Origin of the sequence: Klebsiella sp. P1CD1 (assembly GCF_003790505.1) — a bacterium.
Lineage (GTDB): Bacteria > Pseudomonadota > Gammaproteobacteria > Enterobacterales > Enterobacteriaceae > Klebsiella > Klebsiella variicola.
The window spans coordinates 4497339-4724954 of sequence record NZ_CP033631.1 but is presented as its reverse complement, the minus strand read 5'-3'; the positions used below and the strand labels follow the sequence as shown (position 1 = coordinate 4724954).

Here is a 227616-nt window from a genome sequence, read left to right as displayed (position 1 = left end):
CTGCGCGCCAGCCGCTTCCAGCGCTAATGCGTCGTCAAACAGGGTCTGCGCTGCATCGCCGCGCCCCTGCACTTTATACCCGCCGAATACGTTTACCGACTGCGGCGTGAGGCCGAGGTGGCCGCAAACCGGCACCGCGCGTTCCGCCAGCATCTTCACGGTATCGGCCAGCCAGGCGCCGCCTTCGAGTTTGACCATATTGGCGCCAGCGCGCATCACGATGGCCGCATTTTCGAAGGTCTGTTCGGGGGTGGCGTAGGCCATGAACGGCAGGTCGGCAAGCAGCAGGCTGTTCGGCGCACCGCGGCGGACGGCGCGGGTGTGATAGGCGATATCTTCCACGGTGACCGGCAGGGTGGAGTCGTGACCCTGTACCGTCATTCCCAGGGAATCGCCCACCAGCAGCACATTAATGCCTTCATCGGCGAACAGCTTCGCGAAGCTATGGTCGTAGGCGGTAATGGTGGCAAAGCGCTTCTTTTCCTGTTTGCATTTCTGCAGCAGGGCAATGGTGGTCGGTTTCATAACATTTCCTGATGATGAAAGTCATATTAACCGGCATTCTAACAGCAGCATTCAGAGGGGCAATGATTTTGGGCAACCGATTACGACGATCGCCGCAAATGCTAAAAAAGGAGAGGGGATTACCAGCTCGCGGGTTTTTCCGCGCCCAGATCATCCAGCACGGCGCGCAGCGCAGGGCCGTCAGGAAAATGGAGATCCGGAGCGATCTCGAACAGCGGCCAGAGCATAAAGCCGCGGTTTTTCATATCATAGTGCGGAACGGTCAGGCGCGGGCTATTGATGACCTCATCGCCAAACAGCATGATGTCGAGGTCGAGCGTGCGCGGTCCCCAGCGTTCAGCTTTGCGCACCCGACCCTGCTGCAGCTCGATGCGCTGAGTGTGATCGAGCAGCGCATCGGGCGCCAGGGTGGTTTCCAGCGCGACGGCGGCGTTGAGATAGTCCGGCTGATCCTGCGGGCCCAGCGGCGGCGTGCGGTAGAACGAAGAGACGTTCACCACGCGGCTGTGCGGAATATCGCCCAGCGCGCGGATGGCTGCCTGCACCTGCTCCAGCGGAGAAGCAAGGTTACTGCCAAGCGCGATATAGACCAGGGTCATGCGTTACCCTGACGCGGCGCGCGTTTGCGCGGACGACGGTGGCGACGGCGTGGCGCCGGATCGTCCCCGAGGTCGTTGAGCATGTCTTTTTGTTCCGGCGGCGCGGCGACCTGGAATTCGCCCCACCATTTGGTCAGACGCTGCAGTTCGCTGTTGTTTTCCGCCCCGGCGCGCAGCTCCAGCAGATCGTAGGCGGCACGGAATTTCGGATGCTCCATCAGTTTCCAGGCGCGTTTGCCCTGGCGACGGGACATGCGCAGCTGCAGCTGCCAGATATCACGAATAAGGGTAGTGATGCGTTTAGGGATCGCCAGCGTACGGCAGGCTTCGTCCAGGACATCGTTCATCGCCAGAGCGAAGGCGTCGTAGTACGCCAGGCCGCTCTCCTGGGCGATTTTTTGCGCCGTCTCCAGCAGCGGATACCAGAACATCACCGCGAAGAGGAAGGCCGGATTGACGCGCATGTCGTTATGAATGCGGTTATCGGTGTTCTTCAGCACCTGGCTGATGATCCGCTCCATCGGGCTGTCGCCGCGCTCGGTAAAGTAGCGGGTGATGGTCGGGAACAGCGGCTGGAACAGGTTGTATTCGCGCAGCAGCATGTAGGTCTGGTAGCCATACCCGGCCTGCAGCAGCTTAAGCACCTCTTCGAACAGGCGTGCCGGCGGCACGTCGTGGAGCAGGGTGGCCAGGCGCGGCAGTGGTTCAGCCGTTTCCGGGCTGATACGCATATCCAGCTTGGCGGCAAAGCGCACCGCGCGCAGCATGCGTACCGGATCTTCGCGATAGCGGGTTTCCGGATTGCCGATCAGGCGGATCACGCCGTCCTGCAGATCCTTCATGCCGCCGACGTAGTCGCGAACGGTAAAGTCAGCCACGCTGTAATAAAGGCTATTGATGGTGAAGTCGCGACGCTGGGCATCCTCTTCGATCGAGCCGAAGATGTTATCCCGCAGCAGCATGCCATTCTGGCCCTGCTGGGAGGTCACGCGATCGGTGGTGTGCCCTTCGTGGTGGCCGCGGAAGGTGGCCACTTCAATGATTTCCGGCCCGAACATGACGTGCGCCAGGCGGAAACGTCGCCCGACCAGACGGCAGTTGCGGAACAGCTTGCGCACCTGATCCGGTGTGGCGTTGGTGGTGACGTCAAAATCTTTCGGCTTTTTGCCAAGCAGCAGGTCGCGGACACCGCCGCCGACCAGCCAGGATTCGTAGCCTGCCTTGTTGAGGCGGTACATGACCTTGAGGGCGTTTTCACTGATATCTTTGCGGGAAATAGCATGCTGCTCACGCGGGATCACCGTCATAGGCATGGGTTCGACGGCGGCTTCTGCCTCGCGCTCCTCACGGCTTAGCACCTTACGGCAAAAATTAGCGACTCGGGTAAAAATGGTGCACCTCGTAGTGTCAGACGGACTTCAGATCAACTGTACAGTATAAAAATAGCGGCTAATCATAGCTCAGCGGGAGCCATTTGAGAATGCTCGATTTTTGCGGGCTGCCAGTTGGCGACGGCCTGACTGAGTAAATCGTCCATGCTCAGGGCTTGCCAGTCCTGGGCGATGTCCTGATTAAGAAACCGGAGCGCCCGGACAATTTCGGGGCGCGGATCGCCTTCCGGCAGCGCCGGTGCGTGGTTTTGTTTAGAGAGTTTATTCCCGTCAGCATTGAGGGCCAGCGGCAGATGGAGGTAGTCCGGCGCCTGCCAGCCAAAATGCTGATACAGTGAAATCTGCCGGACCGTCGGCTCAATCAGGTCAGCGCCGCGGACGATCTCGGTGATCCCCTGAAAGTGGTCATCAACCACCACCGCCAGATTGTAGGCAAACAGGCCGTCGCGACGGTGGATAATAAAATCCTCGCGCGCCAGCGGCTCGTTGGCGACCAGCGTGCCGCGCAGGCGATCGGTGAACTGCAGCACCGGACGGGTCTGGCGCAGGCGCAGCGCGGCGTTTTCCGCCCCCAGCCCGAGGTCGCGGCAGTGACCATCGTAGATCCCGCCTACGGCATGGATCCGCGCGCGGGTGCAGGTGCAGTAATAGCTCAGCCCTTGTTCACCCAGCCAGGCCAGCGCCTCGCGGTAAGCTTCATGTCGTTGCGACTGCCAGAGCACCTCGCCGTCCCAGTGCAGACCGTAGTGGTCAAGCTGGCGCAGAATGGTGTCGGCGGCCCCGGGGACTTCGCGCGGCGGGTCGATATCTTCAATACGAACGCGCCAGATACCCTGGTTCGCGCGGGCTTGCAGGTAGCTGCCGAGCGCGGCAATCAAAGAGCCGAAGTGGAGTTCACCGGAGGGGGAGGGAGCAAAGCGCCCAATATAGCGTGAGTCAGTCATGTTACGGACAACAGAACCAGGCGGGAGAGACTCCCGCCAGAGAGTGAGGCAGCAGGGGATTAGCCCGCCATCTGTTTTTCGCGAATTTCCGCCAGGGTTTTGCAGTCAATGCACAGATCCGCAGTCGGACGCGCTTCCAGACGGCGAATGCCGATCTCCACGCCGCAGGATTCGCAGTAGCCGAAGTCTTCATCTTCAACTTTTTTCAGCGTTTTCTCGATCTTTTTGATCAGTTTACGTTCGCGGTCGCGGTTACGCAGTTCCAGGCTGAACTCTTCTTCCTGGGCGGCACGGTCTACCGGATCCGGGAAGTTGGCAGCTTCATCCTGCATGTGCGTTACGGTGCGATCCACTTCATCCCTGAGTTGATTACGCCATGCTTCAAGAATACGCTTGAAGTGCGCCAGCTGGGCTTCGTTCATATACTCTTCGCCCGGTTTCTCTTGGTACGGCTCCACCCCAGCGATGGCGAGAATACTCAGGGACGATGTTTTACGGTTTTGCCCTTCTTGCATGTTGCTTCTCCTTAACACGCACTATCGATCCCCATGTGGGGGAAAATCAGGCCGCTATAAATAGCAGATGCTTTTCCGGATAGCAATTATCTAAACGTTACACTTGACAACCCTGTGAAGAAAAGCGTATTCGCGCTTGCGACCCGAACACTATTTAGCCACTTATTTCCCGGGGTTTAACACCACGGCAATCGGCTTATTCAGAGTCATCTTCGTCGTAGAAAGTTCCGCCTTCCAGGCGAGAATTTCCACCCCCTTGTCGCGGGCTTCTGTTAACAGCTGTGCGTATCTGGCATCAATATGATGCGCGGGAGAGAAACGGTCAATTGCCGAATGCAAAACGGCAAATAAAATCACCGCACGGTCGCCATTTGCCGCGACGGCCATCAGCTCCCGCAGGTGCTTCTGACCGCGCGTGGTTACCGCATCGGGAAAATAACCGTATTCTTTCTCCGCCAACGTAACCGATTTCACTTCAATATAGCAGTTTTGTCGGTCATCTGCCTGTAACATAATATCGATACGGCTATTCTCTTCGCCATATTTCACTTCGCTTTTCAGCTGGTTATAGCCGGAAAGCTCAGGGATTATTCCGGCGGAAATCGCCTCTTTTGCCAGCGAATTCGCGCGCAGCGTATTGACGCAAATAACCGCGCCCTGTTGCGTTTCAGTTAATTCCCAGGTGTGGGCATATTTGCGCTTCGCATTGTCAGAAGTGGAATACCAGACGGTGTCGCCCGGGGCGGCGCAACCGGTCATTGCGCCGGTATTGGGGCAGTGAAGCGTCAGCTCACGGCCATCGGGGGTAACCACGTCAGCAAGAAATCGTTTGTAACGTTTAAGCAAAATAGCGGGCTGTAACGGCGGATCAAACTGCATCAACTTTCCTTATGAAACGGATAACGTTCCAGCGCCGTGTAGCGCGTGCGCCCCCGGCCGAAGCTGGACTCATAAAGCACGAACTCGTTCACCGGAAACGACCAGTGAAAGCCGGGAGCCGGGATCGGCACCGCCTGGCGGGCATCGCGCCACAGGGTAATATGCGGATGAAACGGCTGCGGGCTCTGATAGCAGCCGCTGCGCGCCGCCTGAGCGCGCAGCATACTGGCGAGCTGCAGCAGGCCGCGCGGCGGCTGACGGGTCCCGAGCCAGACCACCCGCGAGCGCAGCCACTGTCCGGCATCGTCCAGTGTCAGGGTAAAGCCCGGCTGGCGCAGCCGGCCAGCGAGGGCGGCCAGCGCCCGCTGTTTTTCCGCGCTCACCTCGCCGAGAAACGCCAGCGTCAGATGGAGGTTATCCGCCGCGACGGGCCTGCCGGCATCCTCGGGGAAGTGGCTTGCCCGCCACTGGACGATCTGTTTCTGGACGGCAGACGGCAGTTCAAGCGCAAAAAACAGCCTTTTCGGCTCAGACATGATAGAGACTCGGTAATGAATTAGGGGGATGCTACAATGCGAGCCCCTGAATGTTAACCCCCGGAGCCTTTTGTGTCCTCATTGCCGGTTGCCGCCGTCCTCCCAGAACTGTTATCCGCCCTGCAGCACGCGCCGCAGGTTTTGCTCAACGCGCCGACCGGCGCCGGGAAATCGACCTGGCTGCCGCTGCAGATCCTCGCCGAGGGCAACATCGCGGGACGCATTATCCTGCTGGAGCCGAGGCGCCTGGCGGCGCGTAATGTCGCGCAGCGGCTGGCTGAACTGCTTGGCGAAAAGCCGGGGGAGACCGTGGGTTACCGCATGCGCGCCGAAACCTGCGTCGGGCCGCAGACCCGCCTGGAGGTGGTCACGGAGGGGATCCTGACGCGCATGATCCAGCGCGATCCGGAGCTGGCGGGCGTGGGGCTGGTGATCCTCGATGAGTTTCACGAGCGTAGCCTGCAGGCGGATCTGGCGCTGGCCTTGCTGCTCGACGTCCAGCAGGGATTGCGTGACGATCTCAAGCTGCTGATCATGTCGGCGACCCTCGATAACGATCGCCTGCAGCGTCTGCTGCCTGAGGCGCCAGTGGTGGTCTCGGAGGGGCGCGCTTATCCGGTGGAGCGCCGTTTCAACCCGCTTCCCACGCACCAGCGCTTTGATGAGGCGGTGGCGGTGGCGGCAGCGGAGCTGTTGCGACATGAACAGGGATCGATGCTGCTGTTTCTGCCTGGCGTCGGTGAGATCCAGCGCGTTCAGGAACAGCTGACGGAGCGCGTGGCGGAGGATGTCATCCTCTGCCCGCTGTACGGCGCGCTGCCCCTAAGCGAGCAGCGCAAAGCGATCCTCCCGGCGCCGGCCGGGAAGCGCAAAGTGGTGCTGGCCACCAATATTGCCGAGACCAGTCTGACCATCGAGGGGATCCGCCTGGTGGTCGACAGTGCCCAGGAGCGGGTCGCCCGCTTTGACCCGCGCACCGGCCTGACCCGGCTGGTGACGCAGCGCGTCAGCCAGGCATCGATGACGCAGCGTGCCGGACGCGCCGGCCGTCTCTCTCCGGGGATCTGCCTGCATTTGCTCGGCAAAGAACAGGCTGAACGAGCGGCGGCACAGAGCGAACCGGAGATCCTGCACAGCGATCTGTCGGCGCTGCTGATGGAGCTGCTGCAATGGGGCTGCCACGATCCGTCCGCGCTGGCCTGGCTGGATCAGCCGCCAGCGGTCAACCTGGCCGCCGCGCGCCGCCTGCTGGCGGCGCTCTCGGCGCTGGACGGCGAGCGGCTGTCGGCGTTTGGCCGCAAAATGGCGACCCTTGGCAACGAGCCGCGACTGGCGGCGATGCTGGCCGCTGCGCAGACCGATGACGAGGTGGCAACGGCGGCCAGGCTGGCGGCGATCCTTGAGGAGCCTCCGCGCGGCGGGCTGGTGGATTTGGGCGCCGTCTTTTCCCGTCAGCAGGCCAACTGGCAGCAGCGGGCGCAGCAGCTGATGAAGCGTCTGGCCCGCCGCCGCGGCCAGCCCGATGCCGGAGGAATGGCGGGGCTGCTGGCGTCGGCCTTCGCCGATCGCATCGCCCGCCGCCGCGGTCAGGAGGGGCGCTACCAGCTGGCGAACGGCATGGGCGCGATGCTGGACGCCGACGACGCGCTGGGCCGCCATGAGTGGCTGATCGCTCCGCTGCTGCTGCAGGGCAGCGCCTCGCCGGATGCCCGCATGCTGTTGGCTCTGCCAGTGGATATCGGCGAGCTGATCGCCGCCCGTCCCGAGCTGGCGCAGCGTTCCGACACGGTGGAGTGGGATGAAGCGCAGGGGACGCTGAAAGCCTGGCGGCGGACGGTGATAGGCCAGTTGGTGATCAAGACCCAGCCGCTGGCGAAGCCCTCTGAGGCGGAGCTGCATCAGGCGATGCTCAACGGTATTCGTGAGAAAGGCCTCGGTGTGCTCAACTGGACGCCAGAGGCTGAGCAGCTGCGACTGCGGCTGCAGTGTGCGGCGCAGTGGTTGCCGGAAGAGGCGTGGCCCGCGGTGGATGACGCTTCGCTGTTGGCCTCGCTGGAGGCATGGCTGCTGCCGCAGATGAACGGCGTTCACTCGCTGCGGGCGCTGAAGGCACTGGATCTGCGTCAGGCGCTACAGGACTGGCTGCCGTGGCCGCTGCGCCAGAAGCTGGATCGCGAGCTGCCGACGCACTATACCGTGCCGACCGGCAGCCGTCTGGCGATCCGTTACCATGCGGAGAACCCGCCAGCGCTGGCGGTACGTATGCAGGAGATGTTCGGCGAGGCCACGACGCCGGTTATCGCCGAGGGGCGGGTGCCGCTGGTGCTGGAGCTGCTGTCGCCCGCCCAGCGTCCGCTGCAGATCACCCGCGATCTGAGCGCCTTCTGGCAGGGAAGCTACCGCGAGGTGCAAAAAGAGATGAAGGGACGCTACCCGAAACACGTCTGGCCGGACGATCCGGCCAACACCGCCCCGACCCGGCGCAGCAAAAAATATTCGTAGCCGTCTGGCCGGGCGGTATCCTGCCCGGCCAGGCGGGCAGTAACCGCTAGACCATCTGCTGCCAGAGAAAAATGCCCCCTCCGGCCAGCGCCAGCCAGGGGCCGAAGGCCAGCGGCTGCTGCAGCGACTGCCGGGTCCACAGGCGCTGCAGCAGGGTCCACACCAGCCCGCAGGCCGAGGCGAGCAACAGCACCTGCGGCAGAACCTGCCAGCCGCACCAGGCGCCCAGCGCCGCCAGCAGCTTAAAATCGCCATAGCCCAGCGCCTCTTTCCCGGTCAGCAGGCGGAACAGCCAGTAGACCGACCACAGCGCCAGATAACCGGCCATCGCCCCGGCGACCGCGTCCGGCAGGGCAATGTACACCTCGTTAAGATTGAACAGCAGCCCGGCCCACAGCAGGGGCAGCGTCAGACGGTCGGGCAACAGCTGGGTCCGGGCGTCAATCCGCGCCAGCATCAGCAGGAACGAGAGCAGCAGCAGGCCGCCCGCCAGCGGCAGGCCCGGCGCGAGCAGCGCCCCGGCGAGGATAAACAGCAGGCCGGTGGCCAGCTCGGTCAGCGGATAGCTCCACGCGATGGGCGCCTGACAGCAGCGGGCGCGACGGCCCAGCCAGAGGAAACTGAGCAGCGGGATATTGTCCCGCCAGGCGATCGGCTGGCGGCACTGCGGGCAGGAGGAGCCCGGGGTGCTGAGGGTTATCCGCTCGTCGTCCGCGGTCTGGGTCAACATGCGCGGCAGACGATAGATCACCACGTTGTAAAAGCTGCCCAGCGCCAGGCCGAACAGCAGCAGGAAGCCATACCAGACAAGGGGAAAGTGCAGCGATAATGCCGTTAATGTCGTCATTTTTGCTCCTGGGGTAACCATTTTCCCTGAATCTGCCACGGTGTGCGACCCGGCTCGTTTTTAGAGGCGGGGCGCGTCACCAGCAGCGCCAACAGCGGCGGCATTCCCTGCCGGGGCTGTAGCGTACCGCGAAACAGATAGCGGCCATCGGGCGACAGGGTCCCCTGGCCGCTGAGGCTCAGCTGATGAGAATCCTGGCGGAGGGTCAGCGCCACGGCGCCGTCCGCCGTACAGCGGAAGGTGCCATTAACCTGGGCCAGCTCCAGGCTGCCGACCGGGGAGTGCAGTCGGGCCTGACGCCACTGCGCGCCTCCGGCGGTGATTTGTCGGCAGCGCCCCTCGCTGAAGTGCGCTTCGGCCAGGCTGAAAGTGACCTCTCCCTCGGCGCTGACGGGCATGGTCGACATCAGCCAGCGGCTGAGCAGGCTGGCGGGGGCGGTGAGCCGCCCCTCCTGCAGGCGCAGATCGCGCAGGCCCCACAGCCGGGCCTGACCCTCCACGCCGCGAGGATCGCTGAGAGAGATCTGCCAGCCCGCGAGGGTCAGCGACCACGCCAGTCGTTCAAGCCGTTCGCCATGCCAGTAGACCGGCTGCGCCGCGCCGCGCCAGACGCTGCCGCTGAGGCTGCCCACCTGTACGCCGGGCGGCAGCATCGGGACCAGCAGGCGCGCCGGGGCGGTAGCGGTGAGCCACAACAGATAGAGGACCAGCAGCAGTCCGCCCGCGATCCCTTTAGCTTTCATCGTCGCGCTCCAGCAGCAGATGGTTGACCATAACCCAGCCGGGCCGCGACGGCTGCCCGGTCACGGACAGGGAGACCGCGTTGACGCCACGCATCGCCGGGGCGTCGAGCCACGCCATCAGCGCCTGGAAGGTGCAGGGCTGTAGGGTGACCTGCAGACGTTTTCCCTGCGGCTGCAGGCGGGCGACGGCCAGCCCGTGGCTCGCCGCCTCGCGCATCACCAGGGCGGTGAGCGCCTCTTTTGCCGTCGGCGTGGGCTGCTGGCTGAGCTGCTGCAGGCGCGGGCTCTGCTGCGTCATCCAGCGCAGGCTGGCCTGCTCTTTCATCAGGGTTTGTCGCCACTGCGCCTCCCGGGCTCGCCAGGGCTGCCACAATCCGTACCAGAGGGCGCATACCACCAGCAGCCCCGCGAGTCCGAGCAGCAGGCGTTGCTCGGACGGCGTGCGCTGCCGCCACCAGATAAGCAGATTAGCCATTGTTTTCCTCCAGCGTCAGTTGTCCCTCAATGCCATCCGGTTTCGTGGTCATGTCGCCTGGCCGGACGCGAAACCGCGGCTGCGCCCGCTGGGTGAACTGCTCCAGCGCCCGGGAAGAGACCGCGGCGATATCCAGCTGCAGACGGTTGCCCGCGGCATCCCAGCTCAGCGTCCGCAGGCGGATCCCCGGCGTGTCGCTGAGGATGTTTTGCAGCGCGCTGAGGCGATCGACGAGGGGGGCATGCTGCGCCTGACGGGCGAGGGTTTGCAGGTGTTGCTGCATCTGCAGTCGCGGATTAATCACCTTTTTCTCCGTCGGAAACCAGCGGTGATAGAAAGCCCGGCTGGCCTGCTGCGCCGCCTCGGCCTGACGCGCCAGATCGAGATGGTCCAGCACGCTGTTTGTCCCCACCAGTAACGCCAGAGCCAGTGCGGCATATTGCGCCGAACGCCAGGTCGCCTGTACAGTCCGCCGCCGACGGACGGCAAACTCCCCCTGCAGCAGACTGAGCTTCTGCGCTGCCGGATAGCGTGCGGCAAGGGTCAGCAATGTCTGCGCAGGTTGCGCCCGCCAGACGCCCGGCGCCGCGGGCGGCGGTGAATAGCTGTCGATGACTGGTTCTTCCGCCTCGCTCTGCAGCAGCTCCGTCAGCCAGACGTTTTCCGCCGCCATGCCGCCCCACGGCTGGTGGCGGATCAGCCACTGCTCGTCCACCTGCACCGCGCTCCACGCTGGCGGATGCCAGGGCAGGGCCAGCACGTCGGGCGTCAACGCCAGGGGCCGAAGGGAGAGCGACTCGCAGCGGGCCAGCCAGTCGCGCATTTTCTGCCGCTGTACGGCGACGATCTCGCACTGCGCCTGCTGGCGGTGTAGCAGGGCAAAATGGGTGGCTTCGACATCGTCGGCCAGCTGCTCTTCCAGCAGGAATGGGGCGACCTGCAGCGGCGGTTTACGCAAGCCCGCCGGCAGGGTGAGCGAGTGAAACGCGCAGTCGCTGGCCGGGATCAGCACCCAGGCGGGGTAGTGCGCCGCCAGCGCCGGGAAAGGGCTGGCGTCGTCGGCCGGCCACCGGCCGCTGGCCTCGTGGTGTGGCTCGCCGGGGGCGAAGAGTTGCCAGTGCAGCGGCGCCAGCCCGGGGGCGAAGCGCACGATCAGCATGGCCTGGGGAGAAGCGTTAAACTTATTCATCGACCACCATAGAAAGTCCATATCGCCGCTGGACGACGGTAAACGTGCGCCCCTCCTGTTGCAGGACGCTGTGCAGCTGAAAGCGAAGATTGCCGGTCACCACGCTAAAGGCGGCGATAAAGCGCGTGCTGTGCACCGTCAGCCAGGGGCGGGCAAGCGTGGTATCGGTTTTCTGCAGCGTCGGCTGCGCGAGAAACGCAGCGACGCTGCTCCATCCGGTTCGCGGGCGGTTGTGCAGCAGTTGTTGCGCCTCCTGCAGCGTCAGCTCGCCGGGAAAGAGGGCCACCAGCAGAGCGGCCTGGGAGGGCCGCAGGGTGTTGACATTGACCTGCAGCGCGTCATCCGGCTGGACGCAGACGAAGGGGAGCAAGCGCTGATAGAGGGCGGCGTCCATACCCGCCAGCAGGCGCAGCTCGCTGACATCCTGCATCGGCTGGTTGGCGGCGAGATAGCCCGGGGTTTGCGCCATGTAGACCTCATCCTCTGCTCCGTTCAGCCGCGGCTGGCCGTCGCTGTCCGTCCAGTCGCCAAGGGCGGCGGCGATCTGGCTGGCGCGCAGCGGCGATTCGCCGAGCAGCGCCAACAGCCGGACGAAGACGTCGGTCGGGTAGGGCGTTCCGCCGCTGGTTTCATCCGCGCGATGGTTGATGGCATTGAGGTTAAAGCAGGCGCGCCCGTCGCGGATCGTGGCGCGGATTTCACCATCGTCGAGGGTAAAGCGGCGCCCCTCCTGCGCCCAGCTTTGCGCCAGGTTCGTTTGACTGGGCGAGTCCAGCGCGTCGCGTTGCAGCAGCGCGGCGGCCATGTTTTCCGCCGCCAGGGCGTACCATCTGGCCTGCAGATTATCGAGGGTCACGGCGGTATGCTGATACATGACCGCGGTGCGTTCGGTCATGGCGCTGGCGAGGATCATCATCAGGGCGAGGATGAACAGCACCATCAGGAGCGCGACGCCGCGTTGCCGATTTTTCACTGGCTGCCTCCCGGGGTGAGTAAAAACAGGCGGGTGATCTCCCCGCTGTTCGCCAGCGTCAGGGTGATCTCCAGCCCTTGCGGCAGCGTCTGCGAGCGATCCCAGGTCTCCTGCCAGCGTCCGTCGGCGTAGAAGCGCAGACGAAACGCCGTCACCTCGCGCAATACCACCCGAACCGTCGGCTGGCTGCCGGTCAGCGGATCCTGCTGATCGAAGCTCAGTCGCTCAAGCTGTTGCTGGCGCAGACGGTAGCTGACGTTCTGGATCTCCGAACGCGGGAGGATCCCCAGTGGGTTCGGCCAGCCGCTGCGGCTGAAGGCCAGCCCCCAGTCGTCGCTCTGCAACTGGAAACGTCCGGCGAAGAAAAGCGTGTCGCTGTTTCTGGCGCGACGGGGAATGATGTGCGTGACATCGTCGGCGATCTGGCGAAAGGCGCGCTGGAGGGCGGCGATCTGCTGGCTCTTCTCGCGGGTCAGGCCATCGGCGCGGATGACGTTCTGCAGCACCATCACGGCGGCGGCGCTAAGGACGGCGAGGATAGCCAGCGCCAGCAGCGTTTCAATCAGGGTGAAACCGCGCATTTTCGTTATCATGGCGGCGTCACCCAGGTGCGCAGGGTCGCCAGCGGCGCGGGATCGCTTTTTTGCCGCCGGACCTCCACGTCCAGCGCCCGCAGCTGCGGCAGCGCGGTTTCCACTCCCTGCCAGCGGACAAACCAGCGCGTTCCGGCGGCTTCCACGGTGGTTTCGGACCAGCTGAGGGCGGGCCAGCGTTTCTCCAGCCGCAGCTGCACCAGCTGATTATCCGCCAGCCAGCTGGCGAGGATTTTCTCTTCCATACGCCCAAGCTGGCGCGTCTGCTGCAGGGTGGACTGCATCACCGCCAGACCGGCGAGGGCGAAAATCACCAGCGCGACCATCACTTCGATAAGCGTCATCCCGGCCTGGCGTTTCATGGCTGCTCCCGCGCCGCCAGCGGCTGGCTGTCACCCTGGGCGTCGATGGTGATGCCCGTCGCGGCGTCAATCCGCAGCTGAAACGGTGTGACTTCGCCGCCTGGGAAGATCAGCACGTCGGGCTGCTCGCCTGGCGTCCACGCCTGGCCGTCGGGAAAGCGCAGCGTCAGCCTGGTCCGGGGGAGGGTTTCCGCCGTGGTGACGCGTCCGGCCTGCAGCGGCAGCCACTGCGCGTTGCCCCAGCGGTCATCAGCCGCCGCCGGAGCGTCTTCGTCGGCAGGCTGCAGGCGCATAAACTGCCAGCGGTCAGGGTGGATGACGATCCCGAAGAGCTGACCGGTTTGCTGCCCGCGCTCGCGGACAAAATCCAGCTGCGCCTGAAAGCGCGCCAGGATCTGCGTAGCCTCCTGGGTGCGGGCGGAGGGAAACGCCAGCAGCACCATGCTGGCGCTGACGCCAATCAGCAGCAGGACCAGCATCATCTCAAGGAGCGTGAAACCGCGCTGAGACACTATTTCTTCCCGAGGGTCCAGTTGCCGATGTCGTCATTGGTGTCGGGCATCCCGTCCGGGCCGACGCTGAAGACGTCGATGGCGCCATGCTGACCCGGGCTTAACAGCTGATACTCATTTCCCCACGGGTCCTGCGGCAGGCGGCGGATATAGCCGCCTTCCGGGTAGTTGCGGGCGTGCGGCTCGGCGGCCGGGGCGGTCACCAGCGCCTGCAGTCCCTGCTCGGTGTTGGGGTAGCGGCTGTTGTCCAGTTTATACATATCCAGCGCCCCCTCGAGCGCCACCAGATCGCTGACGACTTTCTGGCGGTCCGCTTTCTCCTTGTTGCCCATCAGGTTGGGCACCACCAGGCTGGCGAGAATGCCGAGAATGACGATCACCACCATAATTTCCAGTAACGTGAAACCGCGTTGCCGTTGCATAGTTTTCTCCATTAATACAGTTACATACTCATAAGGGTGTTCAGTTGCAGGATCGGCTGCAGGATGGCCAGCACGATAAACAGCACCATGCCGGCCATGGTGACCACCAGCAGGGGTTCAAACAGACTGAGGGCCATCTGGATCTGCGCGCTCAGCTCCCGGTCCTGGTTCTCCGCCGCGCGCTCCAGCATCGCGGTCAACTCGCCGCTCTGCTCGCCGCTGGCGATCATGTAGCGCATCATCGGCGGGAACAGGGCGGTGGATTCCAGCGCCCGATGCAGACTGACGCCTTCGCGTACCGATTCGCTGGCCGCCGCCAGCTGGCTGCGCGCCCAGGCGTTGCTGAGGACGCCGGCGCTGATGCGCATCGACAGCAGCAGCGGCACCGCGCTGGCATTGAGAATGCTTAAGGTGCGGGCGTAGCGTGCGCTGTTCACGCTGCGGGCCACGCGGCCGATGACCGGCAGGCGCAGCAGCATCCGGTCCCAGGCGAGCCGCCGGGCGGGCTGGCGCAGCAGATAACGCAGCGTCAGCAGCGCCAGTAGCGACAGCAGCACCAGCCAGGGCCCCGCGCTGCGCACGATATCGCTCAGGCTCATCAGCAGCCGGGTGGAGAACGGCAGGGCCTGTTTCAGATGAACAAACTGCTCAACGACTTTTGGGACCACAGTGGAGAGCAGAATAGCGATCACGCTGATGGCGACCAGCGTCAGCACGATGGGATAGATCATCGCCTGCAGCAGGCGGGCGCGAAGCTGCTGGCGCTGCTCGGTATAGTCCGCCAGCCGGTTCAGCACGCCGTCGAGATGGCCGGAGGTTTCGCCGGCCGCCACCATGGCGCAGAACAGCCCGTCGAAGCAGGCGGGATAGCCGCGCATCGCCTCCGCCAGCGAATGGCCTTCGAGTACTTTGCTGCGCACCCCGGCCATTAACGTTCTTAGCGGCGCCTTTTCGCACTGCTGGGCGACGGCATCGAGCGCTTTTTCCAGCGGGATCCCGGCGGCAACCAGGGTGGCCAGCTGGCGGGTGAGCAGGGCTAAATCACCGGCGCTGGTGCGCCGGGTGAGGGATCCGCCGCGCCACAGCCGGCGCGCCGGGTCGGCGGCGGTCACTTCCAGCGCCAGCCAGCCGTTGTCCCGCAGCAGCTGGCGGGCGTGGCGGGCGGAGTCGGCCTGCTGAACGCCGCGGCGGGTTTTGCCCTGCGGGTCCAGTGCCTGATAGCGAAACAGGGCCATCTCAGACGCTTTCCGTCGTTTGCTGTTCGGTGACTCGCATCACCTCTTCCCAGCTGGTGATCCCCGCCAGCGCTTTGTCGCGTCCGGCATGGCGCAGGGTTTGCCAGGCTGGCCCCAGCTGCTGGATCAGGGTGATCTCATTCTCGCCGCGGTGGATGGCGGCGCGGATGCGGTCGTCAACCAGCAGCAGTTCATGAATACCGGTGCGTCCGCGATAGCCGATGAAATTACACTCCGGACAGCCTTTGGGCTGCCACAGCCGCGCGCCGACCGGGACCGCCATCTGCCGGGCGGTGTCGGCATCCGCCTGCGTGGGCTGACGACAGTGCGGGCACAGTTGGCGCACCAGCCGCTGCGACATCACCGCCAGCAGCGACGTGGAGAGTAAAAAAGGCTCCACGCCCATATCCTGCAGACGGGAAATGGCGCCCAGCGCGCTGTTGGTGTGCAGGGTCGACAGCACCAGGTGTCCGGTCAGCGAGGCCTGGACGGCGATCTGGGCGGTTTCGCCATCGCGGATTTCCCCCACCAGTACCACATCCGGATCCTGGCGCAGTATGGCGCGCAGGCCGCGGGCGAAAGTCATATCGACTTTGGCGTTGACCTGAGTCTGGCCGATGCCCTCCAGCTCATACTCCACCGGATCTTCAATGGTCATGATATTGCGTTCGTGGGCGTCGAGGCGGCTGAGGGCGGCATACAGGGTAGTGCTTTTCCCCGACCCGGTCGGCCCGGTGACCAGAATAATGCCGTGTGGCCGGGCGATCAGCGCGTCGACCCGATCGAGCAGAGCGGGGGGCATGCCCAGCGTCAGCAGATCCAGGTTGACGCTGTTTTTGTCCAGCAGGCGCAGGACGACGCGTTCGCCGTGGCTGGAGGGCAGGGTGGAGACGCGCACGTCGATCGCCCGCCCGCCGATGCGCAGCGCCATCCGCCCATCCTGAGGGATCCGTTTTTCAGCAATATCCAGGCTGGCCATCACCTTGATACGCGAAATTAACAGCGCGGCCAGCCGCCGCTGCGGGCGCAGAATTTCGCGCAGCACGCCGTCGACGCGAAAGCGGATCTGCAGATGGCGCTCATAGGTTTCGATATGAATATCCGAGGCTTTCTCTTTGATGGCCTCGGTGAGCATGGCGTTGATCAGGCGGATGATCGGCGCGTCGTCCTCGCTGTCGAGCAGATCGTCGCTGTCCGGTAGCTCTTCGGCGAGGGTATAGAGGTCGAGCTCATTGCCGATATCGGCCATCATGCGGTGCGCTTCCGCCGAGTCGCGCTGATAGCTGAGCACCAGAACTTTCTCGAACGCGTCCGGCGCCAGACGGCTGACGCTCATCGGTCCGTCCGCCAGGCGACGCGCTTCCAGCAGCGCCCGGGCGGCGGTATCGGAGCGGCACAGCGCTTCGCAGCGTTCGCCGTCGCTGAGCAGCACAAGATGATGCGCGCGGGCCCAGGCAAAGGGCAGCAGCGGACGGCGTTCGGCGGCTGGCGTCATGGGCGGCCTCCGAGGTTAAAGGCGTCAATGGCGGCGCTGACCTGGCGGAAGGCCTGGGTCTCCTGCTTTGGATAGATGTGCAGCAGGTCATTACTGAGTGTCGCTTCGCTGCTGTCTTTGCCCCGCTGTTTGGTTTGCGCATTGTCGAATGCGGTGTACTGGCCGGAAGAGGCCTGACGGTACTCATCACGATCGCGAATGATGGTCGGACGGATAAACAGCATCAGGTTGCGTTTCGACACTTTCTTGCTCTCGGAGCGGAACAGGGCGCCGATCACCGGGATGTCGCCGAGCAGCGGCACTTTGTCGGCGGTATCGGTGACGCTTTTATCCAGCAGCCCGCCAACCACCACCGTTTCACCGCTGCCGACCAGCACGGCGTTATTCACCGTCCGGGTATTGAAGGTCGCGCCGAGATCGCTACTGGTGCTGGAGGCCGAGTCGGCGACGCTCGATACCTCCTGCTCAATCTCCAGCAGCACGGCATCGCCTTCGTTAATCTGCGGTTTCACCTTCAGCTTAATGCCGACGGTTTTGCGCTCGACGGTATTAAAGATGTTGTCGCCGGAGGTGGTTTGCGAGCCGGTTAATACCGGAACTTCCTGGCCGACGTTAAAGGTGGCTTGCATGTTGTCGAGGGTGACGATGCTGGGGGTGGCCAGAATATCGTTCTTGGTACTGCTGGAGAGGGCGGTGAGCAGCATCGCCCAGTTCCCCTGATAGAAGCCGGCGGCGATACCGTTAAACGAGCCCAGAGCGCTGGCCAGCGAGCTGCTGACGGTACCGTCTTTGTTGTATTGGTTGGCGCCAGCGATAACCGTGGAGATCGGCAGCCCGCTGTTGGTGAACTGGGTCATGCCGGCATTTTTATTGGCCCACTGGATACCGAGGTTGAGGCCGTCGGCATCCTGCACTTCGGCGATAATCGCCTCCACCAGCACCTGCGGGCGGCGGATATCGAGCTGGGCGATCACTCGCTCAAGATCGTTCATCACGTCCGGCGCCGCGGTGACGATCAGGGCGTTGGTCTGGCCGTGGGCTTTGATAATGATATTTTTGTCGATCGCGGCCACCGGTTTGGCGCTTTGCTTATCGTTCTGCAGTGAGCTGCTGATCCCGGTGAGGACCTCCACCAGATCGGCGGCTTTGGCGTACTTCAGGTAGATCACTTTGGTGTTGCCCTGCACCGCCTGCTGGCGGTCGAGCTGTTTGATCATGGCGATAATGCGCTGGCGCGAGTTCGGCTCGCCGCTGACCAGTACCGCGTTGGTGCGCTCATCGGCCACCACGTTCGCCACCATCGAGCCCGGCAGCGCCGACTTGCTGCTGTCTTTATTGAGCTCGGTAACCAGTTTGACCACCTCCGCGGCGGAGGCCCAGGAGAGGGGAACGGTCACCACGCTGCGATCCCCGGCGTTGTCGACGCGCTCGACAATGGTCAGCAGGCGTTTGATGACCGCTGCGCGGCCGGTCATCAGCAATACGTTGGAGGGCTCATAATGGACCACGCTGCCGGCGCCGGCGTTATCGTTCAGCTGGCGAAGCAGCGGGGCGAGATCGCGGGCGGCGACGTTGGTCAGGGGCACCACCCGGGTGACCACTTCATCGCCTTCGCCCGGTGCTGCCTCGCTGGCGACCGGGACGGCCGAGGTTTTCGCATCTTTAGCCCGCACCACCTTCAGTACGCCGTTATTCATATTGATCACGGCGAAGCCATACACATCCAGCACGCTAAGGAAGAATTGATAATATTGCTCTTCATTGAGCATATCGTAACTGCGTACGGTAATGGTGCCGCGCACGCTGGGATCGATAATCACCGTTTTATTCAGGTTTTTGCTGACGGTATTGATAAATTCCTGGATATCGGTGCCTTTAAAGCTGGCGGAAAATTCTTCTGCGATGGCCGGACGAAATAGCAGCGGCGTTAATATCAGCAGCACAGTCAGCATTTTCCGCAGTCGTTTTATGGTTGGCAATTATTCATCCCCCAGCGCGAAAGCGATATCGTGTCGTTGACCTTCTCGCTCAACGGTCAGCGTTATTTCGGTCTGTTCATTCAGGTGTTGCAGCGCCTGCTGTGCTTGCGCCTGATCGCGTAAATCAATGCCATTTAGGGCAATGGCTAAATCATTTTCCTGCAGGCCGGATTGACGAAATAGCGAGGCGTCTTTGCCTGGATTAAGGCGATAGCCCTGCAGTTTGTCGCCACTGAGCACCGGCGAAATAGATAAATAAGTGAGGATATTTTGCGGCTGTTCGCGGAGTTGCTTCACAAGAGGCGGAGTGGCCGCTGTAGCGGGCGATGACGACGGCGCGCGGGTATCGTTAAATAACAGAATAGCCTCTTTGCGTCCCTGATAGTTAACGATGATCCGGTCGGGAAGAATGGCGACGATCCGCGCATCATACCCCGGGATAGTATCGCCGGCGCTAAGGCTAACCTGCTGATTTCCTTTTTCTATAATGGCGATGGATCGTGCCGGGTTACTGCTGGCGAGCAGACCCGTAAGGCGTAGTTTCAGGCTGGAAACCGGCACCTGATTGAGGTGGGTTGCATCCGTTGGCGCGGGGTTGTTTTTTGCCGCCAGACCAAACAGGGTAAATACGGGCCGTTCGGTTTTTAATTCCGACTCCGCCATTGGAGAAGCGGTTAATGGCAGGGCGGAAATATCCTCAGGACTCACAGGGAATACCACGCGCCAGGTTAATTTCGCCAGCTGGGGGATAGCGGTTATTAATATGATGAGCGTCACAATTTGTGGTAATAATTTAATTATCCCTTTATTTATATTTGTTAACCCCATCACAGAAACTGGCATTTTAATTCCTTTGCTAATTTATTTTTCTGCACATTGGCGTAATACCCTACCGAAACAGGTAGGTGATTATTGGCTTTTGAATTATTTATTGCCGGAGAGTGGCGATAAGCGTGGCGAATCATAATCAGTTTGCGGTTTCGGGTCGTCATTCCCTTTATTGATTTACTCCCCCGGCTTCCTACGCCCCCCTCTCATTTGTGGGGGATGATTGCGCCCCGGAAAGCAAAAATATCTAATTAGCGCGCTGTAAAGATATTCATCCTTTCTTACCTTTTATAATTTAATAAGCATATTAGGGACTATCGAATGCTCAGATATACCTGTCATGCCCTATTTCTTGGATCGTTAGTATTATTGAGTGGCTGTGATAACAGCTCTTCCTCTTCACCCTCTGGCTCACCGGGTTCACCAGGCAATCCTGGCAACCCAGGCACGCCCGGTACGCCCGACCCGCAGGATGTGGTCGTCCGCTTACCGGACGTTGCCGTCCCTGGCGAAGCGGCGCAGGCTTCCGCCAACCAGGCTGTCATTCACCTTGTCGATATCGCCGGCATCACCAGCAGCACGCCGGCCGACTATGCGACTAAAAACCTCTATCTATGGAATAACGAAACCTGTGATGCGCTGAGCGCGCCGGTGGCGGACTGGAATGATGTCAGCACTACGCCGACCGGCAGCGACAAATATGGCCCTTACTGGGTGATCCCGCTGACTAAAGAGAGCGGATGTATCAACGTTATCGTCCGCGATGGCACCAATAAGCTTATCGACAGCGACCTGCGCGTCTCTTTTGGCGATTTCACCGATCGCACGGTATCGGTCATCGCTGGCAACAGCGCGGTCTATGACTCCCGCGCAGACGCCTTCCGCGCCGCCTTTGGCGTGGCGCTGGCCGATGCGCACTGGGTCGATAAAACCACCCTGCTGTGGCCGGGCGGCGAAAATAAACCCATTGTGCGCCTCTATTACAGCCACAGCAGTAAGGTGGCCGCCGACAGTAACGGCGAATTTACCGATAAATATGTCAAGCTGACCCCCACCACCGTCAGTCAGCAGGTGAGCATGCGCTTCCCGCATCTCGCCAGCTATCCTGCCTTTAAGCTGCCGGATGATGTCAACGTCGATGAATTGCTGCAGGGCGAGACGGTGGCGATATCCGCCGAAAGCGACGGGATCCTTAGCTCCGCCACCCAGGTGCAGACCGCCGGCGTGCTGGACGATACCTATGCCGCTGCCGCCGAGGCGCTGAGCTATGGCGCCCAGCTAACTGATAGCGGCGTGACCTTCCGCGTCTGGGCGCCCACGGCGCAGCAGGTTGAGCTGGTGGTCTACAGCGCCGACAAGAAGGTGGTGGCCAGCCATCCGATGACCCGCGACAGCGCCTCCGGCGCCTGGTCCTGGCAGGGCGGGAGCGACCTGAAGGGCGCGTTCTACCGCTACGCGATGACCGTCTACCACCCGCAGTCGCGTAAAGTCGAGCAGTACGAAGTGACCGATCCCTACGCCCATAGTTTGTCGACCAACTCGGAGTACAGCCAGGTGGTCGATCTCAACGACAGCGCGCTGAAGCCGGAAGGCTGGGACGGGCTGACGATGCCGCACGCGCAGAAAACCAAAGCCGACCTGGCGAAAATGACGATCCACGAGTCGCATATTCGCGATCTCTCTGCCTGGGATCAAACCGTTCCCGCCGAACTGCGCGGTAAGTATCTGGCGCTCACCGCCCAGGAGAGCAATATGGTCCAGCATCTGAAACAGCTGTCGGCCTCGGGAGTGACCCATATTGAGCTGCTGCCGGTCTTCGATCTGGCGACGGTCAATGAGTTCAGCGACAAAGTCGCCGATATTCAGCAGCCGTTCAGTCGCCTGTGCGAGATCAACAGCGCGGTGAAGAGCAGCGAGTTCGCGGGCTATTGCGACAGCGGTTCGACGGTCGAAGAGGTGCTGACCCAGCTGAAGCAGAACGACAGCAAGGATAACCCGCAGGTGCAGGCGTTGAATACGCTGGTGGCGCAGACCGACTCCTATAACTGGGGCTACGATCCGTTCCACTACACGGTGCCGGAAGGATCCTACGCCACCGATCCGGAAGGCACGGCGCGCATTAAAGAGTTCCGCACCATGATTCAGGCGATCAAGCAGGATCTGGGAATGAACGTCATTATGGACGTGGTGTACAACCACACCAACGCCGCCGGCCCGACCGATCGCACCTCGGTGCTGGATAAGATCGTCCCCTGGTACTATCAGCGCCTGAATGAAACCACCGGCAGCGTGGAATCGGCCACCTGTTGCTCCGACTCGGCGCCAGAGCACCGGATGTTCGCCAAGCTTATCGCCGATTCACTGGCGGTATGGACCACCGATTATAAGATCGATGGCTTCCGCTTCGACCTGATGGGCTATCATCCGAAAGCGCAGATCCTCTCGGCCTGGGAGCGCATTAAAGCGCTGAACCCGGACATTTATTTCTTTGGTGAAGGCTGGGATTCCAACCAGAGCGATCGCTTTGAAATTGCCTCGCAAATCAATCTGAAAGGCACCGGGATCGGCACGTTCTCCGATCGTCTGCGCGACGCCGTGCGCGGTGGCGGGCCGTTCGATTCCGGCGATGCATTGCGCCAGAATCAGGGGGTGGGCAGCGGCGCCGGCGTTCAGCCAAATGAGCTGACCAGCATGACCGACGATCAGGCGCGCCACCTCGCCGATCTGACCCGTCTGGGCATGGCCGGTAACCTCGCGGACTTCGTGCTGATCGACAAAGACGGCGCGGTGAAGAAAGGCAGCGAGATTGACTATAACGGCGCGCCTGGCGGCTATGCGGCTGACCCGACGGAAGTCGTGAATTATGTGTCAAAACACGACAACCAAACGCTGTGGGACATGATCAGCTATAAAGCTGCTCAGGAGGCGGATCTCGATACCCGCGTCCGGATGCAGGCGGTGTCGCTGGCGACCGTGATGCTCGGCCAGGGGATCGCCTTTGACCAGCAGGGCTCGGAGCTGCTGCGCTCTAAATCTTTTACCCGCGATTCGTATGATTCCGGTGACTGGTTTAACCGCGTGGATTACTCCCTGCAGGACAACAACTACAACGTGGGTATGCCGCGCAGCAGCGATGATGGCAGCAACTATGACATTATCGCCCGGGTGAAAGACGCGGTGGCTACTCCGGGTGAAACGGAGCTCAAGCAGATGACCGCGTTTTATCAGGAGCTGACCGCGCTGCGTAAATCGTCTCCGCTGTTTACCCTCGGTGACGGCGCGACGGTGATGAAGCGCGTGGACTTCCGCAACACCGGCGCCGATCAGCAGACGGGTCTGCTGGTGATGACCATCGATGATGGGATGCAGGCTGGCGCCAGTCTGGACAGCCGTGTCGACGGCATCGTGGTGGCGATCAACGCCGCACCGGAAAGCCGGACGCTGCAGGACTTCGCCGGCACATCGCTGCAGCTGAGCGCCATCCAGCAGGCGGCAGGCGACCGTTCGCTGGCGAGCGGCGTGCAGGTTGCCGCTGACGGCTCGGTCACGCTGCCGGCCTGGTCGGTAGCGGTCCTCGAGCTGCCACAGGGGGAATCGCAGGGCGCTGGCCTGCCGGTGAGAAGTAAATAACATAACGTGGGGCGCCCGTAAGGGCGCCTCTGACTGATGACAAACCTGTTTCGTTATTATGCTCGCCTTTCTGCCGGGTGGCGGCTTACGCCTTACCCGGCCTACGAAAGACTGCAATATCAAACAGTTATGCAGTTATCTGTCGGCCCGCACTAGCGTAGCGCCGCCGGGAAATCCCTGAAGAATGCACTTTGTCAGCAGTCTGGGGCGCCCGTAAGGGCGCCTTCTCTGCACCGTGAGGGAACAGGAGACGGTTGTGATTGTTCGTGATGATAGTGAAAGAGGCATCCCGCCTCTGGTGGCGCATCAGCCGCCGTCCGCGCAGGCAGACGCGCCGGTGAGCCGCGGTCGGATGGTGCAGATCCCCGGCTGGATTATCCCGCTGTACGCCGGATTATTTATCGCGCTCGGCTGGTTTGGCGGCGAGCAGTGGCGCCATCCGTCACCGCCGCAAACGCTGCCTCTGCCGGTGGCTCATGCGGCGCTTTTGCCGTTAACCGCCGCCGGGGAGACCGCGCCAAAAAACCCGCCGTCGGCGGTAAAACCCAGCGCGCCTGCGGCGCCGGTAATGGACAGCGATACGCTGCCGCCCCTGCGCTATAGCGCCCATGTCTATGCCTCGCTACCGGAAAAGCGCAGCATTGTGTTAAACGGCAAAGCGTGGTCGGAGGGTGATTCCCCGCTGCCCAATCTGGTGGTGGAGCAGATCCAGCAGGATGTGACGATCTTTAGCTTCAACGGCACAACATTTACCCTGGCGGCGCTGGATGACTGGCCAGGCGGGAAAATTGACGAGGAGCCGAAAGGGGAATAAGGGCTACGCGCAATAAAATGCGCGTTGAGAATATTTTGTTTAGTCGCTGCGCAAGCTGGCAATAAAGGGAGCGAGCTGGCGATTAAATTGACTACACTGTGTGGCTTCCGGAGTGCTGTCCTGCAAAAGTTGTTGATAAAGCCGGTCGCTATTTTGGCTTAACGTCGCCACGTCAATATTTCCCCACCCGCGCGCTTTGCCGACATTCACCGCTGCCCGATATATCGTTTCATCGGCGGGCAGATCGCTACGATTACATTTATTCTTGAGATAGCGCGTCCCGGCTGCTACCGACGAGAGCTGCTCCAGCTGCGCCTGGCTGCTGATGGCCGGGCTGAGCGTTGAGGCGGGTTTCTGTTGGCAGCCAGAGAGCACGGCGACCACGCAAAGCGAAAATATAAGCGGAATGCGCATAGTAAAGTAATCAAAATAATGAATCACTGGCCGCTAGTTTAACAAAGATTTTCCTGGTGTCATCATAAAATATTATTCTGCATAAATGTTAACAGGCTCTCATTTTTATTGGAAGAAACTCGATTAATTTCCTTTACTTCTCTCAATAATAAATGTTGTCGTCCGGGAAATATATTTTCGGTGTGAGGCGATGCCGCCGCATTTGGCATCAGGGCGAGCGTCATTTTTTATGTTATTAAAAAACATACTCTTTCCCATCTTGTTACGTGCGCAGGAGGTAAAATGCTGGTTAAGAATGTCGCATTTTAGTGCTATCCTGTATGCCCTGAACATTACGTGCTATGTTCTGACCATTTCTGCTGATGATGCGTTTAACATAATGATTTTATGGTGAATTCTTATTGTTAATATCATGTAAAACGAAGCAAACCAACCTCATGAAAGGCTGGCGGCATGTCCTGCCTGCCAGCAGGTTGTCGTCCGAAGGATAAGCAGCCTGGACGTTAATTTGAGAGATTTCTTCTTCCTCTGTGCAGGGGAAGTATTGAGAATCAGGCCCTTGCGCCTGAACGTTGCGGAGAAAAAGCATGGCGGGAGATGACCGCGAGCCTATCGGACGTAAGGGGAGACCCTCACGTCCGACAAAACAAAAAGTTACCCGTCGCCGGGTCCGGGAAGAGGACTACGACGATGAGTATGATGACGATGATTATGAGGATGAGAAACCGGTGCCGAGAAAAGGAAAAGGCAACGGTGGCAAACCTCGTCGTAAGCGCCGCTGGCTGTGGCTGCTGGTCAAGCTGGGGATTGTCTTCGCGGTGCTGATTGCCGCCTATGGCGTCTACCTCGATCAGAAAATCCGCAGCCGCATTGACGGTAAAGTCTGGGAGCTGCCGGCCGCGGTTTATGGCCGGATGGTGAATCTTGAGCCGGATATGCAGATCAGCAAAAACGAGATGGTGCGTCTGCTGAACGCCACCCAGTATCGTCAGGTCAGCGCGATGACGCGCCCGGGCGAATACACCGTGCAGGCCAACAGCATCGAGATGATCCGTCGTCCGTTCGATTTCCCGGACAGTAAAGAAGGGCAGGTGCGCGCGCGTCTGACCTTCGATGGCGACCATCTGGAGACCATCGAGAATATGGATAATAACCGCCAGTTCGGTTTCTTCCGTCTCGATCCGCGTCTTATTACCATGCTGCAGTCGCCGAATGGTGAGCAGCGCCTGTTCGTGAAGCGCAGTGGCTTCCCGGATCTGCTGGTGGATACGCTGCTGGCGACCGAAGACCGCCACTTCTACGAGCACGATGGTATCAGCCTGTATTCCATCGGCCGCGCGGTGCTGGCGAACCTGACGGCAGGTCGTACGGTGCAGGGGGCGAGTACCCTGACCCAGCAGCTGGTGAAAAACCTGTTCCTCTCCAGCGAGCGCTCCTACTGGCGTAAAGCCAACGAAGCGTATATGGCGCTGATCGTCGATGCCCGCTACAGCAAGGATCGCATCCTTGAGCTGTATATGAACGAGGTGTACCTCGGCCAGAGCGGCGATAATGAAATTCGCGGCTTCCCGCTGGCCAGCCTGTACTACTTTGGCCGTCCGGTGGAAGAGCTGAGCCTCGATCAGCAGGCGCTGCTGGTGGGGATGGTGAAAGGGGCGTCGGTGTATAACCCGTGGCGCAACCCGAAACTGGCCCTTGAGCGACGCAATCTGGTGCTGCGTCTGCTGCAGCAGCAGCAGGTTATCGACCAGGAGCTGTACGATATGCTGAGCGCGCGTCCGCTGGGCGTGCAGCCGCGCGGCGGGGTGATTTCACCTCAGCCGGCCTTTATGCAGATGGTTCGTCAGGAGCTGCAGGCGAAGCTGGGCGATAAAGTGAAAGATCTCTCCGGCGTGAAGATCTTCACCACCTTCGACTCGGTGGCGCAGGATGCGGCGGAAAAAGCGGCTACTGAAGGGATCCCGGTACTGAAGAAACAGCGCAAGCTGGCAGATCTGGAAACCGCCATGGTGGTGGTGGACCGCTTTACCGGTGAAGTGCGGGCGATGGTCGGCGGCGCGGAGCCGCAGTTCGCCGGCTACAACCGCGCGATGCAGGCCCGCCGGTCGATTGGTTCTCTGGCCAAGCCGGCGACCTATCTGACCGCGCTGAGCCAGCCCAATCAGTATCGCCTGAACACCTGGATCGCCGATGCGCCGGTGACCATTCGCCTGTCCAACGGCCAGACGTGGTCCCCGCAGAACGACGATCGTCGCTTCAGCGGCCAGGTGATGCTGGTGGATGCCTTGACCCGCTCGATGAACGTCCCGACGGTTAACCTCGGGATGGCGCTGGGCTTGCCGGCGGTCGTCGATACCTGGACTAAACTGGGGGCGCCGAAGAATCAGCTCAACGCGGTGCCGGCGATGCTGCTGGGTGCGCTGAACCTGACGCCGATTGAAGTGGCGCAGGCCTTCCAGACGATTGCCAGCGGCGGCAACCGTGCGCCGCTGTCCGCCCTGCGGTCAGTGATTGCGGAAGATGGCACGGTGCTCTACCAGAGCTACCCGCAGGCGGAACGCGCCGTGCCTGCCCAGGCGGCCTACATGACGCTGTGGACCATGCAGCAGGTGGTGCAGCGCGGCACGGGGCGTCAGCTGGGCGCGAAGTATCCGGGCCTGCATCTGGCGGGAAAAACCGGGACCACCAACAATAACGTCGATACCTGGTTCGCCGGCATCGACGGTAGCCAGGTGACCATCACCTGGGTGGGCCGCGACAACAACCAGCCGACCAAACTGTACGGCGCCAGCGGCGCGATGTCGATTTACCAGCGCTATCTGGCGAACCAGACGCCGACGCCGCTGGCGTTGACGGCGCCGGAAGACGTGGTCGACATGGGCGTGGACAGCAACGGCAACCTCGTCTGCAGCGGTGGCGTCCGTTCGCTGCCGGTCTGGACGACGCAGCCGGATGCGCTGTGCCGCCAGGGCGAGATGATGCAGCAGCAGCAGTTGCAGCAGCAGGAAGCGAACAACCCGTTTAATCAGTCCGGGCAACAGCAGCCGCAGCAGCAACAGCAGCAGCAACAGCAGCAACAGCCGAAGCAGCAGGAGAAGAGCGACGGCGTCGCGGGCTGGATCAAGGATATGTTCGGCAGTAACTGATTTTGGCCGCACAACCCGACCCCTTAATACGAAAGTATTAAGGGGTTTTTTTATACCTGTAAAAAAGTTAACGCCCCTTTAACTCCATAATAACTATCTGGTTATTAATTCGGCCTTCGGTCTCGCCAGGCTGGCATATCGCTTGCCTTGCCTTCGGCGTTTCGCCTATTATATCGCCCGTCATAATAATAATTATCGTTTACGTTATCATTCACTTTCATCAGAGATATACCCATGGCGCGTCCAAAAACTGCTCAGCCAAATCACTCGCTGCGTAAAATCGCAGTCGTAGTAGCCACGGCGGTTAGCGGCATGTCTGTCTATGCACAGGCTGCGGAACAACCGAAACAAGAAGAGACTATCACCGTCGTTGCGGCACCGGCCGCCCAGGAAAGCGCCTGGGGACCGGCGCCGACCATCGCGGCAAAACGCTCTGCCACGGCGACGAAAACCGATACCCCGATCGAAAAAACGCCGCAGTCTGTCTCGGTGGTCACGCGCCAGGAGATGGAGATGCGCCAGCCGACCACGGTAAAAGAGGCGCTCTCCTATACGCCGAGCGTCTTCTCCACCCGCGGTAGCTCGACCACCTATGATGTGGTCACCATCCGCGGTTTCACTACCTCGACGACCGTCAATACCAACCAGTATCTGGACGGCATGAAGCTGCAGGGAAATAACTACTCTGAAGTCTCCATGGACCCGTATTTCCTCGAGCGCGTGGAAGTGATGCGCGGGCCAACCTCGGTGCTGTACGGCAACAGCAACCCTGGCGGTATCGTCAGCATGGTCAGCAAACGCCCGACCACTGAGCCGCTGAAAGAAGTGCAGTTCAAGATGGGCACCGACAACCTGTGGCAGACCGGGTTTGACTTCAGCGACGCCATTGATGATGCCGGCGTCTGGTCCTATCGCCTGACCGGCCTGGGCCGCAGCCAGGATACCCAGCAGCAGATGGCGAAGTCTACCCGCTATGCGGTGGCGCCGTCCTTTAGCTGGCGCCCGGACGATAAAACCGACTTCACCTTCCTGAGCAACTTCCAGAATGACCCGGATGCGGGTTACTACGGCTGGCTGCCGCGCGAAGGCACCGTGGTGCCGTATTACGACGCCAACGGGAAGGCGCACAAGCTGCCGACTGATTTCAACGAAGGCGAGGCGGATAATAAGATCTCGCGCCGCCAGAAGATGGTGGGTTATAGCTTCTCCCATCAGTTTGATGACACCTTTACTGTGCGGCAGAACCTGCGCTATGCCGAGGTTGATACCTTGTATCGCTCGGTGTACGGGAATGGCTATGTCGCCCCGGGCTACATGAATCGCGCCTATGTGCGTTCTGATGAGCACCTGAACACCTTTACCGTCGATACCCAGCTGCAGTCTGCTTTCGCCACCGGCGCGGTCAGCCATACGCTGCTGACCGGCGTGGATTACTCACGAATGCGCAACGATGTGGATGCCGACTACGGGACGGCGGATCCTATCAGCATGAGCAACCCGCAATACGGCAACCCGAATATTCAGGTCACTTTCCCGTACGCGGTCCTCAACCGAATGGAGCAGACGGGCCTGTACGCGCAGGATCAGATGGAGTGGGATAAGTGGGTCATGACCCTGGGCGGCCGTTACGATTACGCCACCACCTCAACGTTAACTCGCTCCAGCAACAGCCTGGCGGAGAATCACGACCAGCAGTTCACCTGGCGCGGCGGTATCAATTACCTGTTTGATAACGGCATCTCTCCGTACTTCAGCTACAGCGAATCCTTCGAGCCGGTATCGGGCTCCGGGCTTAACGGCCAGCCGTTCGATCCGTCGCGTGGCAAGCAGTATGAAGCTGGCGTGAAATATGTGCCGAAAGATATGCCAGTGGTGGTCACCGCCGCGGTCTATCAGCTGACCAAAGATAAGAACCTGACGGCGGATCCGGCTAACCAGGCGTTCAGCATCCAGACCGGCGAGATCCGCTCCCGCGGCCTTGAGCTGGAGGCGAAAGCGGCGGTGAACGCCAATATCAACGTCACCGCGGCCTACAGCTATACCGATGCGGAATACACTCACGATACGGTGTTCAACGGCAAGCGTCCGGCGGAAGTGCCGCGTAACATGGCGTCGCTGTGGGCGGATTACACCTTCCACGAAACCGCGCTCAGCGGTTTGACGGTCGGCGCCGGGGCGCGCTATATCGGTTCTACGGTCAGCTATTACAAAACTGACACCAGCACCGGTAACAAAAATGATGCCTTCAATGTGGCCGGTTATGCGCTGATGGATGCGACGGTGAAATACGATCTGGCGCGCTTTGGCCTGCCGGGCTCTTCGGTCGGCGTCAACGTCAACAACCTGTTTGACCGCGAATATGTCTCCAGCTGCTATAGCGAATACGCCTGCTACTGGGGTGCGGGACGTCAGGTTGTCGCGACCGCAACCTTCCGCTTCTAACTACTCACGGGCGCGGTTCGCCGCGCCCAACATCAGGTTGTTGCTATGCAGGAACAGACTCCGCACTCTGAGACCACCTTTGCGTTAAATGGCGTGACCTTTCGCGTACCAGGTCGCACGCTGCTTCACCCCCTTTCGTTAACCTTCCCGGCAGGAAAAGTGACTGGCCTGATAGGCCATAACGGTTCCGGCAAATCCACATTACTGAAAATGCTCGGCCGCCATCAGCCGCCTTCCGCAGGCGATGTGCTGCTGGACGGCCAGCCGCTGGAGAGCTGGAGCAGCAAGGCGTTTGCCCGCAAAGTGGCCTATCTGCCGCAGCAACTGCCGGCGGCGGAAGGGATGACAGTTCGCGAGCTGGTGGCGATAGGTCGCTACCCGTGGCACGGCGCGCTGGGGCGCTTCGGCGCGGCGGATCGCGAAAAGGTGGAAGAGGCGATCGCGCTGGTGGGGCTGAAGCCTTTGGCGCAGAGGCTGGTGGACAGTCTCTCCGGCGGCGAGCGTCAGCGGGCGTGGATCGCCATGCTGGTGGCGCAGGATAGCCGCTGTCTGCTGCTTGATGAACCGACCTCGGCGCTGGATATCGCCCATCAGGTCGATGTGCTCGCGCTGGTGCATCGTCTCAGCCAGCAGCGTGGCCTGACGGTGATCGCAGTCCTGCATGATATCAATATGGCTGCCCGCTACTGCGATTATCTGGTCGCGCTGCGCGGTGGGGAAATGATCGCCCAGGGGACGCCAGCAGAACTGATGCGCAGCGACACGCTGGAACAAATCTACGGCATCCCGATGGGGATCCTGCCGCACCCGGCGGGCGCGGCGCCGGTAAGTTTTGTCTATTGATGATGAACCCAACTCTGATAACCCGACGCCGCCTGCTGACCGCGATGGCGCTCTCGCCGCTGCTGTGGCAGATGCGCGGCGCGCAGGCGGCGAACATTGACCCGCAGCGCGTCGTCGCGCTGGAGTGGCTGCCGGCCGAACTGCTGTTGGCGCTCGGCGTCACGCCCTACGGCGTGGCCGATATTCCCAACTATCGCCTGTGGGTGAACGAACCCGCGCTGCCCGCGTCGGTGATCGATGTCGGCCTGCGCACCGAACCCAATCTTGAGCTGCTGACGCAGATGAAACCGTCGTTTATCGTCTGGTCGGCAGGCTATGGCCCGTCACCAGAAAAGCTGGCGCGTATCGCGCCTGGCCGTGGTTTCACCTTTAGCGACGGCAAACGGCCGCTGGCGATGGCCCAGCGTTCGCTACTGGAAATGGCCGACCTGCTGGGTAAACAACAGCAGGCGAAGCGCCATCTGGCGGAGTTCGACGCGCTGATGGAGAACCTGCGTCCGCGATTTGCCCGGCGTGGCGATCGCCCACTGCTGATGATTTCGCTGCTCGATGCCCGCCACGTGCTGGTATTTGGTGAGAACTGCCTGTTCCAGGAGGTGCTTGACCGCTTTGGCATTCAAAACGCCTGGCGCGGCGAAGCGGCATTCTGGGGCAGCGTCACCGTCGGTATTGACCGGCTGGCGGCATTTAACGAGGCCGATGTGATCTGTTTCGATCATGGCAACGATCGGGAGATGGCCCAGCTGTTGGCGACCCCGCTGTGGCAGGCGATGCCGTTCGTGCGCGCGGGGCGTTTCCAGCGGGTTCCGGCGGTGTGGTTCTATGGCGCGACGCTGTCGGCGATGCATTTCGCCCGCGTGCTGGCCGATGCGCAGGGGAGGGCGGCGGTATGAACGCGCGTCTCTCGCCGTTAGCCATTTTCCTGCTGACCGGGCTGCTGGTTGCCGCTTTCGCGCTGAGCATCGTCAACCTCAATGTCGCTTTACCTTACGCGCAATGGCGTCAGGCGCTGTGGCAGCCGGATATCGATAATATCGCCCAGATGCTGTTCCATTACAGCCTGCTGCCGAGGCTGGCGATATCGCTGCTGGTCGGCGCCGGGCTGGGGCTGGTCGGCGTGCTGTTCCAGCAGGTGCTGCGTAACCCGCTGGCGGAGCCAACCACGCTCGGCGTCGCCACCGGCGCACAGCTGGGAATGACGGTGACGACGCTATGGGCCATCCCTGGCGTGCTGGCCTCGCAGTTTGCGGCGCTGGCTGGGGCTTGTCTGGTGGGGGCGCTGGTGTTTGGCGTCTCGTGGGGCAAACGTCTGTCGCCGGTGACGCTGATCCTGGCCGGCCTGGTAGTGAGTCTCTATTGCGGCGCGGTCAATCAGCTGATGGTGATTTTCCATCACGATCAGCTGCAAAGCATGTTCCTGTGGAGTACCGGCACCCTGACGCAGACCGACTGGAGCGTGGTGCAACGCCTGTGGCCGCAGCTGCTCGGCGGCGCGATGTTGACGCTGTTATTGCTACGCCCGTTAACCCTGATGGGACTCGATGATGGCGTGGCGCGCAACCTTGGGCTGGCGCTGTTTCTGGCGCGGCTTGGCGTGCTGACGCTGGCGATTGTCATCAGCGCGCTGCTGGTTAACGCGGTCGGCATTATCGGCTTTATCGGTCTGTTCGCGCCGCTGCTGGCGAAAATGCTCGGCGCCCGCCGCCTGCTGCCGCGATTGCTGCTGGCGGCGCTAATTGGCGCGTTGATCCTGTGGCTTTCCGATCAAATTATTCTCTGGCTCAGCCGGGTCTGGCGGGAAGTCTCGACCGGGTCAGTCACCGCGCTGATTGGCGCGCCTTTATTGCTGTGGCTGCTGCCGCGGCTGCGCAGCATCAGCGCCCCGGTGATGAATGGCGGCGATAAAGCGTTGATCGAGCGCCGCCACGTGCCGTGGTTCGCGCTGGGCGGCTTAGCGCTGCTGCTGTTGGCGATAACCGCCGCGCTGACCTTTGGTCGCGATGCCCATGGCTGGCAGTGGGCCAGCGGCGATCTGCTGGCGCAACTGATGCCCTGGCGCTGGCCACGTGTGCTCTCGGCGCTGTTCGCCGGGGTGATGCTGGCGGTCGCGGGCTGCATCATTCAACGCCTGACCGGCAACCCGATGGCCAGCCCGGAAGTACTGGGCATCAGCTCTGGCGCGGCGTTCGGTGTGGTATTGATGCTGTTCTTCGTGCCGGGCAACGCCTTTGTCTGGCTGTTGCCTGCCGGCAGCCTTGGCGCGGCGGCAACGCTGCTGGTTATTCTGATCGCCGCCGGGCGCGGCGGTTTCTCGCCGCACCGGATGCTGCTGGCGGGGATGGCGCTGAGTACCGCCTTCACCATGCTGTTGATGATGCTGCAGGCCAGCGGCGATCCGCGCATGGCGCAGATCCTGACGTGGATGTCCGGTTCGACCTATAGCGCGACGCCGGAGATGGCGCTGCGTAGTGGCGTGGTGATGCTGGCGCTGCTGGCGCTGGCGCCGCTCTGCCGCCGCTGGCTGACCATTTTGCCGCTGGGCGGCGAGGCGGCGCGGGCGGTGGGGATGGCGCTGACGCCATCGCGTATCGGGTTGCTGCTGCTGGCGGCGAGCCTGACGGCGACGGCGACGCTCACCATTGGGCCGTTAAGTTTCGTTGGCCTGATGGCGCCGCATATTGCGAGGATGCTGGGATTCCGCCGGACGATGCCGCATATGGTGATTTCCGGGCTGACGGGCGGGATGCTGCTGGTGTTCGCCGACTGGTGCGGGCGAATGATGATGTTCCCCTACCAGATCCCGGCGGGGCTGTTGTCGACCTTTATCGGCGCGCCGTACTTTATCTATTTGCTGAGAAAGCAGAGCCGCTAACGATCCTGGATGGCCTCAATATCCCCGGTGGCGCTAGCGCTTACCGGGGCTACAGCGCTGTGCAATTTGGTAGCCCGGACAAGGCGCAGCGCGCCGCCTCCGGGAAACTCCCCGGTGGCGCTAGCGCTTACCGGGGCTACAGCGCTGTGCGATTTGGTAGCCCGGACAAGGCGCAATGCGCCGCCTCCGGGAAAATCCCTGCGCCACCAGGCGTTCAAGTACCTTACAGTTTGGCAAACACCCGACGGGCGGCGTCGATGGTGTTGTTAATGTCCTCTTCGCTGTGGGCGATGGACATAAAGCCGGCTTCAAACGCCGACGGCGCCAGGTACACACCTTCCTCCAGCATCAGGTGGAAGAAGCGCTTGAAGCGTTCGACATCGCACTTCACCACGTCCTGATAGCAGGTGACGGTTTCGGCATCGGTAAAGAAGATGCCGAACATGCCGCCGACGTTATTGACCACCAGCGGGATCCCGGTTTCGCGCGCCGCGTTCAGCAGGCCATCCGCCAGCTGGTTGGTCAGATCGGTCAGGGTTTCATGCACACCCGGCTGCGCCACTTCGCTTAAGCAGGCGAAGCCAGCGGCCATGGCGATCGGGTTACCGGAGAGCGTACCAGCCTGGTACACCGGGCCGGTCGGCGCCAGCGCGTCCATCACTTCGCGGCGGCCGCCGAAGGCGCCCACCGGCATCCCGCCGCCGATGATTTTCCCGAGACAGGTCAGATCCGGCTCCACGCCGTAATAAGCCTGGGCGCCCGCCAGCGCCACGCGGAAGCCGGTCATCACTTCGTCGATGATCAGCAGGGCGCCAAATTCGTCGCACAACGCGCGCAGGCCCGGCAGGAACTCCGGCTGCGGCGGAATGCAGTTCATATTCCCGGCGACCGGCTCGACGATGATGCAGGCGATATCCTGTGGATATTGCTCGAACGCCGCGCGTACCGAGGCGAGGTCGTTATAGGTGCAGGTCAGGGTATGTTTCGCGAAATCGGCTGGCACGCCCGGCGAGTTTGGCTGGCCGAGGGTCAGCGCGCCGGAACCGGCTTTCACCAGCAGACAGTCGGCATGGCCGTGATAGCAGCCTTCGAACTTAATGATCTTATCGCGGCCGGTGAAGCCGCGGGCCAGGCGAATGGCGCTCATGGTCGCTTCGGTGCCGGAGTTCACCATCCGCACCATATCCATGGTCGGGACCAGCTCGGTCACCAGCGCCGCCATTTTCACTTCCATTTCGGTCGGCGCGCCAAAGCTCAGGCCGCGGGACGCCGCTTCGATCACCGCATTGCGGATAGCCGGGTGGTTGTGGCCCAGCACCATCGGACCCCAGGAGCCGACATAATCGATATAGGCCTTCCCGTCCACGTCATAAAGATAGGCGCCATCCGCGCGTTCGATAAACAGCGGCGTGCCGCCGACGCCGGTGAAGGCGCGCACCGGCGAGTTAACGCCGCCGGGGATCAGTTCGCGCGCAGCATGGTATAGATTTTCAGATTTGCTCATGGCCAGGGTCCTGGTTCGTGAAAAATGTTTTATCGGCTATTCTAAGTTATTCCAGGATGGTTATGAAAGTTTTGCCCAATTGAAACAATGTGCCGCAAGGGCATTTTTTTGACGACGCAGCGCGCCGGGACGGCTAAAATGCCTCTCTCTTCATTTGTATTACCAATAATTGATAATGGCATGAAAGCAGAAACTCCCTCTTTTGAAGCACATCAGTTCGTGCGGGTGCGTCGCGGCGATGCGGTGCGCCGTTTGATTCAGCGCGATAAAACGCCGCTGGCGGTCCTGTTGATGGCGGCGGTGGTTGGCACGCTGGCCGGTCTGGTGGGCGTGGCGTTTGAAAAGAGCGTGAACTGGGTGCAGAACCAGCGGATCGGCGCGCTGGCGCAGGTGGCCGATCATTGGTATCTGGTCTGGCCGCTGGCGTTTATCTTGTCGGCGCTGCTGGCAATGGTCGGTTATTTCCTCGTGCGCCGCTTTGCGCCGGAGGCGGGCGGCTCCGGGATCCCGGAAATCGAAGGGGCGCTGGAGGAGCTGCGGCCGGTGCGCTGGTGGCGCGTGCTGCCGGTGAAATTCATCGGCGGCATGGGGACCCTGGGCGCCGGAATGGTGCTGGGACGCGAAGGGCCGATGGTGCAGCTTGGCGGCAACATTGGACGCATGGTGCTGGATATCTTCCGCATGCGCAGTCCGGAGGCGCGGCACACGCTGCTGGCGACCGGTGCGGCGTCGGGGCTCTCGGCGGCCTTTAATGCGCCGCTGGCCGGTATTCTGTTTATCATCGAAGAGATGCGCCCGCAGTTTCGCTACAACCTGATCTCCATTAAAGCGGTATTTACCGGCGTGATCATGTCGAGCATTGTGTTTCGTATTTTCAATGGCGAAGCGGCGATCATTGAGGTAGGCAAGCTGAGCAACGCCCCGGTGAATACCCTGTGGCTGTATCTGGTGCTGGGCATGCTCTTTGGTTGCTTTGGTCCGCTGTTTAACTTCCTGGTGCTGCGCACCCAGGATATCTTCCAGCGCATCCACGGTGGCAATATCAAAAAATGGGTATTGATGGGCGGGGTCATCGGCGGGATCTGCGGCCTGCTGGGGCTGATGCAGCCCTCCGCGGTGGGCGGTGGCTTTAACCTGATCCCCATCGCCGCCGCCGGTAATTTCTCCGTCGGTTTGCTGCTGTTTATCTTTATTGCCCGCGTGGTGACCACGCTGATCTGCTTCTCTTCCGGCGCGCCGGGGGGGATCTTCGCGCCGATGCTGGCGCTGGGCACCTTGCTGGGCACGGCGTTCGGCATGGCGGCTATTCCGCTGTTTCCGGCCTACCATCTCGATGCCGGCACCTTCGCCATCGCCGGGATGGGGGCGCTGCTGGCCGCCTCGGTGCGCGCGCCGCTCACCGGGATTGTGCTGGTGCTGGAGATGACGGATAACTATCAGCTCATTTTGCCAATGATTATTACCTGCCTTGGCGCAACACTACTGGCGCAATTCCTCGGCGGTAAGCCTTTGTATTCGACCATTCTGCAACGTACTCTGGCGAAGCAGGAGGCCGAGCAGGCGGCAAAAGCGCAGCAGGCACCGCGGGAGAATACTTGAACGATTTACCAGGGTATTAGATAATGGCTCAAAAGGTCCGGTTATTCTTTAACCGGCCGGAAGTATCAATGGGAGCAAAAAATGAGTGATGACGTAGCGTTGCCGCTGGAGTTTACCGAAGCCGCAGCCAACAAAGTAAAACACCTGATTGCGGATGAAGATAATCCGAACCTGAAACTGCGCGTGTATATCACCGGCGGCGGTTGCAGCGGTTTCCAGTATGGCTTCACCTTTGACGATCAGGTGAACGAAGGCGATATGACCATCGAGAAACAGGGCGTCGGCCTGGTGGTTGACCCAATGAGCCTGCAGTATCTGGTCGGCGGCGCCGTCGACTATACCGAGGGTCTGGAAGGTTCGCGTTTCATCGTGACCAACCCGAACGCGAAAAGCACCTGCGGCTGCGGTTCCTCATTCAGCGTTTAAAGCGAGTGCGACCGGGCGCCTTCTCCTCCAGCGAGAGGGAGCCAACGCGAAAAACGGTAACCTTAAGGTTACCGTTTTGCTTTTACTACCGCCCGTTATCGTCCAGGGCAAACGTCGGCAGCTTCAGGTGCCAGCGGATCGCCGCCAGACGGATCACCAGTGTCACCACCATGCCCATCATCGCCGAATTCTCCAGCGGGAGATGAAAGGTGTCGTGCGCTGTAGCGTGGACAATGCCGCCGACAATACAGGCGGTGGCGTAGATCTCGGTGCGCAGAATCATGGGAATTTCGCGCGCCAGCACGTCACGGATAATCCCGCCGCCGACGCCGGTGACCACCCCCATGCAGACCGCCACCAGCGGACCACTGCCGGCGAGAAAGGCTTTATTGACGCCGATGCCGACAAACACCGCCAGACCGACGGCATCAAGAACGGGCAGTATCCATTTCGGCAGCCGACGCGGCTGGCGGACCAGCAGGATGGTCAGCATGCTGGTGACCATCGCCACCACCAGATCGGTGGGATCTTTGACCCAGAATACCGGGCCATTCGCCAGCGCCATGTCGCGGATGGTTCCGCCGCCCACCGCCGTCACCACGCCTAACACCAGCACGCCGAATGGGTCCATGCGTAATTTTCCCGCCAGCAGAACGCCGGAGATCGCGAAGACAGCCGTGCCAATAATATCCAGCCAATAGACAAGCATCGTTGATTCCCACTGAACATCCGGTGTGCCGGATGATTATTTTACCTGGTCAAGCGCCGCACAAAGTTGTTTGGCGGCGAGGATAATACGTGGGCTTGCGCGTTCAAACCAGTCGCTGTGTAACGCAATCAACGAAATGGTGAGCTGATGTTGCCAAAAGCGCTGCGCTTCGGCAATGCGGCTGGCGTCGCCGGTCACCACGATCGCCTGCGGCTGGCGGGCCAGCACCTGTTCGCGGCTCACCTGCGGCCAGGGAACACGGCTGGTGGCAAAGATATTCTCGCCGCCGCACAGCCCCAGCACCTGATCCTGAATCGAACCGGGACCACTGGTGAATAGCGGCGCGGATCCGAACTGCAGGAAGACGCGTTTCTTCGGCGCATTGGCATAGCGCGCTTTCAGCGTATCGTATTCCTGCTGCATCGCCTGCGCCGCCTGCTGCGCTTTTTCCGGCTGCGGGCTCCACTGCGCCAGCTGACGCAGGGTGGCGATGATCTCTTCTATCGTCGAGGTCTGCACCCAGAGGACATGAATACCCAGCGACTGCAGCTGGTTAACCTGGCGTTCGGCATTGCCCCCGCGCCAGGCCAGCACCACGTCTGGCTTTAGCGCCACGATGCGTTCCAGGTTCATCCCCTGCCAGCTGGCAACCTGTTCTATGGTTTTGGCCTGCGGCGGATAATCGGAATAGCTGCTGACGCCGACCGGCGTGATCCCGGCGGCAAAGGCCAGTTCGGTATTGGCAGGGGAGAGGGTGACCACCCGCGGCGCGGCCAGTAGCCACGCCGGGGCGAGTAACAGCAGCGCGGCAAGCGCGAAGGATAGCGACTTAGCCACGTGCCAGGTTCTGTACCAGATTCTCCACCATCAGGGTGGACTGTCTGGCGGCGACCGCAAGGAACTCCTCAAAACTGAGGTGGGACTGCTGATCGGCCACGTCGGAGATGGCGCGAACCACCACGAAGGGAACCTTGAAGTTATGGCAGACGTGAGCGATGGCGGTCGCTTCCATTTCCACGGCGATTGCCTGCGGGAAATTATGGCGGATCTTCGCCAGCGCGACGGAGCCGTTAATGAAGGCATCGCCGCTGACGATCAGGCCGCGAACGGCATTGAGATCTAACGCTTTAATGCAGTCTTCGGCGGCGGCCACCAGCTTATCGTCCGCTTTAAAGCCCGCCGGGCAGCCAGGCAGCTGGCCATACTCATAACCGAAGGCGGTGACGTCGGCATCGTGGTAGCGCGCTTCATCGGAGACGACGATATCGCCGACCTTCAGCGTCGGCGCGAGGCCGCCGGCAGAACCGGTATTAATGATCACGTCAGGCTGGCAGCGCTCCAGCAGCAGGGTCGCGCCCGTCGCCGCCGCCACTTTCCCGATACCAGACTTCAGCAGAGCGACGTCAACGCCGTGAAGTTGGCCGGTATAGATTTCGCTCCCGCCAATAGTGATAGTCTGGCGGTTTTCGATTTTGTCGCGCAGGAGGGTAACTTCCTCTTCCATAGCGCCAATAATGCCAATTTTCATAGATTTACTCGCGATGTGTCAGGTTTAGTTGCATAGTCTATCATGCGCTTAAGGGGAAGCGTATTGCTCGCGCGGGAGAGGCTATGGCAAAGATTGATTTTCGCAACAAGATAAACTGGCGTCGACGCTTCCGTTCGCCGCCGCGGGTGGAGACGGAGCGCGACATCCTGCGGATCTTCGAAAGCGATCGGGGGCGGATCGTCAACTCGCCGGCCATCCGCCGCCTACAGCAAAAAACCCAGGTCTTCCCGCTGGAGCGCAACGCGGCGGTCCGTACTCGCCTGACCCACTCGCTGGAGGTGCAGCAGGTGGGGCGCTATATCGCCAAAGAAGTGCTGAGCCGGCTGAAAGAGCAGAAGCTGCTGGAAGAGTATGGCCTGGAAGAGCTGACCGGGCCATTCGAGAGCGTGGTTGAGATGGCCTGCCTGATGCACGACATTGGCAACCCGCCGTTTGGCCACTTTGGCGAGGCGGCGATTAACGACTGGTTTCGCCAGCGCCTGGCCCCCGGCGATGCGCTCGGCCAGCCGTTGACCGACGATCGCTGCGAGGTGCAGGCGTTACGCCTGCACGAAGGGGAAACGGCGCTGAATGCGCTGCGGCGTAAAGTGCGCCAGGATCTCTGCAGCTTTGAGGGCAACGCGCAGGGGATTCGTCTGGTCCACACGCTGATGCGGATGAATCTGACCTGGGCGCAGGTGGGCTGCATCCTGAAATATACCCGACCGGCGTGGTGGTTCGAGGCGACGCCAGCCAGTCACAGTTATTTAATGAAGAAGCCTGGCTATTATTTAGCCGAAGAAGAGTATGTCGCGCGCCTGCGTAAAGAACTGGATCTGGCACCTTACAATCGATTCCCATTAACCTGGATTATGGAGGCCGCGGATGACATCTCATATTGCGTCGCGGATCTCGAGGACGCGGTTGAAAAACGTATTTTCAGCGCCGAGCAGCTTTATCAGCATCTTTACGACGCCTGGGGCAACCATGAAAAAGGATCGTTATTCTCTCAGGTGGTGGAAAATGCCTGGGAAAAATCGCGAGCTAATTACCTGCGACAGAGCGCGGAAGATCAGTTTTTTATGTATTTGCGGGTAAACACGCTGAATAAGCTGGTGCCCTACGCGGCGCGCCGATTTATTGATAACCTGCCGGCCATCTTCACTGGCGACTTTAATCATGCGCTGCTTGAGGACGATAGCGATTGCAGCCAGCTGCTGGAACTCTATAAAAATGTAGCGATGAAACAGGTCTTTAGCCATCCGGATGTCGAGCAGCTGGAATTGCAGGGCTACCGGGTGATTAGCGGCCTGCTGGATATCTATCAGCCGCTGCTGAAATTATCTCTGGAGGATTTCAGCGAATTAGTGGCGCAGGAGCGGGTACGGCGGTTACCCATTGCCTCCCGGCTGTATCAGAAACTTTCAACCCGTCACCGGCTGGCCTATGTTGAAGCAGTAAATAAGCTGGTGCGCACGGCGCCCGAATTTGCGCTGATGGAATACTATTATCGCTGCCGTCTGATCCAGGATTATATCAGCGGAATGACGGATTTGTATGCGTGGGATGAATATCGGCGACTGATGGCGGTGGAATAGGCTGGAGTTTTGTAAAGATGGACAATAAATTTTTACTTTTTCCAGAAACTTAATTCCGGAACTTAGCGCTATAAAATGACTCTGATAGTCACGTACACAGCAACTTTCGTTATCTGATATTGAGATTGAAACTGATGAAAAAAACCACGTTAGCAATGAGTGCACTGGCTCTGAGTTTAGGTCTGGCGTTGTCCCCGCTCTCTGCGAGCGCGGCAGAAACGGCATCTTCGGCCACTAATGCACAGCAGATGCCAAGCCTGGCCCCGATGCTGGAGAAGGTGATGCCATCGGTGGTGAGCATTAACGTTGAAGGTAGCACCACTGTTAATACCCCACGGATGCCGCGTAACTTCCAGCAGTTCTTTGGCGATAATTCGCCGTTCTGCCAGGATGGTTCTCCTTTCCAGAGTTCACCGTTTTGCCAGGGCGGTGGACAGGGCGGTCAGCCTGACGGCGGCCAGCAGCAGAAATTCATGGCGCTGGGCTCCGGCGTCATCATTGATGCGGCCAAAGGGTATGTGGTGACCAACAACCACGTTGTGGACAACGCCACCACGATTAAGGTTCAACTGAGCGATGGCCGTAAGTTTGATGCCAAAGTCGTGGGCAAAGATCCGCGCTCCGATATCGCGCTGATTCAGATTCAGGATCCGAAAAACCTGACGGCGATTAAGCTGGCTGATTCTGATGCGCTGCGCGTCGGCGACTACACCGTGGCTATCGGTAACCCGTTTGGTCTGGGCGAAACCGTGACCTCCGGGATTGTCTCCGCGCTGGGCCGTAGCGGCCTGAACGTGGAAAACTACGAAAACTTTATCCAGACCGATGCGGCGATTAACCGCGGGAACTCCGGCGGCGCGCTGGTGAACCTCAACGGTGAGCTGATCGGCATTAACACCGCCATCCTGGCGCCGGACGGCGGCAACATCGGTATCGGTTTTGCTATCCCGAGCAACATGGTGAAAAACCTGACCGAGCAGATGGTGAAATATGGCCAGGTGAAACGCGGTGAGCTGGGCATCATGGGCACCGAACTGAACTCTGAACTGGCGAAAGCGATGAAAGTCGACGCCCAGCGCGGCGCCTTTGTCAGCCAGGTGATGCCAGGTTCGGCAGCCGCCAAAGCGGGCATTAAAGCCGGCGACGTGATCACCACCCTCAATGGCAAGGCGATCAGCAGTTTCGCCGCGCTGCGTGCTCAGGTCGGCACCATGCCTATCGGCAGCAAAGTTGAGCTTGGCCTGCTCCGCGACGGCAAACCGGTCACCGTTACCGTCGAACTGCAGCAGAGCAACCAGACCCAGGTGGATTCCAGCACCATCTTCAACGGGATTGAAGGGGCGGAAATGAGTAACAAGGGTCAGGATAAGGGCGTGGTGGTCAACAATGTGAAAGCCGGCACCCCGGCGGCGCAGATTGGCCTCAAGAAAGGCGACATCATTGTCGGGGCGAATCAGCAGCCGGTGAAAAACATCGCCGATCTGCGGAAAATCTTCGACGCCAAACCGTCCGTGCTGGCGCTGAACATTCAGCGCGGCGACGCCTCTATCTACCTGCTGTTGCAGTAATCGTCAGCGCAAGCGCCACAGCCCCTTCCCTCGCCGAGGGCAGGGGCTTTTTTTTCGTTCTGTGACCACTTCCACAACTCCACATATCTCGCCCCGCCTTCGGGCATATGCACAATGCAGCAGGACGGAGACTCTTTTATGCTGGTGCCCTGCATAGGGGAGGATTACATGGCTGGCTGGCATCTTGATACCAAAATGGCGCAGGATATTGTGGCGCGCACGATGCGCATCATCGATACCAACATCAACGTGATGGATGCCCGCGGGCGGATTATCGGCAGCGGCGATCGGGAAAGAATTGGTGAATTGCACGAAGGCGCGCTGCTGGTGCTTTCCCAGGGGCGGGTGGTGGATATCGACGATGCGGTCGCTCGCCATCTGCACGGAGTGCGTCAGGGGATCAACCTGCCGCTACGCCTCGAAGGTGAAATCGTCGGGGTGATCGGCCTGACCGGCGAGCCGGAGTCGCTGCGGAAATATGGCGAGCTGGTGTGCATGACGGCAGAGATGATGCTGGAGCAGTCGCGGCTGATGCATCTCCTGGCGCAGGACAGCCGCCTGCGCGAAGAGCTGGTGATGAACCTGATTCAGGCGGAAGAGCATACCCCGGCGCTGAACGAATGGGCTCAGCGGTTAGGTATCGATCTCAATCAGCCGCGGGTGGTGGCGATGATTGAGGTGGACAGCGGCCAGCTCGGCGTGGACAGCGCGATGGCGGAACTGCAGCAGTTGCAGAACGCGCTGACCACCCCCGATCGCAATAATCTGGTGGCCATTGTGTCACTCACGGAAATGGTGGTGCTGAAACCGGCGCTGAACAGCTTTGGCCGCTGGGACGCCGACGATCACGTCCGCCGCGTCGAGCAGCTTATCGCCAGGATGAAAGAGAATGGTCAGCTCCGCTTTCGCGTGGCGCTGGGCAACTTCTTCACCGGTCCCGGGAGTATCGCCCGCTCTTACCGTACCGCACGGACGACCATGATGGTGGGTAAGCAACGAATGCCGGAGAGCCGCAGCTATTTCTATCAGGATCTGATGCTGCCGGTGCTGCTCGACAGCCTGCGCGGCGGCTGGCAGGCCAATGAACTGGCCCGTCCGCTGGCGCGTCTGAAGGCTATGGATAACAACGGTTTGCTGCGGCGTACGCTGCAGGCGTGGTTTCGCCATAACGTGCAGCCGCTGGCGACATCAAAGGCGCTGTTTATTCATCGCAATACCCTGGAGTATCGGTTGAACCGTATCTCGGAGCTGACCGGTCTGGATCTCGGCAGCTTTGACGATCGGCTGCTGCTCTATATAGCCCTGCAGCTGGATGAGCAACGATAGGGCGTCGAGATAAAAATGCCGGGAGGCGGTTCGCCTTACCCGGCCTGGAGGATGCATGGCGTAAGCGGCAGATTATATTGGGTGCCCGGTCAGGCGGTGCGCCGCCGGGAACGCTGTCACTTACGGGTAAGTTTTTCCAGATCGGCTTCGATTTCGCTGATCTTATTGGTGACCACGCTTTCCAGATGGCGTAAATCGTCGAGGATTTTACGCTTGAGATCGATTTCAGTGCGATCGCGCTGGCAGATCTGATCCAGTTCGTCGATGACGTAGCGCAGATTGGGGCTGATCTCCTGGACTTCTTTGTAGCCCTGGCCGACGCCGTCGGCGACAACGGTTTTGCGCTGACGCGGATATTTAAACTTCACGCTCTTGGCGAAGAATTCGCCTTTGTCTTTCTGAAAATAGATTTTCAGGATGTCGTTGTTAGCTTCCTGCCGCAGGCTATAGCGATCGATCTCATCAGGGTTGGTAATGCCAAGACTTTTCAGATTATCGTACATAACGGTACCTTTGATAGCATCATAACCATTGAATAATTAACGAAAAAATCCATTTTCGCCAGCATCAAATATAAAAAAAGCGGGATATCTCCCGCTTTTTATTTGCTTTAGTCGATGGTGCGCAGCAGTTCGTTAATGCCGACTTTGCCGCGGGTTTTGGCATCGACTTTCTTAACGATCACCGCGCAGTACAGGCTGTATTTACCATCCTTCGACGGCAGGTTGCCTGACACGACTACCGAGCCAGCCGGTACGCGGCCGTAGAAGACTTCACCGGTTTCGCGATCGTAGATTTTGGTGCTCTGACCCAGGTAAACGCCCATGGAGATGACGGAGCCTTCTTCGACAATCACCCCTTCAACCACTTCAGAGCGCGCGCCGATGAAGCAGTTGTCTTCGATGATGGTCGGGTTCGCCTGCAGCGGCTCCAGTACGCCACCGATGCCGACGCCGCCGGACAGGTGAACGTTTTTACCGATCTGCGCGCAGGAGCCGACGGTAGCCCAGGTATCAACCATGGTGCCTTCGTCAACGTAGGCGCCGATGTTAACGTAGGACGGCATCAGCACGGTGTTGCGGGCGATGAATGCGCCCTGACGTACCGCTGCCGGCGGCACCACGCGGAAACCTTCTTTCTGGAAACGCGCTTCGTCATAGTCAGCGAATTTCATCGGTACTTTATCGAAGTAGCGGCTTTCCGCACCATCGATAACCTGGTTATCGTTAATACGGAAAGAGAGCAGTACCGCTTTCTTCAGCCATTGATGCGTCACCCACTGACCATCGATCTTCTCAGCGACGCGCAGCGCGCCGGAATCCAGAAGGGCGATAACCTGGTTTACCGCTTCGCGGGTCACGGTATCCACATTGGCCGGCGTGATGTCGGCGCGACGCTCGAAGGCGGACTCAATAACGTTCTGTAACTGCTGCATTGTTTCTTTCCATTCACTAAAAAAAATACGTCACCCTTTATCGTTTGGATTGAGGGCCTCTGTCAACCGTTGTTGCACTTCTTGTTGTAGCTCATTATTAAGGCCACGCCGGTCGGCGGTGGCGATTATAAATAAATCTTCTACTCGCTCACCAATTGTCGTAATTCGCGCCCCGTGAAGCGAAATACCGAGGTCGGCGAACACCTGGCCGACGCGGGCGAGCAGCCCTGGCTGATCGAGCGCAATCAGCTCGAGAAACGATTTTCGATCGGTATGGGTCGGCAGGAAATTCACCTCTGTCGGCACAGAGAAGTGACGCAGTTTTGCCGCCTGACGACGCGGGGCCGGGGGTTCCCAGCTACGCTGAGTTATCGTCTGTTCAAGACCGTGGCGAATCGCGTCGTGGCGGTCAGCGGAAAGCGGGCTGCCGTCGGGTTCGAGGACAATAAAGGTATCCATCGCCATGCCGTCGCGGGTGGTGAAGATCTGCGCGTCGTGGACGCTAAGGTTGCGACGGTCCAGTTCGCCGCACACCGCGGCAAACAGATAAGGGCGATCCGGGCTCCAGATAAAAATCTCCGTACCGCCGCGGGTGGCCTGCGAACTCAGCAGAATCATCGGCTTATTCAGATCGTGACGCAGCAGGTTGCGGGCGTGCCAGGCGAGCTGCGTCGGCGTATGCCGCACGAAATAGTTGGCGCGGCAGCGGTTCCAGATCTGATGCAGCGCCTCTTCATTAATATTGTCCATCCGCAGCAGGGCCAGCGCCTGCAGCTGATGATGACGCACCCGTTCGCGCATATCCGGGGTGCTTTGCATGCCCCGACGCAGCTGTTTCTCGGTGGCGAAATAGAGTTCGCGCAGCAGACTCTGCTTCCAGCTGTTCCACAGCGTTTCGTTAGTGGCGCAGATATCGGCAACGGTCAGGCACACCAGATAGCGCAGGCGATTTTCCGTTTGCACTTCCTCGGCGAACTGCTTAATCACCTCCGGATCCTGAATGTCGCGCCGCTGGGCGGTGACCGACATCAGCAGATGGTGACGCACCAGCCAGGCGACCAGCTGCGTTTCGCGAGAGTTCAGTCCGTGCAGCTCGGCAAACTTCAGCACATCCTGCGCGCCGAGGATCGAGTGGTCGCCGCCACGCCCTTTCGCAATGTCGTGGAACAGGGCGGCGATTAAAATCAGCTCCGGGTGCGTTAAGCGCGGCCATAGCTCCACGCACAGCGGGTGGCGGCTGCGGGTTTCTTCTTTGGCAAAGCTCTCCAGCTTCAGCATCACGCGGATGGTGTGTTCATCGACGGTGTAGGCGTGAAACAGATCGAACTGCATCTGGCCGACGATATGTGACCACTGCGGCATATAGGCCCACAGCACGCTATGGCGATGCATCGGCAGCAGTCCGCGGCTGACCGCCCCCTGATGGCGCAGCATGCTGAGAAAGAGCGTGCGCGCCTCCGGGATATAGCACAGCGGCTGGGTCAGATGGCGCCGGGCATGGCGCAGATGGCGCAACGTCGTGGAGTAGATGCCGGTGATGGTGCTGTTGCGTACCATCATATAAAACATGCGCAGAATGGCCTGCGGTTCGCGAATAAACAGCGTGTCGTCACGCAGATCGATAAGGGTGCCGCGCAGCTGGAAGTCATCGTCTATCGGGCGCGGTTTTTCATCCTCGGTCAGGGCGAGAATAGCCTCTTCAAACAGCTGAAGCAGCATCTGGTTCAGCTCGCTCACCCGGCGGGTGACGCGGAAGAAGTCCTTCATCATATGCTCAATCGGCTGGTTGCCGTCGCCTTCATAGCCGAGCCGGCGGGCGACGCTGAGCTGGCGGTCGAAAAGCAGACGGTTGTCATAGCGAGTGAGCTCGAGATGCAGCGCGAAACGGATGCGCCACAGCTGATGCAGACACTCGTTGAGCTCATTGCGCTCGGCTTCAGTCAGAAAGCCGAAGCCGACCATCTCATCCATCGAGGTGGCGCCAAAATGACGGCGAGCCACCCACTGTAGCGTATGGATGTCACGCAGGCCGCCGGGGCTGCTTTTCACGTCCGGCTCCAGGTTATAGCTGGTGCCGTGATAGCGTTGATGACGGACGTTCTGCTCTTCCACCTTGGCGGCGAAGAACTTTTCCGATGGCCAGAAGCCGTCGCTAAAAATATGTTTTTGCAGTTCAAGGAACAGTGCGACGTCGCCGATCAGCAGGCGCGATTCAATCAAGTTAGTGGCGACGGTGAGATCCGAGAGTCCTTCCAGCAGACACTCTTCGAGGGTGCGCACGCTGTGGCCCACCTCCAGCTTGACGTCCCACAGCAGCGTCAGCAGTTCGCCGACCTTTTGCGCCTGCTCGTCAGGCAGCTTTTTGCGGCTGAGGATCAGCAGGTCGACGTCAGAGAGCGGATGCAGCTCGCCGCGGCCATAGCCGCCGACGGCGACCAGCGCCAGGTCGCAGACGGATTCAAAACCGTAGGCGATCCACAACCGCTGCAGCAGCTGGTCGATAAATTCGGTGCGCGCCGCAATGAGCTGCTCCGCGGCGATGCCGGAGTCAAACGCCTCGCCCAGCCAGTGCTGGAAGGTATCGATGTGCGCCTTAATTGCAGCACAGTTCAGATCGCCCTGCGGCCAGCTCACCGGATGTTCCGGCGGGACGGGCAGAAGAGGGGAGGCTGTGTCAGGTAATGAGTTGCTCATCGCGTCACCATAAGAAAAAACTATCTAATAAAAAAGCCGGCGGGCGCCGGCTTTTCATCATTCATCGTGCGAGATTATCGCCGGGATGGTGTCATCCTTGCGTAGCGTCAGAATTTCGCAGCCGTTGTCTGTCACCACAATAGTATGCTCGTACTGCGCAGACAAGCTCCGGTCTTTAGTTTTCACCGTCCAGCCGTCTTTCATGCTGCGGATCTCTTTTTTACCCGCGTTGACCATCGGCTCGATGGTGAAGGTCATGCCGGGTTTGAGCACAACGTTGGTTTCCGGTGAGTCGTAGTGCAGCACCTGCGGCTCTTCATGGAAGCCGCGGCCGATACCGTGGCCACAGTATTCGCGCACCACGGAAAAACCTTCGGCTTCAACGTATTTCTGGATCGCCGCGCCGATAGTGCGCAGGTTGATCCCCGGCTTCACCATTTTCAGCGCCAGATACAGGCTTTCCTGAGTGATGCGGCACAGGCGCTCACCGAGAATCGTCGGTTTACCGACGATAAACATTTTGGAGGTGTCGCCATGGAAATCATCTTTAATGACCGTCACGTCGATGTTAACGATATCGCCATCTTTCAGCAGTTTGCCGTCGTCAGGGATACCGTGGCAAACTACTTCGTTGACCGAAATGCAGACGGACTTCGGATAGCCGTGATAGCCGAGGCAGGCGGAAATGGCCTTCTGCTCGTTAACGATATAGTCGTTACAGATGCGGTCCAGTTCACCGGTGCTGACGCCAGGTTTAACCCAGGGTTCGATCATTTCCAGCACTTCAGCGGCCAGGCGGCCGGCAACGCGCATTTTTTCAATGTCTTCAGATGTCTTGATAGAGATAGCCATGGAGTATGTCCAGCAGTGTCGATATTTTCGACAATAATAGAGTAAGTCCTGCCAATGGTAACAGTCCGGGCAGGCTGGTGCCAAATTGAGAATCATTAACAGCACGTGGCGTCAACAAGAGTTGGTGTCTGGGCGGATTTTGTGGTATAAAGCGCGCCGGACTTCCGTTCCATCTCAGATACACAAGGATGGGACGTAAGCGACATACTCATATTGTGTAAATAACACACACGTATCGACACATATTCCGGGGTGCCCTTTGGGGTCGGTAATATGGGATACGTGGAGGCATAACCCCAATTTAATCTATAGAGGTTTTAAACATGGCAACTGTTTCCATGCGCGACATGCTCAAGGCTGGTGTTCACTTTGGTCACCAGACCCGTTACTGGAACCCGAAAATGAAGCCTTTCATCTTCGGCGCGCGTAACAAAGTTCACATCATCAACCTTGAGAAAACGGTACCGATGTTCAACGAAGCTCTGGCTGAGCTGAACAAAATCTCTGCCCGTAAAGGCAAGATCCTGTTCGTGGGTACTAAGCGCGCTGCAAGCGAAGCGGTAAAAGAAGCTGCTAACAGCTGCGACCAGTTCTTCGTGAACCATCGCTGGCTGGGCGGTATGCTGACTAACTGGAAAACCGTTCGTCAGTCCATCAAACGTCTGAAAGACCTGGAAACTCAGTCCCAGGACGGTACTTTCGACAAGCTGACCAAGAAAGAAGCGCTGATGCGCACTCGTGAGCTGGACAAGCTGGAAAACAGCCTGGGCGGTATCAAAGACATGGGCGGCCTGCCGGACGCACTGTTCGTTATCGACGCTGACCACGAGCACATCGCTATCAAAGAAGCAAACAACCTGGGTATCCCGGTATTTGCTATCGTTGATACCAACTCTGATCCGGACGGCGTAGACTTCGTTATCCCGGGTAACGACGATGCAATCCGCGCAGTAAGCCTGTACCTGGGCGCTGTTGCTGCTACCGTTCGTGAAGGTCGCTCTCAGGACCTGGCTTCTCAGGCGGAAGAAAGCTTCGTAGAAGCTGAATAATAAGGTTTAAGCCCTTATTAGTACCGTGTATGAATAGGGGCCCATTACAGGCCCCTTTTTTCAATTTACGCTGTTTGGCCGTTGGCCGGGCAGTATCCACATCTCCCGAGGATTTTAGAATGGCTGAAATTACCGCTTCCCTGGTAAAAGAACTGCGCGAACGTACTGGCGCAGGCATGATGGATTGCAAAAAAGCGCTGACTGAAGCGAATGGCGACATCGAGCTGGCAATCGAAAACATGCGTAAATCCGGCGCGATCAAAGCGGCGAAGAAAGCAGGCAACGTGGCTGCTGACGGCGTGATCAAAACCAAAATCGAAGGCAACTACGGTTACATTCTGGAAGTTAACTGCCAGACTGACTTCGTTGCTAAAGATGGTGGTTTCCAGGCATTTGCTGACAAAGTACTGGACGCTGCTGTTGCGGGTAAAATCTCCGACGTTGAAGTTCTGAAAGCGCAGTTCGAAGAAGAACGCGTTGCGCTGGTTGCTAAAATCGGTGAGAACATCAACATCCGTCGTATCGCTGTTCTGGAAGGCGACGTTCTGGGTAGCTACCAGCACGGTGCGCGCATCGGTGTTCTGGTTGCCGCTAAAGGCGCTGACGAAGAGCTGGTTAAGCAGCTGGCAATGCACGTTGCAGCAAGCAAGCCGGAATTCGTTAAGCCGGAAGACGTGTCTGCTGAAGTGGTAGAGAAAGAGTACCAGGTTCAGCTGGACATCGCGATGCAGTCCGGTAAGCCGAAAGAAATCGCAGAGAAAATGGTTGAAGGCCGCATGAAGAAATTCACCGGCGAAGTTTCTCTGACGGGTCAGCCTTTCGTTATGGAGCCGAGCAAATCTGTTGGCCAGCTGCTGAAAGAGCACAACGCTGACGTGACTGGCTTCATCCGCTTTGAAGTGGGCGAAGGCATCGAGAAAGTTGAGACTGACTTTGCAGCAGAAGTTGCTGCGATGTCCAAGCAGTCTTAATTTTTACAAGGAGCCGCCTGAGGGCGGCTTCTTTTTGCGCCCATTTTGTAAATTCAGCCAACTGCGTATAGTGACCGCGCTGAAATGCGACATACAATGTCGCCAGAATTCTCATATCTCATTCGTTGACAGTCTCAGGAAAGAAACATGGCTACCAATGCAAAACCCGTCTACAAACGTATTCTGCTGAAATTAAGTGGCGAAGCGCTGCAGGGCTCAGAAGGCTTCGGTATTGATGCAAGCATACTTGACCGCATGGCTCAGGAGATCAAAGAGCTGGTCGAGCTGGGTATTCAGGTTGGCGTAGTAATTGGTGGTGGTAACCTGTTCCGTGGTGCTGGTCTGGCGAAAGCGGGTATGAACCGCGTTGTGGGCGACCACATGGGCATGCTGGCAACGGTCATGAACGGCCTGGCAATGCGTGATGCGCTCCACCGCGCCTATGTGAACGCTCGTCTGATGTCCGCCATCCCGCTGAACGGCGTGTGCGACAACTACAGCTGGGCAGAGGCGATCAGCCTGCTGCGCAACAACCGCGTGGTGATCCTCTCCGCAGGCACCGGCAACCCGTTCTTTACCACCGATTCCGCAGCCTGCCTGCGTGGTATTGAAATTGAAGCCGACGTGGTGCTGAAAGCGACCAAGGTTGACGGTGTGTTTACCGCGGATCCGGCAAAAGATCCTTCTGCCACCATGTACGATCAGCTGACCTACAGCGAAGTGCTGGATAAAGAGCTGAAAGTCATGGATCTGGCGGCCTTCACCCTGGCGCGTGACCACAAATTGCCGATTCGCGTCTTCAACATGAACAAACCCGGCGCCCTGCGTCGCGTGGTCATGGGCGAAAAAGAAGGCACATTGATCACGGAATAATTCCCGTCAGCGCCAAATCCGGGTAATATTCCGCTTTACTTTCGCGGGGATATTGCCCGGTGATTTTCATTAAATCTGACTATACTTAGCTCATTTTCCGACGGGTGTCCCGTCTGGTCTGACTGAGACAAGCTTTCAAGGATTCGTAACGTGATTAGCGATATCAGAAAAGATGCTGAAATCCGCATGGAAAAATGCGTCGAAGCATTCAAAAACCAAATCAGCAAAATTCGCACGGGTCGTGCTTCTCCGAGCCTGCTGGACGGGATTGTTGTTGAATATTACGGTACGCCGACTCCGCTGCGCCAGCTGGCCAGCGTCACCGTCGAAGACTCCCGTACCCTGAAAATCAACGTCTTTGACCGTTCTATGTCTGCGGCCGTTGAAAAAGCGATCATGGCGTCTGACCTCGGTCTGAACCCAAGCTCCGCCGGCAGCGATATTCGTGTTCCGCTGCCGCCGCTGACCGAAGAGCGTCGTAAAGATCTGACCAAGATCGTCCGTGGCGAAGCTGAGCAGGCGCGTGTCGCCGTGCGTAACGTTCGCCGTGACGCGAACGACAAAGTTAAAGCGCTGCTGAAAGAGAAAGAGATCAGCGAAGATGACGATCGCCGTTCTCAGGACGACGTGCAGAAAATGACTGACGCCGCCATCAAGAAAGTTGACGCGGCGCTGGCAGATAAAGAAGCGGAACTGATGCAGTTCTGATGCTCTGCTGTTGCTCGGGCCGATACTTCCTGGCCTGAGTAAAATCTGAAACGCCGTACAGAAGACTGTACGCTCAATTCTCGGGATTGCGTTGAGCCGGCTGGCCTTGTAGCCTTTAGCGCTAAGTTGAAGGCCTGATGCCGCCGCCTTATCCCCGATAGTTGTTGCGTAGGGGCTTGCTGGCGGCGTTTTGCTTTTTATTCTGTTTCCTTTCTTCTGGACGTCTCATGAAGCAATTAACCGTTCTCGGTTCGACCGGCTCCATAGGCTGTAGCACGCTGGACGTGGTACGCCATAACCCTGGTTGCTTTTCCGTCGCCGCGCTGGTCGCGGGGAAAAACGTTGACCGCATGGTTGAACAATGCCTGGAATTTACTCCGCGTTACGCCGTGATGGATGATGCGCAAAGCGCTGAGCGGTTGCGCATCCGTCTGCATGAGCATGGCTGCCGTACCGAAGTGCTGAGCGGCCAGCAGGCGGCGGCTGAGGTCGCGGCGCTGGATGAGGTCGATCAGGTGATGGCGGCAATCGTCGGCGCGGCGGGGCTGGTACCGACGCTGGCGGCGATCCGCGCCGGGAAAACCGTGTTGTTGGCGAATAAAGAATCGCTGGTGACCTGCGGTCGCTTGTTCATGGAGGCCGTTCAGCGGTCGAGGGCGCGATTGCTGCCGGTCGATAGCGAACATAACGCGATTTTTCAGAGTATGCCGGAGACAATTCAACAGCATCTGGGATACGCTGACCTCACCCGGAATGGCGTCTCGTCCATTCTGTTAACCGGTTCCGGGGGGCCTTTCCGCGAGACGGACGTGGCTGAACTATCGGCGATGACCCCGGATCAGGCCTGCCGCCATCCCAACTGGTCGATGGGACGTAAGATCTCCGTCGATTCAGCCACGATGATGAACAAAGGTCTGGAATATATTGAAGCCCGCTGGCTGTTCAATGCTTCGGCGCAGCAGATGGAAGTGCTGATCCACCCGCAGTCGGTGATCCACTCGATGGTTCGCTATCAGGACGGCAGCGTGCTGGCCCAGCTTGGGGAGCCGGATATGCGCACGCCGATTGCTCATACCATGGGCTGGCCACAGCGCCTGAGCTCCGGGGTCAAACCACTGGACTTCTGCCAGCTGAGCAACCTGAGCTTCTCCGCGCCGGACTACGCCCGCTATCCCTGCCTGAAGCTGGCGATGGACGCGTTTGAGGTCGGCCAGGCGGCCACCACGGCGCTGAATGCGGCCAATGAAGAGTCGGTTGCCGCGTTTCTGCATGGCGATATCCGCTTTACCGATATTGCGGCGGTGAATCTGGCGGTGCTGGATAAGATGAACCTGCAGGAGCCGCAAAGCATTGATGATGTTCTGGTTATCGACGCTGACGCTCGTGCGGTAGCTCACCAGCAGCTTAATCGTTTGGGCGCGCAGGCGTAACGCGGTGGTATTTGTGGGCGAAAGGCTTCGGTGATATAGTCTGCGCCACCCGATCGTTGCATTTTGTTGTTAAAGATTACGGTGGCCGTGGCAAAACACGGCTTTTTTGCGTAAAGCTTTTGGTTGTTCTCTGCGATTGGCTGCAGCCCCGGCATCGGATAAAAATGCGTATCCAGCGCGGCCCGGTGGCCTCTGTTTGGTGGCTAGTTAATCCTTATTATGGACTTAAAACGCGTGATGTTGTCTGCTAATCAAACTGTCAGCGAAATATCGCCAACTCATGGCTGCCGTCATGTCGCCATTATTATGGATGGCAACGGCCGTTGGGCGAAACGGCAAGGTAAAATTCGCGCTTTCGGGCACAAGGCCGGTGCGAAATCCGTGCGTCGCGCGGTCTCCTTCGCGGCGAATAATGGAATTGAGGCGTTAACGTTATACGCGTTCAGCAGCGAAAACTGGAACCGTCCAGCCCAGGAAGTCAGCGCGCTGATGGAACTGTTCGTCTGGGCGCTGGATAGCGAAGTCAAAAGCCTGCACCGACACAATGTGCGTTTGCGGGTCATTGGCGACACCACGCGCTTCAATGCGCGCCTGCAGGAACGCATCCGCAAAGCGGAAGCGTTGACCGCAAACAATACCGGCTTAACGCTGAACATTGCGGCAAATTACGGCGGTCGCTGGGATATTACCCAGGGCGTTCGTCTGCTGGCGAAACAAGTACAGGACGGGACGCTGTTGCCTGAAGAGATCACGGAAGAAATGCTGAGTCAGCAGGTCTGCATGCATGAACTGGCTCCCGTTGATTTAGTTATTAGGACCGGGGGAGAGCACCGAATAAGTAACTTTTTGATTTGGCAAATTGCCTATGCCGAACTTTACTTTACGGATGTTCTTTGGCCCGATTTTGCTGAACAGGACTTTGAAGGTGCACTCCATGCCTTTGTTAATCGAGAGCGTCGTTTCGGCGGCACTGAGCCGGGTGGCAGTCATGCCTGATGGGGGTCACTTTTGCTGAAGTATCGCCTGATATCTGCTTTCGTCTTAATTCCCGTCGTCATTGCGGCGCTGTTCTTATTGCCGCCGATGGGATTTGCTATCGTGACCCTCGTGGTCTGCATGCTCGCCGCGTGGGAGTGGGGGCAACTGAGCGGTTTCACCTCAACGTCGCAGCGGGTCTGGCTGGCGGTGCTGTGCGGCCTTCTGCTGGCTGCCATGCTTTTTCTGCTGCCTGAATACCATTATGACGTTCATCAACCGATGGTGGAAGGTTCACTCTGGGCCTCATTCGCCTGGTGGATCGTCGCGCTGTTGCTGGTGTTATCGTACCCGGCGTCGGCGGCATTCTGGCGCCATTCCAAAGTGCTGCGCCTTATCTTCGGCATATTGACCATTGTTCCGTTTTTCTGGGGCATGCTGGCGCTGCGCGCCTGGCACTATACCGATAACCACTACAGCGGTGCGGTGTGGCTGCTGTACGTCATGATCCTGGTCTGGGGAGCCGACTCTGGCGCCTACATGTTTGGCAAAATGTTCGGCAAGCATAAGCTGGCGCCAAAGGTTTCACCGGGAAAAACCTGGCAGGGTTTTTTTGGCGGTTTGCTGACGGCGGCCGTGATCTCCTGGGCTTACGGGGTGTGGGCGCATCTTGACGTCACGCCGACGGTGCTGCTGGTCTGTTCCGTGGTGGCGGCCCTGGCTTCCGTGCTGGGCGATCTGACGGAAAGTATGTTTAAGCGCGAGGCCGGCATTAAGGATAGCGGGCACTTGATTCCCGGACACGGCGGTATTCTCGATCGTATCGACAGCCTGACGGCGGCGGTACCGGTCTTCGCCTGTCTGCTACTGTTGGTCTTCAGGACGATTTGACGGAAGGTTATATGCTGAGCGTGCTCTGGAATCTGGCAGCTTTTATCATTGCGCTTGGCGTACTGATTACGGTGCATGAGTTTGGCCATTTTTGGGTGGCGCGCCGCTGCGGCATCCGGGTTGAGCGTTTTTCTATCGGCTTTGGCAAAGCGCTGTGGCGGCGGATGGATAAGCAGGGCACGGAGTTCGTGATTGCCCTGATCCCGCTGGGCGGCTACGTCAAGATGCTGGACGAGCGCGTCGAGGCGGTGGCGCCGGAGATGCGCCACTACGCCTTCAACAATAAAACCGTCGGCCAGCGTGCGGCGGTGATTGCCGCCGGCCCCATCGCTAACTTCATTTTCGCTATCTTTGCTTACTGGCTGGTCTTTATTATCGGCGTTCCTGGCGTGCGGCCGGTGGTGGGTGAAATAACGCCCAATTCGGTTGCCGCGCAAGCACAAATTGCAAAAGGAACGGAACTTAAAGCGATAGATGGTATCGAAACGCCTGATTGGGATGCGGTGCGTATGCAGCTGGTCGCCAAAATCGGCAACCCGCAAACAATACTTACCGTCGCCCCTTTCGGGACCAATCAGCGCCAGGATAAAATCGTCGATCTGCGGCACTGGGCGTTTGAGCCAGACAAGCAAGATCCCGTGACCTCGCTGGGGATCCAGCCGCGCAGCGCGCAGATTGATACGGTGCTGGCGGAGGTCCAGACGGGCTCGGCAGCTCAGAAAGCGGGTTTGCAAGCGGGCGACCGGATCGTTAAAGTCGATGGTCAACCGTTAACGCAGTGGATGACGTTTGTTAATCTGGTGCGAGATAATCCGGGCAAAGCGCTGGCGCTGGAGATTGAACGGCAGGGGAGTGCGCTGCCGTTAACCCTGACGCCGGATGCGAAAACGGTAAAAGGTAAGGCAGAAGGGTTCGCAGGGGTGGTGCCAAAGGTCATCCCGCTACCTGAGGAATACAAGACAGTACGTCAGTACGGACCGTTTGCCGCCATCGCTGAAGCCACGGATAAAACCTGGCAGCTGATGTCACTGACGGTCAGGATGCTGGGTAAATTGATAACCGGTGATGTCAAACTGAACAACCTCAGTGGGCCGATCTCTATCGCTCAGGGGGCTGGAATGTCAGCGGAGTTTGGGTTGATTTATTATCTGATGTTCCTTGCGCTGATTAGCGTGAACCTCGGAATCATCAACCTGTTCCCACTGCCCGTACTGGATGGGGGACATCTGCTGTTTTTAGCGATCGAAAAGCTGAAGGGCGGGCCGGTATCCGAGCGAGTTCAAGACTTTAGTTATCGCATTGGCTCAATACTGCTGGTGCTGTTAATGGGGCTTGCACTTTTCAATGATTTCTCTCGGTTATAAGAGAGTTTGTTAGGAAGAACGCATAATAACGATGGCGATGAAAAAGTTGCTCATAGCGTCGCTGCTGTTTAGCAGCGCGACTGTATACGGTGCTGAAGGGTTCGTGGTGAAGGACATTCATTTCGAAGGCTTGCAGCGTGTCGCTGTTGGTGCGGCCCTCCTCAGTATGCCAGTGCGTCCTGGCGATACGGTGACCGACGATGATATCAGTAACACTATTCGCGCGCTGTTTGCCACTGGCAACTTTGAGGACGTCCGCGTCCTGCGCGATGGTGATACCCTGCTGGTGCAGGTGAAAGAGCGTCCGACGATCGCCAGCATCACCTTCTCCGGCAATAAGTCGGTGAAAGATGACATGCTCAAGCAGAACCTCGAGGCCTCTGGTGTTCGGGTGGGCGAGTCGCTTGACCGCACGACCATCGCGGATATCGAGAAGGGTCTGGAGGATTTCTACTACAGCGTTGGTAAATACAGCGCCAGCGTCAAAGCGGTTGTGACGCCGCTGCCGCGTAACCGTGTCGATCTGAAGCTGGTCTTCCAGGAAGGCGTCTCCGCAAAAATTCAGCAGATTAATATCGTCGGCAACCATGCGTTTTCGACCGATGAACTGATCTCCCACTTCCAGCTGCGCGATGAGGTACCGTGGTGGAACGTGGTCGGCGACCGTAAATACCAGAAGCAGAAGCTGGCGGGCGACCTTGAAACCCTGCGCAGCTACTATCTGGATCGCGGTTATGCCCGTTTCAACATCGATTCTACTCAGGTTAGCCTGACGCCGGACAAGAAAGGGATCTACATTACCGTCAACATCACCGAAGGCGATCAGTACAAGCTTTCCGGGGTGCAGGTAACGGGCGATCTCGCGGGCCATTCGGCCGAAATCGAAGCGCTGACCAAAGTCGAGCCGGGCGAACTGTACAACGGCGCGAAAGTAACCAAGATGGAAAACGACATCAAGAAACTGTTGGGTCGTTATGGTTACGCCTACCCGCGCGTTCAGTCGCAGCCGGAAATCAACGACAGCGATAAGACCGTCAAACTGCACGTCAACGTCGATGCGGGTAACCGCTATTACGTGCGTAAAATTCGCTTCGAAGGTAACGACACCTCCAAAGATGCCGTCCTGCGCCGCGAAATGCGCCAGATGGAAGGCGCATGGCTGGGGAGCGATCTCGTCGATCAGGGTAAAGACCGTCTCAACCGTTTAGGCTTCTTCGAAACGGTGGATACCGATACCCAACGCGTGCCGGGCAGCCCGGACCAGGTCGACGTTGTCTACAAGGTGAAAGAGCGTAACACCGGTAGCTTCAACTTCGGTATCGGCTACGGTACCGAAAGCGGCGTCAGCTTCCAGGCGGGCGTCCAGCAGGATAACTGGTTAGGTACCGGTTATGCGGTCGGGATCAACGGCACCAAAAACGATTACCAGACCTATACCGAACTGTCGGTGACCAACCCGTACTTCACCGTTGACGGTGTGAGCCTCGGCGGCCGTATCTTCTATAATGACTTCGATGCGAACGATGCGGATCTGTCTGACTATACCAACAAAAGCTATGGTACAGACGTCACGCTGGGCTTCCCGGTCAACGAATACAACACGCTGCGCGCCGGGGTCGGTTATGTTCATAACTCCCTGTCCAATATGCAGCCGCAGGTGGCGATGTGGCGTTACCTGAACTCGATGGGCCAGTATCCGGACAACACCAACGACCGGAACTCGTTCAGTGCGAATGACTTCACCTTCAACTACGGTTGGACCTATAACAAGCTTGACCGCGGCTTCTTCCCAACGGAAGGTTCGCGCGTCAACCTGAACGGTAAGGTGACCATTCCGGGCTCAGACAACGAATACTACAAAGCGACGCTGGATACCGCCACCTATGTGCCGATCGACAACGATCACCAGTGGGTAGTGTTGGGTCGTACCCGCTTTGGCTATGGCGATGGTATCGGCGGCAAAGAGATGCCGTTCTATGAGAACTTCTATGCCGGTGGTTCCAGCACCGTGCGTGGCTTCCAGTCGAACACCATTGGTCCGAAGGCGGTGTACTTCCCGTCGAGCAGCCGTCATGATGGCGATAGCGGTTATACCAATGACTGTAAGAGCACCGAATCCGCGCCGTGTAAATCCGATGATGCGGTGGGCGGTAACGCGATGGCGGTGGCCAGCCTGGAGCTGATTACCCCGACGCCGTTTATTAGTGACAAATATGCGAACTCGGTCCGTACTTCCGTCTTCTGGGATATGGGTACCGTATGGGATACTCACTGGGATTCGAACGCCTATGGCGGTTACCCGGATTACAGTGATCCGAGCAACATCCGTATGTCTGCGGGTATTGCCGTGCAGTGGATGTCGCCGTTGGGGCCGTTGGTCTTCTCCTACGCCCAACCGTTCAAAAAGTACGATGGAGACAAAGCCGAACAGTTCCAGTTTAACATTGGTAAAACCTGGTAATTGTTGGCGGCAACGGAATGCAAGTGCAGTATAGCGCTGACTGTAGGCGATAACGCGGTTATCGCCTCGCCACGCAAATAACGGTACCCCTGGGTACTCATGGGATGGTAAGGAGTTTATTGTGAAAAAGTGGTTATTAGCTGCAGGTCTGGGTTTGGCAATGGTAACTTCCGCTCAGGCGGCAGATAAAATTGCCCTGGTGAACATGAACAGCCTGTTCCAACAGGTTGCCCAGAAAACTGGCGTTTCCAACACGCTGGAAAACGAGTTCAAAGGCCGCGCTAGCGAACTGCAGCGTATGGAAGGCGACCTGCAGTCTAAAATGCAGCGTCTGCAGTCCATGAAGCCGGGCGCCGATCGTACCAAACTGGAAAAAGACGTGATGGCTCAGCGCCAGACCTTCTCCCAGAAAGCGCAGGCGTTTGAACAGGATCGCGCACGTCGTTCCAACGAAGAGCGTGGCAAACTGGTTACCCGCATCCAGACTGCTGTACAGAGCGTAGCGAAAGATCAGAGCATCGATCTGGTGGTTGACGCAAATGCCGTTGCATACAACAGCAGCGATGTAAAAGACATCACCGCTGATGTGCTGAAACAGGTTAAATAAGTAATGCCTTCAATTCGACTGGCTGATCTCGCGCAGCAGTTGGATGCAGAATTACACGGTGATGGCGATATCGTCATCACCGGCGTTGCGTCCATGCAGAGCGCGAAAACGGGCCAAATCACTTTCATGGTCAACCCTAAGTACCGTGAACACCTGGCCGCTTGTCAGGCTTCTGCCGTTGTCATGACGCAGGATGATTTGCCTTTTGCCCATAGCGCCGCGCTGGTAGTGCGTAATCCCTACCTGACCTACGCGCGCATGGCTCAAATTCTTGATACCACGCCACAGCCGGCACAGGATATCGCGCCGAGCGCGGTCATCGATCCGTCGGCGAAGCTGGGTAACAACGTGGCGATCGGCGCTAACGCGGTTATCGAATCCGGTGTTGTACTGGGCGATAACGTGGTGATCGGCGCAGGCTGCTTCGTTGGGAAAAATACGAAAATCGGTGCCGGCTCGCGTTTGTGGGCCAATGTGACCATTTACCATGAGATTGAGATCGGCGAGAATTGCCTGATCCAGTCCAGCACGGTGATCGGCGCGGATGGCTTCGGTTATGCTAACGATCGCGGTAACTGGGTCAAGATCCCGCAACTGGGTCGCGTCATTATTGGCGATCGCGTGGAAATTGGCGCCTGCACCACCATCGATCGCGGCGCGCTGGACGATACCCTTATCGGTAACGGCGTTATCATTGATAATCAGTGTCAGATTGCGCATAACGTGGTAATTGGCGACAATACCGCGGTTGCCGGCGGCGTTATCATGGCGGGCAGCCTGAAAATTGGCCGCTACTGCATGATTGGCGGCGCCAGCGTGATTAACGGCCATATGGAAATCTGCGATAAAGTCACCGTCACGGGGATGGGGATGGTGATGCGTCCTATCTCTGAACCTGGCGTATACTCCTCCGGTATTCCGCTGCAGCCGAACAAGGCGTGGCGTAAAACTGCGGCGCTGGTGATGAATATTGACGAGATGAGCAAGCGCCTGAAAGCGATTGAGCGCAAGGTTAATCAACAAGACTAATTCATCATTTGGTCACATGACATTTCCGGCCTGTTGCATTCGCTAAAAGATTGCCGCAGGCCGTGTTATTATTGCCTTTTAGTACATTTAGACAGGAAGAGTATTTTGACTACTGACACTCATACTCTGCACATTGAAGAGATTCTGGAACTTCTGCCTCACCGTTACCCGTTCCTGCTGGTAGACCGCGTGCTGGATTTTGAAGAAGGTCGTTTTCTGCGCGCAGTAAAAAATGTTTCTGTAAACGAGCCGTTTTTCCAGGGGCACTTCCCTGGTAAGCCGATTTTGCCTGGCGTGCTGATTCTGGAAGCGATGGCGCAGGCCACCGGGATTCTGGCATTTAAAAGCGTCGGAAAACTGGAGCCAGGCGAGCTGTATTATTTCGCAGGCATCGACGAAGCGCGCTTCAAACGTCCGGTAGTACCAGGCGATCAGATGATTATGGAAGTCACTTTCGAGAAAACCCGCCGCGGCCTGACCCGTTTCAAAGGCGTCGCGCTGGTTGACGGTAAAGTGGTATGCGAAGCGACGATGATGTGTGCGCGTAGCCGGGAGGCCTGATACGTGATTGATAAAACCGCTTTTGTTCATCCTACCGCCATTGTAGAAGAAGGCGCCGTCATTGGTGCTAACGTTCACATTGGTCCGTTTTGTATTGTTGGCGCTAACGTCGAAATTGGCGAAGGCACCGTACTGAAGTCTCATGTCGTCGTTAACGGCCATACCAAAATCGGCCGTGACAATGAGATCTATCAGTTCGCTTCCATCGGCGAAGTTAACCAGGATCTGAAATATGCTGGCGAACCGACCCGGGTGGAAATTGGCGATCGCAACCGCATCCGCGAAAGCGTCACCATTCATCGCGGCACAGTACAGGGCGGTGGATTAACAAAGGTGGGCAACGATAACCTGCTGATGATCAACGCCCATGTGGCGCACGATTGTACGCTTGGCGATCGCTGCATTCTGGCCAATAACGCAACCTTGGCCGGTCACGTATCTCTGGATGATTTCGTCATCATCGGCGGCATGACCGCAGTACACCAGTTCTGCATCATCGGCGCACACGTCATGGTAGGCGGATGCTCCGGCGTGGCGCAGGATGTTCCGCCGTTCGTGATTGCCCAGGGTAACCACGCGACGCCGTTTGGCGTCAACATCGAAGGGCTGAAACGCCGCGGCTTTAGCCGTGAGGCGATTACCGCGATTCGTAACGCGTATAAACTGCTGTACCGCAGCGGCAAAACGCTGGACGAAGCCAAACCGGAAATCGCCGAACTGGCGACTCAGCATCCTGAAGTTCAGCCGTTTGTTGATTTCTTTGCCCGTTCCACTCGCGGCTTGATTCGTTAATGGCTGAACCGCGTCCCCTGACGATTGCCCTGGTCGCCGGAGAAACCTCCGGCGATATTCTTGGTGCAGGCCTCATCCGGGCTCTCAAAGCGCGCATCCCTGACGCGCGCTTTGTCGGCGTGGCGGGGCCGCTGATGCAGGCGGAAGGGTGCGAAGCCTGGTACGAAATGGAAGAGCTGGCGGTGATGGGCATTGTTGAGGTGCTCGGTCGCTTACGCCGTCTCCTGCATATTCGCGCCGATCTTACCCGCCGCTTTGGCGAGCTGCGCCCCGATGTCTTCGTCGGCATCGACGCCCCTGACTTCAATATTACCCTCGAAGGGAATCTGAAAAAGCAGGGCATCAAAACGATTCACTACGTCAGCCCGTCGGTCTGGGCCTGGCGACAAAAACGCGTTTTCAAAATCGGCAGAGCGACCGACCTGGTGCTGGCTTTTCTGCCTTTCGAAAAAGCGTTTTATGACAAATTTAACGTCCCCTGCCGCTTTATCGGCCATACCATGGCGGATGCGATGCCGCTGGATCCTGACAAAGGCGCTGCGCGCGACCGGTTAGGGATCCCGCACAATGTGCGCTGTCTGGCGCTGCTGCCCGGCAGCCGCGGCGCGGAAGTCGAAATGCTCAGCGCGGACTTTCTGAAAACCGCGCAGTTGTTACGCGTCACCTATCCCGATTTGCAGGTGGTAGTGCCGCTGGTCAATGCCAAACGGCGGGAGCAGTTTGAGCGAATCAAAGCTGAGACGGCGCCGGATATGATCGTGCATATGCTGGACGGTCAGGCGCGCGATGCGATGATCGCCAGCGACGCCGCGCTGCTGGCCTCCGGGACGGCGGCGCTGGAGTGCATGCTGGCGAAGTGCCCGATGGTGGTTGGCTACCGCATGAAGCCGTTTACCTTCTGGCTGGCAAAGCGTCTGGTGAAAACCGACTACGTCTCCTTGCCGAATCTGCTGGCCGGTCGCGAGCTGGTCAAAGAGCTACTGCAGGATGAGTGCGAGCCGCAGGCGCTGGCCGCCGCCCTGCAGCCGCTGCTGGCCGATGGCAAAACCAGCCACGAGATGCATGAGACGTTCCGCGCGCTGCATCAGCAGATCCGCTGCAACGCCGATGAGCAGGCCGCGGACGCCGTACTGGAGTTAGCAAAACAATGATGGAGTTCGTCTATCCGCATACCCATCTGGTTGCCGGCGTTGATGAGGTTGGCCGCGGGCCGCTGGTTGGCGCGGTCGTGACCGCGGCGGTGATCCTCGATCCGGCGAAGCCGATTGTGGGTCTGAATGATTCCAAAAAACTCAGCGAAAAGCGTCGCCTGGCGCTGTGCGATGAGATTAAAGAGAAAGCGCTGTGCTGGAGCCTGGGGCGTGCCGAGCCGCACGAAATCGACGAGCTGAATATTCTGCATGCCACTATGCTGGCGATGCAGCGCGCCGTCGCCGGCCTGAGCATTGTTCCTGAGTTTGTCCTGATCGATGGCAACCGCTGTCCGTCGCTGCCGATGCCCTCTCTGGCGGTGGTGAAAGGCGACAGCCGGGTGGCAGAAATCAGCGCAGCGTCTATTCTGGCAAAAGTCACTCGTGACGCCGAAATGGCCACGCTGGACCTCGCATTTCCCCACTACGGATTTGCCCAGCATAAAGGCTATCCCACCGCTGTTCACCTGCAGAAGCTGCGGGAACACGGCGCAACAGAGCATCACCGGCGCAGTTTTGGTCCGGTGAAGCGTGCCCTGGGCCTGGCGTCCAACTAAGTCACCGGGATCTAAAGATGGCTGAACCACGTTTCGTACACCTGCGGGTGCACAGCGACTATTCCATGATCGATGGGCTGGCAAAGACCGGGCCACTGGTCAAGAAGGCGGCCTCGCTTGGCATGCCGGCGCTGGCGATCACCGATTTCACCAACCTGTGCGGGCTGGTGAAGTTCTACGGGACGGGACACGGCGCGGGTATTAAGCCGATTGTCGGCGCCGATTTTCACGTGCAGTGCGACCTGCTCGGCGATGAGTTTACCGAGCTGACCGTGCTGGCGGCGAACAACACCGGTTACCAGAACCTGACGCTGCTCATTTCCCGCGCCTATCAGCGCGGCTACGGCGCGCTGGGGCCGTGGATTGACCGCGACTGGCTGGTAGAACACCAGGAAGGGCTGATTCTGCTTTCCGGCGGCCGTAAAGGCGACGTCGGCGTTAGCCTGATCCGCGGCAATATGCCGTTAGTGGAACAGTGCGTCGCGTTCTATGAAGAGCATTTCCCGGACCGTTATTTTCTTGAGCTGATCCGCACCGGTCGTCAGGATGAAGAGGCCTATCTCCACGCCGCCGTGGCGCTGGCGGAAGCGCGCGGCCTGCCGGTGGTGGCGACCAACGATGTCCGCTTTCTCGACACCAGCGATTTCGACGCCCATGAAATCCGCGTCGCGATCCACGACGGCTTTACGCTCGACGACCCGAAACGGCCGCGCAACTACTCGCCGCAGCAATATATGCGCAGTGAGGAGGAGATGTGCGAGCTGTTCGCCGATATCCCGGAAGCGCTGGAGAACAGCGTCGAGATCGCCAAACGCTGCAACGTCACCGTGCGGCTTGGCGAATATTTCCTGCCGCAGTTCCCGACCGGCGATATGACCACGGAAGATTTCCTGGTCATGAAATCGAAAGAGGGTCTGGAAGAGCGGCTGGAATTTCTCTTCCCGGATCCTGCCGTCCGTGCTGAAAAGCGCCCGGAGTATGACCAGCGTCTGGATATTGAACTGCAGGTGATCAACCAGATGGGGTTCCCGGGCTACTTCCTGATCGTTATGGAGTTTATCCAGTGGTCGAAGGATAACGGCGTGCCGGTTGGCCCGGGCCGCGGTTCCGGCGCCGGCTCGCTGGTGGCCTACGCGCTGAAGATCACCGATCTTGATCCGCTGGAATTCGACCTGCTGTTCGAACGTTTCCTTAACCCGGAACGTGTCTCGATGCCCGACTTCGACGTCGATTTCTGCATGGAGAAACGCGACCAGGTTATTGAGCACGTGGCGGACATGTACGGCCGCGATGCGGTATCGCAGATCATCACCTTCGGTACCATGGCGGCGAAAGCGGTCATCCGCGATGTGGGCCGCGTGCTGGGTCACCCGTACGGCTTTGTCGACCGTATCTCCAAGCTGGTGCCGCCCGATCCGGGTATGACGCTGGCGAAAGCGTTTGAAGCCGAACCGCAGCTGCCGGAAATCTATGAGGCGGACGAAGAAGTTAAAGCGCTGATCGACATGGCGCGTAAGCTGGAAGGGGTGACGCGAAACGCCGGTAAACACGCCGGTGGGGTGGTTATCGCTCCCACTAAAATTACCGACTTTGCGCCGCTGTATTGCGATGAGCAGGGGCTGCATCCGGTTACCCAGTTTGACAAAAACGACGTGGAATACGCCGGGCTGGTAAAATTCGACTTCCTCGGTCTGCGTACGCTCACTATCATTAACTGGGCGCTGGAGATGATCAACAAGCGGCGGGCGAAAAACGGCGAAGGGCCGTTGGATATCGCCGCTATCCCGTTGGATGACAAGAAAAGCTTCGACATGCTGCAGCGCTCGGAAACCACCGCGGTCTTCCAGCTTGAATCGCGCGGCATGAAAGATCTGATTAAGCGTCTGCAGCCTGACTGCTTCGAAGATATGATCGCGCTGGTGGCCCTGTTCCGCCCGGGTCCGCTGCAGTCGGGGATGGTAGATAACTTTATCGACCGTAAGCACGGCCGCGAAGAGATTTCCTACCCGGACGTGCAGTGGCAGCATGAGAGCCTGAAACCGGTGCTGGAGCCGACCTACGGCATTATCCTGTATCAGGAACAGGTCATGCAGATTGCCCAGGTGCTCTCCGGTTATACCCTCGGCGGCGCGGATATGCTGCGCCGTGCGATGGGTAAGAAAAAACCGGAGGAGATGGCCAAGCAGCGTTCTATCTTTGAAGATGGGGCGAAGAAAAACGGCGTTGACGGCGAACTGGCGATGAAAATCTTCGACCTGGTGGAGAAATTCGCCGGTTACGGATTTAACAAGTCGCACTCCGCCGCCTACGCGCTGGTCTCCTACCAGACGCTGTGGCTTAAGGCGCACTATCCGGCTGAGTTTATGGCGGCGGTAATGACCGCCGATATGGACAACACCGAGAAGGTCGTTGGCCTGGTGGACGAGTGCTGGCGCATGGGGCTGAAAATTTTGCCCCCGGATATTAACTCCGGCCTGTACCATTTCCACGTTAACGACGACGGCGAGATTGTCTACGGCATCGGCGCCATCAAAGGCGTTGGCGAAGGGCCGATCGAAGCGATCATTGAGGCGCGCAACAATGGCGGTTATTTCCGCGAGCTGTTCGACCTCTGCGCGCGGACCGATATTAAAAAGCTCAACCGCCGGGTGCTGGAAAAACTGATTATGTCCGGGGCGTTCGATCGTCTCGGTCCGCATCGCGCGGCGCTGATGAACTCGCTGGGCGATGCGTTGAAAGCCGCCGACCAGCACGCGAAAGCGGAGGCTATTGGCCAGGCCGATATGTTCGGCGTACTGGCGGAAGAGCCTGAACAAATAGAACAGTCCTACGCCAGCTGTCAGCCATGGCCTGAGCAGGTGGTGCTGGATGGTGAAAGGGAAACCCTGGGGCTATACCTGACCGGGCACCCGATTAACCAGTACCTGAAAGAGATTGAGCGCTACGTCGGCGGCGTGCGGCTCAAAGACATGCATCCGACCGATCGTGGTAAAGTGACCACGGCGGCGGGGCTGGTGATTGCGGCGCGGGTAATGGTCACCAAGCGCGGCAATCGTATCGGCATCTGTACCCTGGATGACCGTTCCGGGCGTCTGGAGGTGATGTTGTTCACCGACGCGCTGGATAAATATCAGCAGTTGCTGGAAAAAGACCGCATACTTATCGTCAGCGGACAGGTCAGCTTTGATGACTTTAGCGGGGGGCTTAAAATGACCGCCCGCGAAGTCATGGACATTGACGAAGCCCGGGAAAAATATGCTCGCGGGCTTGCTATCTCGCTGACGGACAGGCAAATTGATGACCAGCTTTTAAACCGACTCCGTCAGTCTCTGGAACCCCACCGTTCGGGAACCATTCCAGTGCACCTCTACTATCAGAGGGCGGATGCACGCGCGCGGTTGCGTTTCGGCGCAACATGGCGCGTCTCTCCGAGCGATCGTTTACTTAACGATCTGCGTGGCCTTATCGGCTCGGAGCAGGTGGAACTGGAGTTTGACTAATACAGGAATACTATGAGTCTGAATTTCCTAGATTTTGAACAGCCGATTGCAGAGCTGGAAGCGAAAATCGATTCCCTGACTGCGGTAAGCCGTCAGGATGAGAAACTGGATATTAACATCGACGAAGAAGTGCATCGTCTGCGCGAGAAAAGCGTAGAGCTGACACGCAAAATCTTCGCCGATCTCGGTGCATGGCAGGTTGCGCAACTGGCGCGCCACCCGCGCCGTCCTTATACCCTGGATTATGTCCGCCTGGCGTTCGACGAATTTGACGAACTGGCCGGTGACCGCGCCTACGCTGACGATAAAGCGATTGTCGGCGGTATCGCGCGTCTTGATGGTCGTCCGGTGATGATCATCGGCCACCAGAAAGGTCGCGAAACCAAAGAGAAGATCCGTCGCAACTTTGGTATGCCGGCCCCGGAAGGCTACCGCAAAGCGCTGCGCCTGATGGAAATGGCCGAGCGGTTTAAAATGCCGATCATCACCTTCATCGACACCCCTGGCGCCTACCCGGGCGTCGGCGCGGAAGAGCGCGGCCAGTCGGAAGCGATTGCCCGCAACCTGCGTGAGATGTCGCGTCTGAGCGTGCCGGTTATCTGCACCGTGATCGGCGAAGGCGGCTCCGGCGGCGCGCTGGCGATTGGCGTGGGCGACAAGGTCAATATGCTGCAGTACAGCACCTATTCGGTGATTTCGCCGGAAGGCTGCGCGTCCATTCTGTGGAAAAGCGCGGATAAAGCACCGCTGGCCGCGGAAGCGATGGGTATCGTCGCACCGCGTCTGAAAGAGCTGAAGCTGATTGATTCTATCGTTCAGGAACCGTTGGGCGGCGCGCACCGCAACCCGGAAGCAATGGCAGCGAGCCTGAAAGCGCAGCTGCTGGCAGACCTGGCCGATCTCGATCTGCTCAGCGAAGAAGAGCTGCTGAACCGCCGCTATCAGCGTCTGATGAGCTACGGTTACGCCTAAGTTTTCCGCTAGCGAAAAACACTAAGGGCCGGATTTTCCGGCCCTTTTTTTGTGTGCGATGCGCCCAGGGGATTGCTATGATGCTTGACTTAGGTGAATACCAGGAGGAAAGCGTGAATATCATCGCCATCATGGGGCCTCACGGCGTCTACCACAAAGACGAGCCGATCAAAGAACTGGAAGCGGCGCTGCAGCGCCAGGGCTTCCAGACCATCTGGCCGCAAAACAGCGCCGACCTGCTGCAGTTTATTGAGCACAACCCGCGCATCTGCGGGGTGATCTTCGACTGGGATGAATACAGCGTCGATCTGTGCAGCGATATCAATCAGCTCAATGAATATCTGCCCCTGTACGCCTTTATTAATGCCCACTCGACGATGGACGTCAGCAGTCAGGATCTGCGTATGACGCTGTGGTTCTTCGAATATGCGCTGGGACTCTCCGAAGAGATCGCCACCCGCATTGGGCAGTATACCCGCGAGTACCTGGACAATATCACCCCGCCGTTTACCCGCGCGCTGTTTAACTATGTGCAGGAGGGGAAGTATACCTTTTGTACACCGGGCCATATGGGCGGTAGCGCCTATCAGAAAAGCCCGGTGGGCTGCCTGTTCTATGATTTCTTTGGCGGAAATACGCTGAAGGCGGATGTCTCGATTTCGGTCACCGAGCTGGGCTCCCTGCTGGATCATACCGGCCCGCATCTGGAGGCGGAGGAGTATATTGCCCGCGCCTTTGGCGCTGAACAGAGCTACATGGTGACCAATGGCACCTCGACGTCCAACAAAATTGTCGGTATGTACTCGGCGCCCGCCGGCAGCACGCTGCTGATTGACCGTAACTGTCACAAATCACTGGCCCACCTGCTGATGATGAGCGATGTGGTTCCCTTGTGGCTGAAGCCGACCCGCAACGCGTTGGGGATCCTCGGCGGTATCCCCCGGCGCGAATTTACCCGCGACAGCATTCAGCAGAAAGTGCGCGACACGGGCGGGGCGCAGTGGCCCGTGCATGCGGTGATCACCAACTCCACCTACGATGGTCTGCTCTATAACACCACCTGGCTTAAGGAGACGCTCGACGTCCCGTCGATCCATTTCGATTCCGCCTGGGTGCCCTATACCCATTTCCATCCGATATATCAGGGGAAAAGCGGCATGAGCGGTGAGCGGATCCCCGGAAAAGTCATCTTCGAGACGCAGTCCACGCATAAGATGCTGGCCGCGCTGTCGCAGGCCTCGCTGATCCACATTAAGGGCAACTATGATGAAGAGACCTTTAATGAAGCCTTTATGATGCATACCTCGACGTCGCCGAGCTATCCCATCGTCGCGTCGATTGAGACCGCGGCGGCGATGCTGCGCGGTAACTCCGGTAAGCGCCTGATCCAGCGCTCCATTGAGCGGGCGCTGGATTTCCGCAAAGAGGTGCAGCGACTGCGCGAGGAGTCGGACGGCTGGTTCTTTGATATCTGGCAGCCGGAAGCGGTGGATAAAGCCGAGTGCTGGCCGGTGGCGCCTGGCGAAGACTGGCACGGTTTCAAAGATGCCGATGCGGATCATATGTATCTCGATCCGGTGAAGGTCACCATTCTGACGCCGGGCATGGACGAGCAGGGGAATATGGATGAAGAGGGGATCCCGGCGGCTCTGGTGGCGAAGTTCCTCGACGAGCGGGGCGTGGTGGTGGAAAAAACGGGCCCCTATAACCTGCTGTTCCTGTTCAGCATCGGTATTGATAAAACCCGGGCGATGGGGCTGCTGCGCGGCCTGACCGAGTTCAAACGCGCCTACGATCTCAATCTGCGGGTGAAAAATATGTTGCCGGATCTGTACGCGGAAGATCCCGACTTCTACCGCAACATGCGGATCCAGGATCTGGCGCAGGGGATCCACCGCTTGATCCGTCAGCACCAGCTACCGCAGCTGATGCTCAGCGCCTTTGACGTCCTGCCGGAAATGAAAATGACGCCGCATCACGCCTGGCAGCGCCAGATTAAGGGTGAGGTGGAAACCATTGAACTGGAGAACCTGGTCGGCCGGATTTCGGCCAACATGATCCTCCCTTATCCACCGGGCGTACCGCTGCTGATGCCGGGAGAGATGATCACGGAGGAGAGCCGGGCAGTGCTCGATTTCCTGCTGATGCTCTGCTCCATCGGCCGTCATTATCCGGGCTTTGAGACTGATATTCACGGGGCGAAGCGCGATGAGGACGGCGTGTATCGGGTACGAGTCTTAAAAAATGACGAAAGGCTTGCGCGTTAACGGCGCGCACGAGTAACGTGGCTGGCTTAACAGAAGGAGTTTGACCATGCTGGGTTTGAAACGGGTTCACCATATTGCCATCATTGCGACTGACTACGCCCGCAGTAAAGCGTTCTATTGCGATATTCTGGGGTTTACGCTGCAAAGTGAGTTCTATCGCGCCGAGCGCGACTCCTGGAAGGGCGATCTGGCGCTCAATGGCGAGTACGTGATTGAGCTGTTCTCGTTCCCGTTTCCCCCGGCCCGCCCCAGTCGCCCCGAAGCCTGCGGGCTGCGTCATCTGGCCTTTAGCGTGGATGATATCGACGCCGCGGTAGCGCATCTGACGGCGCATGGCGTCGAGTGCGAAGCGATTCGCGTCGATCCCTTTACCGGCAAACGCTTTACCTTCTTTAGCGATCCGGACGACCTGCCGCTGGAAATATATCAGCAGTAAACCTTGCCAGCGCGACCCTGGCCCGGTAACGTGCCGGGCCATCACTTCTCGGTATGTTCGTGGATATGACGGCTGATATTGCGCATACGCTTCATCCCCATCGCCAGCTGCTGGTGGCCTTCAGCGGCGGTCTGGATTCGACGGTTCTCCTGCACCAGCTGGTGCTGCTGCGGGAACAGGATCCCTCGCTGACGCTGCGGGCGGTGCATGTTCACCACGGCCTGAGCGCCCATGCAGACGACTGGGTGGCGCATTGTCGGCAGATTTGCCAGCAGTGGCAGGTGCCGCTGGTGGTGCATCATGTGACGTTAGCCAGGTGCGGTCTCGGCGTGGAGGCCCATGCCCGTGCGGCGCGCTATCAGGCCTTTCAGGATACGCTCAATGCCGGCGAGGTGTTAGTGACCGCCCAGCACCAGGATGACCAGTGCGAAACGCTGCTGCTGGCGTTAAAACGCGGCAGCGGTCCTACTGGTCTGTCGGCGATGGCGCCATCCTCTGCCTTTGCCGACAGTCGACTACTGCGTCCTCTCCTCAATGAAACCCGCGAATCGCTACGCCAGTGGGCGCTCGCCCATCAGCTGTCGTGGATTGAAGATGAGAGTAATCAGGACGATACCTATGACCGCAACTTTCTGCGCCTGCGGGTGATCCCGGTCCTGCGCGAGCGCTGGCCGCATTTTAGCGAGGCCGTTGCCCGCAGCGCCAGCCTGTGCGCCGAGCAGGAACAACTGCTGGACGAAATGCTGGCGGCGGAGCTGGCGTCGCTGGTGGCCGAAGATGGCTCGCTGGCTATCACGCCGCTGACGTCGATGAGCCCACCCCGTCGCGCGGCGCTGCTGCGTCGCTGGCTCGCCGGGCAGCAGGCGCCGATGCCGGCCCGGGAGGTGCCAGAGCGCCTCTGGCATGAGGTGGCGCTGGCGCGGGAAGATGCCAGCCCTTGTCTGCGGCTGGGGGATTTTACCGTCCGCCGTTTTCAACAGCGTTTGTACTGGGTGAAGTATCTTCCCGGCCAGACGGAAAGTGTCCAGCACTGGCCCGACTGGCGCCAGCCGCTGCGGCTGGCAGACGGTCTCGGCGAGCTGATGCTGCAGCCCGGCGGCAGGCTGCGCCCGCCGTCTGCGGATGAGCCGGTCACTGTCCGCTTTCGCGCCAGCGGCCACCTGCATATCGTCGGACGCCACGGCGGACGTAAGCTGAAGAAGATCTGGCAGGAGCTGGGCGTTCCTCCCTGGCGACGAGACACTACGCCGCTGCTGTTTTACGGCGAAACGCCGATCGCTGCAGCGGACGATCTGTTTGTGACCACCGAAGGTGAAGTGAAGGACGGGGAAGGGGTCAGGCTGTCATGGAGGAAAACGGGCGGTTAAGCCCGTTTTGATTCAGGATTCGCTCACCACCACGGTGCCGATTTCCGGGTGACTGAAGCTGGCGATTTTATCCAGGCGCAGCTCGCGGACGTTGCCGGCGAGTTCGACCACCAGATACTCGATATTTTTACGCGAGATTAGATCGCTGGCCTTTGCCTGCAGCTGTTCGCCATCCTTCAGCGCCAGCGTCAGCACCAGGTGATGCTGGCAAGCCAGTTCCAGGTTGTCGTAATCATCGCAGTTAATGGGTTGATAAGTATCATTCATTGACATAATCGCTCACCAGTAAGTTTGCTGCCGCATAAGCGGCCTTTTCCCTGACTGACTCCGAAAGGGCCTCATCCGCCGCAATCTCATTCAATACTTTCAACACGCAACCCAGCGCATCCGGGATATACCCTAAGTCTCCGCTGGCTATTTCCGCATACCGCTTGCGTATTAACTCACAATAGTGGTCCACATGCCCTCCTGTCAGCGTTCTGACTCAACCGTGGGATGCAAGTTTAAGCCTACGAAGATAAACTCTGTTTAGCAAGGGAACTATATCATAGTCATTTAAGCAATTTCAGCAGGATGAAACAGGTTGCTGCGATTGACGACAGCCTTTTGCCGCCAGTTTCGCTACAATGTCCGCCATTCTTTTCAGGAGTTTATTCATGGCGCTGAAAGCGACAATATATAAAGCTGCGGTAAATGTAGCCGATCTGGATCGCAACCAGTTTCTGGATGCTAACCTGACGCTGGCGCAGCACCCCTCGGAAACCCAGGAGCGCATGATGCTGCGCCTGCTGGCGTGGATCAAATATGCCGATGAACGGCTGCAGTTTACCCGCGGCCTGTCGTCGGACGACGAGCCGGAGCTGTGGCTGCTTAACGATCATCTCGGGGTCGATCTGTGGATCGAACTGGGTCTGCCGGATGAGCGGCGGATTAAGAAAGCCTGCTCACGGGCGCAGGCGGTGGCGCTGTTTGCCTATAATAGCCGGGCCGCTGAAATCTGGTGGCAGCAGAATCAGAACAAGCTTGCGGCGTACCCGAAGTTAACCATCTGGTATCTTGATGACGCGCAACTGGCGCAGCTTAGCGCCTTTGCCGACCGTACCATGACACTGCAGGCCACTCTGCAGGACGGTAGTATCTGGTTATCCGATGCTCGGAATAATCTGGAAATTCATTTGACGTCCTGGCATGCACCGGCATGATTACCATTAGCCGCAGCGTGACCCTTGCCGATAACGAGGTCACGCTGGAAGGTATTCGTGCCCAGGGGGCCGGGGGCCAGCATGTGAACAAAGCGTCGACGGCAATCCATCTGCGCTTTGATATTAAAGCTTCAAGCCTGCCGGAGTTTTACAAAGAGCGCCTGCTCGCCGCCAGGCACCACTTAATTTCTGCTGACGGTGTGGTTATCATTAAGGCTCAGGAATACCGCAGCCAGGAGATGAACCGCGAAGCGGCGATTGCCCGGCTGGTGGCCCTCATAAAAGAATTAACCGCAGTGCAAAAAAGTCGCCGGGAGACGCGACCGACTCGGGCATCCAAAGAGCGACGCCTTGCTTCCAAGGCACAGAAGTCCTCAGTCAAGGCGCTGCGTGGGAAAGTTTGCCAGTGAAGACGTCGGCGAACGGGTGAAATGGATGATAAGGAAAGCAAAGTGAAGAAAATCGTATTCTCCGTGATAGCGGCCTGCTCGCTGTTCGCGCTGTTTGGTTGTAACCATCGCGCCGAGACTGACACCGTACAGCCAGCGGCGATGGAAGAGCTCAAACCGATGCAGCAAAGCTGGCGTGGGGTGCTGCCTTGCGCGGATTGTGAAGGTATCGACACCTCGCTGTTCCTGGAAAAAGACGGTACCTGGGTGATGAACGAGCACTACCAGGGCGCTCGTCGTGAACCGTCATCTTTTGCCTCTTATGGCACCTGGGCTCGCACAGCGGATAAACTGGTGCTGACCGACAGCAAAGGCGAGAAATCATATTTTCGCGCGAAGGGCGACAAGCTGGAGATGCTTGACCGCAACGGGAGCCCCGTTCAGTCTCCTCTCAATTATACCCTGGAGCCGGTGAAGGCCAGCCTGCCGACCACCCCGATGGCGATGCGCGGCATGTATTTCTATATGGCCGATGCGGCAACCTTTACCGATTGCGCGACCGGTAAACGCGTCGCGGTGGCGAACAATGCCCAGCTTGAGCGGGATTATGCCGCTGCCCGCGGCAATGATTCACGACCGGTGCTGCTGGTGGTGGAGGGGCACTTTACCCTCGAGGCGAACCCGGACACCGGCGAAATGATGAAGACGCTGATGACGGACCAGGCCGGCAAATTTATTCCCGGTAAAGACTGTAGCCATTGATTGTCAGGCCCCTGCCCGGGAAACGGGCAGGGGATGATCCCACACAGTACCCCCTACTTGCTCCTGCTATTCGCCCTGTCATATACAGAGTGAGCGTGGGTCTGGCTGGCGGAAAAGCGCAAATCTGTTCTTTACTCCGCATCGTCCTTCGGTTTATTCAGCCCCACCAGCTTGCCGGCCTGAAGATAAACGCCTGGTTTCAGATGCCCAACATACTGTAGCTGCGTTTCGGGTTTAAACGTGGCGACGTCTCCTTCCCGCATGTGCAGCAGATCGGAAGGACTGATCCACGCCGCCTGCGCCAGGGTCAGCGGATGCCCGGCTCTGACGAAGGCCTCGCTGACAAACTCCGAGCAAAACCACGCTTTCTTGTCGGCGCTTGCCGCATCGCCCAGTTGCGCTTTGGCCAGGCCGCTCACGCACTGCTGACGAAAGTTACGCGAGAAAGGGTTGAGCGAGCAGAGCGGTTTGGTGACCATATAAGGGATAAACTGAATAATGCCGCGATAGTTATACCCGCTGTCTTTGACCTGCCAGGCAAAATTTTTCATCGCCGTTGCCTGGTCCGGCGTCAGGTCGGGCACCCTGAGGGCAAAGAGTTTATCGCTATGCGCCAGCGCCTGCTGAACAGAAATCACCTGTACGCCAGCGCCGGTGGCTTCCGCGATCTGACCCTCGCCAAGATACAGTGCGACGTGGCTAACGGAAGAGGCGCTGAAGGCGCGGATCCCAAGCGAAGTGATACCCAGGCTGGACGAGAAGAGCAGGTCGCCGGAACGGAGATCGCTTTCGTCAATTTCGTGGAGCCCGCTGCCGGCAATCGAGCTTTGACGCTGGAGAGTGACAGCCCATGGCGGGGAGCGGCCCTCGGTAGCGGATGCGGAAGCGGCGCTGCGGCCGACGTCTATGGTGCAGGCGGTAAGCAGCAGCAGGGCGGAAGTAAGCAGTCCGCTGCTGAGGATAGGTGCAGTCATGGGTACTTTCCTTGTAAAAAAAAGGCCCTGACATCCGTTCAGGGCCCTGAGGTGGTTGCTTAGCCTTTTATCGCTTTAACCAGATATTCCACGATATCACCGGTTTTAATCAGCTGCTTCTCACCATTGCGACGATACTTGTATTCGATATCATCGTTATCGAGGTTCCGATCGCCCAGCACGATGGTGTGCGGAATACCGATCAGCTCCATATCGGCGAACATCACGCCCGGACGCTCTTTACGGTCGTCCATCAGCACATCGATGCCGTGCGCACGCAGCTCGGCGTACAGCTTCTCGGCCAGCTCCTGCACGCGATAGGACTTGTGCATATTCATCGGCAGAATTGCCACCTGGAACGGCGCGATGGCGTCTGGCCAGATAATCCCGCGATCGTCAAAGTTCTGCTCGATAGCGGCGGCCACCACACGGGTCACCCCAATACCGTAGCAACCCATGGTCAGGATCTGGTTACGGCCATCTTCGCCCTGAACTGCGGCATTCATCGCCTGAGAGTACTTAGTACCCAGCTGGAAGATGTGGCCCACTTCGATACCGCGCTTGATAAGCAGAGTACCCTTGCCGTCCGGGCTCGGATCGCCGGCAACGACGTTACGAATATCAGCAACTTCCGGAGTCGCGACGTCGCGATCCCAGTTGATGCCGAAGTAGTGTTTGCCATCGATGTTAGCGCCAGCGGCGAAATCGCTCATTACCGCGACGGTACGGTCGATAACCACCGGGATCGGCAGGTTCACCGGACCCAGGGAGCCCGGACCCGCTTTCACCAGAGCGCGGATCTCTTCTTCGGTGGCGAAGGTCAGCGGGCTGGCGACCTGCGGCAGTTTTTCCGCTTTCACTTCGTTCAGCTCGTGATCGCCGCGCACCAGCAGGGCAACCAGCGGGGAGGCGCTACCTTCAACCGCTTTCACCAGCAGGGTCTTCACGGTTTTTTCGATCGGCAGGTCGAACTGCTCAACCAGCTCGGCGATGGTTTTGGCGTTCGGCGTATCAACCAGGGTCATCTCCTGGGTGGCGGCTGCGCGCGGCTCTTTTGGCGCAACGGCTTCCGCAAACTCGATGTTTGCCGCGTAGTCGGAGCTGTCGGAGAAGATCACATCGTCTTCGCCGCTCTGCGCCAGCACCTGGAATTCATGAGAGGCGCTGCCGCCGATAGAACCGGTGTCAGCCTGTACCGCACGGAAATCCAGCCCCATACGACTGAAGATTTTGCTGTAAGCGGTATACATCGCGTCGTAGGTTTCCTGCAGCGATTCCTGAGAGGTATGGAAAGAGTAAGCATCTTTCATCAGGAATTCACGGGAGCGCATCACGCCGAAACGCGGGCGCACTTCGTCGCGGAATTTGGTCTGGATCTGATAGAAGTTCAGCGGCAGCTGCTTATAGGAGTTCAGCTCGTTGCGGATCAGATCGGTAATGACCTCTTCGTGGGTTGGTCCGAGGACGAACGGGCGATCGCCGCGATCGGCAATGCGCAGCAGTTCCGGGCCATATTGCTCCCAGCGACCGCTCTCCTGCCACAGTTCAGAAGGCTGAACGACCGGCATTAACACCTCGATCGCACCGGCATTATTCATTTCTTCACGCACGATGTTTTCGACTTTTTTCAGGACGCGCACGCCGGTCGGCAGCCAGGTGTATAACCCGGAGGCCAGCTTGCGGATCATCCCGGCGCGCAGCATCAGCTGGTGGCTGATTACCTCGGCGTCGGCAGGTGTCTCCTTCAGAGTGGAGAGCAGATATTGGCTAGTACGCATGTTGTAACGGTTCCAGTTAAACGAGCGGAACAGGCTGGTTGCCCAGCCTGAAACAAAAAAAGTGGTTTAGTTTACCAGTGTGGCAAAGATGCCAAAAGAGAGGAAAAATAAAATTAGCGCGCTTCGAGGGCAAAGACTTCAAAACCAGAGGCAATCACCCGCCAGCGGACGTTGAAATCCAGCAACCAGACGGCATAATTTTTTCCTGCTTCTTCCTCTTTACGGTAGGCCGGGCGCGGATCCTGCGCCAATACTTCGCGGATAAACGCTTTGATATGCGGGTAGCGTTTTTCCAGGGTCAGTAACTGTGCTTCTGTTTCCGGTGTAAAACTGACGTTCATACCCGCCAGCGGCGCCTGTTGCGCATAGCTGGCGCTGGCATCCGGCAGGGCTTCGGCGAAAGGAAGATACGGTTTGATATCAACCACCGGCGTCCCGTCGACGAGATCGAGGCTACCGAGTTCCAGGATCACCTGATCCTTCTGACAGCGAATGCCTTTCAGCTCAACCAGCGACATGCCGATGGGGTTGGGGCGAAACGTCGAACGGGTGGCGAAGACGCCCATCCGCGCATTGCCTCCCAGTCGGGGAGGGCGCACCGTCGGACGCCAACCGCCTTCCATGGTCTGATGAAACACAAACAGGATCCACAGATGGCTGAAGTTTTCCAGGCCTCGCACGGCGTCGGCCTGGTTGTAGGGCGCAACCAGATGCAGTTCTCCGCCGCCGTGTTTCACCAGACCAGGCTGGCGAGGAACGGCAAATTTCTCTTTATACGGCGAGCGGATAACGCCTATCTGCGCGAACTGGAATGCACTCATTGTGCCGAAACGTTAAGCGCCGAGCCCAGACAAACCGCCTGACGGTAGCAGCCTGGCGTGCCGCTGGTCACTTCGCAGCGGTGAAGCAGGACGGCATTGGCTTTCATGCGTGCCGCATTCACCTGCAGACGCTTGCGGGCGGTTGGGATGTTCGGCGGAGAATCCTGATTTGAGGCCTGGCATGACTCACCAGTCACTTCACCCAGATCGCGGAACGGTTTTCCCACCAGCTCTGACGCATCGGTATAAATACGTACCGGCGCCGGACGGGTTGCGCGTGGTTTGCTCGGCTCAGATTTAACCGGGGGGGTTGCAGTGCTTTGAACAGGTTCAACGGGGGATCTGCTTAGCATGGAACAACCGCTTAACATGAGTGCTAACAAACAGACCGGTAAAGCACGCATAGTATTTCCTCAATGAATAAAAAACAGGGCGTTATTGAATCAGGTGCTTGCATAAATGACAAGACGGGCGTGAAGCCCGTCCTGAATGATATTACGGTGAGAAAAGATTACCAGCCTTTCACTGCGCCGCCGTTAAAGATCTTGTTCGCCGCTTCGTAAACTTCATCGCTCTGGTAAGCCTGAACGAATTTCTTCACATTCTCAGCATCTTTATTGTCTTCACGCGCCACAATCAGGTTCACGTAAGGAGACTCTTTGCCTTCAACAAAGATACCGTCTTTCGCCGGGGTCAGGCCAATCTGGCTGGCGTAAGTGGTGTTGATGACGGCCAGCGCAATCTGTGCGTCGTCCAGCGAACGCGGCAGCTGTGGCGCTTCCAGTTCAACAATTTTCAGGTTTTTCGGGTTTTCGACGATATCCAGCGAGGTCGGCAGCAGGCCCACGCCGTCTTTCAGTTTGATCAGACCCACCTGCTGCAGCAGCAGCAGGGAACGGCCGAGGTTAGTCGGATCGTTCGGGACGGCGATCTGCGAGCCCGGCTGCAGTTCGTCCAGCGATTTGATTTTCTTCGAGTAACCCGCGATCGGATAGACGAAGGTGTTGCCAACGGAGACCAGCTTATAGCCACGGTCTTTAATCTGCTGGTCGAGATACGGTTTATGCTGGAAGGCGTTCACGTCGATATCGCCTTTGCTTAGCGCTTCGTTTGGCAGCACGTAATCGTTGAAGGTCACCAGCTCAACATCGAGACCATACTTCTCTTTTGCCACTTTCTGCGCAACTTCAGCGACCTGCTGTTCCGCCCCGACGATAACGCCGACTTTAATATGATTCGGATCTTTTTCATCCTGACCGCAACCCACCAGCGCCAGAGAACCGATTAACGCGCCAACTGCCGCAAAGGTTTTGAAATTAAAGGCCATGTTATTTCCTTCCTGTAAGAATGAGTGTTGTCTGCCAATAACGTTATTTATGAGTCACAGCCCGGACGATACGATCGCCAGAGAATTGAATTAAATAAACCAGAATAACCAGTAACACCAGTACGGTATTCATCACCGTTGCGTTGTAGCCGATATAACCGTACTGATAACCAATCTGCCCCAGACCACCGGCGCCCACCGCGCCGCCCATGGCGGAGTAGCCTACCAGGGTAATAAGAGTGATGGTGGCGGCGTTGACCAGCCCCGGCAGCGCTTCAGGCAGCAGAACCTTGCGGACGATCTGCAGCGGTGTGGCGCCCATCGCGCGGGAAGCTTCGATGAGCCCGGTCGGGATCTCCAGCAGGGCGTTCTCCACCATGCGGGCGATAAACGGCGCGGCGCCCACCGTCAGCGGAACGATTGCCGCCTGCAGGCCGATCGAGGTGCCGACGATTACGCGGGTAAACGGGATCATCCAGACCAGCAGGATAATGAACGGGATGGAACGGAAAATGTTCACCAGCGCCGACAGAGTACGGTACAGTTTGGCATTGGCGACGATTTGCCCCGGCCGGGTCACATACAGCAGCACGCCCACCGGCAGACCAAGGACAAAACCGAAGAAGCCGGAGACAAAGGTCATTGCCAGCGTTTCCCATACGCCGCGCAACAGCAGCCACATCATTGCCTCAGACATAACCCAATACCTCTACTTTTACATGATGTTCCTGCAGCCAGGCGATGGCCGCCTGAGTGTCTTCCTGTGTACCGTGCATTTCGGTGAGCATGATGCCGAACTTCACCCCGCCGGCATAATCCATCTGCGCGCTGATAATGTTGTTATTCACATTGAAGCGACGCGCGGTTTCAGAGAGCAGCGGCGCATCGACGGAGTGGCCGGTAAATTCCATACGCAGCATCGGCACGCTATCCGCTGCGGCGGTAGATTTCAGGCGCGCCTGGTAGTCATCCGGAATATCGAGGTGCAGCGTGGACTGAATAAACTGCTGGGCCAGCGGCGTCTTCGGATGGGAGAAGACTTCGCTCACCGTATCCTGCTCGATCAGTTGACCGTTGCTAATGACCGCCACGCAGTCGCAGATGCGTTTCACCACATCCATTTCGTGGGTGATCAGCAGAATGGTCAGTCCCAGACGCCGGTTAATGTCTTTCAGCAGTTCGAGAATGGAACGGGTGGTGGCCGGGTCGAGGGCGCTGGTGGCTTCATCGCACAGCAATACCTTCGGGTTGCTGGCCAGCGCGCGGGCAATAGCGACGCGCTGTTTCTGGCCACCGGAGAGATTAGCCGGGTAGCTGTCGTGCTTATCACCCAGGCCGACGAGATCCAGCAGCTCCGTCACACGACGTTTGATTTCTGCCTGCGGGGTGTTATCCAGTTCCAGGGGCAACGCGACGTTGCCGAAAACGGTCCGGGAGGCCAGCAGGTTAAAATGCTGGAAAATCATGCCAATCTGACGGCGCGCACGGGTTAGCTCTTTTTCCGACAGTGCAGTCAATTCCTGACCGTCAACCTGTACGCTGCCCTCGGTCGGGCGCTCCAGCAGGTTGACGCAGCGAATCAGCGTACTTTTACCGGCGCCGGAGGCACCGATGACGCCATAAATTTGTCCGGCAGGGACATGCAGGCTGACGTTATTCAGCGCCTGAATGCTGCGATTCCCCTGCTGGAACACTTTGGTGATATTGGAAAGTTTAATCATCAGTTATTTATTATCGTTTAGCCGTTTGCCGTGGCATTTTCTTCTGCCGTATCCAGGCGATGCCTGTCAATGAAATGGATGTTAAGGCATCCAGACGTCTAAATCAATCTGACTCTTTATAATGAGCACTTTCTTGCATGCTGAAACATGCGATACTAACGGCACTAGCCTTTTTCAGGAGCAAACCGGTGGCAAAGTCAGTACCCGCAATTTTTCTCGACCGTGACGGCACTATTAATGTCGATCATGGCTACGTCCACGAAATCGACAATTTTGAATTTATCGATGGCGTCATTGACGCGATGCGCGAACTAAAAGAGATGGGCTATGCGCTGGTGCTGGTCACTAACCAGTCCGGTATTGCTCGCGGTAAATTTACCGAAGCCCAGTTTGAAACGCTGACCGAGTGGATGGACTGGTCTCTGGCCGATCGTGGCGTCGACCTGGACGGTATCTACTATTGCCCGCATCACCCGCAGGGTGCGGTGGAAGAGTACCGTCAGACCTGTGATTGTCGTAAACCGCATCCGGGGATGCTGATCTCCGCCCGCGATTATCTGCATATCGATATGGCTTCTTCCTATATGGTAGGGGACAAACTGGAAGATATGCAGGCTGCTGCGGCGGCAGATGTCGGTACTAAAGTGCTGGTGCGTACCGGTAAGCCCCTGACTGAAGAAGCGGAAAAAGCGGCTGACTGGGTGCTAAATAGCCTGGCAGAGCTGCCTGCGGCGATTAAAAAGCAGCAAAAATAAGCGTTGCGTTTAAAAGATGAGCGGTTGAAATAAAATTGTATTTTTCCGCTTGTCATTCCCGGAGAGCTCCCTATAATGCGCCTCCATCGACACGGCGGATGTGAATCACTTCACACAAACAGCCGGTTCGGTTGAAGAGAAAAATCCTGAAATTCAGGGTTGACTCTGAAAGAGGAAAGCGTAATATACGCCACCTCGCGACAGAGCGCTAAAGCGCGTCGCAACTGCTCTTTAACAATTTATCAGACAATCTGTGTGGGCACTCAAAGTGACATGGATTCTTAACGTCCTCGGACGAAAAATGAATACCAAGTCTCTGAGTGAACATACGTAATTCATTACGAAGTTTAATTCACGAGCATCAAACTTAAATTGAAGAGTTTGATCATGGCTCAGATTGAACGCTGGCGGCAGGCCTAACACATGCAAGTCGAGCGGTAGCACAGAGAGCTTGCTCTCGGGTGACGAGCGGCGGACGGGTGAGTAATGTCTGGGAAACTGCCTGATGGAGGGGGATAACTACTGGAAACGGTAGCTAATACCGCATAACGTCGCAAGACCAAAGTGGGGGACCTTCGGGCCTCATGCCATCAGATGTGCCCAGATGGGATTAGCTGGTAGGTGGGGTAACGGCTCACCTAGGCGACGATCCCTAGCTGGTCTGAGAGGATGACCAGCCACACTGGAACTGAGACACGGTCCAGACTCCTACGGGAGGCAGCAGTGGGGAATATTGCACAATGGGCGCAAGCCTGATGCAGCCATGCCGCGTGTGTGAAGAAGGCCTTCGGGTTGTAAAGCACTTTCAGCGGGGAGGAAGGCGGTGAGGTTAATAACCTCATCGATTGACGTTACCCGCAGAAGAAGCACCGGCTAACTCCGTGCCAGCAGCCGCGGTAATACGGAGGGTGCAAGCGTTAATCGGAATTACTGGGCGTAAAGCGCACGCAGGCGGTCTGTCAAGTCGGATGTGAAATCCCCGGGCTCAACCTGGGAACTGCATTCGAAACTGGCAGGCTAGAGTCTTGTAGAGGGGGGTAGAATTCCAGGTGTAGCGGTGAAATGCGTAGAGATCTGGAGGAATACCGGTGGCGAAGGCGGCCCCCTGGACAAAGACTGACGCTCAGGTGCGAAAGCGTGGGGAGCAAACAGGATTAGATACCCTGGTAGTCCACGCTGTAAACGATGTCGATTTGGAGGTTGTGCCCTTGAGGCGTGGCTTCCGGAGCTAACGCGTTAAATCGACCGCCTGGGGAGTACGGCCGCAAGGTTAAAACTCAAATGAATTGACGGGGGCCCGCACAAGCGGTGGAGCATGTGGTTTAATTCGATGCAACGCGAAGAACCTTACCTGGTCTTGACATCCACAGAACTTTCCAGAGATGGATTGGTGCCTTCGGGAACTGTGAGACAGGTGCTGCATGGCTGTCGTCAGCTCGTGTTGTGAAATGTTGGGTTAAGTCCCGCAACGAGCGCAACCCTTATCCTTTGTTGCCAGCGGTTAGGCCGGGAACTCAAAGGAGACTGCCAGTGATAAACTGGAGGAAGGTGGGGATGACGTCAAGTCATCATGGCCCTTACGACCAGGGCTACACACGTGCTACAATGGCATATACAAAGAGAAGCGACCTCGCGAGAGCAAGCGGACCTCATAAAGTATGTCGTAGTCCGGATTGGAGTCTGCAACTCGACTCCATGAAGTCGGAATCGCTAGTAATCGTAGATCAGAATGCTACGGTGAATACGTTCCCGGGCCTTGTACACACCGCCCGTCACACCATGGGAGTGGGTTGCAAAAGAAGTAGGTAGCTTAACCTTCGGGAGGGCGCTTACCACTTTGTGATTCATGACTGGGGTGAAGTCGTAACAAGGTAACCGTAGGGGAACCTGCGGTTGGATCACCTCCTTACCTTAAAGAACCTGCCTTTGTAGTGCTCACACAGATTGTCTGATGAAAAACAGCAGTAAAAACCTCTACAGGCTTGTAGCTCAGGTGGTTAGAGCGCACCCCTGATAAGGGTGAGGTCGGTGGTTCAAGTCCACTCAGGCCTACCAAATTTGCGAAGCAAATTTGAAGAGGTTGCAAACGATGGGGCTATAGCTCAGCTGGGAGAGCGCCTGCTTTGCACGCAGGAGGTCTGCGGTTCGATCCCGCATAGCTCCACCATCTTTACTGCAAACACAAGAAAACTTCAGAGTGAACCTGAAAAGGTGCACTGCGAAGTTTTGCTCTTTAAAAATCTGGATCAAGCTGAAAATTGAAACGACACACAGTTAATGTGTGTTCGAGTCTCTCAAATTTTCGCAATCTGAAGACATCTTCGGGTTGTGAGGTTAAGCGACTAAGCGTACACGGTGGATGCCCTGGCAGTCAGAGGCGATGAAGGACGTGCTAATCTGCGAAAAGCGTCGGTAAGGTGATATGAACCGTTATAACCGGCGATGTCCGAATGGGGAAACCCAGTGTGATTCGTCACACTATCGTTAACTGAATACATAGGTTAACGAGGCGAACCGGGGGAACTGAAACATCTAAGTACCCCGAGGAAAAGAAATCAACCGAGATTCCCCCAGTAGCGGCGAGCGAACGGGGAGCAGCCCAGAGTCTGAATCAGCTTGTGTGTTAGTGGAACGGTCTGGAAAGTCCGACGGTACAGGGTGATAGTCCCGTACACCAAAATGCACAGGTTGTGAACTCGAAGAGTAGGGCGGGACACGTGGTATCCTGTCTGAATATGGGGGGACCATCCTCCAAGGCTAAATACTCCTGACTGACCGATAGTGAACCAGTACCGTGAGGGAAAGGCGAAAAGAACCCCGGCGAGGGGAGTGAAAAAGAACCTGAAACCGTGTACGTACAAGCAGTGGGAGCACCTTCGGGTGTGACTGCGTACCTTTTGTATAATGGGTCAGCGACTTATATTCTGTAGCAAGGTTAACCGTATAGGGGAGCCGCAGGGAAACCGAGTCTTAACTGGGCGTTAAGTTGCAGGGTATAGACCCGAAACCCGGTGATCTAGCCATGGGCAGGTTGAAGGTTGGGTAACACTAACTGGAGGACCGAACCGACTAATGTTGAAAAATTAGCGGATGACTTGTGGCTGGGGGTGAAAGGCCAATCAAACCGGGAGATAGCTGGTTCTCCCCGAAAGCTATTTAGGTAGCGCCTCGTGAACTCATCTTCGGGGGTAGAGCACTGTTTCGGCTAGGGGGTCATCCCGACTTACCAACCCGATGCAAACTACGAATACCGAAGAATGTTATCACGGGAGACACACGGCGGGTGCTAACGTCCGTCGTGAAGAGGGAAACAACCCAGACCGCCAGCTAAGGTCCCAAAGTCATGGTTAAGTGGGAAACGATGTGGGAAGGCACAGACAGCCAGGATGTTGGCTTAGAAGCAGCCATCATTTAAAGAAAGCGTAATAGCTCACTGGTCGAGTCGGCCTGCGCGGAAGATGTAACGGGGCTAAACCATGCACCGAAGCTGCGGCAGCGACACTATGTGTTGTTGGGTAGGGGAGCGTTCTGTAAGCCTGCGAAGGTGGCCTGTGAGGGTTGCTGGAGGTATCAGAAGTGCGAATGCTGACATAAGTAACGATAAAGCGGGTGAAAAGCCCGCTCGCCGGAAGACCAAGGGTTCCTGTCCAACGTTAATCGGGGCAGGGTGAGTCGACCCCTAAGGCGAGGCCGAAAGGCGTAGTCGATGGGAAACAGGTTAATATTCCTGTACTTGGTGTTACTGCGAAGGGGGGACGGAGAAGGCTATGTTAGCCGGGCGACGGTTGTCCCGGTTTAAGCATGTAGGCGGAGGTTCCAGGTAAATCCGGTACCTTTTAACGCTGAGGTGTGATGACGAGGCACTACGGTGCTGAAGTAACAAATGCCCTGCTTCCAGGAAAAGCCTCTAAGCATCAGGTAACATTAAATCGTACCCCAAACCGACACAGGTGGTCAGGTAGAGAATACCAAGGCGCTTGAGAGAACTCGGGTGAAGGAACTAGGCAAAATGGTGCCGTAACTTCGGGAGAAGGCACGCTGGTGTGTAGGTGAAGTCCCTGCGGACGGAGCTGAGACCAGTCGAAGATACCAGCTGGCTGCAACTGTTTATTAAAAACACAGCACTGTGCAAACACGAAAGTGGACGTATACGGTGTGACGCCTGCCCGGTGCCGGAAGGTTAATTGATGGGGTTATCCGTAAGGAGAAGCTCTTGATCGAAGCCCCGGTAAACGGCGGCCGTAACTATAACGGTCCTAAGGTAGCGAAATTCCTTGTCGGGTAAGTTCCGACCTGCACGAATGGCGTAATGATGGCCAGGCTGTCTCCACCCGAGACTCAGTGAAATTGAACTCGCTGTGAAGATGCAGTGTACCCGCGGCAAGACGGAAAGACCCCGTGAACCTTTACTATAGCTTGACACTGAACATTGAGCCTTGATGTGTAGGATAGGTGGGAGGCTTTGAAGCGTGGACGCCAGTCTGCGTGGAGCCAACCTTGAAATACCACCCTTTAATGTTTGATGTTCTAACGTAGGCCCCTGACCGGGGTTGCGGACAGTGTCTGGTGGGTAGTTTGACTGGGGCGGTCTCCTCCCAAAGAGTAACGGAGGAGCACGAAGGTTAGCTAATCCTGGTCGGACATCAGGAGGTTAGTGCAATGGCATAAGCTAGCTTGACTGCGAGCGTGACGGCGCGAGCAGGTGCGAAAGCAGGTCATAGTGATCCGGTGGTTCTGAATGGAAGGGCCATCGCTCAACGGATAAAAGGTACTCCGGGGATAACAGGCTGATACCGCCCAAGAGTTCATATCGACGGCGGTGTTTGGCACCTCGATGTCGGCTCATCACATCCTGGGGCTGAAGTAGGTCCCAAGGGTATGGCTGTTCGCCATTTAAAGTGGTACGCGAGCTGGGTTTAGAACGTCGTGAGACAGTTCGGTCCCTATCTGCCGTGGGCGCTGGAGAATTGAGGGGGGCTGCTCCTAGTACGAGAGGACCGGAGTGGACGCATCACTGGTGTTCGGGTTGTCATGCCAATGGCACTGCCCGGTAGCTAAATGCGGAAGAGATAAGTGCTGAAAGCATCTAAGCACGAAACTTGCCCCGAGATGAGTTCTCCCTGAGACTTTAAGTCTCCTGAAGGAACGTTGAAGACGACGACGTTGATAGGCCGGGTGTGTAAGCGCAGCGATGCGTTGAGCTAACCGGTACTAATGAACCGTGAGGCTTAACCTTACAACGCCGAAGCTGTTTTGGCGGATTTGAGAGAAGATTTTCAGCTCTGATTCAGAGTCCGAAGGATTTTGCGCTGAGACAAGGCGGCAAACGAGGCGATGGAAGGAGCATACATAAGTATGTGACTGACATTCGCGAGAGCAGCCAACGCAGTATGAGCGCAAAAGACACAGGACGAGCACAAAGAATTTGCCTGGCGGCACTAGCGCGGTGGTCCCACCTGACCCCATGCCGAACTCAGAAGTGAAACGCCGTAGCGCCGATGGTAGTGTGGGGTCTCCCCATGTGAGAGTAGGGAACTGCCAGGCATCAAATTGCAGTAAGCCGGGGTGACAACCGGTGGTAATAAAGCGAAGAAATTCGGTGGAGCGGTAGTTCAGTCGGTTAGAATACCTGCCTGTCACGCAGGGGGTCGCGGGTTCGAGTCCCGTCCGTTCCGCCACTTATTAAGAGCCCTGAGCATTTGCTCAGGGCTTTTTTGTTTGATCTGTTCTCTATTATTGCTAATTCAGCAAAAATCCTCTGCATTAATCGCTCTTTTTCTCCTCCACACCATCAGCCATAATTTCATCCGTTAACCGAAATGAAGAAATAACGAGGAAAATCATGGCAATCCCTGCATTTGGTCTTGGCACCTTCCGTCTGAAAGATGATGTTGTTATCGCATCCGTAAAAACCGCGCTGGAGCTGGGCTATCGTGCTATCGACACCGCGCAAATCTATGACAACGAAGCCGCGGTGGGTCAGGCCATCGCCGAAAGCGGCGTGCCGCGTGATGAGCTGTTCATCACGACCAAAATCTGGATCGAAAACCTGAGCAAAGACAAACTCATCGCCAGCCTGAAAGAGAGCCTGCAGAAGCTGCGCACTGACTATGTTGATCTCACGCTGATCCACTGGCCGTCACCGAACGATGCGGTAGCTGTTGAAGAGTTTATGGCAGCCCTGATGGAAGCGAAGAAGCTGGGGCTGACCCGTCAGATCGGTATCTCCAACTTCACTATTCCACTGATGGAGCGCGCGATTGCCGCCGTTGGCGCTGAGAATATCGCGACTAACCAGATTGAGCTCTCGCCGTATCTGCAAAACCGTAAAGTGGTCGATTGGGCGCGTGAGCACGGCATCCATATCACCTCTTACATGACGCTGGCCTACGGTAAGGCACTGAAAGATGAAGTGATTGCCCGCATCGCGGCGAAACATGGTGCGACCCCAGCGCAGGTTATCCTGGCATGGGCGATGGGCGAAGGCTATGCGGTTATCCCATCGTCCACCAAACGTGACAACCTGGCCAGCAACCTGAAAGCGCAGGATCTGCAGCTGGATGATGAAGATCGTAAAGCGATCGCCGCACTCGACTGCAACGATCGTCTGGTGAGTCCGGAAGGTCTGGCTCCACAGTGGGATTAATCTCCCGCTTTCGGCATGCCGTTCGCACTGCCGTCTGAGACGATATTACGACAGCTCCTTCGGGAGCTGTTTGACGTGCTCACTTAGAAAGTCAATAAATGCCCTGATGCGCGTGCTGACCGCCCGGTCGCTGTAGTACACCGCACTGAATGGCATCTCCACCGGCAAGCGTTTGTCGGCAAGTAACTCCACAAACTCCCCACGGCCAATCTCTTTATCCACCATATAATCCGACAAACAGGCTATGCCGTTACCGGTCAGACACAGTTGCTTGAGCGTTTCACCGCTATTGGAGGACACCGCCGATTCGATCTCTAACAGCTGACCATCGCAACAGGAGACCGGCCAGGTATTCAGCGATACCGGCTCGGTGAACCCGAGGCAGTGATGCTGTTTCAGATCGGACGGATGCTGCGGCATACCGTAGCGCGCGACATAGTCTGGTGAGGCGACGATCTTACGATAGCTGGTAAATAGCGGTCGGGCGCGCAGGCTGGAATCCGTTAAGGTCCCGGCCCGAATGGCCACATCCACTTTTCGTTCAATCAGGTTAATAAACGTCTCTGAAGAGACGAGCGACAGCGTCATTTCCGGGTAGCGCTCGCGAAATGGCTTCACCAGCGGCATGAGAAAATGCAGCATCACCGGCGTCGCGGCATCCACCCGCAGCAGGCCCCGCGGCGTTGTGCGCGTTTCCAGCAGGTCATTCTCTGCTGCCGCCATTTCCTGCAAGACCACCTGCATCCGGCGAAAATAGCGCTCGCCTTCCTCCGTCAGACTGAGCTGGCGGGTGGTCCGATTGAGCAGGCTTACGCCTAGCTTTGATTCCAGCTTCTTGACCGCCCGGCTGACGGCAGAGTTGGCCTGTCCGAGCTGCTCGGCCGCCCGGCTGAAACTTCCGCTTTCCACCACCGCCACAAAGATGGCGATCTCCTCTGATGTGGCTCTCATTATTGCACCTGTAGCAAAATTCTATTGATACTTTGATAGTTTTTGTTATTTATACAACCCTTCATACTACGTGTCATCTTAATCCTGATGCTACGGAGTAAATTATGCCACTGGCGCTATTTGCCTTAACTATCGGTGCCTTCGCAATTGGCACCACTGAATTTGTGATTGTCGGCCTGGTCCCGACTATCGCGCAACAACTCTCTATCTCTCTGCCTTCGGCGGGACTGCTGGTCTCTATCTACGCGCTGGGCGTGGCGATTGGCGCTCCGGTGCTAACGGCGTTAACGGGGCGTATGCCGCGTAAACAGCTGCTGCTGGCGTTGATGGTCCTGTTTACGGCGGGTAATGTGCTGGCCTGGCAGGCCCCGGGCTATGAAACGCTGATCCTGGCGCGATTGCTGACCGGTCTGGCACACGGCGTGTTCTTCTCTATTGGCTCGACAATCGCCACCAGCCTGGTGGCAAAAGAGAAAGCCGCCTCAGCTATCGCTATTATGTTCGGCGGCCTGACGGTCGCGCTGGTCACCGGGGTGCCGTTCGGGACTTTCATCGGTCAGCATTTTGGCTGGCGGGAAACGTTCCTCGCGGTATCGATTCTGGGCGTGATTGCGCTTATCAGCAGTCTGCTTCTGGTACCGAATAATATTCCGGGCCGCGCCAGCGCCAGCCTGCGCGATCAGATGAAAGTCTTAACTCATCCTCGCCTGCTGATGATCTACGCCATTACCGCGCTGGGCTATGGCGGCGTATTTACCGCCTTTACTTTTCTTGCTCCGATGATGCAGGAGCTGGCCGGTTTCAGTCCGTCTGCGGTTAGCTGGATCCTGTTGGGCTACGGTGTCTCGGTTGCTATTGGCAATGTGTGGGGAGGCAAACTGGCCGATAAGCATGGCGCCGTCTCCGCGCTGAAGTTTATCTTCGCCGCGCTGGTTGTGCTGCTGCTGGTCTTCCAGTTGACCGCCAGCATCCACTATGCTGCGCTGGCAACGGTGCTGGTAATGGGTATTTTCGCCTTCGGCAACGTGCCGGGTCTGCAGGTATACGTGGTGCAAAAAGCCGAACAGTATACGCCTGGCGCCGTCGACGTCGCTTCCGGCCTGAATATTGCCGCCTTCAATATTGGTATTGCGCTGGGGTCCATCGTCGGCGGGCAGACGGTTGAACGGTATGGTCTGGCGCAGACGCCGTGGATTGGTGCGGTGATTGTGCTGGTCGCCCTGCTGTTGGTGATGCTGAGCGGTCGTTTAGATAAATCGCCGCGCCGTTCGACAGCGGTTTCTCTCGAAGGCTAGGGTTTATCGCAAATTGCATTGAAAGTGGATGGGAAAATCCCTATAACAGAAGAACCAGTCGTTGTTGGGCTGGTTTCTGTTATTGAGGATTGATGCCCAAATTGCGAAAGAATACCTATGCCATGCGCTACGTCGCCGGACAACCTGCGGAGAGGATATTGCCTCCGGGGGCGTTTGCGGGCGTCAGTCCGGTTTATCCTGCCGGCACGCCGTTAAGCAGCGATGAAAAGATCCGCGTGCTGGTATGGAATATCTTCAAGCAGCAGCGCGCAGAGTGGCAGTCGGTCCTCAAAAATTTCGGCAAAGATGCGCATTTGGTCCTGTTGCAGGAGGCGCAAACCACCCCAGAACTGGTCAGGTTCGCGACTTCAAACTATCTGGCCGCCGATCAGGTGCCGGCGCTGGTATTGCCGCAGCATCCTTCCGGCGTGATGACGCTGGCCTCCGCTCACCCCATCTATTGCTGTCCGCTGCGCGAGCGCGAGCCTATTTTGCGATTGCCGAAATCGGCGTTAGTGACCGTTTATCCGCTGCCCGATGCGCGGCTGCTGATGGTGGTCAACATCCATGCGGTCAACTTTAGCCTTGGCGTCGATGTCTACAGCAAGCAGTTGCTGCCGATCGGCGATCAGATCGCCCATCACAGCGGGCCGGTGATCATGGCCGGGGACTTCAATGCCTGGAGCCGGCCGCGAATGAACGCGCTGTACCGCTTTGCGCGTGAGATGTCGTTACGCGAAGTTCGTTTCTCTGACGATCAGCGCCGCCGTGCGTTTGGTCGTCCGCTCGATTTTGTGTTCTATCGTGGGTTAAGCGTGCACGATGCTTCCGTGCTGGTGACCCGCGCCTCCGATCACAACCCGCTACTAGTCGAATTCAGTCCCGGCAAGCCTGATTAATTTAAGGTATGTCAGGCCTGCCATCGGGCAGGTCTGCGTTCAGCACGATGCTGCCCTAAATTACTCACACAACCGAAGGACAACACAATGACAACACGCTCTCACCATGACAACGTCGAAAAGCAGTTCGGCTCCCAGGCCAGCGCCTATTTGACCAGCGCCGTGCACGCCTCCGGGCGCGATCTGCAGCGGCTGGCGGAACGGCTTGCCGATTTCCCTCAGGCGAAAGTGCTGGATATGGGCTGCGGGGCAGGGCACGCCAGCTTTACCGCGGCGGGACAGGTTGCCGAGGTGACCGCCTATGATTTATCAAGCCAGATGCTGGAAGTGGTTACCGCGGCGGCAAAAGAGAAAGGCTTTAGCAATATCGTGACCCAGCAGGGGTACGCTGAAACGCTGCCGTTCGCTGATGCCAGCTTTGATGTGGTGATTAGCCGCTACTCCGCGCACCACTGGCATGATGTCGGCCAGGCGCTGCGTGAGGTGAAACGTGTTCTCAAGCCGGGCGGGGTGATGATCATAATGGACGTGATGTCGCCGGGTCATCCGGTACGTGATGTCTGGTTGCAGACCGTGGAAGCGCTGCGCGATACCTCGCACGTGCGTAATTATTCCAGCGGCGAGTGGCTGGCGCTGGCCAATGACGCAGGCCTGGTGATTAATCATTTATCGACCGATCGCCTGCCGCTGGAGTTCAGCTCATGGGTGGCGCGGATGCGCACCCCAGAGGCGCTGGTAGAAGCGATTCGCTTATATCAGCAGAGCGCTTCGGCGGAGGTCAAAGCCTACTTCGAATTACAGCAGGACGGGTCGTTTACCAGCGATACCATCCTGTTCGAAGCGCATAAAGCGGTTTAATACGGGCAACAAAAAAGGCACCGGGGGAAGTCGGTGCCTTTTTATCGAACCCTGACGTATCAGGACTCTGGTCGATCGCTGTTTTTCACAAACAGCGTTAGCTGATCGCCAGGCCGCAGATTGTCGGTATCGCTGTTCCAGCGCATCACGTCGCGAATATTAACACCGTGACGCTTGGCGATGCTCGACAGCGAATCACCTTTGCGAACACGATAGGTGATGCTATCGCTGTTGTTCGCCAGGCGCTGTGCGCTGCTACCTGCGCCGACAACCAGACTCTGCCCGACTTTTAACCCTGAACCGCGCAGATTGTTCCACTGCTGCAAATCCCGGGTCGTGACGCCGAGACGCGAAGCAATCCCGGAAATCGTGTCGCCAGAGCGTACCTTATAGCTACGGCTGGTCAGCGGCGTATTGTCCGCGAGCTGCGTTGGCTGCACGGCGGCAATGTCGCCAGAGGCCAGCGATTCACGCAGCTGAGCGGCGTGCTTCTGTGGCACCATGACGTACTTTGGCCCGCTAGCGCCCAGCGTTGACCCCTTTACGCCAGCGTTGAAGGTTTTCAGTTTGCTGACCGGCATTCCTGCCATGTCCGCGAGCTGAGAAATATCAACCGGGCTGTCGAGGCGAACGCGCGCCAGCGCACGGCTTTCATCGGCCGTAGGCAGCTTTACGCCGTAACGCTTGCTGTTTTTGAGAATGTCGCTCAACGCCAGCATTTTCGGTACGTAGATTTTCGTTTCATGCGGCAGAGACAGCGACCAGAAATCGGTGGGTTTACCACGCGAACGGTTCGCTTTTACTGCTTTCATGACCCGACCTTCGCCGCTGTTATAGGCTGCGACCGTTAATAACCAGTCGCCGTCGAACATTTTGTTCAGACGTTGCATCATGTCCAGCGCCGCGGTAGTAGATGCGACGACGTCACGACGCGCATCGTAACTGCGGGTCTGTTTTAAACCATAATTGCGCCCTGTGCTCGGAATGATCTGCCAAATGCCTGCGGCATTGGCGCCAGACGTCGCGTGTGGGTCAAAAGCGCTCTCCACTATGGGTAGTAATACCAGTTCCATTGGCATGTTACGTTTCTTAACCTGCCCGGCTATCCAGTACATATACGGCTCTGCCCGTAAAGTTACATCGTGGAGATAGCTCTTATTTCTTAAGTACTTCTGTTTCTGTTCGCGAATCCGGGGATTATCCGGTATTCCCATCTTTAGCTCGTCGCCTATGGAAGTCCACAGATCCTGGTCTTGCGCGTAGAAGGTTCCATCATCTAACCAGCGCGCTTGACTTGTGAACTTACCTGCTTCCCCTTGACCAGCCGCAGAAAGGCTCTGTGCTCGCTGTTCGACGGTGCCATCGTGCTTAGACGCCTGGCACCCCACCAGCAGGACAGAGGCGAGTAATATCGCTCGTGCCTTCATGTGTGTGTCAATAGTTGCTTAAAAGACGACCAAGGATAACGGCGAAGTTGGCCGATGACAAGAATTAAATATCAGAAGTCGTCTTTCTTTGACCTTAACCATGCAAATCGCGCCACAGAGTGTTGCAAATTTGTTTCTTGGTTAATTTTATCAATTAAATCAATATCATTTACGCGTAAAAATAAATTTATACGACGCTCATTTTTCAGAGTTACGGGTAGTGTTTTTTGTTTTTTTGCACGTAACTCATTAACTTTATGATAGTAATCGTTTATGTCCCTATCATCTGGCAGGATACTCAATGCAAACTTCATATTCGCTAACGTATATTCATGTGCGCAACATATGAGGGTTTCTTCAGGAAGGGCGTTAATTTTCATAAATGATTGATACATCTGCTCTGCAGTACCTTCGAAGAGCCTTCCGCAGCCGCCGGAGAACATTGTGTCGCCACAGAACAGATAAGGTTCGCTGTAGTAACAGATATGTCCTAATGTGTGACCTGGCGTAGAGAAAATGGAAAAATCGTGCCCGAGAATTGACAGCCGATCGCCATCGCCTACCACCTGAGTGACTCCCTTATCCTGGGTTTCCGCCGGCCCGTAAACCACTATAGAAGGGAATTTTTCACGTAATTGTTTTACGCCGCCGACGTGATCCTGATGGTGATGGGTTAGTAAAATGGCTTCGGGCTGCCATTGGTTTTCCTCAATGGCCGCCAGAACCGGCGCGGCTTCGCCTGGGTCAACGATGATGCAGCGGCCGTTATTCTCACTGAGAACCCAGATGTAGTTGTCCTGAAACGCGGGAATACTGATAAGATTCATAAATTACCTCTAAAGCGTAGCGGAAGGTGGCAATGAAGCCGGCAAGGATACCTCACACAGTGACAGCGCCTGAGCATTGGTCCAGTATGCCGTGGGGCGAATACTATCGCGAAACGCTGGAGCAGCAGATGAAACCGTGGCTGGCTAAATTATATGGCTTTCATCTGCTTAAGATTGGCAATCTGAGCGCGGAAATCAATACTGAAGCTTGCGCCATCTCGCACCAGGTCAATGTCTCGCTGGCAGGAAATCCGATGCAGGTTCGGGCCGATCCGCTGCATTTACCCTTTGCCGAAAAGTCCGTCGACGCCTGCCTGCTGGCGCACACCCTGCCGTGGTGTAGCGATCCGCATCGTCTGCTGCGGGAAGCCGACCGTGTACTGATCGATGATGGCTGGATGATCCTGACCGGGTTTAATCCGGTCAGCCTGATGGGGTTGCGTAAGCTGGTGCCGCTCCTGCGCAACGGTACGCCTTATAATAGCCGTATGTTTACGCTGATGCGCCAGCTGGACTGGCTGTCGCTACTCAACTTTGAAGTGCTGCACTATGGGCGTTATCAGGTTTTACCCTGGTCGCGCCACGGCGGCAAACTGCTGAGCACCCATCTGCCAGCGCTGGGCTGTTTGCAATTGATTGTCGCCCGCAAACGGACCATTCCGCTGACGCTCAATCCGATGAAATCCGGTAAAGCGAAAACCCAGCTGCGGCCGGCAGTCGGCGCCACCCGGCAGTGGCGCAAGGGGCAGAATTAGCTCTCCGGTTGGTAACCGATGTCGTCCTGAGTGGGATGGGAGGCCGCCGCGCGGGCCAGCTCGTCGCAGCGTTCGTTTTCTGGATGGCCGGCGTGGCCCTTCACCCACTCCCATTTGATCTTATGCTGGCCAAGCGCAGCATCCAGCCGCTGCCAGAGGTCGACATTCTTTACCGGTTTTTTCTCTGCCGTTTTCCAGCCGCGCTTTTTCCAGTTGTGGATCCACTGGGTGATCCCCTGGCGGACATACTGGCTGTCGGTGCTGAGTACCACCTCACAATGCTCTTTTAACGCCTCGAGAGCGACGATTGCCGCCATCAGTTCCATGCGGTTATTGGTGGTCAGACGGTAGCCGGCGCTAAAGGTTTTTTCGTGCTGGCGGTAGCGCATGATGGCGCCGTAACCGCCGGGTCCTGGATTTCCCAGGCAAGAGCCGTCGGTGAAAATTTCTACCTGTTTGAGCATCTCTGGTAGACTTCCTGTAATTGAAATCGATTTGTAAACGATAAGTCTGACATAAATGACCGCTATGAGCACTGCAATTACGCGCCAGATTGTTCTCGATACCGAAACCACCGGTATGAACCAGATCGGGGCGCACTACGAAGGACACAAGATCATTGAGATTGGCGCGGTGGAGGTGATCAACCGCCGCCTGACCGGTAACAATTTCCATGTCTATCTGAAGCCCGATCGGCTGGTGGATCCTGAAGCATTCGGCGTGCACGGGATCGCCGATGAGTTCCTGCTGGACAAACCCACCTTTGCCGATGTGGCTGATGAGTTTATGGATTACATCCGCGGCGCGGAGCTGGTGATCCATAACGCCTCGTTCGATATCGGCTTTATGGACTATGAGTTCGGGAAGCTGAACCGCGGCATCGGGAAAACCGAGACCTTTTGTAAAATCACCGACAGCCTGGCGCTGGCGCGGAAAATGTTCCCCGGCAAGCGCAACAGCCTGGATGCGTTATGTTCGCGCTACGAAATAGATAACAGCAAGCGTACGCTGCACGGGGCATTACTCGATGCCCAGATCCTTGCCGATGTCTATTTGATGATGACCGGCGGCCAGACTTCGATGGCGTTCTCTATGGAAGGCGAAAGCCAGCAGCAGGCGGGAGAGATGGGCATTCAGCGCGTCGTCCGCGCCGCCAGCCAGTTACGGGTAGTTTATGCCTCTGATGAAGAACTGGTGAACCATGAATCCCGCCTCGATCTGGTACAAAAGAAAGGCGGAAGCTGCCTGTGGCGTGCCTGATAACCACTAAAATGGATTAAAAGTAGGCGGTTGGGCGATTTTTGCAGCAAACGATTCAAAACGGTAGAAAAAGCGTTGACGGGGTAGAGGGGAATCCGTAATATTCGCCTCGTTCCCAACGGAACAACAACGCGGAGCGGTAGTTCAGTCGGTTAGAATACCTGCCTGTCACGCAGGGGGTCGCGGGTTCGAGTCCCGTCCGTTCCGCCACTATTCAGAAAGCCTGAATCAGCAATGATTCAGGCTTTCGTCGTTTTCGTCGCCGAATTTCAGCGCGCCTCTTGTTCCTCCTGCATACACTGCATGAATACCCGCATCGCCGGACTGATTGCTTTCCCGGCGTGATGGGCGCAGAGCGCATGGATCGTCAGCGGCGTCTCGCTGAACGGCAGCTCGACCAGCGTCCCGCGTTTGAGTTCCTCCTCTACCGCAAAGCGCGGCAGAAAACTCACCCCTAGATTGCCCGCCACGCACTGCTTGATGCTTTCAATACTCCACAGTTCGATGGTGTTCTCCATGGTAATGCCGCGCTGGCGCAGGGTACTTTCAAAAATCTGCCGGAACACGCACTGGGGTTCGTTGATGATAAAACTCAATGGGATATGCTGCCGCGGGCGCAGGAAGTCGACCGGCGCCTGATCGACTGACGCGACCAGCGCCAGCGGCTGCGGGCCAAGTTCCATCATGGTGAGCGCATCATCGTTGCCAACCCGGTAAAACACCCCCAGGTCGACTTCGTCAGCGAGCAGCGCATCACGGATGCTGTAGCAATTGAGCGACTGTAGTGACAGGCGGACCTTCGGGGCGCGTTGCTTAAAACGCTGCAGCACCGGCGGCATTTTGTACGCCAGCAGGGTTTCACCAGTGGCGACGCGAAGTTCGCCGCCGGGTTCATCGTCCTGGCGCGCCGCCTGGCGAATCGACGCCATCACTTTGGTCAGATCGTAGACGTGCGGCAGGACATTCTTACCCGCGGCGGTGAGACACATCCGCCGGCCAATTTTCTCAAACAGCGGGATAGCAAGCTCCTGCTCAAGCTGCTGGATATGAAAGGTTACGGTGGACTGGGTGCAGCACAGTTTCTGCGAGGCGCGCAGAAAGGATCCTTCTTCGACAACCGTTTTGAAAGTGATAAAGCGTCGCAGATCCATATTTCCTCTTTATATCGACATTCTCGAATTCAGAATGAAAAAACATTCATTTTTTTAAATTATCAGCTTCGGGTACTGTCTGCCAGTCAAGAGGAGAAAACACGTGACACCTACCCTGATTAGCGCCTTTTTAACTTACACCCTGATCACCGCCCTGACGCCCGGGCCGAATAATATTCTGGCGCTGAGCAGCGTCACCGCGCACGGCTTTCGACGGAGCATGCGGGTTCTGGCCGGCATGAGCCTGGGGTTTGTGATCATCATGCTGATTTGTGCCGGGCTGACGTTCACTCTCGTTACCCTGGATGAGGGGATAACCTCCCTGCTACGCTGGGTCGGCGCAGGGTATATCCTGTGGCTGGCCTGGCACATTGCCCGCAGCGACCCGGCCAGCGGTGGGCAGGAGGAGCGGCCTGTCAGCTTCTGGGCCAGCCTGGGGCTGCAGTTTGTGAATGTAAAAATTATCCTGTACGGCATCACGGCCCTGTCGACCTTTGTTCTGCCAGTGACTCGCGAGCCATTCTGGCTGGTGATGATAAGCCTGTTGCTATCAGTAATAGGCGTTGCCGGCAATCTTTGCTGGGCGCTGGCCGGTCAGCTGTTTCAGCCGGTGTTCGAACGCCATGGAAGAGGGTTAAATCTGCTGCTGGCGCTGCTGCTGGTCTGGTGCGCGGTACGAATGTTTATGGAATGAATTAAGGGAGCGTAACGCTCCCTTGAGGTTATTTATCCTGCGGCAGGGCGGGTTGACCTTCATTTACCCAGGTCATGAAGATCCGATAACCGATGGCCAGCAGGGTGGCGCCGAGAAACATACCGAGAATGCCGTTAGAGGCCATTCCGCCGAGGGCGCCCAGCAGCACTACCGGCATTGGTGCGTCGACTCCGCGCCCCAGCAGCAGAGGTTTGAGGACGTTATCGGCCATGCCGGCGACGATCAGCAGGATGGTGTAGAAGATATCCATGCCGGTACTGTGGGTGCCGAGACTCCACATTAGCGCAATGGCCGGGGCCGTCACCAGGATCACCGGCACCTGGGCAATGCCGAGGAGCAGGGCCAGAATAAAGAAGATCCCGACGGCGGGAATGCTGGCCATCAGCATGATCACGCCGACCAGCAGCGCCTGGATCAATGCCACCCCGATGACGCCCTGGGCGACCGCGCGGATGGTGCTGGTGCACAGGCGGGTGAGGGTCACGCCTTTATTTTCATCGGTAATACGGATGGCAATACGCTGGGCGCTGATGGCGCCCGCTGCGCCCCAGGCCATCATAATTCCCGAGACGATAAACGAAATAATAAAGCCAATCAGCCCGCCGCCCATGCTGGCCAAAATACTGAGAAACTGTTTGGCAATGTCGCCGATTTGCGAGCGGTAATTACTGAGCAGTCCCGGGAGATCGACGGAAGCTCTCATCCACAGGGCGCTAAGCCGTTCGCCAATGATCGGTAACGCGGCAATGCGCGAGGAGGGCGGGGGAATGGTAAAGCTCTGGCTGCCCATCTTGTCTATCATGGCGCTGGCGCTTTCCGCCAGCGAGGTGATCATCAGCACCGTGGGGATGACGATCAGTAAAATACCTAACAACACCAGCACCACTGACGCCAGTCCCTGTTTGCCCGCTAACAATCCGGCAAAATATTGATGTAAGGGATAGAGCGCCACGGCGAGGATCAGCGCCCAGAGCATCATATTGATAAAGGGAGAAAAGACGGTAAAACAGAATGAGGCCAGCGCCAGAATAAGCCCAAACCGAATAAACATATCGAGAAAGCGGGTGACCAGCCGTTTTTCAATCAACAGCAGATTATTATTATCCATTTTCTTTTACGCTCACATAATATTCTTACGCCAACGCTCAGCGTTGTTTAACAAAACACGCCAGCAACAGAAAATTCATGATTTACAACGCAGAAGTGAGTTGAAGGTGATCTCCGCCCATTTGGTTGTGGGGGCTTTTAATGAGTGTAGAACAGAAATGAATGGCGCCCGGCAAATATTCTGCGGTGCGCTGGCGGGCGAAATCCCGCTTTCTTTACCTGCTGAATGAGGAAGAAAGCGGAGGGAGATTAACCGAGGGTAAAAGGATCGGCATCGCGCCAGGCGGGAAATTTTTCGCGATATTCCTGGAGGGCAGCCAGCGACAATTCGGCATCAAGACGGGTGGCCTGATGCGGATCGGCAGTGGCGACAATCTCCCCCTGGGGACTGATAATCCGGCTATCGCCGCGGTAATGATGGCCGTTACCGTCAGTACCGACCCGGTTACAGCCGGCGACATAGGCCTGGTTCTCGATAGCGCGGGCGACCAGCAGCGACTGCCAGTGCAGGGAGCGCGGCGCCGGCCAGTTGGCAACATACAGCGCCAAATCATAGTCGTTCAGATTACGCGACCATACCGGAAAGCGCAGGTCGTAACAGACCAGCGGCAGGATACGCCATCCGCGCCATTCAAAGACCACGCGTCGGTCACCAGCCTCATAATGATGGTGTTCATCGGCCATACGGAACAGGTGCCGTTTATCATAATGGTGCACCGTACCGTCGGGCTCGACCAGCAGGAAGCGGTTAACAGCGCCGTGTTCGGTTTGCAGCGCTGCGCTGCCGGCAATCAGCGCCTGGGTTTGCGCGGCCCGGGCATGCATCCACTCCACCACGTCGGCTTCGGGTAAAGACTGTTTTGCCGCTTCCATGGCAAAGCCGGTGGTGAACATCTCCGGTAAAACAATGACATCGCGCCCAATAATCCCTTCCAGTTGGCGATCAAAATGGCGCAGGTTGGCAGGGCCGTCCATCCAGACCAGCGGTTGTTGCAACAGCGTAATTTTCAGGCCAGGCACAATGGTCAACTCCATTCTCATGAGGGGGTTAGGTTAACTGTAACACCATATCAGCCTCGCGGCGGTCAGCGGAATATTTTGTTAAAAAAATGCTACTCACAGAAGCCACGGAGGAGGGGGGACGAAAAAAAGGCGGGGAAAATTCCCCGCCCGGCGTGTGATGTGGTGATTGTTTTATTATGCGGCTTCAACTTTGCGAACTTTTTCCGGCAGCTTTACCGGCTTTGTCGCCAGTTCCTCTGGCGCAAAGTCGTCGACGTTGATGCTGCGCAAGCGACTGTGCTCTGCGCGGGTCAGAATAGCGGCTTCTTCCTGATTTATTAATCCTTTGGCCAGCGCGTTGTGTGCCAGCTCATCCAGACGGGTGAACGGCAGGTTTTTACCCAACTCTTTGCAGATCCGCTGGTGGATAGGATCGGCCGCCATCACTTCCAGCAGGGCCTCTTCCAGCAGACCAACCGGGTTATGCTCGCTCGGCGTCAGGTACTGACCGCGACCGATGCGGGAGCGAGTGGCGCTGGGCACCTGCAGAATTTTAGCGACTTTATGGTCCAGCTTATCCGACGGCGCATGATGATGACGCCCGGTCGGGAAGATGGCCACACGCATCGCACCTGCCACCAGACGGTTGGGGAAGTTTTTCAGCAGATCGTCGATGGCCTGTTCAGCCTGGTGCAGCGCATCCTGCACTCCCCAGTGAACCAGCGGCAGATCGGCTTCATTGCGTCCTTCATCGTCATAGCGTTTCAGCACCGCGGAGGCCAGATACAGCTGGCTTAACACATCCCCCAGACGCGCGGAGATACGTTCGCGACGCTTGAGGCTGCCGCCCAGTACCGCCATCGACACGTCTGACAGCAGCGCGAGGTTGGCACTCAGACGGTTCATTTGCTGATAGTAACGACGGGTGGCGTCACGGGTCGGCGCGCTGCTGGTGCGTCCGCCGGTCAGGCCCAGCCAGAAACTCCGGACTTTGTTACTGCCGACATGGCCGATGTGTTTGAACAGCAGCTTATCGTAGGCGTTCAGGTCGTTATTCTGCGCGGCGGCCATCTCTTCCAGCACGTAAGGGTGGCAGCGAATAGCCCCCTGACCGAAGATCATCATGCTGCGGGTCAGAATGTTGGCGCCTTCAACGGTGATGGCGATCGGCGCGCCCTGGTAAGCCCGGGCGAGGAAGTTACCTTCGCCCAGCATAATGCCTTTCCCGCCGGTAATATCCATCGCGTCGATAATGGAGCGCTGGCCGCGGTGGGTACAGTGATATTTCACAATCGCGGACAGCACTGCCGGTTTCTCGCCGAGCATAATGCCGTAGGTGATCAGCGACGCCGCGGCGTCCATCACATAGGCGTTACCCGCGATGCGCGCCAGCGCCTCTTCAATCCCTTCCATTTTGCCGATCGAGATTTTGAACTGACGGCGAATGTGGGCGTAGGCGCCGGTCGCCATGGCGACGGATTTCAGGCCGCCGGTGGCGTTGGAAGGCAGGGTAATGCCGCGGCCCACGGACAGACATTCAACCAGCATGCGCCAGCCCTGACCGGCCATGCTCGGGCCGCCGATGATGTAATCGATCGGCACGAAGATATCCTTGCCGCGGGTTGGGCCGTTCTGGAACGGGACGTTCAGCGGGAAGTGGCGACGGCCAATTTCCACGCCCGGCGTTGAGGTGGGGATCAGCGCGCAGGTGATGCCCAGCTCTTCCTCGCCGCCCAGCAAACGGTCCGGGTCAGAGAGTTTGAAGGCCAGCCCCAGCACGGTGGCGATTGGCGCCAGCGTGATATAGCGTTTGTTCCAGGTCAGGCGCATCCCCAGCACCTGTTGACCCTGCCAGTCGCCCATGCACACCACGCCGGTATCCGGAATAGCGCCGGCGTCAGAGCCCGCTTCCGGACTGGTCAGTGCGAAGCAGGGGATTTCCAGGCCGCGCGCCAGACGCGGCAGATAATGATTCTTCTGTTCTTCGGTACCGTAATGCTGCAGCAGTTCGCCCGGGCCCAGCGAGTTTGGGACGCCGACGGTGATCGCCAGGATGCCGGAGACGCCAGAGAGTTTCTGTAGCACTCGTGCCTGAGCGTAAGCGGAGAACTCAAGCCCGCCATACTCTTTCTTGATAATCATCGCGAAGAAGCGGTGCTCTTTCAGATAGGCCCACAGCTCGGGCGGCAGATCGGCCATTTCGTGGGTGATGGCGAAGTCGTTAGCCATCCGGCAGGCCTCTTCCACCGGGCCGTCGAGGAAAGCTTGCTCTTCGGCGGTCAGGCGCGGCTGCGGATAGTTATGCAGCTTGTGCCAGTCCGGGTTGCCGCGGAACAGATCGCCTTCCCACCAGGTGGTGCCGGCGTCGATGGCTTCTTTTTCCGTACGCGACATCGGCGGCATCACCTTGCGGAAAGCGCGAAATGCCGGTGCGGAAATCATCGATTTACGCATGGGGGCAAAGTTGAACGGCAACAAAATAATGGCCAGCGGCAGCAGCAGCCAGATATTCCACAGTCCGGCCGCGCCGAGCGCCGCGGTCCAGGCGAGCAAAATCACACTGCTGAGCAGCAGGCTGACCCGGTGATAGAAGAGCGCACCGAGTAAAACGACGGTTGCAACAATACTCAAAATCATCATAGAGAAATGCTCCCTGAGCTTGTAGGAGGTCTGACCACTTGTGATGTATTGGTTGTAGTGCATGCGTTTTTATTTAGCAATGTGTTTACAAAATAATTACAACCTCGCTCACATTGTTGTATGCAAAAGCGGCACATAAAATCAAAAGGGCGGGGGATAACACTGCCTGCTGCTTCTCGCTTCGGCGGCTATCCGGTACACTGCCAGGGTTATTCCACTCATACTGAAGGATTATCCTCATGTACCAGGATCTTATTCGTAACGAACTGAACGAAGCCGCGGAAACGCTGGCTAACTTTCTGCAGGACGAAGCCAATATCCATGCTATCCAGCGTGCCGCTGTTCTGTTGGCGGATAGCTTTAAGGCGGGTGGGAAAGTGCTGTCCTGTGGTAACGGCGGTTCCCATTGCGATGCGATGCATTTTGCGGAAGAGCTGACCGGTCGTTATCGCGAAAACCGCCCGGGTTACCCGGCCATCGCGATCTCCGACGTCAGCCATCTCTCCTGCGTGAGCAATGATTTTGGCTATGAGTATGTGTTCTCCCGCTATGTTGAATCCGTCGGCCGTGCGGGCGATGTGCTGCTCGGCATCTCCACGTCAGGTAACTCCGGCAACGTGATCAAGGCCATTGAAGCCGCGCGGGCGCAGGGGATGAAAGTGATCACCCTGACCGGTAAAGACGGCGGCAAAATGACGGGTTCCGCCGATGTTGAAATACGCGTGCCGCACTTTGGCTATGCCGACCGCATCCAGGAGATCCACATCAAAGTGATCCATATCCTGATTATGCTGATCGAAAAAGAGATGGTGAAAGGCTAACAGGCAGGCGAGTGTGTACTGTTGACGGCGGCCTCGCTTTGGCGCCGTCGTGATTTGTGAGGGTGAGGTGATCTATGTGCGAACTGCTCGGGATGAGCGCCAATGTGCCAACAGATATCTGTTTTAGCTTTACCGGGCTGGTGCAGCGCGGGGGCGGGACGGGGCCGCATAAAGACGGCTGGGGCATCACCTTCTATGAAGGCAAAGGCTGTCGCACATTCAAAGATCCGCAGCCGAGCTTTCAGTCGCCGATCGCGAAACTGGTCCAGGATTACCCGATTAAGTCCTGTTCCGTCGTCGCCCATATCCGTCAGGCCAATCGCGGGATGGTGGCCCTGGAGAACACCCATCCCTTCACCCGCGAACTGTGGGGGCGCAACTGGACCTATGCGCACAATGGGCAGCTCAAAGGCTATAAATCGCTGAAAACCGGTAATTTCCATCCGGTAGGTGAAACCGACAGTGAAAAAGCGTTTTGCTGGCTGCTGCACCGTTTAACCGAGCGCTATCCGCGCACGCCGGGCAATATGCTGGGCGTTTTCAAGTATATCGCCACCCTGGCGGGTGAACTGCGTGAGAAAGGGGTGTTCAACATGCTGCTGTCGGACGGGCGCTACGTGATGGCGTTCTGCTCGACCAATCTGCACTGGATCACCCGGCGGGCGCCGTTTGGCGTGGCAAAACTGCTGGACCAGGATGTGGAGATCGACTTTCAACGCGAGACCACACCCAACGATGTGGTCACGGTTATCGCCACGCAGCCGCTGACGGCCAATGAAACCTGGCACAAGATCATGCCAGGCGAGTGGGCGTTATTTTGTCTCGGGGAGCGTGTAGTTTGAGGCCAGCTGCGGCTGAACAACCTCGTGGCTGAGCGGCTTGCTTACCACATAGCGGCCGTCGGTCACTGACACAATCGGCGGTTTGTGGGTCTGCTGGAAATAGTCATAGCCAGGCTTAAGCTGTTTCCAGAAATCCGCATAGTAGGAGTATTTGTGGCGTTCCATATTGGCGTTGGTCATGCGGAACGGATAGATACTCACCTGCACGCTTGGCTGGCCGAAGACTAAGGCGCCGGTCACAAACTGAAAGATCTCATCGATCCCGCTGTCGGTCATGGCGTAGCAGCCGACTGAGACGCAGTCGCCATGGATCATCAGGTATTTCCCTTCATAACCATGGGCGCGATCGTAGGCGTTCGGGAAGCCGATGTTAATGGCTTTATAGAAGCGGCTGTCGGGTTTGAGCTGGCTGCGGGTGACGCTATAGAACCCTTCCGGACTCTTGAAATCACCCTGACGCTGTTTCGGACCCAGGCCACCGGAATAGTTGCAGATCCGATAGCTGTCGAGGAGCTGGTAGGTTTCACCCATTTTGACGTAAAGGTCGAGCATGCGCTCTTCTTTAAAGATCTCAATGTAAACCGGTGAACCCATTAATTGCTGCTTGTATTCTTTGCTAACCGGCGTCGTCGGGCTATTGCTGCTGAGCAGCCCGGCAAATGACACGCACGGCAACAGAAGCATCGCAATAAATAATGCGATTTTGCGCATACTGCTTGTTCCTTGATAAAACAAAATAGCCACATTGCCAGGACGGCAAGAGAGACCCGAAATCAGAGTTTTCTGGATTTAGAGCGCTCACATTAGCATCACGGCATTTTTTCGCAAGGGCGACGTGGCGGCGTTTACAATTCAGCCTCACTTTATAACCCGCTTACGGCGAAAACACAGTCAGAACTTTGCGCAATAGCTCGCATTTTAGAAGCACTTATTGCCCCTCGCGCTACAGCCGCCGCTCACGAAATGTTACACTTGCGCCGGTTCATCACCAGAGTAAGAAAGGAGGCTTCTCTTCCGTCATGAGCGCCACTGGCGCCGTTTCGCCCTTTCTTCTCTGCCATTCTATCAATAGGCTGGCCCCGGCCTGCGTCGGGGTTGAGGTTACGGATACCTGCTAACGATATGATTAAAATCACGAAAGGGCTGGATTTGCCCATAGCTGGCATGCCATTACAGCAGATTTCTCCCGCGCCAGCGGTGAAGCGCGTCGCGCTGCTCGGCGAAGAATACATCGGAATGCGTCCCGCCATGGCGGTCAAAGAAGGCGAACGGGTCAAAAAAGGTCAGATCCTGTTTGAAGATAAAAAGATCCCCGGCGTCTGCTTTACCGCCCCGGTGAGCGGGGTTGTCAGCGCCATCCACCGCGGTGAACGGCGCGTTTTACAGTCAGTGGTGATTGATATCGAGGGCAATGACGCGGTGGCCTTTACCCGTTACGCCGCGGACGCACTGGCTGAGCTGCCGCGCGACACCGTACAGCAGCAGCTGCTGGCCTCGGGCCTGTGGACGGCGCTACGCACCCGGCCATTCAGTAAAACGCCGCGCCCGGGCAGCGTGCCCGCTGCTATTTTTGTCAACGCCATGGATACCAATCCGCTGGCGGCGGAGCCGCAGCCGATTATTCTGGCCGAGCGTGCCGCCTTTGATGCCGGTCTTACCGTGCTCACGCGTCTGACCGACGGGAAAGTGCACGTCTGCCAGCCCAGCGGCGGCAAGCTGGGCGGCCATCCTGCCGGCCAGGTCTGTTTTAATCAGTTCTCCGGGCCGCACCCGGCGGGGCTGCCGGGAACGCATATTCACTTTCTGGAGCCGGTGAGCCTGAATAAACAGGTCTGGCACCTCAATTATCAGGATGCGATCGCTATCGGTCAGCTTTTCCTTGAAGGTGAGCTGAACTGCGAACGGGTGATTGCGCTCGGCGGCCCGCAGGTGAAGTCGCCGCGGCTGGTCAAAACGACGCTGGGCGCCAGCCTGGACGATCTGCTGGCGGGCGAGCTGGAGGAGGGGGAAAACCGCGTCATTTCCGGCTCGGTACTTAGCGGTACCCGCGCCCACGGCCCCCACGCTTTCCTCGGGCGTTTCCATCTGCAGGTGAGCGTGGTTCGCGAAGGTCGGGAAAAAGAGCTGTTTGGCTGGGTGATGCCGGGCAAAGAGAAGTTCTCGATTACCCGCACTACGCTAGGCCATTTCTTCAAGCGCAAGCGCTTTCATTTCTCCACGGATACTAACGGCGGCGAGCGGGCGATGGTGCCGATCGGCAACTATGAGCGGGTGATGCCGCTGGATATTCTGCCAACCATATTGCTGCGCGATCTGCTGGCCGGCGATAGCGATAGCGCCCAGGCGCTGGGCTGTCTGGAGCTGGATGAAGAAGATCTGGCGCTCTGCACCTACGTTTGTCCGGGCAAATATGAATACGGTCCGGCGCTGCGCAGCGTGTTAACCCAGATTGAGCAGGAAGGATAAGAGATGGGCTTAAAGCACCTGATTGAGAAACTTGAGCCGCATTTCACGCATGGCGGCAAGCTGGAAAAATATTACCCGCTGTATGAAGCGGCGGCGACCATCTTCTACACGCCGGGGCAGGTCACCCGCGGCGCGGCGCACGTGCGCGACGCCATCGACCTCAAGCGGATGATGATCCTCGTGTGGTTTGCCGTATTCCCGGCGATGTTCTGGGGCATGTACAACGTTGGGCTGCAGACCATTCCGGCGCTGCACAAACTGTACGGCGCCGAACAGCTGCAGCAGGTGATCGCCAACAACTGGCATTACAGCGTCGCCCAGTGGTTAGGGGTCAGCTTCAGCGCTGACGCCGGCTGGCTGAGCATGATGACCCTGGGCGCGGTCTTCTTCCTGCCGATCTATATCACCGTTTTTATCGTCGGCGGCTTCTGGGAAGTGCTGTTCGCGATTGTGCGCAAACATGAGATCAACGAAGGCTTTTTCGTTACCTCAATTCTCTTCGCGCTGATTGTGCCGCCTACGCTGCCGCTATGGCAGGCGGCGCTGGGGATCTCCTTTGGGGTGGTGATCGCCAAAGAGATTTTCGGCGGTACCGGGCGCAACTTCCTCAACCCGGCGCTGGCGGGGCGCGCGTTCCTGTTCTTCGCCTACCCGGCGCAGATTTCCGGCGATCTCGTGTGGACGGCGGCGGACGGTTTCTCCGGCGCCACGCCGCTCTCCCAGTGGGCCAGCGGCGGCGGTGAAGCGCTGGTTAACGTCGCGACCGGCATCCCGGTGAGCTGGATGGACGCCTTCCTCGGCAACATTCCCGGCTCAATTGGCGAAGTCTCCACGCTGATGATCCTGATCGGCGGCGCGATCATTCTCTTTGGCCGCGTCGCGTCCTGGCGCATCGTCGCCGGGGTGATGATCGGCATGATCGCCACCGCCACCCTGTTTAACGTTATCGGCTCCGATACCAACCCGATGTTCTCGATGCCGTGGTACTGGCATCTGGTGCTCGGCGGCTTTGCCTTCGGCATGATGTTTATGGCGACGGACCCGGTATCCGCCTCGTTTACCGATAAAGGGAAATGGAGTTACGGCGTGCTGATCGGCGTGATGTGCGTGCTGATCCGCGTGGTGAACCCGGCCTATCCGGAAGGGATGATGCTGGCGATCCTCTTCGCCAACCTCTTCGCACCGCTGTTCGATTACCTGGTGGTGCAGGCCAATATTAAGCGGAGGAAGTCGCGTGGCTGAGAAGAAAAGTAACGATAGCATCGGCAAAACGCTGCTGGTGGTGCTGGTGCTTTGTCTGGTCTGCTCCATCGTGGTAGCGGGCTCGGCCGTGGGGCTGAAATCCCGCCAGCAGGCGCAGCGGGCGCTGGATAAACAGCGCAATATCCTGGCCGTCGCCGGCCTGATACAGCCCGGGATGGATGCTGATGCGGTAGCGGAAACCTTCGCGGCGCGCATTTCGCCGCGACTGGTGAATCTGGCGACCGGCGAGCTGCTGAAGAAAGACCCGGCAAAATTGAATCAGGCCCAGGCGCTGAAGGATCCGCAGCAGAGCATCGCGCTGGACGCCAGCCAGGATCCGGCCGGCATTAAACGCCGTAGCAACCTGGCGGAAATTTATCTGGTGCGCGACGCGCAGCAACAGATTGAGCAGATGGTGCTGCCGATCTACGGCAATGGCCTGTGGTCGATGATGTATGCCTTTGTGGCGCTGGACGTTGATGGCCGCACGGTGAAAGGCATTACATATTACGATCAGGGGGAAACCCCGGGGCTGGGCGGCGAAGTGGAGAACCCGAACTGGCGCCAGCAGTTTATTGGCAAGCAGGTGCTGGATGACAACGGCATGCCGGCACTCCGGGTGGTGAAAGGCGGCGCGCGCGCCGGTGACCTGCATGCAGTAGACGGTTTATCCGGCGCCACGCTAACGTCTAACGGCGTGCAGCACAGCTTTGATTTCTGGATGGGCGAACTGGGCTTTGGTCCGTTCCTGAAAAAAGTGCGTGAGGGAGGGCTGAATAATGGCTGAACAGAGCGATATGAAAGAGGTGAAGCGCGTGCTGGTGGGGCCGCTCATCGCCAACAACCCCATCGCCCTGCAGGTGCTGGGCGTCTGCTCCGCGCTGGCGGTAACCACTAAACTGGAAACCGCCTTCGTGATGACCATTGCGGTGACGCTGGTGACGGCGTTCTCCAGCATGTTTATCTCGATGATTCGCCACCATATTCCCAATAGCGTGCGCATCATCGTGCAGATGGCGATCATCGCCTCGCTGGTCATCGTGGTGGATCAGCTGTTGCGGGCTTTCGCTTATGAAACCTCTAAGCAGCTGTCGGTATTCGTCGGGCTTATCATCACCAACTGTATCGTGATGGGGCGCGCCGAAGCCTACGCCATGAAATCGCCGCCGCTGGCCAGCTTTATGGACGGTATTGGCAACGGTCTCGGCTATGGCGCGATCCTGATAATCGTCGGCTTCCTGCGCGAGCTTATCGGCAGCGGCAAGCTGTTCGGTATCACGGTGCTGGAGACGGTGCAGAACGGCGGCTGGTATCAGCCGAACGGCCTGTTCCTGCTGGCGCCGAGCGCCTTCTTCATTATCGGTTTGCTGATCTGGGCCCTGCGTAGCTGGAAGCCTGAGCAGCAGGAAAAGGAGTAATCGATGATGGCTCATTACATTAGCCTGTTTGTCCGCGCGGTGTTCGTTGAGAACATGGCGCTGGCCTTCTTCCTCGGGATGTGTACCTTCCTCGCGGTGTCGAAAAAGGTCTCCACCGCCTTCGGCCTCGGCGTCGCAGTGACGGTGGTGCTGGGTCTTGCTGTGCCAATCAACAACCTGGTCTATAACCTGGTGCTGCGCGACGGCGCGCTGGTGGAAGGCGTAGATCTCAGCTTCCTGAACTTCATCACCTTTATCGGGGTGATTGCGGCGCTGGTGCAGATCCTCGAGATGATCCTCGATAAGTACTTCCCGGCACTCTATAACGCGTTAGGGATCTTCCTGCCGCTTATCGCCGTTAACTGCGCCATTTTCGGCGGCGTGTCGTTCATGGTGCAGCGTGATTACAACTTCCCGGAATCCATCGTCTACGGCTTCGGCTCCGGCATCGGCTGGATGCTGGCGATCGTGGCGATGGCGGGGATCCGCGAAAAAATGAAGTACGCCAACGTGCCCGCCGGCTTGCGCGGGTTAGGGATCACCTTTATCACCACCGGGTTGATGGCGCTGGGCTTTATGTCCTTCTCCGGCGTGCAGCTATAAGGGCGAATAAGTATGGAAATTATTCTTGGCGTCGTGATGTTCACGCTGATTGTGCTGGTGCTGTCGGGGCTTATCCTGGCTGCGCGCTCAAAGCTGGTGAACGCGGGCGACGTGGTTATTGAGATCAATAACGAAGCGGATAAACAGATCCGCACCCCGGCGGGTGACAAACTGCTGAACACGCTGTCCAGCAACGGTATCTTCGTCTCTTCCGCCTGCGGCGGCGGCGGCTCCTGCGGCCAGTGTCGGGTGACCATCAAAGAAGGCGGCGGCGATATTCTGCCGACCGAGCTTTCGCATATCACCAAACGCGAAGCCAAAGAAGGGTGCCGCCTGGCCTGCCAGGTGGCGGTGAAGCAGAATATGAAAATTGAGCTGCCGGAAGAGATTTTCGGCGTGAAAAAATGGGAGTGCGAGGTTATCTCTAACGATAACAAAGCCACCTTCATTAAAGAGCTCAAATTACGGGTGCCTGATGGTGAAGCGGTGCCGTTCCGCGCCGGCGGCTATATTCAGATCGAATGCCCGTCGCATAAAGTGGCCTATGCCGACTTTGATATTCCTGATGAATATCGTTCAGACTGGGACAAATTCAATCTGTTCCGCTATGTCTCTGAGGTGAAAGAGCCGACCCTGCGCGCCTACTCGATGGCTAACTATCCGGAAGAGAAGGGCATCATTATGCTCAACGTGCGCATCGCCACGCCGCCGCCGAAGGTCCCGGATGCGCCGCCGGGGATCATGTCGTCCTATATCTGGTCGCTGAAGCCTGGCGATAAGGTGACGATTTCCGGGCCGTTCGGCGAGTTCTTTGCTAAAGAGACCGACGCTGAGATGGTGTTTATCGGCGGCGGCGCCGGCATGGCGCCGATGCGCTCGCATATCTTTGATCAGCTTAAGCGGCTGCACAGCACGCGCAAAATCAGCTTCTGGTACGGCGCCCGTTCGCTGCGCGAGATGTTCTACGATGATGAGTTCGAGCAGCTGGCGCGCGACAACCCTAACTTTACCTTCCACGTCGCGCTCTCCGATCCGCTGCCGGAAGATAACTGGACCGGGCATACGGGCTTTATCCATAATGTTCTGTATGAAAACTATCTGCGCGACCACCCGGCGCCGGAAGACTGCGAATTCTATATGTGCGGGCCGCCGGTGATGAACGCCGCGGTGATAAAAATGCTCAAAGACCTGGGCGTCGAAGATGAGAACATCATGCTCGACGACTTTGGAGGCTGACGATGCTGACGGTATTTGTCGCGACCTTTGTGATTTTTGCGCTGGTGATCCTCGGTATGTCGCTGGGCTACCTGGTGAAGCGCAAGAGCATTCAGGGCAGCTGCGGCGGGATCTCGTCGCTGGGGCTGGAGAAAGTCTGCGACTGTCCGGAACCGTGCGACGCGCGTAAGAAACGTCTCGCTCGCGAGGCGCAGCGTCAGCAGCGGCGTATTTTGTAATGCCCGGCGGCGCTGCGCATGCCGGACCTGCTGCTTCAGTTTTGTAGGCCGGGTCAGGCGCAGCCGCCACCCGGCATAAAGCGGCTCCGTGCCCGGTGGCGCTGCGCTTGCCGGGTCTGCTGCTTCGGTTTTGTAGGCCGGGTAAGGCGCCAGCCGCCACCCGGCAATAGCATGCCAGCAATGTGAGGCCGCTTTCGCGGCCTTTTTAGCCGTTGACTCCCTTACTGCCAGCTTTTCGCCTGTGCCGGAGAATCCACCATCACCCCGTCGGCACCCAGCTCCTTCGCCGTGCGGTAGTCTTCCGCACTGTTGATGCCGAAGAAAATAATGTGCGCTTTGCCCTGTGAGCGGAAGCAATCCATCGCCTCTTTATCCCAGGTGAGCGTTGCCGGGGAGATCCCTTCGCCAAGGGTAAACTTCTCCACCACCTCCACCTTGCGCTTCAGCTCCAGCCCATACCACTGCTCGCCCTCGTGCTGGCTGCTCAGTTGACACTGGTGGCTGAGTGAAATAGTCGCAAGTTTAGTGCGAGTCTCGCTGCGGGTGACGAAGCGGGGAATAGCCGATGGCAGGGCGGCGATATAGCGGTCATCGGTGGAATAGACCCGCACGCGATCGAGGCTGTCGGTGGCTTTTAACACCGCCAGCAGGCGTTCGCCCATCACCGCCGGATCGGCATCTGGAGATTTGATATCGATGTAGAAAAAAGTGTGCGGCCACTGTTGCAGCACGCTTTGCAGGGTCGGGATCGTAGCCTGCTTACCGCGCCACGGGTGGCTGTCATCCCCCCATTTCCAGCCGGCGTCGACTTTCGCCAGCTCGGCGGCGGTTAAGCTGGAGACCTTACCCTCGGCGTTGGTCAGGGCGGAGAGATCGCTTGAACGGTAGAGTACCGGTACGCCGTCGCGGCTTAACTGCACCGTGACCCAGATGGCCTCAGCGTGGTTCTCCAGCGCCAGTTTAATGGCCGGCAGGGTATTTTCCGGCGCATCGCCGGTACCGCCGCGGTGGGCAATCAGCTGTGGGTTAGCTAAAGCGCTGCTGGCGGCCAGCAGGCAAAGGGCGGTGAGTCGTTTCTTCATAATTGTATCTTTCAGATTAGTTGATTAACGTTATGAAAATAAACATGATTTATTGCACTTTTATGTTGTCAGCGTTTTTTTGACCACCGGAGTAAAAAAAGCATCAAACTGGCGCGCAGTTTTGCTATGCTGTATGGGTATACAGTGTTGAGTCTGACGATGCGTAAAATTATCCATGTCGATATGGACTGTTTCTTTGCAGCGGTGGAGATGCGCGACAACCCGGCGTTGCGTGATATCCCCCTCGCGATAGGCGGCAGTCGGGTACAGCGTGGCGTGATTAGTACCGCGAACTATCCTGCGCGTAAGTTTGGTGTGCGCAGCGCCATGCCGACGGCAACGGCGCTCAAGCTGTGCCCGCATCTCACGCTGCTTCCCGGCCGCTTCGATGCCTACAAAGAAGCCTCGAATCATATCCGCGAAATTTTCTCCCGCTATACCTCGCGCATTGAGCCGCTGTCGCTGGATGAAGCCTACCTTGACGTCAGCGACAGCGTGCATTGTCACGGGTCGGCCACTCTAATAGCTCAGGAGATCCGCCAGACCATCGAACGGGAGCTGCACCTCACCGCCTCGGCGGGCGTGGCGCCGGTGAAGTTTCTCGCTAAAATCGCTTCCGATATGAATAAACCCAACGGCCAGTTCGTTATCGCTCCCCATCAGGTGGCAGAGTTTGTGCGGGCGCTGCCGCTGGCGAAAATACCCGGTGTCGGAAAGGTGTCGGCGGCGAAGCTGGAAAATATGGGCCTGCGTACCTGTGGCGATGTGCAGAACAGCGATCTGGCCATGCTGCTCAAGCGCTTCGGTAAATTCGGCCGTATTCTGTGGGAGCGCAGCCACGGGATTGATGAGCGGGAAATCCATAACGATCGGCAACGTAAATCGGTGGGCGTGGAGCGGACGTTAGCGGAAGATATCCACGAATGGTCAGCGTGCGAAGCGATTATCGAAAATCTCTATCCCGAACTGGAGCGGCGGCTGGCGAAGGTCAAACCGGACCTGCTGATCGCCCGCCAGGGGATTAAACTGAAATTCAATGACTTCCAGCTGACCACTCAGGAGCACGTCTGGCCGCGGCTGAACAAAGAGGATCTGATTGCCACCGCCCACAAAGCCTGGGATGAGCGGCGCGGCGGACGGGGCGTGCGTCTGGTTGGGCTCCATGTGACGCTGCTCGATCCGCAGCTGGAAAGGCAGCTTTTATTAGGGATTTAACCATGCATATTCGTGCTTACCGCGACAGCGATTTGCCATTGCTCTGCCAGATCTTTCTGCGCGCGGTGCAGGAAACGGCGAGCCGGGACTATACCCCGGCGCAGATTGCGGCCTGGGCGCAGGTGGATGAGACGCGCTGGCGACAAAAGCTGGCTGACTCAGTCGGGCGGGTGGCCGTGGTTAACAATCAACCGGTTGGCTTTATCACCGCCATCGGGACGCATATCGATTTGCTCTTTGTCTCGCCGGATCACGCCCGGCAGGGTATCGGCGGCGCGCTTATCGAGGCGCTCTGCGCTCAGTATCCTGCGCAAATCCTGACGGTGGACGCCAGCATTACCGCAAAGCCCTGTTTTACGGCCCATGGATTTAAAGTGGTGGCGGAGCAGCGGGTGGCAGCCCGTGGGGAGTGGTTTATTAACTACCGGATGGAAAAACGCGTGGCGCTAAGGTGATGCGGGGAAAACCGGCGGCGGGCCGCCGCCGGTGGTGGGGCTTATTTAGCCGGAATGGCTTTCAACAGCTCGGTCAGCAGCGTCCAGTACTGACCGACGCTTTCGATATGTACCTGCTCATCCGGGGAGTGCGGACCGGTAATGGTTGGCCCGATGGAGACCATGTCCATCTCCGGATACGGTTTTTTGAACAGACCGCATTCCAGACCGGCGTGGATGATCTGGATGTTCGGCGTCTTGTTGAACAGACGCTGGTAAGTCTCGCGCACCAGGTGCATTACCGGCGAGTTGGCGTCCGGCTGCCAGCCAGGGTAAGCGCCTTTGGCTTCGGTTTTCGCCCCCGCCAGTTTACCCAGAGAATCCAGCATGCTGACCACGTAGTCTTTGCCGCTGTCGATCAGCGAGCGGATCAGGCAGTGGATCTGCACGTTGTCATCGGTCATGGTGACGACGCCGACGTTCAGCGAAGTTTCCACTACGCCTTTCGCCACGTCAGAGTTGCGGATAACCCCGTTCGGCGTGGCGTTCAGCAGGCGGATGAAACCGTCGCGGGAAGCCTGCGTCAGCGCTGCTTTGTCGTTATCAACCGCTTCCAGGAGCACTACCAGGTTCTTCTCTTTGGCCTCCAGCTCGTTTTTCAGCAGCGCCTGGTAAGTATTCACCAGCGCTTTCAGCGCATCGGCTTTATCCGCGGCGACGGCGACGGTTGCGTATGCTTCGCGCGGGATGGCGTTGCGCAACGTACCGCCGTTGAAATCGACCAGACGCAAATCCAGCTCATCGGCGTGGCCAGCGAGGAAGCGTGACAGCAGCTTGTTGGCGTTACCCAGACCCAGGTGAATGTCACCGCCGGAGTGGCCGCCTTTCAGCCCTTTTAAGGTTACTTTAAAGCTCTGGAACCCGGCCGGAATCGCTTCTCGGGTCAGCGCCAGGTTAGAGGTGAAATCGATCCCGCCGGCGCAACCCATGTAGATTTCGCCTTCTTCTTCGGAGTCGGTATTGATCAGGATATCCGCCTGCAGCCAGTTGGCCTGCAGACCGAACGCGCCGTCCATACCGGCCTCTTCGGTCATGGTCAGCAGCACTTCCAGCGGACCGTGAGCGACGCTGTCGTCGGCCAGCACCGCCAGTGCAGACGCCATCCCGATGCCGTTATCCGCGCCCAGCGTGGTGCCGCGCGCTTTCACCCATTCGCCGTCAATGTACGGCTGGATCGGATCTTTGGCGAAGTCGTGGACGGTATCGTTGTTTTTCTGCGGCACCATATCGAGGTGCGCCTGCAGCGCTACCGGCTTGCGGTTTTCCATACCGGCAGTCGCGCCTTTACGAATCAGAATGTTGCCAACCTGGTCACGTTCCGCGTGTAAGCCTTTTTCTTTTGCCCAACCCATAATGTGCTCGGCGAGCTGTTCTTCGTGATAGGACGGGTGCGGGATGGAGCAAATCTTGGCAAAAATATCCCAAAGCGGCTGCGGGGATAGTTGAGACAGTTCAGACACGGTAAGTCTCCTTACAGACTCCTGCATACAGCGGTTGCAGGACGAGGGTTAGCGTTAAAATACACAACAAGCCCGGGCTTGCGCGATGGGGTTGAGAATACCACTTTCCACCGCCGCAGGTAGTGTAAACAACGCAAAAAGCGTTGCGCAAACCGCTTAACACTGGTTTTTAGTGCGTCAGATCTCTATAATCTCGCGCAACCATTTTCCCCCTCGAACATTATTTAAGCCGTATTACACAGGCTGGGACACTTCACATGAGCGAAAAATACGTCGTCACCTGGGACATGTTGCAGATTCACGCCCGCAAACTGGCCAGCCGTCTGCTGCCGGTTGAGCAATGGAAAGGCATTATTGCCGTCAGCCGCGGTGGACTGGTACCGGGAGCCTTACTGGCGCGTGAACTGGGCATTCGTCATGTTGATACCGTATGCATCTCCAGCTACGACCATGATAACCAGCGCGAGCTGAAAGTGCTGAAACGCGCGGAAGGCGATGGCGAAGGCTTTATCGTTATCGACGATCTGGTGGATACCGGCGGTACCGCCGTGGCGATCCGCGAAATGTATCCAAAAGCACACTTTGTCACCATTTTCGCCAAGCCGGCAGGCCGCCCGCTGGTGGACGATTACGTTGTGGATATTCCGCAGGACACCTGGATTGAACAGCCGTGGGATATGGGCGTGGTGTTTGTACCGCCTATCGCAGGTCGTTAATTCTTCAGGACAGTGCTATTTACCACGCCCGGCTTGCCGGGCGTGGTTTTTTTTATCCTTTAGCAGGTTACAATAACAGGAGTGGCACTACGACGGAGGCTGCACATGTCACAGGCTAACCTCAGCGAAACGCTGTTTAAACCCCGCTTCAAACATCCAGAAACCTCTACGCTGGTGCGTCGGTTTTCCGCCGGAAAACCGCAGGCGATGCAGTCGGCGCTGAGCGGCAATCACGTCGATCACTGGTACCGTCTGATCAACCGTTTGATGTGGATCTGGCGCGGCGTGACCCCGCAGGAGATCCTCGATGTGCAAGCGCGCATTGTGATGAGCGAGGCCGAACGAACGGATCCAGAACTGTTCGATACCGTTATCGGCTATCGCGGCGGCAACTGGATCTTTGAGTGGGCGAAAGAGGCCATGCAGTGGCAACAAAAGGCCGGGCAGGAAGCCGATCCTTTGCTGAGCGGCCGCCACTGGTTGCATGCATCGAACCTGTATAGCATTGCCGCTTATCCGCATATTAAAGGCGATGAGCTGGCCGAACAGGCGCAGGCTTTAGCCAACCGGGCGTATGAAGAGGCCGCCCAGCGGCTGCCGGGCTCGCTGCGCGAACTGGAGTTCACCATCCCTGGCGGTTCGCCAATAACCGGCTTTTTGCATATGCCAAAAGGCGATGGGCCGTTTCCGACGGTGCTGATGTGCGGGGGCCTGGACTCACTGCAGACGGATTATTACAACCTGTATGAGAACTACTTCTCACCGCTCGGTATTGCCATGCTGACGATCGATATGCCTTCCATCGGCTTCTCGTCAAAATGGACGCTGAATCAGGACACCAGCCTGCTGCACCAGCACGCGCTGCGCCATCTGGAAAATGTACCGTGGGTCGATCATACCCGGGTCGCGGCCTTTGGCTTCCGCTTTGGCGCCAATATCGCGGTCCGTCTGGGTTACCTGGAGCCGCAGCGGCTGAAGGCTGTGGCGTGTCTGGGCCCGGTCGTTCATGGTCTGCTGGTGGATCCCCTGCATCAGGGGCGCGTGCCGGAGATGTATCTTGACGTGCTGGCCTCGCGGCTGGGTATGCATGACGCGTCCGATGAAGCGCTGCGCGTGGAGCTCAACCGCTACTCGTTAAAAACACAGGGACTGCTGGGGCGCCGTTGCCCGACGCCGATGCTTTCCGGCTTCTGGAAGGACGATCCTTTCAGCCCCGAAGAAGAGTCGCGGTTAATCACTTCGTCATCTGCCGATGGCAAACTGCTGGAGATCCCGTTTAACCCGGTGTATCGCAATTTTGATCACGCATTGCGACAGATCGCCCGCTGGATCAATCATAGATTTGGTTAATTTATTGCTAAATTCTATTGGTTTGGTAAAACAGTTGCATCACTAAAGGAGATCGCAATGACGTTACCGAGTGGACACCTGAAAAGTAAGTTGATCAAGAAATTCACGGCGCTAGGGCCTTACATTCGCGAAGAGCAGTGCCATGACAACCGTTTCTTTTTCGATTGCCTGGCAGTTTGCGTCAATGTTAAGCCCGCGCCGGAGAAGCGTGAATTCTGGGGCTGGTGGATGGAAATGGAAGCACAAGAGTCACGTTTCACCTACAGCTACCAGTTTGGCCTGTTCAATAAAGAAGGTTCATGGCAGGCGGTCGACATTGACGACCCGGAAGTGAGCGACAGACTAGAAAAAACGCTACGCGAGTTCCACGAGCGCGCGGCAGCGCTGCTGACCACCTTTAATCTGAAGCTGGAACCGGCCGACGATTTCAGCGAGCCGGTTCGCCTGCGGGCCTGATTGATCTACGGATACGATTTCTCCACGCCCGTGCGGCGTGGAGGAGCGTGCCGCCATACCCGTAATTTCAACCCCACCATCTGACTCACCCTGCCTGCGGCGACAGCTTGCCAGCCATCGCCTGTTGAATAATCGGGATAGGGGTCAGTAAGTGCTCGCGCATCAGCGCGCTGGCTCGTTCGGCATCGCGCGCCAGAATGGCGTCCAGCAGGGTCTGGTGCTGGACATGCTTGTCTTCCAGCATCTCCACCGACAGCACGGTGGTGCGCAGCCAGATGAAGCGGTAGCGCGCCGCCAGATCGAACAGCCTTTCGCGCATCTGCAGCAGATACTGGGAGCCGCAGCCGGCGACGATGGCGGTGTGAAACGCCTGATGGCGCTGGTCCCATTCATCGAGTAAGCGCTCACTGGCGTCACAGGACTCCAGCTTGTTGAGCAGATGGGCGCGGGCCAGCAGCTCGGCTTCCCACTCGTCGCCGCCGCGTTCGATGGCGAGGCGCACCAGCATGGCTTCCATGTTGGCGCGCGCGTCGAAGATATCGAGAAGCTCCTGCTCCGACATGGGCGCCACCCGATAGCCTTTCTGATTAACCACCGTCACCAGCCTTTCCGCCACCAGCTGCGAGAGCGCCTCCCGCAGCGGCCCGACACCGAGCTCATAGCGCGACGTCAGCAGGCTCATCCGCAGCTTCTCATCGGGTTGGTAGACCCCGCGGATGATGTCGTTTTTCAGCCAACGGTACCCGTCAATGGCCGTCGCCTGGGGAATGGCGGTCATGTTCTTACTCCTGAATACTCTTCCCGGCGGGCGCCGGGAACAGGGTTAACGCGTATTTTGCAGCGGCAGTTTTTGCCACAATACCAGCTTTTTCCAGCGCGACATAATCGGTACTGTACAAATAATTCCCAATGCTAACAGGCCGGTAGAGATCACCTCCAGTTGCTGCGCCGGACGGAACAGCATCACCACCAGCACGAAGGTGATAAAGGCGATTACCAGCCAGGTCAGGTACGGATAGAGCCACATTCTCAGACGGATCTCGCCGCCTTGCGCCTGAAGGATTTTGCGCATCCGCAGTTGTGAAACGGCGATCACCAGATAGACCAGCAGGGCGATGGCGCCAGAGCTGTCGATGAGGAATTTAAACACCTTCGCGGGCGCATAGTAGTTCACCACCACGGTGAGGAACGCCGCGCCGGTGGAGAGCAGCACCGCCACGTACGGAGTTTTGCTGCGGTTGGTCCGGCCCATGATGGCCGGCGCATCGCCGCGACGGCTCAGGGAATAGAGCATCCGCGAGGCGGTATACAGCGCCGAGTTCAGACAGCTGGTGACCGACAGGAGGATCACGCCGTCCATAATCAGCTTCGCGTAGGGAATATGCAGCAGCTCGAGCACCGAGCGGTAGGAACCGATGCTCTTCAGCCCCGGCATATTCCATGGGATGAGGGCGACGACGATAAAGATCGAGCACAGATAAAAAATAGAGATACGCCAGATCACCGAGTTGGTGGCGCGGACGATGTGTTTATCCGGCGTGTCCGATTCGGCGGCGGCAATGGTGACGATCTCCGCGCCCATAAAAGAGAACATGGTGATCAGCATCGCGCTCAGCACCGCGCCGAAGCCGTTCGGCATAAAGCCGCCGTGGTCCCACAGCCGCGAAATGCCGCTGACCTCGGCATAGGGATAAAAACCGGTAATGGCGACCGCGCCCAGTACGATAAACGCCAGAATAGCGATCACTTTGCACAGCGCCAGCCAGAACTCGAATTCACCGTAGTTCTTGACGCTCAGCAGGTTACTGCCGGTGAGGGCGAGAGTGATGACCAGGGAGAACAACCACACAGGGACGCCCGGCACCCACGAATGCAGAATAATCGCCGCGATATTGGCTTCCAGCGGAATAACCAGTACCCAGAACCACCAGTACAGCCAGCCGATGGTATACCCCGCCCAGCGGCCGATGGCTTTGTCGGCGTAGGTGGAAAAGGAGCCAGTATCCGGCGTGGCGACGGCCATTTCGGCCAGCATACGCATAATCATCACCACCAGCAGCCCGGCAAACAGATAGGCCAGCAGCACCGCCGGGCCCGCTTCGGCAATGGCGACGCTGGAACCGACAAATAAACTCGCGCCGATCACCCCGGCGATAGATAACATCGTGACGTGGCGCGACTTCAGTCCCGCCCCTAAATCCTGTGATTGCGACAGTTGCCCCATCATTTACCCTCTCGAAGTGTGTCACCTGGGAGAGCGCCCCGACATTCCCGCGCCGGGGCACGCGTATTATTGTTGTTTTGCAGGTCTCGTCTTCATTCCCTTACGAACGTACTTCGCTTCCGCATGTGTTCTGTTCTATGCCTGTTTCGCCTCGGTAAAGCAGTCGGCGATGATCTTGAGACCCTGCTCGATCTGCGCCTCTTCAATGGTCAGCGGCACCAGGATGCGCAGCACGTTGTAGTACGGCCCGCAGGAGAGCAGGATCAGGCCTTTGTCGCGGGCGCGGGCGACGATATCCGCCGTCAGTCTGGCGTTAGGCTTGCTGCGGTCGCCCTCTTCAAACAGCTCAATGGCGATCATCGCCCCCAGGCCGCGAACGTCACCGATCTCCGGATGATCTTCTGCAATCGCCAGCAGGCCCTGGCGCAGGGTGTCGCCAAGCTGGTTGGCTTTTTCCAGCAGGTTCTCCTGCTCGAAAATCTGTAATACCGCCAGGGCGGCGGCGCAGGCGATGGGGTTGCCAGCGTAGGTGCCGCCGAGTCCGCCGGGGGCGATGGCATCCATCACCTCCGCCCGCCCGGTGACGCCCGCCAGCGGGAAACCGCCGGCGATGGATTTGGCGAAGGTGGTGATATCCGCCGCCACGCCCATCTGCTCCATGGCGAACAGCGTGCCGGTACGGCCCGCGCCGCTCTGGACCTCATCGGCGATGAGCATAATGCCGTGCTCGTCGCACAGGGCGCGCAGGCGCTGCATAAAGGCCGGGGAGGCGGCATAGAATCCGCCTTCACCCTGCACCGGCTCGATAATGATGGCGGCGATATCTTCCGGCGCGGCATCGTTTTTGAAGATGCGATGGATGCTGGCGATCGCCTCGTCATCACTGACGCCGTGCAGCGCGCACGGGTAGAGGGCGCGATAGACGTGGCCCGGCATTAACCCCATACCGGCGGAGTACGGGTTCACTTTCCCGGTTAGCGACAGGGTGTAATGGGTACGGCCGTGATAGGCGCCGGTGAAGGCGATGGCGCCGCTGCGCCCGGTTGCCGCGCGGGCGATTTTCACCGCGTTCTCCACCGCTTCCGACCCGGTGGTGACCAGCAGGGTTTTCTTGGCGAAATCACCGGGCACCTTCTGGTTCATCTTTTCGCACAGCGCCAGGTAAGGCTCGTAGGCCAGTACCTGAAAGCAGGTATGCGACAACTTTTTCAGCTGGTCTTCGACGGCGGCGACAACCTGCGGATGCAGATGGCCGGTATTGAGCACCGCGATACCGCCGGCAAAATCGAGATATTCCCGGCCTTCGACGTCCCACACCCGGCAGTTCTCTGCGCGTTCGGCGAAGATAGGGTGGATCTGGCCGACGCCGCGCGGGACCGCATCGCTGCGACGCGCCATCATTGCTTTATTGCTGTTCATCCATCGCTCCTGTTAAAGGCCAATACACATGTATTTGATTTCTAAGTAGTCTTCGATACCGTACTTCGACCCTTCGCGGCCGAGGCCTGAGGCCTTGACGCCGCCGAACGGGGCGACTTCGGTGGAGATAATGCCGGTGTTGATGCCGATGATGCCGTACTCCAGCGCTTCGCCGACGCGGAAGACGCGGCTCAGATCGCGGGCGTAGAAATAGGCGGCGAGGCCGAACTCGGTATCGTTGGCCTGGGCAATGACGTCGGCTTCATCCTTAAAGCGGAACAGCGGCGCCAGCGGGCCGAAGGTCTCCTCTTTCGCCACTTTGGCGCTGTCGGGAACGTTGACCAGGATGGTCGGCTGGAAGAAGTTGCCGCCCAGGGCGTGCGGTTTGCCGCCGGTGACGACTTTCGCGCCTTTGGCGATGGCGTCGGCAATATGTTCTTCAACTTTGGTGACGGCTTTCTCGTCGATCAGCGGGCCGGTGGTGACGCCATCCTGCAGGCCGTCGCCGATGCGCAGTTTTTCCACCGCCTGCTGCAGTTTTTCAGCGAAACGGTCATACACCCCGTCCTGGACGTACAGTCGGTTGGCGCAGACGCAGGTCTGCCCGGCGTTGCGGAACTTCGACGCCAGCGCCCCTTCGACGGCTTTATCAAGGTCGGCATCATCAAAGACGATAAACGGCGCGTTGCCGCCCAGCTCCAGGGAGACTTTTTTGATGTCTTTCGCGCACTGCTCCATCAGCTGGCGGCCAATCTCGGTCGAGCCGGTAAAGGAGAGCTTGCGCACCAGCGGGTTGCTGGTCAGTTCGCCGCCGACGGCCCCGGCGGAACCGGTGACCACGTTGAACACCCCGGCGGGGATCCCGGCGCGATTGGCCAGTTCGGCCAGCGCCAGCGCTGAAAACGGCGTCTGGCTGGCCGGTTTCAGGACCATGGTGCAGCCGGCGGCCAGCGCCGGGCCCGCTTTGCGGGTGATCATCGCCGCCGGGAAGTTCCACGGGGTGATGGCGGCGGTAACGCCGATGGGCTGCTTAATCACCAGCAGGCGCTTGTCGGCCTGATGGCCGGGAATGGTATCGCCGTAAATGCGCTTACCTTCTTCGGCGAACCACTCAATAAAGGAGGCGGCGTAGCTGATTTCGCCTTTGGCTTCCGCCAGCGGTTTTCCCTGCTCAAGGGTCATCAGGCGGGCGAGATCGTCCTGATTCTCCATCATAAGATCGAACCAGCGGCGCAGAATATTCGCCCGCTCTTTGGCGGTCAGGGCACGCCAGGCGGGAAGGGCGCGATTGGCGGCTTCAATTGCTTCGCGGGTTTCGTCGGCGCCCATTTTCGGCACACTGCCGAGCTGCTCGCCGTTGGCCGGGTTGGTCACCGCAATCACATCGCCGTTGGGCGCATCGCGCCACTGACCATCGATCAGCGCCTGCTGGCGAAACAGTGTCATATCGTTGAGTTGCATAATCGCTTCCTGTCTTAAGGGGGTTAACGGGTAAAAGCGGCGTGTAGTGTCTCCACGCTACGTGCCGCACGCAGCGTGCGTCCGGGATTGCTCTGGCTTTCCAGCAGGGTCTGCACCTTGCTGACGATGTGCGCGCCGATCGGGATAGCGGAGGTGGCCGCCGGCGATGGCGCATTGCAGGTATGTATCGAACGCGCGGTGGTGACGAAGAGAAAATCGTCGATCAGTTTGCCCTGCGGCGATACCGCCTGCGCCCGCACGCCGGCGGGCCACGGGCGTAAATCGCTCAGCGTCAGGCTCGGGCAGTATTTCTGCACCAGCCGCAGATAGCCGCTTCTGCACAGCGAATTCTTCATTTCGCCCAGTCCGGAGCGCAGGTTGTTTTGCAGTACCCGGCGGATGCCGGGCGAGGTGAGGATCTCCAGGGTATCGGCCAGCGAGATATCGCGCTTGCGGTAGCCTTCGCGCTTCAGAGCCAGCACGGCGTTGGGGCCGACGGTGACGCTGCCGTCGATCATGCGGGTCAGGTGGACGCCGAGGAACGGCATCGCCGGATCGGGGATCGGATAGATCAGATGGTTGACGATCTGGTTGTGCTGCGGCGCCAGCTGGAAATACTCGCCGCGGAACGGACAGATGATAAACCCGGGATCGACGCCGAGCATTTTTACCAGCCGATCGGCCATCAAGCCCGAACAGGCGATCAGCGTGGAGGCCTCATATTCGGCGCCCTGGCGGGTGCGGATCACCACGCCGCTGGCATGTTCTTTCAGGGCGCTGACTTCGGCGTCGTAGACGATCGTTCCGCCTTTTGATTCGAAGATCTTCGCCATTGCCGCCGCCACGTCGCGGTAGCTGACGATGCCGCTGGAAGGGACGAAGATCCCGCCGAGCCCGGTAATGTTCGGTTCGCGCTCGCGTAGCTCCCCGGCGCTTAGCCACTCGCGCTGCAGGCCGTTGGCGGCGGTGCGATCCCACAGGGCGCGCATCCGCTCCATCTCCAGCGGCGAGGTGGCGACCAGCATTTTGCCGCAGACGTCATAGCGGATGCCGTTCTGCTCGCAAAAGGCCTTGGTGGCGCGGTTGCCGGCGAGGCAAAACTGCGCCTTGAGGCTGCCGGGGGTGTAATACACCCCGGCGTGGATCACGCCGCTGTTGTGGCCAGTCTGATGGCAGGCCGGACCGGTCTCTTTTTCCAGCAGCGCAATGCGGGCGTCCGGGTAAATCTCAATTAACTGCATGGCGGTCGACATGCCGATGATGCCGCCGCCGATAATCACGAAATCATACATCCGCTCAATTCCTTCGCCTGAGAACCCTTATTGATGAGTCTGGTAATGATTCGTGGAATACGCAAAGTAGCCGCGCTGGCGCATCAGTTCGCGGCGCAGGTCCGGGTGCGGCGTAAACCGGTCGCGGCCGTGCAGCCAGAACAGGTTGTTAATCAGCAGGAATTTGCCCACCGGCACCGGTATTGAAAGGATGTTTTTGCTGGTTTCCAGCGCGTCGGAAAGGCGGCTCAGCCAGGTGCCTTCTTCAAAATCTTTCGGCTGGACGAACTGGTCGATATAGCGCATTACCGGACGGCCCAGCGAATCGACGTCGAACACCGGGTGGAAAACATCCTTGCTGACGTTTTTGCTCGGCGGCGCGGCCCAGCGCATTGGGCGGCGAGCCAGCGGGTCGCGGAAAAATTCGTCGAGATGCTCCCAGTCGTCGAGATGCAGCAGCAGGGAATTACCGCCCTGCATGTTCTGCTCGTCGATCTTCATCATTAACACGTAGTCGGTTTGCTCTTCGACGTAGGTGCCGTCGTTGTGCAGCTCCATCACCCGGTGCGGCTGGCGCAGGTAGCTGTCGGAGTTATCGACATTTTTCACCACAAAGCGAGCGTAATACTGACCGCTCATGGCGTCGAAGTTGGAACGGCCAATCAGATGGGCGACGGCGGTGGCCAGCTTGACCATCTCCTCGGCCTGGCTGACGTTATCGATCCCTTCGCCGTTGATCAGCAGCGCGCCTTCCGCACGATCGAGCAATGTTTTGATCAGCAACGGCTGCAGCTGATTGCCGCACAGATCGTCGAGGATCTTGCCGACCTGGAAGCGTAAGAAAGATTTGTACTCCAGCGCCTGCACCGGCCACTGCGCGACCTGCTGCAGGAACTGCGTGGTTGTTTCGGCGGAAAAGGTGAGCTCCAGCAGGCGCGGCGACTGTGCGGAAGGGGCAATGGAAAAGCCCGGATATGGCTGGGCTAACGGCGCGGGTGTCGGTTTTACTGCGGTCAGGGCGTTCATCAGGATCGTTCCTCGCTGTAAGGTCAGGGTGATGTTCATTTCGTAGCCATAAATTAAAAATATCTACATTTTTATAAAATGCGTACGAAATGGCCTTTTTGTTTCTATTTTGTGATCTGACAACAATTATTTAACAATGCGGGAGGGAGATAAGGTGGTGGTTAATCTTGAGGAACAGAGCGGGTGGCGGAAAGCGCAAAATGCGGGGGAGGCTGAGGGTAAATCGTAATACCGGTCACAGTTTTTAATCAGCGCCATACCCTTATGAACTGAGGGTGTTAGTATTCAGCGCGTTAATACCTTTCAATGCTTACCGAGGCTTCGATGCTGGAGAATGTCATTATCAGATAATCAGTTCCCCGACCTGCCCAGGCCGGACTGATTATCGCTGCGCTTAAACCTTACGCACACACCTGCGGGTGTAGGCATGTTTTCGCATATGATAATGAACAGGTTTCAGTATGAATTTATCCCGTCAGGAACAACGGACCTTACACGTTCTCGCCAAAGGTGGCCGTATTGCGCACGTCCGCGATACCTCCGGCCGCATTACCGCCGTCGAATGCTACACCCGTGAAGGGCTGTTGCTGAACGACTGCACCCTCGCGGTCTTCAAAAAGCTCAAAACCAAAAAGCTGATTAAGTCGGTGAACGGCCAGCCGTACCGGATCAACACCACTGGTTTGAATAACGTTCGCGCGCAGGCGGACAACCGCTGATACAGCGACCCGGGCAGTGTCGCTGCCCGGGCGTATGGCTCTCAAGGAGAAACATCCATGATCGATATCCCTCGCATTTTTACTATCAGTGAAAGCGAACACCGTATTCATAACCCTTTTACCCCGGAAAAGTACGCCACCCTGGGACGGGCGCTGCGGATGGCGCCGGGCACCGCTATTCTTGACCTTGGCAGCGGCTCCGGCGAGATGCTCTGTAGCTGGGCGCGCGATCATCAGATCGTCGGCACCGGCGTGGACATGAGCCTGCTGTTCAGCCAGCAGGCGACCGCCCGTGCAGAAGCGCTCGGGGTAAGCGACCGGGTAACCTTTGTGCATCAGGATGCCAGCGGATACGTCGCCAGCCAGCCGTGCGATATTGCCGCCTGCGTGGGGGCCACGTGGATCGGCGGCGGGGTGGCCGGCACGATTGCGCTGCTGAAGCAGAGCCTGCGGCCCGGCGGCATGCTGCTGATCGGCGAGCCATGGTGGCGTAAACGTCCGGCCACGGCGGAAGAGGCGGTTGCCTGCGGCGCGCAGACTCCCGATGACTTCCTGACGCTGCCGGCGCTGGTCGCCCACTTTGGTGAACTGGGCTATGACGTGGTGGAGATGGTGCTGGCCGACCAGGAGGGCTGGGATCGTTATGAAGCGGCGAAATGGCTGACGATGCGCCGCTGGCTGGAGGCCAATCCGCACGATGACTTCGCGCCGGAGGTTCGCCAGCAGTTGACCACCGCGCCGCTGCACCATGTCACCTGGACCCGGGAATATCTCGACTGGGGCGTGTTTGTCCTGATGGCGCGTTAACCGGTATGTCGGTAGCGTCAGGAGGCGCTACCGACCATCTTCAGACCTTCAGTTCGTCGTAGCTGACCATGACGTGCCGGCGAAAGGCAGGCCGTTCGGTTAGCCGTGCATAGTAAGCCGCCAGATGGGGGAGGGGACGACGGGTGATATCGATGGCAAAGTAGCGGTACAGCACATGGCCAAACTGGATGTCGGCCAGGGTGAACGTATCGCCCACCAGATAGCGGCTGCCGGCGAGACGCGTCTCGGCAATCGCCAGCTTTTGCTCCATGGCCATCACCGCCGCGGCGATGGCCTGCGGATCCCGCTCGGCGGCAGGCGTGCGCACCACGCGCCAGAACACCGGCGCCGTAAAGCCGAGGGCAATATTCTGCTTTGACCACTCGGCCCAGCGATCAACCTCAGTGCGGGCCAGCAGATCGCCCGGCCAGAAGGCGTCATCGGCGTAGCGATTGGCTAAATAGCGAAGGATCGCGCCCGTTTCCCACAGCGGCGGATTATCGCCATCCTGCAGCACTGGCACCGTGCGATTGGGATTGAGCTGATAAAACGCCTCGCTGTCGGTACCACCATAGCGATGCCCCACGTCGAACCGGAGATAGTCCAGCCCAAGCTCGCCAACACACCACATCAGCGCCTGCACGTTAGAGGAGGTTTTTCGGCCCCAGATGGTCAGCATTGAGATCTCCAGAGAACAGGGAAAGAAGGAGCATAGCAGGTTGGGTTGAAACGTGAGGGGGAAAAGATGGGTGGTATAGCGGTGTATATGGTGTGGGGACGCATGTTATCCCCTTGCGATAACGCGAATTCATCCCTACAAAGGTATAATGACCATCAATATGGCGCTTGTATAAAATAATGCAGCAATCATCTTTGAACGAGAATAAGGCGAGGGAGTGGAAACGTTAGTTATTCTGGCCGTAGTCGTATGGATACTTTTCAAGCTGGTACAAAAGGTTACGAGCAAACTCTATCCTCAAGACTCGGTGAAGGTACAGGAGAAGCCCGACACGACACCAGCGACGGATGCCTGGGGAAATTACCCTAAAGCTGAAGGGCATGTCGTTTTATTCGAACAGTTCCGACGTGAGCAGGCGCAGCGGCAGCAAGCTGCTAAAGAGGCTGAGACATTCTACCGCTCAAGAGAGTGGCGGCGTTTACGTTACCAGGCGTTCCAGCGCTACGGCAATAAATGTTGCGTATGCGGGCGCGGCGCCAGTGACGGGATGGTGATGCACGTTGATCATATAAAACCGCGTTCTCTTTACCCGCATTTAGCCCTCGATATTGCCAATCTGCAAATCATGTGCAACGAGTGCAACGTCAGTAAGGGCAACAGAGATGAGGTTGCGTGGCAATAATAAGGACAGGTTAGCGGCTATGTGCAATTCCCCTGGTATTAAAATGTTCGTAACGAACAAATAAGCAAGTCTTGACGGAATGAATCCGCAATGACGCTTTTATTTCGTTACAGCAGCTCATTGGTGAATTCCTTCATCACCGCATTTGTCGGTAGCGCCATTTGCCTTGCGTTAGTCCTGCTCATTTTCAATAAAGTGAGATGACTGCCAGTGGCTGGAGATCAATGATGCGGGATACTTACCTAACGACGGGCTGTTACCTTATCGAACGTTTAAGGAAAATACAGGAGGGATAACGGGCAACTTACTCCGTATCACGACGCTATCGCCTCCCTTATTTTTTATTGATGCAACGGTTGGTCGCAGGCCGCGAGGATTGACTCATGCATCGCTTCGGAAAGTGTCGGATGCGCAAAGATCATCGACAGGAGACTTTCATCTGTGGCCTCCAGGTGACGGGCGATGCCAAACCCCTGGATCTGTTCCGTGACCTGTGCGCCAACCATATGCGCGCCCAGCAACTCGCCGGTTTCAGCATCGAAAATAGTCTTCACAAAACCCTCCGTCTCGCCGCTGGCCAGCGCCTTACCATTGCTCTGATAAGAGAACTTACCGATCCTGACGGGTCGTCCTCTGGCCAGGGCCGTCGATTCCGTCAGGCCCAGACTGGCAACCTGAGGCCGGGAATAAGTGCAACCGGGCACATAGTCGCGATCAAGCGGGTGGGTGCCTTCGACACCAGCCAGTGTCTCAATGCAGATCACGCCTTCGTGGCTGGCCTTGTGCGCCAGACACGGCGGGCCGGCTACATCGCCGATGGCATAAAGCCCAAATACGTTAGTGCGACAAGCCGCATCCGTCTTGATAAAACCGCGGTCTAACTCGACGCCCAGTGCTTCCAGCCCCAGATCTTCAATATTCGGCTGTACGCCAACCGCCAGCAGCACGCGTTCGACTTCCAGGAAAGATTCGGCGCTCGTATTTTTCATTGTACAGCGTACCCCGGTATCGGTGAGCTGTACTTGCGTTACCTGGGTCTGGGTATGGACCTGAATCCCGCGCTTTTCGAATGACTTACGCACCGCCGCTGACACTTCGGCATCTTCCACGGGCAAAATCTGCGACGCTAGCTCGACCAGCGTCACTTTACAGCCCAGATCGTTATAAAGGCTGGCGAACTCGACGCCAATCGCGCCTGAACCGATGATTAATAGCGACCTGGGCAATCGCTTAGGCTGTAGTGCCTCGTAATAGGTCCAGATATATTCGCCATCTGGCTCTATGCCTGGTAATGCGCGTGGTCGGGCGCCCGTGGCCAGGATCACGTGATCGGCCCGGTAATCGTGCGCTTCCCCCCGGGCATCCGCTACCGTTATTTGTCCCTTACCGCGCAGCCGCGCGGTGCCATCAATCACCCTCACGCCATTTTTCTTCAACAGGTACTCAACCCCGCCGGTGAGCTGTTGCGAAACGGCACGGCTAAACTGCACCAGTTTCTGCAGATCGACATTCACCTCACCCACGCTGATACCCAGCTGACTGGCATGGGTGATACTGTGCGCGACCTCAGCGCCATGCAACAGCGCCTTGGTTGGAATGCATCCCCAGTTCAGGCAGATGCCGCCCAGATGTTGTTTTTCCACTAAGGCGGTACGAAGACCTAGCTGGCCGGCACGGATGGCGGCCACATACCCCCCAGGACCCCCGCCGATGATCAGCACATCGTAATTATCGTGCATAGCTCGTCTCCTGGATAAACATCAGGGTTGGGGTTTCAGTCAGTCGCTTGAGTTCCTGGAGAAAAGCTGCACCTGCCGCCCCATCGATGACCCGGTGATCGCAGGATAGCGATACCGTCAGTTGGTGGCGCGCGACGATTTGCCCGTCGCGTACTACCGCCCGCATCTCGCCGGTGCCAATGGCGAGGATTGCGCTTTGCGGTGGATTGATGATGGCGTCAAACTGCCGGATGCCGAGCATCCCCAGATTTGACACGCTAAAGGTTCCCCCCTGGAACTCTTCCGGCTTCAGCGTGCCCGCTTTGGCCCTGGTCACCAGGGCGTGAATTTCGGCCGATATGTCGCTGATCGATTTCCGGTTCGCCGAGCGAACAATGGGGGTAATTAGCCCGTCAGGCAGCGCAACAGCCACTGAAATATCGGCATCTGCAAAGCGGCGGATACTTTGTGTCGCTTCATCAAACTGGATGTTGACGTCTGGCACGGCCACCAGCGCCAGGGCACAAGCCTTCACCAGCAGGTCGTTAACCGAAATCTTGACGCCGGGTACTTCGCGGTTAATTTCCTGACGAAACGCTAACAGTCGTTCCAGATCGAGTTCGACACTCAAACGGAAATGGGGAGACTGTTGCTTGGAGGTTTGCAAGCGAGAAGCGATAGCCCGCCGCATACCGGACATGGGGATGCTCTCAAAGGGTGTCGGGGCACTCTCCTGCACAGGGCTGACCGGCGGGTGCCCTTCGAGCAACAACGCCGCAGCCAGCACATCATCGCGACTCACCCGACCGCGTGAACCGCTGCTTCGGCAGTCATGCAAGTTGATACCCAGCTTACCGGCCAGACGGCGCGCCAGCGGGGTGGCCGATACCTGGCTATCATCGGCATGCGAGCGGGGCGCTTTGCTGCGACGAACGGGGGGCGTCGGAGAGGCCAGGCGACCGCCGGCGGCAACGATCGCGCTTTCCAGATCAGAAACAGAGATACGTTCCCCGCGCCCGCTGCCGCGGACCTTTTTCAGGTCGACACCCCAGCGGGCAGACAGTCGTAACGCATGGGGCGTGGCATTAACCTGAGTCACATCAGTCACGCCTTGCAGACTGACGGGAATGACGGTCTGCCCAATAGGGGGCTCCGGACTGTTGGATGGCGGCGAAACAACGGAAGGTGGCTTAGCGCCTGCCTGTGCCGCTACGTCCGGCGCGGCAGCCTCCGGGCCAGGTGCTGCGGGTTTCACTGTAGCCAGACTGGCAGCGAATTCGTCCAGTTCAGCATCGCTGACCGAAGCGTCAGCCACCAGAGCCAGCACGGCGCCAACCTGAAGCGTCTCACCCTCCCGGGCGATTATCCGGCGTAATGTACCGGCAAAAGGTGCCTCCAGCACATTGACGATTTTACTGGTTTCAATCTCACAGATTTCCTGCCCTCTGGTGAAATCGTCACCCTCCTGGATTGCCCATCGAGCGAGCAAGCCTTCCTCCATGGAAAGCCCCCACTTTGGCATTTCAAGCGTCTTGATTTCGCTCATAGGTTAATCCTCCAGCACTTGACGGACGGCGGCTTCGATACGTTCAACGCCAGGGATCCAGAGTTTTTCGAGAGCAGGGGAGAACGGGACCGGCGTGTGTGGCGGCGTCACCAGCAGAACGGGCGCTTTGAGGAAATGGAATGCCTGAGACGCAATCAGCGCCGCGACATCATGAGCAAAACCGAAGCGTGCAGCAGATTCGTCGACTATCACTACCCGCCCCGTGGAAGCCACCGATTCCAGAATACCTTCCTCATCCAGCGGCGAAATGGTTCGCGGGTCGACCACCTCGACCGAGATCCCCTCTCTGGCCAGTTTGTCCGCCACCTGGTTTGCTTTATGTACCATTGCCGACAACGCAATGATGGTGACATCCTCTCCTTCGCGCGTGTAGTTGGCTACACCTAGCGGGATGGTATAGATCTCGTCCGGTACCTCGCCCTTGAGGTCGTACAGCATTTTATGCTCGCAGAATACCACCGGGTCGTCGTCGCGAATGGACTGGATTAACAGACCCTTGACGTCATAAGGCGTCGAGGGCACCACCACTTTCAGTCCAGGCGTGGTGGCAAAGATATTATAGGGTGACTGTGAATGCTGGGCTGCGGCAGAAAACCCCGCGCCGATCATCCCTCGCATCACCAGCGGAGCTCTGGCTTTGCCACCAAACATGTAGCGGAACTTAGCCGCCTGGTTATACAGTGCATCGTGGCTCACACCAAAAAAATCCATGAACATCAGTTCCGCGACCGGCCGCAGCCCCGTCGCTGCGGCGCCGGCCGCCATACCGATGATGGCTGACTCGGTAATGGGCGTGTCGATCACCCGATCGGAGCCGAACTGCGTCCACAGCCCTTTAGTGACACCCAGCACACCGCCAAAGGCTTCAATCTTCGCCTCTTCGGGCGCATTTCCGCCATGACCGCCACGCAAGTCTTCACCGATGAGCACTACGCGTTCATCGCGTTCCATTTCCTGAGCCAGGGCTTCCTTGACCGCTTCACGATAGGTTTTTATTGTCATGGTTATCACCCTCAGTATGAGACGTACACGTCTGTCAGCAGGTCTTCCGGAGCCGGGTAGGCAGCGGCGCGGGCCTTCAATACGGCATCGTTGACCAGGGCTTCTACTTCCTCGTCAATCGCCGCCAGTTCTTCCTGGGTGATATGTTGCTTGACCTTAGCGGTGAAAATCTTCAGCGGATCATGTTGTTCACGCAGGCGTTGCACTTCACCTTCCGCGCGGTATAGCGCGGGATCGCCCTCAAAATGACCATGCCAGCGGAAGGCTTTGGCCTCAATGACGCTTGGGCCACCGCCTTCTCGCGCACGCTTGACCGCCTCTGAGGTTGCCTCATAAACGGCAAAGAAATCGGTGCCATCGACGGTCACTGCCGGCAGGCCGAAGCCAGCGGCGCGCCGGGCGATATCACGCCCACCCACGGCGTAGTCATGGCCGGTCCCTTCGCCGTAACCGTTGTTCTCGAAAATAAAGACGGCTGGAAGCTGGAGCACGACGGCCATATTGATGGCTTCAAAGACCAGGCCCTGATTAGAACCCCCATCGCCCGTAAAAGAGACACCGACGTTGCCGGTTTTTAGCGTTTTTGCCGTTAGCGCGGCGCCGATGGCCAGTGGAGGGGCCCCCCCAACGATAGCGTTCGCCCCCAGCATTCCTTTCGACAGATCGGCAATGTGCATCGAGCCACCCTTACCGCGACATAACCCGCTGTCCTTACCGAATATTTCGGCCATCATGCCGTGAATGTCACAACCTTTAGCAATACAGTGGCCATGTCCACGGTGTGTTGAACCAATGAAATCTGCGCTCGTTAAATTTTCGCAGACCCCCACCGCGATGGCCTCCTCACCGGTATAAAGGTGAATGAAGCCCGGAATATCACCGCTGGTATTTTCCTGATGCAACCGCTCTTCAAAGGTCCTGATCTCCCGCATCTTGCGGTAAGCCTGCAATAACGCCTGTTTGCTGAGCATCGTTTAATTCTCCTCAATAAAGGTCACCCAGGCGGGGCCAACAGACAGGGCGAATAACCCTGGCCACACCCATGCAATGAATCTACGAGCGGTTAAAGGGAGTGCGAAGCCACCTTCATGGGGGGGTAGGTGGGGGTTTTCATGCTTGAGGTCAAACTTTCTAAATTTTATGTAGCCATAAAGTTTGCCTGCCCCATGTCATCCCGGTGGCTGGCGTACAATTGAAAAAAAACAAAACGAGTAGACACCACGGATGAAGCCATTGGATTTAGAAGGTCGCCAATCACCCTCACTGGTCTCCGGGCCATTGCGGCTGACGCGAGGCTTGCCGCTAATCCTGACCAAATTCGTCCCGCCTCGCTCTTCAATACAATTGCTGGAGCGCCCCCGGCTTCTTCAGCTTCTCAGTCCCGTTCAGCAGTGCCGGCTGGGCGTCGTCTGCGCCGGCGCTGGATTTGGCAAAACCACTTTGTTGGCACAATGGCATCAGCAGATGGTCGCCCAGGGTGAACGTATCGCCTGGCTGAGCCTCGATGAGGATGATGATGACGTATGGCAGTTTATTCCTTATCTGCTGCAAGCATTGCGTCCACTCTATGCTGACTGGGACGCCGATTTCTGGCGTGACATGGAAGAACAGAAGCTCTCCAGCTCCGAGCAACTGCTGGCCGGGCTCATTAACCAGCTACACTATTGCCCGCATGACGTATACCTGATCATCGACGACTTCCACGTGATTAACGATCGTGGGGTCTATGAAGCCGTGGGGTATTTAATCAAGCATGCGCCTGCCGCCTTGCATCTGATCATTGGCAGCCGTTTCCACCCGAATCTTGCGCTGAGCCAGCTGCAGGCCCAGGACCAACTGGTGGAAATCTATGATCGAGACCTGCAATTCACGCTCGAAGAAACAAAACACTATTTTAGCCGCACGGTTGCGCTACCCCTCAGCAACCACCATGCACAGCGGCTACAGTCCGTGACTGAGGGCTGGATTGCAGGGATGAAGATCGCTTCATTGTCCGCAGAATTACAGCATGATCCCGAGCATCTGTTGCGCAATATGCATGGAGGAACACGGTCCATTGCCCGCTATCTGAAAGAGGTGGTACTGGATCCGCTGCCGGAAGAGGTTCTCGATTTCCTGGTAAAAACGTCCTTCCTCAGTCGGTTAAATGCCGAATTATGCAACGCAGTGACAGGACGAGATGATAGTAAAGCGATGCTGACATGGATTGAGCGACACAACCTTTTTTTGTCAGCCCTTGACGAACAAGGCTACTGGTTCCGCTACCATCCTCTGTTGCAGGAAAATCTTCGGACCATGCTGCAGCAGAACAACGATATTGATCGCAAACAGCTACATGAATTAGCCAGTCATTGGTTCGTCGAACAGAAGCTGTGGTCTGAAGCGGTACGCCATGCGCTCAGCGCAGGCAAGCCGGTGCATAGCCCCGTACAGGACGGCGCAAGCGCTCAGTCACTGGCGGAAGAAGGGGATATCGATACCCTGATTTCATGGATGCATCATTTACCGCCCAGTACCGATCCTTCGCGCATTGACCTGCAAATTAATCTGGCCTGGGCACTGGCGCATTATTTCCACTTTGATGAGTCGAGGCAGCTGCTTGATAACCTTGATCAGATGGTACTTCATCATCGTGAGGATTTAACTCGCAGCACCTGGTGTAAATTGCGGGTTGTGCGGGCAATTTGCGAAGCCTTTGCGGAAAACATCCCGGAGAGTCTGGCTATTGTTCAGCCGTTGCTGGCCGAAGTGCCCTGCGGCGACACCTGGGTTGATGGTCTGATATGCAATATTCTCAGCTATTGCCATGTTGTTAACCAGCGCTATCACGATGCGCTGGAGGTTCAACAGCATATGCCCTCTCCGGAAAGTCCTTTAGATAATCTGTTTGTCTCGGTTTATCGCGCTTTTATCATTGCCCAGTGCCATCTTTGTCAGGGCGATCTGGGGAAAGCCGGGTGGTACGCAGAGAAAACGTTGCGCCAGGCTGAATGTTATACCGGTACCCAGTCGACCAGTGGCGCGACGCTGGCGCCGCTGCTGGCGGAGATAGCCTATGAATGTCAGAGTGGCGACTCGCCCGATCATCTGTTAGCCGACCGGCTCGAATTCATCGACCGATTCAGTCCACCCGATGCGCTGAGTCGTTGCTATACCTATCTCGCGCGTCAGGCCCTGGATGGCGATATGCCGTATGAGGCCGAGCGATTGCTGGAGCATGCGCAGCGTCTTGCCGTGTCTCGCGGCTGGCAACGGCTCCAGGCCATGATGTTAGCCGAGCAGGTGAGGGTGCGGCTGCAGCGCGGCAATGTCACAGGCGCAGAGCAACTGCAGCGACAACTTGAACAAATGGCCGCCAGCTTCAGAATGGATGCCGAACATCCCTGTCAACGCGCTATCGCTCTGTCTGCATCCCTTAGCCACTGTCGCCTTCTTCTCGCCAGAGGCCAGGCGCCGCAAGCCTGTATTCTCCTGGCTGATATGGTCCCTGATCAGGAAAACCGGGGGGACAGGTTAACCGCAGCGCGTCTGCGTACGCTCTGGTCATTGGCCTTGTGGAACAGTGGCAAAACTGCCGCTGCGCGCACGACATTTCAGCCAGTCGTGCAGCTGGCTGAACAACAGCATCTCAAAGGCCTCTTTCTTGAAGCTGGCGATACCTTGCAACCTTTGCTTGCCGGTATGAATGAAACCTCTTCGGCTTGTACTGAGGAAGGGATAGTCCATGAACCCTGGGCCGGCAAGCGCGCGCCTGCAGATGGAACACCGTTTAATAGTGGAAGCCCCGATATTCATGGGGAACTCAGCGAGCGAGAGTTGCAGATATTACAACTGATCGCTGAAGGTCAGATGAATAAAGAAATTGCTCGCACCCTCGTTATTTCTGCTGAAACGGTCAAATGGCACATCAAAAATATCTACGCGAAGCTCAAAGTGAATAGTCGCACTCAAGCGATGAGCCGGGCGCTGGAGATGAAATTACTAGATTAACGGTTTGAACAGGGGGCAGTTTTGATGTCCTTGCTCAGCGATAAGTGCGTTGAGTTTAAGGGGGCGACGCAAGGGGAAAGCAACCCTGGTGTAAACCCAGAGAGGCTTTTATCTTGATGTAGAGTGGTACTGTTTTCCGGGAGGAGATCAATTAAACCGTTTTCTCATGCTTATGACTGGCATAAGCGGGGGGCATTATCCTTGCACCAGAGATAATAGAAGCGCCTGAGCAGTTCTTGTGGCCAGGCTGGTTCGCCGGACATCTCGGCCATTTCCAACCCTTCGCCGCACTGTTTGAGGCAGGCGGCCATAATATCCCAGGTAAATTCCGGGTGGAACTGCACCGAATACGCCGTGTCGCTATAGCGCAGAATCTGGCAGACGTCCCGGGTGGAAAAAGCCAGTACGCTGGCACCTTCCGGCGGCCGTAGCACGGTTTGCCGGTGAGAAAGCCAGGCCGCGAAGCGACCGGGACATGTCGTTAGCAGCGGGGCAGTGCTGTTTTCGGCGATCTGGATCAGCTGAAGCCCGTGTTCACTCCCCTGCGGGTTATCCGCAACCAGCCCTCCCAGCGCGTGGGCAATCAGCTGGTGGCCATAGCCGACGCCAAGCAATGGCAGGTTCAGGGCGTGGGCGAGGCGTATCCATTGCGCGGTCTCCTCGCTCCACGCCAACCGGTCGGTGACCATCGCCCAGGAGCCGCTGATGATGGCGCCGCAGATTGTGTCGATAGCGGGCAGGAGCTCATGGCGATCCGGGCGAAAAACCCGGTACTCCCCGCGGTTTAAGGCGAGCACCTGAACGAACCATCGGCTTTGCTCGCCTGCCTCCTGGCGGATGACCGCCGGCGGATCGCCCATTTGAATAATCGCCAACGGCCTGGCCATCTTAATCCTGCAGATAAAAGTCGATGCTGGAGTTCAGTACCGGGCGAATAATCCCCGTCTGTATCGCAAAGTCGCCGAACGCCTCATCCGGGTTATCCGCCTGCGCCCAGGCGCTCAGTAACGCGTCAAGGTCGCGGATAATCTCCTCAAGCGGCTGGTTCTCTTTATAGAGGCGAGGAATACGCGTTCCCTCGCGGTTGCCGCCGAGGTATATGTCATAGCGGCCCACGGCACGGCCGACGAGGCCGATTTCGGCCAGCATCGCCCGGCCACAGCCGTTAGGGCAGCCGGTGACGCGAAATATCACGTCCCGATCGGCAATCCCGTTACGTATTAAGATAGCGTCAAGGCGATCGACGATGTCCGGCAGCACGCGTTCGGCCTCGGCCATCGCCAGCGGACAGGTGGGATAGGAGACGCAGGCCATCGCGCTTTTTCGCTGCGGCGATACCGTGTCATCAATCAGGGAATAGCGCTGCGCCAGTGCGTCAATCTGTGCTCGGTTGCGCTCGCTGACGCCGGCGATAATGATATTTTGATTGGGGGTTAAGCGAAAATCGCCCGTGTGGACGGCGGCGATGGCGGCCAGGCCCGATTTGAGCGGCTTGCCGGGCTTATCAATCAACCTGCCGCTGGGGATAAACAGGGTGAGATGGTGCTTACCGTCGATCCCTTCGACCCAGCCGATACGATCGCCGCGACTGCTGAAAGCGTAAGGGCGCAGCGGTTGGAATGCCAAGCCTGCCCGCAGCTCGACTTCCGCTTTAAACACCTCAATGCCGAGTCGATCGATAGTATATTTTGTTTTAGCGTTGCGTCGATTTGCGCGGTTTCCCAGGTCTCTCTGGGTGGCGACAACGGCGGTGGCAACCGCCAGCGTAGCGTTCAAAGGAATATACCCCAGCTCCGTCGCCAGGCGCGGATAGGTACTCTGATCGCCGTGGGTCATCGCGAGGCCGCCGCCTACAAGCACGTTGAAGCCCGTCAACTGCCCATTGTCGCCGATAGCGATAAAGTTAAGATCGTTGGCGTGTAAATCGACGTCGTTTTGCGGCGGAATGACCACCGCGGTTTTAAATTTGCGCGGCAGATAGTTGTTGCCCAGAATGGGTTCTTCTTCCGGCTGTGCGATCTTTTCACCGTCCAGCCAGACTTCGGCATAGGCGTTTGTTTTCGGCAACAGATGCTCCGATATCTTTTTAGCCCACTCGTAAGCCTGATGATGAAGCCTTGACTCCACCGGATTTGAAGTACACAGCACGTTACGGTTGACGTCGCCCGCCGTCGCCCGCGAATCGAGACCCAGCTGATGCAATAGCCGATGAACCGGCTTGATATTGCGTTTTAGCACGCCGTGTAGCTGCAGTGCCTGGCGGTTGGTGATGCGGATGCTGCCGTAAAGCGTATGCTGCGACGCAAACTCGTCAATCCCCAGCCACTGCTGCGGGCTGATGATCCCGCCGGGTAAACGCACCCGCAGCATCACCGTATGCAGCGGTTCCAGCATTTGCGCCGCTCTTTCCTGGCGAATATCGCGATCGTCCTGCTGGTACATACCGTGGAAGCGGATCAACTGAAAGTTATCGCCGAGAAATCCGCCGGTTAATTCGTTATGCAGATCTTCTTTAATCGTGCCGCGCAGAAGCTGGCTCTGCTGTTTCAATCGTTCATTATCCGAAAATTCATCATTGCTCATTATAGTGTTCTCAACAGAGTGCGGGTTAATTCACCCGAAAATACCAGTGAATTACATCACAGCGGATCCTTCACCAACATGAACAGTTTGTTTGTTAATCGATATAACAGTTGTTATAACCACTGATTCTAATTAATTATTATTCGTTCTGAGTTATTTTTCCGCTATTCGTTAGCGATTATTTTGCTAATGGTTGAGCGCATCGCCGATAGATGGTATCAGGGAGGTAGTGATATTGGGGGGCTGCGCGCAGCGATTTATTTTTTATGTGCTGCGACTGCCGGCAGGCTATGTAAGGCAGGAGTGGTATGGATATAGATGCTGAATCTGATTGATAAACGCATGTTTACTTTTGAAATTATATTTAAGGTAGGCCGAGTCGGCATCCTCAATACCGAGGATGATATCCATCATCGCATATTCGATTTTTTTATGGCTGATAAAGGTGTTGACGGTCATTCCGGTTTGTTTTTTGAAAATGCGATGCACATATTGCCGGGAAACTTGCAGATATTCAGAGATATCATAAACTGAAATGTTATTCTTTATATTTTGATAAATATATTGTATGGCGGAATTAACCAATGTCTGGCTGTTGGATATTATGCTGTCGGAGAGTTGAACATGGTGTTGCATAGATACTACTTCTTTTTTAACTATATCTTTTTTATTGTAGGTAATTTAAAACAAAACGAAATATACAATGTTGTGGTTTTTATGGATAACAGTATTACGAGTCCGTGATGATCGAGATTTTAGCGCAGGCGTTTTGTCGGCGTCATTTCCGCTCGCACAGCAGAGTATGGCCTGAAGCATGGCCGATCGCAATCAACCATGCTGCAGCAGGGGCGAGTTAAACGATTTCGTTTATCTGCAGATAATTCCGGCCGTGAAATTGCTGAGCGGCGGCGTTGTCCCGGCACTGCTGACTGTAGCGGCCGGGGGTGACCCCTGTGATGCGTTGAAATGCGCGATTAAACGCAGCCTGGGATAGATAGCCGACTCGTTCCGCGCTCTGCGTCAGGCTTACACCGCCGGCGATGTGCTGGCAGGCCAGTGCAATGCGAATATGGCGCACAATTTCTGCAGGTGACAGCGGCGAAACCTGGTTAAAGCGCTGAATAAACCACGAGCGCGACAGGCCCGATGCGCGCGCCATGGCTTCCACCGTCCAGGGGCGTGCCGGAAACAAGACAATCTCCGCCATCAGATTGAGGAATTCTGTTGTCAGCGGAATATTATCCAACGGCGTCTTCACCGTATGGCTGGATAAATAGTGTCGGATCACCATAAAAAAGAGTAATTCCGTCAGCGAAGCGATAAGCTTTTCACTGCGTAGCGCCGTCTGTGTCGCTTCCCGATTAATCACCGCCACCAGTTTGCCGATGGAGCCGGACCGGTCGTCCTGTGCTTTAAATTCGATAACCTGCGGCAAAAAGCTCAACAGCATCTGGCTAATGGTGGTTTTAAAGGTAATAAAACCGCAGGCTAATGCGGTGCTGGTCTCATCTTTGTAAGTCAGCGGCTGCATTTCCTGCACCGGCGCGCGGTAGGCGCTTTGCGCATTTTCATGGGAGGAAAGAACGAATGGACAATCCTGTAAAATAAAAACCATGTCGCCTTTTTCAAGACGTAACGCGCTGGAATGCTGGGCGCAATGCAGCCAGCAGTGCCCCTCCATCACCAGGTGATAGCTGGCCTTTCCACTGCCCGAAGTGCCGCCTTTCCACGAGCCGCAATACTTGCCCACATGGAAAACGGAGTTCTCAATGCTCAGATTATCTAATAACCATTCGCTATTTAGCATAGTAAAAAAGAATAAATAAAGGACGAATGAACAATAATCAACTTTTTATCAGTATTGCTCCCCATGTTCAATAAAAACATACTGATTGTAATTTAACAGGAGGCTAATTATGACAAGAGTTACCTTGCAGACCCTGGCAACTGCTCCAGAGGAATCAAAAACTTATCTGGAAAATGCCCGGCGTTCTTCAGGATTTATTCCCAACTTATTACTGGCGCTGTCTAATTCGCCGCAGGCGCTGCAAACATATATAACAGTTGGCGCTATAAATAATAATAACAGTCTATCCGCAGCGGAACGAGAAACGGTGCAATTAATTGCTGCAACTGTCCATGGTTGCGGTTTTTGCGTGGCGGGACACAGCGCAACGGTCGAAAAGAAAAAGATCATGCCTCCGGCCGATTTACAGGCGCTACGCAAGCGGCAGCCGCTGCCAGACCCGCATCTTGAAGCCATTGCCAGCTTCGCACGCGAAGTCATCGCCACGCGCGGCGCGGTTAGCGAGGCGGCATGGCAGGGGTTTCGCGCGGCGGGTTACGGCGAGCGCCAGGCGCTGGATGTGATCCTCGGCGTCAGCTTGGCCACGCTGTGCAACTTCGCCAATAGCCTGGCGCAAACGCCGCTCAATACCGAGCTAAGTCCGTGGGCCTGGTCCGACTAAATCTGGCCCGTTCTCTGCTGAAGGAGAGTACGCATGCTACATCATTCATTACGCGAGTGGCTTGACGACCGGGCGGCGGAACTCGACCGTTCCAGTGAACTTAGCCACGCGTTATTGCTAAAGCTGGCGCAAGCGAACCTGTTTCGTATCGGGATCGCGCCGGCGCTCGGGGGCAGCGGCGGTACGCTGCTGGATGCGATTGATGCCATTAGCGCGGTAGCCCGCCATTCGCTGACGGCGGCGTTTATGTTTTGGGGACACCGTACCTATATCGACATCCTGACGCAGGCGCCACAGAGCGCGTTATGCGATCGCATATTGCCCGATCTGCTGGCCGGCCAGCTGGCGGGGGCGACGGGTTTATCCAACGCGATGAAATTCCTCTCCGGGCTCGAAGAGCTGCAGATCGGCGGCGTAGCTGACGGGAAGGGGGGCTGGCGGCTCTCCGGGCAGCTTCACTGGGTTACCAATTTACAAACCCGCGGTTTCCAGGCGGTGACGGTTGTTCAGCCTGTTGGCGGCGGTGAACCGTTCATCGCCAGCATCGGATCCGGCCTTGCCGGCGTGTCGCGCTCTGCCGATCTTGCGCTGATGGCGATGCAGGGCAGCGCCACGGCGGCATTGCACTTTGACGATGTCGCGCTGGAAAAAGACGGGGTGATCCATTCTGCCGCCCGGACGTTTTTGCCCGCGGTGCGCCCGCGTTTTCTCGGTTTGCAGTGCGGCATGGCGCTAGGGCTGGCCGAATGTATTCTTGACGAGTGCCGCGACCGATTAAGCGACGGCCATGTGCTGCGCGGGGAATGGCAGACGCTGGCACAGCGCTATCGCCAGATCCGCAGCGACCTTTACGCCGGTGTGGAAAGCCAGCGCTTTGTACAGCAGCCCGGTGAACTGTTCCGGCTACGTATCGGGCTGGTCGAACTGGCGATAAACGGCATACAGCTGGAACTCATGCTCGCGGGAGGGCGGGCCTATCTATCGCCGCAGGGCGATCGGACCGCGCGCCGCTGGCGCGAATGTGCTTTCCTTCCGCTGGTCACCCCCAGTGTTGTGCAGCTGAAACAGCAGCTGGCAAGGCTGCCGGCATGAGCGTGTTACTGCATGCCAGCCACCTTGAGGTGGGGTATCACCGCGGGCAGGCAACGACCCGCCTGCTGCAGGATTTCAACTTTTCGCTGGCGGAAAATGAAATTGTCGCCGTAGTGGGAGCCAGCGGCGTCGGGAAGTCGAGCCTGCTGCGGATCCTCGCCGGGCTGGAAAAGCCGCTGGCTGGAGAGGTGAACTACCTCGGCCAGCCGCTGGACGGCCCGCATCCCCACCTTTCGGTGGCTTTCCAGGACCCCACGCTGCTGCCCTGGCGCACTCTGGAACAGAATGTCGCTTTTGGCCTCGATTTCCGCCATCAGCCGCGGCTTGAGGCGCACGAGCGTCAGGAACGCGTGCGGCAGGCGATTGCGTCGGTCGGTCTGATTACCCATCTCAGCAAGCTACCGACCCAGCTTTCCGGCGGGATGGCACAGCGCGTGGCGCTAGCCCGATGTCTGGCGCGGCGGCCGAAAGTGATGCTGCTTGATGAGCCGTTTAGCGCGCTGGATGAAGTCACCCGCCATGATATGCAGCGGCTGCTGATCGCCGTGCTGAATCAACACCGGATGTCGGCACTGCTGATTACCCATGATATTGATGAGGCGCTGCTGGTGGCGGACCGGGTTATTTTGCTGGGCGGCGCTCCGGGCCGCCTGATGGGCGAATGGCGCCCACAGATCCCGCATCCGCGCGATAATGCGCTGGAGGCGCTCGCTGCCCTGCGGCTGGACATATTGAAGAAACTGCGTGATGTGCGCGCGGATACCGATGCGGAGAAACGCTATGTGCCTGATGTGTGATGCGATGTCGCGCCGCGACTTTCTGAAATTGAGCGCGCTGCTGAGCGCTGGAGCCGCACTACCGCTGGTAATGCAACAGCAGGCGCGCGCCGCCGCTGAACCGGACGCGCCGGTCAGAGTCGGCTATCTGCCGATCGTCGACGCGGCGCCGCTGCTGGTGGCGCACGGGCTGGGCCTGTTCGACAAGGTCGGGGTGAAAGCCGAGCGTCCGGTGATGTTCCGCAGCTGGTCGCAACTGACAGAGGCGTTTATCGGCGGCCGGGTGAACGTGATTCATATGCTTTCGCCGGTAACGATTTGGGCGCGCTACCAGGCGAAGCTGCCGGCCAAAGTGGTGGCCTGGAACCATACCAATGGTTCGGCGCTGACCGTAGCGCCGCAGATTAGCCGCGTCGAAGAGCTGGAGGGGAAAACCGTCGCCGTGCCTTTCTGGTACTCAATACACAACGTGGTGCTGCAGCAAATATTGCGCAGCGCCGGGCTGCAGACAGTCACCGGCGCGCCGGGGAAAAAACAGGTTCGCCTGCTGGTACTTTCACCCGCGGATATGGTGCCCGCGCTGGCGGCCGGGCAAATTCAGGGTTTTATCGTCGCTGAGCCCTTTAACGCGCTAGCCGAAACACGCCATGTCGGGCGGATCCTGCGCTTTACCGGCGATGTCTGGCAAAACCACGCCTGCTGCGTGGTCATGATGCACGAAAGCGATCTCAGCATGCGCCCGGCATGGAGCCAGAGCGTGACTGACGCGCTGGTTAACGCCCAGCAGTGGATCCGCCAGCACCGGGCGGAAACGGCCCAGTTGCTGTCGCACAGCGACGAACATCGCTATACCCCACACGACGCCGACGTGCTTCGCCAGGTGCTGCTGCCGACGCCAGCGATGCAGGCTAGCTGGCACAAGGACGGCGCTATCCGCCACGATGCGTGGCACCAGCAGCGGATTGATTTCCAGCCATGGCCGTACGCCAGCTATTTCGCATCGCTCACCGACCAGCTAAAGCAGACGGTGATGGAGGGCAATAGCGATTTTCTCGCCCGACTCAACGGGCAGCAGGTCGCCGCCGATCTGGTAGCGTCGGATTTCGTGCGTCAAAGTATCGTCCGCGCCGGCGGTATGACCGCGTTTGGTCTTCCCGACGGCGCGTTTGACCGTGAGGAAACGATCGCGCCATGAAACCGATTTTAATCCGTATTGGCTGGGCGCTGCCCGGTCTGGCGCTGCTGCTGCTGATCTGGGGGGCAATCACTCACTTTGCCGGCGGAATGGCCGGGCTATTCGCGCCGGAAAACGCCTTGCGTAGCCTTCAGGAGATGCTTGCCCAGGGGGAGCTGGTGCGCAATATTGCCATCAGCTTGTCGAGGGTGGCGGTTGGCTTGGGGCTGGCGCTGATCGTCGGTATCCCGTGCGGCTTGCTGATGGGCTGCTCGGCGGCAAGCGAACGCCTGGCGATGCCGGCTCTGCAGTTTTTGCGTATGATCTCGCCGCTCTCGTGGATGCCCGTCGCCGTGATGCTGCTGGGGATCGGCGATCGGCCGATCTGGTTCTTGCTTAGCTTTGCCGCCGTGTGGCCGGTGCTGCTCAATACCGCCAGCGGCGTCAGGCAACTACCGCCCGGCTGGCTGCTGCTGGCCCGTTCGTTGAGCGCGACGCGCCGGGAAACGCTTTGGCATATTATTCTGCCCGGTGTTCGTGCCCATATTCTCACCGGCGTCCGGCTGGCCATCGGCATCCTGTGGATTGTGCTGGTGCCTTGTGAAATGTTGGGGGTCAGCTCAGGGCTGGGCTATGCCATTCTTGATGCTCGCGACCGGCTGGATTATTCCGCCCTGATGGCGGTGATTGTGACTATTGGCGCGATCGGCTTTTTGATGGACTGGCTGGCCAGGTATTTTATCCATACGGTTAGCGCCTGATCGCCCTTAACCCTCTGCCGAGGGCGAATGTTCTCGGCATGCCGTAGCGTACCAGCCCATCGGCATGGAAATCAGGGACGGTGCTTGCATGGATTGGGTCAGCCCAGCCACCTTGCGGCGTACGCATCTGAACTCGAGGCTGTACCTTCCCACAGATATAGCCCGGCAAGCCTGCTGGACTGACCCCGAACTATCCGCTTTGTGTAAGCAACGGCGCTCTAAACACAGGAGGCTATTACCATGTTATAACAGCGCTGGAGCTGAAATGACTCTCTTACAGGACCGGCTTTCTGGCGGTCCCTCTGAAACCTGATCAGGCAATAAACCTCTTCGAAACCCTAACTCTTCTGTTAGATACAAGAGAGAGCGTTCCTGTGATAAAAACTCGATTTTAACCTTAACAATTCTAAACATGTTTAACGTTTTTTTAAGAAATGAAATGCTATTAATTTATTGATATTTTTATAAAAAATATTTTTTCAGGCTGGATATATAAAAGCGTATGCATGCCATAAGACACTTCATATCGAAGCTACAGTCTTTTTAAACATCGCATCGTGGGGGTCTCTATCCAGAACAGTGTATGGCAGTTTTGATGCCCTGGTTCAGCGATAAGAACAGTGAGCTTAAGTGCGTTGGTTGCGGGGGAAAAAGTAACCCAGGCGTAACCCCAAACAGGTTTTTAAAGACAGTGGCTTATGTAACTTTTTGATTGAAATGGTGCCGATAATAGGAGTCGAACCTACGACCTTCGCATTACGAATGCGCTGCTCTACCAACTGAGCTATATCGGCCCTGCAAGAGGTGTTCACGAGCGTGAATCACGAGGCAAAAGGTTAGAACTTAGCGGGCGATGCGTCAATAGCCAGTGGAATCAACTGCCTATTTTTGCATCGCCCGTTCTCATTTACGCACGAATGGTATCGTCGCCGAAACCAATCCACTTATAGGTGGTTAACGCTTCCAGCCCCATCGGGCCGCGGGCGTGCAGCTTCTGGGTGCTGACCGCCACCTCCGCGCCAAGGCCGAACTGGCCGCCGTCGGTGAAGCGCGTGGAGGCGTTCACGTAAACGGCGGAAGAGTCCACTTCATTGATAAAGCGGTTGGCGTTACGCAAGGTGCGGGTCAGGATGGCGTCGGAATGCTGAGTGCCATGTTCGCGAATATGGGCGATAGCCTCATCCATATCGGCCACCACTTTGACGTTCAGATCCAGCGACAGATACTCGTCGTCATACTGCTCCGCTTTCACCGGCTCGACTTTCGCAGGGCCGTTTTGCAGCGTGGGGAGGGCGGAAGGGGCGGCGTGCAGGGTGACGCCGCTCTCGGCCATCTGCTTGCTTAACGCCGGCAGGAAGGTGTCGGCGATGTTGCGGTGCACCAGCAGCGTTTCCACGGTATTGCAGGTGCTCGGCCGCTGGGTCTTGGCGTTGACGATGATCTTCAGCGCAGGGGCGATCTCGGCGGTTTCATCAACGAAGATATGGCACACGCCAATCCCGCCGGTGATCACCGGGATCGTTGACTGCTCGCGGCACAGCTTGTGCAGGCCCGCGCCGCCGCGGGGGATCAGCATATCGATGTATTTATCCATCTTCAGCATTTCGCCCACCAGCGCGCGATCCGGGCTCTCAATGGCCTGTACCGCGGCGGCCGGCAGACCGCACTCCTGCAGCGCCTGCTGGATCACCTTCACCGTGGCGGCGTTGGTGCGCCAGGTCTCTTTCCCGCCGCGCAGGATCGCTGCGTTGCCGGTTTTCAGACACAGGGAGGCGACGTCGACCGTCACGTTGGGACGCGCTTCATAAATCACGCCAATCACCCCCAGCGGGACGCGGCGACGTTCAATACGCAGACCGCTATCCAGCAGCCCGCCGTCGATCACCTGGCCGACCGGATCGGCCAGATTGCACACCTGGCGCACATCGCTGGCGATGCCGCTCAGGCGCGCCGGGGTCAGCGCGAGGCGATCAAGCATCGCTTCACTCAGGCCATTGGCGCGAGCTTCAGCTAAATCTTCCGCGTTGGCGCGCAGAATATCGTCGGTCTGCGCTTCCAGATAATCGGCGATCTTTTCCAGTACTTGGTTCTTTTCCCGGCTGGAGAGTAACGCCAGCTGCCAGGAGGCCGCTTTGGCGGCAATGCCCATTTGTTCCAGCATTTTCAGCTCCTTAACGGATGATCATATCATCGCGGTGGACGGCCACCGGGCCGTATTCGTAGCCCAGAATGGCATCGATTTGCTGCGAGTGCTGGCCGGCGATAAGGCGCAGCGCGTCGCTGTTGTAGCGGCTGACGCCGTGAGCGATATCGCGTCCTTCGCTATTGCGGATGCGGATCACTTCGCCGCGGGAGAAGTTGCCGCTGACGATTTTGATGCCTTTTGGCAACAGCGAACTGCCTCTTTCGAGGATCGCCTGGGTCGCGCCCGCATCGACGGTCAGTTCACCGGCCGGCGGGGCGCCGAAGATCCAGCGCTTACGGTTCTCCAGCGGAGACTCCTGCGCGTGGAAGCAGGTGCCTACCGGCAGGCCTTCCATCGCGTGGCCGATGACGTCCGGGCGGTTGCCAGCGGCGATAATGGTATCAATCCCCGCGCGGCAGGCGACATCCGCGGCCTGCAGCTTGGTGCCCATGCCGCCGGTGCCGAGTCCGGAGACGCTGTCGCCGGCGATGGCGCGCAGCGCGTCGTCGATGCCGTAGACGTCTTTAATCAGCTCCGCCTGCGGGTTGCTACGCGGGTCGGCGGTGAACAGGCCTGGCTGGTCGGTTAACAGCAGCAGCTTATCCGCTCCGGCGAGGATCGCGGCCAGTGCGGAGAGATTGTCGTTATCGCCCACTTTGATTTCCGCGGTGGCGACGGCGTCGTTTTCGTTAATGACCGGGACGATGCTGTTATCCAGCAGCGCGCGCAGAGTGTCGCGGGCGTTGAGGAACCGTTCTCTGTCTTCCATGTCGGCGCGGGTCAGCAGCATCTGGCCAACGTGAATGCCATAGATAGAAAACAGCTGTTCCCACAGCTGGATCAGACGGCTTTGTCCCACCGCCGCCAGCAGCTGCTTGGAGGCGATGGTGGCGGGCAGTTCCGGGTAACCAAGGTGCTCGCGCCCGGCGGCAATGGCCCCGGAGGTCACGATGACAATACGGTGTCCCATGGCGTGCAACTGTGCGCACTGGCGCACGAGCTCAACGATATGGGCGCGGTTCAGGCGGCGGGACCCGCCTGTTAAAACACTGGTGCCCAGTTTTACCACCAGCGTCTGGCTTTCACTCATGATTCTCTGCCGTTCAAAAGGAATATCGATATCGAGCTGATGTTGTAGCAGGAGTCGGCCCGCTTGCCAACACCCGGGGCGGCGGGCGCGCCATTTTATTGCGCGGGATCGGGCATTCTGGAGAGGGGATGTGACAAAAATATGTCAGATACATTTAAATACTCTTTTTTATAAAAAGTTCCACCTTGTCATAAATATTTAATCTCCCGGCGTTAAAAAACTTCCTGTTTTTGATGGGCGAGCGCCCGCAATTGAATAGCGCGTATAAATAAATCACCAGGACTGAATAATGAAAAAGAGTACTCTGGCATTAATGATGATGGGCTTTGTGGCTTCAACAGCGACGCAGGCAGCGGAAGTTTATAACAAGAACGCGAACAAACTGGATGTGTACGGCAAGATCAAAGCCATGCACTACTTCAGCGATTATGACAGCAAAGATGGCGATCAGACTTACGTGCGTTTCGGTATTAAAGGCGAAACGCAGATTAACGACGACCTGACCGGCTATGGCCGTTGGGAATCTGAATTCTCCGGTAACAAAACCGAGAGCGATTCCAGCCAGAAAACCCGTCTGGCGTTCGCCGGGGTGAAGCTGAAGAACTACGGCTCCTTCGATTACGGTCGTAACCTTGGCGCCCTGTACGACGTGGAAGCCTGGACCGATATGTTCCCGGAATTCGGCGGCGATTCCTCTGCCCAGACCGATAACTTTATGACCAAACGCGCCAGCGGCCTGGCGACCTACCGCAATACCGATTTCTTCGGTCTGGTGGATGGTCTGGATATGACCCTGCAGTACCAGGGTAAAAACGAAGGCCGTGAAGCGAAGAAACAGAACGGCGACGGCGTTGGCACCTCATTAAGCTATGATTTCGGCGGCAGCGACTTCGCCGTCAGCGCGGCCTACACCAGCTCCGACCGTACCAACGATCAGAACCTGCTGGCCCGCGGCCAGGGTTCGAAAGCGGAAGCCTGGGCGACCGGCCTGAAATATGACGCCAACAATATCTACCTGGCGACCATGTACTCTGAGACCCGCAAGATGACCCCGATCAGCGGTGGTTTTGCCAACAAGGCGCAGAACTTTGAAGCGGTGGCGCAGTATCAGTTCGACTTCGGTCTGCGTCCGTCCCTCGGCTATGTGCTGTCGAAAGGGAAGGATATCGAAGGGGTGGGTAGCGAAGATCTGGTTAACTACATTGACGTGGGCCTGACCTACTACTTCAACAAAAACATGAACGCCTTCGTGGATTACAAAATCAACCAGCTGAAAAGCGATAACAAACTCGGTATCAACGATGACGACATCGTCGCGCTGGGTATGACTTACCAGTTCTGATTAACCGCAGAACCACCCGCCGCAGCCCTGGCTGCGGCTTTTTTTTAGCGGCGATTCTTCGCCAGATGCAGGGTGTCGCTGTTCATGGTGATCTGCGCGTTATACTCCTTCGGCAGACGGCGCGCCTGGTAGAACGCCGACTCCCAGTAAGGGTTGTCCAGCGAAGAGCGCATCACGCCCTGGCTGCTCGAGGCGTGAAGGAAATTATGATCGGTATCGTAAAAGCCAACGTGCATCCCGGCCCGGGTGCGGAAGAAAACCAGATCGCCGGGACGTAAATCGCGTTTATTGACCCGCACGCCCATGTGCAGCAGCTCGCGGGTGGTGATCCGCTCCATCGGCAGGTTAAAGCGATCCTTCAGCGTGCGCCAGACGAAACCCGAGCAGTCGACGCCGCTTTGTTCAGTACCGCCCCATTCATAGGGGGTTCCCTGCCAGGTGTGCATCTGATCATGCAGGGCCGCCACCACCGGGATCAGATCGTCCGATCCGCCGTCAATGGTCATATCCGCATGAGATTTTGTGTTCTTTGCCTGTTTCGGTGAGGAGGAGCATCCTGCCAACAACAAAAAAGGAATTAAAAAGAGAGCATGCGTCAGTTTTGGCTTCATATCGTTATTTTCGAAGTAGCAAGCAGACTGCTTTGTTTTATAGCCGATTAAAAAGAACGGCTGAATAAGCCGAGGCCGCCTTTACGTTTATTTACGATTAAAAATAAACAACCAGTCGAGAGATCACCCATAAAAGGCAGTTGTCACTTCCGAACGGCCTGTGCCAGGATTCTGATTAAACATTTCACGAGGCATTCCATGACGCATTACGCCATCTCTGGTGAGACTTTGCCCGGCGCCGCTTTCGACGCGGGGTGGATGACGTCTGCGCTTCATCATTGCTTCACCACGCTCTGCCCACCGCCTCCCCCTCCAGACCGGGTTGTTTTCGACGCTTAACGCCGTCTTTAGCAGGCGCTTACCTGCCGGTATGACGCTTGATACCTTGTGTTTGACGTTCTGGAGCATGCTATGCACGTTCGCTATTCTCTGCTCGCCTCGCAGGCGACAACGGCCATTTTTGTGCTGCTGTGGGGCAGCGCGGCCATCTTCACCCGCTGGGGACTGGACAACGCTTCGCCGATGGCGCTGCTGGTCTTTCGTTTTCTGATTGCCCTGGTCGCGCTGACGCCGCTGGCCATCGCCCGTCGGCGATGGCTGCCCGCGCCGGGCACCCGCCTGCAGACAGCGGCCACCGGCCTGATGCTGATTGGCGGCTATTCGGTCTGTTACTTTGAGGCGATGGCTAACGGTGTGACGCCGGGACTTATCGCCACCATCATGGGGATCCAGCCCATCCTTACGCTTTGCGTGGTGGAGCGTCGCCTGCAGGGGCGGCGGCTGTCAGGACTGCTGATTGCCCTGGCGGGGTTGGTGCTGCTGGTGTGGCGCAGCCTGGCGGCCTCGCCGATGGCGATGGTGGGGATCCTGTTTGCGCTGGCGGCTCTGCTGCTGATGACCTTTGGCGCGCTGTGGCAAAAGCGCAGCCGTCAGGCGCCGGCGGATGTCCTGCCGCTGCAGTACGCCGTCAGTCTGGGGCTGTGCCTGCTGATTGCCCCGGTCAGCGGCTTCCAGTTTACCGTTAACGCCGGGTTGATTATTCCGGTGCTGTTTCTCGGGCTGCTGATTTCGGTGGTCGCCCAGTTGCTGCTGTATCGTCTGCTGAGCGCGGGAAATATTGTCAATGTCACCAGCCTCTTTTATCTGGTGCCAGTGATCACGGCGCTGCTGGATTATCTGCTGCTGGGCAACCGGCTGCCGGCGGCGGCGATGGTCGGTATGATGGCGATCATCGGTGGGATCGTGCTGGTGTTCCGCACCGCGAAGGTCCGCGCCGGCTGATGGCGAGCCGGGCGCTGCGGCGTCCGGTTCATTTTCCTGTCATCTTTTTTACGCATGCTCCCGGCAGCTTATTTTGACCAGTAAGGGAAAGTACCATGGGCAACACGCTGACGATTTTTGATCTCGATAACACCCTGATACAGGGCGATAGCAGTACGGTCTGGAGCCAGTTTATGGTTCGCGAAGGGCTGGCGACGCAGAAGGGGTATCTTGCCCGCGAGGCGCGGCTAATGGCGGATTATGACCGGGGAGAGATGAATATCGCCGATTATGTGGCCCTGATCCAGGCGCCGCTGGCCGGAATACCGAAGTCGGACGTTGATGCGCTGGTGGCCCGCTGCGTGCGCGAGGCGATCCTGCCCCGGGTCTATCCGCAGGCGTGGGAGCTCATTCGTCGTCTGCGGGCCGAGGGGGAGCAGATGCTGATTATCTCCGCCTCGGTTAGCCTGCTGGTGCAGGCGGTGGCCGCCGCGCTGGAGATTGATCAGGCGCTGGGCATTGACGTGGAGATGGTCGACGGCGGCTACAGCGGGGTCATTGCCGGGATCCCCAGCTATCAGCAGGGGAAGGTGGCGCGTCTGGCGCAGTGGCGCGAGGCGCATCCGCAGTATGACGGCGAGGTGACTTTCTATACCGATTCCATTAACGATCTGCCGCTGTGCCTGCATGCGGATCGCGTGCGGCTGGTCAATCCCTGTCCGCAGCTGCAGGCGGCGGGTGCCGGATATGGCTGGCCGGTGCTGAGCTGGCGGCTGGAATAGCAACAACGGTGAATAAATTAACGGCAGGGCGCACGAACCCCTTGCCGGGTAAGGCGCAGCCGCCACCCGGCGGAATAACGGTACAAGCGTAAATTTCCCTGTGCATACTGCGCCTGGCAGGGCTACAACTTCTATGTTATTTCCGGACAGATAGCGCTCCCAATATTTTTTCTGCACTATGTCACTCATGGCGCAGGGAGCGCACAGGGGGCGGCCAGTCGCCGCCGCCCCCTGTACCCCCGGGCTCCGGCCAGCAACATCGCCACTGCGTGGTGCCTTCGACTTATCCCTGCAGGCTTCGGGTCGGGCCGAGGCAGCATCCCTGCAAAACACGGCCCTCAGCCCGCATCCATGCGGGCTGCCCCGGCCTTCCGGGAACGTCTCAGCGATGTTGAGGCCGCCAGCACCGGCAGTTTCAGTTGCCCCAGGCCCGGCGGTGAGTCAACAGCCAGTCCTGGACGAGTAGGCCGGATAAGGGAAGCCGCCATCCGGCGCAAAGGTGTGCTAGCGTCCGCCCTGATACAGCGGCACCGCGGCGCCGCCGATATAGCGACGGCGCAGCCAGGCGGAAAGGGTGTCCATGATCATCACCACCGCCACCAGCAGCAGGGTGATAAACATCACCACATCCCAGTTCCACAGGCGCATGTTCTCGGCATAGATAAGCCCGATACCCCCGGCGCCGACGAAGCCCAGCACCGCCGCGGAGCGGGTGTTGGATTCAATCTGATACAGGCTCAGGGCGAGGAAGGTCGGGAACGACTGGGTAAAAATGCCAAAGCGATGCTTTTGCAGGCAGTTCGCGCCCACGGCGGTCAGCCCGCGCCCGGGCGAGCGGTCCACGGCTTCGTGTCCTTCCGCGTACAGCCGTCCCAGCAGACCGGTGTCCTGCATGATGATCGCCAGCACCCCAGCCAGCGGCCCGAGGCCGACCGCGCGCACGAAAATCAACCCCCAGATAGCCATGTCGATCCCGCGCAGCACATCAAACAGGCGGCGCATCAGCAGGGCAAGGGTCCCCAGCACCACGCCGCGCATGATGTTGCGGGCGGCAAAGAAGGAGAGCAGCAGCGCCAGCACCGTGGCGGTCAGCGTCCCGGCGAAGACGATAGCCAGGGTGATGCCGATTTGCGTGAAGTAATAGCCGAACGGCCAGTTCCAGAAGTCGTGCCAGACGAACATCCGCGCCAGGTAGCGGCCAATCTGCTGCAGACCGGTGGTCAGTTGCTCGCCGCTGATGCCAAACTGCAGAAAAAACCAGACGTAATAGAGCACGCAGGCCAGCGCCACCAGCCCGACGTAGCGCAGGTAGCGCCCCTGAACCTGATAGAGCTGTTTATGCTGCCGCCGGCTGGCGGCGATATCCGGTTGCATGTGCCAGACGCTCATTTCTTACCCTCCAGTACCCACAGGCGCAGACGACCGGACAGCATGTCCAGCGCCGACACCACCAGAATGATCAGCAGCAGGGTGATGCTCACCTGATCGTAGCGGTCGAGCTTGATATTGGTCATCAGCTCCTGGCCGATACCGCCCGCGCCCACCAGCCCGAGAATCGTCGACGAACGGAAGTTGATTTCAAGCCGCATAAAGCCGTAGGAGAGAAACAGCGGTTTCACTTGCGGCCACAGGGCGAAGCGGATTTTCTGCAGCGGCGACGCGCCGCAGGCCGCCAGGCCGCGTACCGGTTTGTTTTGCGCGCTCTCCACCGCCTCGTAGAACAGTTTGGTCAGGCTGCCGACGGTGTGCAGCATCAGCGCCAGAAATCCCGGGATCGCGCCGATGCCGAACGCCATGACAAAGATCACCGCCCACGCCAGCTCGGGCATGGTGCGCAAAAACGCCACCAGTACCCGAATGGCAAAGCGTACCGGCGCTGGGGTCCAGGCGTTGTTGGCGGCGAGGAACGCGAAGATGGTGGCAATGGCGACCGCCACCAGCGTCGAGGCCAGCGCCAGCTGCAGGGTTTCCCAGATGAGCGGCAGCTGGATCGGCAGGCGATAGCCCCACCAGGCCAGCGAGCCTTTGGTCTGCACATCGGCGAACAGGTTACCGGCACTCAGAGGCGGAATGGTCTCTGCCATATAGTCAAAGAAGTGGGGCAGCGAGTGCCAGATGGTCAGCAGATTAAATTCTGCGGCGCTGCCGGCGGCAAAATAGAGCGCCAGCAGGAGTAACGACCAGCAGACGGTATCGCGCTTTTGCCGCGAGCGTACCTGCTGGTAATAGCGTTCAAATTCGGTGTGGGTCGTCTTCATGCGTCGGGGATCTTCAACGTAGCGCCGCCGCTCACCCTGGGGGCAAGCAGGCGGCGTTGAGGCAGGATTAACGCGCGCTCACCAGCTCGCGTTTCATGTCGATAATCTGCTGGAAGTCAGCCACGCTGCCCGGACCGATGTGCTGGGTACCGCCCATCGCTTTGATAAAGCAGGCGTGATCCTCGGTGTCCAGTTTTTTCACTGCCGCCACGACCTTCGCCTTAAAGTCCGCCGGCAGCGCATTGCTTACCAGGATCGGGCCGTTCGGGATCAGCGGTGATTGCCAGATAATGCGGATCTGCTTCATCAGATCCGGATGATCCATGCGAATCAGACGGTTGAACGCGCCGGTGGTGTAGCCGGTGTTGTAATCGCCGACCATCGAGGTCCAGGTGACCGCGCCCGCGAACTGGCCGTTCAGCACGCCGAGGATGTCCTGCTCGTGGCCGCCGGAGAAGGTGACGCTGGAGAAGGTATTGTTGTATTTGTTGTCGGCGTTTCCGCCAAATTTTTCTTTAAACGCATGGTTAGGGATCAGATACCCGGAAGTGGAATCCGGATCGGCGAAGCCGAACGCTTTACCTTTTAAATCGTCCAGCGTTTTGTACGGGGAGTCGGCTTTGACGATCACCACGGAGTGATAGCCGCGAGACTGATCTTTATCGTCCACGGCGATGCCGACGATATCCACCGCTTTCGGGTTATTGATATAAACCGAAGCGTAAGAGGAGGGGGACATGCTCAGCACCACGTCGACTTTGCCCCCCAGCAGACCCTGGATCACCCCGGAATAGTCGGAAGAGTTACGCAGTTTGGTATCCACGTTCAGCTCTTTATCGAGGAAGGTCTTCACACACTGGTTATCACCGATTTGCTGGGTGGCGTTCTGCCCGCCGAGAATGCCCAGATTCAGCTCTTTCGGCTGCGCTGCCGCTGCCTGCCATGCCATCATCATGCCCGCGACCACTGCGGATAAACGAACTGCGCCAGTCATATATTTTTTCATTATGTTGCCCGTGTGAGTGAAATTAATGCAATTGGCTAACTTCATCGCCGTACAGCTGCTGCAGCACATCCTGCGTCAGCCGGGAGGGGTGATCGTCAAAAATAAGCTGGCCGCTGGCGACGCCGATAACCCGGGTGCAGTAGGCCTTCACCAGCTCTACCGAATGCAGGTTCACCATCACGCTGATGCCCTGCTCGCTGATCTCGCGCAGCACATCCATGATGCGCTGGGTGTTCTTCGGATCCAGCGAGGCGACAGGTTCGTCGGCCAGCAAAATGCCGGGGTTTTGCATCAGCGCCCGGCAGATTGCCACCCGCTGCATCTGTCCCCCGGAGAGATTCTCCGCCCGCTGCAGCGCGTGCGGCAGCATGTTCATCCATTCGAGCAGCGCAATGGCGCGCGCCCGGTCGGCGGCGGGGAAAATTTTAAACAGCGACTTCAGGGTTGAAGTCTGGCTGAGGCGGCCAAGCAGGACGTTGGTGAGCACGTCGAGGCGCGGTACCAGGCAGAAGTCCTGAAAGATCATCCCGCACTGACTGCGCCAGGCGTTGAGTGAGCGGCCTTTCAGCTTTGAGACATCGTGTGGCATACCGACTTCCGGATAGCTAAGAATTTCACCGCCGCTGGCGCTGTGCGTACCATTAAGGACATGCAGGAGCGTCGATTTACCGGCGCCGGAGCGGCCAATGACCCCGACCATTTCACCGGCGTGCAGGTCAAAGCTGATGCCGTCCAGCACCTTGTGCTGAGCATGATAGGCTTTCGTCAGGTTACGCACGCTTAAGACCTTCCGCTGCAGGCCGGCATCGAGATCGGTGAACGGCTGGAAATCAGTTTCGGCCACCGCGGCAAGAGAGCTGTTCATAAGAGTGTCCAGGTTCGTCATTAACTGGGCACTATTAATAGGTCTTTATATGAAATTTCGATGACGGTATTGCGAACAAAGCGTGAACAGGCGGGAAAAGGCGGGGATGACAGGCCGACCGCGCGGCTTGCTGACCGCTGGCGAAGCCTTGAAAAGCGGCTATGCTTTCGGGGGGCGCGAAGGCTGGCGCACCCGTGACGGCAGGCACCTATCGGCAAAACTCGTTTTATCTTGCTAATGAGGTCTGTTTAATCGAATAGATAATGCTTCTACCTTTGTTTAGCATTCATCATTCCGCAGAATTAACATATGCATAACTATTTTGTGTGGCAGGTTAATCTATTCATGTGACTTATGAATTGGTAAATCATCCTGGTTATTGCTTATATTCAGATTTATATTCTTTATTTTGTTGTTAATTTGGTTTATTTGACAACTCCATCCTGCCCCTCATTAAGAATATTCCTAACATAATAGGGCGAAGATCCTGGGTAATATAAAGCACAAGTAAGAATTGAGGGTAATATTGCCAATAACCTCATGAAAATAAATGTCTTTTTCCACTCCTCAAAAATCCGATATTTTCAGTTTTTGTAAATATTGACCCAGGCACGAAATTGATTGCCTGTCCGCGTGTTGACACTCCATAGGAAAAAACTTAAATTCAACGCCATGCAGAAATAATTAAAATTAAACCCGGCTTATCAAATATTGATAAGTAATGCGTGTCTTATTTAATGGCGATTTATTAAAGGAAGCGAATACGCCAGTTAACTTTGTAGGCCTGGCAAACAGTGAAGTTGTAAAAATGATTACTTCAAGGACTATGAGGTTAAAAACTATATGGAATATAAATGCTGTTCCGATAAGTACATTTGGTCTGCCCATGACTCCTACTTCTATAAAGGACTATCCGAACTCATTCTGGATATCGATGAATTAATTTATCTGTCGCAGGAGAAGATTAGAAATGATTTTGTGTTTATCAATCTCAACACGGCTTCTTTAAATGAATTTATCAGGCGCGATAGCGAATGGCTATCCGCGGTAAAGGGGAAACAGGTCGTATTGATTGCGGCCAGGAAATCAGAAGCCTTAGCAAATTACTGGTATTACAATAGCAATATTCGCGGCGTGGTATATGTTGGCCTGAGTCGCGATATTAGAAAAGAACTGGCCTACGTAATTAATGGCAGATTTCTCCGCAAAGATATTAAGAAAGATAAAATTACTGACCGGGAAATGAAAATAATCCGCATGACCGCTCAGGGCATGCAGCCGAAATCGATCGCCAGAATTGAAAATTGTAGCGTGAAGACAGTATATACCCATCGGCGCAATGCTGAGGCCAAACTGTATTCCAAAATATATAAGTTAGTTCAGTAACACCCAGGCAATATTGTTTTTTAAATGGTTCACCGGGACATCATGTCCTTAATTCAACTCAGGATGAAAAAGCGATGAAAAAAAAGGTTCTGGCAATAGCTCTGGTAACAGCGTTTACCGGTATGGGTGTGGCGCAGGCTGCTGACGTAACGGCTCAGGCTGTTGCGACCTGGTCGGCGACCGCTAAAAAAGACACCACCAGCAAGCTGGTTGTGACCCCGCTCGGCAGCCTGGCATTCCAGTACGCCGAAGGCATTAAAGGCTTTAACTCGCAGAAAGGTCTGTTTGACGTGGCGATTGAGGGTGACGCAACGGCGACCGCCTTTAAGCTGACCTCGCGCCTTATCACCAACACCTTAACCCAGCTGGACACCTCCGGCTCCACGCTGAGCGTGGGTGTGGATTATAACGGCGCCGCGGTCGAAAAAACGGCAGATACCGTGATGATCGATACCGCTAACGGCGTGCTGGGCGGCAACCTCAGCGCGCTGGCTAATGGCTACAACGCCAGCGGCCGTACCACCGCGCAGGATGGTTTCACTTTCTCCATCATCAGCGGCACCACCAACGGCACCACCGCAGTGACCGATTACAGCACCCTGCCGGAAGGGATCTGGAGCGGCGACGTCAGCGTCCAGTTCGACGCCACCTGGACCAGCTGATCCTTCTGATGCACCAGCAGGGGGGGCTCCCCCTGCTTTTTTCACGGACGGAATTGTTATGAAAAAGCACCTTCTGGCTCTCGGGCTGCTGCTTGTCGGGGTGTCGCCGGCGCAGGCGCTGGATGTCGGCGATATCTCATCTTTTATGAACAGCGGCAGCAGCACGCTGAGCAAAACAATCAAGAACAGCACAGACAGCGGTCGACTGATCAATATCCATCTCGAACGGCTCTCTTCCCCGCTGGATGGTGGGCAGGTTATCCCGATGGATAAACCGGATGAGGTGCTGCTTACCCCCGCCAGCCTGCTGCTACCCGCTCAGGCCAGCGATGTCATCCGTTTCTTCTACAAAGGCCCGGCGGATGACAAAGAGCGTTACTACCGCATTGTCTGGTTCGATCAGGCACTCAGCGATGCCCAGCGCGATAACGCCAACCGCAGCGCGGTAGCGACGGCGTCCGCCCGCATCGGCACCATTCTGGTGGTGGCGCCCCGGCAGGTGAATTACCGCTTTCAGTACGCCAACGGCTCTCTGACCAACACCGGGAATGCGACGCTGCGGATCCTCGCCTACGGCCCTTGCCTGAAGGCCGCCGACGGTAAGGAGTGTAAAGAGAATTACTACCTGATGCCGGGTAAATCGCGCCGTTTTACGCAGGTGGACACGGCGAATAAAAAAGGACGGGTTGCGCTTTGGCAGGGTGAGCAGTTTGTTCCCGTGAAATAGACAGTTGTGCAGATGGATAACGACGATGCCTCTACGACGGATTTCCCCAGGACTGAAAACGCAGCTTGCCTTCGGCATGATCTTTTTGTTCGTTCAGCCCGACGCCAGCGCTGCTGCCGTACGTGCCCAGCAGATTGGCGGGGTGATTATTCCGCAGGCCTTCAGCCGGGCGCTGCAGGACGGTATGAGCGTCCCGCTCTATATTCATCTTGCCGGCAGCCAGGACACCCGTGACGATCAGCGGATCGGCAGCGCCTTTATCTGGCTGGACGACGGCCAGCTGCGTGTCCGGCAGATCCAACTGGAGGAGAGCGAGGGGAACGCCAGCGTCAGCCAACAGACCCGACAGCAGCTGATCGGCCTGGCCAACGCCCCGTTCAGCGAGGCACTCACCATTCCCCTGACCGACAGCGCGCAGCTGGATCTCAGCCTGCGCCAGCTGCTGCTGCAGCTGGTGGTCAAACGCAAGGCGCTGGGCACCGTGCTGCGCTCGCGCAGCGAAGATATCGGTCAGTCCAGCGTGAACACCCTCAGCAGCAACCTGAGCTATAACCTCGGCGTCTATAACAACCAGATGCGCAATGGCGGGAGCAACACCTCCAGCTACCTGTCGCTGAACAACGTCACCGCGCTGCGGGAGCATCACGTGGTGCTCGACGGCTCGCTGTACGGGATCGGCAGCGGTCAGCAGGACAGTGAATTATATAAGGCCATGTATGAGCGCGATTTCGCCGGCCACCGCTTTGCCGGCGGGATGCTCGACACCTGGAACCTGCAGTCCCTGGGACCGATGACCGCTATTTCGGCCGGCAAGATTTACGGCCTTTCCTGGGGGAATCAGGCCAGCTCCACCGTCTTCGACAACAGTCAGTCGGCCACGCCGGTGATTGCCTTTTTACCGGCGGCGGGCGAGGTGCATCTCACCCGTGACGGCCGGTTGCTGAGCGTCCAGAACTTCGCCATGGGCAACCATGAAGTGGATACCCGCGGCCTGCCGTACGGTATTTACGACGTGGAAGTGGAGGTGATCGTTAATGGTCGGGTGGTCAGCAAACGCACCCAGCGGGTCAATAAGCTGTTCAGCCGGGGACGCGGCATCGGCGCGCCGCTGGCGTGGCAGGTATGGGGCGGCAGTTTCCATATGGATCGCTGGTCGGAAAGCGGCAAAAAGACCCGGCCGGCAAAAGAGAGCTGGCTGGCAGGCCTCTCGACCTCCGGGTCGCTCAGCACCCTGAGCTGGGCGGCAACGGGCTATGGCTACGACAACCAGGCGGTGGGGGAAACCCGCCTGACGCTGCCGCTGGGCGAGTCGATCAACGTTAACCTGCAGAATATGCTGGCCAGCGACAGTTCCTGGAGCAGCGTCGGCAGCATCAGCGCCGCGTTGCCCGGGGGCTTCAGTTCAGTGTGGGTCAACCAGGAGAGAACCCGCATTGGCGATCAATTGCGGCGCAGCGATGCCGACAACCGGGCGATCGGCGGCACCCTCAACCTGAACGCGCTGTGGTCGAAGCTGGGGACGTTCAGCGTCAGCTACAACGATGACCGCCGCTACAACAGTCATTACTACACAGCGGATTACTATCAGACGGTCTACAGCGGCGCCTTTGGATCGCTCGGCCTGCGGGCGGGGATCCAGCGCTATAACAATGGCGACAGCAGCGCCAACACCGGGAAATATATCGCTCTCGATCTCTCGCTGCCGCTGGGCAACTGGTTCAGCGCCGGGATGACCCATCAGAACGGCTACACCATGGCTAACCTATCAGCGCGCAAGCAGTTTGATGAAGGCACTATTCGCACCATCGGCGCCAATCTGTCGCGGGCCATCTCCGGCGATACCGGGGATGACAAAACCCTCAGCGGCGGAGCGTATGCCCAGTTCGACGCCCGCTACGCCAGCGGCACGCTGAACGTCAACAGTGCGGCGGACGGCTACGTCAACACTAACCTCACCGCCAGCGGCAGCGTCGGCTGGCAGGGCAAAAACATCGCCGCCAGCGGACGAACTGACGGTAACGCCGGAGTGATCTTCAACACCGGGCTGGAGGACGATGGTCAGATTAGCGCCAGGGTTAACGGGCGGATTTTCCCGCTCAGCGGCAAGCGTAACTACCTGCCGCTCTCTCCCTATGGCCGCTATGAGGTGGAGCTGCAGAACAGCAAAAACTCGCTCGATAGCTACGACATCGTCAGCGGGCGTAAGAGTCATCTGACCCTTTATCCGGGCAACGTCGCAGTGATTGAGCCAGAGGTGAAGCAGATGGTCACCGTCTCCGGTCGTATTCGTGCAGAAGACGGCACGCTGCTGGCGAATGCGCGGATTAACAACCATATCGGCCGTACCCGGACCGATGAAAACGGCGAGTTTGTCATGGACGTGGATAAGAAATACCCCACTATCGATTTCAGCTACGGCGGCAATAAAACCTGCGAAGTGGCGCTGGAGCTCAGCCAGGCACGCGGCGCCGTCTGGGTCGGGGATGTGGTCTGCAGCGGCCTCTCGTCGTGGGCGGCGGTGCAGCAGACAGGAGAAGAGAATGAAAGTTAATGCACTGATGGCGCTGGCGATCCTCGCGCTGCTTTGGCCGGCAACCGCACTCAGGGCGGCGGTGACCAAGACCACCTGGTCGGATGCGCCGGCGCGCGAGTTTGTGTTTGTTGAAAACAACTCCGACGACAACTTTTTCGTCACCCCCGGCGGGGCGCTGGATCCGCGTATGACCGGCGCTAACCGCTGGACCGGCTTAAAATACACCGGCTCCGGCACCATTTATCAGCAGAGTCTCGGCTATATCGATAACGGCTACAACACCGGGCTCAATGCCAACTGGAAGTTTGATATGTGGCTGGAAAACTCGCCGGTTTCGCACCCCTTAACCGGCCTGCGCTGCATCAACTGGTACGCCGGGTGCGATATGGCCACCAGCCTGATCCTGCCGCAAACCACCGACGCCAGCGGGTTTTATGGCGCGACGGTGACCAGCGGCGGCGCGAAGTGGATGCACGGCATGATGTCGGACGCGTTTTATCAATATCTGCAGCAGATGCCGGTCGGCGGCAGCTTTACGATGACCATCAATGCCTGTCAGACCTCGGTGAACTACGATGCCAGCAGCGGTGCGCGCTGTAAGGATCAGGCCTCCGGTAACTGGTATGTGCGCAACGTCACCCACACCAAAGCCGCGAACCTGCGGTTGATTAATACCCACTCGCTGGCGGAGGTGTTTATCAACAGCGACGGCGTGCCGACCCTGGGAGAAGGGAACGCCGACTGCCAGACGCAGACCATCGGCAGCCGCGCAGGATTAAGCTGTAAGATGGTCAACTATACCTTGCAGACCAACGGCTTAAGCAACACCTCGATCCATATTTTCCCGGCGATCGCCAACTCGTCGCTGGCCTCGGCCGTCGGGGCGTACGATATGCAGTTCAGCCTCAACGGCAGCTCCTGGAAGCCGGTGAGCAATACCGCTTATTACTACACTTTCAACGAGATGAAGAGCTCAGACTCGATCTATGTTTTCTTCTCCAGCAACTTCTTTAAGCAGATGGTGAATCTCGGGATCAGCGATATCAACACCAAGGATCTGTTCAACTTTCGCTTTCAGAACACCACCTCGCCGGAGTCAGGCTGGTATGAGTTTTCCACCTCCAACACGCTGATTATCAAGCCCCGTGATTTCAGCATCAGCATTATCTCGGACGAATATACCTCGGCGCCGTCGCGCGAGGGATATGTCGGCAGCGGCGAACCGGCGCTCGATTTCGGCTACATCGTCACCACCAGCGGTAAAACGGCCGCCGATGAAGTGCTGATCAAGGTGACCGGACCGGCGCAGGTGATTGGCGGGCGTTCCTACTGTCTCTTCAGCTCTGATGACGGTACGGCGAAAGTACCGTTCCCGGCGACGCTCTCTTTTATCACCCGCAGCGGCACGACGCAGACCTACGATGCCGGGTGCGATGACAGCTGGCGGGATATGACCGATGCGCTGTGGCTGACCACGCCATGGACCGATATCTCCGGCGAAGTGGGGCAGATGGATAAGACCACGGTGAAATTTTCGATTCCGATGGATAACGCCATTTCGCTGCGGACGGTAGACGATAACGGCTGGTTTGGCGAAGTCAGCGCTTCAGGAGAGATTCATGTCCAGGCGACGTGGCGCAACATTAACTAAGGCCCTGCTGACGGTGGGCTGCCTGCTGGCAGCGCCGCTGGCGCAGGCGATCTCGGTCGGCAACCTGACCTTTTCCCTGCCGGCCGAAGCGGATTTCGCCAGTAAACGGGTGGTCAACAACAATAAAAGCGCGCGGCTGTACCGCATCGCCATCAGCGCCATCGATCGTCCGGGCGGCAGCGAAGTACGCTCCCGGCCGGTGGATGGCGAACTGCTGTTTGCCCCCCGCCTGCTGGTGCTGCAGGCAGGTGAGAGCGAGTATTTTAAATTTTACTATCATGGTCCGCGGGATAACCGCGAGCGCTACTATCGGGTCTCGTTTCGCGAAATCCCCACCCGCAACCTGACGAGGCGCAGCCCGACCGGCGGCGAGGTCAGCATGGAGCCGGTGGTGGTGATGGATACCATTCTGGTGGTGCGCCCACGCGAGGTGCAGTTTAAATGGTCTTTCGATAAGGTGGCCGGGACGGTGAGCAACACCGGCAATACCTGGTTCAAGCTGCTGATTAAACCCGGATGCGATTCGACCGAAGAGGAGGGGGACGCGTGGTATCTGCGTCCTGGCGACGTGGTTCGCCAGCCGGCATTGCGCCAGCCGGGGAACCACTATCTGGTTTATAACGACAAATTTATTAAGATCAGCGATACCTGCCCGGTGAAGCCCCGTCCCGCGGAGTGAGCCTTATCCGGCGGTCGCGCGGCGGGTAAAACGCCGGCTGGCCAGCAGGCTCAGACCGCAGCACAGCAGGTAGTACACCGCGCCGGTGAAGACGAAGATCGCCAGGGGATAGATTTGCACCCGGTTGTTGACCTGACCGGCCACGGTGGTCAGCTCCGGGACGTTGACGATAAACGCCAGCGACGTGTCTTTCAGCAGGCCGATAAAGATCCCCACCAGCGAGGGCTGAACATTGCGCAGCGCCTGCGGGAGCAGCACCAGGCGCAGCGTTTGCCCGGGGGCGAACCCCTGGGTCAGCGCCGCCTCATACTGTCCTTTCGGCAGCGACTGCAGCCCGGCCAGCACCGAGTGCATCACCGATGCGGCGGTAAACCACGCCAGCGCCAGGGTCACGGTCACCGCGCCGGGCAGATCGCCGCCGGTCAGCATCGGCAGCAGATACCACAGCCAGAAGATGACAAATATCAGCGGGATGCCGCGAATAATTTCCGCCCACAGAAACAGCAGACGCCGCACCAGCCCCCCGTAGCGCCAGGCCAGGCCCGCCAGCGCAATGCCTCCCGGCAGCGCCAGCAGGGTGGCGCCGATGGCCATCAGCAGGGTCAGCGCCACGCCGCCGGGCTGGCCCTCCGCCAGTCGGCCCCACAGCAGGTAATCGAGGTTATCGGCGATCACCGCCAGATTAGCGTTCATGTTGGGCGCTCCGTTGCAGTTTTCTTCCCGGGCCGAGACGCGTTAGCGCCACGCCCATCGCCACCCCCAGCGCCAGGTACAGCGCGGTACCGACGGCAAACGCCTCCAGGGCGTGCGCGTTATAGCTCTCAATCTGTCGTACCTGATAGGTCAGTTCCGCAAAGCCGATGCCGCTGGCCAGCGATGAGAGTTTCATCAGGTTAAGATACTGGCCGACAATCGGCTGCCAGGCGTTGGCCAGCCCCTGCGGCAGGAGGATAAAGCGCAGCTCCTGCCACGGGGTAAAACCCTGCGACAGCGCGGCTTCCCGCTGCCCGTGGCTGACGGCGCGCAGTCCGGAGGCGATCTCTTCCACCAGAAAGGCGGAGGTAAAGACCCCCAGCCCCCACATCGAGCAGAGGAACTCCGGCGTCAGCCACCAGACGTTACCCGGCAAAATGGACCAGGCGTGTTCGTCGTTCACCACCTCCTTCACCGCCAGCGGCAGCAGGTTCCAGGCGGCAAAGTACCAGAACAGCAGCTGGACCAGCAGCGGAGTGTTGCGAAACAACGAGACCCACGCGGCCACCAGTCCGCGCCCCGCGCGGCCGCCGCCGAGGCGCAGGGCCAGCAGCAGGACCGCCAGCAGGGTGGCGAGCAGGATCCCGGCGACGCTGACCCAGACGGTGGTGAGAAAACCAGAGATAATCCATTGCAACGGCTGCCCGCTCAGGACGCCGTGCCAGTCAAGCATCGGCGTCACTCGAGGCTCTCCTGGTGCAGCGGATCCAGCACCTTCTGCAGAAAACGCCGTGCGCGGGCATGCTGCGGATGGGCGAAAAACTCGGCCGGCGGGGCGACCTCGAGAATGTCGCCGCCGTCGATAAACACCACCCGGTCGGCAATTTCCCGGGCAAACTGCATCTCATGGGTCACCACCAGCATGGTGATCCCGCTGTGGGCGAGGGTTTTCATCACCTGCAGCACTTCGCCGATCATCTCCGGGTCGAGCGCCGAGGTGGGCTCATCGAACAGGATAATCTGCGGCGAGGAGGCCAGGGCGCGGGCGATCGCCACCCGCTGCTGCTGGCCGCCGGAGAGCTGCGCCGGCATCTGCTGCGCTTTTTCTTCCAGTCCGACCTGGCGCAGCAGCGCCAGCGCCCGCTCCTGAGCCGCGCTTTTCCCCCAGCCGTGAACGCGCTCCAGCGCCAGAGTGATGTTCTCCTGCGCCGTCAGGTGGGCGTAAAGGTTGAACTGCTGGAAAACAAAGCCGACGCGGCTGCGCAGCTGGCGCAAGGCGCTGCCGCTCAGCCGGCTGGTCGGTTTATCGTCGATCAGGATCTCGCCGCCGCTTAAGGATTCGAGCTGGTTGATCAAGCGGATCAGCGTCGATTTTCCCGAACCGGAAGGGCCGAGGATCGCCACCACTTCGCCGGGCTCGACCTGCAGGTTGATGGCGTTTAGCACCTGATGATCGCCGTAGCGCTTGGCCACATCACGGAACGTAATGCTGGCGCGCTGCAGACGTGAAAAATCCGCGGCCGGGGCCGCGGAGTGGGAGAGTAAACCCGAGAACATATTATTTCGCTTCTATGGTAAAGGCGCGCGGCTGCGGCGTTTTAGTGGCAGGTCCAAACCAGACATCATAGATTTTCGCGGCTTCGCCGGTTTTCTCCAGCTTCACCAGCTCATCGTTAACGGCTTTCAACAGGGCCGGTTCGCCTTTCTTCACTCCCACGCCAATCTCTTCTTTGCTGAGCAGGTCGGGCAGAATTTTAAACTTGGCTTTATCCGGCGCTTCCGCCAGCAGACCGGCGAGGATGGTGCTGTCCTGGGTGATGGCCTGGACGTTGCCGTTGCGCAGGGCGGTCAGGGCCAGCGGAATATCGTCATAGGAGAGGACGCGAGCCTGCGGGAAACGCTGGTGCAGGGCTTGCTCGCCGGTGGTGCCTTTCACCGCGCCGATGCGCGCTTTGCTGTACTCATCGAGCTTATCCGGAGAGCCGGCCGGCACGAGGAACTGCTGGCCGGTGACGAAATACGGCGTCGAGAAATCAATAACCTGGGCCCGCTCCGGGGTGATGGTAATGTCGGCGACGATCAGGTCGGCTTTGCCGGACTGCAGCAGCGGAATACGGTTGGCCGGGTTGGTGGCCACCAGCTCGAGTTTGACGCCGAGCGCTTTCGCCAGCGCCTGGGCAAAGTCGACATCATAGCCGACGATATGGTGGGTTTTGGCATCCACGGAGCCGAACGGCGGGTTGGCGTCGAAGGTGGCGACTTTCACGACGCCGGCGGCTTTGATGTCAGCCAGCTGGTCTGCCTGTGCCTGAGACGCGAGCAGCAGCATACCCAGCGCCAGTGCAATTTTTGTGGTTTTATTGCGCATGTTTTTTCCCCTGAATCCCTGTTTTGTTTTGTGGACATCACGCTCCCACAAATTCCCCGTCGGCGGCAAAGAAGAAAAAATTCTTATCTATAACGAAAAAGAACTTAACAAACCTGTGGGTATTCTTTATGCGCCGCTGGCGTTTTACCGGCGCGGCAACGATTGCCGGGTGGTTCCCTCTCCCTCAGGGAGAGGGTTAGGGTGAGGGGATAGGAGCGGGCGTAATATGCGCCAGCCAGGATTGCAAATTCGGAATTAATATTTCCCGCGCCCGGCCAACTGTGGTTGAAATAGACCCAGGCGATTCGCTTCCCGACAGAGGAGAAAATGAAAGTGGCATTGTGGCAACGATTAACGGGCTGGCTGGCTTTTTTGTCCAACGGTGAAGCCGGACAGCAGGATACCCAGCGCGTCATGGAGGCGATACTGCCGGTGGCCAGCCTCTACGGCGTGGACATTGGCAACGTGGAAACCCGGTGGTTCCGTCATGATAAGACATACTGAGCGACGCAGGACGCGAGAAGCCTACTGGAACGAGGTGTGCTTTGTGTAGCAAGAGACTGCCTGAGGTTGCGGCAACACAGGATGCGCCGCCGCAGCCCAGGCAGTTTTGACCACGCTTATCCCCCCAGATACATCCGCTTAATTTCCGGGTTAGTCAGCATCTCCCGCGCCGCGCCTGACAAGGTGATCCGGCCATTCTCCAGGACATACGCCCGATCGGCGATAGCCAGTGCTGCCGTCGCATTCTGCTCCACCAGCAGCACCGTCATATTCTCTTCGCGCAGTTGCTTAATGATGCCGAACAGCTCTCCGACAATTTTCGGCGCCAGCCCGAGGCTCGGTTCATCCAGCATCAATAACACCGGCTCGCTCATCAGCGCCCGGGCGATGGCCAGCATCTGCTGCTCGCCGCCGCTCATGGTGCCCGCCATCTGATGGCGTCGTTCCTTGAGCCGTGGAAAGAGGGCGTACATGCGATCGCGCAGGCGGGTGTAGCCGGCGAGATTATTGTAAGCGCCCATGCGCAGGTTCTCTTCGATGGTCAGGTTGGTAAAGACCCGACGTCCCTCCGGCACCAGCGCCAGTCCGCGGCGCACAATCTGGTGGGTCTGGCTGCGTGAGATATCGTCGTTGAGGAAGCTGACGCGCCCGCTGGAGCGCACCAGGTTGACGATCCCGTTGAGGGTGGAGGTTTTACCGGCGCCATTGCTGCCGATCAGGGTGACGATCTCCCGGTCATAGACGTCGATATCAACGCCTTTCAGCCCCTGGATCACGCCGTAAAAGACCTTCAGTTCCCGGGCGTTAAGCATAATTGGCTTCTCCCAGATAAGCGGAAATGACGTCAGGATGCTGGATCGCCTCGGCCATCAGGCCGCTGAACAGCGGCTTACCGTACTCCAGCACCATCACCCGCTCGCACAGGCGGTTGACGAAGGGCATATCGTGCTCAATTAGCAGGACGCTGAGCTGATAGTCATGGCGCATGCGGAAGATCAGCTCCGCCAGATCCTCGGTTTCCTTCGGGTTCATCCCGGCGGCCGGCTCATCGAGCAGCAGCAGCTTCGGCGCGGTGGCCAGCGCGCGGGCGATCTCCACTTTGCGCTGGTTGCCATAGCTTAGGTTTGTGGCCTGCATATGCGCGAAGTGGGCGATACCGATGTCCTCCAGGATGGCCATGGCTTTGGCCTTCGCCGCCCGCTCGGCCGGAAAGTAGCGGCCAATATGCAGAGCTGCCTCCAGCAGCGAGTAGCGGCTGGCGCGGTCGAGTCCGACCATCACGTTCTCCAGCACCGTCATGGAGTTAAACAGACGGATATTCTGGAAGGTACGGGCGATCCCGGCGTTCACCACCTGGTTGGGCTTCAGCCCCTTCAGCGACGTACCCGCCAGGGTGACGTTGCCGCTGGTGGGTTTATAGTTGGCGGTGATGACGTTAAACAGGGTGGTCTTGCCCGCACCGTTAGGGCCGATAAGGCCAAAGATCTCCGCTTCATCAACATGGAAGCTGACATTGTCGATGGCCCGCAGGCCGCCAAACTGCATGGTGACGTCCTGCACCTGCAGGATAACGTTATTTTCCGCCATAGCTGCTGTTCCTTCTTCCCATCTGCCAAATCTCTTTTTTCCCCAGCAGCCCTTCGCGGGCGAAGAGCATGATGATCAGCAACAGCAGGGAGAAAACCACCATTCGCAGGCCCGGATAGGCGCCGAGATCGTGACCGAAGAACTGTAGCGGCTGGTCGAGGAAGCGCAGCCATTCGCCGCTGCCGACCACCAGTACGGTGCCGAGCAGGGCGCCGGTGGTGCTGCCGAGCCCGCCGAGGACGATAATAATCAGCAGCTGGAAGGTGAGCATAAAGTCGAACAGCCCCGGGGAAATAGTGGTCAGCAGCGAAGCCAGCAGACCGCCGCCGATCCCTTCGAAGAAGGCGCTGGTGGCGAAGGCGCAGGTTTTGATGCGGAAGGTGTTGACCCCCATGGCGATCGCCGCATCTTCATCGTCGCGAATGGCTTTCATCATCCGGCCATACTTCGACCACACCAGCTGAAGGATCATGCCGGTGGCCAGCAGGGCGAACAGCCCGCACCAGAACAGGAGATGCGGCTGCTGCGGAATATCGTTCAGCCCGATGGCGCCGTTGGTGATTTGCGGATTGTTAATAGCGAGGATCTTGATGATAAACCCAAAGCCGAGGGTGACAATGGCCAGGTAGTCGCCACGCACCCGGAAGACCGGCACGGCGAGGCACACCGCCAGCGCCGCCGCGCACAGGCCGCTTATCAGCAGGGCAGGGAGGAAGCCTGCGTGCAGGCTGAGGATCCACGGGCTGGGGGCGGCCATTTCAAACATGTCTACCTTGCTGTCGCTGGAGAGGATCAGCAGGGCGGTGACGTAGGCGCCCACCGCCACGAAGCCGTTCGGCTCCAGCGATAGCTGGCCGGTCACGCCGTTGATCAGGTTGTAGCTGACCGCAAGGATCATAAAGATAAAAATGGTGCTGATGACACGAACAATGTAGTCATTGAAAACCACGTTGATTCCGGCCAGCAGCGCGATACAGATGACAATAATGGCCAGGTTGCGCAGCTGCGCCCCGGCGGTCGTCGTCGCGTTGAGCATCAGAAACGGCTCCTTTCCAGACGTTCGTCGCCCATAATGCCGACCGGGCGGAACAAGAGGACCAGAATCAAGAACAGGAAGGCGAAAGCGTCTTTATAGCCGCCCAGTTCGGGGAAGATCGCCACGGCGACCACTTCGGTAAAACCGAGGATAAAGCCGCCCAGCACCGCGCCGGTGACGCTGCCGATCCCGCCCAGCACGGCGGCGGCGAAGGCCTTCAGGCCGATAAGCACGCCCATCAGGGGATCGATAGTGGGGTAGCTGATGGAGTAGAACACGCCGCCGAGGGCCGCGAGACTACTGCCGAGGGCGAAGACCAGGGAGATGATCCGGTTGGCGTCAATGCCCATCAGGCGCACGGTGTTGACGTCAAAGGCCACCGCGCGGATCGCCATCCCATAACGGGTGCGGTACAGCAGCCAGAGGATCGCCAGCAGCAGCAGGACGGTGATCAGCGGCACAATCCACGCCACGTTGGTAATGATGACGCTGCCGAAGGCGCGGGTCTGGTTGAAAAAGTCAGGGGCGGAGAAGAAGCGTGAGCTGCCGCCGAACAGCACGTTAAACAGGTTTTCGAGGAAGAAGCTGACGCCGATGGCGGTGATCAGCATGGAGATTTTCGAGGCCTGACGCAGCGGACGATAGGCGACCCGGTCAATCAGCATACCAAACAGGCCGCACAGCCCGAGGGTCAGGAAAACGGCTACCCCGAAGGGTAGCCCAACTGAAGAAAATAAAAACAGCGTACTAAACGCGCCGACCATCATCACGTCCGCATGGGCGAAGTTGATCAGCCGTAGCACGCCATAAACCATCGTATAACCGATGGCAATCAGGGCGTACATGCCCCCAAGACTCATTCCATTGACCACTTGCTGGAGAAAAATGGCGCCGTCCATTTTGTAGCCTCGTCACAACTTAAGGGTTAACCACGGTACGAAACGCCAGCTTGCCATCTTTAACTTCGTTGATGACCGCGCTGCGAATGGCATCGCCGTTCTGTAACGTCAGCGTGCCGGTCACGCCCTGGAAATCTTTGGTGGCGCGGATTTTTTCATTCACGCAGACCCGATCGTGGGGATCGCTGCACTGGTTCATGGCGTTGACGATGACGTTATAGGCGTCCGCCGCCATTGCGCCCCAGGTATGGGTCGGCTGCTGGTATTTGGCTTCCCAGGCTTTGATGAAGGTTTCCCCGGCCGGGGTCTGCTCTTTGGCGTTCGGCGAGTAATAATCGGTGGTCATATAGCCGTTGACCGCGTCTTTACCGACATCGAAGAAGACCTGATCCGCGGCCAGACCGTCGCCGCCCACCACCGGTTTGTTGAGCCCCAGTTGTTTAGACTGCACGGCAATCAGCGCCCCTTCGGTGTAGTAGATCGGCATGTAAATCATGTCGACATTCTTCGCCTTGACGCTCGCCAGCTGGGCTTTAAAGTCCTTGCTGCCGCCCGGGGCCTGTACCTCGATGGGAATGGTGCCGCCGTTTTTCAGGAACTGGGTGCGGAACGCTTTCGCCAGGCCGACGGAGTAGTCGTTGCTGCTGTCAAACACGATGGCGGCGGTTTTGGCTTTCAGATCGCGGGAGGCCAGATTGGCCCCGACCACCCCCTGGAAGCTGTCCGAGAAACAGACCCGGCTGACGTACGGATGGTTACGGGTGACGCGGTCGTTGGTGGCGGTGGAGGAGACCAGCGGCGTTTTGCTGTCGTCGGCGATCTTGGTCATCGCCAGGGTGTTGGAGGAGGTGACTTCCCCGATCACGGCATCCACTTTATCGCTGGAGACCAGGCGCTGCATGGCGTTGGCCGCTTCGACTTTGTCGCTTTTATCATCGATAACGATAAGCTTGATGGTATCGCCATTTTTTAACGTCGGGGTGATGGCCTGAATAATGTCCAGCCCTTTCTGCGACGGCTGGCCGTAGCCGCTGAGGGCGCCGCTCAGGGGTAATACCACCCCGATTTTAATTTCCGCTGCCTGCGCGCTGCTGGCGCCGACCAGCGCGGCAACCAGCGTGGCCATTAAAGACGCTTTCCCGGAAAACGATTTCATTGGTATTTCTCCGTCGGTCGATTATTTATCTTTAACCATCAATGACTGCATAACATTGAGGAATAATTCGCCAGCGTGTCCGACGAATTATTGGCTGTTATGTTGAATAGATAACGAGATATATACCCTAAATAATTCGAGTCGCATGAAGGCGGCAAGTGAGCGAGTCCCCAGGCGCTTACAGAAGTCAGTGACTGGGGGGAGAGAACGCAGCCAACGCACATGCAACTTGAAGTATGACGGGTATTTTTAATGCGCTGATTTACCTTACAACGTCCGTTTCGTTTTTACTCATGCAATATTCTTATTACCTGCAGGGAGGGGCATAAGGCTGATGACAACACGGTTTTGGATACGGTGAACGCATTTTGCCGGAGGGCGACTGGCGCCTTATCCGGCCTGGAAAATACGCCATATAAACCGGTTGAACGGCTTCCGTAGACCCGCTCAAGCGAAGCGCCGCCGGGCAATTTCAGCACGCACCCGAATATAATATTCAGGTGCGCCCGGTAGTATTAAAATTTATTCTGCTGCTGGTGTGACTTATTCTTTTAAAGGGGGCAATGGTTTTATTTTTCCATGCAGCGCCGGATTATCACTTTCATCTTTTAACTGCACGCCGGTGACGCGGCGTAAAAAAGCCTGCTCCAGCAGCCAGGCCAGTTTAAAGGCGGCGGCGTCATGGCTTAATCCCTCCGGACGAATATTGGAGATACAGTTGCGCTCAGATTCCAGACGCTGACGATGGGGCTGCCAGGTGAGGTAGACGCCGAGGCTGTCCGGCGAGGAGAGACCCGGTCGTTCGCCAATCAGGATCGCCACCGCGCGGGCTTTCAGGGTTTCGCCAATATCATCCCCCAGCGCCACCCGCGACTGATGCGCCAGCACTACCGGCGCCAGGCCGATACCCAGCGTTTGCAGATAGGGCAGCAGGGCGCGGATCAATGGCACCGCCTGGCGCTCTACCGCCCAGGAAGAGAGGCCATCGCCGATCACCAGCAGCAGATCGGCGGGGCGGACGCCGCTGGCGGCGAGGTCGGCGCGGCTTTCGTCGGCGAGCTGCCGCCCGAGATCCGGACGCCGCAGATAGGTGTGACGGTCCGGCGCGGCGCTGCGCACCGTCAGGGCGTCGAGGCCGAGCGCCGCCAGCGGCGCCACCAGCTGCTGGCTGGCGAACGGTTGATGAATGGCATCCCGCGCTCTGGCGTGGGCCAGACCAAAGTTGAGGACTTCGCGGGTCGGCAGGCTGGCGCCGCTGCGCCCCAGGGCGATCCGCGCATCGGTAAATTCACGCAGCGGGTTCCAGGCATCGGGACGGTTCATACAGGGGCTCCTTGCGGCAGGACGGACAGCAGCGGATGGCGGGCGTCGGTGAGCCGCAGCGCGCCGTGCGGATCGATAATCTGCATCTTCGCCAGCCAGTCGGCGAACTCCGGGGCATGCTTTAAGCCCAGCAGGCGACGGGCGTACAGCGCGTCATGGAACGAGGTGCTCTGGTAATTGAGCATGATATCGTCCGCTCCGGGCACACCGATCAGGAAGGTGAGCCCGGCGGTGCACAGCAAGGTCAGCAGGGTGTCCATATCATCCTGATCCGCTTCCGCGTGGTTGGTATAGCAGACGTCGCAGCCGATCGGCAGGCCCATCAGCTTGCCGCAGAAATGATCCTCCAGCCCGGCGCGAATAATCTGCTTGCCGTCGTAGAGATACTCCGGACCGATAAAGCCGACCACGGTATTGACCAGTAGCGGTTCAAAGTGACGGGCGACGGCGTAGGCCCGCGCCTCACAGGTCTGTTGATCGACGCCGTGGTGGGCGTTGGCCGACAGGCAGCTTCCCTGGCCGGTCTCAAAATACATCACATTGTTGCCGAGGGTACCGCGCCTGAGGCTGAGGGCCGCCTCGCGGGCCTCCTGCAGCATGGCAAGATTGATGCCGAAGCCGCTGTTGGCCGCTTCGGTACCGGCCACCGACTGGAACACCAGATCCACCGGCGCGCCGCGCTCAATCAGCTGCAGCGTATTGGTGACATGGGTCAGAATGCAGGACTGGGTAGGGATGGCGAAGCGCTGGATAATATCGTCCAGCATCACGTTCAGCTGCGCCAGCACCGGTAAGCTGTCGCTGGCCGGGTTGATGCCGATCACCGCGTCCCCGGCGCCGTACAGCAGCCCGTCGAGCATACTGGCGGCGATGCCTTTCAGGTCGTCGGTAGGATGGTTGGGCTGCAGGCGTACGCTGAGGTGGCCGGGCAGGCCGATGGTGTTGCGAAAGCGCGTCACCACCTGGCATTTGCTGGCGGCAAGGATCAGATCCTGATTGCGCATCAGCTTACTGACCGCCGCCGCCATCTCCGGGGTGATGGCGCGGGCGACCCGCTGCAGCGTGGCGGTATCGGTAGCATCATCCAGCAGCCAGTCGCGAAAATCGCCGACCGTCAGATGGCGCAGGTCGGCAAAGCCCTGCGCATCATGGGTGTCGAGGATCAGGCGAGTCACTTCGTCCTGCTCGTAAGGGATAAGCGGGTTGTCGAGAATGTCGGTCAGCGGCACCTCGGCGAGGGCCATTTTCGCCGCCATCCGCTCTTCGGCTGAGGTGGCGATAACCCCTGCGAGGGCGTCGCCGGAGCGGGCTGGCGACGCTTTCGCCATCAACGTTTTCAGACTATCAAAGCGCCATACCTGGCCCGATAGCGTGGTTTTATACATGCCGCCTCCTCAGGAGACCGTGCGCAGTTGAGGATCCACTGGCGCCCGTTCACGGGCCGCTGCGGTTTTGCGGAACCACAGGTAGCCGCCGAGCATCATCGCCGCGAAAATCAGCGCCAGCAGCAGGTTATACCAGACCATCGCCACCAGGCAGAGCACCGCCATGCCGAGGGCAAAGGCCGGCGCCAGCGGGTAGAGCGGGGCGCGGAATGGGCGGATCAGCTTCGGCTCGCTACGGCGCAGTTTGAACAGCGCCGCCATGGAAGTGATATACATAACAATAGCCCCAAATACCGACATAGTGACGATACAGGCGGTCAGCGGCATGCCGCTGATGGTGATCAGCGAGTCGGAGAAGATCGCGGCGATACCGACCACGCCGCCGGCGAGGATCGCCAGATGCGGGGTGCGGGTGCGGCGGTTGAGGGTCGCCAGCCCGGCGGGCAGATAGCCGGCGCGGGCGAGGGAGTAGATCTGCCGCGAATAGCCCATAATGATGCCGTGGAAGGAGGCGACGAGGCCAAACAGCCCCAGCCACACCAGCATATGCAGCCAGCCGCTGCCATTGCCCACCACCGTCTTCATCGCCTGGGGCAGCGGATCGTTAATATTGGACAGCGCGCGCCAGTCGCCGACGCCGCCGGCGAAGACCATCACGCCGATCGCCAGCACCGTCAGCGTCAGAATGCCGCCGCCCAGGGCGCGCGGAATGGTGCGCTGCGGATCTTTGGCCTCTTCGGCCGCCATGGAGGCCCCCTCAATGGCGAGGAAGAACCAGATGGCGAACGGAATGGCGGCGAACATCCCCGGCAGCGCCAGGCCGCTGAAGCTTTCCGCGCCCGCCCAGCCGTTAGTGGTGAAGTGGCTCCAGGAGAAGCCGGGCGCGACCACGCCCATGAACACCAGCAGCTCGAAGATGGCCAGCAGGGTGACGATCAGCTCGAAGGTGGCGGCAATGCCGACGCCGAGAATATTGAGCGTCATAAAGATCACGTAAGCGCCGCAGGCGACCCATTTCGGATCCAGCGCCGGAAACTGCACGTTGAGGTAGGCGCCGATGGCCATGGCGATGGCCGGCGGGGCGAAGACGAATTCAATCAGGGTGGCAAAACCGGCGATAAAGCCGCCGGTGGGCCCGAAGGCGCGGTAGGCATAGGCGAAAGGGCCGCCAGCGTGCGGGATGGCGGTGGTCAGCTCGGTAAAGCTGAAAATAAAGGCGCAGTACATCGCGGCGACCGCCAGGGCGACGACCATAAACCCCATCGTGCCCGCCTGCGACCAGCCGTAGCTCCAGCCGAAGTACTCCCCGGATATCACCAGTCCGACGGCGATCCCCCATAAACGAAAACTGCCGAGCGTTCTTTTTAAGGTGGTGGTTTGCTCTGTCATACGTGTTGCCTCGCCAGATAGAAAGGTTCTGAACGACAGGCTGCAAAGAGAGTGCCAGAACGTGGTCCGTCGCGATGAGGCGTCAGCGCGTGGCGCGCCCGCTGGCGCTGCGCAAAAATGGGGCAGGCTGCACGCTGTCGGCGCGTGCCCTGGTGCAGCGGCTTTGCTTTTTCCGCGGCAGCACGGTATAACACTTCTTCTTTTGGATGTTTAGATGTCTATACGTTTATACGCATCATGACCCGGGCAAGCGGGCTGGCGTGAGAAAATAAAATGCAAAGCACAACACAACAACAAGGTGGGCAACTGAAGCGCACCATGAAAACGCGCCATCTGATCATGCTGTCGCTCGGCGGCGTGATTGGCACCGGCTTATTTTTTAATACCGGCTATATCATCTCCACCACCGGCGCGGCCGGGACGCTGCTGGCGTATCTGATTGGCGCCCTGGTGGTCTGGCTGGTGATGCAGTGCCTCGGTGAATTGTCGGTGGCGATGCCGGAGACCGGCGCCTTCCACGTTTACGCGGCGCGCTATCTTGGCCCGGCGACGGGCTATACCGTGGCGTGGCTCTACTGGCTAACGTGGACGGTGGCGCTGGGTTCGAGCTTCACCGCGGCGGGTTTCTGCATGCAGTACTGGTTCCCGCAGGTTCCGGTCTGGATCTGGTGCGTGGTGTTCTGCGCGGTGATCTTCGGCCTTAATATCATTTCGACGCGCTTCTTCGCGGAAGGCGAGTTCTGGTTCTCGCTGGTGAAAGTGATCACCATCATCGCGTTTATTATTCTCGGCGGCGCGGCCATTTTCGGCATCATTCCGATGCAGGATGGCTCGCCGGCGCCGGGCCTGCACAATATCACCGCCGAAGGCTGGTTCCCGCACGGCGGCCTGCCGATCCTGATGACCATGGTGGCGGTGAACTTCGCCTTCTCCGGGACGGAGCTTATCGGCATTGCCGCCGGAGAGACGGAAAACCCGCATAAGGTTATTCCGGTCGCCATCCGCACCACCATTGCCCGGCTGATTATTTTCTTTATCGGCACCGTGTTTGTGCTGGCGGCGCTGATCCCAATGCAGCAGGCGGGGGTGGAGAAAAGCCCCTTCGTGCTGGTGTTTGAAAAGGTGGGCATCCCTTACGCGGCGGATATTTTCAACTTTGTGATCCTGACGGCGATCCTCTCGGCGGCTAACTCCGGCCTGTACGCTTCCGGGCGGATGCTGTGGTCGCTGTCGAACGAAAAGACGCTGCCGGCCTGCTTTGCCAAAGTCAATAAACGGGGCGTGCCGGTGACCGCGCTGTCGGTGAGTATGCTGGGCGGCGTGCTGGCGCTGTTCTCCAGCGTGGTGGCGCCCGATACGGTGTTTGTGGCGCTGTCGGCGATCTCCGGTTTTGCGGTAGTGGCGGTGTGGTTGAGCATCTGCGCCTCGCACTTTATGTTCCGCCGCCGCCATCTGCAGCAGGGTAAGGCGCTGAGCGATCTGCAGTATCGCGCTCCCTGGTATCCGGTGGTGCCCGTTCTGGGGTTTGTGCTGTGCCTGGTGGCCTGCGTGGGCCTCGCCTTTGACCCGAGCCAGAGAATTGCGCTGTGGTGCGGGATCCCCTTTGTGGCCCTGTGCTATGGTGCCTGGTATCTCACTCGTTCACGGAATATGACTCAGGAGTCCCAACATGTCGCAGACTAACCCGTTCACTGCTCTGCTTGCCGCCCAGCCTTATGTCCTGCTGGACGGCGCCATGGCCACCGAGCTGGAGGCGCGCGGCTGCGATCTGGCCGACAGCCTGTGGTCGGCGAAAGTGCTGCTGGAGAACCCGCAGCTGATCCGCGATGTGCATCTCGACTACTTTCGCGCCGGGGCGCAGGTGGCGATCACCGCCAGCTATCAGGCCACCCCGGCGGGCTTTGCCGCGCGCGGGCTGGATGATGCGCAGTCCCGGGCGCTGATCGGCAAAAGCGTCGAACTGGCGCGCAAAGCGCGCGAGGCGTACCTCGCCGAGAACCCGCAGGCCGGCACGCTGCTGGTGGCCGGTTCGGTAGGGCCGTATGGCGCGTTTCTCGCCGACGGCTCGGAGTATCGCGGCGATTATCAGCGCAGCGCGGCAGAGTTCCAGGATTTCCACCGCCCGCGCGTCGAAGCCCTTCTGGATGCGGGCGCCGACCTGCTGGCCTGTGAAACCCTGCCGTCATTTGCTGAGATCCAGGCGCTGACGGCCCTGCTGCAGGACTATCCCCGTGCCCGCGCCTGGTACTCTTTCACGCTGCGCGACGCCGAACATCTCAGCGATGGGACGCCGCTACGCGAGGTGATGGCTGCCCTGGCGGATAACCCGCAGGTGGTGGCGGTGGGCATCAACTGTATCGCCCTGGAAAATACGCCCGCGGCGCTGGCGCATCTGCACAGCCTGACGGCCCTGCCGCTGGTGGTCTATCCTAACTCCGGCGAACATTATGATGCGGTGAGCAAGACCTGGCACCATCATGGCGAAGCCTGCGCCACCCTGGCGGATTATCTGCCGCAGTGGCTGGCGGCCGGGGCGAAGCTGATTGGCGGCTGCTGCCGCACCACGCCGAAGGACATCGCCGCGCTTAACGCGAAGCGCTGAGTTTTTTGCCGGGTGGCGCTGCGCTTACCCGGCCTACACTTTGCGCGATCCGTCGCCGCCACCCGGCGCCAACCATCTGCCACTCACCAACCGCTCAAAACCAACTATCCTTTCCCGCTTTTGTTCTAAAAACGATTCGCTATTAGCCAGAATTTTTAATTACTTCATCTCCCTCCTGATGCCGGAAATACTGCACCTATAACAACTCAGGGGAAGCAGACATTATGGCATTCACATCGCGAATTACTCTTCTGGCGGCGCTGGCTGTCGCCGCCTTCCAGGCGCAGGCGGTCAACGTGACCGTGGCGTATCAAACCTCCGCTGAGCCGGCGAAAGTCGCCCAGGCGGACAACACCTTCGCCAAAACCAGCGGCGCGACCGTCGACTGGCGGAAATTCGACAGCGGCGCCAGCGTGGTGCGCGCCCTGGCCTCCGGCGATGTGCAGATCGGTAATATCGGCTCCAGCCCGCTGGCGGTGGCCGCCAGTCAGCAGGTGCCGATTGAAGTGTTCCTGCTCGCTTCAAAGCTCGGCAACTCCGAAGCGCTGGTGGTGAAAAAAAGCATTACCAAACCGGAAGATCTGATCGGCAAGCGCATCGCCGTGCCGTTTATCTCCACCACCCACTACAGCCTGTTGTCGGCGCTCAAACACTGGGGCATCAAGCCGGGCCAGGTGCAGATTATTAACCTGCAGCCGCCGGCGATCATCGCCGCCTGGCAGCGCGGGGATATCGATGGCGCTTACGTCTGGGCGCCAGCGGTTAACGAACTGGAAAAAGAGGGCAAGGTGTTGACCGATTCCGCGGAGGTTGGGGAGTGGGGCGCGCCGACCCTCGACGTTTGGGTGGTCCGTAAGGACTTCGCCGAGCAGCATCCGGAGATCGTCAAAGCCTTTGCTAAAAGCGCCATCGACGCCCAGCAGCCCTACATCGCCAACCCGGAAACATGGCTGAAACAGCCGGACAACATCAGCAAGCTGGCGCGCCTGAGCGGCGTGCCGGAAGCCGATGTCCCCGGGCTGGTGAAGGGGAACACCTACCTGACCGCCGCTGAGCAGGCGCAGGCGCTGAATGGTCCGGTCAATCAGGCCATCGTCGATACCGCGCGCTTCCTGAAAGAGCAGGGCAAAGTGCCCGCGGCGGGAACCGATTATCGTCAGTACGTCACTGACCGTTTCGTGAAGTAAAGGAGGCGGCGATGCTGCAAATCTCGCATCTTTCCGCCGACTACGGCGGTAAACCGGCGCTGGCGGATATCAACCTGACGCTGGAGAGTGGGGAGCTGTTGGTGGTGCTGGGGCCTTCGGGCTGCGGTAAAACTACCCTGCTGAACCTGATTGCCGGATTCGTGCCCTATCAGCACGGCAGCATCACCCTCGAAGGTCAGCGGGTGACCGGGCCGGGCGCAGAGCGCGGCGTGGTCTTCCAGAACGAAGGCCTGCTGCCGTGGCGCAATGTGCAGGATAACGTGGCGCTGGGCCTCCAGCTGGCGGGCGTGGATAAAGCGCAGCGCCGGCAAGCGGCGGCGCAGATGCTGAAGAAGGTGGGTCTCGAAGGGGCGGAAAAACGCTTTATCTGGCAGCTGTCCGGCGGTCAACGCCAGCGGGTGGGCATCGCCCGGGCGCTGGCGGCGAATCCGCAGCTGTTGCTGCTGGATGAGCCCTTCGGCGCGCTTGACGCCTTTACCCGCGAGCAGATGCAGACATTGCTGCTGAAACTGTGGCATGAGACCGGCAAACAGGTGCTGCTGATCACTCATGACATTGAAGAGGCCATCTTTATGGCCACCGAGCTGGTACTGCTGTCGCCGGGGCCGGGACGGGTGGTGGAGCGGCTGCGGCTTGATTTCAGCCGTCGCTTTGTCGCGGGCGAATCCTGCCGCAGCATCAAATCTGACCCGCGGTTTATTGAACAGCGGGAATACATTCTGAGCCGGGTGTTTGACCAACGGGAGGCTTTCTCATGAGCGTGGTACTGAACGACAAACCGCGTCAGACGACGCTGAAGTGGCGCTGGCCGCTCTCCCGTCAGCTCACCCTCAGCGTGGCGACTCTGGCGGTATTGCTGGCCGTCTGGTGGGCGGTCGCAGCGCTGCAGCTGATTAGTCCGCTGTTTCTGCCGCCGCCGGGCCAGGTACTGCAAAAGCTTATCACCATCGCCGGGCCGCAGGGCTTTATGGATGCGACGCTCTGGCAGCATCTGGCGGCGAGCCTGACGCGGATCGTCATCGCCCTGCTGGCGGCAGTGCTTATTGGCGTACCGGTGGGGATCGCCATGGGGCTCAACTCGACGGTGCGCGGGATCCTCGACCCGCTGATCGAACTCTATCGTCCGGTGCCGCCGCTGGCCTACCTACCGCTGATGGTGATCTGGTTTGGCATCGGTGAAACCTCGAAGATCCTGCTGATCTACCTGGCGATTTTCGCGCCGGTAGCCATGTCGGCGCTGGCAGGGGTAAAAAGCGCGCAGCAGGTGCGCATTCGCGCCGCCCGTTCGCTGGGCGCCAGCCGGGCGCAGGTGCTGTGGCTGGTGATCCTCCCCGGCGCGCTGCCGGAGATCCTCACCGGGCTGCGCATTGGTCTCGGGGTGGGCTGGTCAACGCTGGTGGCCGCTGAGCTGATCGCTGCCACCCGCGGATTAGGATTTATGGTGCAGTCTGCCGGCGAGTTTCTCGCCACCGATGTGGTGCTGGCGGGGATCGCGGTGATTGCCATTATCGCCTTTTTACTGGAACTGGGTCTGCGCGCGCTGCAGCGTCGCCTGACGCCCTGGCATGGAGAAGTACAATGAGTGAACGTCTGAGCATTACCCCGCTGGGGCCCTATATTGGCGCGCAGGTGACCGGGGCGGATTTAACCCGTCCGCTGAGCGACAACCAGTTTGAACAGCTGTATCACGCGGTGCTGCGTCATCAGGTAGTATTCCTGCGCGAGCAAAATATCACCCCGGCGCAACAGCGCGACCTGGCTCTGCGGTTTGGCGACCTGCATATCCATCCGGTCTACCCTCACGCCCCTGGCGTGGAAGAGATTATCGTCCTCGATACCCACAACGATAATCCGCCGGATAATGACAACTGGCATACCGATGTCACCTTTATCGACACGCCGCCCGCCGGCGCCATTCTGGCGGCGAAAGAGCTGCCGACGACCGGCGGTGACACCCTGTGGACCAGCGGCATTGCCGCCTGGGAAGCGCTGTCAGAACCTTTCCGGCAGCTGCTGAGCGGCCTGCATGCCGAACACGATTTCCGCAAATCGTTCCAGGAGTATAAGTACAACAAGACCGAAGCCGAGCATCGGCGCTGGCAGGAAGCGGTGGCGAAGCATCCGCCGCTGCTGCATCCGGTAGTGCGTACCCACCCGGTGACCGGCAAGCAGGCGCTGTTCGTTAATGAAGGGTTTACCACGCGAATTGTCGAGGTGAGTGAGAAAGAGAGCGCAGCGCTGCTGAACTTCCTGTTTGCTCATGTCACTAAACCGGAGTTTCAGGTGCGCTGGCGCTGGCAGCCGAACGATGTCGCTATCTGGGATAACCGGGTGACCCAGCATTACGCCAATGCCGACTATCTGCCGCAGCGGCGGATCATGCACCGGGCGACGATCCTCGGCGATAAGCCGTATTACCGGGCGGGGTAATGCTTGTAGCCGGTTAAGGCATCAGCCGCGAGCCGCGGAGAAAAGCGGATGCTGCATTGCCCGTTGCTTCCCGGAGGCGGCGCCTGACGCGGCTTTTCCGGGCGACCGATCCGTCGGAAACGGTGAACCGTAGCCCGGCTAAGGCGCAACGCGCCGCAAGCCGGGAAAAAGCGTTTATGCCGATTTTTGCGCACCCAGATGCGCGCCAATATAGCGCTGATAGCGATTGGCCTTCAGGTAGGTGAGATCCACCAGCACCAGACCATCCACGCAGTTATTGAAATCCGGATCGCTGCCGAAATCGATAAACTGTACGCCGCCCGGCTCGCACACTTCCGAGTACTGCTTATACAGCGGCGGGATCGCGCAGCCGAGATTGCCGAGCAGGGACTTCAGCCGGGCCAGGTCGTCGTTGTAATCCTCCCCGCCAAACTGCGCCAGCACGTCGGGCAGCGACGCCGGATAAGGTCGACGCGACTCCGCAAGCGGATGCGTTGCCGGGAACCACAGCCGGTAGAACGCCACCAGCAGATCGCGGGCGGCGGGCGGCAACCCGCCAGAAATCGACACCGGACCAAACAGATAGCGATAGTGCGGATAGCGCGCCAGATAAGCGCCGATGCCTGACCACAGGTAGTCCAGCCCGCGACGCCCCCAGTAGCGCGGCTGGATAAAGCTGCGCCCCAGCTCAATGCCGTGCTGCAGGACATCGTCCATCCGCCCGTCGTAATGGAACAGGCTGTAACTGTAGATCCCTTCCAGGCCGCGCTTTGCCAGCTGGATGGCCGTCGGCATAAAGCGGTAAGCGCCGACGATTTCCAGATCGTCTTCATCCCACAGGATCAGATGCAGATAGTCGTCGTCATACCCGTCGATATCCCGCCGTTTGCCGCTGCCTTCCCCGACCGCGCGGAAGGCGATTTCCCGCAGACGTCCCAGCTCGCGCAGCAGCGGCGCGTCCTCCTGGCCGTTGCGCTGCCAGAGGTAAATCACTTTGCCGTCGGTGGTGCGGCCCAGACACTCGGCCTTATGCAGTTCGCGTTTGAGCAATGCCCGGTCTTCCGGACGGGCGATGGCGCTTTCGGTTTTGAACTGCCCCGGCAGCCCTTTGCGCAGTTGTTCCAGGTGCTGATAGCAGCGGCCGGTAAGCTCGCGAGCGCTGGACTTGGCATCGAACCAGCTCGACCAGGGGATCTGCTGGCCGATGCGCACCGGCAGGCTGCTGTTGCGCCGGCGAAACATCTGCTGCATCAGCAGGAGCAGCGGCAGGTTGTCGGAGACCAGCGTGCTGGCGTAAAACAGGGCGCTGTTGTGGGCGTTAATCCACGCCGGCAGCAGCGGGGCGCGATATTTTGCCGCCAGCTTAATAAAGCCGGAGTGCCATTTTTTATCGCGGATACCGCGACGGGTGAGGCGGGAGACTTCCCCCGCCGGGAAGAAGATCAGCACCCCGCCGGCCTGCAGCTGGTGATCCATCTGCTGCAGCGCCGCTTTAGCGGTGCGGCCATGAATATTATCTACCGGGATAAACAGCGAGCTCAGGGGCTCAAGGTGGGTGAGCATGCGGTTGGTGACCACTTTGACATCGCGGCGCACGCGGGATACCGCATACAGGAGCGCCAGGCCGTCGAGGGTGCCGGTGGGGTGGTTGGCGATAATGACCAGCGGGCCATATTCGGGGATTTGTTCGAGATCGTGCGCCGGGATGGCGCAGCGGATATTGAGGTATTCCAGTACCTGTTCGACCGTATCAAGCCCCTTCAGGTGGCGATGACGATCGGCAAATTGTTGAAACTCTTCCTCATAAAACAGCTTTTTTAACAGTTTCTTTTGCCAGGGGGCGGGCCTCGCCTGAGGCCACAGGTCATCGAGTACGTTGTCGAGACTAAACATAGTGGCTCCTCCTCCGTCCTGCCCAGACAGTAGAAGGTGGAGATGTCGTTCAGATTACAGTTGGGTGAAGTTTCGGTCGCAGCAAGCGAGGTTCCCCGGATAGCGGCGTAAGCGCCTTATCCGGGCTACGGTTGGCGCCGATTTGTAGCCCCGGTAAGCGAAGCGCCACCGGGGAGGGGCGGGTTTAACGGAGGATTTTTTTCTCGGCCAGATCGAGGGCGAAATAGCTGAAGATCAGGTCGGCGCCTGCGCGTTTGATAGCGCCGAGGCTTTCCAGAACCACTTTCTCTTCATCGATAGCGCCCGCCTGGGCAGCGAATTTGATCATCGCGTACTCCCCGCTGACCTGATAGGCGCCGAGCGGCAGATCGCTGCGTTCGCGGATATCGCGCAGAATATCCAAGTAGGCGCCAGCCGGTTTCACCATCAGGCAGTCGGCGCCCTGGGCTTCATCGAGCAGCGACTCGCGAATGGCCTCCCGGCGGTTCATCGGGCTCATCTGATAGGTTTTCCGATCGCCCTTCAGCGCGGTACCGGCCGCTTCGCGGAACGGGCCGTAGAAGGAGGAAGCGAACTTGGTGGAGTAGGACATAATCGCCGTATTAGTGAAACCGGCGGCATCCAGCGAGCGGCGAATCGCCTGTACCTGTCCGTCCATCGCGGCGGAAGGAGCGATGAAATCCGCCCCCGCGGCGGCAGCGACAACGGCCTGTTTGCCGAGGTTTTCCAGGGTCGCGTCGTTATCCACCCCGTGGTCGCACAGCACGCCACAGTGACCGTGGGAAGTGTATTCGCAGAAGCAGGTATCGGACATGACGATCATCTCCGGCACCGTGGACTTGCAGATCCGCGACATACGCGCCACCAGGCCATTTTCATTCCAGGTATCGCTGCCGGTGGCATCGGTGTGATGAGAAATGCCAAAAGTCATCACCGAGCGAATGCCGGCGTTAGCGATGCGTTCGATTTCACGTGCCAGATATTTTTCCGGAATGCGCATCACGCCGGGCATGGCCTCGATCGCTTTGTAATCATCAATTTCTTCTTCAACAAAGATCGGCAACACCAGGTCGTTCAAACTCAGTGTTGTCTCTTCAAACAGGGCGCGCAGCGCAGCGGATTGACGCAGGCGGCGGGGGCGAGTGATTAAATCTGTCATGGTTTGCCTGATTTTGTGAAATGAAAGACGTTAGTGTAACTGAAATGGCATGGGGATGTTTCGCCAAAACGATCGTTATGTCGTGTCGGCGAAACCCCCGCGAGCTTACTGGCTGGCCGTCTGCATGTTGGGCTGCGCGCCGCTCAGCTCGCTGACCAGGTCGTTGATGCCATCGCTCATATTGTTGAAGCGGGTTAACGGCGAGCGGGTTACCACCACAAAGGCGCCGACGTTAGCCTGCGGATTCATCGCCATATAGGTGATAAACCCGCCGCCGCCGCCGGTTTTCTGAATAATCCCCGGATGGCCATTCTTCGGCTTCATATACACCCAGCCAAGTCCCAGCGCGTCGGCGCGGCCCGGCACGTCCATACCAATCACCCGGGTCAGTTGGTTACGCTGATAAATCAGCGTCTGCATCCGATCGGCCTGCTGGCTGCGGGTATAGAAATCGGATGACAGGAACTGCTGCATCCAGCGCATCATATCCCCCGGCGTCGAGTAGACTCCGCCGCTGCCGATCGCCGCCAGGGTGTTGTTGCATGGGCTGGCGCCTTTTTCCGGGATCATCAGCCGCTGGCACTGATCCGGTGACGGGGTAAAGGTGGTGTCCTTCATCCCCAGCGGCCGGGTGATCTGTTCTTCAAACAGCTGCGGATAAGGTTTGCCGGCAGCGGTGGAGAGCGCGTCCGCCAGTAAATCAAAGGCCAGGTTGGAGTAGGCCGCCTGTGAGCCCGGCGCGGTCTTCAGGGTCGCGGTAGAGAGCCAGTTCCAGCGCTGCTGGCGGGTCGGCCAGACAAACACCGGACGATGAGCGGCGCCGCCAGGCTGCTCGCGCGGCAGGGCGCTGGTATGGGTTGCGAGGTTAACCAGGGTGATTGGTTTTCCCTGCCAGTCAGGCACCCGGGTACCCGGCGGGGCGTATTTGCTCAGCGGATCGTTGAGTTTCACCACTCCCTGGTCGAGCAGCTTCACCAGCATCTCGCTGGTCATCAGTTTGCTGAGGGAGGCGATACGGATCACCGAGTCGAGCTGCGGGTGCTGATTATTCCCCGGGCGGGTTTCGCCAAAGCTGCGAAAAACACGCTGATTGCCATCGATAACCACCAGCGCCATGCCGGTGGCGCCGCTGCCGTAGTAGATATGATTGGCGTAACGATCGACCACATCCGAGGCGAAAACCGGGTCAACGGTAGGCTGTGCGGCCTGCACCGAGGTCCACGACGCCGCGCACAGCGCAGCAAAAATGAGCAAACTACGTTTCAACGGAGATCATCCATTAAATAAATAAAAAAGAAGAGGGTATTTATACTACGAAGTGGCGCAGAACAAAGTGGGATTCACGACATTCCTGCAGGAAAAAGGTAACGGTGCGTAAAAAAGACTTTTTTACGCTTTCAGATATCGGCTTTTTCCGCTGCCGCGTATGATGACCGTTTGGCTGAAAGTTCGTGGGAGAGAACAATGACGGCTCAACGGGTAGTAATGGTCGTGGATATGCAAAACGGCGTGTTCGCCACGCCGCGTCTGGCGCGCGAGCGCTGCGTCGCGCAAATTAATCGTCTGGTGCGCGCGGCGGACAAGGTTATTTTCATTCAGCATGATGAGGCCGGCGGCCTCGAAGCCGGCAGCGAAGGCTTCGCCCTGCTTCCCGAGCTGGAACAGCCAGCTGGCGCGCTGTATGTCACCAAAACCGCCTGCGACGCCTTCTACCACACCTCGCTGGCGCAGGTGCTGGACGAACACGATATTCAGCAGTTCGTCATCTGCGGCTGCGCCACCGACTACTGCCTCGACACCACCATTAAAAACGGCGCCAGCCGCGGGTACGGTATTGTGATCGCGGAAGATGCCCATACCACCGCCGACCGCCCCGCCGCGCAGGCCGCGACGCTTATCGCCCACTACAATGAGGTGTGGCGTACGCTGACCGTTCCTGGCAATCCTTTACAGGTGAAACCCACAGAAACAATTCTGCACGCCTGGCAGCAGAACTAAGCTGTTGATATCCGGTCTTATCATTCGTCTGCCCCGCGAGAGCGCATCCACGCGGCGGCCGACGTATGCGTCGTACACAGCAATAGCAGAACGATAAGAAGTTAGCAGGAGACAATGATGTTTAAATCTTTTTTCCCCAAACCGGGGCCGTTTTTTATTTCTGCCTTTATCTGGTCGCTGCTGGCCGTGATCTTTTGGCAGGCGGGCGGCGGCGACTGGCTGCTGCGGGTCACCGGAGCATCGCAAAATGTGGCGATCAGCGCGGCGCGCTTCTGGTCGCTCAACTATCTGGTGTTCTACGCTTACTATCTGTTTTGCGTCGGCGTGTTTGCACTCTTCTGGTTTGTCTACTGCCCGCATCGCTGGCAGTACTGGTCGATTCTCGGCACGTCGCTCATCATCTTCGTCACCTGGTTTCTGGTGGAAGTCGGGGTGGCGATCAACGCCTGGTATGCGCCGTTCTACGACCTGATCCAGAGCGCGCTGGCCACCCCGCATAAGGTCAGCATCAACCAGTTTTATCATGAGATCGGCATCTTTCTCGGCATCGCGCTCATCGCGGTGATCATTGGCGTGATGAACAACTTCTTCGTCAGCCACTACGTCTTCCGCTGGCGCACGGCGATGAACGAACACTATATGGCCCACTGGCAGCATCTGCGCCATATCGAAGGCGCCGCGCAGCGTGTGCAGGAAGATACCATGCGCTTTGCCTCCACCCTGGAAGATATGGGGGTAAGCTTTATCAACGCGGTGATGACCTTGATCGCCTTCCTGCCGGTGCTGGTGACGCTCTCCGAACACGTTCCCGACCTGCCTATCGTCGGCCATTTGCCGTATGGTCTGGTGATTGCCGCTATCGTCTGGTCGCTGATGGGGACCGGCCTGCTGGCGGTGGTGGGGATTAAGCTGCCGGGCCTGGAGTTTAAAAACCAGCGCGTGGAAGCCGCCTATCGTAAAGAGCTGGTCTACGGTGAGGACGATGAAACCCGCGCCACGCCGCCGACGGTGCGCGAGCTGTTCAGCGCGGTGCGTCGCAACTATTTCCGTCTCTATTTCCACTATATGTATTTCAATATCGCCCGCATTCTCTACCTGCAGGTGGATAACGTTTTCGGCCTTTTCCTGCTGTTTCCGTCGATCGTTGCCGGTACGATTACCCTCGGGCTGATGACGCAAATTACCAACGTCTTCGGCCAGGTGCGCGGCTCGTTCCAGTACCTGATTAGCTCGTGGACGACGCTGGTGGAACTGATGTCCATCTACAAACGTCTGCGCAGTTTTGAACGCGAGCTGGACGGCAAGCCGCTGCAGGAAGCGATCCCGACATTACGTTAATTAAGACAAGGAAGCATGATGGCCGCACGTTTATCGCGCATTATTCCCGGTTCATTGACGCTGTTGGCGGCCATGGTGCTGAGCGCCTGTACCAGCCAGCAGGCCCCGACGCTGAAAAAGGGCGAGAAGCCCGTTGACGTGGCGTCGGTGGTGCGGCAGAAAATGCCGGCCAGCGTCAAGGATCGGGAGGCCTGGGCGCAAGCCATCGCCACCGCGTTTGACAGCCAGAAGCTGGCGCCGACGGAAGAGAATGTCTGCTCGGTGCTGGCGGTCGCGCAGCAGGAGTCTAACTATCAGTCCGATCCGGTGGTGCCGGGGTTGAATAAAATCGCCTGGCAGGAAATTGACCGCCGGGCGGAAAAAATGCACATTCCGCCGTTTCTGGTCCATACCGCGCTGAAGATCACCTCGCCAAACGGTAAAAGCTATAGCGACCGTCTGGACAATGTGAAGACGGAAAAGCAGCTGAGCGCCATTTTTGATGACTTTATCGGGATGGTGCCTATGGGGCAGAAGCTGTTCGGTTCACTTAACCCGGTGCACACCGGGGGGCCGATGCAGGTCAGCATTGCCTTTGCCGAGCAGCACACCTCCGGCTACCCGTGGAAAATGAACGGGACGGTGCGCCAGGAGGTCTTCAGCCTGCGCGGTGGCCTGTGGTTTGGCACCTATCATCTGTTGAATTACCCGGCCAGCTACAGCGTGCCGCTGTACCGCTTTGCCGACTTCAACGCCGGCTGGTATGCCAGCCGTAACGCCGCCTTCCAGAACGCGGTGGTGAAAGCCAGCGGGGTGAAACTGGCGCTCGACGGCGACCTTATCCGCTACGACAGCGAGGAACCGGGCAGCACCGAGCTGGCGGTGCGTCGTCTGGCGGGCCAGTTGGGAATGAGCGACAGCGAGATCCACAGCCAGTTGAAAAAGGGCGACAGCCTGGCGTTTGAGAAGACCGACCTTTATCAGCAGGTTTTCCGCCTCGCCGAGAAAAGGGCGGGCAAGACTCTGCCGCGGGAGATGTTGCCAGGGATCCAGCTTGAGAGTCCGAAAATTACCCGTAATCTGACGACGGCGTGGTTTGCAAAACGGGTTGATGAGCGGCGGGCAAATTGTATGGCGCGGCGTTAACGGCGCTGACGCCAGCGCACAATGAGCGCCAGCAGCCCGATGAACGAGCAGCCGATCAGGAAAGGGATCAGGCCAAAGAGGGTGCCAACGGCGAGACTGATGTCGACTTGCGGACGGCTGGCGTCCTGCGTTTGCATCAAGCGTTCAAATACCCCCGGAGCGTGGATCAGCATGCTGAGCATCTGCGCGCCGGCCCAGCAGCAGACTAGCACGAACAGGCCGTAGGCGACATGGCTGCCGGTCAACGCCCCTCTTTTTTTATTTCCCAAAAGCGATTTTGAAAAACTGAATTCAGCCATAGGCCCTCCCACCTCTGTACTGCTGGTTTTTTCTCCAGCTCTATGGCAGGTATTCTGGCAGTGAGGGGCCATTGTCAGTATCAGATTGCTGGTAATTGCCGTCCAGGAATAATCCTGTTTTCGCCGGTGTGTTAACCGCGCCACAGGAATGGAAAAGGGAGAGCGGCGTCGCAATCCAGCAACATTCTCTCCCGCGCTACAGACCGCCGCGGGCGGCTATGCGAAGATGCGTTTTTTTGCTGTTGGAGGTCGCATGAAGCTCACAGATAAAATTCGCCGCGACTGGCACTACTACGCGGTGGCGCTGGGGCTAATTTTTATTCTCAATGGGGTGGTGGGGCTGCTGGGGTTTGAAACACAGGGCTGGCAATCCTACGCCGTCGGTCTGGTCACCTGGGTCATTAGCTTCTGGGCCGCGGGCCTGGTGATCCGCCGCCGCCCGGCAGAAGAGGCCTGAGACCCCTGCTGCCAGGCGCGATAAACGCGTTTTAGTTCATGGAGGTTTTCAGCGCCCGGTCCGCGGCATGGCGCTCCAGCGCCAGCTCAATCAGCCGGGTGATCAGGCTGGTGTAGTCGAGGCCGCTGGCCTGCCACAGCTTCGGATACATGCTGATGTTGGTAAAGCCCGGCAGGGTGTTGATCTCGTTGATCACCACCTCGTTGTCGGCGGTGAGGAACACGTCGACGCGGGCCATGCCGCTGCAGCCCAGGGTCTGGTAGGCCTGCACTGCAATCGCGCGGATCTTGTCGTTGATCTCAGGGGCGATGGCGGCCGGGACCACCACCTGCGCGCCCTGGTCATCGATATATTTGGTGTCGTAGGCGTAAAACTCGCTGTTGAGGACAATCTCACCGCAGGTGCTGGCCTGCGGGTGGTCGTTACCCAGCACCGCACACTCAATTTCCCGCCCTTTAATGCCTTGTTCCACCACGACTTTATGATCAAATTCAAAGGCCAGGGCCACCGCCTGATGGTACTGCTCTTCGTTTTTAACTTTGCTGACGCCAACCGATGATCCCTGGTTGGCCGGCTTCACGAACAGCGGCAGCCCCAGCTTCGCTTCGACATCGGCAAAGCTGAACTGCGCGCGGTTGGCGCGGGTCAGGGTGATAAACGGGGCGACGGCGAGCCCGGCATCGCGCAGCAGACGTTTGGTCACGTCTTTGTCCATACAGGCCGCGGAGCCCAGCACATCGGAACCAACGAAAGGCAGATTCGCCATGCGCAGCATCCCCTGCAGGGAGCCATCCTCGCCCAGCGTGCCGTGGACGATGGGGAAAATCACATCGATAGCCGCCAGCGGCTGGCCGCTGTCGGCGTTAATCAGCTGCTGTGCTTCGCGGCCCGGGATCTGCGCCAGGGTCACCGTGGAAGGACGCAGGGCAATGCGGGCAGGATCCTGAGCATTGAGCAGGTAGTTGCCGGCGTCGTTGATGTGCCATAGCCCCTGTTTATCAATACCCAACAGAACCACATCGAAGCGCGATTTATCAATCGCTTCCACGATATTCTTCGCTGACTGCAGCGACACTTCATGCTCCGCCGACTTGCCGCCAAAAACGATCCCAACCCTCATCTTTGCCATTTCAACTTCCATCCAGATAACATCAAAGGGCATAACATACCATGTGAAACCGCTGCCTGCCTGCCATAATATTTACCTGATCAATTGACGGGAGTGGGCGTGAGAGGAAAGACGCTGCTGGTGCTGGCCGGGCTGCTCGGCGCGGGCCTGTTAGGATACCGCTATCTGCCGCCGCACCTGAATCCGCTGGCGCCGCTGGCGCTTGACGATCCCCCGGGCTGGTTGACGTCATTCAAGCTGCGCAGGCTGACGGCAGACCAGTGCGCCTCCCTGCTGGCGGAAGCCAATCGCCGCCGGCTTATCGCCAGCCAGCCGGTGGCGGACAGCGAGGGAAGCTGCCCGCTGCATAACGTGGTGCGGGTAGCGAATTTTGGCAGCGTGACGCTGAGCAGCAGTTTCCTCGCCAGCTGCCCGCTGGCGCTGAGCAGTGCGCTGTATGTCGAGCAGCAGGCGAAACCGCTGACCCGTCAACTGATGGCGAGCGATCTGCGCCAGATCGATCATCTCGGCAGCTTCGCCTGCCGCAATATCTACCATCGGCAACAGGCGCGGCGCAGTGAACACGCCACGGCGGACGCGCTGGACGTCAGCGGTTTCCGCCTGGCGGACGGCCGACGCGTCAGCGTCCTGCAGGGCTGGCGGAGCGAGACCTCGCATCCCTGGCTGGCGGCGCTGTTGAACAACAGCTGCCACTACTTCGGCAACGCGCTGGGGCCAGAGTACAATGCGGCTCACACCAATCATTTTCATCTGGGGATGCGCGGACAGGGCTTCTGCTTTTGAGCATAAAGCGCTGTGAGTAGCCTAAATGACCAGAAAATGCTTCGTCAGGTTCTCATCCACACTCATAAAACACCAAACTCACCGCCAGCGCATCTATGGTAGTACACCAGTGGAATGAAATTGCTAAGCTAGGTAATAATTGGCAAATCATTAATGAATACGCGTAGTTATGGAATCCTGGAAGGTTAATCTCATCTCCGTCTGGTTTGGTTGCTTTTTTACCGGCCTGGCGATCAGTCAAATTCTCCCTTTTTTGCCCCTCTACGTCTCCCAGCTGGGCGTTACCTCGCATGAAGCGCTGTCGATGTGGTCGGGGCTGACCTTCAGCGTGACTTTTCTTGTCTCGGCGATCGTCTCGCCGATGTGGGGGAGCCTGGCAGACCGCAAAGGCCGCAAGCTGATGCTGCTGCGTGCCTCGCTGGGGATGGCGATTGCTATTTTACTGCAGGCCTTCGCCACTAACGTCTGGCAGCTGTTTATCCTGCGGGCGATCATGGGCTTAACCTCCGGTTATATCCCCAACGCCATGGCGCTGGTGGCCTCCCAGGTGCCGCGCGAGCGCAGCGGCTGGGCGCTGAGCACGCTATCAACCGCGCAAATCAGCGGCGTGATCGGCGGCCCGCTGCTGGGCGGCTTCCTGGCGGACCACGTCGGACTGCGGATGGTCTTTTTTATTACGGCGATCCTGCTGACCATCAGTTTTCTGGTGACCCTGTTTCTGATCAAAGAGGGAGGGCGCCCTCAGGTCAGTAAAAGCGAGCGCCTCACCGGAAAACAAGTCCTTGCCTCTTTACCCTATCCGGGGCTGGTGATCAGCCTGTTCTTCACCACCCTGGTGATCCAGTTGTGCAACGGCTCAATTGGCCCGATCCTGGCGCTGTTTATCAAGTCGATGGCGCCGGACAGCAACAATATCGCCTTTCTGGCCGGGATGATCGCCGCGGTGCCTGGCGTGTCGGCGCTGATTTCTGCGCCACGGCTGGGTAAGTTAGGCGATCGCATCGGTACCTCGCGGATCCTGCTCGCGACGCTCTGCTGCGCAGTGGTGATGTTTTTCGCCATGTCTTTTGTCACCACCCCGCTGCAATTGGGTACGCTGCGTTTCCTGCTCGGCTTTGCTGATGGCGCGATGCTCCCGGCGGTGCAGACCTTATTGCTGAAATACAGTAGCGACAGCGTCACCGGACGCATCTTTGGCTATAACCAGTCGTTTATGTATCTGGGCAACGTCGCCGGGCCGCTGATTGGCGCCTCTGTATCGGCGATGGCCGGCTTCCGCTGGGTGTTTATTGCTACCGCCATTATCGTTTTCATTAACCTCTGGCAGCTGGCATGGATGCTGCGCCGCACCCGCCGGGCTAACGCCTGAACCTCTGCTGACGGTATTTATCGCGATACCGTCAGCGTTATTCACCGTCGGTACATTTACCATTACTTTTTGTTATCGCCATGCCGTGAGCGCTATTCCATTTTATTATTTCCTGCGCCATCTGGTTATAACCATCCCCGGCCATGATTAAACAATACTATTTATAGTGGTATTTTGTTGTGGTAAAACGTTTCGCTGTATATTGGGTGTTGCGATGATTCTTATTTTAAGTAATTCTGAGGTCCGTCATCGGGTATGACATCCCAATCAAAAACAGGCCTCGCATAAGGAACTGGTGCTATGAAGAATCTCATTGCTGAGTTACTGGTTAAACTGGCGCAAAAGGAAGAAGAAGCAAAGGAACTGACGGTGCAGGTTGAAGCGCTGGAGATCGTGGTCACCGCATTATTGCGCCATATGGAGCATGATGCCCAGCAGGCATTGATTCAGGATATAGAACAGGCGATTGACCAGGTGACGCCCTGTCCGCCGGTCAACGACCAGGATGCGATGCTGCTGCAGCAATATCTAAAGAAGCTGTTGCGGCATCCTCGTAGCTAGTCTTTGTGACACGACAAGGATGCCGTCATTTTTCTGTCATCTCCCTTTTATAAAGTCTCCCTCGTTTTGTTTTTTTTAAGTATTTTTTACATGGAGATGACAAAAGTGAAATTAAGCGCCCTGTTTATTGCCCTGGTTCCTCTGCTGGGCTCGCCGGTTATTCATGCAGAAACCACTGCTGCGCCGGTTCTGGAAAATCGCGCTGCGCAGGGAGATATCACCACTCCCGGCGGCGCGCGTCGTTTAACCGGCGATCAAACCGAAGCGCTGCGCGCCTCGTTAATCAATAAGCCGGCTAAAAACGTTATTTTGCTGATTGGCGATGGCATGGGTGATTCGGAAATTACCGCTGCGCGAAATTATGCGCAAGGGGCAGGCGGTTTCTTTAAAGGGATTGACGCCTTGCCGTTAACCGGGCAGTACACGCACTATTCGCTGGATAAAAAAACCGGGAAACCGGACTACGTGACCGACTCGGCGGCGTCCGCCACCGCCTGGACCACCGGCGTCAAGACCTATAACGGCGCGCTGGGCGTCGATATTCATGAGAACGCGCATCAGACCATCCTCGAGCTGGCGAAAGCGGCGGGGCTGGCCACCGGCAACGTTTCCACCGCCGAGCTGCAGGACGCCACCCCCGCAGCGCTGGTGGCGCATGTGACATCGCGTAAATGTTACGGCCCCACGGTCACCAGTGAAAAATGCCCCAGCAATGCGCTGGAGAAAGGGGGCAAAGGCTCCATTACCGAACAGCTGCTGAACGCCCGGCCGGATGTCACCTTAGGCGGCGGGGCGAAGACCTTTGCCGAAACGGCGACGGCGGGCGAGTGGCAGGGCAAAACCCTGCGCGAGCAGGCGGAAGCGCGCGGCTACCAGATTGTGACCGACGCGGCTTCCCTTGCCGCCGCGACTGACGCCAGTCAGGCTAAGCCGCTGCTGGGACTCTTCGCCGATGGCAATATGCCGGTTCGCTGGGAAGGGCCGAAGGCGTCTTATCACGGCAATATCGATAAGGCGCCGGTGACCTGTACGCCAAACCCGAAACGCGACGCCTCGGTGCCGACGCTGGCGCAGATGACGGAGAAAGCGATTGACCTGCTGAGCCGCAACGAGAAAGGTTTCTTCCTGCAGGTGGAAGGCGCTTCCATCGATAAACAGGATCATGCGGCGAATCCGTGTGGCCAGATCGGCGAAACCGTAGATCTCGACGAAGCGGTGCAGAAGGCGCTGGAGTTTGCGCGAAAAGACGGCAATACCCTGGTGATCGTCACCGCCGACCATGCGCACGCCAGCCAGATCATTCCGGCGGACAGTAAAGCCCCGGGACTGACCCAGGCTCTGAATACCCACGATGGCGCAGTGATGGTCATGAGCTACGGCAACTCTGAGGAAGAGTCGATGGAGCATACCGGCACCCAGCTGCGTATTGCGGCCTACGGTCCACACGCGGCTAACGTCGTCGGCCTGACCGACCAGACTGACCTGTTCTCGACCATGAAAGCCGCCCTGAGTCTGAAATAAGTCGCTGCCGGTGGAGAAATCGCGTCACCGGCTGGTTTTTTTTCTATCTGCGTCCAGACTTACAACGATCTACTCACAGAAGGATGGTGCGATGAAAATAACCTTACTAATGACTCTACTGTTTGGCTTGATCTTTATCAGCGCGGTTGGCGCGGCAGAAAAAACGCCCACTCCACAGCAGCAAAAGATGACGGACTGCAATCAGCAAGCGTCAGCCAAAGCGCTGAAAGGAGATGAGCGCAAAACGTTTATGAGCCAGTGCCTGAAAAAAGAGACCACTACGTCGCAAGGAAAAGCGCTCACCCCTCAGCAGCAGAAGATGAGCGACTGCAACAAAGCGGCCTCGGCAAAATCGTTGAAGGGTGATGAACGCAGTACCTTCATGAGTACCTGCCTGAAGAAAGCCTGAAAAAAAAGGGAGCGCCTGCGCGCTCCCTTCTTCTTTGAACACTCAGGGCATTGCTGCCTACCCTCTCAGGCTCAGGAGCGGCTCAGTTTCTCTGATTTCTCCATACACTGGGTGATGGCTTCGATCACCGCGGAGCGGAACCCTTTCTCTTCCAGCACGCGGACGGCTTCGATGGTGGTCCCGCCAGGCGAGCAGACCATATCTTTCAGCGCCCCCGGATGCTCTCCGCTCTCCAGCACCATTTTGGCGGAGCCCATTACCGCCTGGGCGGCGAATTTATAGGCCTGGGCGCGCGGCATGCCGCCGAGGACGGCGGCATCGGCCATCGCTTCGATAAACATAAAGACATAGGCCGGCGCGGAGCCGCTCACGCCCACCACCGGATGGATCATCGGCTCGGCAATTTGTTCCGCCTGGCCAAAGCAGCGGAAAATGGTCAGCACTTCGGCCACATCTTCGCTGCTCACCAGCGCGTTAGGCGTGACGGAGGTCATACCGGCGTTGACCAGCGACGGCGTATTGGGCATCGCGCGAATAATTTTGCGATCGTGACCGAGGGCGCGCGCCAGTTGCTCAAGCGTGACCCCGGCGGCGATGGAGACCACCAGCGACTCTTTATTCAGGCTTGAGGCGACGTCGCCCAGCACTTTGGTCATGATCCCCGGCTTAACCGCGCCGAAGACGATATCGGCAATCTGCGCCACTTCCTGAGCGCTCCCGGCGGCGTTGATGCCATACTGGTCGCGCAGAGCCGCAACCTTATCCGGCGACGGGGTGTAGACCCAGATTTGTCCCGGCTGTACCTGGCCGCTGGCGATCAGTCCACCCAGAATGGCCTTACCCATATTGCCGCAGCCGATAAAGCCAATTTTCTTATCCATCACCATTCCCCTCTGCTTTTTTCGTTACGATCTGATTAGCTTACCATCCTGCGCTTTCATGGGGGAGAAAAGCAGGTAACATTGGCGTCACTTATTGCAGGTAACAGGAGCTGGCATGGCTATTTGGGTAGATGCGGACGCGTGTCCGAACGTGATTAAAGAGATTTTGTTCCGCGCGGCAGAGCGTACCCAGACCCCGGTGACGCTGGTGGCGAATCAGCCGCTGCGCGTGCCGCCGTCGCGTTTCATCCGCACTCTGCGGGTTGAGCAAGGTTTTGACGTGGCGGATAACGAAATCGTTCGCCAGTGCGCGGCGGGAGATTTAGTCATCACCGCCGACATCCCGCTGGCGGCAGAGGTGCTGGCGAAGGGCGGGGCGGCGCTGAATCCGCGCGGGGAACGTTACAGCGAGGCGACGATCCGCGAGCGCCTGACGATGCGGGATTTTATGGAGACATTACGGGCCAGCGGCGTGCAGACCGGCGGCCCGGATAGTTTATCGCAGCGCGACCGGCAACAGTTTGCCGCCGAGCTGGAGAAGTGGTTGCTGGCGGTTAAGCGTCAGCAGGGTTAAACCCAGCTATCGTCGTCGCTGCCAATATCATCGTCGCCAAAGCCGGCGTCGAAGTCGTCGTTCCAGGTGTTGTCGGCAAGGAACTGATCGTCTCCCTGGCGGAACGGATCGTCACCCGCGGTGGCGTCCTGCGCGGCGGCATCAGGCTGCGGCTGCTCTTCGATGATATTAACGATCTCCTGCGGGTGCGAGCCGCTGAACATGTTGGTCAGCATATTGCCCAGCACCACGCCGCCCGCTACGCCTGCGGCCGTTTGCAGCGCGCCCGCCATAAAGCCGCCGCCGCGTGCCGCTGCCTGCGGGGCATAGTTCGGTTGCTGTTGCGGCGAGGCATACTGCGGCTGGGCGCTGGCTTGCGGGCGACCGTATTGCTCCGCGCCCGGGATGGGGTCAGAGCCGCGTGACGAGCCGCCACCGCCAAACAGGCCGGAGAGGAATCCGCCGCTGCTGGGCTTCGCCGCCTGCAGCTGGCTGACCTGGCTCTCCAGAGCCTGGATGCGATCGTTAAGCTGTTTAATCGCGGCTTCCTGGATAAGAATGGTTTGCGCCATATAGTAGGGGGCCGCCGGCTGCGCGCTCACATGTTGGGCAATCCGCTCCTCGGCGCTGGTATCGCGCGATGCACTGTGCGCCTCAGCCTCTTTTAGCCGGGAAAACAGTCCATCAATAAGGCGTTGTTCTTCAGATTGCATGTTACATTCCTCTGTCACACTGTCGAATAGGCATCAGGGTGCGTCTGAAACACGATGTTGTAAATATGTTGCTTCGTAAAGCTATGCATAAATGTGTTACCGTTTACGCCAGCGTTGGATAAAAAATAACGCCCAGCCGAAAGTAAAGCTGGTTAAACACTTAATGCAATGATAAGTTTACATCAAGAGCCCCTTTTGTCACTGTGGTGATGGGGTGTAAAGAAGTTGTGTAACGTTTTGTTTACGACCACGTTACGGAACAAACAGCGATAATACGTTCTTTCGTTTTCATATTTTACGACAGGCGGAACCAGGGGGTCTTCGGTCATGACACAGCCAATCTTTCTCATCGGGCCACGAGGCTGCGGTAAAACCACCGTCGGTCATGCGCTGGCGCGAGCGCGGCATTTTCAGTTCTCCGATACCGATCATCGGCTGCAGGCCCATGAGCAGCGGACGGTGGCAGAGATCGTGCAGGCAGAAGGGTGGGCGCGTTTTCGCGAACTGGAGACCCTGTCGCTGAAGGCCGTGACTCTGCCGAATACGGTGATCGCCACCGGCGGCGGTATTGTGCTGGCGGAAGGTAATCGCCAGTTTATGCGGGAAAACGGCGTGGTGATCTATCTGCAGGCCTCGGTGTCGGCGCTCATTGATCGTCTGGAGGCCTACCCAAAAGCCGAACAGCGGCCGACGCTTACCGGTAAGCCGGTACGTGAGGAAGTGGGCGAGGTGTTGGCGCAGCGCGAAGCCTTATACCGTGATGCCGCCCATCATATTGTCGATGCCACGGCCTCCCCGGATCGGGTGGTGGAGCAGATTATGACCATGCTGTGCGGCGCGACGGCAACCCCGGTAAGTTAAGAATTTACTTACATTAAGGCGGCGAGGGGCGCCTATACTTGATAGTTCTGATACCAGAAGAAGGAAGAACTATGCCAAACAGGCCCCCATATCCGAGAGAAGCGCGCGTGGTTGCGGTAGAGAAAGGCCCGCAGGGTCAGACCGTCACCTGGTATCAACTCCGCGCGGATTATCCTGAACCCAATTCGCTGATCAGCGAACATCCTACCGAGCAGGAAGCCGTGGATGCCAAGCGGCGCTATGAAGATCCTGATAAGTCGTAACCCCTGAGCCCGGATTGCCGGCCATACTGGCAATATCGGGCGTATCTCACATTTTTTATTTATCAGTCGTACTAATGAATATCTAACACACGGATTTTTCAGGCACGCCGCTGTCGCCCGGCAATCTTTACATTCAACCGCGGCGCGGAACTGCTACGCTTCTCGACGGTTGATTTTTACTCACCAGGGGGGCGGATGCCGTGTGTGGTAAGTCTGTCTTGAAGCAGTGGTAGTGAAAAGGTACATGATATGAGTAGTGCAACGATGGCAATTTTGACCATCGGCGTTGTGCCGCTGGCGGGAGTGTTGCCGCTCCTGACCGAACATATCAGGGAAGAACAGATCACCCACATTAGTTTGCTGGGCGATATGACACATGCTGAGGTAACCAAAGAGTACGCGGTGGGTGACGGCGAGCAGGGCCTGCTGACCTTGCTCAATGATAACCAGCTGGTGATGGTATCGCGGCAGAAAATTGAACGCGATATCCGCAGCGTGATCGCGATGCTGGATCGGCAGAACTATGATGTGATCCTGTTGCTTAGCTCCGAACAGTTAAGCGGTTTTACCACCCACCATGCGATCCTTCTTGAGCCGCAGCGGATCATCCCGCCGCTGGTGGCGTCGATCGTCGATGGGCATCAGGTGGGGGTGATCGTGCCGGTGGAAGAGATCATGCCTATGCAGCGGCAAAAGTGGCTCTCGCTGGAAAAGTCGCCGTACTACGCGCTGGCCAACCCTTTTACCGGCAGCGACAGTGAGTTATTAAGCGCCGGCAAAACGCTGCTGGAGCAGGGCGCCGACGTGCTGGTCCTCGACTGTCTCGGTTACTATCAGCATCACCGCGATGTGTTACAAAAAGCCCTGGACGTCCCGGTTTTGCTGTCGAATGCGCTGGTTTCCCGACTGGCGGCAGAACTATTGGTCTAATGTGTTAATTTCACGTGACAGGGGCAAGGAGCGCCCCCTATATTGAGCCTTTAACCGACGATCAGAAGGGCTTGTTTATGCTTCAAAGCAATGAATACTTTGACGGAAAAGTGAAATCCATTGGCTTCACCAGCAGCAGTACCGGTCGCGCCAGCGTTGGCGTGATGGCGGAAGGGGAATACACCTTTGGTACGGCGCAGCCGGAAGAGATGACGGTGGTCAGCGGGGCGCTGAATGTCCTGCTGCCGGGTGAGACTGAGTGGAAAGTTTACGCCGCCGGCGAAGTTTTCAATGTGCCAGGCAACAGCGAATTTCATCTGCAGGTGGCTGAGCCAACCTCTTATCTGTGCCGCTATCTGTAAGCCAGAGTGACACCCGGCGCCTGCCGGCGGGTTGTTTTTTCCTTCCTGCCTGGCAGGAAGGAAAGCGGCGCTTAGCGCTGCGCTTCGCCGCCGAGCCCTTCTACCAGGCTTTGGATCAGGGCAGCCAGCTCGCCGGTCATTAAGATAAAGTCGGCGTCAAAGCGCTGGGCGAAATCCTCCCGATCGATATCTTCGTTTTGGTCACGTAATTCATCGCAGAACTTGAGGCGCTTAATTGACGCATCGTCGCAGATCACAAACTGAATACGCTGCTGCCAGTCCAGCGCCAGCTTGGTGACGACCTTCCCGGCCTCAATGTGCACGGCGATTTCGTCGCTGACCAGATCCTGTTTCTTGGCGCGGATCACGCCGCCATCTTCCAGCATCGCTTTCAGCTCGGCTTCATCCAGCAGCTGGAAGCCCTGCGCCACGGTGCCGGAGCGGACCCACTCGGTCAGCGTCAGCTCAATCGGATTCTCCAGGGTCAGCGGCACCACCGGCAGCGAACCGAGGGTTTTACGCAGCAGGGCCAGCGTGTCTTCCGCTTTCTTCGCGCTGGCGCAGTCGACCATGATCAGGCCGTTAACGGTATCGATCCACATCATCGTCTGGCTGAAGCGGCTGAAGGCGCGCGGCAGCAGCGAGTGCAACACTTCATCTTTCAGGGAATCTTTCTCGGTCTTCTTCAGCTTGCGGCCCTGATCGGCTTCCAGCTTCTGGATCTTCGCCTCCAGCGCCTGCTTGATCACCGGCGACGGCAGGATCTTTTCTTCTTTACGCGCGCAGATAATGATCTGGCCGTTTGCCGTATGCGTCAGCGCGTCGCTGTGCGATCCCATCGGCGACACCCAACCGGTTTTCGCCATATCCTGGCTGCCACACGGGGTAAATGTCAGCTCGGCCAGCTGTTTTTCCATCTCCTCGGCGCGCAATTCGATATCGCGGCTGAGACGGTAAACCATTAAATTTTTGAACCACAGCATGATAATTTCCACGGCTTTGTCGTTAAATCAGGCGGGCATGATAGCGAATTGTCGCTATGCTTGCATTGTTAATCGGGGTGAGGAGCTGAGCGTGCGTATTGGTATTGATTTAGGTGGAACAAAAACCGAAGTGATAGCCCTGAGCGACCAGGGAGAGCAGCTGTTTCGCCACCGGTTACCCACGCCGCGTGAGGACTACCGGCAAACCATCGAGACTATCGCCACCCTGGTGGCGATGGCCGAGCAGGCGACCGGGCAGCAGGGTACCGTGGGGATGGGCATTCCTGGCGCAATTTCGCCCTATACCGGGGTGGTGAAAAACGCCAACTCGACCTGGCTCAACGGCCAGCCCTTTGATAAGGATCTCAGCCTGCGCCTTGAGCGTGAAGTCCGGCTGGCCAACGACGCCAACTGTCTGGCGGTGTCGGAGGCGGTGGACGGCGCGGCGGCGGGGGCGCAAACGGTGTTTGCGGTGATTATCGGCACTGGCTGCGGCGCCGGGGTGGCGCTCAACGGGCGGGCGCATATCGGCGGCAACGGTAACGCCGGCGAGTGGGGGCATAACCCGCTGCCGTGGATGAACGACGATGAGCTGCGCTATCGCGCCGAAGTGCCCTGCTACTGCGGTAAACAGGGATGTATCGAAACCTTTATCTCCGGCACCGGCTTTGCCACCGACTACCAGCGGCTGAGCGGCAAGGGGTTAACCGGCAGCGAGATTATGCGTCTGGTGGGCGAAGGTGACGAAAAGGCCGAACTGGCGCTGAGCCGCTATGAACAGCGGCTGGCGAAATCGCTGGCCCACGTGGTGAATATCCTCGACCCGGACGTTATCGTGCTGGGCGGCGGGATGAGCAACGTCGAGCGTCTGTATCAAACGGTACCGGACCTGGTGAAGCAGTGGGTCTTCGGCGGCGAGTGTGAAACGCCGATCCGCAAAGCGTTGCACGGTGACTCCAGCGGAGTACGCGGCGCGGCCTGGCTGTGGCCGCTCCAGGGGACCTGAACCGCTCCCCCTCACCCCGGCCCTCTCCCTGCAGGGAGAGGGAGAAAAGCGGTACGGTGCGGGTGGTAGAGGCAGTGGCCGGGAACCCCTCACCCTGCAGGGAGAGGGGAATCGCAATAGCGTGCGAAATTACAGACCGGCGCCGGACGGTTCCCTCTCCCTCCGGGAAAGGGTTAGGGTGAGGGGACATCGCCATAATTCAGACCTCACTCCACCGCAAACACTCTGTCCAGCCGACTGTAGCCCAGGCCATTTATCTTCTTCACTTTGATCTGCACCGGAATACGTTCCTTCATTGCCTCCACGTGGCTGATCACCCCGATAATTTTGCCGCTGGCGTTAAGGGCATCCAGGGCGTCCAGCGCCGTATCCAGCGTTTCGCTGTCGAGGGTGCCGAACCCTTCATCGAGAAACAGGGAGTCAATCCGTGTTTTATGGCTCACCAGGTCTGACAGCGCCAGGGCCAGCGCCAGGCTGACGAGAAAACTTTCGCCGCCGGAGAGGGTGCGGGTGTCGCGCACGGCGTCGGCCTGCCAGGTATCGACAACCTCCAGCTCCAGCGCCTCGCTGGCCTTGCGTTGCAGCAGATAGCGGCCATGCAGCCGGTTGAGCTGCTGGTTTGCCAGCCAGACCAGATTATCGAGGGTCAGCCCCTGGGCGAATTTGCGGAACCGGTCGCCGGTGCTGGAGCCGATCAGCGAATTCAGATAGCCCCAGTCGTCCGCCAGCCGCGTCGCCTCTGCAATCTGCTGTCCCAGCGCCTGCTGCTGCTGACGGCTTTCATTGTCCTGCCTGAGCTGCTGGCGGATCTCACCCTGACGGGTCGTGTTGTCCCGCAGCCGCTGGGCCAGGGCGTGCAGCTGCGTTTGCAGGGTGGGGCCGTCCGCGTCTGATCCTTGCGGCCGCAGCGCCAGATGCGCCTGTTGCTGCTGAGTCGCCTGCTCGCAGAGCACCGTCGCCTGCTGAAGCTGCTGCTCAAGCGACTGTTTTAACTGCGTCAGCCGCTGGGCGGTCTCGTCATCCAGCAGTGCGGCGAGGAACGCCTCCCGATCGTTGAAGCGGCTGGCGGCCAGGGCAGTCGTGAATTGCGTCTGTGACTGATGTACGCGCGCCGTTTCTTCGGTCTCCAGTTGCTGCTGGGCGACAAGCTGGCTGTGCAGCGACAGGCATTCCTCGTGGATTTCGCGCCAGTTGTCCGGGATCACCGGCTCAGCCTCCGCGTCATCCTCATCGCCGGGCGGCAGCGTATCGAGCAGCGGTTTCAGGGCGGCGATCTGCTCCTGGAGCACGCCATGCCGCGTCTGTTGCGCCTGCCACCGGGCAAATTCGCTTTCGCGAGCGTGCAGCCAGGCGGCTTCTGCGCCTTCTTCCGGCAGGCTGAGCGACAGCGTCTGCAGGGCGTTCTCCAGCCCCTGGCGCGTGGTCTCCAGCTGCTGGTGAGCCTGGCGCTCCAGCGCTTGCTGGTCGTTGAGCTGGCTCTGTAACATCAGACGCTGGCTGAGCTGATAGAGCTGCTGCTCGTAGCGCTCCTGCTCCTGCATCCAGTCGTTTATCTCTTGCGCAATATCCCGCGTGACCTGCAGAGCGGCGCAGGTTTCCTGCCACGCTTTAGTGAGCGCTTGCTCTTCCTCTGTGAGCCGCCGGGCCGCTTCGGTCTCACGCTGGAGCTGCTGCGTCAGGGCGTTGACCTGCCCGAGGACCAGCAGACCTTCTTCTTTCAGCGCGGCGACCTCTTTTTCCAGCGCGTCGCGGCGGCGCTGATTATCCGTGACCGTTAGGGAGGCGTATTGCTCAATCGCCGGATGTTCACAGGATCCGCACAGCGGGCAGGGCTTCCCCGCCTCAAGCCGGGCGCGGTAACCTTCCAGATCTTTAATCGTTTCTTCCCGCTGGCAGAGCGCCTTCAGGTCGAGATAGTGCTGGTTTTTGTCTTTATATTGCTCCCGACGTTGCGTCAGGGTGGCATTGAGTTTTGCCTGCTCCGTTTGCGCCTGCTGGATGTTCTCGGCGCTCTGCCGCAGGCGTTTGTGCAACTGCTGATGCTGTTCATGCAGGGAGAGCAGCCGCTGGCGCAGCGGCCGCGATTGCGTTTGCTGCGCCATCGCCGCCGCGACTTCCTCTGCGGACAATGACAGGGAGCTGGCCGGCAGAGCGCTGAGTTTCTGGCGCAGCGCGGCCAGGCGGGTGGTCTGAGCCGTTAGCTGCTGTTTATCGCGCGTCAGTTGCGAGAATTGCGCCCGCCAGCCGGCAATCTCCTGTCCCCATAAGCGGAATCGGTCATGGGCCGCCAGCCACTGCGCCAGGTCCGTCAGTTCAGCCTGACGCTGCTGCTGAGCGTGCAGGGCGCTGCGGCGGATGCGCGCGCGCTGCGCGGTGCAGGCAAGTAAGCGAGCATTTACTTCGTTGATCCGTTGCCGGGTTTGCGCCAGACCTGCCACCTGTTCCTGCTGACGCTCCCACAGGGGGCGCAGTTGGGCGGCCGGCTGGGCCAGCTCAAGCTTCGCCAGCGCCGGGGCGGCGTCGGTCAGCGCCTGGCGGGCCTGCTGCTGCCGGCTAACCGCCTGCTGGTGCTGCTGCGCCAGCTCGTCGCAGCGCGTCAGCCACTGAAGCTGCTGTTGCTGGTTTTGCTGCTGCGTTAGCAGGGTTTTTTCTTCGTCAGTGAGTACCTGCAAACTTTCCTGCAGCGCCTGCTGCTGCGCTTCCGTCAGCAGAACGATGCCCGCCGCCTGGGCTTCGAACTTCTCCAGCGCGTGGCGAGCAGCTTTGTGCTGTTCGTAGACCATGGCCGAAATCTGGCCGTAGATTTCCGTGCCGGTCAGCTCCTCCAGCAGCTCCGCGCGATCGCTCGGCTTCGCGTTCAGGAAGGCGGCAAATTGTCCCTGGGAAAGCAGCATCGAGCGGGTGAAACGGCCATAGTCGAGCCCGGTGAGCGTCGCGGTTTGCTCCAGTTTGTCCGAGACCTTATCGGCGAGGATTTTGCCGTCGGCGCAGCGTGCCAGCTCGACGCGGGGCGCCTGCAGATTGCCATCCGGTTGGTTGCGTGCCCGGTTCTGGCTCCAGAAAGCGCGGTAGGCGGTGCCTTTGACTTCAAACTCGACTTCCGCCAGACATTCGGCGGTATCGCGGGTCATCAGGTCATTTTGCGACTGGGAAACTTTATTCAGGCGCGGCGTCTCGTGATAAAGCGCCAGGCAAATGGCATCGAGCAGGGTGGTTTTGCCGGCGCCGGTGGCGCCGGTAATGGCGAACAGGCCGTTGCTGACGAACGGCTCGGCGGTAAAGTCTATCTTCCATTCACCCTTCAGGGAGTTGAGGTTTTTCAGACGCAGACTGAGGATTTTCATGCGTTTTCGTCCTCCGCGGTGAGCGTATGCAGCGTATGGGTGAACAGCTCGTGCAGCCGGGCGCGCTTGTCATCGTCAATCTCGGTCAGCGCCAGCCGGCGCTCGAACACCTCTTCCACCTTCAGTTCGCTAAGGGTCTCCCGCTGGGCGTTGAGCAATATTTTCTCGCGCTGCTCGCGGCTGCGTCGTACCAGCAACACTTCCACCGGCAGATCCTCCGTCAGCGCCTGAATATGACGCTGAATATCGTGCAGGTAGTCCTCGGTGGTAATTTCGATATCCAGCCACACCGGCGGGTCCTGCTCGACGCCGCGCCACTGCTCCAGCTGGGCGGTGATGGCGGCCAGATCGCCTTTGATCACTGCCAGCGGCTGGGTCACGGGCACCTCCAGGGTTTCCACGGCGCTGAGGCGCCCGTCGTTAAAACTCACCAGGTGCACCGATTTGGCTTTGCCGGTTTCATCGAAGCTCAGCGGCAGCGGCGAGCCGCTGTAGCGGATGTGCTCGCAGCCACCGACCACCTGCGCCCGATGAATATGGCCCAGCGCAATGTAGTCGGCAGGCGGGAAGTGTTGCGCCGGAAAGGCATCCAGCGTGCCGATGTAAATGTCGCGGACGGCATCGCTTTTGCTGGCGCCGACGGTGGTCAGGTGGCCGCTGGCAATGATGGGCAGCGGCCGATCGCCGCGCAGCGCGCAGGCCTGCTGATACTGCTCCTGATAATAGTCGCTGATGGCGTGCAGTAGCTGTTGCTGTTTTTCCCGACCGGAGTGGCCGGCCTGACTGGTAACCAGCTCGCGAGGGCGTAAAAACGGCACCGGGCAAAAGATGGCGCCAGGGGTGCCGTCGCGCAACGGCAGCTCAATGGGCGCGTAGCCGGCGTTCGCCACCACGGTGGTGTGCAAAAAGGCGAGAATATCGCGGGACTCATTGAGCATCGCCACTGAATCGTGATTGCCCGCCAGCACCACCAGGCGACAGCCGGTCTGCTGCAACTGGACGACAAAACGGTTATACAGCTCGCGGGCATAGCTCGGCGGCGAGCCGGTATCAAAAATATCGCCAGCCACGATAATGGCGTCGACTTCATGCTCCTGCGCGCGGGCCAGCAGCCAGGTAAGAAAAGCGTCGTGTTCTGCCGCGCGGCTTTTGCTGTAAAAATTCTGGCCCAAATGCCAGTCGGAGGTGTGAAGGAGGCGCATAAATCTTCCCTAGCGAAAAAAGCATGGGCGGCAGTATATCATTTGTCGGCGCGGGGTAAGTCCGCGTCATGCTTCAAATTACCCGATCATCAGACCGTCATTTTTTTCATAAATCTGTCACAAAAGTGACGCATAATGACGCCGCACTTCTATACTGATGGCTAAAAAACACAGGGTAAATAATGGCGAGAAGAATTCTGGTCGTTGAAGATGAAGCTCCAATCCGCGAAATGGTCTGCTTTGTTCTGGAGCAAAATGGCTTTCAGCCCGTCGAGGCGGAAGATTATGACAGCGCGGTGAATCAACTCAATGAACCCTGGCCTGATTTGATTCTCCTTGACTGGATGCTGCCGGGTGGTTCGGGGCTGCAGTTTATTAAGTTGCTCAAGCGCGAGGCGATGACGCGGGATATCCCGGTTGTGATGCTGACCGCGCGTGGAGAAGAAGAGGATCGTGTTCGCGGCCTGGAGACCGGCGCGGACGACTATATTACCAAGCCTTTCTCACCGAAAGAGCTGGTGGCGCGGATCAAAGCGGTGATGCGCCGTATTTCGCCGATGGCGGTGGAAGAGGTGATCGAAATGCAGGGTCTGAGCCTCGACCCTTCGTCGCATCGGGTGATGACCGGCGACAGTCCGCTGGACATGGGGCCGACGGAATTTAAATTATTGCACTTCTTTATGACCCATCCTGAGCGAGTGTACAGCCGCGAGCAGTTGCTGAACCACGTCTGGGGAACCAACGTCTATGTGGAAGACCGCACGGTGGACGTCCATATTCGCCGCCTGCGCAAAGCGCTGGAACACAGTGGCCATGATCGCATGGTGCAAACGGTTCGCGGCACGGGGTATCGTTTCTCCGCCCGTTTCTGAATTTTGACAGGAGTGTGACCCGTGCTGGAACGGCTGTCATGGAAAAGGCTGGCGCTGGAGCTCTTTTTAGCGTGTATTCCGGCCCTGATTCTGGGGGCGTTTGTGGGTCATCTGCCGTGGTTTTTACTGGCGGCAGTGACCGGTTTGCTGATCTGGCATTTCTGGAATTTGATGCGCCTGTCGTGGTGGTTGTGGGTGGATCGGAGCATGACTCCTCCGCCTGGACGCGGCAGCTGGGAGCCGCTGCTGTATGGTCTGCATCAGATGCAGATGCGTAATAAAAAGCGTCGACGCGAGCTGGGAAGCCTGATTAAACGCTTTCGCAGCGGGGCGGAATCGCTGCCGGATGCGGTTGTACTGACCACGGAAGAGGGGGCCATTTTCTGGTGTAATGGCCTGGCGCAGCAGATTTTAAACCTGCGCTGGCCGGACGACAGTGGCCAAAATATTCTCAACCTCCTGCGTTATCCCGAGTTCGCCAACTATCTGAAACAGCGTGATTTTTCTAAGCCACTCAACCTGGTGCTGAATAACGCTCGCCATCTGGAAATTCGCGTGATGCCTTACACCGATAAGCAGTGGCTGATGGTGGCGCGCGACGTGACGCAGATGCATCAGCTGGAAGGGGCGCGGCGGAACTTTTTCGCCAACGTCAGCCATGAACTGCGCACCCCGCTGACGGTGCTGCAGGGCTATCTGGAGATGATGCAGGAGCAGGTACTGGAGGGGGCGACGCGGGAAAAAGCCCTGCACACCATGCGAGAGCAAACTCAGCGTATGGAAGGGCTGGTGAAGCAGTTGCTGACGCTGTCGCGCATTGAAGCCGCGCCGGCGCTGGCGATGAATGACCGCATCGACGTGCCGATGATGCTGCGGGTGGTGGAGCGCGAGGCGCAAACTCTCAGCCAGGAGAAACAGACGCTGATCTTCACCGTTGACGAGCAGCTCAAGGTGTTGGGTAATGAGGAGCAACTGCGCAGCGCCATTTCCAATCTGGTCTATAACGCGGTGAACCACACCCCGCCGGGGACCGAAATTCGCGTCAGCTGGCAGCGGACCCCGCAGGGGGCGCTGTTCAGCGTCGAGGATAATGGGCCAGGCATTGCGCCAGAGCATATTCCCCGTTTGACCGAGCGTTTTTATCGGGTGGATAAAGCTCGCTCCCGGCAAACGGGGGGCAGCGGTCTGGGACTGGCGATCGTCAAACACGCGGTCAACCATCATGACAGCCGGCTGGAGATCGACAGCACGGTGGGCAAGGGAACCCGTTTTAGCTTCTTGCTCCCGGAACGATTAATTGCCAGAAACGACGCCTGATCGGCGTGCTGTCAGCTTATCTTGCCAATGACCAGCCCCGGCTGGTCATTTTCGTTGGCATCCCTTTTTTCCTCGCCTATTTAATGAACGCGTGCTGCTTTTTTGTTCGCATGATAAGCCACGGGTTTTCCATCAATATGGTAAATGATTCTGGTGTGAAACTGATAACCAGCATAATCATCTGCTTTTGCGATCGTGCCTTGCTTTAAAACGTTATAAGCGTTTAAATTGCGCCTGCGCAGTCGATGACAGACTGCTTTTGCGTGGTAATACCAAAAACAATTCTTTCCCACGCCGCTTCGGGAGCATATCTCGCTGAGTTTACCGGCAATGGCCGCTGTATCGTCCCTGAGAGGGGAGCGCGGTATTTTTCCATTTTTTACAACACCACATCCACAGGCAGTAATGAATTTATGACCCATCAGTTAAAATCTCGCGACATCATAGCGTTGGGCTTTATGACCTTCGCGTTGTTTGTTGGCGCAGGCAACATAATTTTCCCTCCGATGGTTGGCTTACAGGCGGGCGAGCACGTCTGGACAGCGGCGATCGGCTTCCTGATCACTGCGGTGGGTCTGCCGGTGCTGACGGTGGTGGCGCTGGCGAAAGTCGGCGGCGGCGTTGAAAGCCTGAGCACCCCGATTGGTAAAGTGGCGGGTATCCTGCTGGCGGTGGTGTGTTATCTCGCGGTGGGACCGCTGTTCGCGACCCCGCGCACCGCGACCGTCTCCTTTGAGGTCGGTATTGCGCCGCTGACCGGCGACGGCCCGCTGCCGCTGCTGATCTACAGCGTTATCTATTTCGCGCTGGTGATTCTGGTCTCCCTCTATCCGGGCAAACTGCTGGACACCGTGGGCAACTTCCTTGCGCCGCTGAAAATTATCGCCCTGATTGTGCTGGCGGTCGCGGCCATCATCTGGCCAGCGGGCCCGATCAGCGACGCGCTGGAAGCGTATCGTACGGCGCCATTCTCCAATGGCTTCGTCAACGGCTACCTGACCATGGATACCCTCGGCGCGATGGTGTTCGGGATCGTGATTGTCAATGCGGCACGCTCCCGCGGCGTCAGCGAAGCGCGTCTGTTGACCCGCTACACCGTCTGGGCTGGCCTGATGGCAGGCGTTGGCCTGACGCTGCTGTACCTGGCGTTGTTCCGTCTGGGTTCTGACAGCGCCACTCTCGTGGACCAGTCCGCCAACGGCGCGGCCATTCTGCACTCCTACGTGCAGCACACCTTCGGCGGGGCGGGCAGCTTCCTGCTGGCGGCGCTGATCTTCATCGCTTGTCTGGTGACGGCGGTGGGCCTGACCTGCGCCTGCGCCGAGTTCTTTGCCCAGTATCTGCCGTTCTCCTATCGCACGCTGGTCTTTATCCTTGGCCTGTTCTCGATGGCGGTCTCCAATCTGGGTCTGAGCCATCTGATTCAGGTGTCAATTCCGGTGCTGACCGCTATCTATCCGCCGTGTATCGCACTGGTTGTATTAAGCTTTACCCGCAGTTGGTGGCATAATTCGTCCCGCGTTATCGCGCCGGCCATGTTTATCAGCCTGATGTTTGGTATCATTGACGGGATTAAGTCATCGGCGTTTGCCGCGATTCTGCCGGCCTGGACCGCGCGTCTGCCGCTGGCGGAGCAGGGCCTGGCCTGGCTGATGCCCACCGCCGTGATGGTGTTCCTCGCGGTGATCTGGGATCGTGCAGCCGGACGTCAGGTGGCCTCCAGCGCCCATTAACAGGCGTTAAGGAAAAGCGTTTAACCACGGGACTTCGGGTTCCGTGGTTTTTTATTTTTTGTGTTAAACGGCATTGAAAAACCACGATGGAAAGTAGTAACAAGCTTAAGCGCGGGCTAAGCACCCGGCATATCCGCTTTATGGCCCTGGGTTCCGCCATCGGCACCGGGCTTTTTTACGGCTCAGCCGACGCCATTAAGATGGCCGGACCCAGCGTGCTGTTGGCCTACATTATCGGTGGCGTCGCGGCATATATCATTATGCGGGCGCTCGGTGAGATGTCGGTGCATAACCCTGCCGCCAGCTCATTTTCCCGCTATGCCCAGGAAAACCTCGGCGGACTGGCGGGCTATATCACCGGCTGGACCTACTGCTTCGAAATCCTGATCGTCGCCATCGCCGACGTCACCGCCTTCGGTATCTACATGGGCGTCTGGTTCCCGACGGTGCCGCACTGGATCTGGGTGCTCAGCGTGGTACTGATCATCTGCGCCGTCAACCTGATGAGCGTCAAGGTGTTTGGTGAGCTGGAGTTCTGGTTCTCGTTCTTCAAAGTGGCCACCATTATCATCATGATCCTCGCCGGGTTCGGCATTATTATCTGGGGGATCGGCAACGGCGGCCAGCCGACCGGCATTCATAACCTGTGGAGCAACGGTGGCTTCTTCAGCAACGGCTGGCTAGGGATGGTGATGTCGCTGCAGATGGTGATGTTCGCCTACGGCGGCATCGAAATCATCGGTATTACCGCCGGTGAGGCGAAAGACCCGGAGAAATCCATTCCGCGCGCGATCAACTCGGTGCCGATGCGTATTCTGGTGTTCTACGTCGGCACACTGTTCGTCATTATGTCCATCTATCCGTGGAATCAGGTGGGAACCGACGGCAGCCCCTTTGTCCTGACCTTCCAGCATCTGGGCATTACCTTCGCGGCCAGTATTCTTAACTTCGTGGTCCTGACAGCCTCCCTGTCGGCGATTAACTCCGACGTGTTCGGCGTAGGTCGTATGCTGCACGGTATGGCTGAGCAGGGCAGCGCGCCGAAGGTGTTCGCTAAAACGTCGCGCCGCGGTATTCCGTGGGTGACGGTGATGGTGATGACTATTGCGCTGTTGTTTGCGGTGTATCTCAATTACATCATGCCGGAAAACGTCTTCCTGGTGATCGCCTCCCTGGCCACCTTCGCCACGGTGTGGGTGTGGATTATGATCCTGTTGTCACAGATTGCCTTCCGCCGCCGTCTGTCGCCCGAAGAGGTCAAGGCGCTGAAATTCAAAGTGCCCGGCGGAGTGGTGACCACGGTAGTCGGCCTGGTGTTCCTGGCGTTTATTATCGCCCTGATCGGCTATCATCCGGATACCCGTATCTCGCTGTATGTCGGTATGGCGTGGATCGGCCTGCTGCTGCTGGGCTGGGTCTTTAAGACCCGTCGCGATCGCCACCTGGCGCAGGCACAGTAAATGCACCGCCCCGGTCAGCATCACGCGACCGGGGCGGCTTGCAGTCCCGCGTCCTCCCCCGTTATCCTCCCCCAAAAAATCCTGTGATGATGAGTTCTGCGCCTGACGGCTATGGCAAGGTGTGCCCATTCTGCACAATGAGGATTCACGATGTTGAAGGCATGGCACCTTCCGGTTGCACCCTTTATCAAGGTGCAACAGGACCGACTGTTTATTACCCTGTGGTTAAGCGGTGAGTCGCTGCCGCAGCGGATCACGCTGCGCGCGGAAGAGGATAACGAAGAGCTGTCGCTGCCGATGCAGCGGCTCCGTCAGGCGCCGCAGCCAGGCGTGGTGGCATGGCGCGGTGAAATCTCTCTCGCCAGCGGCCAGCCGCGCCGCCGCTACAGCTTTAAGCTGCTGTGGGCCGACCATCAGCGCTGGTTTACGCCACAAGGTTTCACCCGTTTCCCGCCGGCCAGGCTGGAACAGTTTGCCATTGACCTGCCGGACGCCGGCCCGCAGTGGGTGGCCGATCAGGTGTTCTATCAGATTTTCCCCGATCGCTTTGCCCGCAGCGCCGCGCGTGACGCCGACCAGGATGCGGTCTATTACCATCACGCGGCGGGACGGGAGATTGTGCGCAAGGCATGGGACGAACCGCTAACCGGTGAGGCGGGCGGGTCGACGTTCTACGGCGGCGATCTCGACGGCATCAGCGAAAAACTTCCCTACCTGAAGCAACTCGGCGTCACCGCCCTCTATCTGAACCCGGTTTTCGCCGCCCCCAGCGTGCATAAATACGATACCGAGGATTATCGGCGCGTCGATCCGCAGTTTGGCGGCGACGCGGCGCTGCTCCGGCTGCGCCACAACACCCAGCGGGCGGGGATGCGCATGATCCTCGACGGGGTGTTCAACCATACCGGCGATTCCCATCCCTGGTTCGACCGACACCAGCAGGGCAGCGGCGGCGCCGGCCATTACCCGGATTCTCCGTGGCGCGACTGGTTTACCTTCTCAGAGGAGGGGCAGGCGCACAACTGGCTGGGCTATGCCAGTCTGCCGAAGCTCGACTATCGCTCGACCAGCCTGGTCAACGAGATCTATGCCGGCGAGGACAGTATCGTACGCCACTGGCTGAAAGCGCCGTGGAGCATGGACGGCTGGCGTCTGGATGTGGTGCATATGCTGGGCGAAGGCGGCGGGGCGCGGAATAACCTGCAGCATATCGCCGGCATCACTCAGGCGGCAAAACAAACGCAGCCGGAAGCCTTTGTCTTTGGCGAACATTTTGGCGATGCGCGACAATGGCTGCAGGCGGATGCCGAAGATGCGGCGATGAACTATCGCGGCTTTACCTTCCCGATCTGGGGATTCCTCGCCAATACCGATATCTCTTACGATCCGCAGAAGATAGACGCCCAGACCTGCATGGCGTGGATGGATAATTATCGCGCCGGGCTGTCGCATCAGCAGCAGCTGCGGATGTTCAACCAGCTCGACAGCCATGATACGGCGCGCTTTAAATCGCTCCTTGGTAAAGACGTAGCGCGCCTGCCGCTGGCGGTGGTGTGGCTGTTTAGCTGGCCGGGTGTACCGTGCATCTACTACGGCGACGAGGTGGGCGTGGATGGCAACAACGATCCGTTCTGCCGCAAACCGTTCCCGTGGGATCCGGCGCTGCAGGATACCCAGTTGCTGGCGCTGTATCAGCGGATGGCGAAACTGCGTAAGGCCCAGCAGGCGCTGCGCTACGGCGGCTGTCAGGTGATTTACGCCGAGGATAACGTGGTGGTGTTTGTCCGGGTCTACAAACAGCAGCGCGTGCTGGTGGCGATTAACCGCGGGGAAGCCTGCGAGGTGGTTATCGAGGATTCGCCGCTGCTGAACGTGGCCGGGTGGACGCTGCTGGAAGGCGCCGGCGCCTTTCAGGACGGGGTGCTGACCCTTCCGGCCATCTCCGCCAGCGTCTGGTCCGGCCGTTAACGGTAGAGCTGGCTCAGCAGGTCGCCGCGGAGGAGCGCCTCCCGCCACCAGCGCTGAGCCAGCCCGTCATTCCCGCTGCGCCAGGCCATGTAGGTGATATCTTTTTCCCGCCAGCAGGCGACGCTTTTCTCCACCAGACTGCCGTTTTCCAGCCACGGGCGAGCGATATGGCGCGGCAGAAAGCCGCAGCCCAACCCGGCGCACAGCAGTTCGACTTTACTGGCGAAATCATCGACGCCAATTTGCGGCTGCTCGTCGAGGAGATTGCTGTTTAGCGGATGGCAATAACGGGCGCTGTCGCGGATCACGATGGCCCGATGTTGGCTGAGCTGTTTATTGGTCAGTGGCTCCTTCGCCTGAGCCAGCGGGTGGGCGGGGGCAACCACGAAAATATTATCCAGTGCGCCGAGGGTTTGCCATGACCACTCTGCAGAGGTCGGGGGCTCATTGATGGCGCCGAGGATAATATCCGCGCCATGGTGGGTCAGCTCTTCCCACGAACCGGCGAGGGTGTGATGACTGAAGTTCAGCCGCGTCTGCGGGTTTTGCGCATAAAATTCGGCGATCAGCGGTAGCAGGGCAGAAAAGGGAAACGAAGCATCGAGAGCGATCGCCAGCTCTCGCTCCCAGCCCGCGCTCAGCTGCTGCGCCTGCTTTTCCAGATCTCTGGCGGCGCTCAACAGCTGCCGTCCCTTCTCCAGCATCAGCCTACCGGTATCGGTAAACTTCGCCCGGTGGCCAGAGCGATCCAACAGCACAATATCCAGATCGCTCTCCAGCTTCTGGATCATATAGCTCAGGGCGGCGGGGGTTTTATACAGCGACTCCGCGGCGGTGGCGAAGGACCCGTGTCTGTCCAGGGCATCAAGGATCATGAGTACATCAAAATTCACACGCATGGGGGAGCTATCCATTAATTTATTTTCCCTTGTTGTACCTAAGCACAATAATCAATGCCAGTGAATAAATCAGAACAGTTTGGCGTAAAAATTTGATTAATGCGGATGCGAGCAAATCCTTGCTACGGGCAAAAAAATAAACCACAAAAAAACTTTAATAACTTGTTAGAAATAACTGGCTATACTCACCATGCTTTATCAGTCAGGATCCACACGACGCATTAATCATCATGTCATCTTTTTAACTCATTGATTAAGAAGGTATTTAATGTCTATTCGTGAACTGCTCGATCCCACTAATTCCGCACTTATCTTTATTGACCACCAGCCGCAGATGTCATTTGGCGTGGCGAATATCGATCGCCAGACCCTGAAAAATAACACCGTGGCGCTGGCGAAAGCGGGCAAAATTTTTAATGTGCCGGTGATTTATACCTCCGTAGAGACCAAAAGCTTCAGCGGTTATATCTGGCCGGAATTATTGGCCGTGCATCCTGACGTCAAGCCGATTGAACGTACCTCGATGAACTCCTGGGAAGACGACGCGTTTGTGGCGGCGGTGAAAGCGACCGGCCGTAAAAAGCTGGTGATTTCCGCCCTGTGGACCGAAGTCTGCCTGACCTTCCCGGCGTTGATGGCGCTGGAGGCGGGCTACGAGGTCTATGTGGTGACGGATACCTCCGGCGGCACCTCTGTCGACGCCCATGAGCGGTCTATTGACCGGATGGTGCAGGCGGGGGCGGTACCGGTGACCTGGCAACAGGTGCTGCTGGAGTACCAGCGCGACTGGTCGCGCAAAGAGACCTACGATGCGGTGATGGACCTCGTACGCGAACACAGCGGCGCCTACGGGATGGGCGTGGATTACGCTTATACCATGGTGCATGGCGCGCCGGAGCGTAAAGCGTAAATCACTTCATCCTTCAGGCTGCCTGATCTTCGGCTGCGTTTACCCGTCCCCGGTCGCTGACTTATCTCCGCTCAGGGGGACGTGCCGGCTTGCCGCCTCGACGTAGCATGAATGATGTTGTGTATGGTCATCTGTGGCTAATGGCGGGAACAATCCCGCCATTCCCCTGAAGCAAGGAACTCTCTATGGCGCAGCAAAAATCGGTGACCCTGGTCATCAGCCATCTGCTCGATCCGCAACACGGCCAGCGCTACGAGGAGTGGCTCGGTAAAATTATGCCCATTGCGGCCGAGTTTCCCGGCCATCTCGGCGCGAATGTGATCCGGCCCGCCGCAGGGCAGAATCTGTGGAGCGTCATAATCCGCTTCGATACCCTGGAGCACCTCTACGCCTGGACGCAGTCGGAAACCCGTCGGCAGCTGGTGGCAGAGATTGCGCCGCTGCTGACGGAAGGCGATCGGACGGAGGTGCGGACCGAGCCGGCCTTCTGGTTTACCCCGCCGACGGCGAACGTGCGCCAGCCGCGGCGCTGGAAACAGTTTCTGATCACCCTGCTGGTGATTTTTCCCAGCACCAACCTGGTGCCTGCGGTCACCGGTATGCTGTTGCCGTCGCTCAAAGGGAGCCTGCTGCTGCACCTGATCAATGATGCCTGCGTGGTTGCGCTGGTGGTCTGGTTCTGGATGCCCATCGTGACCCGCCTGTTTGCTGGCTGGTTAAAGAAAAACTGAGTCAGCCTCCTCAAGGAGTGCGTTATGTCGCAAACTGCCACACTGATTCTGACCCACGGTCAGATTCATACCCTCGATCGCGCGAATCCCCTGGCGGAAGCCGTGGCCATCGCCGACGGAAAAATTGTTGCTACCGGAAGCCACGATCGGATCATGAGCTTTGCCGCCGAGGGGACGCAAATCGTCGATCTCAAAGGGCATACGGTGATCCCGGGCCTCAACGATTCTCACCTGCACCTGATCCGCGGCGGGTTGAACTACAACCTTGAGCTCCGCTGGGAGGGCGTTCCCTCGCTGGCCGATGCCCTGCGAATGCTTAAGGATCAGGCGGATCGCACACCGTCTCCGCAGTGGGTGCGGGTGGTCGGCGGCTGGAGCGAATTTCAGTTCGCTGAGCGGCGGATGCCGACCCTGGAAGAGCTGAACGACGCGGCGCCCGATACGCCGGTGTTTGTGCTGCATCTCTACGATCGCGCGCTGCTGAACCGCGCGGCGCTGAAAGCCGTGGGGTATACCAAAGAGACGCCGGATCCGGTGGGCGGAGAGATCGTCCGCGATAGCCGCGGCAACCCGACCGGGATGCTGATCGCCAAACCGAACGCCATGATCCTTTACGCCACGCTGGCCAAAGGGCCGAAGCTGCCGCTGGATCTGCAGGTGAACTCTACCCGTCAGTTTATGCGCGAGCTGAACCGACTGGGGCTGACCAGCGCCATCGACGCCGGGGGCGGCTTCCAGAACTATCCGGAAGATTACGAAATTATCGAACAGCTGCACGCGAAAGATCAGATGACCGTGCGCATCGCCTACAACCTGTTTACCCAGCGGCCGAAGCAGGAGCTGGAGGATTTCGAACGCTGGACCGATATGCTGAAGCCGGGGCAGGGGACCGACTTCTATCGCGCCAACGGCGCCGGCGAGATGCTGGTGTTCTCGGCGGCGGATTTTGAGGATTTCCTGCAGCCGCGGCCGGATCTGCCGCAAGGCATGGAGGATGAGCTGGAGCGGGTAGTGCGCCATCTGGTGGAACATCGCTGGCCGTTCCGCCTGCATGCCACCTACGACGAGTCCATCAGCCGGATGCTGGACGTGTTTGAGAAGGTGAACCGCGATATCCCGTTTAATGGTCTGCACTGGTTCTTCGATCATGCCGAGACCATTACCGAGCGTAACATTGAGCGGGTGAAGGCGCTGGGGGGCGGTATTGCGGTGCAGCACCGGATGGCCTTCCAGGGCGAATATTTTGTCGATCGCTACGGTAAAGAGGCGGTAAAACATACCCCGCCGGTAGCGAAAATGCTGGAACTGGACGTGCCGGTGGGGCTGGGCACCGATGCCACCCGCGTCGCCAGCTATAACCCGTGGACTGCGCTGTACTGGCTGGTCTCCGGGCGCACCGTTGGCGGGATGGCGATGTATGACGACGACAACCGCCTGCCGCGCGATGTCGCGCTGGAGCTGTGGACGGCGGGCAGCGCCTGGTTCTCCAGCGAGCAGGGCAAGAAAGGCCGTCTGGCCGCCGGTCAGCTTGCCGATCTGGTGGTGCTGTCGAAAGACTACTTCAGCGTCGCGGAAGAGGAGATCAAAGGCATTGAGTCCGTGTTAACGGTGGTTGATGGCAAAGTGGTGTACGCTGCCGGTCACTTTTCGCCGCTGGCGCCGCCGCCCATTCCGGTGCTACCGGAGTGGTCACCGGTGGTGAAGGTCCCGGGCCATTACCGTTCCGCTCCGCCGGCGGCGGCTAAAATCGGCGCCATGGTCCAGATGCACCAGTGCTGCGGCAGCTGCGGCGTTCACGGCCACCAACATGATATTGCGCGCAAGTCGTCGATTCCGGTCTCCGATGAGCAAGCTTTCTGGGGCGTGCTGGGCTGCTCCTGCTTTGCCTTCTGATACCTTGACGCCTCCGCCCCGGCAGCTTCGGGGCGGAGGTTTCAGCCGCAGGCCCGGCGTCAATAGCGCTGCTGTGAGCCAAAAAGCGCCATGCGGCGGGCAATCATCTCACGTACCGGCTGCAGCCCCTGGGTGATGACTTTCCGCGGATCGTTCACATCGTGCCCGGTATCGGCGGCAAAGGTCGCTTTCACCTGCTGGCACCAGGCGTACATGTTTTCGGTATTGACGTTAATCTTGGCGGTGCCGCAGGCAATCGCCCGGCGCATATCCTCATCGGCAATACCGGTGCCGCCATGCAGCACCAGCGGGACCTTCACGCGCTCGGCAATGGCTTTCATCTCAGTAAATCCCAGCCGGGCTTTACCTTTATACAGACCATGGGTGGAACCCAGCGCGGCGGCGAGGCAATCCACCTGCGTTTCTGTCACCAGGGTGTAGCACTCTTCAGGATCGGCGTAAATGACCTCGGAGTTAACGATACCATCTTCACTGCCGGCGATGGTCCCCAGTTCGGCTTCCACGGAGATGCCCTTGCTGTGCGCCAGCGCCACCAGGTGGCGGGTGATGGTCAGGTTTTCCCTGAACGGCAGATGTGAACCATCAAACATAATGGAACTGAAGCCGGCAGCGATCGCGGCTTCGCAGGCCTCCTGGGTAGTGCCGTGATCCAGATGCAGAGCCACCGGAATATCAATATGTAAATAATCTATGGCATTAACCACAATATCATGAATACATTTTAATCCGAGCATATGCTTAACCGTGCCGCCGGACACGCCCAAAATAACCGGTGAGCGGCACTGCTGGGCGATGCTTAATACGGCGCCGACCCATTCCAGATTATTAATGTTGAACTGACCGACGGCGTAACCGTTCTTTAGGGCATGCTGAAGCATGTCCTTCATCGACACTAACATATTCACCTCTTGATATTTATTAAACGCAGTTATTCTTCAAAATATTGCTTTAAATTTCTCTCGTAGCTATTTAGCGAGTGGTGGACGACCGCCAGATCCGGCATCGATTCCCGTACCCCTTTTTTCTCAATAGAAATAGCGGCGGTCAGGCTGGCAAATAAAATAATATTATCTATATGCCACGAATAATGGACGCCATAGGTAAAGGCACCGTGAAAAACATCCCCGGCACCGGTGGTATCAACGGCATTGCACAGCCAGGACGGGACGATCTGCAGCATACCGCTCTTTAAGAAGGCGCAGCCTTTTTCGCCAAGGGTGATAAACGCCTCGCCGCGGCAAATTTTATTCAGTTCAATCAGGGCCGCTTTAATGTCTGCTTCGGTGCTCAGTGAACGATAGCTCATATAATCGCGGGCAAAATGTTCGCTTACGACAAAATAGTCAGTCCAGGCCGCCAGTTTAATATTGCTGGCACGCAGTGAACCCCCGTCCATCACGACTTTGGCGTGGGGCAGTTTCTTAATTAAATATTCACTGATTTCTGCCTCATGGCCGTCAATTAAAATGGTGACCGGCTCCACGCTGGCAATCAGCCGCTCGGCGAGGTCGTCCAGTTTGAGCTTTTGATCGTAGGTCAGGGAAGGTGGCGTTTGCATCTTGCGGGTAATAATCGTCCGCGAACCCGTTAAGCGATTGACCAGCACCGAGGCCAGCGGAGTGATCATGTCATCGGAAAAAACCACCTGGCTGGTATCCACGCCCGCTTCGGCAAACTCATCGATAATGCGCTGACCGTAAAGGTCCTGATGCAGATGACCAATGTAATAGACTTCCTCACCCCATAATCCCAGCAGCCATGCCGCATTGGCCGCTGGGCCGCCGCCGCTTTCTATAAAATCATGACAAAAGTTTTTGGTATTCTCCTGAGGCCATTCATTGAGAAAGAAAAACTGATCGAAACAAGCAAATCCAATGGACAAAATAGCCATAACCACTCCTGATTATTGGTCAGCGGCGGGAAGCGTGACCTCCCCGCCGGGAAAAATGACGCCGCTTATTCATTTTTCTGCTTCGCCGTGAGCTCCTCATAGCTGAGCGTATCGCCAACCACCCGTACGTGACGGAAACAGAAAGGCGCCAGCAGCGCGACGAGCAGCACCAGACAAATCAGGTAGATAGTGACCTGGCCAAACTGGGTGAAGGCGTTACCGATAATGATGCCCCATACCGCGAAGTCGAAATCGGCGAAGGTGCTGTTTTCAAACCCGAGGTTGCCGAGCGCCGGCAGCAGCATCGCCGGCAGGAAGGCGAGGAAGATCCCCCCGATAAAGGAGGCGATGATACATCCGCGCTTGCCGCCCAGCTTGTCGGCGAAGACGCCGGACGTGCCGCCGCAGAAGAAGTGCGGCACCATGCCGGGAATAATCAGCGCCATGCCCAGCCCGCCGAGCAAGAGCATCCCGACCAGCCCGCCCACGAAGGAGCTGATGAATCCCACCACCACGGCGGTGGGGCTAAAGGTGAAGAATACCGCGCAGTCAACGGCCGGGATGGAGTCCGGGATCAGCTTCTGGCTGATGCCCTGGAATGCCGGCACCAGATCGCCGAGGATCAGCCGCACACCGTTGTACACAATGGCCACGCCAACGGCGAACTGCAGGCCGGTCAGCACCGAGAAGATCAGCATGTTTTGGTCGGTGATGGTGCTCAGGTATGCCGATCCGGCGACAGCGCTGCAGACAAAGTAGATAACAAACATCACGATACCGGTGGTGACGGTGGTATCGCGCAGAAAGCCCCACTTTTCTGAAATTTCGGTATCCGCGAAGGAATTTGCCGGATTGCCGGTCCGGCTGGCGATCCATGCCGAGAGGTAGTAGCCGAGGGAGCCGAAATGACCCATGGCGATCCCACCGTCTTCTGTGACCTGCTTGGTGTAACGCTGACCAATCGCGGGGGAGATGGCCGACCATGACCCCAGCAGGAATCCGCCGATCAGGATCAACATCCAGCCATGGAACTCCGCCGCCTGCAGGACAGCGGAAAACAGGCAGGCGAGGAAGAACGAGTGATGGCCGGTCAGAAAGATATATTTATACTTGGTACAGCGGGCGATAATCAGGTTGAAAATAAAGCCTAACAGCAAAATACTCATGGTTTCCACGCCCAGCATCTTCTGGGCGACGGAGACAATGGCTTCATTGTTTGGAATAACGCCGCGGATATTAAACCCGGCCTCGATAATACCGCCCAGCGGGTTGAGATTGGCAACGATAACGCCTGCGCCAGCGCTCAACATTAAATAGCCTAGAATCGGTTTTAATGTGCCGGTAAGGAGTTTGTTACCGGGGGAGCGCAGCGCCACTAAACCGACAAAAGCAATCAGCCCCATTAAAAAAGCAGGTTGACTGAATATTTCCGCTAAGAAACTAAGAATAGCCTGCATGGTCGTTCCCTCTATGTTAATTAAGAGTGATTCGCCGCAATTTTGGTCAGCGCGTCGGTAATATCCTCGGCGATTTTCGCTTTATGGACATAGCTGCGAATGATGGCGACATGACAGTGGGTTGGAAATTGATTTGCCAGTTCTTTGATCGTGATGTAAAGATCGGCTTTTTCGCCGACGGCGTTAGCAAAATCGACCGAGGCGACGTCTGCTTTGATACCTAATTCTTCACAGATCTTTTTGACATTATTCGCAGCCATCAATGAACTGCCAATACCGTTACCACAAACCGTTCTGATAACTAACATAATGACTACTCCATTTGTTTTTGGATGAAATGTAAGACTGAATTCACGTCATTTTCCTGATGAAGGAAGGTCACAATATCTGACTCGATCAGCGAGGCTATCAGTTGGATCATTTTGATATGACTGTCAGCGTCCGCGCCGGCGATAGCGATGATCACGGTAACCGGATCGAACTCATCGTGGCCGAAGGAGATTGGGGTGGCGGTGGTGACAAGCGAAAATCCGGTCTGCAATGCCCCTTTTTCCGGCCGGGCGTGCGGCATGGCAATCCCGTCGTCTATGACGATAGCGGCGCCGAAATCTTCATATACCGTCAGCATCTCGTTGACATATTCGACGCTGCAAATCTGACGCCTGGCGAGTAATGAACCCGCCAGTTCGATGGCCTCTTCCGCACGGGAAATATTCTGCTTAAGGGCGATTAACGACGGGTCAAAAATAATTTCCATCCTCAGCTCCTGAACGTATTCCTGTTCCTGAGTAAAATCATGACTAAATACATTGATGAAAATGATGGATGAGATCACATCCGGGGTTTTAAATATTGATGGGGATCACATCGACGGCAAAGTACCGGCAGAAAACGATATAAATAATTTATGTATTTTTCAGTGGGTTATGAAGGCTTTGTATTTTGATGCTGAAATTTGACAGAGAAAAAGTGAGAGGTAGGGCGAATTTTTTTGGCAGAAGTGTATCTCTGGTCACAAATATCGGCGGGTCATTTTCTTAAATTTTGACACCGCTAACAAAAAAGGCCCGCCTGAGCGAGCCTTTTATTAAAACGCCTGCCGATTACAGGCTGGAGACGTTTTCGGTCAGGTATTTTGCTACGCCTTCCGGAGAAGCAGCCATACCTTCTTTTCCTTTTTCCCACTGCGCCGGGCAGACTTCGCCGTGCTCTTCGTGGAACTGCAGCGCGTCAACCATACGCAGCATTTCGTCGATGTTACGGCCCAGCGGCAGGTCGTTAACCACCTGGTGGCGTACCACGCCGTTAGCGTCGATCAGGAAAGAGCCGCGCAGCGCTACGCCTTCGTCCGGATGCTCGATACCGTAAGCTTTCTGGATTTCACGTTTGATGTCAGCAACCATCGCGTATTTAACCGGGCCGATACCGCCCTGGTCTACCGGGGTGTTACGCCATGCGTTGTGAACGAACTCGGAGTCGAAGGAAACGCCAACCACTTCCACGCCGCGTTTCTGGAATTCTTCGTAACGTTTGTCGAACGCGATCAGCTCAGACGGGCACACGAAGGTGAAGTCCATCGGCCAGAAGAACAGAACGGTAGGTTTACCGTTGGTGTGCTGTTTGAAATTGAATTTCTCAACGATCTCACCATTACCCAGCACAGCGGCTGCAGTAAAATCCGGCGCTTGACGAGTGACCAGAACCATTTGATTCTCCTGTAATTACTAAGGTTATTTGGAACGCAACGCGGGCAAGTATAGAGCCTGGCCGCTAATAACACAAAGAGGCGCTGACAATCGTTCAGCCAGCTTTTACCTATCAATCACGTGGCTATTACAGCTGTTTGTTTTCTGCCAGGCGCATCATTTGCGGATAAAAGCGCCAGAACTGCCCCTCCAGCTGGTCGTAGTGGGTATCCAGATCCTGCCAGGAATCGCGTAGGGCGTCGAGACGCGGACGGCGGCTGGCCATGCCGTTAAGCACGCGCTGAATAAAATCCATCTCCTGATAGCGCTCCAGCCAGCGCTCCGACCACAGGTACTGATTCAGATTGACGAAGCGTGGCGGCGAGTCAGGCAGGATGGGGACGATCTGCTGCTCGGCGTAGCGCACGAACTCGTCCAGCGGCAGGTCAGGGGAGAGCTGCGCCCAGTGCTGCGACAGGAAATGATCCCACATGACATCGAGGGTGATGGGGGCGACGCGACGGGTTTGCGGGCGAAACCACTCCCGCGCCTCTTTGACTTCCGCCAGGTTGTCAGTCATCACGTCAATCCGGCGATGCATATAGATGCCGTCGATGATCTCCGCCGGATAGTCGCCCTGCGGGTTGCCGCGCACAAAATCGGCCATCAGGTTGCCGGGCAGCGAGCTGTCGGCGAGATGGGCGAGGTGCAGGTGGGCGAGAAAATTCATAAAACGACATCCTTTAAATACGAGCGGGCAGGTGGAATCACCGATGTTG

The 227616-nt window shown here is 58.2% G+C and carries 212 protein-coding genes, 5 tRNA genes and 3 rRNA genes (1 of these 220 cut by a window edge); 116 read left to right on the top strand and 104 right to left on the bottom strand.

Going from position 1 to position 227616, the window contains the following annotated elements:
- The 7 genes from panB to thpR all read right to left on the bottom strand — a co-directional run.
- Positions 1 to 525, bottom strand: the 5' portion of a protein-coding gene (panB, locus tag DTA24_RS23430) for a 3-methyl-2-oxobutanoate hydroxymethyltransferase (protein WP_012542832.1). It extends 267 nt beyond the left edge of the window; 525 of the gene's 792 nt are visible here — the first part of the coding sequence; the start codon lies at positions 523 to 525; its stop codon lies off the left edge, out of view.
- A 119-nt stretch (positions 526 to 644) separates the two neighbouring features.
- Entirely contained in the window at positions 645 to 1124 is a 480-nt protein-coding gene (folK, locus tag DTA24_RS23425) for a 2-amino-4-hydroxy-6-hydroxymethyldihydropteridine diphosphokinase (protein ID WP_012542831.1), read from the bottom strand.
- Entirely contained in the window at positions 1121 to 2515 is a 1395-nt protein-coding gene (pcnB, locus tag DTA24_RS23420) for a polynucleotide adenylyltransferase PcnB (RefSeq protein WP_071582539.1), read from the bottom strand. Before pcnB ends, folK begins: the two co-directional genes overlap by 4 nt.
- A gap of 62 nt (positions 2516 to 2577) precedes the next feature.
- Positions 2578 to 3459 carry a tRNA glutamyl-Q(34) synthetase GluQRS gene (gluQRS, locus tag DTA24_RS23415; protein ID WP_023322074.1) on the bottom strand — a complete coding sequence of 294 codons (882 nt, stop codon included), beginning with the start codon at positions 3457 to 3459 and terminating at the stop codon, positions 2578 to 2580.
- Positions 3460 to 3518: 59 nt separating this feature from the next.
- Entirely contained in the window at positions 3519 to 3974 is a 456-nt protein-coding gene (dksA, locus tag DTA24_RS23410) for an RNA polymerase-binding protein DksA (protein ID WP_007749299.1), read from the bottom strand.
- Between the two features lie 162 nt (positions 3975 to 4136).
- Positions 4137 to 4853, bottom strand: coding sequence for a DNA/RNA nuclease SfsA (gene sfsA, locus DTA24_RS23405; RefSeq protein ID WP_008807388.1), 717 nt, complete (start codon positions 4851 to 4853; stop codon positions 4137 to 4139).
- Positions 4853 to 5389, bottom strand: a complete 537-nt coding sequence (gene thpR / locus DTA24_RS23400) for an RNA 2',3'-cyclic phosphodiesterase (RefSeq protein WP_008807387.1) — start codon at positions 5387 to 5389, stop codon at positions 4853 to 4855. Before thpR ends, sfsA begins: the two co-directional genes overlap by 1 nt.
- 72 nt (positions 5390 to 5461) lie before the next feature.
- On the opposite strand from thpR, the gene hrpB reads away from it, so the two are divergent.
- Positions 5462 to 7891, top strand: coding sequence for an ATP-dependent helicase HrpB (gene hrpB / locus DTA24_RS23395; RefSeq protein ID WP_123837077.1), 2430 nt, complete (start codon positions 5462 to 5464; stop codon positions 7889 to 7891).
- 46 nt (positions 7892 to 7937) lie between these two features.
- On the opposite strand, the gene DTA24_RS23390 is transcribed toward hrpB, so the two are convergent.
- The 14 genes from DTA24_RS23390 to DTA24_RS28460 are packed head-to-tail and all read right to left on the bottom strand — an operon-like array spanning position 7938 to position 19681.
- Complete coding sequence (locus tag DTA24_RS23390) at positions 7938 to 8738, bottom strand: prepilin peptidase (RefSeq protein ID WP_008807384.1); 801 nt, start codon at positions 8736 to 8738, stop codon at positions 7938 to 7940.
- Positions 8735 to 9481, bottom strand: a complete 747-nt coding sequence (locus DTA24_RS23385) for a type II secretion system protein N (RefSeq protein WP_110233515.1) — start codon at positions 9479 to 9481, stop codon at positions 8735 to 8737. Before DTA24_RS23385 ends, DTA24_RS23390 begins: the two co-directional genes overlap by 4 nt.
- Positions 9471 to 9956, bottom strand: a complete 486-nt coding sequence (locus tag DTA24_RS23380) for a type II secretion system protein M (RefSeq protein ID WP_012968921.1) — start codon at positions 9954 to 9956, stop codon at positions 9471 to 9473. Before DTA24_RS23380 ends, DTA24_RS23385 begins: the two co-directional genes overlap by 11 nt.
- Positions 9949 to 11145: a type II secretion system protein GspL gene (gene gspL, locus DTA24_RS23375; RefSeq protein ID WP_087731211.1), complete on the bottom strand. Its 1197-nt coding sequence runs from the start codon at positions 11143 to 11145 to the stop codon at positions 9949 to 9951. Before gspL ends, DTA24_RS23380 begins: the two co-directional genes overlap by 8 nt.
- A complete protein-coding gene (gene gspK, locus DTA24_RS23370) occupies positions 11138 to 12118 on the bottom strand; it encodes a type II secretion system minor pseudopilin GspK (RefSeq protein WP_012542824.1) in 981 nt (326 codons plus the stop codon). The genes gspL and gspK overlap by 8 nt, the downstream gene beginning before the upstream one ends.
- Entirely contained in the window at positions 12115 to 12711 is a 597-nt protein-coding gene (gspJ, locus tag DTA24_RS23365) for a type II secretion system minor pseudopilin GspJ (protein ID WP_008807379.1), read from the bottom strand. The genes gspK and gspJ overlap by 4 nt, the downstream gene beginning before the upstream one ends.
- Positions 12708 to 13073, bottom strand: coding sequence for a type II secretion system minor pseudopilin GspI (gspI, locus tag DTA24_RS23360; protein WP_004894160.1), 366 nt, complete (start codon positions 13071 to 13073; stop codon positions 12708 to 12710). The genes gspJ and gspI overlap by 4 nt, the downstream gene beginning before the upstream one ends.
- The gene (gspH, locus tag DTA24_RS23355) at positions 13070 to 13585 is read right to left on the bottom strand and encodes a type II secretion system minor pseudopilin GspH (protein ID WP_008807378.1); all 516 of its coding nucleotides are present in this window, start codon (positions 13583 to 13585) and stop codon (positions 13070 to 13072) included. Before gspH ends, gspI begins: the two co-directional genes overlap by 4 nt.
- Complete coding sequence (gspG, locus tag DTA24_RS23350) at positions 13585 to 14007, bottom strand: type II secretion system major pseudopilin GspG (protein ID WP_002889054.1); 423 nt, start codon at positions 14005 to 14007, stop codon at positions 13585 to 13587. Before gspG ends, gspH begins: the two co-directional genes overlap by 1 nt.
- Positions 14008 to 14027: 20 nt before the next feature.
- The gene (gspF, locus tag DTA24_RS23345; RefSeq protein ID WP_012968919.1) at positions 14028 to 15242 is read right to left on the bottom strand and encodes a type II secretion system inner membrane protein GspF; all 1215 of its coding nucleotides are present in this window, start codon (positions 15240 to 15242) and stop codon (positions 14028 to 14030) included.
- Position 15243: 1 nt separating this feature from the next.
- Positions 15244 to 16737 carry a type II secretion system ATPase GspE gene (gene gspE, locus DTA24_RS23340; protein WP_016160313.1) on the bottom strand — a complete coding sequence of 498 codons (1494 nt, stop codon included), beginning with the start codon at positions 16735 to 16737 and terminating at the stop codon, positions 15244 to 15246.
- Positions 16734 to 18707 (bottom strand): GspD family T2SS secretin variant PulD, encoded by a 1974-nt coding sequence (pulD, locus tag DTA24_RS23335; RefSeq protein WP_162493344.1) that lies wholly within the window; start codon positions 18705 to 18707, stop codon positions 16734 to 16736. Before pulD ends, gspE begins: the two co-directional genes overlap by 4 nt.
- Positions 18708 to 18716: 9 nt before the next feature.
- Positions 18717 to 19559: a type II secretion system protein GspC gene (gene gspC / locus DTA24_RS23330; protein ID WP_016160314.1), complete on the bottom strand. Its 843-nt coding sequence runs from the start codon at positions 19557 to 19559 to the stop codon at positions 18717 to 18719.
- Positions 19544 to 19681, bottom strand: a complete 138-nt coding sequence (locus tag DTA24_RS28460) for a hypothetical protein (protein WP_004219434.1) — start codon at positions 19679 to 19681, stop codon at positions 19544 to 19546. The genes gspC and DTA24_RS28460 overlap by 16 nt, the downstream gene beginning before the upstream one ends.
- Before the next feature lie 184 nt (positions 19682 to 19865).
- Here DTA24_RS28460 and pulA point away from each other — a divergent pair, with 184 nt between their 5' ends.
- Together pulA and gspB are read left to right on the top strand one after the other, a co-directional pair.
- On the top strand, positions 19866 to 23174 hold the full coding sequence (pulA, locus tag DTA24_RS23325) for a pullulanase-type alpha-1,6-glucosidase (RefSeq protein WP_123837076.1): 3309 nt from the start codon (positions 19866 to 19868) through the stop codon (positions 23172 to 23174).
- A 256-nt stretch (positions 23175 to 23430) separates the two neighbouring features.
- Positions 23431 to 23988, top strand: coding sequence for a type II secretion system assembly factor GspB (gspB, locus tag DTA24_RS23320; protein ID WP_023339602.1), 558 nt, complete (start codon positions 23431 to 23433; stop codon positions 23986 to 23988).
- 39 nt (positions 23989 to 24027) lie between these two features.
- Here gspB and gspS read toward each other — a convergent pair whose 3' ends face one another.
- On the bottom strand, positions 24028 to 24402 hold the full coding sequence (gspS, locus tag DTA24_RS23315) for a type II secretion system pilot lipoprotein GspS (protein WP_012968915.1): 375 nt from the start codon (positions 24400 to 24402) through the stop codon (positions 24028 to 24030).
- Between the two features lie 587 nt (positions 24403 to 24989).
- On the opposite strand from gspS, the gene mrcB reads away from it, so the two are divergent.
- From mrcB to fhuB, 5 genes are all read left to right on the top strand, one after another.
- On the top strand, positions 24990 to 27548 hold the full coding sequence (mrcB, locus tag DTA24_RS23310) for a bifunctional glycosyl transferase/transpeptidase (RefSeq protein ID WP_016160318.1): 2559 nt from the start codon (positions 24990 to 24992) through the stop codon (positions 27546 to 27548).
- A gap of 234 nt (positions 27549 to 27782) precedes the next feature.
- Positions 27783 to 29990: a ferrichrome porin FhuA gene (gene fhuA, locus DTA24_RS23305; protein ID WP_022065534.1), complete on the top strand. Its 2208-nt coding sequence runs from the start codon at positions 27783 to 27785 to the stop codon at positions 29988 to 29990.
- A 45-nt stretch (positions 29991 to 30035) separates the two neighbouring features.
- Positions 30036 to 30833, top strand: a complete 798-nt coding sequence (gene fhuC, locus DTA24_RS23300) for a Fe3+-hydroxamate ABC transporter ATP-binding protein FhuC (RefSeq protein WP_012968912.1) — start codon at positions 30036 to 30038, stop codon at positions 30831 to 30833.
- Positions 30833 to 31726: a Fe(3+)-hydroxamate ABC transporter substrate-binding protein FhuD gene (gene fhuD / locus DTA24_RS23295; protein ID WP_012968911.1), complete on the top strand. Its 894-nt coding sequence runs from the start codon at positions 30833 to 30835 to the stop codon at positions 31724 to 31726. The genes fhuC and fhuD overlap by 1 nt, the downstream gene beginning before the upstream one ends.
- Positions 31723 to 33705, top strand: a complete 1983-nt coding sequence (gene fhuB, locus DTA24_RS23290) for a Fe(3+)-hydroxamate ABC transporter permease FhuB (RefSeq protein ID WP_123837075.1) — start codon at positions 31723 to 31725, stop codon at positions 33703 to 33705. The genes fhuD and fhuB overlap by 4 nt, the downstream gene beginning before the upstream one ends.
- Before the next feature lie 223 nt (positions 33706 to 33928).
- Here fhuB and hemL read toward each other — a convergent pair whose 3' ends face one another.
- Positions 33929 to 35209, bottom strand: a complete 1281-nt coding sequence (gene hemL / locus DTA24_RS23285) for a glutamate-1-semialdehyde 2,1-aminomutase (protein ID WP_016160319.1) — start codon at positions 35207 to 35209, stop codon at positions 33929 to 33931.
- A 180-nt stretch (positions 35210 to 35389) separates the two neighbouring features.
- Here hemL and clcA point away from each other — a divergent pair, with 180 nt between their 5' ends.
- Positions 35390 to 36808, top strand: coding sequence for a H(+)/Cl(-) exchange transporter ClcA (clcA, locus tag DTA24_RS23280; protein WP_008807364.1), 1419 nt, complete (start codon positions 35390 to 35392; stop codon positions 36806 to 36808).
- An 81-nt stretch (positions 36809 to 36889) separates the two neighbouring features.
- Positions 36890 to 37234 carry an iron-sulfur cluster insertion protein ErpA gene (erpA, locus tag DTA24_RS23275; protein WP_008807363.1) on the top strand — a complete coding sequence of 115 codons (345 nt, stop codon included), beginning with the start codon at positions 36890 to 36892 and terminating at the stop codon, positions 37232 to 37234.
- An 85-nt stretch (positions 37235 to 37319) separates the two neighbouring features.
- On the opposite strand, the gene DTA24_RS23270 is transcribed toward erpA, so the two are convergent.
- Genes DTA24_RS23270 through mtnN form a run of 3 tightly spaced genes read right to left on the bottom strand, consistent with a single transcriptional unit; the run spans position 37320 to position 39471 of the window.
- On the bottom strand, positions 37320 to 37943 hold the full coding sequence (locus DTA24_RS23270) for a TRIC cation channel family protein (RefSeq protein ID WP_002889277.1): 624 nt from the start codon (positions 37941 to 37943) through the stop codon (positions 37320 to 37322).
- A gap of 36 nt (positions 37944 to 37979) precedes the next feature.
- Positions 37980 to 38780, bottom strand: a complete 801-nt coding sequence (gene btuF / locus DTA24_RS23265) for a vitamin B12 ABC transporter substrate-binding protein BtuF (RefSeq protein WP_012542811.1) — start codon at positions 38778 to 38780, stop codon at positions 37980 to 37982.
- Positions 38773 to 39471, bottom strand: coding sequence for a 5'-methylthioadenosine/S-adenosylhomocysteine nucleosidase (gene mtnN / locus DTA24_RS23260; RefSeq protein WP_008807361.1), 699 nt, complete (start codon positions 39469 to 39471; stop codon positions 38773 to 38775). Before mtnN ends, btuF begins: the two co-directional genes overlap by 8 nt.
- An 83-nt stretch (positions 39472 to 39554) precedes the next feature.
- Here mtnN and dgt point away from each other — a divergent pair, with 83 nt between their 5' ends.
- The 3 genes from dgt to cdaR all read left to right on the top strand — a co-directional run bounded on the left by dgt (position 39555) and on the right by cdaR (position 43963).
- Positions 39555 to 41069, top strand: coding sequence for a dGTPase (gene dgt, locus DTA24_RS23255; RefSeq protein WP_008807360.1), 1515 nt, complete (start codon positions 39555 to 39557; stop codon positions 41067 to 41069).
- Between the two features lie 134 nt (positions 41070 to 41203).
- On the top strand, positions 41204 to 42637 hold the full coding sequence (gene degP, locus DTA24_RS23250) for a serine endoprotease DegP (protein WP_008807359.1): 1434 nt from the start codon (positions 41204 to 41206) through the stop codon (positions 42635 to 42637).
- A gap of 168 nt (positions 42638 to 42805) precedes the next feature.
- A complete protein-coding gene (gene cdaR, locus DTA24_RS23245; RefSeq protein WP_002889289.1) occupies positions 42806 to 43963 on the top strand; it encodes a DNA-binding transcriptional regulator CdaR in 1158 nt (385 codons plus the stop codon).
- A 116-nt stretch (positions 43964 to 44079) separates the two neighbouring features.
- Here the strand turns inward: cdaR and DTA24_RS23240 are convergent, their stop codons facing one another.
- The 4 genes from DTA24_RS23240 to map all read right to left on the bottom strand — a co-directional run bounded on the left by DTA24_RS23240 (position 44080) and on the right by map (position 48944).
- On the bottom strand, positions 44080 to 44466 hold the full coding sequence (locus DTA24_RS23240) for a DUF3461 family protein (protein ID WP_002889292.1): 387 nt from the start codon (positions 44464 to 44466) through the stop codon (positions 44080 to 44082).
- Positions 44467 to 44573: 107 nt separating this feature from the next.
- Positions 44574 to 45398: a 2,3,4,5-tetrahydropyridine-2,6-dicarboxylate N-succinyltransferase gene (gene dapD, locus DTA24_RS23235; RefSeq protein ID WP_002889295.1), complete on the bottom strand. Its 825-nt coding sequence runs from the start codon at positions 45396 to 45398 to the stop codon at positions 44574 to 44576.
- Positions 45399 to 45428: 30 nt separating this feature from the next.
- Entirely contained in the window at positions 45429 to 48092 is a 2664-nt protein-coding gene (gene glnD / locus DTA24_RS23230) for a bifunctional uridylyltransferase/uridylyl-removing protein GlnD (protein WP_008807357.1), read from the bottom strand.
- Between the two features lie 57 nt (positions 48093 to 48149).
- Entirely contained in the window at positions 48150 to 48944 is a 795-nt protein-coding gene (gene map / locus DTA24_RS23225) for a type I methionyl aminopeptidase (RefSeq protein ID WP_004204446.1), read from the bottom strand.
- A gap of 323 nt (positions 48945 to 49267) precedes the next feature.
- Between map and rpsB the strand changes: the two genes are divergently transcribed.
- From rpsB to tilS, 20 genes are all read left to right on the top strand, one after another.
- Positions 49268 to 49993, top strand: a complete 726-nt coding sequence (gene rpsB, locus DTA24_RS23220) for a 30S ribosomal protein S2 (RefSeq protein ID WP_008807356.1) — start codon at positions 49268 to 49270, stop codon at positions 49991 to 49993.
- Positions 49994 to 50112: 119 nt separating this feature from the next.
- Entirely contained in the window at positions 50113 to 50964 is an 852-nt protein-coding gene (tsf, locus tag DTA24_RS23215; protein ID WP_004151930.1) for a translation elongation factor Ts, read from the top strand.
- Between the two features lie 147 nt (positions 50965 to 51111).
- Positions 51112 to 51837, top strand: a complete 726-nt coding sequence (pyrH, locus tag DTA24_RS23210; RefSeq protein WP_004098747.1) for a UMP kinase — start codon at positions 51112 to 51114, stop codon at positions 51835 to 51837.
- A 150-nt stretch (positions 51838 to 51987) separates the two neighbouring features.
- The gene (frr, locus tag DTA24_RS23205) at positions 51988 to 52545 is read left to right on the top strand and encodes a ribosome recycling factor (protein WP_002889308.1); all 558 of its coding nucleotides are present in this window, start codon (positions 51988 to 51990) and stop codon (positions 52543 to 52545) included.
- Between the two features lie 227 nt (positions 52546 to 52772).
- Positions 52773 to 53975: a 1-deoxy-D-xylulose-5-phosphate reductoisomerase gene (gene ispC, locus DTA24_RS23200; RefSeq protein ID WP_008807355.1), complete on the top strand. Its 1203-nt coding sequence runs from the start codon at positions 52773 to 52775 to the stop codon at positions 53973 to 53975.
- 237 nt (positions 53976 to 54212) lie between these two features.
- Positions 54213 to 54971: a (2E,6E)-farnesyl-diphosphate-specific ditrans,polycis-undecaprenyl-diphosphate synthase gene (gene ispU, locus DTA24_RS23190; protein WP_012968905.1), complete on the top strand. Its 759-nt coding sequence runs from the start codon at positions 54213 to 54215 to the stop codon at positions 54969 to 54971.
- A gap of 12 nt (positions 54972 to 54983) precedes the next feature.
- A complete protein-coding gene (gene cdsA / locus DTA24_RS23185; RefSeq protein ID WP_008807353.1) occupies positions 54984 to 55841 on the top strand; it encodes a phosphatidate cytidylyltransferase in 858 nt (285 codons plus the stop codon).
- Positions 55842 to 55852: 11 nt separating this feature from the next.
- The gene (gene rseP, locus DTA24_RS23180) at positions 55853 to 57205 is read left to right on the top strand and encodes a sigma E protease regulator RseP (protein WP_008807352.1); all 1353 of its coding nucleotides are present in this window, start codon (positions 55853 to 55855) and stop codon (positions 57203 to 57205) included.
- Between the two features lie 31 nt (positions 57206 to 57236).
- Positions 57237 to 59666 carry an outer membrane protein assembly factor BamA gene (gene bamA / locus DTA24_RS23175; protein ID WP_008807351.1) on the top strand — a complete coding sequence of 810 codons (2430 nt, stop codon included), beginning with the start codon at positions 57237 to 57239 and terminating at the stop codon, positions 59664 to 59666.
- Between the two features lie 121 nt (positions 59667 to 59787).
- Complete coding sequence (gene skp / locus DTA24_RS23170) at positions 59788 to 60273, top strand: molecular chaperone Skp (protein ID WP_002889325.1); 486 nt, start codon at positions 59788 to 59790, stop codon at positions 60271 to 60273.
- A 3-nt stretch (positions 60274 to 60276) separates the two neighbouring features.
- Positions 60277 to 61302 (top strand): UDP-3-O-(3-hydroxymyristoyl)glucosamine N-acyltransferase, encoded by a 1026-nt coding sequence (gene lpxD, locus DTA24_RS23165; RefSeq protein WP_008807350.1) that lies wholly within the window; start codon positions 60277 to 60279, stop codon positions 61300 to 61302.
- A gap of 105 nt (positions 61303 to 61407) precedes the next feature.
- The gene (gene fabZ, locus DTA24_RS23160; protein WP_004145858.1) at positions 61408 to 61863 is read left to right on the top strand and encodes a 3-hydroxyacyl-ACP dehydratase FabZ; all 456 of its coding nucleotides are present in this window, start codon (positions 61408 to 61410) and stop codon (positions 61861 to 61863) included.
- A gap of 3 nt (positions 61864 to 61866) precedes the next feature.
- Positions 61867 to 62655: an acyl-ACP--UDP-N-acetylglucosamine O-acyltransferase gene (gene lpxA, locus DTA24_RS23155; protein WP_008807349.1), complete on the top strand. Its 789-nt coding sequence runs from the start codon at positions 61867 to 61869 to the stop codon at positions 62653 to 62655.
- Positions 62655 to 63806: a lipid-A-disaccharide synthase gene (gene lpxB / locus DTA24_RS23150; RefSeq protein WP_008807348.1), complete on the top strand. Its 1152-nt coding sequence runs from the start codon at positions 62655 to 62657 to the stop codon at positions 63804 to 63806. The genes lpxA and lpxB overlap by 1 nt, the downstream gene beginning before the upstream one ends.
- Positions 63803 to 64402 (top strand): ribonuclease HII, encoded by a 600-nt coding sequence (rnhB, locus tag DTA24_RS23145; RefSeq protein ID WP_023297087.1) that lies wholly within the window; start codon positions 63803 to 63805, stop codon positions 64400 to 64402. The genes lpxB and rnhB overlap by 4 nt, the downstream gene beginning before the upstream one ends.
- Before the next feature lie 17 nt (positions 64403 to 64419).
- The gene (gene dnaE / locus DTA24_RS23140; RefSeq protein WP_008807346.1) at positions 64420 to 67902 is read left to right on the top strand and encodes a DNA polymerase III subunit alpha; all 3483 of its coding nucleotides are present in this window, start codon (positions 64420 to 64422) and stop codon (positions 67900 to 67902) included.
- A gap of 12 nt (positions 67903 to 67914) precedes the next feature.
- Positions 67915 to 68874, top strand: a complete 960-nt coding sequence (gene accA / locus DTA24_RS23135; RefSeq protein ID WP_008807345.1) for an acetyl-CoA carboxylase carboxyl transferase subunit alpha — start codon at positions 67915 to 67917, stop codon at positions 68872 to 68874.
- Between the two features lie 113 nt (positions 68875 to 68987).
- Positions 68988 to 71141 carry a lysine decarboxylase LdcC gene (locus tag DTA24_RS23130; protein ID WP_004204462.1) on the top strand — a complete coding sequence of 718 codons (2154 nt, stop codon included), beginning with the start codon at positions 68988 to 68990 and terminating at the stop codon, positions 71139 to 71141.
- A gap of 46 nt (positions 71142 to 71187) precedes the next feature.
- Positions 71188 to 71577 carry a VOC family protein gene (locus DTA24_RS23125; protein WP_002889387.1) on the top strand — a complete coding sequence of 130 codons (390 nt, stop codon included), beginning with the start codon at positions 71188 to 71190 and terminating at the stop codon, positions 71575 to 71577.
- 53 nt (positions 71578 to 71630) lie between these two features.
- The gene (tilS, locus tag DTA24_RS23120) at positions 71631 to 72944 is read left to right on the top strand and encodes a tRNA lysidine(34) synthetase TilS (RefSeq protein ID WP_043875781.1); all 1314 of its coding nucleotides are present in this window, start codon (positions 71631 to 71633) and stop codon (positions 72942 to 72944) included.
- Between the two features lie 12 nt (positions 72945 to 72956).
- Here the strand turns inward: tilS and rof are convergent, their stop codons facing one another.
- Together rof and DTA24_RS23110 are read right to left on the bottom strand one after the other, a co-directional pair.
- A complete protein-coding gene (gene rof, locus DTA24_RS23115) occupies positions 72957 to 73217 on the bottom strand; it encodes a Rho-binding antiterminator (RefSeq protein WP_002889424.1) in 261 nt (86 codons plus the stop codon).
- Positions 73204 to 73404, bottom strand: coding sequence for a YaeP family protein (locus tag DTA24_RS23110; protein ID WP_002889429.1), 201 nt, complete (start codon positions 73402 to 73404; stop codon positions 73204 to 73206). The genes rof and DTA24_RS23110 overlap by 14 nt, the downstream gene beginning before the upstream one ends.
- Before the next feature lie 196 nt (positions 73405 to 73600).
- Here DTA24_RS23110 and DTA24_RS23105 point away from each other — a divergent pair, with 196 nt between their 5' ends.
- The 3 genes from DTA24_RS23105 to nlpE are packed head-to-tail and all read left to right on the top strand — an operon-like array spanning position 73601 to position 75297.
- A complete protein-coding gene (locus tag DTA24_RS23105) occupies positions 73601 to 74146 on the top strand; it encodes a YaeQ family protein (RefSeq protein WP_016160330.1) in 546 nt (181 codons plus the stop codon).
- The gene (gene arfB / locus DTA24_RS23100; protein ID WP_123837074.1) at positions 74143 to 74556 is read left to right on the top strand and encodes an alternative ribosome rescue aminoacyl-tRNA hydrolase ArfB; all 414 of its coding nucleotides are present in this window, start codon (positions 74143 to 74145) and stop codon (positions 74554 to 74556) included. Before DTA24_RS23105 ends, arfB begins: the two co-directional genes overlap by 4 nt.
- A gap of 42 nt (positions 74557 to 74598) precedes the next feature.
- Positions 74599 to 75297 (top strand): envelope stress response activation lipoprotein NlpE, encoded by a 699-nt coding sequence (gene nlpE / locus DTA24_RS23095; RefSeq protein ID WP_012542804.1) that lies wholly within the window; start codon positions 74599 to 74601, stop codon positions 75295 to 75297.
- Positions 75298 to 75428: 131 nt separating this feature from the next.
- Here the strand turns inward: nlpE and DTA24_RS23090 are convergent, their stop codons facing one another.
- From DTA24_RS23090 to metN, 7 genes are all read right to left on the bottom strand, one after another.
- Entirely contained in the window at positions 75429 to 76271 is an 843-nt protein-coding gene (locus DTA24_RS23090; protein WP_101139707.1) for a YaeF family permuted papain-like enzyme, read from the bottom strand.
- Positions 76272 to 76330: 59 nt separating this feature from the next.
- Positions 76331 to 78049 (bottom strand): proline--tRNA ligase, encoded by a 1719-nt coding sequence (gene proS, locus DTA24_RS23085; protein ID WP_012968899.1) that lies wholly within the window; start codon positions 78047 to 78049, stop codon positions 76331 to 76333.
- Positions 78050 to 78162: 113 nt separating this feature from the next.
- Positions 78163 to 78870, bottom strand: coding sequence for a tRNA (N6-threonylcarbamoyladenosine(37)-N6)-methyltransferase TrmO (tsaA, locus tag DTA24_RS23080; protein WP_008807338.1), 708 nt, complete (start codon positions 78868 to 78870; stop codon positions 78163 to 78165).
- Positions 78867 to 79274 (bottom strand): Rcs stress response system protein RcsF, encoded by a 408-nt coding sequence (rcsF, locus tag DTA24_RS23075; protein ID WP_008807337.1) that lies wholly within the window; start codon positions 79272 to 79274, stop codon positions 78867 to 78869. Before rcsF ends, tsaA begins: the two co-directional genes overlap by 4 nt.
- Before the next feature lie 107 nt (positions 79275 to 79381).
- Positions 79382 to 80197 carry a methionine ABC transporter substrate-binding lipoprotein MetQ gene (gene metQ / locus DTA24_RS23070; RefSeq protein ID WP_008807336.1) on the bottom strand — a complete coding sequence of 272 codons (816 nt, stop codon included), beginning with the start codon at positions 80195 to 80197 and terminating at the stop codon, positions 79382 to 79384.
- Positions 80198 to 80240: 43 nt separating this feature from the next.
- On the bottom strand, positions 80241 to 80894 hold the full coding sequence (locus tag DTA24_RS23065) for a methionine ABC transporter permease MetI (RefSeq protein ID WP_004204478.1): 654 nt from the start codon (positions 80892 to 80894) through the stop codon (positions 80241 to 80243).
- A complete protein-coding gene (metN, locus tag DTA24_RS23060) occupies positions 80887 to 81918 on the bottom strand; it encodes a methionine ABC transporter ATP-binding protein MetN (RefSeq protein WP_012968897.1) in 1032 nt (343 codons plus the stop codon). Before metN ends, DTA24_RS23065 begins: the two co-directional genes overlap by 8 nt.
- A 188-nt stretch (positions 81919 to 82106) precedes the next feature.
- Between metN and gmhB the strand changes: the two genes are divergently transcribed.
- The 8 genes from gmhB (at position 82107) to dkgB (ending at position 89319) form a co-directional block, all read left to right on the top strand.
- Positions 82107 to 82673 carry a D-glycero-beta-D-manno-heptose 1,7-bisphosphate 7-phosphatase gene (gene gmhB, locus DTA24_RS23055; RefSeq protein ID WP_008807333.1) on the top strand — a complete coding sequence of 189 codons (567 nt, stop codon included), beginning with the start codon at positions 82107 to 82109 and terminating at the stop codon, positions 82671 to 82673.
- Between the two features lie 369 nt (positions 82674 to 83042).
- A 16S ribosomal RNA gene (locus tag DTA24_RS23050) occupies positions 83043 to 84582 on the top strand.
- A 69-nt stretch (positions 84583 to 84651) separates the two neighbouring features.
- Positions 84652 to 84728, top strand: a tRNA-Ile gene (locus DTA24_RS23045).
- 36 nt (positions 84729 to 84764) lie between these two features.
- Positions 84765 to 84840, top strand: a tRNA-Ala gene (locus DTA24_RS23040).
- A gap of 165 nt (positions 84841 to 85005) precedes the next feature.
- Positions 85006 to 87909: ribosomal RNA gene (locus DTA24_RS23035) — 23S ribosomal RNA — on the top strand.
- Between the two features lie 192 nt (positions 87910 to 88101).
- Positions 88102 to 88217, top strand: a 5S ribosomal RNA gene (gene rrf / locus DTA24_RS23030).
- The 16S, 23S and 5S rRNA genes sit together here with 3 tRNA genes alongside, the layout of an rRNA operon.
- Before the next feature lie 57 nt (positions 88218 to 88274).
- Positions 88275 to 88351, top strand: a tRNA-Asp gene (locus tag DTA24_RS23025).
- A gap of 164 nt (positions 88352 to 88515) precedes the next feature.
- Positions 88516 to 89319, top strand: a complete 804-nt coding sequence (dkgB, locus tag DTA24_RS23020; protein WP_012542802.1) for a 2,5-didehydrogluconate reductase DkgB — start codon at positions 88516 to 88518, stop codon at positions 89317 to 89319.
- Positions 89320 to 89364: 45 nt separating this feature from the next.
- On the opposite strand, the gene yafC is transcribed toward dkgB, so the two are convergent.
- A complete protein-coding gene (gene yafC / locus DTA24_RS23015) occupies positions 89365 to 90270 on the bottom strand; it encodes a DNA-binding transcriptional regulator YafC (protein ID WP_012968896.1) in 906 nt (301 codons plus the stop codon).
- 104 nt (positions 90271 to 90374) lie between these two features.
- Here yafC and DTA24_RS23010 point away from each other — a divergent pair, with 104 nt between their 5' ends.
- The 3 genes from DTA24_RS23010 to DTA24_RS23000 all read left to right on the top strand — a co-directional run bounded on the left by DTA24_RS23010 (position 90375) and on the right by DTA24_RS23000 (position 93322).
- Positions 90375 to 91565, top strand: a complete 1191-nt coding sequence (locus DTA24_RS23010; RefSeq protein WP_008805250.1) for an MFS transporter — start codon at positions 90375 to 90377, stop codon at positions 91563 to 91565.
- Between the two features lie 101 nt (positions 91566 to 91666).
- Positions 91667 to 92464, top strand: coding sequence for an endonuclease/exonuclease/phosphatase family protein (locus DTA24_RS23005; protein ID WP_002889629.1), 798 nt, complete (start codon positions 91667 to 91669; stop codon positions 92462 to 92464).
- A gap of 87 nt (positions 92465 to 92551) precedes the next feature.
- Entirely contained in the window at positions 92552 to 93322 is a 771-nt protein-coding gene (locus tag DTA24_RS23000; protein WP_008805251.1) for a class I SAM-dependent methyltransferase, read from the top strand.
- Positions 93323 to 93381: 59 nt separating this feature from the next.
- Here the strand turns inward: DTA24_RS23000 and mltD are convergent, their stop codons facing one another.
- Together mltD and gloB are read right to left on the bottom strand one after the other, a co-directional pair.
- On the bottom strand, positions 93382 to 94749 hold the full coding sequence (gene mltD / locus DTA24_RS22995) for a murein transglycosylase D (protein WP_008805252.1): 1368 nt from the start codon (positions 94747 to 94749) through the stop codon (positions 93382 to 93384).
- A 71-nt stretch (positions 94750 to 94820) separates the two neighbouring features.
- Complete coding sequence (gene gloB / locus DTA24_RS22990) at positions 94821 to 95576, bottom strand: hydroxyacylglutathione hydrolase (protein ID WP_008805253.1); 756 nt, start codon at positions 95574 to 95576, stop codon at positions 94821 to 94823.
- Positions 95577 to 95608: 32 nt separating this feature from the next.
- Here gloB and DTA24_RS22985 point away from each other — a divergent pair, with 32 nt between their 5' ends.
- Positions 95609 to 96331, top strand: a complete 723-nt coding sequence (locus DTA24_RS22985) for a class I SAM-dependent methyltransferase (protein ID WP_012968892.1) — start codon at positions 95609 to 95611, stop codon at positions 96329 to 96331.
- On the opposite strand, the gene rnhA is transcribed toward DTA24_RS22985, so the two are convergent.
- The gene (gene rnhA / locus DTA24_RS22980; RefSeq protein ID WP_004204620.1) at positions 96328 to 96795 is read right to left on the bottom strand and encodes a ribonuclease HI; all 468 of its coding nucleotides are present in this window, start codon (positions 96793 to 96795) and stop codon (positions 96328 to 96330) included. The two genes, DTA24_RS22985 and rnhA, sit on opposite strands and share 4 nt — an antisense overlap.
- A 64-nt stretch (positions 96796 to 96859) precedes the next feature.
- Between rnhA and dnaQ the strand changes: the two genes are divergently transcribed.
- Together dnaQ and DTA24_RS22970 are read left to right on the top strand one after the other, a co-directional pair.
- Positions 96860 to 97591 (top strand): DNA polymerase III subunit epsilon, encoded by a 732-nt coding sequence (dnaQ, locus tag DTA24_RS22975; protein WP_004204621.1) that lies wholly within the window; start codon positions 96860 to 96862, stop codon positions 97589 to 97591.
- A gap of 133 nt (positions 97592 to 97724) precedes the next feature.
- A tRNA-Asp gene (locus DTA24_RS22970) sits at positions 97725 to 97801 on the top strand.
- Positions 97802 to 97860: 59 nt separating this feature from the next.
- Here the strand turns inward: DTA24_RS22970 and DTA24_RS22965 are convergent.
- Positions 97861 to 98742, bottom strand: coding sequence for a LysR family transcriptional regulator (locus tag DTA24_RS22965; protein ID WP_012968890.1), 882 nt, complete (start codon positions 98740 to 98742; stop codon positions 97861 to 97863).
- A 103-nt stretch (positions 98743 to 98845) separates the two neighbouring features.
- Here DTA24_RS22965 and eamB point away from each other — a divergent pair, with 103 nt between their 5' ends.
- A complete protein-coding gene (gene eamB / locus DTA24_RS22960) occupies positions 98846 to 99436 on the top strand; it encodes a cysteine/O-acetylserine transporter (protein ID WP_012968889.1) in 591 nt (196 codons plus the stop codon).
- Between the two features lie 28 nt (positions 99437 to 99464).
- Here the strand turns inward: eamB and DTA24_RS22955 are convergent, their stop codons facing one another.
- The 3 genes from DTA24_RS22955 to fadE form a co-directional block, all read right to left on the bottom strand.
- A complete protein-coding gene (locus DTA24_RS22955; protein WP_032734849.1) occupies positions 99465 to 100565 on the bottom strand; it encodes an AI-2E family transporter in 1101 nt (366 codons plus the stop codon).
- Positions 100566 to 100813: 248 nt separating this feature from the next.
- Entirely contained in the window at positions 100814 to 101584 is a 771-nt protein-coding gene (locus DTA24_RS22950) for an amidohydrolase (RefSeq protein ID WP_016160335.1), read from the bottom strand.
- A gap of 177 nt (positions 101585 to 101761) precedes the next feature.
- Positions 101762 to 104206, bottom strand: a complete 2445-nt coding sequence (fadE, locus tag DTA24_RS22945) for an acyl-CoA dehydrogenase FadE (RefSeq protein ID WP_012968887.1) — start codon at positions 104204 to 104206, stop codon at positions 101762 to 101764.
- 239 nt (positions 104207 to 104445) lie between these two features.
- On the opposite strand from fadE, the gene lpcA reads away from it, so the two are divergent.
- Together lpcA and DTA24_RS22935 are read left to right on the top strand one after the other, a co-directional pair.
- A complete protein-coding gene (gene lpcA / locus DTA24_RS22940) occupies positions 104446 to 105027 on the top strand; it encodes a D-sedoheptulose 7-phosphate isomerase (RefSeq protein ID WP_110196603.1) in 582 nt (193 codons plus the stop codon).
- Between the two features lie 74 nt (positions 105028 to 105101).
- Positions 105102 to 105869 carry a class II glutamine amidotransferase gene (locus tag DTA24_RS22935; RefSeq protein ID WP_008805262.1) on the top strand — a complete coding sequence of 256 codons (768 nt, stop codon included), beginning with the start codon at positions 105102 to 105104 and terminating at the stop codon, positions 105867 to 105869.
- Here DTA24_RS22935 and dpaA read toward each other — a convergent pair.
- A complete protein-coding gene (dpaA, locus tag DTA24_RS22930; protein ID WP_008805263.1) occupies positions 105840 to 106580 on the bottom strand; it encodes a peptidoglycan meso-diaminopimelic acid protein amidase in 741 nt (246 codons plus the stop codon). The two genes, DTA24_RS22935 and dpaA, sit on opposite strands and share 30 nt — an antisense overlap.
- 411 nt (positions 106581 to 106991) lie before the next feature.
- Between dpaA and DTA24_RS22920 the strand changes: the two genes are divergently transcribed.
- From DTA24_RS22920 to nqrM, 7 genes are read left to right on the top strand one after another with little or no spacing between them, the layout of a single operon-like run.
- On the top strand, positions 106992 to 108335 hold the full coding sequence (locus tag DTA24_RS22920; RefSeq protein ID WP_064176509.1) for a Na(+)-translocating NADH-quinone reductase subunit A: 1344 nt from the start codon (positions 106992 to 106994) through the stop codon (positions 108333 to 108335).
- A gap of 3 nt (positions 108336 to 108338) precedes the next feature.
- Positions 108339 to 109577 (top strand): NADH:ubiquinone reductase (Na(+)-transporting) subunit B, encoded by a 1239-nt coding sequence (locus DTA24_RS22915; protein WP_012968885.1) that lies wholly within the window; start codon positions 108339 to 108341, stop codon positions 109575 to 109577.
- Positions 109570 to 110364 (top strand): Na(+)-translocating NADH-quinone reductase subunit C, encoded by a 795-nt coding sequence (locus DTA24_RS22910; protein ID WP_064323853.1) that lies wholly within the window; start codon positions 109570 to 109572, stop codon positions 110362 to 110364. The genes DTA24_RS22915 and DTA24_RS22910 overlap by 8 nt, the downstream gene beginning before the upstream one ends.
- Positions 110357 to 110995 carry an NADH:ubiquinone reductase (Na(+)-transporting) subunit D gene (locus tag DTA24_RS22905; protein WP_002889716.1) on the top strand — a complete coding sequence of 213 codons (639 nt, stop codon included), beginning with the start codon at positions 110357 to 110359 and terminating at the stop codon, positions 110993 to 110995. Before DTA24_RS22910 ends, DTA24_RS22905 begins: the two co-directional genes overlap by 8 nt.
- A gap of 6 nt (positions 110996 to 111001) precedes the next feature.
- Positions 111002 to 111598 (top strand): NADH:ubiquinone reductase (Na(+)-transporting) subunit E, encoded by a 597-nt coding sequence (gene nqrE / locus DTA24_RS22900; RefSeq protein WP_004177335.1) that lies wholly within the window; start codon positions 111002 to 111004, stop codon positions 111596 to 111598.
- Between the two features lie 12 nt (positions 111599 to 111610).
- On the top strand, positions 111611 to 112834 hold the full coding sequence (gene nqrF, locus DTA24_RS22895) for an NADH:ubiquinone reductase (Na(+)-transporting) subunit F (protein ID WP_008805267.1): 1224 nt from the start codon (positions 111611 to 111613) through the stop codon (positions 112832 to 112834).
- Positions 112835 to 112836: 2 nt separating this feature from the next.
- The gene (nqrM, locus tag DTA24_RS22890; protein WP_004204638.1) at positions 112837 to 113052 is read left to right on the top strand and encodes a (Na+)-NQR maturation NqrM; all 216 of its coding nucleotides are present in this window, start codon (positions 112837 to 112839) and stop codon (positions 113050 to 113052) included.
- Between the two features lie 221 nt (positions 113053 to 113273).
- Here the strand turns inward: nqrM and DTA24_RS22885 are convergent, their stop codons facing one another.
- On the bottom strand, positions 113274 to 114134 hold the full coding sequence (locus tag DTA24_RS22885; protein WP_012542789.1) for a glycerophosphodiester phosphodiesterase family protein: 861 nt from the start codon (positions 114132 to 114134) through the stop codon (positions 113274 to 113276).
- A gap of 159 nt (positions 114135 to 114293) precedes the next feature.
- Between DTA24_RS22885 and dinB the strand changes: the two genes are divergently transcribed.
- Both dinB and DTA24_RS22875 read left to right on the top strand, forming a co-directional pair.
- Entirely contained in the window at positions 114294 to 115349 is a 1056-nt protein-coding gene (dinB, locus tag DTA24_RS22880; RefSeq protein ID WP_008805269.1) for a DNA polymerase IV, read from the top strand.
- 2 nt (positions 115350 to 115351) lie between these two features.
- Entirely contained in the window at positions 115352 to 115804 is a 453-nt protein-coding gene (locus DTA24_RS22875) for a GNAT family N-acetyltransferase (protein ID WP_012542788.1), read from the top strand.
- Positions 115805 to 115845: 41 nt separating this feature from the next.
- On the opposite strand, the gene pepD is transcribed toward DTA24_RS22875, so the two are convergent.
- Positions 115846 to 117303, bottom strand: coding sequence for a cytosol nonspecific dipeptidase (pepD, locus tag DTA24_RS22870; protein ID WP_012968882.1), 1458 nt, complete (start codon positions 117301 to 117303; stop codon positions 115846 to 115848).
- Between the two features lie 257 nt (positions 117304 to 117560).
- Here pepD and gpt point away from each other — a divergent pair, with 257 nt between their 5' ends.
- From gpt to crl, 3 genes are all read left to right on the top strand, one after another.
- Positions 117561 to 118019: a xanthine phosphoribosyltransferase gene (gene gpt, locus DTA24_RS22865; RefSeq protein ID WP_002889733.1), complete on the top strand. Its 459-nt coding sequence runs from the start codon at positions 117561 to 117563 to the stop codon at positions 118017 to 118019.
- 105 nt (positions 118020 to 118124) lie between these two features.
- Positions 118125 to 119369 (top strand): esterase FrsA, encoded by a 1245-nt coding sequence (frsA, locus tag DTA24_RS22860; protein WP_012542786.1) that lies wholly within the window; start codon positions 118125 to 118127, stop codon positions 119367 to 119369.
- A 57-nt stretch (positions 119370 to 119426) separates the two neighbouring features.
- Entirely contained in the window at positions 119427 to 119825 is a 399-nt protein-coding gene (gene crl, locus DTA24_RS22855) for a sigma factor-binding protein Crl (RefSeq protein WP_002889793.1), read from the top strand.
- An 85-nt stretch (positions 119826 to 119910) separates the two neighbouring features.
- Here the strand turns inward: crl and csiR are convergent, their stop codons facing one another.
- The 6 genes from csiR to glaH form a co-directional block, all read right to left on the bottom strand.
- Complete coding sequence (csiR, locus tag DTA24_RS22850; protein ID WP_008805273.1) at positions 119911 to 120603, bottom strand: DNA-binding transcriptional regulator CsiR; 693 nt, start codon at positions 120601 to 120603, stop codon at positions 119911 to 119913.
- Positions 120604 to 120648: 45 nt separating this feature from the next.
- Complete coding sequence (gene gabP, locus DTA24_RS22845) at positions 120649 to 122049, bottom strand: GABA permease (RefSeq protein ID WP_002889795.1); 1401 nt, start codon at positions 122047 to 122049, stop codon at positions 120649 to 120651.
- Between the two features lie 135 nt (positions 122050 to 122184).
- Positions 122185 to 123468: a 4-aminobutyrate--2-oxoglutarate transaminase gene (gene gabT, locus DTA24_RS22840; protein WP_008805274.1), complete on the bottom strand. Its 1284-nt coding sequence runs from the start codon at positions 123466 to 123468 to the stop codon at positions 122185 to 122187.
- A gap of 12 nt (positions 123469 to 123480) precedes the next feature.
- A complete protein-coding gene (gene gabD / locus DTA24_RS22835; protein ID WP_048267472.1) occupies positions 123481 to 124929 on the bottom strand; it encodes an NADP-dependent succinate-semialdehyde dehydrogenase in 1449 nt (482 codons plus the stop codon).
- A 23-nt stretch (positions 124930 to 124952) separates the two neighbouring features.
- Complete coding sequence (gene lhgO, locus DTA24_RS22830) at positions 124953 to 126221, bottom strand: L-2-hydroxyglutarate oxidase (RefSeq protein WP_039102878.1); 1269 nt, start codon at positions 126219 to 126221, stop codon at positions 124953 to 124955.
- Between the two features lie 27 nt (positions 126222 to 126248).
- Positions 126249 to 127226 (bottom strand): glutarate dioxygenase GlaH, encoded by a 978-nt coding sequence (gene glaH / locus DTA24_RS22825; RefSeq protein WP_012542782.1) that lies wholly within the window; start codon positions 127224 to 127226, stop codon positions 126249 to 126251.
- 461 nt (positions 127227 to 127687) lie between these two features.
- Here glaH and DTA24_RS22820 point away from each other — a divergent pair, with 461 nt between their 5' ends.
- Together DTA24_RS22820 and DTA24_RS22815 are read left to right on the top strand one after the other, a co-directional pair.
- Positions 127688 to 127945, top strand: coding sequence for a YjhX family toxin (locus tag DTA24_RS22820; RefSeq protein ID WP_008805277.1), 258 nt, complete (start codon positions 127688 to 127690; stop codon positions 127943 to 127945).
- Positions 127946 to 128002: 57 nt separating this feature from the next.
- Entirely contained in the window at positions 128003 to 128752 is a 750-nt protein-coding gene (locus DTA24_RS22815; protein WP_123837073.1) for an SAM-dependent methyltransferase, read from the top strand.
- 40 nt (positions 128753 to 128792) lie between these two features.
- Here the strand turns inward: DTA24_RS22815 and DTA24_RS22810 are convergent, their stop codons facing one another.
- Positions 128793 to 129431 carry a glutathione S-transferase family protein gene (locus DTA24_RS22810; protein WP_044650055.1) on the bottom strand — a complete coding sequence of 213 codons (639 nt, stop codon included), beginning with the start codon at positions 129429 to 129431 and terminating at the stop codon, positions 128793 to 128795.
- Between the two features lie 217 nt (positions 129432 to 129648).
- On the opposite strand from DTA24_RS22810, the gene DTA24_RS22805 reads away from it, so the two are divergent.
- Positions 129649 to 130113 (top strand): HNH endonuclease, encoded by a 465-nt coding sequence (locus DTA24_RS22805; protein ID WP_004191854.1) that lies wholly within the window; start codon positions 129649 to 129651, stop codon positions 130111 to 130113.
- 341 nt (positions 130114 to 130454) lie between these two features.
- On the opposite strand, the gene lpdA is transcribed toward DTA24_RS22805, so the two are convergent.
- Genes lpdA through DTA24_RS22785 form a run of 4 tightly spaced genes read right to left on the bottom strand, consistent with a single transcriptional unit; the run spans position 130455 to position 135371 of the window.
- Positions 130455 to 131852: a dihydrolipoyl dehydrogenase gene (lpdA, locus tag DTA24_RS22800; RefSeq protein WP_039102881.1), complete on the bottom strand. Its 1398-nt coding sequence runs from the start codon at positions 131850 to 131852 to the stop codon at positions 130455 to 130457.
- Positions 131842 to 133377: a 2-oxo acid dehydrogenase subunit E2 gene (locus tag DTA24_RS22795; RefSeq protein WP_039102882.1), complete on the bottom strand. Its 1536-nt coding sequence runs from the start codon at positions 133375 to 133377 to the stop codon at positions 131842 to 131844. Before DTA24_RS22795 ends, lpdA begins: the two co-directional genes overlap by 11 nt.
- A 3-nt stretch (positions 133378 to 133380) precedes the next feature.
- On the bottom strand, positions 133381 to 134400 hold the full coding sequence (locus DTA24_RS22790; protein ID WP_002889881.1) for an alpha-ketoacid dehydrogenase subunit beta: 1020 nt from the start codon (positions 134398 to 134400) through the stop codon (positions 133381 to 133383).
- Between the two features lie 11 nt (positions 134401 to 134411).
- Positions 134412 to 135371 (bottom strand): thiamine pyrophosphate-dependent dehydrogenase E1 component subunit alpha, encoded by a 960-nt coding sequence (locus DTA24_RS22785; protein ID WP_002889884.1) that lies wholly within the window; start codon positions 135369 to 135371, stop codon positions 134412 to 134414.
- Positions 135372 to 135624: 253 nt separating this feature from the next.
- On the opposite strand from DTA24_RS22785, the gene DTA24_RS22780 reads away from it, so the two are divergent.
- A complete protein-coding gene (locus DTA24_RS22780; protein WP_071582555.1) occupies positions 135625 to 138390 on the top strand; it encodes a LuxR C-terminal-related transcriptional regulator in 2766 nt (921 codons plus the stop codon).
- A 170-nt stretch (positions 138391 to 138560) separates the two neighbouring features.
- Here the strand turns inward: DTA24_RS22780 and DTA24_RS22775 are convergent, their stop codons facing one another.
- The 4 genes from DTA24_RS22775 to DTA24_RS22760 form a co-directional block, all read right to left on the bottom strand.
- Entirely contained in the window at positions 138561 to 139277 is a 717-nt protein-coding gene (locus DTA24_RS22775) for a glutamine amidotransferase (RefSeq protein ID WP_008805288.1), read from the bottom strand.
- 1 nt (position 139278) lies between these two features.
- Positions 139279 to 140973 carry an assimilatory sulfite reductase (NADPH) hemoprotein subunit gene (cysI, locus tag DTA24_RS22770; protein WP_008805289.1) on the bottom strand — a complete coding sequence of 565 codons (1695 nt, stop codon included), beginning with the start codon at positions 140971 to 140973 and terminating at the stop codon, positions 139279 to 139281.
- A 288-nt stretch (positions 140974 to 141261) separates the two neighbouring features.
- Complete coding sequence (locus DTA24_RS22765) at positions 141262 to 141609, bottom strand: AraC family transcriptional regulator (protein WP_008805290.1); 348 nt, start codon at positions 141607 to 141609, stop codon at positions 141262 to 141264.
- 217 nt (positions 141610 to 141826) lie between these two features.
- Entirely contained in the window at positions 141827 to 142780 is a 954-nt protein-coding gene (locus DTA24_RS22760; protein ID WP_039102884.1) for an AraC family transcriptional regulator, read from the bottom strand.
- A 109-nt stretch (positions 142781 to 142889) separates the two neighbouring features.
- Here DTA24_RS22760 and DTA24_RS22755 point away from each other — a divergent pair, with 109 nt between their 5' ends.
- The 5 genes from DTA24_RS22755 to DTA24_RS22735 are packed head-to-tail and all read left to right on the top strand — an operon-like array spanning position 142890 to position 147244.
- The gene (locus tag DTA24_RS22755; RefSeq protein ID WP_012542773.1) at positions 142890 to 143441 is read left to right on the top strand and encodes a carboxymuconolactone decarboxylase family protein; all 552 of its coding nucleotides are present in this window, start codon (positions 142890 to 142892) and stop codon (positions 143439 to 143441) included.
- Between the two features lie 33 nt (positions 143442 to 143474).
- Positions 143475 to 144533 carry an acyl-CoA dehydrogenase family protein gene (locus tag DTA24_RS22750; RefSeq protein WP_008805293.1) on the top strand — a complete coding sequence of 353 codons (1059 nt, stop codon included), beginning with the start codon at positions 143475 to 143477 and terminating at the stop codon, positions 144531 to 144533.
- Entirely contained in the window at positions 144530 to 145330 is an 801-nt protein-coding gene (locus DTA24_RS22745; protein ID WP_008805294.1) for an ABC transporter ATP-binding protein, read from the top strand. Before DTA24_RS22750 ends, DTA24_RS22745 begins: the two co-directional genes overlap by 4 nt.
- Positions 145314 to 146504 (top strand): ABC transporter substrate-binding protein, encoded by a 1191-nt coding sequence (locus DTA24_RS22740; RefSeq protein ID WP_064142614.1) that lies wholly within the window; start codon positions 145314 to 145316, stop codon positions 146502 to 146504. The genes DTA24_RS22745 and DTA24_RS22740 overlap by 17 nt, the downstream gene beginning before the upstream one ends.
- Positions 146501 to 147244, top strand: a complete 744-nt coding sequence (locus DTA24_RS22735; RefSeq protein WP_008805296.1) for an ABC transporter permease — start codon at positions 146501 to 146503, stop codon at positions 147242 to 147244. Before DTA24_RS22740 ends, DTA24_RS22735 begins: the two co-directional genes overlap by 4 nt.
- A gap of 718 nt (positions 147245 to 147962) precedes the next feature.
- On the opposite strand, the gene DTA24_RS22730 is transcribed toward DTA24_RS22735, so the two are convergent.
- The 3 genes from DTA24_RS22730 to proB form a co-directional block, all read right to left on the bottom strand.
- Positions 147963 to 148038 (bottom strand) — tRNA-Thr (locus tag DTA24_RS22730).
- 113 nt (positions 148039 to 148151) lie between these two features.
- The gene (gene proA, locus DTA24_RS22725) at positions 148152 to 149405 is read right to left on the bottom strand and encodes a glutamate-5-semialdehyde dehydrogenase (RefSeq protein ID WP_016160355.1); all 1254 of its coding nucleotides are present in this window, start codon (positions 149403 to 149405) and stop codon (positions 148152 to 148154) included.
- 10 nt (positions 149406 to 149415) lie between these two features.
- Positions 149416 to 150519 (bottom strand): glutamate 5-kinase, encoded by a 1104-nt coding sequence (gene proB, locus DTA24_RS22720; RefSeq protein ID WP_008805306.1) that lies wholly within the window; start codon positions 150517 to 150519, stop codon positions 149416 to 149418.
- A gap of 289 nt (positions 150520 to 150808) precedes the next feature.
- On the opposite strand from proB, the gene phoE reads away from it, so the two are divergent.
- Complete coding sequence (gene phoE, locus DTA24_RS22715; protein ID WP_008805307.1) at positions 150809 to 151861, top strand: phosphoporin PhoE; 1053 nt, start codon at positions 150809 to 150811, stop codon at positions 151859 to 151861.
- Positions 151862 to 151905: 44 nt separating this feature from the next.
- Here the strand turns inward: phoE and DTA24_RS22710 are convergent, their stop codons facing one another.
- The gene (locus DTA24_RS22710) at positions 151906 to 152472 is read right to left on the bottom strand and encodes an NlpC/P60 family protein (RefSeq protein WP_004222859.1); all 567 of its coding nucleotides are present in this window, start codon (positions 152470 to 152472) and stop codon (positions 151906 to 151908) included.
- A gap of 411 nt (positions 152473 to 152883) precedes the next feature.
- Here DTA24_RS22710 and DTA24_RS22700 point away from each other — a divergent pair, with 411 nt between their 5' ends.
- Positions 152884 to 153753 carry a DMT family transporter gene (locus DTA24_RS22700; protein ID WP_110196596.1) on the top strand — a complete coding sequence of 290 codons (870 nt, stop codon included), beginning with the start codon at positions 152884 to 152886 and terminating at the stop codon, positions 153751 to 153753.
- 95 nt (positions 153754 to 153848) lie between these two features.
- A complete protein-coding gene (locus DTA24_RS22695; protein WP_012542740.1) occupies positions 153849 to 154514 on the top strand; it encodes an HAD family hydrolase in 666 nt (221 codons plus the stop codon).
- A 504-nt stretch (positions 154515 to 155018) separates the two neighbouring features.
- On the opposite strand, the gene phnE (DTA24_RS22685) is transcribed toward DTA24_RS22695, so the two are convergent.
- The 4 genes from phnE (DTA24_RS22685) to phnC all read right to left on the bottom strand — a co-directional run bounded on the left by phnE (DTA24_RS22685) (position 155019) and on the right by phnC (position 158643).
- A complete protein-coding gene (phnE, locus tag DTA24_RS22685; RefSeq protein WP_063106204.1) occupies positions 155019 to 155903 on the bottom strand; it encodes a phosphonate ABC transporter, permease protein PhnE in 885 nt (294 codons plus the stop codon).
- Positions 155900 to 156772: a phosphonate ABC transporter, permease protein PhnE gene (phnE, locus tag DTA24_RS22680; protein WP_012968864.1), complete on the bottom strand. Its 873-nt coding sequence runs from the start codon at positions 156770 to 156772 to the stop codon at positions 155900 to 155902. Before phnE (DTA24_RS22680) ends, phnE (DTA24_RS22685) begins: the two co-directional genes overlap by 4 nt.
- A 67-nt stretch (positions 156773 to 156839) precedes the next feature.
- Positions 156840 to 157778, bottom strand: a complete 939-nt coding sequence (phnD, locus tag DTA24_RS22675) for a phosphonate ABC transporter substrate-binding protein (protein ID WP_032691132.1) — start codon at positions 157776 to 157778, stop codon at positions 156840 to 156842.
- A gap of 22 nt (positions 157779 to 157800) precedes the next feature.
- Complete coding sequence (gene phnC / locus DTA24_RS22670; protein WP_012542738.1) at positions 157801 to 158643, bottom strand: phosphonate ABC transporter ATP-binding protein; 843 nt, start codon at positions 158641 to 158643, stop codon at positions 157801 to 157803.
- Positions 158644 to 159486: 843 nt separating this feature from the next.
- Between phnC and ecpR the strand changes: the two genes are divergently transcribed.
- From ecpR to DTA24_RS22640, 6 genes are all read left to right on the top strand, one after another.
- Complete coding sequence (gene ecpR, locus DTA24_RS22665; RefSeq protein ID WP_123837072.1) at positions 159487 to 160029, top strand: ECP biosynthesis operon DNA-binding transcriptional regulator EcpR; 543 nt, start codon at positions 159487 to 159489, stop codon at positions 160027 to 160029.
- A 74-nt stretch (positions 160030 to 160103) separates the two neighbouring features.
- Positions 160104 to 160691, top strand: a complete 588-nt coding sequence (gene ecpA / locus DTA24_RS22660) for a common pilus major fimbrillin subunit EcpA (protein ID WP_012542737.1) — start codon at positions 160104 to 160106, stop codon at positions 160689 to 160691.
- Positions 160692 to 160749: 58 nt separating this feature from the next.
- Entirely contained in the window at positions 160750 to 161418 is a 669-nt protein-coding gene (locus tag DTA24_RS22655; RefSeq protein WP_008805316.1) for a fimbrial chaperone EcpB, read from the top strand.
- Between the two features lie 25 nt (positions 161419 to 161443).
- The gene (locus DTA24_RS22650; protein ID WP_072045906.1) at positions 161444 to 163969 is read left to right on the top strand and encodes a fimbrial biogenesis outer membrane usher protein; all 2526 of its coding nucleotides are present in this window, start codon (positions 161444 to 161446) and stop codon (positions 163967 to 163969) included.
- On the top strand, positions 163959 to 165602 hold the full coding sequence (gene ecpD, locus DTA24_RS22645; protein ID WP_110195995.1) for a fimbrial adhesin EcpD: 1644 nt from the start codon (positions 163959 to 163961) through the stop codon (positions 165600 to 165602). Before DTA24_RS22650 ends, ecpD begins: the two co-directional genes overlap by 11 nt.
- Positions 165571 to 166281, top strand: a complete 711-nt coding sequence (locus DTA24_RS22640; RefSeq protein ID WP_123837071.1) for a fimbria/pilus periplasmic chaperone — start codon at positions 165571 to 165573, stop codon at positions 166279 to 166281. The genes ecpD and DTA24_RS22640 overlap by 32 nt, the downstream gene beginning before the upstream one ends.
- 3 nt (positions 166282 to 166284) lie before the next feature.
- Here the strand turns inward: DTA24_RS22640 and DTA24_RS22635 are convergent, their stop codons facing one another.
- The 4 genes from DTA24_RS22635 to DTA24_RS22620 are packed head-to-tail and all read right to left on the bottom strand — an operon-like array spanning position 166285 to position 169342.
- Entirely contained in the window at positions 166285 to 166974 is a 690-nt protein-coding gene (locus tag DTA24_RS22635; protein ID WP_008805320.1) for an amino acid ABC transporter permease, read from the bottom strand.
- Positions 166964 to 167716 (bottom strand): amino acid ABC transporter permease, encoded by a 753-nt coding sequence (locus DTA24_RS22630; RefSeq protein WP_012968860.1) that lies wholly within the window; start codon positions 167714 to 167716, stop codon positions 166964 to 166966. Before DTA24_RS22630 ends, DTA24_RS22635 begins: the two co-directional genes overlap by 11 nt.
- The gene (locus tag DTA24_RS22625; RefSeq protein WP_008805322.1) at positions 167713 to 168531 is read right to left on the bottom strand and encodes an amino acid ABC transporter ATP-binding protein; all 819 of its coding nucleotides are present in this window, start codon (positions 168529 to 168531) and stop codon (positions 167713 to 167715) included. The genes DTA24_RS22630 and DTA24_RS22625 overlap by 4 nt, the downstream gene beginning before the upstream one ends.
- Before the next feature lies 1 nt (position 168532).
- The gene (locus DTA24_RS22620; RefSeq protein WP_002890106.1) at positions 168533 to 169342 is read right to left on the bottom strand and encodes an ABC transporter substrate-binding protein; all 810 of its coding nucleotides are present in this window, start codon (positions 169340 to 169342) and stop codon (positions 168533 to 168535) included.
- A gap of 327 nt (positions 169343 to 169669) precedes the next feature.
- On the opposite strand from DTA24_RS22620, the gene DTA24_RS22610 reads away from it, so the two are divergent.
- The gene (locus DTA24_RS22610; protein WP_012542732.1) at positions 169670 to 169846 is read left to right on the top strand and encodes a hypothetical protein; all 177 of its coding nucleotides are present in this window, start codon (positions 169670 to 169672) and stop codon (positions 169844 to 169846) included.
- Between the two features lie 116 nt (positions 169847 to 169962).
- Here DTA24_RS22610 and DTA24_RS22605 read toward each other — a convergent pair whose 3' ends face one another.
- Genes DTA24_RS22605 through DTA24_RS22585 form a run of 5 tightly spaced genes read right to left on the bottom strand, consistent with a single transcriptional unit; the run spans position 169963 to position 174494 of the window.
- Positions 169963 to 170658 carry an ABC transporter ATP-binding protein gene (locus DTA24_RS22605; RefSeq protein WP_004204908.1) on the bottom strand — a complete coding sequence of 232 codons (696 nt, stop codon included), beginning with the start codon at positions 170656 to 170658 and terminating at the stop codon, positions 169963 to 169965.
- Positions 170651 to 171433: an ABC transporter ATP-binding protein gene (locus tag DTA24_RS22600; protein WP_008805323.1), complete on the bottom strand. Its 783-nt coding sequence runs from the start codon at positions 171431 to 171433 to the stop codon at positions 170651 to 170653. The genes DTA24_RS22605 and DTA24_RS22600 overlap by 8 nt, the downstream gene beginning before the upstream one ends.
- Positions 171420 to 172469: a branched-chain amino acid ABC transporter permease gene (locus DTA24_RS22595; protein WP_008805324.1), complete on the bottom strand. Its 1050-nt coding sequence runs from the start codon at positions 172467 to 172469 to the stop codon at positions 171420 to 171422. Before DTA24_RS22595 ends, DTA24_RS22600 begins: the two co-directional genes overlap by 14 nt.
- Complete coding sequence (locus tag DTA24_RS22590) at positions 172469 to 173368, bottom strand: branched-chain amino acid ABC transporter permease (RefSeq protein ID WP_002890128.1); 900 nt, start codon at positions 173366 to 173368, stop codon at positions 172469 to 172471. Before DTA24_RS22590 ends, DTA24_RS22595 begins: the two co-directional genes overlap by 1 nt.
- A gap of 19 nt (positions 173369 to 173387) precedes the next feature.
- Positions 173388 to 174494 (bottom strand): ABC transporter substrate-binding protein, encoded by a 1107-nt coding sequence (locus DTA24_RS22585; protein ID WP_004147267.1) that lies wholly within the window; start codon positions 174492 to 174494, stop codon positions 173388 to 173390.
- Here DTA24_RS22585 and DTA24_RS28455 point away from each other — a divergent pair.
- Complete coding sequence (locus DTA24_RS28455) at positions 174487 to 174630, top strand: hypothetical protein (protein WP_046881799.1); 144 nt, start codon at positions 174487 to 174489, stop codon at positions 174628 to 174630. The two genes, DTA24_RS22585 and DTA24_RS28455, sit on opposite strands and share 8 nt — an antisense overlap.
- Before the next feature lie 437 nt (positions 174631 to 175067).
- On the opposite strand, the gene eutC is transcribed toward DTA24_RS28455, so the two are convergent.
- From eutC to eat, 3 genes are read right to left on the bottom strand one after another with little or no spacing between them, the layout of a single operon-like run.
- Positions 175068 to 175847: an ethanolamine ammonia-lyase subunit EutC gene (gene eutC / locus DTA24_RS22580; protein ID WP_008805326.1), complete on the bottom strand. Its 780-nt coding sequence runs from the start codon at positions 175845 to 175847 to the stop codon at positions 175068 to 175070.
- Positions 175844 to 177232: an ethanolamine ammonia-lyase subunit EutB gene (locus DTA24_RS22575; protein ID WP_060876164.1), complete on the bottom strand. Its 1389-nt coding sequence runs from the start codon at positions 177230 to 177232 to the stop codon at positions 175844 to 175846. Before DTA24_RS22575 ends, eutC begins: the two co-directional genes overlap by 4 nt.
- 9 nt (positions 177233 to 177241) lie before the next feature.
- Complete coding sequence (eat, locus tag DTA24_RS22570) at positions 177242 to 178621, bottom strand: ethanolamine permease (RefSeq protein ID WP_008805328.1); 1380 nt, start codon at positions 178619 to 178621, stop codon at positions 177242 to 177244.
- Between the two features lie 74 nt (positions 178622 to 178695).
- Here eat and DTA24_RS28450 point away from each other — a divergent pair, with 74 nt between their 5' ends.
- The 7 genes from DTA24_RS28450 (at position 178696) to tauD (ending at position 184861) form a co-directional block, all read left to right on the top strand.
- Positions 178696 to 178812: a hypothetical protein gene (locus DTA24_RS28450; RefSeq protein WP_162500004.1), complete on the top strand. Its 117-nt coding sequence runs from the start codon at positions 178696 to 178698 to the stop codon at positions 178810 to 178812.
- An 82-nt stretch (positions 178813 to 178894) separates the two neighbouring features.
- On the top strand, positions 178895 to 180304 hold the full coding sequence (mmuP, locus tag DTA24_RS22565; protein ID WP_008805329.1) for an S-methylmethionine permease: 1410 nt from the start codon (positions 178895 to 178897) through the stop codon (positions 180302 to 180304).
- A complete protein-coding gene (gene mmuM / locus DTA24_RS22560; RefSeq protein WP_008805330.1) occupies positions 180291 to 181223 on the top strand; it encodes a homocysteine S-methyltransferase in 933 nt (310 codons plus the stop codon). The genes mmuP and mmuM overlap by 14 nt, the downstream gene beginning before the upstream one ends.
- Positions 181224 to 181447: 224 nt before the next feature.
- Positions 181448 to 182410 carry a taurine ABC transporter substrate-binding protein gene (gene tauA, locus DTA24_RS22555; RefSeq protein ID WP_060876166.1) on the top strand — a complete coding sequence of 321 codons (963 nt, stop codon included), beginning with the start codon at positions 181448 to 181450 and terminating at the stop codon, positions 182408 to 182410.
- 11 nt (positions 182411 to 182421) lie between these two features.
- The gene (tauB, locus tag DTA24_RS22550) at positions 182422 to 183189 is read left to right on the top strand and encodes a taurine ABC transporter ATP-binding subunit (RefSeq protein WP_004893960.1); all 768 of its coding nucleotides are present in this window, start codon (positions 182422 to 182424) and stop codon (positions 183187 to 183189) included.
- Positions 183186 to 184013 carry a taurine ABC transporter permease TauC gene (tauC, locus tag DTA24_RS22545; RefSeq protein WP_008805332.1) on the top strand — a complete coding sequence of 276 codons (828 nt, stop codon included), beginning with the start codon at positions 183186 to 183188 and terminating at the stop codon, positions 184011 to 184013. Before tauB ends, tauC begins: the two co-directional genes overlap by 4 nt.
- Complete coding sequence (gene tauD, locus DTA24_RS22540; protein WP_004144604.1) at positions 184010 to 184861, top strand: taurine dioxygenase; 852 nt, start codon at positions 184010 to 184012, stop codon at positions 184859 to 184861. The genes tauC and tauD overlap by 4 nt, the downstream gene beginning before the upstream one ends.
- Positions 184862 to 185035: 174 nt before the next feature.
- On the opposite strand, the gene DTA24_RS22535 is transcribed toward tauD, so the two are convergent.
- The 3 genes from DTA24_RS22535 to ampH all read right to left on the bottom strand — a co-directional run bounded on the left by DTA24_RS22535 (position 185036) and on the right by ampH (position 189179).
- On the bottom strand, positions 185036 to 186754 hold the full coding sequence (locus DTA24_RS22535) for a lysophospholipid acyltransferase family protein (RefSeq protein WP_012542727.1): 1719 nt from the start codon (positions 186752 to 186754) through the stop codon (positions 185036 to 185038).
- 184 nt (positions 186755 to 186938) lie between these two features.
- A complete protein-coding gene (hemB, locus tag DTA24_RS22530; protein WP_002890201.1) occupies positions 186939 to 187913 on the bottom strand; it encodes a porphobilinogen synthase in 975 nt (324 codons plus the stop codon).
- Positions 187914 to 188018: 105 nt separating this feature from the next.
- Positions 188019 to 189179, bottom strand: a complete 1161-nt coding sequence (ampH, locus tag DTA24_RS22525) for a D-alanyl-D-alanine-carboxypeptidase/endopeptidase AmpH (RefSeq protein WP_008805334.1) — start codon at positions 189177 to 189179, stop codon at positions 188019 to 188021.
- 219 nt (positions 189180 to 189398) lie between these two features.
- Between ampH and DTA24_RS22520 the strand changes: the two genes are divergently transcribed.
- From DTA24_RS22520 to DTA24_RS22510, 3 genes are all read left to right on the top strand, one after another.
- Positions 189399 to 189911: an isochorismatase family protein gene (locus DTA24_RS22520; protein ID WP_162493340.1), complete on the top strand. Its 513-nt coding sequence runs from the start codon at positions 189399 to 189401 to the stop codon at positions 189909 to 189911.
- Positions 189912 to 190028: 117 nt separating this feature from the next.
- Complete coding sequence (sbmA, locus tag DTA24_RS22515; RefSeq protein ID WP_008805336.1) at positions 190029 to 191249, top strand: peptide antibiotic transporter SbmA; 1221 nt, start codon at positions 190029 to 190031, stop codon at positions 191247 to 191249.
- An 18-nt stretch (positions 191250 to 191267) separates the two neighbouring features.
- Positions 191268 to 192374 (top strand): DUF1615 domain-containing protein, encoded by a 1107-nt coding sequence (locus tag DTA24_RS22510; protein ID WP_012968854.1) that lies wholly within the window; start codon positions 191268 to 191270, stop codon positions 192372 to 192374.
- Here the strand turns inward: DTA24_RS22510 and DTA24_RS22505 are convergent.
- Positions 192371 to 192673: a YaiY family protein gene (locus DTA24_RS22505; RefSeq protein ID WP_012542723.1), complete on the bottom strand. Its 303-nt coding sequence runs from the start codon at positions 192671 to 192673 to the stop codon at positions 192371 to 192373. The genes DTA24_RS22510 and DTA24_RS22505 overlap by 4 nt on opposite strands.
- A 253-nt stretch (positions 192674 to 192926) precedes the next feature.
- Between DTA24_RS22505 and DTA24_RS22500 the strand changes: the two genes are divergently transcribed.
- On the top strand, positions 192927 to 193130 hold the full coding sequence (locus DTA24_RS22500) for a DUF2754 family protein (protein WP_012968852.1): 204 nt from the start codon (positions 192927 to 192929) through the stop codon (positions 193128 to 193130).
- Positions 193131 to 193161: 31 nt separating this feature from the next.
- Here the strand turns inward: DTA24_RS22500 and ddlA are convergent, their stop codons facing one another.
- Positions 193162 to 194259, bottom strand: coding sequence for a D-alanine--D-alanine ligase (gene ddlA / locus DTA24_RS22495; RefSeq protein ID WP_012542722.1), 1098 nt, complete (start codon positions 194257 to 194259; stop codon positions 193162 to 193164).
- 99 nt (positions 194260 to 194358) lie between these two features.
- Here ddlA and DTA24_RS22490 point away from each other — a divergent pair, with 99 nt between their 5' ends.
- The 5 genes from DTA24_RS22490 (at position 194359) to DTA24_RS22470 (ending at position 198902) form a co-directional block, all read left to right on the top strand.
- Entirely contained in the window at positions 194359 to 195042 is a 684-nt protein-coding gene (locus DTA24_RS22490) for an extensin family protein (protein WP_123837070.1), read from the top strand.
- A 169-nt stretch (positions 195043 to 195211) separates the two neighbouring features.
- A complete protein-coding gene (locus tag DTA24_RS22485) occupies positions 195212 to 196411 on the top strand; it encodes a multidrug efflux MFS transporter (protein WP_008805342.1) in 1200 nt (399 codons plus the stop codon).
- Between the two features lie 300 nt (positions 196412 to 196711).
- Positions 196712 to 196972 (top strand): anti-adapter protein IraP, encoded by a 261-nt coding sequence (iraP, locus tag DTA24_RS22480; RefSeq protein WP_008805343.1) that lies wholly within the window; start codon positions 196712 to 196714, stop codon positions 196970 to 196972.
- Positions 196973 to 197062: 90 nt separating this feature from the next.
- Complete coding sequence (gene phoA, locus DTA24_RS22475) at positions 197063 to 198493, top strand: alkaline phosphatase (protein WP_012542718.1); 1431 nt, start codon at positions 197063 to 197065, stop codon at positions 198491 to 198493.
- Between the two features lie 91 nt (positions 198494 to 198584).
- Positions 198585 to 198902, top strand: a complete 318-nt coding sequence (locus DTA24_RS22470) for a PsiF family protein (protein WP_008805345.1) — start codon at positions 198585 to 198587, stop codon at positions 198900 to 198902.
- 71 nt (positions 198903 to 198973) lie between these two features.
- Here the strand turns inward: DTA24_RS22470 and proC are convergent, their stop codons facing one another.
- The gene (gene proC / locus DTA24_RS22465; protein ID WP_008805346.1) at positions 198974 to 199783 is read right to left on the bottom strand and encodes a pyrroline-5-carboxylate reductase; all 810 of its coding nucleotides are present in this window, start codon (positions 199781 to 199783) and stop codon (positions 198974 to 198976) included.
- A gap of 115 nt (positions 199784 to 199898) precedes the next feature.
- Here proC and DTA24_RS22460 point away from each other — a divergent pair, with 115 nt between their 5' ends.
- On the top strand, positions 199899 to 200357 hold the full coding sequence (locus tag DTA24_RS22460; RefSeq protein ID WP_008805347.1) for a YaiI/YqxD family protein: 459 nt from the start codon (positions 199899 to 199901) through the stop codon (positions 200355 to 200357).
- Here the strand turns inward: DTA24_RS22460 and DTA24_RS22455 are convergent.
- Complete coding sequence (locus tag DTA24_RS22455; RefSeq protein WP_008805348.1) at positions 200354 to 201049, bottom strand: DUF2076 domain-containing protein; 696 nt, start codon at positions 201047 to 201049, stop codon at positions 200354 to 200356. The two genes, DTA24_RS22460 and DTA24_RS22455, sit on opposite strands and share 4 nt — an antisense overlap.
- Positions 201050 to 201376: 327 nt before the next feature.
- On the opposite strand from DTA24_RS22455, the gene aroL reads away from it, so the two are divergent.
- The 4 genes from aroL to ppnP all read left to right on the top strand — a co-directional run bounded on the left by aroL (position 201377) and on the right by ppnP (position 203465).
- Positions 201377 to 201910 (top strand): shikimate kinase AroL, encoded by a 534-nt coding sequence (gene aroL / locus DTA24_RS22450; protein ID WP_008805349.1) that lies wholly within the window; start codon positions 201377 to 201379, stop codon positions 201908 to 201910.
- Between the two features lie 71 nt (positions 201911 to 201981).
- The gene (locus DTA24_RS22445) at positions 201982 to 202173 is read left to right on the top strand and encodes a YaiA family protein (RefSeq protein WP_008805350.1); all 192 of its coding nucleotides are present in this window, start codon (positions 201982 to 201984) and stop codon (positions 202171 to 202173) included.
- A 249-nt stretch (positions 202174 to 202422) separates the two neighbouring features.
- Positions 202423 to 203103 (top strand): AroM family protein, encoded by a 681-nt coding sequence (locus DTA24_RS22440; protein ID WP_123837069.1) that lies wholly within the window; start codon positions 202423 to 202425, stop codon positions 203101 to 203103.
- Positions 203104 to 203180: 77 nt separating this feature from the next.
- Positions 203181 to 203465: a pyrimidine/purine nucleoside phosphorylase gene (ppnP, locus tag DTA24_RS22435; RefSeq protein ID WP_002890284.1), complete on the top strand. Its 285-nt coding sequence runs from the start codon at positions 203181 to 203183 to the stop codon at positions 203463 to 203465.
- Positions 203466 to 203536: 71 nt separating this feature from the next.
- On the opposite strand, the gene rdgC is transcribed toward ppnP, so the two are convergent.
- Positions 203537 to 204448, bottom strand: a complete 912-nt coding sequence (gene rdgC, locus DTA24_RS22430) for a recombination-associated protein RdgC (protein ID WP_002890285.1) — start codon at positions 204446 to 204448, stop codon at positions 203537 to 203539.
- A gap of 91 nt (positions 204449 to 204539) precedes the next feature.
- On the opposite strand from rdgC, the gene mak reads away from it, so the two are divergent.
- A complete protein-coding gene (mak, locus tag DTA24_RS22425) occupies positions 204540 to 205454 on the top strand; it encodes a fructokinase (protein ID WP_012542714.1) in 915 nt (304 codons plus the stop codon).
- A gap of 206 nt (positions 205455 to 205660) precedes the next feature.
- Here mak and sbcC read toward each other — a convergent pair whose 3' ends face one another.
- Together sbcC and sbcD are read right to left on the bottom strand one after the other, a co-directional pair.
- Entirely contained in the window at positions 205661 to 208798 is a 3138-nt protein-coding gene (sbcC, locus tag DTA24_RS22420; protein ID WP_072125442.1) for an exonuclease subunit SbcC, read from the bottom strand.
- On the bottom strand, positions 208795 to 210000 hold the full coding sequence (sbcD, locus tag DTA24_RS22415) for an exonuclease subunit SbcD (RefSeq protein WP_012542712.1): 1206 nt from the start codon (positions 209998 to 210000) through the stop codon (positions 208795 to 208797). Before sbcD ends, sbcC begins: the two co-directional genes overlap by 4 nt.
- Positions 210001 to 210182: 182 nt before the next feature.
- On the opposite strand from sbcD, the gene phoB reads away from it, so the two are divergent.
- On the top strand, positions 210183 to 210872 hold the full coding sequence (phoB, locus tag DTA24_RS22410) for a phosphate response regulator transcription factor PhoB (protein WP_002890343.1): 690 nt from the start codon (positions 210183 to 210185) through the stop codon (positions 210870 to 210872).
- A gap of 21 nt (positions 210873 to 210893) precedes the next feature.
- Positions 210894 to 212189, top strand: coding sequence for a phosphate regulon sensor histidine kinase PhoR (gene phoR, locus DTA24_RS22405; RefSeq protein ID WP_012968845.1), 1296 nt, complete (start codon positions 210894 to 210896; stop codon positions 212187 to 212189).
- Positions 212190 to 212269: 80 nt separating this feature from the next.
- Here the strand turns inward: phoR and DTA24_RS28445 are convergent, their stop codons facing one another.
- A complete protein-coding gene (locus DTA24_RS28445; RefSeq protein WP_153242733.1) occupies positions 212270 to 212611 on the bottom strand; it encodes a hypothetical protein in 342 nt (113 codons plus the stop codon).
- Between DTA24_RS28445 and brnQ the strand changes: the two genes are divergently transcribed.
- From brnQ to malZ, 3 genes are all read left to right on the top strand, one after another.
- On the top strand, positions 212603 to 213922 hold the full coding sequence (gene brnQ / locus DTA24_RS22400) for a branched-chain amino acid transporter carrier protein BrnQ (protein ID WP_012542710.1): 1320 nt from the start codon (positions 212603 to 212605) through the stop codon (positions 213920 to 213922). The two genes, DTA24_RS28445 and brnQ, sit on opposite strands and share 9 nt — an antisense overlap.
- 86 nt (positions 213923 to 214008) lie before the next feature.
- On the top strand, positions 214009 to 215382 hold the full coding sequence (gene proY / locus DTA24_RS22395; protein WP_082227512.1) for a proline-specific permease ProY: 1374 nt from the start codon (positions 214009 to 214011) through the stop codon (positions 215380 to 215382).
- Positions 215383 to 215532: 150 nt separating this feature from the next.
- A complete protein-coding gene (gene malZ, locus DTA24_RS22390) occupies positions 215533 to 217350 on the top strand; it encodes a maltodextrin glucosidase (RefSeq protein ID WP_008805359.1) in 1818 nt (605 codons plus the stop codon).
- On the opposite strand, the gene DTA24_RS22385 is transcribed toward malZ, so the two are convergent.
- Positions 217347 to 218249 (bottom strand): LysR substrate-binding domain-containing protein, encoded by a 903-nt coding sequence (locus tag DTA24_RS22385; protein WP_038422170.1) that lies wholly within the window; start codon positions 218247 to 218249, stop codon positions 217347 to 217349. The two genes, malZ and DTA24_RS22385, sit on opposite strands and share 4 nt — an antisense overlap.
- A 268-nt stretch (positions 218250 to 218517) precedes the next feature.
- Here DTA24_RS22385 and DTA24_RS22380 point away from each other — a divergent pair, with 268 nt between their 5' ends.
- The 3 genes from DTA24_RS22380 (at position 218518) to DTA24_RS22370 (ending at position 221783) form a co-directional block, all read left to right on the top strand.
- Positions 218518 to 219159, top strand: a complete 642-nt coding sequence (locus DTA24_RS22380) for a hydrolase (protein WP_046881808.1) — start codon at positions 218518 to 218520, stop codon at positions 219157 to 219159.
- Between the two features lie 185 nt (positions 219160 to 219344).
- A complete protein-coding gene (locus DTA24_RS22375) occupies positions 219345 to 219890 on the top strand; it encodes an antibiotic biosynthesis monooxygenase (RefSeq protein WP_008805362.1) in 546 nt (181 codons plus the stop codon).
- A 24-nt stretch (positions 219891 to 219914) separates the two neighbouring features.
- A complete protein-coding gene (locus DTA24_RS22370) occupies positions 219915 to 221783 on the top strand; it encodes an amidohydrolase (RefSeq protein WP_012968842.1) in 1869 nt (622 codons plus the stop codon).
- 59 nt (positions 221784 to 221842) lie between these two features.
- Here DTA24_RS22370 and fba read toward each other — a convergent pair whose 3' ends face one another.
- The 5 genes from fba to DTA24_RS22345 all read right to left on the bottom strand — a co-directional run bounded on the left by fba (position 221843) and on the right by DTA24_RS22345 (position 225909).
- Positions 221843 to 222697, bottom strand: coding sequence for a class II fructose-1,6-bisphosphate aldolase (fba, locus tag DTA24_RS22365; protein ID WP_164481372.1), 855 nt, complete (start codon positions 222695 to 222697; stop codon positions 221843 to 221845).
- Between the two features lie 35 nt (positions 222698 to 222732).
- Entirely contained in the window at positions 222733 to 223695 is a 963-nt protein-coding gene (locus tag DTA24_RS22360; protein WP_123837068.1) for a carbohydrate kinase family protein, read from the bottom strand.
- 65 nt (positions 223696 to 223760) lie between these two features.
- Positions 223761 to 225152 (bottom strand): PTS ascorbate transporter subunit IIC, encoded by a 1392-nt coding sequence (locus tag DTA24_RS22355; protein WP_012542705.1) that lies wholly within the window; start codon positions 225150 to 225152, stop codon positions 223761 to 223763.
- 20 nt (positions 225153 to 225172) lie between these two features.
- The gene (locus DTA24_RS22350; protein ID WP_012542704.1) at positions 225173 to 225460 is read right to left on the bottom strand and encodes a PTS sugar transporter subunit IIB; all 288 of its coding nucleotides are present in this window, start codon (positions 225458 to 225460) and stop codon (positions 225173 to 225175) included.
- A gap of 5 nt (positions 225461 to 225465) precedes the next feature.
- The gene (locus tag DTA24_RS22345) at positions 225466 to 225909 is read right to left on the bottom strand and encodes a PTS sugar transporter subunit IIA (protein WP_123837067.1); all 444 of its coding nucleotides are present in this window, start codon (positions 225907 to 225909) and stop codon (positions 225466 to 225468) included.
- 55 nt (positions 225910 to 225964) lie between these two features.
- Between DTA24_RS22345 and DTA24_RS28440 the strand changes: the two genes are divergently transcribed.
- Complete coding sequence (locus DTA24_RS28440) at positions 225965 to 226111, top strand: hypothetical protein (RefSeq protein ID WP_012542702.1); 147 nt, start codon at positions 225965 to 225967, stop codon at positions 226109 to 226111.
- A gap of 144 nt (positions 226112 to 226255) precedes the next feature.
- Here the strand turns inward: DTA24_RS28440 and DTA24_RS22340 are convergent, their stop codons facing one another.
- Positions 226256 to 226858, bottom strand: a complete 603-nt coding sequence (locus tag DTA24_RS22340) for a peroxiredoxin (protein ID WP_004178733.1) — start codon at positions 226856 to 226858, stop codon at positions 226256 to 226258.
- 127 nt (positions 226859 to 226985) lie between these two features.
- Complete coding sequence (gene acpH / locus DTA24_RS22335; protein WP_008805369.1) at positions 226986 to 227567, bottom strand: ACP phosphodiesterase; 582 nt, start codon at positions 227565 to 227567, stop codon at positions 226986 to 226988.
- Positions 227568 to 227616 lie beyond the last annotated feature (49 nt).

Bases quoted from the DNA above. Each gene is read 5' to 3' on its own strand.
- folK (WP_012542831.1), bottom strand. From the start codon at position 1,124: ATGACCCTGGTCTATATCGCGCTTGGCAGTAACCTTGCTTCTCCGCTG.
- gluQRS (WP_023322074.1), bottom strand. From the start codon at position 3,459: ATGACTGACTCACGCTATATTGGGCGCTTTGCTCCCTCCCCCTCCGGT.
- dksA (WP_007749299.1), bottom strand. From the start codon at position 3,974: ATGCAAGAAGGGCAAAACCGTAAAACATCGTCCCTGAGTATTCTCGCC.
- sfsA (WP_008807388.1), bottom strand. From the start codon at position 4,853: ATGCAGTTTGATCCGCCGTTACAGCCCGCTATTTTGCTTAAACGTTAC.
- thpR (WP_008807387.1), bottom strand. From the start codon at position 5,389: ATGTCTGAGCCGAAAAGGCTGTTTTTTGCGCTTGAACTGCCGTCTGCC.
- DTA24_RS23390 (WP_008807384.1), bottom strand. From the start codon at position 8,738: ATGACGACATTAACGGCATTATCGCTGCACTTTCCCCTTGTCTGGTAT.
- DTA24_RS23385 (WP_110233515.1), bottom strand. From the start codon at position 9,481: ATGAAAGCTAAAGGGATCGCGGGCGGACTGCTGCTGGTCCTCTATCTG.
- DTA24_RS23380 (WP_012968921.1), bottom strand. From the start codon at position 9,956: ATGGCTAATCTGCTTATCTGGTGGCGGCAGCGCACGCCGTCCGAGCAA.
- gspL (WP_087731211.1), bottom strand. From the start codon at position 11,145: ATGAATAAGTTTAACGCTTCTCCCCAGGCCATGCTGATCGTGCGCTTC.
- gspJ (WP_008807379.1), bottom strand. From the start codon at position 12,711: ATGATAACGAAAATGCGCGGTTTCACCCTGATTGAAACGCTGCTGGCG.
- gspI (WP_004894160.1), bottom strand. From the start codon at position 13,073: ATGAAACGCCAGGCCGGGATGACGCTTATCGAAGTGATGGTCGCGCTG.
- gspG (WP_002889054.1), bottom strand. From the start codon at position 14,007: ATGCAACGGCAACGCGGTTTCACGTTACTGGAAATTATGGTGGTGATC.
- gspF (WP_012968919.1), bottom strand. From the start codon at position 15,242: ATGGCCCTGTTTCGCTATCAGGCACTGGACCCGCAGGGCAAAACCCGC.
- gspE (WP_016160313.1), bottom strand. From the start codon at position 16,737: ATGACGCCAGCCGCCGAACGCCGTCCGCTGCTGCCCTTTGCCTGGGCC.
- gspC (WP_016160314.1), bottom strand. From the start codon at position 19,559: ATGCCAGTTTCTGTGATGGGGTTAACAAATATAAATAAAGGGATAATT.
- DTA24_RS28460 (WP_004219434.1), bottom strand. From the start codon at position 19,681: ATGATTCGCCACGCTTATCGCCACTCTCCGGCAATAAATAATTCAAAA.
- pulA (WP_123837076.1), top strand. From the start codon at position 19,866: ATGCTCAGATATACCTGTCATGCCCTATTTCTTGGATCGTTAGTATTA.
- gspS (WP_012968915.1), bottom strand. From the start codon at position 24,402: ATGCGCATTCCGCTTATATTTTCGCTTTGCGTGGTCGCCGTGCTCTCT.
- mrcB (WP_016160318.1), top strand. From the start codon at position 24,990: ATGGCGGGAGATGACCGCGAGCCTATCGGACGTAAGGGGAGACCCTCA.
- fhuA (WP_022065534.1), top strand. From the start codon at position 27,783: ATGGCGCGTCCAAAAACTGCTCAGCCAAATCACTCGCTGCGTAAAATC.
- fhuC (WP_012968912.1), top strand. From the start codon at position 30,036: ATGCAGGAACAGACTCCGCACTCTGAGACCACCTTTGCGTTAAATGGC.
- fhuD (WP_012968911.1), top strand. From the start codon at position 30,833: ATGATGAACCCAACTCTGATAACCCGACGCCGCCTGCTGACCGCGATG.
- fhuB (WP_123837075.1), top strand. From the start codon at position 31,723: ATGAACGCGCGTCTCTCGCCGTTAGCCATTTTCCTGCTGACCGGGCTG.
- hemL (WP_016160319.1), bottom strand. From the start codon at position 35,209: ATGAGCAAATCTGAAAATCTATACCATGCTGCGCGCGAACTGATCCCC.
- clcA (WP_008807364.1), top strand. From the start codon at position 35,390: ATGAAAGCAGAAACTCCCTCTTTTGAAGCACATCAGTTCGTGCGGGTG.
- erpA (WP_008807363.1), top strand. From the start codon at position 36,890: ATGAGTGATGACGTAGCGTTGCCGCTGGAGTTTACCGAAGCCGCAGCC.
- DTA24_RS23270 (WP_002889277.1), bottom strand. From the start codon at position 37,943: ATGCTTGTCTATTGGCTGGATATTATTGGCACGGCTGTCTTCGCGATC.
- mtnN (WP_008807361.1), bottom strand. From the start codon at position 39,471: ATGAAAATTGGCATTATTGGCGCTATGGAAGAGGAAGTTACCCTCCTG.
- dgt (WP_008807360.1), top strand. From the start codon at position 39,555: ATGGCAAAGATTGATTTTCGCAACAAGATAAACTGGCGTCGACGCTTC.
- degP (WP_008807359.1), top strand. From the start codon at position 41,204: ATGAAAAAAACCACGTTAGCAATGAGTGCACTGGCTCTGAGTTTAGGT.
- cdaR (WP_002889289.1), top strand. From the start codon at position 42,806: ATGGCTGGCTGGCATCTTGATACCAAAATGGCGCAGGATATTGTGGCG.
- DTA24_RS23240 (WP_002889292.1), bottom strand. From the start codon at position 44,466: ATGTACGATAATCTGAAAAGTCTTGGCATTACCAACCCTGATGAGATC.
- dapD (WP_002889295.1), bottom strand. From the start codon at position 45,398: ATGCAGCAGTTACAGAACGTTATTGAGTCCGCCTTCGAGCGTCGCGCC.
- glnD (WP_008807357.1), bottom strand. From the start codon at position 48,092: ATGAGCAACTCATTACCTGACACAGCCTCCCCTCTTCTGCCCGTCCCG.
- map (WP_004204446.1), bottom strand. From the start codon at position 48,944: ATGGCTATCTCTATCAAGACATCTGAAGACATTGAAAAAATGCGCGTT.
- rpsB (WP_008807356.1), top strand. From the start codon at position 49,268: ATGGCAACTGTTTCCATGCGCGACATGCTCAAGGCTGGTGTTCACTTT.
- tsf (WP_004151930.1), top strand. From the start codon at position 50,113: ATGGCTGAAATTACCGCTTCCCTGGTAAAAGAACTGCGCGAACGTACT.
- pyrH (WP_004098747.1), top strand. From the start codon at position 51,112: ATGGCTACCAATGCAAAACCCGTCTACAAACGTATTCTGCTGAAATTA.
- ispC (WP_008807355.1), top strand. From the start codon at position 52,773: ATGAAGCAATTAACCGTTCTCGGTTCGACCGGCTCCATAGGCTGTAGC.
- ispU (WP_012968905.1), top strand. From the start codon at position 54,213: ATGTTGTCTGCTAATCAAACTGTCAGCGAAATATCGCCAACTCATGGC.
- rseP (WP_008807352.1), top strand. From the start codon at position 55,853: ATGCTGAGCGTGCTCTGGAATCTGGCAGCTTTTATCATTGCGCTTGGC.
- bamA (WP_008807351.1), top strand. From the start codon at position 57,237: ATGGCGATGAAAAAGTTGCTCATAGCGTCGCTGCTGTTTAGCAGCGCG.
- lpxD (WP_008807350.1), top strand. From the start codon at position 60,277: ATGCCTTCAATTCGACTGGCTGATCTCGCGCAGCAGTTGGATGCAGAA.
- lpxB (WP_008807348.1), top strand. From the start codon at position 62,655: ATGGCTGAACCGCGTCCCCTGACGATTGCCCTGGTCGCCGGAGAAACC.
- rnhB (WP_023297087.1), top strand. From the start codon at position 63,803: ATGATGGAGTTCGTCTATCCGCATACCCATCTGGTTGCCGGCGTTGAT.
- dnaE (WP_008807346.1), top strand. From the start codon at position 64,420: ATGGCTGAACCACGTTTCGTACACCTGCGGGTGCACAGCGACTATTCC.
- accA (WP_008807345.1), top strand. From the start codon at position 67,915: ATGAGTCTGAATTTCCTAGATTTTGAACAGCCGATTGCAGAGCTGGAA.
- DTA24_RS23125 (WP_002889387.1), top strand. From the start codon at position 71,188: ATGCTGGGTTTGAAACGGGTTCACCATATTGCCATCATTGCGACTGAC.
- tilS (WP_043875781.1), top strand. From the start codon at position 71,631: ATGTTCGTGGATATGACGGCTGATATTGCGCATACGCTTCATCCCCAT.
- rof (WP_002889424.1), bottom strand. From the start codon at position 73,217: ATGTCAATGAATGATACTTATCAACCCATTAACTGCGATGATTACGAC.
- DTA24_RS23105 (WP_016160330.1), top strand. From the start codon at position 73,601: ATGGCGCTGAAAGCGACAATATATAAAGCTGCGGTAAATGTAGCCGAT.
- arfB (WP_123837074.1), top strand. From the start codon at position 74,143: ATGATTACCATTAGCCGCAGCGTGACCCTTGCCGATAACGAGGTCACG.
- DTA24_RS23090 (WP_101139707.1), bottom strand. From the start codon at position 76,271: ATGACTGCACCTATCCTCAGCAGCGGACTGCTTACTTCCGCCCTGCTG.
- proS (WP_012968899.1), bottom strand. From the start codon at position 78,049: ATGCGTACTAGCCAATATCTGCTCTCCACTCTGAAGGAGACACCTGCC.
- tsaA (WP_008807338.1), bottom strand. From the start codon at position 78,870: ATGAGTGCATTCCAGTTCGCGCAGATAGGCGTTATCCGCTCGCCGTAT.
- rcsF (WP_008807337.1), bottom strand. From the start codon at position 79,274: ATGCGTGCTTTACCGGTCTGTTTGTTAGCACTCATGTTAAGCGGTTGT.
- metQ (WP_008807336.1), bottom strand. From the start codon at position 80,197: ATGGCCTTTAATTTCAAAACCTTTGCGGCAGTTGGCGCGTTAATCGGT.
- DTA24_RS23065 (WP_004204478.1), bottom strand. From the start codon at position 80,894: ATGTCTGAGGCAATGATGTGGCTGCTGTTGCGCGGCGTATGGGAAACG.
- metN (WP_012968897.1), bottom strand. From the start codon at position 81,918: ATGATTAAACTTTCCAATATCACCAAAGTGTTCCAGCAGGGGAATCGC.
- dkgB (WP_012542802.1), top strand. From the start codon at position 88,516: ATGGCAATCCCTGCATTTGGTCTTGGCACCTTCCGTCTGAAAGATGAT.
- yafC (WP_012968896.1), bottom strand. From the start codon at position 90,270: ATGAGAGCCACATCAGAGGAGATCGCCATCTTTGTGGCGGTGGTGGAA.
- DTA24_RS23010 (WP_008805250.1), top strand. From the start codon at position 90,375: ATGCCACTGGCGCTATTTGCCTTAACTATCGGTGCCTTCGCAATTGGC.
- DTA24_RS23000 (WP_008805251.1), top strand. From the start codon at position 92,552: ATGACAACACGCTCTCACCATGACAACGTCGAAAAGCAGTTCGGCTCC.
- mltD (WP_008805252.1), bottom strand. From the start codon at position 94,749: ATGAAGGCACGAGCGATATTACTCGCCTCTGTCCTGCTGGTGGGGTGC.
- gloB (WP_008805253.1), bottom strand. From the start codon at position 95,576: ATGAATCTTATCAGTATTCCCGCGTTTCAGGACAACTACATCTGGGTT.
- DTA24_RS22985 (WP_012968892.1), top strand. From the start codon at position 95,609: ATGAAGCCGGCAAGGATACCTCACACAGTGACAGCGCCTGAGCATTGG.
- rnhA (WP_004204620.1), bottom strand. From the start codon at position 96,795: ATGCTCAAACAGGTAGAAATTTTCACCGACGGCTCTTGCCTGGGAAAT.
- dnaQ (WP_004204621.1), top strand. From the start codon at position 96,860: ATGAGCACTGCAATTACGCGCCAGATTGTTCTCGATACCGAAACCACC.
- DTA24_RS22965 (WP_012968890.1), bottom strand. From the start codon at position 98,742: ATGGATCTGCGACGCTTTATCACTTTCAAAACGGTTGTCGAAGAAGGA.
- DTA24_RS22955 (WP_032734849.1), bottom strand. From the start codon at position 100,565: ATGGATAATAATAATCTGCTGTTGATTGAAAAACGGCTGGTCACCCGC.
- fadE (WP_012968887.1), bottom strand. From the start codon at position 104,206: ATGATGATTTTGAGTATTGTTGCAACCGTCGTTTTACTCGGTGCGCTC.
- lpcA (WP_110196603.1), top strand. From the start codon at position 104,446: ATGTACCAGGATCTTATTCGTAACGAACTGAACGAAGCCGCGGAAACG.
- DTA24_RS22935 (WP_008805262.1), top strand. From the start codon at position 105,102: ATGTGCGAACTGCTCGGGATGAGCGCCAATGTGCCAACAGATATCTGT.
- dpaA (WP_008805263.1), bottom strand. From the start codon at position 106,580: ATGCGCAAAATCGCATTATTTATTGCGATGCTTCTGTTGCCGTGCGTG.
- DTA24_RS22920 (WP_064176509.1), top strand. From the start codon at position 106,992: ATGATTAAAATCACGAAAGGGCTGGATTTGCCCATAGCTGGCATGCCA.
- DTA24_RS22915 (WP_012968885.1), top strand. From the start codon at position 108,339: ATGGGCTTAAAGCACCTGATTGAGAAACTTGAGCCGCATTTCACGCAT.
- DTA24_RS22905 (WP_002889716.1), top strand. From the start codon at position 110,357: ATGGCTGAACAGAGCGATATGAAAGAGGTGAAGCGCGTGCTGGTGGGG.
- nqrE (WP_004177335.1), top strand. From the start codon at position 111,002: ATGGCTCATTACATTAGCCTGTTTGTCCGCGCGGTGTTCGTTGAGAAC.
- nqrF (WP_008805267.1), top strand. From the start codon at position 111,611: ATGGAAATTATTCTTGGCGTCGTGATGTTCACGCTGATTGTGCTGGTG.
- nqrM (WP_004204638.1), top strand. From the start codon at position 112,837: ATGCTGACGGTATTTGTCGCGACCTTTGTGATTTTTGCGCTGGTGATC.
- DTA24_RS22885 (WP_012542789.1), bottom strand. From the start codon at position 114,134: ATGAAGAAACGACTCACCGCCCTTTGCCTGCTGGCCGCCAGCAGCGCT.
- dinB (WP_008805269.1), top strand. From the start codon at position 114,294: ATGCGTAAAATTATCCATGTCGATATGGACTGTTTCTTTGCAGCGGTG.
- DTA24_RS22875 (WP_012542788.1), top strand. From the start codon at position 115,352: ATGCATATTCGTGCTTACCGCGACAGCGATTTGCCATTGCTCTGCCAG.
- gpt (WP_002889733.1), top strand. From the start codon at position 117,561: ATGAGCGAAAAATACGTCGTCACCTGGGACATGTTGCAGATTCACGCC.
- frsA (WP_012542786.1), top strand. From the start codon at position 118,125: ATGTCACAGGCTAACCTCAGCGAAACGCTGTTTAAACCCCGCTTCAAA.
- crl (WP_002889793.1), top strand. From the start codon at position 119,427: ATGACGTTACCGAGTGGACACCTGAAAAGTAAGTTGATCAAGAAATTC.
- csiR (WP_008805273.1), bottom strand. From the start codon at position 120,603: ATGACCGCCATTCCCCAGGCGACGGCCATTGACGGGTACCGTTGGCTG.
- gabP (WP_002889795.1), bottom strand. From the start codon at position 122,049: ATGGGGCAACTGTCGCAATCACAGGATTTAGGGGCGGGACTGAAGTCG.
- gabT (WP_008805274.1), bottom strand. From the start codon at position 123,468: ATGAACAGCAATAAAGCAATGATGGCGCGTCGCAGCGATGCGGTCCCG.
- gabD (WP_048267472.1), bottom strand. From the start codon at position 124,929: ATGCAACTCAACGATATGACACTGTTTCGCCAGCAGGCGCTGATCGAT.
- lhgO (WP_039102878.1), bottom strand. From the start codon at position 126,221: ATGTATGATTTCGTGATTATCGGCGGCGGCATCATCGGCATGTCGACC.
- glaH (WP_012542782.1), bottom strand. From the start codon at position 127,226: ATGAACGCCCTGACCGCAGTAAAACCGACACCCGCGCCGTTAGCCCAG.
- DTA24_RS22820 (WP_008805277.1), top strand. From the start codon at position 127,688: ATGAATTTATCCCGTCAGGAACAACGGACCTTACACGTTCTCGCCAAA.
- DTA24_RS22815 (WP_123837073.1), top strand. From the start codon at position 128,003: ATGATCGATATCCCTCGCATTTTTACTATCAGTGAAAGCGAACACCGT.
- DTA24_RS22810 (WP_044650055.1), bottom strand. From the start codon at position 129,431: ATGCTGACCATCTGGGGCCGAAAAACCTCCTCTAACGTGCAGGCGCTG.
- lpdA (WP_039102881.1), bottom strand. From the start codon at position 131,852: ATGCACGATAATTACGATGTGCTGATCATCGGCGGGGGTCCTGGGGGG.
- DTA24_RS22795 (WP_039102882.1), bottom strand. From the start codon at position 133,377: ATGAGCGAAATCAAGACGCTTGAAATGCCAAAGTGGGGGCTTTCCATG.
- DTA24_RS22790 (WP_002889881.1), bottom strand. From the start codon at position 134,400: ATGACAATAAAAACCTATCGTGAAGCGGTCAAGGAAGCCCTGGCTCAG.
- DTA24_RS22785 (WP_002889884.1), bottom strand. From the start codon at position 135,371: ATGCTCAGCAAACAGGCGTTATTGCAGGCTTACCGCAAGATGCGGGAG.
- DTA24_RS22780 (WP_071582555.1), top strand. From the start codon at position 135,625: ATGAAGCCATTGGATTTAGAAGGTCGCCAATCACCCTCACTGGTCTCC.
- DTA24_RS22775 (WP_008805288.1), bottom strand. From the start codon at position 139,277: ATGGCCAGGCCGTTGGCGATTATTCAAATGGGCGATCCGCCGGCGGTC.
- cysI (WP_008805289.1), bottom strand. From the start codon at position 140,973: ATGAGCAATGATGAATTTTCGGATAATGAACGATTGAAACAGCAGAGC.
- DTA24_RS22765 (WP_008805290.1), bottom strand. From the start codon at position 141,609: ATGCAACACCATGTTCAACTCTCCGACAGCATAATATCCAACAGCCAG.
- DTA24_RS22760 (WP_039102884.1), bottom strand. From the start codon at position 142,780: ATGCTAAATAGCGAATGGTTATTAGATAATCTGAGCATTGAGAACTCC.
- DTA24_RS22755 (WP_012542773.1), top strand. From the start codon at position 142,890: ATGACAAGAGTTACCTTGCAGACCCTGGCAACTGCTCCAGAGGAATCA.
- DTA24_RS22750 (WP_008805293.1), top strand. From the start codon at position 143,475: ATGCTACATCATTCATTACGCGAGTGGCTTGACGACCGGGCGGCGGAA.
- DTA24_RS22745 (WP_008805294.1), top strand. From the start codon at position 144,530: ATGAGCGTGTTACTGCATGCCAGCCACCTTGAGGTGGGGTATCACCGC.
- DTA24_RS22740 (WP_064142614.1), top strand. From the start codon at position 145,314: ATGTGCCTGATGTGTGATGCGATGTCGCGCCGCGACTTTCTGAAATTG.
- DTA24_RS22735 (WP_008805296.1), top strand. From the start codon at position 146,501: ATGAAACCGATTTTAATCCGTATTGGCTGGGCGCTGCCCGGTCTGGCG.
- proA (WP_016160355.1), bottom strand. From the start codon at position 149,405: ATGCTGGAACAAATGGGCATTGCCGCCAAAGCGGCCTCCTGGCAGCTG.
- proB (WP_008805306.1), bottom strand. From the start codon at position 150,519: ATGAGTGAAAGCCAGACGCTGGTGGTAAAACTGGGCACCAGTGTTTTA.
- phoE (WP_008805307.1), top strand. From the start codon at position 150,809: ATGAAAAAGAGTACTCTGGCATTAATGATGATGGGCTTTGTGGCTTCA.
- DTA24_RS22710 (WP_004222859.1), bottom strand. From the start codon at position 152,472: ATGAAGCCAAAACTGACGCATGCTCTCTTTTTAATTCCTTTTTTGTTG.
- DTA24_RS22700 (WP_110196596.1), top strand. From the start codon at position 152,884: ATGCACGTTCGCTATTCTCTGCTCGCCTCGCAGGCGACAACGGCCATT.
- DTA24_RS22695 (WP_012542740.1), top strand. From the start codon at position 153,849: ATGGGCAACACGCTGACGATTTTTGATCTCGATAACACCCTGATACAG.
- phnE (WP_063106204.1), bottom strand. From the start codon at position 155,903: ATGAGCGTCTGGCACATGCAACCGGATATCGCCGCCAGCCGGCGGCAG.
- phnE (WP_012968864.1), bottom strand. From the start codon at position 156,772: ATGAAGACGACCCACACCGAATTTGAACGCTATTACCAGCAGGTACGC.
- phnD (WP_032691132.1), bottom strand. From the start codon at position 157,778: ATGAAAAAATATATGACTGGCGCAGTTCGTTTATCCGCAGTGGTCGCG.
- phnC (WP_012542738.1), bottom strand. From the start codon at position 158,643: ATGAACAGCTCTCTTGCCGCGGTGGCCGAAACTGATTTCCAGCCGTTC.
- ecpR (WP_123837072.1), top strand. From the start codon at position 159,487: ATGGAATATAAATGCTGTTCCGATAAGTACATTTGGTCTGCCCATGAC.
- ecpA (WP_012542737.1), top strand. From the start codon at position 160,104: ATGAAAAAAAAGGTTCTGGCAATAGCTCTGGTAACAGCGTTTACCGGT.
- DTA24_RS22655 (WP_008805316.1), top strand. From the start codon at position 160,750: ATGAAAAAGCACCTTCTGGCTCTCGGGCTGCTGCTTGTCGGGGTGTCG.
- DTA24_RS22650 (WP_072045906.1), top strand. From the start codon at position 161,444: ATGCCTCTACGACGGATTTCCCCAGGACTGAAAACGCAGCTTGCCTTC.
- ecpD (WP_110195995.1), top strand. From the start codon at position 163,959: ATGAAAGTTAATGCACTGATGGCGCTGGCGATCCTCGCGCTGCTTTGG.
- DTA24_RS22640 (WP_123837071.1), top strand. From the start codon at position 165,571: ATGTCCAGGCGACGTGGCGCAACATTAACTAAGGCCCTGCTGACGGTG.
- DTA24_RS22635 (WP_008805320.1), bottom strand. From the start codon at position 166,974: ATGAACGCTAATCTGGCGGTGATCGCCGATAACCTCGATTACCTGCTG.
- DTA24_RS22625 (WP_008805322.1), bottom strand. From the start codon at position 168,531: ATGTTCTCGGGTTTACTCTCCCACTCCGCGGCCCCGGCCGCGGATTTT.
- DTA24_RS22620 (WP_002890106.1), bottom strand. From the start codon at position 169,342: ATGCGCAATAAAACCACAAAAATTGCACTGGCGCTGGGTATGCTGCTG.
- DTA24_RS22610 (WP_012542732.1), top strand. From the start codon at position 169,670: ATGAAAGTGGCATTGTGGCAACGATTAACGGGCTGGCTGGCTTTTTTG.
- DTA24_RS22605 (WP_004204908.1), bottom strand. From the start codon at position 170,658: ATGCTTAACGCCCGGGAACTGAAGGTCTTTTACGGCGTGATCCAGGGG.
- DTA24_RS22600 (WP_008805323.1), bottom strand. From the start codon at position 171,433: ATGGCGGAAAATAACGTTATCCTGCAGGTGCAGGACGTCACCATGCAG.
- DTA24_RS22595 (WP_008805324.1), bottom strand. From the start codon at position 172,469: ATGCTCAACGCGACGACGACCGCCGGGGCGCAGCTGCGCAACCTGGCC.
- DTA24_RS22590 (WP_002890128.1), bottom strand. From the start codon at position 173,368: ATGGACGGCGCCATTTTTCTCCAGCAAGTGGTCAATGGAATGAGTCTT.
- DTA24_RS22585 (WP_004147267.1), bottom strand. From the start codon at position 174,494: ATGGCCACGCTGGTTGCCGCGCTGGTCGGCGCCAGCAGCGCGCAGGCA.
- eutC (WP_008805326.1), bottom strand. From the start codon at position 175,847: ATGAACCGTCCCGATGCCTGGAACCCGCTGCGTGAATTTACCGATGCG.
- DTA24_RS22575 (WP_060876164.1), bottom strand. From the start codon at position 177,232: ATGTATAAAACCACGCTATCGGGCCAGGTATGGCGCTTTGATAGTCTG.
- eat (WP_008805328.1), bottom strand. From the start codon at position 178,621: ATGACAGAGCAAACCACCACCTTAAAAAGAACGCTCGGCAGTTTTCGT.
- DTA24_RS28450 (WP_162500004.1), top strand. From the start codon at position 178,696: ATGAGGCGTCAGCGCGTGGCGCGCCCGCTGGCGCTGCGCAAAAATGGG.
- mmuP (WP_008805329.1), top strand. From the start codon at position 178,895: ATGCAAAGCACAACACAACAACAAGGTGGGCAACTGAAGCGCACCATG.
- mmuM (WP_008805330.1), top strand. From the start codon at position 180,291: ATGTCGCAGACTAACCCGTTCACTGCTCTGCTTGCCGCCCAGCCTTAT.
- tauA (WP_060876166.1), top strand. From the start codon at position 181,448: ATGGCATTCACATCGCGAATTACTCTTCTGGCGGCGCTGGCTGTCGCC.
- tauB (WP_004893960.1), top strand. From the start codon at position 182,422: ATGCTGCAAATCTCGCATCTTTCCGCCGACTACGGCGGTAAACCGGCG.
- tauC (WP_008805332.1), top strand. From the start codon at position 183,186: ATGAGCGTGGTACTGAACGACAAACCGCGTCAGACGACGCTGAAGTGG.
- tauD (WP_004144604.1), top strand. From the start codon at position 184,010: ATGAGTGAACGTCTGAGCATTACCCCGCTGGGGCCCTATATTGGCGCG.
- DTA24_RS22535 (WP_012542727.1), bottom strand. From the start codon at position 186,754: ATGTTTAGTCTCGACAACGTACTCGATGACCTGTGGCCTCAGGCGAGG.
- hemB (WP_002890201.1), bottom strand. From the start codon at position 187,913: ATGACAGATTTAATCACTCGCCCCCGCCGCCTGCGTCAATCCGCTGCG.
- DTA24_RS22520 (WP_162493340.1), top strand. From the start codon at position 189,399: ATGGTCGTGGATATGCAAAACGGCGTGTTCGCCACGCCGCGTCTGGCG.
- sbmA (WP_008805336.1), top strand. From the start codon at position 190,029: ATGTTTAAATCTTTTTTCCCCAAACCGGGGCCGTTTTTTATTTCTGCC.
- DTA24_RS22510 (WP_012968854.1), top strand. From the start codon at position 191,268: ATGGCCGCACGTTTATCGCGCATTATTCCCGGTTCATTGACGCTGTTG.
- DTA24_RS22505 (WP_012542723.1), bottom strand. From the start codon at position 192,673: ATGGCTGAATTCAGTTTTTCAAAATCGCTTTTGGGAAATAAAAAAAGA.
- DTA24_RS22500 (WP_012968852.1), top strand. From the start codon at position 192,927: ATGAAGCTCACAGATAAAATTCGCCGCGACTGGCACTACTACGCGGTG.
- ddlA (WP_012542722.1), bottom strand. From the start codon at position 194,259: ATGGCAAAGATGAGGGTTGGGATCGTTTTTGGCGGCAAGTCGGCGGAG.
- DTA24_RS22485 (WP_008805342.1), top strand. From the start codon at position 195,212: ATGGAATCCTGGAAGGTTAATCTCATCTCCGTCTGGTTTGGTTGCTTT.
- iraP (WP_008805343.1), top strand. From the start codon at position 196,712: ATGAAGAATCTCATTGCTGAGTTACTGGTTAAACTGGCGCAAAAGGAA.
- phoA (WP_012542718.1), top strand. From the start codon at position 197,063: ATGGAGATGACAAAAGTGAAATTAAGCGCCCTGTTTATTGCCCTGGTT.
- DTA24_RS22470 (WP_008805345.1), top strand. From the start codon at position 198,585: ATGAAAATAACCTTACTAATGACTCTACTGTTTGGCTTGATCTTTATC.
- proC (WP_008805346.1), bottom strand. From the start codon at position 199,783: ATGGATAAGAAAATTGGCTTTATCGGCTGCGGCAATATGGGTAAGGCC.
- DTA24_RS22460 (WP_008805347.1), top strand. From the start codon at position 199,899: ATGGCTATTTGGGTAGATGCGGACGCGTGTCCGAACGTGATTAAAGAG.
- DTA24_RS22455 (WP_008805348.1), bottom strand. From the start codon at position 201,049: ATGCAATCTGAAGAACAACGCCTTATTGATGGACTGTTTTCCCGGCTA.
- aroL (WP_008805349.1), top strand. From the start codon at position 201,377: ATGACACAGCCAATCTTTCTCATCGGGCCACGAGGCTGCGGTAAAACC.
- DTA24_RS22445 (WP_008805350.1), top strand. From the start codon at position 201,982: ATGCCAAACAGGCCCCCATATCCGAGAGAAGCGCGCGTGGTTGCGGTA.
- DTA24_RS22440 (WP_123837069.1), top strand. From the start codon at position 202,423: ATGAGTAGTGCAACGATGGCAATTTTGACCATCGGCGTTGTGCCGCTG.
- ppnP (WP_002890284.1), top strand. From the start codon at position 203,181: ATGCTTCAAAGCAATGAATACTTTGACGGAAAAGTGAAATCCATTGGC.
- rdgC (WP_002890285.1), bottom strand. From the start codon at position 204,448: ATGCTGTGGTTCAAAAATTTAATGGTTTACCGTCTCAGCCGCGATATC.
- sbcC (WP_072125442.1), bottom strand. From the start codon at position 208,798: ATGAAAATCCTCAGTCTGCGTCTGAAAAACCTCAACTCCCTGAAGGGT.
- sbcD (WP_012542712.1), bottom strand. From the start codon at position 210,000: ATGCGCCTCCTTCACACCTCCGACTGGCATTTGGGCCAGAATTTTTAC.
- phoB (WP_002890343.1), top strand. From the start codon at position 210,183: ATGGCGAGAAGAATTCTGGTCGTTGAAGATGAAGCTCCAATCCGCGAA.
- brnQ (WP_012542710.1), top strand. From the start codon at position 212,603: ATGACCCATCAGTTAAAATCTCGCGACATCATAGCGTTGGGCTTTATG.
- DTA24_RS28445 (WP_153242733.1), bottom strand. From the start codon at position 212,611: ATGGGTCATAAATTCATTACTGCCTGTGGATGTGGTGTTGTAAAAAAT.
- proY (WP_082227512.1), top strand. From the start codon at position 214,009: ATGGAAAGTAGTAACAAGCTTAAGCGCGGGCTAAGCACCCGGCATATC.
- malZ (WP_008805359.1), top strand. From the start codon at position 215,533: ATGTTGAAGGCATGGCACCTTCCGGTTGCACCCTTTATCAAGGTGCAA.
- DTA24_RS22385 (WP_038422170.1), bottom strand. From the start codon at position 218,249: ATGCGTGTGAATTTTGATGTACTCATGATCCTTGATGCCCTGGACAGA.
- DTA24_RS22380 (WP_046881808.1), top strand. From the start codon at position 218,518: ATGTCTATTCGTGAACTGCTCGATCCCACTAATTCCGCACTTATCTTT.
- DTA24_RS22375 (WP_008805362.1), top strand. From the start codon at position 219,345: ATGGCGCAGCAAAAATCGGTGACCCTGGTCATCAGCCATCTGCTCGAT.
- DTA24_RS22370 (WP_012968842.1), top strand. From the start codon at position 219,915: ATGTCGCAAACTGCCACACTGATTCTGACCCACGGTCAGATTCATACC.
- DTA24_RS22360 (WP_123837068.1), bottom strand. From the start codon at position 223,695: ATGGCTATTTTGTCCATTGGATTTGCTTGTTTCGATCAGTTTTTCTTT.
- DTA24_RS22355 (WP_012542705.1), bottom strand. From the start codon at position 225,152: ATGCAGGCTATTCTTAGTTTCTTAGCGGAAATATTCAGTCAACCTGCT.
- DTA24_RS22350 (WP_012542704.1), bottom strand. From the start codon at position 225,460: ATGTTAGTTATCAGAACGGTTTGTGGTAACGGTATTGGCAGTTCATTG.
- DTA24_RS22345 (WP_123837067.1), bottom strand. From the start codon at position 225,909: ATGGAAATTATTTTTGACCCGTCGTTAATCGCCCTTAAGCAGAATATT.
- DTA24_RS28440 (WP_012542702.1), top strand. From the start codon at position 225,965: ATGAAAATGATGGATGAGATCACATCCGGGGTTTTAAATATTGATGGG.
- DTA24_RS22340 (WP_004178733.1), bottom strand. From the start codon at position 226,858: ATGGTTCTGGTCACTCGTCAAGCGCCGGATTTTACTGCAGCCGCTGTG.
- acpH (WP_008805369.1), bottom strand. From the start codon at position 227,567: ATGAATTTTCTCGCCCACCTGCACCTCGCCCATCTCGCCGACAGCTCG.